This window comes from Stenotrophomonas indicatrix (genome assembly GCF_002750975.1).
GTDB lineage: Bacteria > Pseudomonadota > Gammaproteobacteria > Xanthomonadales > Xanthomonadaceae > Stenotrophomonas > Stenotrophomonas indicatrix.
The window spans coordinates 1-229809 of record NZ_PEJS01000002.1; the positions used below are offsets into that span (position 1 = coordinate 1).

A 229809-nucleotide genomic window follows, 5' to 3' on the forward strand; every position below is an offset into this window, starting at 1 on the left:
AATGATTCTGGCAACGTATCGCTTGCTTTAAAACAATTAATAGTTGCTTGATCAAACGTCTGCAAGATGGACAATCATCCTTCCTGCAGGCGCCTTCACAAGATACCTGCGCATACTTTCAAAGATCTTGGGAAGTGGCCTCAGCGCCATTCCCGTGTGCTGCGAAGTTTCCTTCGTAGCGAGCCGCCCATTATAGCCGGCTTTTCCGCTTCGTCAACACCTTTTTTCAAGGCCGTCTCACCGAAGTGGACGTTGTTGCCGATGCTGCTTCGGCGTTGGACCCGAAGGCCTTTCGTCGTTGCGAGCCGCCTATTATGCCGGACTTTTCGAGTCCGTCAACACCTTCGTTCGATGATCTCGTCCGGCGGTGGTGGCGTTGCTGTTGGCGTTGCCGGCTTCCGAAGAAGTCGCCGCGCTGCAGCAAGGGAGCGAATTCTAGAGATCCTGCAGAATTCGTCAACACATTTTTTTCAGGAGCATGACAACGCATCGGCTGCTGCATGCACAACGGGCGTGCAACGATCACGGCGGCGTTGCCCGCGCGTTGCGCGGTCAACGCCGCAGGCGCTATCTATAGTCGGATGCATACAGGAAGGAAGACGATGGACACGAAGGTACGACAGGGATGGTGGCGCGATCTTTCGATGCCGGCGATCGTCGCCGGCTTCATCACCGTGCTGGTCGGCTTCGCCAGCTCGGCGGTGATCGTGTTCCAGGCCGCGCAGGCCGTGGGTGCCGACCAGGCCCACATCGCCTCGTGGATGTGGGCGCTGGGGCTGGGCATGGGCGTGACCTGCATCGGCCTGTCACTACGCTACCGGGTGCCGATGGTCACCGCATGGTCGACGCCGGGGGCGGCGATGCTGGTCGTCGGTGCGGGTGGTGCCTCTCTGTCCGAGGCCACCGGTGCGTTCCTGCTTGCGGCAGTGCTGGGCATGCTCGCTGGCTTCTCGGGAGTGTTCGCCCGGCTGATGAAACGCGTGCCCATGGCCCTGGCCGCCGGCATGCTGGCCGGTGTACTGCTGCGCTTCGGGCTGGACGTGTTCGTGGCGATGAACACCCAGCGCGTGCTGGCATTGGCCATGTTCGCTACGTGGCTGCTGGGCCGCCGCCTCTTCCCCCGCTATGCGGTGATCGCCACCCTGCTGGTCGGCATCGCCATCGCTGCCAGCCAGGGTCTGCTGCATGCACAGCAGGTGCACCTGCAACTGGCGGCACCGCAATGGGTCACTCCCTCGCTGTCGTGGACGGCGATGGTCGGCATCGCCCTGCCCCTGTTCGTGGTCACCATGGCGTCGCAGAACATTCCCGGTGTGGCGGTGATGCGCGCCTCCGGCTACGACGCGCCGGTGTCACCGGTGATCGGCTGGATCGGCGTGGTCAACACGCTGCTGGCGCCCTTCGGTGCCTACGCATTGAACCTGGCCGCCATCACCGCGGCGATCTGCATGGGCCGTGATGCCCACGAAGACCCGGCACGGCGCTACACGGCGGCGATGGCGGCCGGCGCCTTCTATATCGTCATCGGCCTGTTCGGGGCCACCGTAGCGGCCCTGTTCGCTGCCTTTCCCAAGGAACTGGTGGCCTGTGTGGCCGGCATCGCCCTGTTCGGCACCATCGGCAACAGCCTGGCCAGCGCATTGGCGGTGGAGCGCGACCGCGAGGCCGCGCTGGTCACTTTCCTGGTGACCGCCTCGGGCATGACGCTGGCCGGTGTCGGTTCTGCGTTCTGGGGCCTGGTCGCCGGAACGCTCTGCCTGTGGGTGCTGCGGCCGCGTTCGCCGGCTCAGTGATAGGTCTGCAGGAGGCCCTGGGTGATGTAACGCAGCGCGTAGATCAGGCCCAGGCAGACCACCACGGCCGAGGCGCGGGTGCCACCACGGCGAAGCAGCTCGGCGCGGATGCGGTTCGGCTGGCCGGCGTGGGTCGCCTGCACCCTCGCCAGCAGACGGCTGCAATGGCGCAGGTACAGGGCGTTGGCGAAAATGGCCAGGGCGATACGCGGGAGCAGCATGCCAAAGGCGATCTGCGGTATGCCCGCGTCGGCCAGCAGCATCAGGATCGGCAGCAGCGTGGTGACCAGGTAGAAGCCGATGGCGGCCAGGTACATCCGGCGATGCACCATCCACAGGATGCCGAACAGGAAGGCGGGCCAGTTCCAGCGGCGCGGAGGCTTCGGCAGCGCACTGTCCACATGCCAGAAACGACGGTAGGCGGCGGCATTGGGCCCGACCACCAGCGTCAGGTAGTCGGCATCTTCCAGTGCAGTGCCTACATCGGCGTCAGCGCCGGGCGCCAGATAGGGATTCTCGCTACCGGGCGAGGTCTGCGGATCGAGGGTGCTCATGCTGGCCATCCGTGCCAAGGGGGAAGCCCGCTATAGCGGCGCGCTGGACAGGATCTGAAGCAGAACATGACGCCCGCCCGGTGCCACGGTGACCACATCGGGCCCGGCGTTGGCCGCTTCCAGGCAGACATAGTCGCGCCAGCCGTCACCGACATCGGCCATCCTGGCGGCACCTTCGGCGCCAGGGTTCCATGCCACCAGCGAGCGGCTGCCTTCGGTACGGAGGTCGATGCGGCGCTTGAGCACCGGGTCGCGCAGCACATAGTGTCCGCCGGCCTGGGTGTAGATGCGGTCGCTGCGGCCCGGGTCACGCGGATCGCGCAGCGACCAGGGGCCCTGCTGGCGGCGCGGCTGGGCGTAGTTCTCGAACTTGTCGAGGTAGTCCAGGCCGTCGACGCCGTCGACATCGACCTTGCTGGCGTCACCGACACGGAAGTAGTTGTGCAGCGCCTGGGTGATGGTGGCCGGAGCCTTGCCGGTGTTCTCGGTGACCAGCTGCTGGCGCAGTTCACGGCCGACACGGACGGTCATGGTCAGGCGCAGGCCGAGGTTGTCCAACGCCGGCGGGGCCAGGGTCAGCTCGATGCTGCCATCGTCGAGCCGGCGCGCCTGCTGCAGTTCCCAGGGCAAGGTGCGCACGAAACCGTGGGCGGGCACGTCGTCGCCCTGCCCCTGGCGGCCGAAGTAGGGCCAGCACACCGGGCTGCCGCCACGGATCGGCGTGGGCAGCGCGGCACGCTTGGGCGAGAGCCACATCAGATCGGGCTGGCCCTTGGGCACGAACGAGAGGAGTTGGCCGCCGAACACGCTGATCGCGGCGGTGGCCTGGGGAGTTTCCACCAGCCAGGCGTCGAGTCCCTGGAACTGGCCACTGCTGACACCCTGGATCTGTTGCACGCTGGATCGACTCCGGATGGCCGGCGACTGCACGGCACTGTAGTTGTTGGGAAGGCTGAAGCGGGTCGGCGCGGCTGGCGCCTGTGCCTGCGGTTGTGCCTGCAGCGCGCGCAGGATGCGCTGGCCGGCGCGACCGTCGGCGTCGGCCCACCCGAGCCGACGCTGCTCGACCTGGATGGCACGACGACTGGCGGTACCGATCATGCCATCGGCGGCGCCGATGTCATGGCCGCGCGCGAGCAGCAGGGTCTGCAGCTGGCGGCGCTCGTCGCGGCCAAGGCCAGGATCATCGGTTGGCCAGGCGGTGACCAGGCCGTTGCTGCCACGCAGGCGGTCGGCCAGGGTGGCGATGGCCAGCGCATAGCTCTCGGCCGCGTTGTAACTGTAGATCGCGTCGTAATTGCGGAACACCAGCAGCGCCGGGCCTTTTGTCCCGGACGGCAACAGCAGCGCGGCGCGGGCATCGGCGGGCAGGCCGGACGGTGCCAGCGCGCTGCCGTCCAGGCCGGTCACGCCCAGTGCGCGCCAGTCGGCCAGTGACCGGCGCTGGGTGCGTCCCGACTGGCTGGCGTTGAAACCGGCGGGGACACGGACTTCCATGCCCCAAGGTTCGCCGGTTCGCCAGCCGGCACGCTTCAGATAGTTGGCGGTGGAAGCCAATGCATCGGGAATGCTGCCGACCAGATCGCGGCGACCGTCGCCATCACCATCAACGGCAATGCGTGCGTAAGTGCTGGGCATGAACTGGGTGTGGCCGAAGGCACCGGCCCAGGAACCGGTCAGGCCCTGCGCCTGCAGGTCACCCTGGTCGATGAGCTTGATCAGCGCCAGCAGTTCGCCGCGGAAGAAGGGTTGCCGGCGGCCGGCACAGGAGAGCGTGGCCAGCGACTGCAGCAGTGGGCGTTTGCCGAACACGCGGCCGTAGTCGCTCTCCACACCCCATACGGCGACGATGGTGACTGGATCGACGCCGTACTGCGCCGATACGCGCTGAAGCAGCTCACGGTGCTGCTGCAGCATGGCGCGACCGTCGTCCACGCGCTGGCGATCGACCAGTGCGGCCAGGTAGTCCCAGATCGGCGTGGTGAACTCCGGCTGCGCATCGAGCAGCGGCAGCACGGTAGGGTCGGGCTGCAGTCCGGCGGTGATCGCATTTAAGCGGTCAGCGGCAATGCCCTGGCTGGCAGCCGTCGCCTGCAGGCCCGCCATGCAGCGGGCAAACGCGGGATCAGCGGTTGCCGCTGCTGCCGGCGGCGCGGCCGCTGGCATGGCAAGCGCGGCGGCCAGGCCGAGCGTGGTCAGAATGGGCATGGCGTCCTCCGTGTTGCCGGTGCTGCAGCCATGGTAACGCGGAGGGGCGACAAGGTTGGTCCAGATTGCCGGCCAGCGGCCGGTACTACCTGTGCCTAGGGTGAGGGGCGCAGGAGGCGCAGGCCATAGGCGGGATCGTCCGCGTTCCAGGATGCCGCCACCTCCAGCCCTGCCTGCTGCAGCAGGTGGCCGAAGCTGGCATCGGTGTACTTGTGGCTGTACTCCACGCGGATCGGTTCGCCAGCGCTGAAGTGGAAGGTACGGCCGTCGAGATGCACGTCCTGCTCGCGCTGGCTGACCAGATCGGTTTCGATGCGCAGGCGTGCGGTGCTGTAACGGGCCCGGTGACGGAAACCGTCGAGATCGAAATCGCTGCCGACCTCGCGGTTGAGACGCGCCAGCAGGTTCAGGGTGAAGGCGGCGGTGACACCGTCGGCGTCGTTGTAGGCGGCCTCGATCAGTGCCGGGTCCTTGTGCAGATCGATGCCGACCAGGGCCAGGCCGTGCTTGCCCATGGTCTGGCGCATTGCGCGCAGCAGCGCGATCGCATCCTCATCGGCGAAGTTGCCCAGCGTGGAGCCCGGGAAGAACAGCAGCCGGCGCGCGGCAGGCCGCTCGGACGCGGGGACCTGCACAGGGCGGGTGAAGTCGGCACACACCGGCAGCATTTCCACGTCCGGCAGCGCCGGGGCCAGGTGGTCGATGCTGGACAGCAACGCCGCGCGCGAGATCTCGATGGGTGTGTAGGCCACCGGGTCCTGCAGGGCAGCCAGCAGGCGCGCGGTCTTGCGGCCGCTGCCGCTGCCCAGTTCGACCACATGCACGCGCGGCCCCACCGCCTGCGCGATCTCCGGCAACACCCGATCCAGCAGGGCCAGTTCGGTGCGTGTGGGGTAGTACTCGCGGGTGTGGGTGATCTGCTCGAACAAGCGCGAGCCGCGTGCGTCGTAGAAGTACTTGGAAGGCAGCTGCCGTGAGGCGTGCGACAACCCCGCCACGGCGTCGGCAAGGATCTGCTGGCGGCCGGGGGTAAGGTCGGTCAGCGCCTGCAGCGCATCCTGGACGGTACTCATGAAAGATCCCTTGCCAGGCGCAGGCCTGAGAACTGCCAACGCGCCGGTGGCATGAAGAAGTTGCGGTAGCTGGCCCGTACATGGCCGCGCGGCGTGGCGCAGCTGCCACCGCGCAGGACCCACTGGCCACACATGAATTTGCCGTTGTATTCGCCGAGGTTGCCGGCGAAGGGACGGAAGCCGGGATAGGCGCCATAGGCGCTGCTGGTCCATTCCCACACGTCGCCGAACAACTGGCGCAGTCCGTCGCCCTGCCCTGCCATCGGGTGCAGATGGTCGTCATCGGCGAAGTGGCCTTCGACCGGCTGCGAGGCGGCGACCGCTTCCCATTCGAATTCGGTGGGCAGGCGGGCGCCGGCCCAGCGTGCGCAGGCATCGGCTTCGTAGTAACTGAGATGACAGACCGGCGCATGCGGATCGAGCTCGCGCCAGCCACCGAGGGTGAACTCGCGCAGCAGGTCGTCATCCCAGTACAGCGGATGCTGCCACTGCTCGGCCTCGCGCAGCGCCCAGCCTTCGCTCAGCCACCAGCGCGGATCGCGGTAGCCGCCGGCGTCGATGAAGGCGCGGTACTCGGCGTTGCTGAGCGGGCGTTCGGCGATGGCATGCGCAGGAAGCAGCACGCGATGCACGGGCGATTCATTGTCATAGGCGAAGGCCGTGTGCTGCGGCCAGGCGGACGCACCGATGCTGACGATGCGTTCGCCCTGTTCGACCCAACCCTGCGTGCCGAGGGCGCTGACGGCGATGGGCAGGTCTTCGCGGTACGGCGGCTGTAGCGGATTGCACCAGAAGGCATGCTTGATGTCGGTGAGCAGCAGCTCCTGGTGCTGTTGTTCGTGCTGCAACCCGAGCTGCAGGTGCTGCAGGGCGTCGCTGCCGAGATCGCCATCGCGCAGTCCTGCCAGCACCTGCTCATCCACATGCTGGCGGTAGGCGTGGACCTGCTGCAGCGAGGGCCGCGACAGCAACCCGCGCTGAGGCCGTGCGTGGGCGGGGCCGAGACTCTTGTAGTAACTGTTGAACAGATAGTCCCAAGCCGGATCCCAGGGTGTGTAGCCGGGCTGGCTGGCCAGCACGAAGCGTTCGAAGAACCAGGTGGTGTGGGCCAGGTGCCACTTGGCCGGGCTGGCATCGGCCATGCTCTGCAGCAGGGCGTCTTCCGGGCTGAGGGGTGCGGCCAGCTGCACGCTGCGCCCCCGCACATGGGTGAAGTGGCGGGCGAGGTCACGCTGCGGGGCAGCGACGGCGGCGGGTACGCTGTCCATGCGACCAGCTTCGACCGCGGCCGGTGAGCGCGATGTCATGGCCCGGTGCCGCGGTGTTCACATCAGGCTGCGCGTATTCAAGAAGGACGCCGCTGCGCCGCTAACGGCAGTGCTGCGGCCGCGTCGTGACCGCGCTGGAATTCCGTGTGTCCCATCATCCGCTTCGACAGCCTGTGCACTATCTGTTCGTGCTGCCCGCCGTGCTGGTCGCGCTGGTGCTGTGGGCGAGCCTGGAAAGTGATGATGTCGGCCGCGCCGGGCAGCGCATCCTGCCGTGGTTGCTGGCCTGCCTGGGTGCAGGGCTGGCGCTGCTGTACAACCAGGTGCGCACGCTGTGCCTGTTGCTGCTGGTGGCGCTGGCCTTCGCGGTGCTGCACCAGGACCTTGGGCACTACCTGCGCGAGGGCCGGGTGACGGCGTTGACGCCACTGCGCTTCCACGCGATCTCGACCTGGCTGCCGTTGCTGTTCGCCGTCCATGCGTTGTGGCCCGAACGTGGCCGCCGCCGCCAGGACCTGCTGCTGAGGGCCACGATCAGTGGTGTTGCGGTGGCGATCTTCATCCTGCTTGCCGTACAGCAGCCGCAGGGCATGCACGACCTGCTGTCGAACCGGCACTTCCTCTGGATACCGAGCGACTGGAACGCGCTGGCGCAGCTGCCTGCCGTGCTGTTCCTGCTGGCCACCGCTGCGCTGGGATGGCAGGCGTGGCGCCAGCCGCGGCCGCTGCATACGGCGATGCTGCTGGCCCTGCTGTGCCTGTGGTGGATGCTGCCGCGGATCTTCCTGCAGCCGGCACTGCTGCCGGCGCTGAGCGTAGCGGCACTGCTGCTGATGCTGGGCGCGACCCTACAGGAGTCCTTCCACATGGCCTTCGGCGACGAGCTGACCGGCCTGCCCGGTCGCCGTGCGTTCAACGAGACCCTCAAGCGCGCCACCGGCACTTACAGCATCGCGATGATCGATGTGGATCATTTCAAGAAATTCAACGACACCCACGGCCACGACACCGGCGATGACGTGCTGAAACTGGTGGCCTCACGGTTGTCGCGGGTGGGCGACGGCGGCCGTGCGTTCCGTTATGGCGGCGAGGAATTCGCCGTGGTTTTCCTCGACCGCCCGGCATCGGCCTGCGTGGATGCGGTGGAGGCGCTGCGACAGGGCATCGAGCAGAGCCGCATGCAACTGCGCGACCGCAGCACGCGCACCCGCGACGATACGCTCGGCCAGCAGCAGCGCGGGCGCGGCGGTGGCGGTGCGGTGGTGCAGGTAACCGTCAGCATCGGCCTGGCCGACAGCCGGGTCGATCGGCGCCCTGCCGGGGTGGTCAAAGCGGCCGACCAGGCGCTGTATGCGGCCAAGGAGGAAGGCCGCAACCGCGTGTGCGCGCATGGCGGCCAGCGCGTGCTGGCCGTGCGCGGCAGCCACGCTCAGACGGCGTCGAGGTAGTACCAGCGACCCTCGACCCGCAGGAAGCGGCTGTGCTCGGTCATTTTCACCGCGCTGCCGCCACCGACGCGGTAACGGGCGGTGAAGCGGACCTCGGCGCTGTCGCTGCCAGTCACCTGGTGGTCCTGCACGGTCAGGCCCAGCCATTGGGTACGCTGGCCGGGGGCATCATCGAGCGACAGTTCTGCCGGACGGGTGTCCGGGTGCCAGGTGGCACGCAGGTAGTCCGACAGGTGGCGCACATAGGCGCTGTAGCGCGAGCGCATCAGGCGCTCGGCATCCGGCGCGGCGGCGCCGGCATGGAAGCGCCCGCAGCAGGCAGCGTAGTCGGCGGCCAGGCCACAGGGACAGGGATCGGGGGCGGTTCGGCTCATGCGGGTATTGTCGCGTGGGCGGCGGCAATGTGACAGGCGTATGCTGTCGCGCCCCCACTTCGATCGATCGCCGTGCTGGAACTGATTCCTCCTGAGTTGTGGTGGCTGGTGGTGATCGCCTTCATTGCCGGCCTGGTCGATGCGGCCGTGGGCGGCGGCGGACTGGTGCAGCTGCCGGGCCTGTTCACGGTACTGCCGCAGCAGACCCCCGCGATGCTGTTTGGCACCAACAAGTTCAGCTCGATGTTCGGCACCGGCGCAGCGGCATGGCGCTATGCGCGCAACGTGCGCTTCCCGTGGAAGCCGGTGCTGTTCGCCGCCGGTACGGCCTTCGTGTTCTCCTTCCTGGGCGCTACGGCGGTCAGCCTGTTGCCCAAGGACGCAGTGCGGCCGCTGGTGCTGGTGCTGCTGGTGGCGATGCTGGCCTACACGCTGTGGAAGAAGGACTTCGGCGCGCTGCACCGGCCGCAGGACATCGGCCGCCGCGAGCTGGTGATCGCGCTGGCGATCGGTGCGGCGATCGGCTTCTACGATGGCTTCTTCGGGCCCGGCACCGGCAGCTTCCTGATCTTCCTGTTCGTGCGCTTCTTCGGGCTGGACTTCCTGCGCGCGTCGGCCGCGTCGAAGGTGGTGAACCTGGCGACGAACGTGGCGGCGATCTCGTTCTTCGTACCGACCGGCAACATCCTGTGGCTGTTCGCGCTGCCGATGGCGGCGGCCAACATCATCGGTTCGGTGGTGGGCACGCGGTTGGCGCTGAAGGGCGGCACGCCGTTCATCCGCAAATTGTTCGTGGGCCTGGTGGTGGTGCTGATCGCGCGGATGGCGTGGGATACGTTCCGCAGTGCGTAAAGGCGGTTGCCGGCCAGCGGCCGGCACCACCACTATCGGGGTTCATGACCCGGTAGGTGCCAACCTTGGTTGGCACAGCGTTTCCAGAGCGGTCAGGCTTCGGCTTCTTCCGGTTCGTCGGCCTGCTGGCGGCTGCGCTCCGGCAGCTTCAGGCGCTTGCCTTCTTCGTCGTACTCGATGAGCAGCACGCCCGAATCGTGGCGGCCACTGATCTCGACGAAGCAGGCGCCACCGATGAACGGTTCCAGCGTCATCACCGATTTCAGCGGGGTGGCCACCACCATCTGGAAACCGAAGTTGTCGAAGATGTTCATCGCCAGCGCGGTGAACTCGTTGTCGGCCTTGTCGAAGGCTTCGTCGAGCACGACTGCGGCGTAGCTGGGCAGCTGGCTGTCGGCGCCGCCGAGCTGGTAGCGCAGCGCCGCCGCCAGGCAGGTGGTGGCCAGCTTCTGCCGCTGGCCACCGGATTTGCCGGCGCCGCTGCGGTAGATCTCGACCTGCTGGCGCGTTTCCACATCCAGCTCCACGCCGATGAACTCCACGTGCAGGCGTACGTCCAGCACCACTTCGCGCCAGCGCTTGTCTTCGCCTTCCTGCGAGCCGAGGCGGTTGACCAGCTGGCGCAGGACGGTGAACTGCGTTTCCGCCAGGTCGCGCTGCTCGGTCTGCTGCTGCGACAACACCTCGCGCAGCTGCTGGTGGAACTCCTGCACTTCCGGCAGGCGCCGGTCGTTCAGTTCGATGGTCAGCAGGGTGCCACGGTTGAAAGGCACCTGCTCCAGGCTGGCGTTGACTTCGTCCAGGCGCTGGCCGATCGACTTGCGGGCCTCCGCGCTGTGACGCTGCAGCGCGAGCAGGTTGTTCTTGCTCTGGTTCTGCAGCAGGTCGAAGAAGCGTTCTTCGTGCTGCGGCAGGCCATCGCGTTCAAGGCGTTCGAGGCGAGCGAGGAAATCCTCGGCCGAGGCCACCGACACGGTGAAGTCGCCCGATTCTTCCGGCCACTGCTGGATGAAGCGACGGAAGCAGCCCAGCAGCAGGTTCTCGATGCGGTTGACGTCCTGCTGCGAAGACGAGAGCTGTTCGTTCAGCGCGTTGCTGACCTGGCGCATGTGCGCTTCCAGCGTTTCCAGGCTGAGCGGGCCCTGCTCCTGCAGGCGCTCGGCCAGGCCGGCCTCCTGGTCTTCGGCCAGCGCTGGCAGGACCAGTGCACGGCTCTGCTGGCGGGCACGGTCCAGGCGGTCGCGTTCGCGCACCAGCTGGCCGCGCTCGACGCGGGTGTCTTCGTAAGTGCGGCGGGCCTGCTCGATATCGGCGCGGGTGGCGTCGATCTGCTGGGCGATCCTGGCCAGGTCGGCATTGCCTTCGCGCAGGGCGTGCAGGCTGGCCTCGATGTCGGCCAGGCGCTGCTGCGGCGCGGCGACGTCGATTTCGTTCCAGCTGATGCCCACCAGCTGGTGGCAGGCCAGGCGACGTTCGTTGTCGCGGTCACGCTGGCTGCGCAGGCGCGCGATGTCGGTATCGCAGCTGGCGATACGGGCGGCCAGCTCCTGGGCTTCCTTCTCGAAGACGGCCAGCTTGTCGCGGTTGCTGAAGCCCAGCAGCCAGCGGCGGCGATCATTGACCGCACTGCGGTCGTCCTTCTCGAAACGATCGCCCGGATGCTTGACCTGGCCTTCGCGGGTGATGCCGCGGTCGACGTTGCGCAGCTGCTTGGCGTCCACGCACTCGTAGTCGAAGCGCTTGCCCAGCTCGCGGCGCAGCCAGCTTTCGAACACGTGATCGCGCAGTTCCAGCTTGTGCAGCAGCGACTTGGCGGACGGTTCGCGGGCGAACGCATCATCATTGCGACGCACGCGGTAGTAGGTGAAGCGCATCCCCAGGTGGGTGCGGTTCACCCACTCGGCGACGTCGTTGTAGTGCTTGTCATCGACCAGCAGCGATTGCGCGAAACCACCGAGCACGCGCTCGATCGCGCCCTGCCAGCTCTGCTCTTCCGAGCGGACCTGGATCAGTTCGCCGACGAACGGCAGGGCCGCTTCGGAGATGCCGGTTTCTTCGGCCAGGCGTGCGCGCAGCTTCTGCATCGGCGCAGGAATGCTGGAGGGTGTGCGCTGCATCGCCTCCAGTTCGCCACGCACTTCGGAGAAGCGTCGCTCGTCGTCGCGCTTGCCGCCCAACCGTTCGCTGATGGCGTCGTCCAGGGCGCTCGACGCACGCTGACGGTCTTCCAGTTCGGACTGCGCCTGCTCCACCAGCTCGGCGAAGCCATGTGCATCCTCGGGCAGCGCGGCCTGCAGCTTCTGTGCGGCGTCACGCGCCTGCGCCTGCTTGGCCAGGCGGCGATCACGTTCGGCTTCGGCGCGGCCCTGCTCGCGTTCCAGTTCCTCGATGCGCTCACCACCCTGCTGGCGGCGCTGCAGTTCCAGCTCGGCCAGTCGTTCGGTGTGGTTGTCCAGCGCCGCTCGACGCTGCGCTTCTTCGCCCAGCAGGCCACGATCGCGCGTGTCCATCTCGCGCAGGCGTGCTTCGATCAGCAACTGGCGGCGGCTTTCGCGGAAGCTGTCGATGCCGAGCTTGAGCGCTTCGTCGTCGCCGCGACGGCGACTCATCGCCTGCAGATCGCCATAGTGCTCGCGCGCCGGCTGCAGGGTTTCGACCTGACGCCGCGCGGTGACCACGGCCTGGTGTGCGCCATCGAGTTCGGCGAAATCGCTGACCAGTCGTTCGGCAGCGTCGAAGGTCTTCGGCGTGTCGAGCATGAAGTCGCGCAGGAAGACGTTCAGGTCACCCAGGTTCTTCGCCGACTGCGTCTTGTGCAGCAGCCGCAGCGCCATCTCGTTGTCGATGCCGAGCAGGTGGCGGAAGCGTTCGGCATAGCCGGAGAACGTGTCGAAGTGATGGACGTCGGCCAACTTCTGCTTGAGCTTGCGCAGGTCCAGATCGAAGCCGCCCAGATCCTTGGCGATGTCGAACGGACGTTCGGCAATCATGTAGTGCTTGCGCACGTCACCGGCGGAGGTGCTGCTGCCGGCAATCCAGAGCAGGCGTACCAGGCTGACCACGCGGCCATCGCCGGCGCGGTACTCCAGCACCAGCGCGGTCCAGGTCGCGCCCTTGCGCAGGTACTGGGTGGCGATTTCACCGGTGCCACTGTCCTGCTGGTCGGCCCACGCGCCGCGCACGTAGGACACCAGGTTGCGGTCGCGGCCGCTGCGTTCGGCTTCACGCGCTGCGGCGTTGAAGTCGACGATGGCCGGTGGCGTCAGCAGGGCGGACATGGCATCGAGCAGGGTCGACTTGCCCGAACCGGAGCGGCCGACGAACAGGAAGCCGCGCTCGGCGATCGGCACTTCGGTCAGGCCGTTGAAGGTGCCCCAGTTGTGCACCTGCAGGCGGCGCATGCGGAACTGCTGCAGGCGCGGGTCCGGCAGGCCTTCGTTGAACAGGGCGGGAGTGTGCTTGGAAATGGCCATGCGGTGCTCGGGTCTCTCAGGCTTCAGCGGCCGGGGTTTCGCGCAGCTGGCGGTAAACCGCCGACAGCTGGGATACGTCTTCGGCGGAGAACAGCAGCTTCAACGCCGGCGAGACTTCGTGGCGATCTTCCTGGCCGCCGAGGCGGGTCAGGATGTGGTTGTCCTTCATCTTCTGCACCGCCGAGGCGACACGGCGGTTGAAGCCGGCGCGGTCGGTGGACAGGTTCTTTTCGTAGATGGCCAGTGCTTCGGCCATTTCAGCATCGGCGACCACGGCGCGGTTGCCACGCGCATCGGCTTCGCCCAGCTGCTGGCGCAGGTACAGCAGCAGCACCGAATCGATGAAGGTCAGCGGCGAGGTGCGCAGCAGTACCGGTGCATCGACATCTTCGGTGTCGGCCTGGCGGGTGAACGCCACGCCACTGTCACGGTCGAGCACCAGTTCCAGGAACAGGTCCGACAGCGCCGAACGGATACCGGCTTCGCTGCGGATCAGTGCCGGCCACAGCTTGGCGTGACGCAGCTGGTCGATGCTGGGGCCGATCAGCAGCTGGCACAGCGCGCGGCGCGCATCCAGCGGCAGGCGGCCGGTATCGCCCATGTAGTAGACGTCGTTGCCGCGGCGGGGCTGGGCCACGGTCGCCACCGGTTCGGCCTGGTAAGCGTCTTCGGCCAGGTCGGCATGCGGTGCGTCGATGGGGTCTTCATGCCAGCTCATGGCGTCTCTCCTGGGTAAACCAAACCAGCGGGATGCGGGCACGACGGATCTGCCCGTCGCCACCTCGCCATTCGGCAAGCTCCTGTTCGCCGGCGATCACGCTGCCAAAGCGCGTGCCCAGCGAGAGGTAGCCGATGACACTGCCCAACCCCTGCGGCGCTTCGCGCTGCGACAGGGCCTGGGCGATGCTGAGTTTCGGCTGCCTGTCGAGCAGGTCGTGCAGGTCGCGGCGCAGGGTGCGGAAATCGATTTCCGACGACGCCACCAGATCGCCCACGCTTTCCAGGCTGATGCTGGCCGCATCGTTGTATTCGACGTTGCCATCGACCTGCGCGCTGCGCGGGTCGTGCAGCTTCCACTGCGACCACGAACGCAGGCGGCTGGTGGTCAGCTGCAGGTCGCGGCCAATGGCGCGCTGCGCCGGGAAGTCATCGCGCAGTGCCAGTGCTTCGGACTGCGCCTGCTTCAACAGCTGGTTGAGGCGGCGCTGTTCCAGGTAGCCGCGGCTCTGCACGAAACCACGCAGGCTGCGCGCGAAGTTCTGCAGCACGTCATGCACCTGGCCACCACGCTCGAGCATGGTGCTGGTGAAGCCGCGCAGGAAGTTGCGCTCGTTGCGATCCAGCCGCCGGGCGAAGCCACGGGCCAGCAGCGTCTCCAGCGCGGCATCGAGCTGGGCGCTCTGTTCGGCGTCGTTGAGCAGGCGCCAGAACGCCTGGAAACTACGCCCCGCGTCGCTCTCGCCGATCACGTCCACGCCTTCGAACAGCTTGGACAGCACGTCGCCGCGCTCGCCTTCGTCATCGATGATGCGTTCGCGGAAATCACGGTTGAGCTGTTCAAAGTCGTCGCGCACGCGGCGGAAGTCTTCGGTCAACTCGTCGGCCAGGCCGATGATCTGGCGCGTACGTTCCAGCGCGCGCTTGCCGTCCAGGGCCGTCACACGGCCAGCGCTGACACGGGCGATCTCGGCATCGATGCGGTCGCGCTCGTCGCGCAATGCGGACAGGCGTGCGTCCGGGTCGGCCTCGGTCTGTGCGGCCAGCTGCGACAGCTGTTCGATCACCAGTGCCAGACGGCTCTCGGTGGCGGCCACGCGGGCCTGCTCCATGCTGTCGGCGAAACGGATCGCCTGCAGCGCCTGGGTCGAGAGCTCGTACTGCTCCTGGTCGGCGCCTTCAGGCAGCCGGCGTTCCAGCCAGCCCTGCGCGAGCCAATGGGCGACGTAGGCCTGCGCGGTACGCGGCAGCTCGCGCGACAACTCGTCGCCGTTGAGCTGGTCCAGCGCACGCTGCAGGCGCTCATTGAGAACCGATGCCGGCAACGTGCGATCGCCGTCCATCAGCAGGCCCTGCAGCAGGCCGATGATTTCCGGTGCGTGGTCGGCGGCGAGCAGCTTCCATTGCGGCTGTTCGCGCAGGTGGCGATAACGGGTGATGCGTTCGCGGTGCTTCATGCAGCGAGATCGGTCGGAAGGGCGCGGCGGCCAGCGCGCGCGCAAAGGCGCGGCGCAGGCACGGCGAAAGCGGCGGCCACGCGCGGCCGCCACCGGGAGGCGACGGCGCTCAGCGCTTGCCGCCCACTTCGATGAAGCGCAGGAACTCGGCGCGGGTGCGGGCGTCCTCGCGGAAGCTGCCCAGCATCTTCGAGGTGACCATGCTGACGCCGCGCTTGTGGATGCCGCGGGTGGTCATGCACTCGTGGGCGCCTTCGACAACGACGCCGACACCGACCGGCTGCAGCACGTCCTGGATGCACTGGGCGATCTGCGCGGTCATCTTTTCCTGCACCTGGAAGCGGCGGGCGTAGGCTTCGACCACGCGTGCCAGCTTGCTGATGCCCACCACCTTGCCGGCCGGCAGGTAGCCGACGTGCACGCGGCCGATGATCGGCGCCATGTGGTGCTCGCAGTGGCTTTCGTATTCGATGTCGCGCAGGACGATCAGCTCGTCGTAGCCGGCCACTTCCTCGAAGGTGCGTTCCATGTAGGCGCGCGGGTCGTCGCGGTAGCCGCTGAACCAGTCGCCATAGGCTTCGGCCACGCGGCGCGGGGTATCCAGCAGGCCTTCGCGGGTCGGGTCCTCACCGGCCCAACGCAGCAGGGTGCGCACGGCATCCTCGGCCTGGACCTGGGTCACGTCGCCCTGCGGGGCGGCCTTTTCGTTGTTCTTGCTCATTGCATACAGCGCCCGAACGGGGGGCGAGCATCGTACCCGACCGGGGGGTGGGTCGTCCTCTGGGGACGGTTCATCGGGAGGCCGCCCGACGCCGGATTGCTATCGATCTGGAGCGGGAAGGGCGGCAGGGCAGGACACGCCGTAAACCCATCCATGGGGGCTCGGTCGGCGCATCCATGCGCCTCACGGTCCTGCCCTGCCGCCCTTCCCGCTCCCTGACGGTTTCCTGCGGGCGCGGCCGGTCCGCCCGAAAGCGGAGTCAAATGCTGGGGTTCATGGCTTCGGAGAGTGCTCTGGTAGCGCCGGGCCATGCCCGGCGAGCGGAGCGGGTGCCACCAGGAGCCGCCGGGCATGGCCCGGCGCTACCGCTCTTGTTCTTGAAGCGCCAACCCTCCGCGCCCGCGGGGTGATGGGAGCGCAGCGCGGGTCGGGCGGTGCAGGACCGTCCGCGGCATGGATGCCGCGGCCGAGCCTACAGGGACGTACTTGCGGCGTGTCCTGCACCGTCCGACCCGCGCTGCCCCAGCCGTAACAACGTGGCGCAACGCTTTCCTCAGTACACCCCACCCATTCAGCAAAACCTATTGATAGGAATGAAATTAGTAGTATCCTATCTATTACTTATGGACCGCCCCCTCGACGAGCGCACCGTGCTGCAGATGCAGCTCAGCTCCGGCCTGCTGTACGCAGGGCGGCAGTGGCAGCGCCTGGCCGACAGCCGGTTGGGCAGCTACGGCATCTCCACCGCCTGCACCATGCCCCTGCTGATGATCGGCCGCTCCGGCGGTGGCATCCGCCAGGTCGCGCTGGCGCAGCAGCTGGGCATGGAAGGCCCTTCCCTGGTGCGCCTGCTGGACAAGCTCTGCGCCAGTGGGCTGGTCCGCCGCGAATGCGATGCCAGCGACCGCCGCGCCAACCTGCTGTGGCTGACCGAGGAAGGCCAGGCATTGGTGCGCGAACTGGAAGACCAGTTGATCGGCCTGCGCCAGGACGTGTTCGGCGAGCTTTCCATGGATGAACTGCATGCCGTGCTGAAGGCATGGCGCCTGCTGGCCGAGGCTGCCGACCGCATCACGTAAGCCCGTTGTCGGTGAATACCGCCGCTGCCGTGCATGCGCCAGCGGCTTTTGCCCGTTGCCGTTGTCCTGTTCCACCTCCCCTTCCCCTACCGTCCCCGCCCCTACCGATGCCCGGTGAATTCAGTCTCCACGGAGTGTTCGTCCCGACCCTGCTCGGGTTGATGGTGTTGGCCTACCTGGTCAACAGCGGCCTGCACGCGCTGCTGCAGCGTGCCGGTGCCTATCGCCACGTATGGCACCCGGCGCTGTTCAACCTGGCCTTGTACGGGATCGTGCTGGGCCTGCTGTTCCACCTCCTGCGTTGGATGCAATCGTGAACAAGATCGTGAAGAAGACCCTGCCGGTGCTGCTTACCTGCGCAGCCGTGATCGTCGCCCTGCTGGTGCTGCGCCAGCTGTGGGTCTACTACATGGATGAGCCGTGGACCCGCGACGCCCACGTCGGCGCCGACGTGGTGCAGGTGGCGCCGGATGTGTCCGGCCTGGTCGAAACGGTGCAGGTAGCCGACAACCAGGCCGTGAAAAAGGGCGACCTGCTGTTCGTGATCGATCGCGCACGCTACCGCATCGCGCTGGAGCAGAGCCGCGCCAGCCTGGCCGAACGCCAGGCATCGGTCGCGCAGCTGCGCCGTGAGATCGGACGCGACCGCAGCCTGCAGGATCTGGTGGCCGCCGAGGACGCCGAAGTCCGCCGGGCCAAGCTGCAGGCCGCACAGGCCGCATTGGCCACCGCACAGGCCGCGGTCGACCTGGCCGAACTCAACCTGGCCCGCACCGAAGTACGTGCACCGGCCAATGGCCGGGTCAACGACCGCACCATGCGCGTGGGCGACTACGTGGTGGCCGGCAAGCCGGTGCTGGCGCTGCTGGATACCGGTTCGTTCCGCATCGATGGCTACTTCGAGGAAACCCGCCTGCGCGGCGTGGCCCCGGGGCAGCGCGTGGACATCCGCCTGATGGGCGAGGACACCCCTCTGCACGGCCATGTCGAAAGCATCGCCGCCGGCATCGAGGATCGCTACCGCAGCAATGGCAGCACCCTGCTGCCGAACGTGACCCCGGCCTTCGACTGGGTGCGGCTGGCGCAACGCATCCCGGTGCGCATCGCCATCGACGAGGTGCCTGCCGGCGTGGAGCTGATCGCCGGGCGCACCGCCACGGTGACCGTGGATACCGGCCGCCACGTGCAGAACAAGAAGGCCGGCGCTGCGCCGACACAGGCGGGCCTGTGAACGCCGCCCTGCCCCGCCTTGGCCTGATCGTCGCGCTGGCCAGCCTGGCTGCGTGCAGAACCGTCGGCCCGGATTACGCATTGCCCGAGGGCTCGGCGTTCAAGCGGCCGCAAGCGAATGCCGCGTTCATCGATACCCACAACCCCGAAGTGGCTGCCAACCAGGCACTGCCGGCACGCTGGTGGTCGCTGTACAACGACCCGGTGCTGGATGGGCTGATCACCCAGGCGCTGCGCGACAACGTCGAACTGAAGGCAGCCGACGCGCATCTGCGCCGCGCTGCTGCGGTGTACGAGCAGGCGATGGACGCCGGTGGCTTCGAGTACGAGGCCGAAGCCGGCGTCAGCCGCGCACAGTTGTCGGCCGAGTCGTTCCTGCAGGAGCACGAGCTGCCGGTGATCAACCTGGCCGACGGCAAGTTCGCGGTGAGCTACCAGTTCGACCTGTTCGGCAAGCTCAAGCGCGGTGCCGAAGCAGCCCGCGCCGACGAACAGTCGGTGGCCGCTGCACGTGACCTGGCCCAGGTGAGCGTGGTGGCCGAGGTGGCCGACAGCTACCTGGAGATCTGCCACGCCAACCACGAACTGCACGTAGCCGAGCATTCCCTGCAGCTGCAGCAGCGCAGCCGTTCGGTCACCCAGCGGTTGATCAACGCAGGCCGCGGCACGCCGCCGGAACTGGCGCGCGCCAATGCCCAGGTCGCGCTGCTGGAAGCCGCATTGCCCCCGCTGCAGGCGCAGCGTTCGGCCGCCGCCTATTCGCTGGCGGCACTGCTTGGGCAGACCCCGGGCCAGCTGCCGGCCGGGGTGATCGACTGCGCGCACGCACCCACCCTTGCCCAGCCGCTGCCGGTCGGTGATGGCCGCGCGCTGTTGCAGCGCCGTCCCGACATCCGCCAGGCCGAACGCAAGCTGGCCTCGGCCACCGCGCGGATTGGTGTCGCCACTGCCGAGCTGTACCCGGACATCCGCCTGGGCGCCTCGGTCGGCGCCGCCGGCCTGCTGGAAGACTTCGGCCAGCCGATGACCCAGCAGTGGTCGTTCGGCCCGCTGATCTCGTGGACGCTGCCGTCCTCGGGCACGCATGCACGCATCCATGCCGCCGAGGCTGGCGCCGATGCCGCGCTGGCCGAGTTCGACCATGCCGTGCTGCAGGCACTGCGCGAAACACAGACCGCACTGGACCGCTATGCGCAGGATCTGCGCCGCCTGCAGTCGTTGCGCGTGGCGCAGGAGCAGGCTGCGATGGCCGCAGAGCAGAACCGCCGGCTGTACCAGGGTGGCCGCACGCCGTACCTGTCCAGCCTGGATGCCGACCGCAGCCTGGCCAGCAGCGATGCCACCCTGGCCGCGGCCGAAGCCCAGGTCTCGCGCGACCAGATCCACCTGTTCCTGGTACTGGGCGGTGGCTGGCAGGACAGTGCCGCGTCTGCGTCTGCGCCGACGGCGGCGAGGTAAGCGATGAACGGGCTGACCGACCGCCAGGCCTGGCTGTTCTCGATCAAGACCTACCTGGCAGCGATCGTCGCGCTGTATATCGCCATGGCCGGCAACCTGTCGCGCCCGTACTGGGCGATGGGCACGGTGTACATCGTCAGCCAGCCGCTGCTGGGCCCGACCCGGGCCAAGGGCGTGTACCGCATCCTCGGCACCCTGGCTGCCGGCCTGGCCACCCTGCTGATGTTGCCCGCCCTGGTGGAAACACCGCTGGTGCTGAGCGCAGCGATGTCGATCTGGCTGGCCGGCTGCCTGTTCCTGGCCCTGCTCAACCGTGGCCCGCGTGGCTACGCGTTCCTGCTGGCCGGCTACACCACTGCATTCATCGGTTTCCCGGCGGTGACCTCGCCGGAGACCATCTTCGACACCGTGGTGGCTCGCAGCGAGGAGATCATCCTCGGTACAGTGGTAGCGGTGCTGTTCGCCTCGCTGCTGTTCCCGGCCTCGGTGCGGCCGATGCTCGGCGCGCGCATCGGCAACTGGATGGAGGACGCGGCGCAGTGGTGCCGGCAGATCCTCGAGCGCGGCCGCGCGCATGCCCCACGCAACCGGCTGGCCGCCGACCTGGTGCAGTTCGAGGCGCTGATCGAGTTCCTGCGCCGCGATGACCCACGCCATGCCGGCGCGGCCGTCTCGATGGAGCGCCTGCGCGAACGCATGCTGTTGCTGCTGCCGGTGCTGTCATCGATCGCCGACCGCCTCAGTGCGCTGCGCAGCGATGGACAGACCCTGCCCGAGGGCCTGCCGACGCTGGTCGATGACATCCACGACTGGATCGACACGCCGTCCAGTGCCAGCGACTACGCGCGCCTGCGCGCACGCATCAGTGCGCTGAAGCCACAGGTGGACCGCGATCTGCAGCACCTGCAGCTGGCCAGCCTGCTGCTGCGCCTGGAGGAGCTGGTGGACCTGTGGCAGGACTGCCGCACCCTGCAGCACGCGATCGACCAGGGCACCGCGCCGCTGGACCGTGCGCACTACCGCATCCGCACCGAACGCGCCGCCACCGACAAGCACGTCGACTACGGCATGGCACTGTTCTCCGCGCTCAGCGCCGGCGTGGCGCTGATGAGCTACTGCGTGCTGTGGATCGGCCTGGGCTGGGAGGGCGGTGGCAACGGCGCGATGATGGCCGCGGTGACCGCCGCGTTCTTCGCGGCACAGGACGACCCGGCGCCGAGCATGGTCTCGTTCCTGGTGTGGGCGATGGTGGCTTCGCTGGTCGCCGGCGTGTACCTGTTCGGCGTGTTCCCCGCCGTGCACGACTTCGGCCTGCTGGCGCTGGTGCTGGCAGTGGTGTTCCTGCCGTTGGGCCTGCTGCTGCACCACCCGAAGAGCGCGCTGTTCGCGCTGCCGCTGACGGTCAACCTGGCTGCGCTGCTCAGCCTGCAGAACACCTACAGTGCCAACGTGCAGACCTTCGCCAACTCGTCGATCGCGATGTTCATCGGCATTGGCTTTGCGGTGGTGATGACCCGGCTGTTCCGCTCGGTGGGTGCCGAATGGACCGCGCGCCGGCTGGTACGGCAGGGCTGGACCACGCTGGCCGAGGCGGCCGAAGGCCGTGGCCAGCAGGATCGCCAGCGCTTCGCCGCGCGCATGCTGGATCTGCTCGGCCTGCTGGCACCGCGCCTGGCGGCGACCCCGGAAGGCAGCGACATCGCCTCGGTGGACATGCTCAACGAGGCGCGCATCGGCCTGAACATCCTGCAGCTGCGCCGCGCCCGCCTGGAGCTGCCGGAGCGCAGCCGTGAGGCGGTCGAGCACATCCTGGAGGAAGTGGCCGTGCACTATCGGCGGCAGATCGCCGCACGCAAGCCGATTGTGGCGGCCGAGGCGCTACGCGAACGGCTGGACACCTCATTGGGCCGGGTCGGCAGCGTGGCCGCCTGCAAGGCGCGCGACGAGGCGCTGATGGGCCTGGTCGGTCTGCGGTTTGCGCTGTTCCCGGAAGCGAAGGCGTTGGCGCCGGGATTAGCGGACGCCGCAGCGCCGTCCGTCTGATGCGATCCACCGGGCATGGCCCGGCGCTACCATCGTCATCCGGTAGCGCCGGGTCATGCCCGGCATCCTTACGCCACGGCAACAGGACGGTTCAATGAGTTACGACATGATGGTGTTCGAGGCCAGCGTCGCCCCGCGTGAAGCGGCGGCGTTCATCGCCTGGTTCGAGAAGCAGGCGCAGTGGAACGAACGTCACGAGTACGACGACCCGGCGGTCAGCAGCCCGGCGCTGCAGGCATGGTTCGCGGAGATGGCGCAGGAATTTCCGCCGATGAACGGCCCGCTGAGCAATGACGATGATGATCGCGCCGAGGTGACCGAGTACAGCATCGGCCGCCATGTGATCTATGGCGCGTTCGCGTATTCGGTGGCCGAGCGCGCGCATGGGCGGGTGCAGGACCTGGCCGAGAAGCACGGTGTGGGGTTCTTCGATGTCAGTGCGGATGAAGCGGCGATCGTGTATCCGGATGGGTTGGTGTTGATGCCGGAATAGATTTGGCGGCAGGGCTGCGCCCTGCACCCGCCGAATCAACGGCAGCGGCAACGTCAACATCAAATGCGTGCTCTCCGTGGGTTGGCGGGGTGGGTCCGGTTGCGGGGGACGCTGCAAGTACGTCCATGTAAGCTCGGTCGCCGCATCCATGCGGCTCACGCCCCCGCAACCGGACCCACCCCGCCTTCGACAGATTTCCGCGATCTGTCGGAATGGCATGGCCTGCTTCTGGTGGGTGTCGACCTTGGTCGACACGGTAGATCCACGCCGTGCGTGGATGAAGGTGACCGACGTGATGGTAAGGCTGGCGTTTAGAACAACGTGCCTTGCACGGTGGGTTCTTCGCCGCGCGCCGGTTCCTCGGTTACCTCTTCCGCACCCAGTCGCCAGGCCAGGCCACCGAGGCGGCTGGCATGTCGTTTCAATGCCGCCTCCAGCACCTCGGCGCTACCGGCCACCTGCAGGCGCTGGCGGGCGCGGGTCAGGCCGGTGTAGACCAGTTCGCGCGACAACACGCGGCTGTCCTGCCTCGGCAGCTGCAACCACACTTCATCGAACTCCGAACCCTGCGCCTTGTGCACGGTCATCGCGAACGCGCTCTCGTGTGCGGGCAACGCTGCCGGGTGGAAGGCGCGCGGCTGGTCGGCGGTCTCGCCGGGGAACCAGGCCACCATCGCACCGCTGCCATCGCGCAGGCAGATGCCGATATCGCCGTTGAACAGGCGGTGGCGGTAGCTGTTTTCGGTGATCAGCAGCAGCCGGCCCTGGAAGTAGCCCGGGGTGTTGCCAGCCAGCAGCTGTTCAATACGGCTGTTGAGGCCACGCGCGCCCTGCGGGCCTTCGCGCAGTGCGGTCAGCACGCGCAAGCGACCGGCCTGCTGCAGTGCCTGCGCCGGGTCCACTGCGTCGGCCAGTGCGCGCCAGTGGTCGAGCAGATGCTCGCGCTGGCCACGCAACGGGTCCGCCTCGCCTTCATGGAAACGGACACCAGCCAGCCCGCCACTGCGCAGCAGGCGCAGGGCGGTACCACTGTCACCGCCACGCACGGCCTGCGCCAGCGGCGCCAGGTCCAGCGCATCACTCTGCCGGTAGCCACGCTGCAACTGCACGCGGCGACCTGCGAACGCGCGCGGCGGTGCCTGCGGCTGCAGCGTGGCCGCTGCCAGCAGTCCATGCAGCGCCTGCGCATCGTCGGCACGGGTGCCGATGCCATCGCCGCTGGCGCGCAGGATGGCGCTGAGCACATCACCGGCTTCCACTGACGGCAACTGGTCGGGATCGCCGAGCAGGATCAGGCGGGTACCGCTGGCGATCGCGTCGACCAGCTTGGCCATCAGCGGCAGGTCGATCATCGAGGCTTCGTCGACCACCACCACGTCCACCGGCAACGGGTTGTCGGCGTGATGGCGGAAGCGCGGTGAATCGGGAATCACCCCGAGCAGGCGATGCAGGGTGGTGCCTGTGCTGGGCAGCGCGGTGCACAGCGCCGGGTCCAGCCCCTGCTCCTGCAGCCGCTGGACGGCCAGGCGCAGGCTTTCGGCCATGCGCTCGGCGGCGCGGCCGGTGGGTGCAGCCAACGCTACCTTCGGCACGGGCAGGCCCTGGTGCTGCGCCTGTGCCGCCAACAGCAGCAGCAGGCGGGCGATGGTGGTGGTCTTGCCGGTACCGGGGCCACCGGTGACCAGGGCCAGCGGGTGGCGCAGGGTTACGCCAGCCGCACGGGCCTGGTGGTCCTCACCCGTTGCGGCGTGCGGGAACAGACGCGCGAACAGGGGCGCCACGGCGGCCATGTCCGGTGCAGGCAGCGGATGGCGGCCGATGCGTTGCAGGCCGACAGCCAACTGCCGCTCGTATTCGCGGTAGCGGCGCAGGTACAGCAGACCGTTCTCCAGCACCAGCGGCGCTTCCGCGGCGGCGGCGTTGGCATCCTGCGGGGTCGCCACCCAGGGCGAGGCTTGCAGCTGCGCCAGCCACTGCGCAGGTTCGGGCCATGCCGGAATGCCATCGATCACGCGCTGGGGCTGGCGCGGATCGAAGCCAGCGTGCCCCTGCGCCACGGCCAGCGAGGCCAGTGCGGCGGCCAGTGCCACGTCGTCCGGCGTGTCCTCGCGCAGGCGCTTGAGGCTGATGGCCAGGGCGTGGTCCAGGGTGCGCAGCTGGCCACTGCGATGCAGATCGCGCAGCAGGTTCATGCGGTTTCTCCGCGCGCGCGCGCCGCCATCTCGGCCTGGGCTGCTTCGCCGCCCGCAAACAAGGCATCCAGCGCATCCACCAGCTCAGGCGCGAAGCGCTGCACGTGCACGCCGTTGCCGGCGATATCCAGGCCCCGGCAGAACAGATAGCGGATACCGCCCATGTCGCGCGCGTAGTCGTATGCCGCGCCCAGGCGGAAGCGCAGCCAGCGATGCAGGGCCACGGTATAGATCAGCGCCTGCAGGTCGTACTCGCTGTGGCGCATGGCGATCTCCAGCAGGTCCGGGCTGTAGCCCGGCAACCGGTTGGATTTGTAGTCCAGCACATACCAGCGGCCATCGCGCACGTAGGTCAGATCGATCTTGCCGGTCATCAGGCCTTCCAGCCTTCTGCGCAGGCCGAAACCGCGCCGTGCGCTGGAGATGCCGTGCTCGTGCAGCAGCTGCAGCAGCACCGGTACTGCGGTCGGCTCGATGGCGAAGTGGAACTCGATTTCGGCCCGGCGCTCATGCTCGGGCACGCTGCACAGCGCACCGCCTTCGGGCAACGGTACGGTGAGGGTGTGGCCGACCAGCGGCACCAGCACCGCCACGCCATCGTCCAGATCCTCGTCGGCATAGCCTTCGTCGTGCAGCGAGCGGCGCAGCACGTCGGCCTGTCCCTCCGGTGCCGGTTGCTGCGGCTGCCAGTGCGACCACAGTGCGAAGTCGACGTTCTCCAGTGCATCGTGCAGCACATTGCCGAAGCGGCTGCCCATGAAGCGCGGATCCGGCGGCGCAGTGTCTTCTGCGGCAGCGTCCGGCAGCGCCGGTTCCAGCGGCAGCTCGGCACCGGCGGGTTCGTCGGCAGCCGGTGCCGGCAGTTCGGTGGCCGCCGCTTCGATATCGTCGCCGTTGCCAGCGTCGGCATGCGCCAGCTGGGTGAAGCTGTAGACCCACCAGTCATGTGGCACCCGGCGGGTCAAGGCACGCACCGCAGGCAGCTCACCTTCGGTTTCGGCCAGCAGCTGCGGCAGGCGGCCAGGCGGCGCACTGTCATCCAGGTCTACGTCCGCGTGCGTACGCAGCGCCTGCAGGTCGCCGAGCAACGGCGCCAGGCGGGTCTTCGCATGGCCTGCCAGATCGCCGGTGGCGATCCACAAGGCATGCTCGGCGCGGGTCAGGCCGACGTACAGCAGGCGCGCGTCTTCTGCACGCTGTTCGCGCTCGCGCTGGCTGCTGGCCGTGTCCCAGGCGTCGTCCCTGTCCAGCTTCCAATGCAGTTGGCGCTCACCCTGCAGGTGCACGGTGCAGTGGGTGGCGGTGTTCGGCGCGCCGCCATCGATGCCCACGAACGGCAGGAACACCAGCGGGTATTCCAGGCCCTTGCTCTTGTGCAGGGTGATGATCTGCACCCGTCGCGCGTCGGACTCCAGCCGCAGCAGCTGTTGCTCGTCATCCTGGTCGGCATTGGCCATCTGCCCCTGCAGCCAGTCCAGCAGGCCGTGCATGCCCAGTGCCTGCGCGGAGGCTTCCTGCAGCAGTTCGCCCAGCTGCAGGTAATTGGTCAGGCGCCGCTCGCCATCGATCAGCGCCAGCAGGCGCTCGCCCTGCGCGGCGCAGACATCGGCCACCACCGCGAACGGGCCGCCACGCTGCCAGCGCTCGCGCCAGTGCAGCAGCTGTGCCTGGAACCCGCGCTGCAGGTCCCCCTCACGCTCCATGCTGGCAATCGCGCTTGCGCGCTGCCCCAGCAGTACCGTTGCCAATGCAGTACGCAGTCGCCCTTCGTCGGCCGGTTGCAGCAACGCCAGCAGCAACGCACGCAGGTCACGGGCCTCGCTGGTGGCAAACAGGCTCTGCTTGCCGGCCGCCACCGCGGGAATGCCGACTGCGGCCAGTGCACGCTGCACCAGCGTGGCTTCGCGATGCGAGCGCACCAGCACGGCGATATCGCCGGGTTGCACCGGGCGCCCACGCAGCAGCGCGGTGCCGGCACGCGCCTCCAGCAGGATCTGGTGGATCGCGGCCACACAGGCCTGGGTCGCCGCGTCGCGCGACGCATCGGCGCCAAGGGCCTTTTCACCGTCGCTGCGCAGCAGGCGCAGGGTCAGCGCCGGTGCGGCCCGGCCATCGCGCAGGTAGTCCTCATCGACACGCACGCCACCGGGCCGCACCGGCTCGAACCGGATGTCGCGTTCGAGGAAGGCATCTTCGCCAGCGTTGTCGTACAGCGCCTGCAGCGCGCGCAGCACGGCCGGGCGCGAGCGGAAGTTCTGGTCCAGCGCCGGTGCCTGCTCGGCCACCTGCTTGGCTTTCAGGTAGGTATGGATGTCGCCGCCGCGGAAGCCATAGATGGCCTGTTTGGGGTCACCGATCAGGAACAGCGCCGGCTGCAGCCCCAGTTCGTCCACCTCCGGCGAGGCACCGAACACGGTATGGAAGATGCCCCACTGGCGGTCATCGGTATCTTGGAATTCATCGACCAGGGCGATGCGGTACTGCGCCCGCAGCTGCTTGACCAGGGCCAGCCGCTGCGGGCCTTCCAGCGCGCTGGCGACGCCGTCGATCAGATCGTCGTAGGTCTGCACGCGGCGCACGCGCTTCAGCGCCGACAGGCGCTGGGTGGCTTCCTCGCGCAGGGCGTGCAGGAAGTTCAGTGCCGTGGCACGCAGCCATTGTTCGCGCTGGGCCAGCAGTGCCACGTAGCGCTCAAGCGGTGCCTGCAGCGGCGAGGACGGTGTGCGGTCGGCGAACTTCTTGTTGGTTTTGGCCACCAGCGCATCGGGCAGCAGCGCCGGCAAGCGGTCGCTGGACAGCAGTTCGGCTGCGTCGCCGCGCTCGGCCCAGCCCAACAGCTGCCGGCCCAGCGGGTGCAGCCAGCCCAGCTTGTAGGAAACGCCGTTGATCCACTTGTTGTCGACCGCTTCGCACAGGTCCAGGAAGAAGCGCTCACCGTGCTCGCGCACGGCCATCGACAGTTCCGCCGCCGTGCCCTGCAGCGCCGGGCGCGGATCGTCCACGGCCAGCGGCTGCAGTGGCGGGTGCAGCGGTGGCGATGCCAGCAGCGCGCGCAGGTCAGCCGCCAGCGCGTCCGGGTGGGACCACAACCAGGTCAGCGGTTCCAGCGTTGCCGGGTCGTTGGCATGCACACGCCAGAGATCGGCGGCCAGCTCTTCCAGCAGCTCGCGATCGCTGGCCAGCAGCTCGGGCGGGTCGAAGGTATGCCCGCTTTCGAGCGCATGTTCGCGCAGCACGCGGGTGCAGAAGCCGTGGATGGTGAAGATCGCAGCCAGATCGATCTCGTCGGCGGCTACCTGCAGGCGCCGCTTCAACGCTTTTGCGGTTTCCGTGCCGTCATGCAGATGACGTTGCAGCACCTGCCGGGTCAGCAGCGCATCGGGTGTTTCATCGTCGCCCGGCTGCAGATCGACCAGGCGCGCAGCCAGGGCCAGGCGCTCGCGGATGCGCTTGCGCAGCTCCTGGGTGGCGGCGTCAGTGAAGGTCACCGCCAGGATCTGGCCGATACGCAGGCCCTGCTCGACCACCAGACGGGTGAACAGCGTCGCCAGGGTAAAGGTCTTGCCGGTGCCGGCACTGGCTTCGATCAGTCGCGTGCCGTGCAGCGGCAACGCCAGGTAAGGGTCGGGGCAATGCGTGTTGATGGAAGCGCCCTCGGCACCGCTGCTCATGCGTGGCCCGCCTGTGGATCATTGCCGAAGCTGCGCCCTTCGCGCACGGCGCTGAAGACCACCTGGCTGTTGCGCAGCAAGTCGGCGTAACTGGCGTCGTCGGCGAACGGGTCGGCGCCACGCAGCAGCAGCTGCCAGGCATCACTGTTGGCTTCACCCCAGCTGCGGTCGCTGCCCTGCCATTGTTTCCAGCCTTCGCTACGCTGCTTTTCCACCGGCGCGTTGAACAGCACCCAGCCGGTATAGGGCGCAAAGCGCAGTGGTTCGCGCAGCCCACGCTGGCGCAGCTGCAGCAGCGCGCGCAATGCCGCGCGTGCTGCGGGCACGGTCAAGGCAGGCAATGCATGCGGACCGGGGCCGGCATCACCGCCGTCGTAGAACTGCACCAGCGGCAAGGCATCGCCGGCGGCGTTGGCCAGCAGCCAGTCCAGCCCCTGGCGGATCACCGCGTTGCCGTTGAGGGCGCCGGCGCGCAGGCGCACCAGGCCTTCGGGATGGCGATCACCGACCCGACCATGCAGGCGAACGCCGTCGATCTCCACTTCATAGCGGCGGCTCTCCAGCGGCGTGCCCTGCAACCAGCCCAGCATGGCCGTGGCATACGGTCGGGTCTTGAGCCGCTCCACTTCAAACTGGCGCTCGCCGAGGATGCCCGACGGCAGCAGCCCGCGTGCGCGCAGCCGCGGGTACAGCGGCTCGCTGTCACCGGCCAGGGTGGCCTGCACCACGGCCAGCTGCACACTGCGCTTCTCCGGCCCACGCGAGGACAGCACCAGCGGCTCCAGGTCGTCGACGTCCTCGACGTCGTCGGCCAGGCGCAGGCCCAGCGACTGTGCGAGGAACTGCCCGGCCGGATCACACAGGAAACGACGCAGGCTCTCCAGCGAGACCTCTTCTTCCACCGCGTCGTCCACCGGCGGCGGCAGTGCGGCGTCGAACCACGGCAGCAGGCCGCCGCGCTGCCCGCCCAGCCGCCCGGCGGCCGGGTGCCACTGCCGGCGGTAGCTGAAGCGGCGTGGATCGCCGTCACCGAAGGCGGCCGGCGAGAACGGCTGCAGCGCGTGGCGCACGGTGAAGTCCCTCGTGGCGGTCGACGGATCGAGGTGATAGGCCGCGGCGGCATCGATCAGTTCGCTGACCAGCACCGAGGGTTCGCGCACGCTGCCATCGCGCGGGTCCGCGCCGAGGTAGCTGAGGTAGAACACGTCCTGCGCAGCAGCAAACAACTGCAGGAACAGGAAACGATCGTCTTCGCGGGTGGAGCGGTCGCCGGGACGGCGGCGCGGCGTATCCAGTTCGGCGGTGAGCTGGTTGAGGCCGGCGGCCGGGTCGCGACGCGGGAAATCACCATCGTTGAGGCCGAGCACGCAGATCACCCGGAACGGCAGCAGGCGCATCGGCACCATGCGCCCGAAGCTGATGCCACCGGTCAGCAGCGGCGCGCGCGTATCGGCCTCGGCAAGCGCACCGGCAAAGTGCGCACGCACCACCTCCGGTGGCACGCCATCGACGAACCCGGCCTTGTACGCATCCTCGGCGAACTGGTTGAGCAGCTTGCGCAGGCGCTCCAGCGCGCGCTGGCTGTTGGGCGAGCTGGGTGGTGTCGGCAGCAGGGCATCGAGCAGCGACAGCAGGCGCTGCCGCCACTGTGCCGGGGTCAACAGTTCGCCCAGCCGGCGCTGGTAGACGGCCAGCACGCGCAGCAGGCGCAGCAGCCGGTCCAGCGCATCCAGCGCCCCGCCTTCCAGTTCGATCCACGGAGCCACCCCGGCCAGATCCACCTCGCTGCCGGTGGCGTGGCCCAGCAGCAGGCGATCCAGCGCGAACTGCCAGGTGTAGGCGTCATCGCTGGGGGCCTGCAGCTGGTCGCGATGCTGGGCATCCAGGCCCCAGCGTGCGCCTGCCTGCTGCAACCAGCCATGCAGTCGGTCGAAGTCCACCGCTTCCAGGCCGGCGGCCTCGGCCAGGGGTGCACTGGCCAGCAGATCCATCACCTCGTTCAGGCCGAAGCGCGAAATCGGCAGGCCAAGCAGGTGCACGAACACGTCGGCCAGCGGCTCGCCAGCCAACGGACTGCTGTCGGCCAGCGCGTAGGGAATGTGTTCGTCCTCGCCCCCCCGTCCGCCGAACACCGCTTCCAGATAGGGCACATACGGATCGATGTCCGGCGCCAGCACGGCGATCTCGCGCGCCTGCAACGGCGGGTCGAAGCGCGGGTCCTGCAGCAGGCTGCGCAGCTGGTCGTGCAGCACCTGCAGCTCGCGCAGGCGGGTGTGGCAGGCGTGCACCTGCAGGCTCGGGTCGTCGCTGCGCAGGCCATCGCGCAGTTCACCGGAAGGCAAGGCACGACGGTGGAACAGGTCGCGCTGCAGGCGATGCAGCAGGCTGTCGGACAGCCCGCCCTGGTCCATCGTCGGCCGCGTGTCTTGCTCGGGGTCGGAATAAGCCGCGATCTCGCCGGCCGGATGCACCACTTCATAGCTGCCCAGCACCGCCATGAAATCGCGGCCGGCCGCACCCCACGCTTCCAGCAGGCGGTTCTCGCCGGCGGCCTCGCCGAACGGGTCCGGCGCACCGCTGCGCAGGCGCTCTGCCAGGGTCTGCAGGTCGCCCCAGTAGGACTGCACCGGCGTGGGCAGATAGAAATGCAGTTCGCCCACCCGCGACTGGGTGGCCATCACCCGCAGTACGTCGGGCGAGATGTTGAGGGTGGCGAACGCCGACATCCGCGGCGGCAGGCCCTGCGGCAGCGGTTGGCCGGCGCCCTCGAAGCGGTCCAGGTACGCCTGGATGCGGCGCGCGCGGTAACCATGGCCGGCGGCGATGCTGCGCCACAGGATGGCCTGCGGATCGGCCGCGTCGGCGCCGGCTTCCCAGCGCAGCAGCCAGTCGCGGCGCCAGGCCTGGTACTTCTCGAACACCGAGGCCAGTTCGCCGGCCAGCGCCCAGGGTTTGAGCGCGTCGCCCCCGGCAAGATAGGACTGCAGCGCGCGCATCGGTGGCTGTGCCAGCAGCTGCGGATCGCGCAGGGCCTGGTACAGGCGCCAGTGCAGGGCGGCCGCGTCCAGGTCGTCGGCTTCGCCCTCGACATTGGCGTTCAACGCACGGGCGACGAACTCACCGGGGGTCAGGAATTCCAGGTTGGCGGCCACGCCATACTCGGCAGCCAGTGTCGCCTGCAGCCAGCGCCGCATCGCCACCTGCGGGATCAGCACCACCTCCGGCGCCAGCAGCGGCTGTCCCGGCACCGGCACACGCACGTTGCGCGCCAGCAGGGCAGCCAGCACGTCCAGCGAATTGGAATGGTAGAGGCGGAAGTCGCTGCCCGGGTCACTCATCGTGCACAGTGTGCAGCACACCCGCCCGTATTCAATCCCGGGGTACGGTGATCGCGACGGATTGTTCCGGTCGTTTTCGGAATTGTCCCGGTCTGGCGACGGTCCGACCGTGCAACAATACTGCACCGTCCAGTCTGCTTATGTTCAGCAGTCTGACCCGATGCTTCAATGTCGAAAAAACGTTAAGGGTGCCCATGTCGGCTTCCACTCCCAGTCTGGTGCAGTTGTCCAACGTCCGCATCGACCGGAGCGGGCGCACGATCCTGCGCGACGTTTCGCTGCAGGTGCCCAAGGGCAGCATCACCGCGGTGCTCGGTCCGTCCGGCAGCGGCAAGTCGACCCTGCTGGCGGCGCTGACCGGCGAACTGCGTCCGGTTGCAGGCGACGTCACCCTGTTCGGCAAACCCATCCCGCAGCGTACCGCCGAGCTTCTGGAGATGCGCAAGAGCGTCGGCGTACTGCTGCAGGGCAATGGCCTGCTGACCGACCTGACCGTGGCCGAGAACGTCGCCCTGCCGTTGCGCACCCACACCCGCCTGCCGGCACCGGTGCTGCGCCGGCTGGTGCAGATGAAGCTGCATTCGGTCGGCCTGCTGGCCGCCGCCGATGCCTGGCCGCGTGAGCTGTCCGGTGGCATGGCCCGGCGCGTGGCACTGGCCCGCGCGTTGGCCCTGGACCCGCCGCTGATGATCTACGACGAGCCGCTGACCGGGCTGGACCCGATCGCCTCGGGGGTGATCATGAGCCTGATCCAGCGCCTCAACCACAGCCTGGGCCTGACCAGCATCATCGTCAGCCACCACGTGCACGAGACCCTGCCGATCTGCGACCAGGTAATCGCGATCGCCAATGGCGGCATCGTGTTCCAGGGCACGCCGGAGGCGCTGCAGACCAGCCAGGACCCGCTGCTGCAGCAGTTCCTGCATGGCCAGCCCGATGGTCCCATCCCGTTTGATGCCGCACCGCGCGCGAGGGTTGCCTGATGCCGTTCGTGCAAGCCACCCGCTCGCTGGGTCGTGCCGGCCTGTTCTCGCTGACCGTGCTGCGCGGTTCGCTGCCGACCCGTGATTTCCTGGCCGAGCTGACCCGCGAGATCTACAAGATCGGTGCGCGCTCGCTGCCGATCATCGCCGTGGGCGGTGCCTTCGTCGGCCTGGTGCTGACCCTGCAGGGCTACCGCACGCTGACCACCTTCGGTGCGGCCGACGCGCTGTCCACCCTGCTCGGCCTGTCGCTGTACCGCGAACTGGCACCGGTGCTGACCGCGTTGTTGTTCATCGGCCGCGCCGGCAGTTCGATCGCCGCCGAGCTGGGCCTGATGCGCGCCACCGACCAGATCAAGGCGCTGGAACTGATGGCCATCGACCCGGTGGCCAAGGCCGTCGCGCCGCGCTTCTGGGCGGCGGTACTGACCGTGCCGCTGCTGACCGGCATCTTCTGTTCGCTGGCGATCAGTGCCAGCTACTTCGAAGCCGTGCACGTGCTGGGCCTGGACAACGGCGTGTTCTGGTCGGCGCTGCGTGGCAGCGTGGACTTCTGGGACGACTTCGGCGTGGCGATGCTGAAGTCGGCGATCTTCGGTGGTACCGCGGCCCTGGTGGCCGCCTATGTCGGCTTCCACGCCGAACCGACCATCGAAGGCACGTCCGTCGCCACCACCCGTGCGGTGGTCAACGCCTCGCTGCTGGTGCTGATGTTCAACTTCGTACTGTCGGCAATGTTGTTCACCTAACCCCTCCATCGGCGGTGCGCATCGGCGCGCGGCCACCACGACTGATCAGGTAATCCACATGGCCATCCGCGGTCCCAGACTCGAATTCTCCGTCGGCGCCTTCCTGCTGCTGGCCCTGGCCTCGCTGATGGTGCTGGCCGTCGCCTCGACCAACCAGCGCTGGAGCTGGGGTGGCGAAGGCTATGAACTCAAGGCACGCTTCTCCCAGGTCGGCCAGCTGCGCAAGCAGGCGCCGGTGAAGATCGGTGGTGTCACCGTCGGCCAGGTCGCAGCGATCGATCTGGACCCGGTGAAGTTCGAATCGATCGTGACCCTGCGCATGGACAGCAAGGTCAAGGATCTGCCGGCCGATACCTCGGCGGGCATCTTCACCAGTGGTTTGCTCGGCGAGAGCTATATCGGTCTGCAGCCCGGCGGCGATCCCGACGTGCTGAAGCCCGGCGAAGAGATCGTCTTCACCCAGCCGGCCGTGGACCTGATCCAGCTGGTCGGCAAATACATGTTCAGTGGCGGCGCCGGTGGCGGCGCTGCTCCGAAGCCCAACGATGGCGCGCAGGCGCCTGCAACGGAACCGCAACCATGAAGATGAAACTGATCCCGGCCCTGCTCGCCTCGTCGCTGCTGCTGGCTACCCCGTTCCTGGCCCAGGCACAGGCTGCCGCCCCCGCTGCTGCCGCCCCCCAGGGCCAGGCCGGCAAGGTGGTGATCGACGCCAGCACGCGCATCCTCACCACCCTGCAGCAGCGCCGTGCCGAATTCAGCGGCAACCCGGCCAGCCTGCGCAGCTATATCGACAGCGAGCTCAACCGCACCTTCGACCGCGACTATGCCGCGCGCCTGGTGCTGGGCACGCACGCCCGCGGCGCTGCGGACGCTGACATCAAGCTGTTCGCCAATGCGATGGCCGACAACCTGATGCAGCGCTATGGCTCGACCCTGCTCAACATCCAGGGCAAGCCGAGCTTCCGCCTGAAGGGCGAGAGCCCGCTGCCGGGCAACCGCGGCGTGCGCGTGAGCACCGAGCTGGTGCGTGCCGGCAGCGAGCCGACGCCGGTGGAGTACTGGATGCGCAACGAAGGCGGCCAGTGGAAGATCTTCGACGTGAACATCGAAGGCATCTCCTACGTGCAGACCTTCCGCAACCAGTTCGATGCCCCGCTACGACAGAAGGGTATCAAGCAGGTGGCCACCGAACTGCGCAGCGGCAGCATGCAGGCTGGGCCGGCCGGCAATGGCAAATAAGGCGCTGGCGCTGCTGGAAGGTGACACCCTGCGCCTGCGCGGGGTGCTCGACCGTGCAGCGGTGATCGCGCTGTGGCCGCAACTGCAGGCCCTGCCTGCGCAGCTGTCGCGGCTGGAACTGGCGGAGGTCGAGCGCGTGGACAGCGCCGGCCTGGCATTGTTGGCCGAGCTGGCCGCACGCGCGCGCCAGGGCGGCCATCCGCTGACAATCTCCGGCGCCCCCGCCGGCTACAACGAGCTGAGCGCGGCCTACCGGCTGTCGCCCGACCTGGACTTCAACGCTACTTCTGCTGCGAGCTGACATGAACGTCGTGCGCGTTTTCCCCCTGATCCTCCTGGCCGCCGCGCTCAGCGCCTGTGCCGGCAAGCCGGCGCGCAGCGACGCGCCGACCGCCGACACCGTGGTGCCGGCGACGAACACCACCACGGTCGACAACGCTGCTGGTGCGGATGCGCCTGCTGCGAGCGTCGCAGCCGACGCCCCCGTACCTGCTGCGGCCGCGCCGGCACCGGCTACCGCCTCGCAGGGTGCAACCGGCAGTGATGCCACCGCCGCTGCACCGGGCGGCGATGACGACTTCGACGCGCTGTACGGCGCCAATGGCAGCACCACCAGCACTACCGCGTACGACCCGTGGGAACCCTTCAACCGCAAGGTGCACGGGTTCAACAACGCCGTCGACCGCGGTATCGCTCGCCCGCTGGCAACCGCCTATACCCACGTGGTGCCGCGCTTTGCCCGTACCGGCGTGAGCAACTTCTTCAGCAACCTGCGTGCGCCGCTGACCATCACCAACCAGCTGCTGCAGGGCCGCCCCGGCGACGCCTGGGACAGCCTGGGCCGGTTCCTGATGAACAGCACGCTGGGCATCGGTGGCCTGTTCGACCCGGCCAGCAAGGCGATGGTGCCGCGACGCAACGAGGACTTCGGGCAGACCCTGGGGGCCTGGGGCTGGCGTCGTTCGCGCTACGTGGAACTGCCGTTCTTCGGCCCGCGTACCGTGCGTGATGTGTTCGGCCTGGCCGGTGACATCCCGCTGTCGCCGATCCGCCGCATCGAAAGCGACAAGTACCGCATCGGTCTGCAGGGCCTTCAGCTGGTCGATACCCGCGCGCAGCTGCTGGCGATCGACGACCTGCGCGATACCGCGGTGGACGAATACGCCCTGGTCCGCGATGCCTGGATGCAGCGCCGCAATTACCAGATCGAGAACGACCTGCGTGGCAAGCGCGAGCGTGGCAGCGACGATGCGAACTCGCCGATCCCGGTCGATGCGATGCCGATGCCGCAGTGGACCAATTGACCGCTGCCGGCAACGCATGAAAAAACCCCGCCTCGGCGGGGTTTTTTGTTCTACCGGCAGGTGCCAACCTTGGTTGGCACGTCGTCTTCAGGCCGCCAGCGCCGCCTCGACCGCTTCGCGCAGGCGCGCGTCATCGGCGGCAACGTCGGGGGCAAAGCGGGCGATGACCTTGCCATCGCGGCCAACCAGGAACTTCTCGAAGTTCCACAGCACCGCCGGTGCCGGGTGGATCGGAATCTCCTTGCTGGCCAGGCGCTCGCGCAGCGGGCCTTCACCGATCGCCTGCGGCTGCGCGGCGGTCAGCTGCTGGTACAGCGGGTGGGTATCTTCACCGGCCACGCTGATCTTGGCGAACATCGGGAAGCTCACATCGTAGGTCAGCTGGCAGAACTGCTGGATCTCCGCCTCGCTGCCCGGCTCCTGGCCGAGGAAGTTGTTGGCCGGGAAGCCCAGTACTTCCAGCCCCTGCGCGTGCTTTTCCGCATACAGCGCCTGCAGGCCTTCGTACTGCGGGGTCAGGCCGCACTTGGACGCCACGTTGACCAGCAGCAGCACCTTGCCCTGGTAGTCGGCAAGAGAGGACGGCTGGCCGTCGATGGTGGTGAGGGAAATATCCTGGATCGAGGTGCTCACGCGGGGCTCCGGCTACAGCGGGGAAAGGCCCACCAGCATACCGCCGCACGTGACCAGTAGTGCCGGCCGCTGGCCGGCAACCTCATGAATCTTCGGGAACGGTCGTGCAGCTGCCGGCCAGCGGCCGGCACTACCTTCAATCCACGCAGATCGTGCCTTGTGCCTTGCCACCGTCGACGCGTTGCCGGCAACCGAAGTTCTGGCTGACATCACGCTGGCAGGTGCCGGTTGCCACCGCGCCTGCGGTCACCTCGGCGGACGCCAGGCACTGGCCGCTGCAGTCGCTCTTGCTGCTGCAGGACTTGCCGGCGTCAGCATAGGGAATCACGCACTGCACCCGTTGCAGGCGGCCCAACGGCTGCAACGTACCGCCCGCCGCGCGGCAGTCCACATCGCGTGCTTCTTCATAGGCTGCAGCGGCTTCAGGGCTGTCGGCCGCTGTGGCTGCCGTGCCTGCGTCTTCACTGGCCGGTGGGGTGCTGCTGCAGGCGGCAAGCAGCACGCCCAGTGCAGCGCTGGCAAGGAATCGGAGGCGCATGGCGGTACCTGGTCAGTGAGGACGGCGCCAGCATACGCACCCGGCGATGCAGGTGGCGTGTCAGCCGGCCTCAGGCTTCCTCACCTTCGCCTTCTGCCGCCTCTTCGTCGCTGGAGGCTTCGCCGAGGTCGCCCAGCAGGCCTTGCGCCTGTTCGGTCGCCAGTGATTCCACGCCGCGCAGGCGGCGTTCGATGGTGCGCGTCTTGCGGCTGGCCTCGCCGATGCTGCGGCCCACCGTGGTGATCTGTTTCTCGGCCTTCTCGAGGATGCCGGCGAACTTGCCGAACTCGCTCTTCACTGCGCCCAGCAATCCCCAGACTTCGCTCGATCGCTGTTCGATGGCGAGGGTACGGAAACCCATCTGCAGGCTGTTGAGCAACGCGGTGACGGTGGTCGGCCCGGCCACCACCACGCGGTGCTCGCGCTGCAGCAGGTCGACCAGGCCCGGGCGCCGGATCACCTCGGCATACAGTCCTTCGGTCGGCACGAACATCACCGCGAAATCGGTGGTGTGCGGGGGCACGATGTACTTTTCGCAGATTGACTTGGCCTGCACGCGGATCGCGCGTTCCAGCTGGATGCCCTGCAGGCGCACGCCCTCGGCATCGCCCTGTTCCTGCGCATCAAGCAGGCGCTCATAGTCTTCGCGCGGGAACTTGGAATCGATCGGCAGCCAGACCGGCGTGTCGTCGTCGCGACGGCCCGGCAGGCGCACGGCGATGTCGACCATCTCGTTGCCGTCAGGACGCACCTTCACCCCGCGCGCATACTGTTCCTGGGTCAGGGTCTGCTCAAGGATGTTCTCCAGCTGAACTTCGCCCCAGCTGCCGCGGTTCTTGACGTTGGTCAGTACCCGCTTCAGATCGCCCACCCCGGTCGCCAACTGCTGCATTTCACCCAGCCCGCGCTGCACCTGCTCCAGCCGTTCGGACACCAGCTTGAACGAATTGCCCAGCCGTGTTTCCAGCGTGGACTGCAGCTTCTCGTCGACGGTGTGGCGCATCTGCTCGAGCTTCTGCGCGTTGTCGGCCTGCAGCGCGCGCAGCTGTTCTTCCAGGGTGGCGCGCATTTCCGAGATGCGCTGTTCGTTGCGCTGGGTCAGTTCCTGCAGGCGCAGGCCCAGGCTCTCGGTCAGGCGCTGCTGCGACTGCGCACCCTCTTCGCGGCCCTTGCGGGCATCCTCCACCAGGGCCTGTCGGAGCGCACCGAACTGGGTGTCGGTACGCGCGGTCAGTTCCTGCAGCTGCTGGCCGAAGGCATGGATACGTGCCTCCTGCTGCTGGCCGAATACATCCAACTGCACGCGCAGTTCCTGCAGGCGTTCGCCCAGTGAGGCGGCACTGCGCTGCTGGCTGTCGGCCGCCTCGGCGCGGGCCTTGCGTGCGTCTTCGCTCAGCGCTTCACGCAGCAGGTCCAGGCGCTGGTCGGTGCGGGTGGACAGATCGGTCAGCGCGCGCGCGAACCCATCAAGCTGCTCGCGCAACTCGCTGCGCCCGGCACGTGCTTCATCACGCACGGCCTGTTCCAGCCGGTCGTGGGGCGGGCGGCGCAGCAGCGCCACCAGTTGCAGGATCAGCACGACCAGCAGCAGGCCGGCGACGAGGAGGAATTCGGTTTGCATGTGGCAAGTGTAGGCTGGCCCAGTCTCACGTGCTGAAACGAACCCATGTTTGTACTGTACGGAAAGCCCACCTCGATCAACGTGCGCAAAGTGCTGTGGCTGTGCGCCGAACTCGATCTGCCGTTCTCCCATGATCCGGCACCTGCGCCGGACGTGCTGTCCACGCTGAATCCGAACCGGCAGGTACCAGTGCTGCGCGATGGCGACTTCGTGCTGTGGGAGTCCAACAGCATCTGCCGCTACCTGGCCACCCGGCAGGGACGAGACGATCTGCTGCCGGCCGCTGCACAAGCCCGTGCCCAGGTCGAGCAGTGGATGGACTGGCAGGCCAGCGAGCTCAACAGCGCTTGGCGTCACGTGTTCATGGCCCGCGTGCGCCAGCACCCCGACTTCGCGGACGACGCACGCGCTGAGGCAAGCCTGGAACAATGGAACCGCCTGATGACCGTGCTCGACCACCAGCTTGCCGCCAGCAATGCCTACGTGGCGGGCACCGACTTCAGCCTGGCCGACATCGTCCTCGGCCTGTCGACACAGCGCTGGCGCAGCACCCCCGGCAACAAACCTGTGCTGCGCCACGTAGACGCCTGGTTCGAACGCCTGCGCCCCCGGCCCGGCTTCGCCGAGCATGTGGACAACGGCGTGGCGTAGCACGCTTGCTTGGCTTCATCCACGCATGGCGTGGAGCTACTGTGTCGACCAAGGTCGACACCTACCAACAGCGGCGGGAAACCGTCGAAGGCGGGGCGGTGTGGGTGTGCGGGGTGTGAGCCGCATGGATGCGGCGACCAAGCCCCCATGGACGGGTTCACGGCGCCCCCGCACACCCACACCGCCCCGCCAACCCACAGGAAGCCTGCTCTGGCTCTGGCTCTCGCTGTTGCCGTTGCCTCTGCGGGTGCCGGGCGCAGCCCGGCGTTACCAGCCTTCCAGCACGATCTTGCCCTTGGCCCGGTGGCTCTCCAGCAGCGCATGCGCGCGCCGCAGGTTGGCTGCGTCGATGCGCCCGAAGTGCTCGCCCAGCGTGGTCTGCAGCACGCCGGCATCGACCAGATCGGCCACCCGGTTCAGCAGTTCGTGCTGGCGCTGCATGTCCACGGTCCTGTACAGCGGCCGGGTGAACATGGATTCCCAGTGCAGCGACAGCGCCTTGCGCTTGAGCGCCATCACATCGATCTGGCCCGGATCATCGATCAGCCCCAGCTGCCCCTGCGGCGCCAGCAGCTCGACGAGCTGCGCGTAGTGCTGGTCGGTGTGGGTCAGGCTGGCCACATGGTCCACCTGGGTGATGCCCAGCCGGGCCAGGCCCTCGGCCAGCGGCCGGGTGTGGTCGATCACATGGTGCGCGCCCATCGCCTGCACCCAGTCCTGGGTCTCCGGCCGCGAGGCGGTGCCGATCACCGTCAGCTTCGTCAGCCTGCGCGCCAACTGCACCAGGATCGAACCCACGCCACCCGCTGCACCGATCACCAGCAGGGTCTGGCCCTCGCCACCGCCTTCGGCAATACGCAGGCGGTCGAACAGCAGTTCCCATGCGGTGATCGCGGTCAACGGCAGCGCCGCAGCGGCGGCATCGTCCAGGCTGGCCGGCTTGCGGCCAACGCTGCGCTCGTCCACCAGCTGGTACTCGGCATTGCTGCCCGGGCGATCGATCACACCGGCGTAGTACACCGCATCGCCGGGCCGGAACAGGGTTACCTCGCTGCCGACCGCTTCGACCACACCGACCGCATCCCACCCCAGCACGCGCGGGCCGTCGGTGGCGGCGCCGCGCCGCACCTTGGTGTCGACCGGATTCACCGCCACCGCGCGCACCGCCACCCGCAGGTCGCGCGGGCCCGGCTGGGGCAGGGGCAGGTCGAGATCGATCAGGGCCTGCGGGTCGTCGATCGGCAGGCCGGCTTGGGTGTAGGCAATGGCACGCATGGGGGATATCCAGGGAGGAGAGACCACAGCGTGCGCCGTGCGCAGGGGGGCGGAAAGGCGCAGAATCGGTCAACACTTTCACTGCGGCAATGAAAATGGTCCGCTTCGACGATCTGCAGCTGTTTGTCCGTACCGCCGCGCTGGGCAGCTTCTCCCAGGCCGCGCGCGAGGCCGACCTGCTGCCGGGCCAGGTTGCCGCAGCGGTGGCACGGCTGGAACGCGAACTGGACCTGCGCCTGTTCGTACGCACCACCCGCAGCCTGCGGCTGACCGCCGAGGGCGCGCTGTATCTGCCCTACGCACAGGAGGTTCTGAGCACCCTGCGCGAAGGCCAGGCGCGGGTGCAGGGCGAGGACGCCGAACTGCACGGCACCCTGCAGTTGTCGGCGCCGTCGGACTTCGGCCGCAACCTGCTGCTGCCGTGGCTGACCGCGTTCCGCGCGGCGCATCCACGGCTGCGCCTGCACCTGCGCCTGTCCGACGAAGTGGCCGACGTGTTCCGCGATCCGGTCGACGTGGCCATCCGCATCGGCCACTTCGACGACGCCAGCTACGTCGCCCTGCCCTTGCTGGAACAGAACCGGCGGGTGCTGGCTGCGTCGCCCGGGTACCTGCGGCGGCGTGGCACGCCCAGCCGCCTGGAAGATCTGCGCGAGCATGATTGCCTTGTCTACCAGCTCGGCGGCCGCGCCTACGATCGCTGGTCGTTCGAGATTGAGGGGCGCCGCGTGGTGATCCCGGTGCGCGGGCCACTGGTCTGCGACGACGCCGACGTGGTGCGGCGCTGGGCGGTCGCCGGCGAAGGCATCACCTACAAGTCCTGGCTGGACGTCCGCGACGACGTGCTGGAAGGGCGCCTGCAGGTGCTGCTGGATGGCATCGGCAGCCACATTCCCCTGCAGCTGGTCTGCCCCCATCGCAAGCAGTTCTCACCGGCGGTGCGGCAACTGCACGCGCAGCTGCGCCAGCATCTGCAACCGCTGCTGTCCGCCATGCCCGGCAATGGCGACACGCCCCTGTCGCCTGCGCCAGCACTGGCCGACAATGGCGCTCCCCCGTTGTAAGAGAGTCGCGCCATGCCGTGGATGGGCATCCAGGATCTGTGGACCTTCCTGCTCGCTGTGCTGGTGTTTCTGGCGCTGCCCGGGCCGGGCACCTTCACCCTGCTGACCGCTACCGGTCGCGGCGGTGTGCGCGGCGGCTACACGGCGCTGGCCGGCCTGCTGGTCGGCGACCAGATCCTGATGTGGCTGGCACTGGCCGGCGTGGCCGCGCTGCTGAAGGCCAATCCGACGGTGTTCCATGCCGTGCAGTATCTCGGCGCGGCGTATCTGGTGTGGGTAGGCATCAGCCTGCTGCGCACGCCCAAGGGTGACGGTGCCGACGTTGGCCCGGTGCGCATGCAGCCCGGACGCTACTTCCACCAGGCGATCCTGGTCAGCCTGCTCAATCCGAAGGCGATCCTGTTCTACATGGCCTTCCTGCCGTTGTTCATCGACCCGAAGGCCCACCAGGGCATCGCTACGTTCGCCGCGCTGGCCGGGATCATCTTCGTGGTCAGCATCGCCTACTGCTCGCTGCTGATCTGGGTCGGCAACCTGGCCCGCCGCCGGTTGATCCAGCACCCGCGGGTCAGCGATGCGCTACGGCGTGTTGCCGGCCTGTTCCTGGTCGGCTTCGGCATCCGCCTGGGCCTGAACGGCTGAGATCCCGTCGGCCTGGCAGGCCGCGCGCAGGTGGTCGATGAACACCCGCAGCTTGGGCGCCATATGCTCGCGCGCCGGGTAGTACAGATGAAAGCCGGGGAACGGCGGCTGCCAGTCCTCCAGCACGCTGCGCAGGCGGCCGGCAGCCAGGTCGTCGGCGACCAGTGAGGCGAACCCCTGCGCCATGCCCAGCCCAGCCAGCACCGCCGCATAGGCCAGTTCGGCATCGTTGAACACCAGCCGGCCCTCGACGGCTACGTCCAGGTCACGCCCCTCACGGCTGAATTCCCAGGGCATCAGCCGGCCATTGGCGCGGCGATGGACGATACAGTCGTGGCCCTGCAGCTCCTGCGGGCTCTGCGGCACACCGTGGCGCGCGAAGTAGCCCGGCGTGGCCACCACCACCTGGCGCTCGGGCGGCCCGATCGGCACCGCGATCATGCCCTGCGCCAACGATTCCCCCAGGCGGATGCCTGCGTCGAAACCCTCGGCGACCAGATCGGTCAACGCCGGTTCCACGCACAGTTCCACCTCCACCTGCGGATACCGGGCCAGGAAGGACGGCAGCGCCGGCAGGACCCGGCGCTCGGCAACGATGCGTGGCAGGGTGATGCGCAGCCGACCGGCCGGCACGGTCCGCGCGCTGTCCAGGTCCTCGAAGGCCGATTCGATCTGTGCCAGCCCGCCGCGTATGCGCTGCAGGAAGCGCGCACCGTGCTCGGTCAGGCCCACCCGGCGCGTGGTCCGTTGCAACAGGCGCACGCCCATCCGCGCTTCCAGCGCGCGCACGCTCTGTGACAGTGCCGAGGTCGAGACACCAAGCGCATCTGCGGCGCGGGTAAAGCTGGCGTGGTCGGCCACGTGGACAAACGCGACCACCGCCGACAGCGGTGCGGAGGGATCCATTGTGAAGCCCTTCTTCATTGTCAGTTCGGATGTGTCCAGTTTATCCACAGGATCATCGGGCGGATGCTTTCCCTCCCGGCGGCACACCGCCTCCTCCAATGGAATGCCACATGTCACTTGATCACTACCGCCTGCTCGGTCGCTCCGGCCTGCGTGTCAGCCCGATGGCGCTGGGCACGATGACCTTCGGTGCCGATTGGGGGTGGGGCGCGGACGAAGCCGAGGCCCGCCGCATCTTCGATGCCTACGTCGAACGCGGTGGCAACTTCGTTGATACCGCAAACAACTACACCAATGGCAGCGCCGAGACGCTGCTCGGGCGATTCGCCCAGGGCCGCCGCGAACGGCTGGTGATCGCCAGCAAGTACACCCTGGCGACCGTGCCCGGCGATCCGAACAACGCCGGCAACCACCGCAAGAGCATGATGCGCTCGGTGGAGGACAGCCTGCGCCGACTCGGCACCGACTACCTGGATCTGCTGTACCTGCACGCCTGGGACGACACCACCGGGGTGGACGAGGTGATGCGCGGTTTCGACGATCTCGTGCGCAGCGGCAAGGTGCTGTATGCCGGCATCTCGGACAAGCCGGCCTGGCAGATCGCCCGCATGCAGACCCTGGCCGACCTGCGCGGTTGGGCGCCGCTGGTGGCCCTGCAGATCGAATACAGCCTGATCCAGCGCAGCGTCGAACAGGAGCTGCTGCCGATGGCCGAGGCGCTCGGGTTGGGCGTGGTGGCGTGGTCGCCGCTGGGCAGCGGGGTGCTGACCGGCAAGTACAACGCGGCTGATCTCACCACGGCCGAGCCGCCGGAGGCTACGCCGGGCGGTTCCCGGCGCAACGTGGCCCTCATCAATGGCGCGTTGACGCCACGTTCGTTGAACATCGCCGGGGAAGTCGCTGCCGTCGCGGCGGAACTGTCGCACTCGGCTGCGCAGGTCGCTCTGGCCTGGCTGCTGCAACGACCCGCGGCCGGAGCCATGCCGATCGTCGGTGCACGCACCCTGGACCAGTTCGAACACAACCTGACGGCGCTGGATCTGGCGCTGCCGGCTGAGGCGCTGGCACGGCTGGATGCGATCAGCGCGGTCGCGCCTGCCTTCCCGCACGACTTCCTGCAGATGCCGCTGCCACGCATGCTGATGAGCGGTGGTACGCGTCTGCAGCCACGCGCGCTGCGCAGGTAACAGCGGGGGCGCGCTATGCTGGCGCCCCTCGTTGGACAAAAGCGCCATGGCCGCAACACCAACGCTCGCGGTCGCAGCAGCCCTGGTGCTGCTGCTTGCCAGTGGACCGGCCACGGCCGCACCGGACCACCGCTGCCTCAGTGGTGGCCGCGACAACACGATCCACCTGGAATGGCGCTGGCTGGACGATGGCCGCGCCGATGTGCGCTACGCCGGGCACAGCGAGCGCCTGCCACTGCGCCGGGTCTCCGAACAGACCACGGTGCTGGACGAAGACCGCCCCTACCAGTTCGATACCGTCTGGGAAGAGCGCGTGGACGGTCGCATCAACGGTCACTACACACTGAGCACGCAGGGCGCACGGATCTACAGCTTCAGCTACGTGCGTGCCCGGGACGGTCGCCGCACGGACTTCGACGAAGACTTCAACGCCTTCCAGGACGACGGCTGTCACTGGTAGGCGCCTGCGCTGAGGCCGTTTGTGCCGTTTCCGGCAGAGTGCCCAGCGTCCAGCGCGCGCTGTGTCGGCCATGACCCCCGTCAGTGGCAATGCTGCGCTGCGTTCGGTCACACTCGGGGACTTGTCGTTCTCAGTCACCCCTTCCGAGGCCTGCATGTCCCTGCTCCGGCGCAAGTCCCTAGATTCCGTCACCGTCCATGAAGCCGGCCGGCGCCTGGTCCCGACCCTCAGCTGGCCGCACCTGATCGCGCTGGGCATCGGCGCCATCGTCGGCACCGGCATCTACACCCTGATCGGCGTGGGTGCCGACCGCGCTGGCCCGGCCGTGCTGATCTCCTTCGCCATCGCCGGCGCGGTGTGTGCCTGCGCGGCATTGGCCTACGCAGAGCTGTCCACGATGATGCCTGCCGCCGGCAGCGCCTATACCTACAGCTACAGTGCCCTGGGCGAAGTGTTTGCCTGGGTGGTGGGCTGGAGCCTGATCCTGGAGTACTCGCTGGTGGTGAGTACCGTGGCGGTCGGCTGGTCCGGCTATTTCGTCGGCTTCCTGGAATGGGTGCATACCCAGTTCGGCTGGGACCTGCGCCTGCCGGCGATGCTCGCGGCAGGCCCGCACGTCGATGGCGGCATGATCAACCTGCCCGCCATCGTCATCACCTGGCTGGTGGCCCTGATGCTGATGGCCGGTACCAAGGAAAGCGCCACCCTCAACGCGATCCTGGTCGTGTTCAAGCTGATCGCGCTGGCGATCTTCGTGGCGGTGGCCCTGCCGGCGTTCGACGCCAACAACCTGCAGCCGTTCATGCCCTACGGATTCGCCAAGACGCTGGGCCCGGATGGCGTCGAACGCGGCGTGATGGCGGCAGCGGCGATCATCTTCTTCGCGTTCTACGGCTTCGACGCGATTTCCACCGCCGCCGAAGAAACCAAGAACCCCGGGCGCGACCTGTCCATCGGCATCATCGGCTCGATGGTCGGCTGCACCATCGTGTACGTGCTGGTGGCGCTGGCCGCGATCGGTGCGATGAGCTACACCGTGTTCGGCCAGAGTGCCGAGCCGCTGGCATTGATCATGCGCCAGCTGGGCCAGCCCACCGCCGCGATGTTGATCGGCGTGATCGCGATCATCGCCCTGCCGACCGTCTTGCTGGCCTTCCTGTACGGCCAGAGCCGCATCTTCTTCGTCATGAGCCGCGATGGACTGCTGCCGCGTGGCCTGTCCAAGGTCAACGCACGTACCGGCACGCCGGTGGCGACCACGCTGTTCACTGCCCTGGTGGTGTCGGCACTGGCCGGCGTTGCACGCCTGGACGAGATCGCCGCACTGGCCAATGCCGGTACCCTGGCCGCGTTCACCGCCGTTGGCATCTGCCTGGTGGTGCTGCGCGTGCGTGAGCCGAACCGCGAGCGTACATTCCGCACGCCGTTGGCCTTCATTGTCGGCCCGCTGGCGGCGCTGGGCTGCATCTACCTGTTCGTCAGCCTGCCGCACACCACCCAGCTGTACTTCCTGGCGTGGAACGTCGTCGGCCTGGTGCTGTACTTCGCCTACAGCCGTCGCAACGCGCTGATCGGCCGGTAAAGGTAGCGCCGGGCCATGCCCGGCGGTCTTTGGGTCGTGCCGGCACTACCGCAGGGCGGCTAACCGCCCTGCTTTGCCGCGTAGTCCTGCGCCTGACGCATCACCCGCAGTAGGTTTCCGCCCCAGATGGCGGCGATCTGTTGTTCGCTGTACCCCTTGCGCAGCAGCCACGCGGTGATCTTCGGCAGCTGGCTGACATCGGGCAGGTCGCTCAGGCCACCACCGCCATCCCAGTCCAGACCGATGCCGACGTGCTCGGGACCGACCACCTTCAGGATGTGCTCGAAATGGGCGAAGAAGTCGTCCAGGCTGGCGTGGCGCACCGGGTGTTCGTGGTCCAGTGCCTGCTCGGCCTTCTGCAGCGCCACACCCTGTTCGATGGTCATGCCTTCCCAGCCACCCAGCTGCTTGCTCAGGGCTTCTTCGGCCTGCTTGCGCTCGGGCGACTTGGCGGTGTCGATCAGGTAGCCGCCGTACGCGTTCACCTGGATCACCCCGCCAGCCTTGGCCAGCTTGCGCAGGCGCGCGTCATCAAGATTGCGTGGGTGGTCGTAGACCGCCTTGGCCGAGCTGTGCGACAGCACGAACGGCACCGGCATCATCGCCAGCAGATCGTCGAACACGGCATCGGAGGCGTGCGACTGGTCGATGACGATGCCCAGCTTCACCGCCTCGCGCACCAGGTCCTTGCCAGCCGGGCTCAGGCCCTTCCATTCAGCCCCCTTGGGATCGGTGGCCGAATCGGCGAACTCGTTGTTGGCGAAGTGCACGGTGCTGAGCAGGCGCAGGCCCGCACGGTGATAGAACGACAGCAGGCTGGGATCGGCCACCAGCGGACTGGCGTTCTCCATGCTGATGTAGACCACGCGCTTGCCGGCGGCCTTGATCCGCGCCGCGTCATCGGCGGTCAGCGCCAATGCGAAGCGCTCCGGATTGGCGGCCAGCATCTGCCGGATCTCCAGCAACCGCTGCAGGCCGTGGTCGCGCTCGGCCAGATGCGCGGCGGCCGTGCGGTCGCCCTGGTCGGTATAGATCGCCCAGAAGCCGCCATCAAGCGCACCTTCGACCATGCGCGGGTAGTCCACCTGCGAGAGCGCGTTGCGGTCGTGCCGCTGCTCGATGTCGAAGCCGTCGCGGCCGAAGTTGGCCGGCGTATCCAGATGGCTGTCCAGGGTCAGCAGGCGCTGCTGCAGTGCCTTGGCACGGGCCAGCTCCTGCGCGCTGAAGTCGATGGCATGGGCGGACAGCGGCGCACTCAGCGCCAGGGCGAGCAGCAGGGACAGACGACGCAACGACGGCATGGGCATCCACCGGCAATGGGAAGGACACGACCATAGCGCCGCGACGGCCAACGCCGGTAGTGCCGTATTGACCCGCCAGCTCCATTACACTCGCCGGCAGCCGATAAGTCAGCGTGCAGCACCGCGTGCTGCGTCGACCATGGAATGGAAGCATCGATGTCGAACTCCCAGCCTCCGGCGCTGCCCGTGCAGGGCCAGGCGCCTGTCCCCGCCAACACGGTCACCGTCGAGCAGCTCAAGCGTGATGTGCTGCCAACGTTGTTTGCCGGTCGTACCGACATCGGCCGCTATGGCCCGGCCGACCTGGCCAGCGCCAGCGCCGAGCCGGCCTGGCAGGATGGCAGCGCCAACGCACTGGCCCAGGCGCTTGCCGAACTGGTCAGCCGGCTGTCCGAACACGATCCCAATGCGCTGCTGCAGCGCGCGGGATGGTGGGAGCGGTTCACCGGTGCCGATATCGAAGAACGCCTGCGCCGTCGCATTGCCATGGGCAGCAACGGCAATGTCCTGGCCAGGATCGAGCGCGAAGCCATCGCCGTGCGTGCCAGCGTCGATCGACTGGATGCGCAGCTGCTCGAGCATGACGTGCAGGGGGTGCGACTGCAGGTGTACATCGATGCAGGCGTGCAGTTCCTGCAGGAGCTGCCAGCGGCCGTGGACAGCGACGATGGCGCGCCGGTGCTCGACCGTCCGGTCGAGCGGCTGCAACGCCGCGTAGCCAATCTGACCGCGCTGCTGGCCAGCCATTCGATGAGCCGGATGCAGGTGCAGCTGGCACGCAGCCATGCCATCGACCTGCTGGACCGTTACAGCGAGACGGTGCAGATCCTGTTGCCGATCTGGCGCCAGACCATCCAGGCGCTGCACAACAGCGACAACGCCAGCCCGCAGATGATCGCCAGCGCGGCCCAGGCACAGGACCAGCTGAAACAGGCCCTGCAGCAGTTGCTGCGCACATCGGCGGTGCCGGCATGAGCGCGCCGGTACGCGATCCGCTGCAGATCCCGCCGGATCTGCAGGCGCGGGTGGAGGCTGTTCCGGGCCTGCGCGCGTTCTACCGGCGGGCCTCGCTGCTGCGGGTCTTCGGCCTGGCCTGCCTTCCGCTGGCGGCAACGGCGCTGTCCTGCATGGCGCTGGCATTTACCGGCACCGAGCTGGGCCCCCCGTCGTGGGCACAGGTGCCGGCCGGCTATGGATCGAAGGACACGGGCAGGCAGTTGCTCATCCTGCTGGTCATGACCCCCTTGCTGCTGGTGTGGATGTTCTTCGGCGTGCGCGACCTGCTCAGCCGCCATCGCCTTCGCCGCTTCGCCTGGTCATTCGCGCTGGGTTCGATGCTGCTGTGCGGTGCCTGGGGAAGCATGGGCATCACCGCACCCGCCATGGGCCAGGGCGATCGCCTCTACCATCGCCAGCTGGACGCGCTGATCGCCGGTCCAGACTTCAGCGGCTTCAGCCCCCAGTGGCAGGCCTATCTGCGTGCACAGCAGGAGCTTCCCTACGGCGTCGCCTCGTCGGCCGTGGTCGCCACTGCCCGTGCGTTGGCCAATGGCGAAGACATCGGTGTTCCGGTATCGCCGGCAATGCAGTCCCGCTTCGAGAAGGCAGCAGGGCTGCCCCGCTCTGAACGGTCGCAGCGATGGCATCAGCAGCGTCTGCTGGGCTGGCTTCTGTTCGACGTCGGCTGGGTGCTCGCGCTGCTCGCGGTTCCGGCGCTGCTTGCGCTGGGCGCGGTGGCGATCGTGCTCGGCCACCATCTGCGGCGCAGGTCCGAGGTGATCAACGGGTTGCTGCAGCAGCTGCAGCCGGTTCCTGCGCCGCCACGCGCGCAGCCCTGAGGCTGGCGCGCGGGGGCAGTCTTCGGCGCTGTGTGGGGGAGCCGGGCATCGCCCGGCTCCACACCCCGCAGGTCAGTCCACCACGCGGCAGAACACGGCCTTCAGGTAACGCGATTCCTGCACGTGGGCCATGAACGGATGGTCCGGGCCGGCGCCGGCCACCTTCAGGATCTGGATGGTGCGGCCGGAGAAGTACGCCGCACGACGCAGCATGTCCAGGAACTGGTCCTCGGCCACCAGGCCGGTGCAGGAGAACGTGGCGAACAGGCCACCGGGCTTGACCACGCCCAGCGCCAGCTTGTTCATGTCCAGGTACTTCTTCAGCGCGGTGATCACCTGGTCGCGGTCGCGGGTCATCTTCGCCGGGTCCAGGATCACCACGTCGTACTGCTCACCACGGTTGGCCGCATCGCGCAGCCACGGGAAGATGTCGGACTGGACGAACTTCGGGCGCACGTTGTTCAGACGTGAATTGCCCTTGGCGATCTGGATGACGTCCTCATCGATGTCGATGCCGACCACTTCCGATGCACCGCGCGCGGCCGCGTACACGGCGAAACCGCCGGTGTTGCAGCACAGGTCGAGCACGCTCTTGCCTTCCACCTGCTGGCTCAGCCACTCACGGTTCTCGCGCTGGTCGGCGAAGAAACCGGTCTTGTGCGCACCGGCCGGGTCGGCGCGGAACTTGATGCCGTACTCGGTGATCACCGACGCTTCGGTGGTGGTGTTGCCGTGGAAATCGAAGCTTTCCTGCTTCTGCACGTGTTCGTCGGCGAAGCTGTGGAAGCGGCAACCCGGGAACTGTTCACGCAGGGCGTCGTAGATCCATTCGCGGTGGCGGAACATGCCGGCGGCGAAGAACTCCACCACCACCAGGTCGCCGTAGCGGTCGACCACCAGGCCGGACAGGCCATCGCCCTCGCTGTGCACCACGCGCCAGGCGTCGGACACCGCATCGAGCTTGAGCACCTCACGACGCAGCGACACCGCCTGGGCGATCTTGCGCGAGAACCAGCCGGCATCCAGCGGGATCTGCGGGTCGGTTTCGAGGATGCGTACGGCAATACGCGAATGCCCGTTGTAGAAGCCACGGCCGATGAACTCGCCATCCACGCCGACGACATCGACGAGGGAGCCGGGCTTGGGCCGGACGGTCGGCTTCTCGACCAGTTTCTGGAAGATCCACGGGTGGCTGGAACGCCACGCGTTCTTGAGGCGGACAACGGGAAGGGGGGTATTCATCCACCTATTGTAGCCGGGGGGCATGGGGCGCCGGAAATCCGGTGAAGGCCCGGCATTTGACGCCGGCCCGGCCAGGCCGCAGAATCGGCGGCAGAAGGGGAGTAGCTCCCAGACGTTGTCGCCGTCAATTCGAGCCCGCAGGCTCCGGTGCAACGGCAGTTCCGGCCCATCGGAACTGCGAGCGAGACCTTCGCCGTACTGGCGAAGCTCTGTCCCTGGATCCCCTCCCGATCCTCCGTTGCAGATCCTCGCCGTCCGGCTTGAGGCATTTTTCATTTCCCAACGGACAAACCCATGCAGACGATCGGTAATTTGTGGTTGTGGGGCGGCTTCGCAGCGGTGGTGGTCATCGCCCTGCTGGTCGACCTCGTATTGATGCGCCACGGTGGCCCGCACAAGGTCACTTTCAAGGAAGCCCTGTGGTGGTCCATCGGCTGGGTCGCGCTGGCGCTGGCCTTCAACGGCGGCCTCTGGTTCTACCTGAACGAGACCGCCGGCCAGGTCGTGGCCAACAAGGTCGGCCTGGAGTTCCTGACCGGCTATCTGGTCGAGAAGGCGCTGGCGGTGGACAACATCTTTGTCTTCCTGATGATCATGAGCTACTTCGCGGTGCCGGAGGAACAGCGCCAGAAGGTGCTGATCATCGGCATCCTGGGTGCGATCGTGCTGCGTACGATCATGATCTTCGCCGGTAGCGTGCTGATCACCCAGTTCCACTGGCTGCTCTATGTATTCGGCGCCTTCCTGCTCTTCACCGGCTGGAAGATGTGGTTCGCCGCGGGCCAGGAGCCTGACCTGGAAGCCAACCCGGCCCTGCGCTGGATGCGCAAGCACCTGCGCCTGCTGCCGGACTACGAAGGCAACGCGATGAGCGTCAAGCGCGACGGCGTGCGCTGGTTCACCCCGCTGTTCGCGGTGCTGATCCTGATCGCGGTGACCGACGTGATCTTCGCAGTGGACAGCATCCCGGCGATCTTCGCGATCACCACCGACCCGTTCATCGTGCTGACCTCCAACGTGTTCGCGGTGCTCGGCCTGCGTGCGATGTTCTTCCTGCTGGCCGGCATGGCCGACCGCTTCCACCTGCTGCCGTACGGCCTGGCCCTGGTGCTGGCCTTCATCGGCATCAAGATGATGATCATCGACCTGTTCAAGATCCCGACCCCGATCTCGCTGGGCGTGGTCGCGGTGATCATCGCCGCCACGGTGGTGCTGAGCCTGAAGAACCCGCCGAAGGAAGGCGGCGCCTGATCCTGGCCGATTGAACGCTGCGGCCGGTGGATTGTCCCGCCGGTCGCAGCCACTCTCCCGCAGCGGTGGCCTTGGTTTCGCGCCGGCCACCGCCATTGCTGAGGGTATGAACACGAACGCGCCCCTGCCCGCCGGCGACGCGCCGGCCGCCCGCAACGACCGCACGCGCATCCTGCGCGCCTTCAATGCCAGCCTGGCCGCCGTGTTGGTGCTGGTGGCCGTGTTCGCCCTGCAGGACCATTTCGACTGGCGGCCCTGGGCGGTCGCACCGTTGGAAGCCAAGGGCCTGCTCGGCCTGATCGGCGGACCGCTGCTGCATGGCTCGGTCGAACACATCGCCGCCAACAGCTTCGCCATCCTGATCCTCGGCACCCTGGCAGGCAGCGTCTATCCCAAAGCCACGCTGCGCGCCCTGCCCCTGCTGTGGCTGGGCTCGGGCATCGGTGCGTGGATGCTCGGCAACCCCGGCAGCTTCCATCTCGGCGCCAGTGGCGTCACCCACGGCCTGATGTTCCTGCTGGCCAGCCTTGGCCTGCTGCGCCGCGACCGCGCGGCGATCGCCACCGGGCTGATCGGCATGCTGTTCTACGGCGGCATGTTGATGACCGTGCTGCCGCATGCCGACGGTGTGTCCTGGCAGTCGCACATGGGCGGAGCCTTCGCCGGCATCATCGCCGCACTGCTGTTCCGCAACGCCGACCCGCTGCCGCCGCGCCCACGTTACAGCTGGGAGGACGAGGAAGACGAGGTCGAGCCGCTGGCCGATGACGAACTCGAGCCGCCGTCACCGCAGCGCGTGCCGGTGCTGTGGCAGCCGCGCGAAGGGCAGGACTATGTGGTGATCCCGTTCCGCCGGCCGGAAGACCCGCGCGGTTGATCGGGTGGATACGCCGGGCATGGCCCGGCGCTACCGCTTCTGGATGCCTCTGGTAGCGCCGGGCCATGCCCGGCGGCATTGACGCCGGTCAGTTCGCCGCGTTCGCCGCCGCGCCCGTTCCATCCACCGCCTGCCGGCCCAATGCCGGGTCATCGGTGAAGAAGGCATCGATGCCGGTCGCCAGGTAGGCACGCATCTCCGCGATCGACCCCTCCGCGTTGCGCGCATTGTCCGCGCCCTTGCGCAGGTTGCTGGCCTGGAAGTGGTTCTCCGGGCGGAAGGTGTACGGAATCACCATCAGGCCCAACGCGTGCGCATCGCGCACCAGCGCCGTCGGCGTGCCCAGCGCACCGTTGGCATCCAGCGGGATGATCGAGCGCAGCTCAGGGCCGATGCCGTCGGCATAGGCCGCGATGTCCTTCAGCCCCGCCGGGGTCATCATCTGCGCATAGGTCAGCGCGCCGCCGGCCTTGGCGATGTCGGCCGGCTGGGCGTCGCCCTTCCACAGCAGCTGCAGCAGGCGGATGTTGTTGCCACGCGGGATCTTGCCGCGCAGGTAGCGCAGGTTGGCCGTCTCGAACGACTGGATGGTGACCGGGCCGACGTTGGTATAGGCGTTGCCGCGCAGCGCGGCCAGCAGCGTGTCTTCCATCGGCAGGCCGATCGACTGGAAGTAGGTCGGGTGCTTGATCTCCGGCACCAGGCCGATGCCACGGTTGGCACGACCGGCCTGCTGGACCAGGAACGCCAGGATCTCGTCCAGGCTGGCAATGCGGAACTGGCCGTCGTAGGCAGTGCTGCGGAACTCCGGCAGGCGCTCGCGGGCGTACAGGGTCTTCAGCTCGGCCAGGGTGAAGTCTTCGGTGAACCAGCCTTCGACCGTCTGCCCGTCGATGACCTTGCGGGTCTTCCGCTTCGCGAATTCCTCGTGCTCGGCCACATCGGTGGTGCCACCGATCTCGTTCTCATGGCGGGCCACCATCACCCCGTCCTTGGTCATCACCAGGTCCGGTTCGATGTAATCGGCACCGTCGGCGATGGCCTGCGCATAGGCCGCCAGCGTGTGCTCGGGCAGCAGCGCGCTTGCACCGCGGTGGCCGTAGACCGACACCTTGTGTGCGGCCGGAGGGGAGGATTCAGCACTCATGGCCACCGATGGTGCCACGGCCAGCGACAACAGCAACGCACGACCCCACGACTTCACTGCAACTTCCCCAAGCGGTTTGTGATGGGCGTCAGTATGCGGCGGGAATGTGACAGGTTGGGGGAGCTGGGGTCGGATCCCCGAAGGGGCTCCGACCCGGCATCCTCAGTCAACCAAGGCGTCGTGGAAATCACGCTCATGGACAATCATGATCCGGAGTCCTTCCTTGCGCAGTTCCACTGCGCGTTCCACCTTGCGACCGTAGCAGGCGTAACTCCAGCAGGGATTTCCCTCAGCGCCGATCACCAGGTAGTCCACCTTCTTCGATGGTGCACTGTGCACCCGTCCTCCTCGTGCCGTCACCAGCGCGTGGATATCGGCGCGTGACCCTCGGGACGAAGCACCCGTGAAACAGAATCCCTTCTCTTCGAAATGGATTTCGGGAGCCACCGCGCAAAGCCCGACCAGACTTCCGGCGATCTGCAACGACGGATCGGTCAGGGTGCGGTCGTCGCCCAAGGCGATGAACTCGCTGAAGAACTGGCGAAGCAGATCCTGTTCTTGGCCATCCACCACGCCATCAGTCAGCACCTTGGCCACCAGGTGTCCGATTTCATCGTAAGGCCAGCATCCCTGCAGATGGACATGCTCTTCCATCCAGTCCGAGAGGCCACGCAACTCGGTTTCCGAAACGCGGCCGTCAGCGATGATGCCGCCCAGCACAGCATGCAACCGCTGGAGATCGGCCGTAGTAGCGTTGACCCGATCACTTGAACGCATCCGGTCGATCAACCATCGCAGGTCTTCCACCGCATCTTCGTCCATGCGGCCCTCGCCAAGCGCGCGCTCGACCACCGGCATCAGTTCGGTGAAGGGGTGCTGTTGGCGCTGATGAAGATGATCCTGGATCCAATGAGCCAGGAAGCGGCGTTCATCGGCGTTGATCTCCCCATCAATGGAGATCCCTTCGATGATGCCCGCCAGCGAGTTCAGTGCACGGGTGAGCTGCGCCGGGCTGGTGAAGTGGACGTAAGAAACATGGTCCTGATGCATCTGCAGTTCCTTTGCCAGAGTTTCCTTCACGCTAGCGTGGTCGGAGCAGGTACTCAAGCGTGCCCGGCAAGGTTCTGGAATATTGGGACGATCGCGTCATTTTGTGGGGTCAAAGCCCCTTCGGGGATCTCACCCCGAGGAGCTCGTTTGGCTGGATTGCCGGCCAGCGGCCGGCTCTACCAAGGCACTACTTGCCGATGCAGAAGCTGGAAAAAATCCGACCCAGCAGGTCATCGGCACTCATCTGCCCGGTGATTTCGCCCAGCGCGTCGTGCGCCAGACGCAGCTCCTCGGCCGCAAGCTCCAGGTGCTCGTGCACCAGCTCGCCATCCGCCCGCTGCGCGTGTTCCTGCGCGCGCTCGATCGCATCGACGTGGCGGGTACGTGCGGAGAATTCGCCCTCCACCTGCTCCCCTGCCCCGGCCGAAGCGATCGAACGCAGGCGCGCATGCAGCTCGTCCAGTCCCGCGCCGGTGGCAGCGGAGACGAACACGCGGTCCGGGTCGTCCCGCACCGGCATCGCATCCAACAGATCCGACTTGTTGTGGATGTAGACCTTGTGCGGCACCGCCAGTACCGCTTCGCCGATCGCGGCTTCGCCGGCTGCCGGATCGCGTGCATCCAGCACGATCAACGCCAGGTCGGTGCGCTCGATCTCCGCGCGCGCGCGACGCATGCCTTCGCGTTCGATGGCATCGCCACCGTCGCGCAGGCCGGCGGTATCGACCAGGGTCAGTTCCAGCCCATCCAGGCGGATGGTCTCGCGCAGCGTGTCACGGGTCGTGCCGGCGATGTCGGTGACGATGGCACGCTCGCTACCGGCCAGCGCGTTCAACAGCGAACTCTTGCCGGCATTCGGTGGGCCGATCAGCACCGCATGCAGGCCATCGCGCAGACGACGGCCACGCTCTGCGTCGCGACGCAGCAGGGCCAGATCGCTGCGCGCTTGTTCCAGGCCACGCCGCACCTGTGCACCGCCGAGTGTATCCAGCGGTTCGTCGGCGAAATCGATGGCCGCTTCCACGTGGATGCGCAGCAGCACCAGCTGTTCGACCACCGCCTCGATGCGGCGCGAGAACACACCGTCCAGCGAGCGTCGTGCTGCGCGCGCCGCTCGGTTGTCACCGGCCGCGATCAGATCGGCGATGGCTTCGGCCTGTGCCAGGTCGAGCTTGCCGTTGAGAAACGCGCGCTCACTGAACTCGCCGGGCCGCGCCTGCCGCGCCCCCAATGCGATGCAGCGTGCGACCAGTTGCTGCAGCAGTACCGGGCTGCCATGGCCCTGCAGTTCCACCACTTCTTCGCCGGTGAAGCTGTTCGGCGCCGGGAACCACAACACGATGCCATCGTCGATCACTTCACCGTCTGCATCGCGCAGGCGCGCGTAGTGCGCATGCCGCGGGCGCAACGTCGGTGCGCCGAGTGCGTTGGCAATGGCTGCGGCACGCGGGCCTGACAGGCGCAGCAGGCCCACGCCGCCCGCGCCGGGCGCGCTGGCAATGGCCACGATGGTCTCGGTGCGCTTCATATCGTTCATCGCTCAGAGCTTCTCCAGCTGCGCGCGGGCCTGCGCCGCACCACTGCCCTGCGGCTGCAGCGCCAGGTAGGTGGTGTAGGCCTGCTTCGCCTTGGCCTTGTCGCCTGCGTGGAAGTACGCGTCACCCAGATTCAGATGGGCCACCGCGCGTGACGGATCGATCTTCAGTGTGTTCTCCAGCCAGCGCGCCGCTTCGGCGTAGCGCTGCTGGCGGTAGTAGACGAAGCCGAGATTGTTGGCCGCCTGGGCAAAATCCGGGCGCAGCTTCAGTGCCTCGGCGAACTGCACGGCGGCTTCGTCGTAGCGCTTCTCGCGGTACAGCTGCAGGCCACGGTCGTTGGCCTGCTGCGAGCGCTGGCGGTCCGAGGCCGGTCCGGCCGTCGGCACCACCAGCTTGGCCTTGCCGCCCTGCAGGTCGGCCACGGTCACTGGCGCTTCGCTGTTCTTGGCGTCCTGGGCAGCGTCGACCTTGTTGTTCAGGGCGATCGCATCGGCAGTCAGCTGGCGCGTATCGGCGTTGAGGTATTCCTGGCTGTCCGGCACCTGGAACACGAACTCGCCCCCCTGCGAGCCGGGCAGGCTGCCGAACGCCGGCGTCTGTTGCGAGACCGCCGACACCGCCGGCGCCACATAGGCGGCCAGCTCGGTACCGGTGATCAGGCCATCGCCATTGAGATCGCCCTTGCCAGCCAATGCCTGCAGCAGCACCCAGGTAAACACCGAGTGGCCGTTCGGGCCGGCATCGGCCACCTGCTGGTCGGCACCGCCGGCGGTCAGCATCTGCCGCGCGCTGCGGCGTGCGTTCTCGCGCAGGAACGACGATGACGACGGGCCGCCGCGGGTCAGACCCAGACCGCTGTAGCAGGCATCCATCACGAACATCACATGCTTGGCCTGCATGCTCTCGGCGATGTTCTGGATGTCGGTCATCGCGATGGCATCGGTGGCGAATTCCTTCGGGTCCGAATCAACCGGAATGATGTAGCCGAGGTCGCGCCCGGATGCCAGCTGACGGGTAGCACCGTGGCCGGCGAAGAACACGAACACGCGATCATTCCTGCCGGTGCGGTCGTCGGACAGCCGGTCGTGGAAGGCGGCCAGGATGTTGTTGCGGGTGGCCTGCTCGTTCTTCAGCACGATCACCTGCGAGGACGGGAAGCCGAACTGCCCGGTCAGCGTATCGGCCACGGCCTGGGCATCGTGGCTGGCGTATTCCAGCTTCGGCCACTTGGCGTAGTTGTCGATGCCGACCACGATCGCCCACGATTTTTCATAGCCGGTGGTGACGGTAGCATCGCGGTCGCTGCCCTTGCGCGGTCGGGCGACGCTGAAGTCGCGGCCATTCCAGCCGGCGAACTGGTAGCCGTCGGCGATCAGCCGGTCCAGGATCTGCGGCAGTGCCTTCACCGCGCGGTCGTGGATATCGTGGAACAGGATGATGCCGCGCTGTTCCTTGTTCACCTGGTCGAGCACGCGCTGCACGATCGATTCGGGCACCGGGTCGGCCCAGTCCATCGAATCGATGTTCCACATGATCGACTTCAGGCCCGCCTCGTTGAGCAGCTGCAGGCCTTCGGCGTTGCGTGCGCCATACGGGAAGCGGAACAGCGGCGCGCGCTTGCTGTCCACGTCCTTCAGCAGGGTGTCGGTGTCCAGCACCTGCTGGCGCAGCGCATCGCCGGTGGTGCGCGACAGCTGCGCATGGGTCAGGCTGTGGTTGCCGACGGCGTAGCCCTCTTCCATCAGGTTGCGGCTGATCTTCGCCATCGGCCCAAGGCTGACCTTGCCGTCGGTGTCGACCTTGCCCAGGTTGCGACCGACCTCGAAGAACACGCCCGGTACGTCGTAGCGCTTGAGGATGGCCACCACTTCATCGGTATAGGCCTTGTGCGGGCCATCGTCGAAGGTCAGCACCACCGTCTTCGGCGGCAGGTCGCGGCCGAAAATCTCGCGGTCGCTGTCCTTCATCGACATCGGGTACGGCTCGATCACGCCGTAGTCGCGCAGGATCGCTTCGCGGCTGTAGTCCTTGTGCAGGTGCGCGATGTAGTCGTCCCACTTCTCGCGCTTCAGTTCGATGGCACGGGTGCGCTCGAAGCGGCTGAAGATGCGGGTCAGTTCCTGGTTGTAGTTGCGCTCGATCTCGTCCAGCGCCTCCAGGTCTTCACCGATGCGCTGGTGCAGCTTCACCGCCGGCAACGAGGAATCGGCGCCGATGCGTTCGTGCAGGTCACGCAGCACCTCGCGGAACGCCAGGCGATCGGCATCGAACAGTTCGGGCGCCGACTCGATGTAATCCAGCACCGTGCCCAGGGTAGCGAAGCGCTGCGGGCTGGTGCCGCGCAGCAGGGTGTCGAACTGCGTGGCAATGGCGCCGCGCTGTTCCAGGCCATCGTGGAACAGCTGCTGGCCGATGCGGGTGGAGGTGGTGCGATCGGCCGCGGACTGCTGTTCCTCATCGGCCAGCAGGACGATGATCCGTCGATAGCCGTCGAGCTGCTTCTGCAGTGCGCCCAGCAACGGCGCGGCGGCCGGGTCGGCGGCAGCGGCAGCCTGTGCGCTCGGCTGGGTAACCGCCGCCGGTGCCTGCGCGTCGTTGTCGCCACAGCCAGCCACGAGCAGGGTCAACAGCAGGCTGGGCAGAAACAGGCGGAACGACGGCGCACGCGGCATGGCGGACTCGAACAAAGGGGAATGGTGTGCCGGCGATTCTAACGCCGCATGCGAAAAGCCCGCCTTGCGGCGGGCCTTTGCTGGGTCAGCCGGCCAGCGGCCGGCTCTACCCGTCGGCGCAGACGCGCCTTACTTTTTCTTGGCCGGAGCGGTGGCTGCCGTGGCCGGCACCGGATCGCTGCCGTGGCGCTTGGTCATCCACCACTGCTGCAGCAGGCCCAGGCCACCGTTGACCACCCAGTACAGCACCAGGCCGGACGGCATGAAGGCCATCATGACGCCGAACACCAGCGGCATGAACTGCATCATCTTCTGCTGCATCGGGTCCATGCCCGGTGCCGGCGTCAGCTTCTGGGTGAACCACATCACCGCTACGTTGATCACCGGCAGGATGAAGTACGGGTCACGGGCGGTCAGGTCCTGGATCCAGCCGAACCAGGGCGCCTGGCGCAGTTCGACCGATTCCACCAGCACCCAGTACAGGGCGAAGAAGATCGGCATCTGGATGAGGATCGGCAGACAGCCGCCCATCGGATTGATCTTTTCCTTCTTGTACAGCTCCATCATCGCGGTCTGGAACTTCTGGCGGTCATCGCCATAGCGTTCCTTCAGCTGTGCGATGCGCGGCTGGAAGCGACGCATCTTGGCGCCACTCTTGTACTGCGTCGCCGACAGCGGGTACAGCACGATCTTCAGCAGCACCACCAGGCCGACGATGGCCCAGCCCCAGTTGCCCACCAGCTTGTGCACCTGGTTGAGCACCCAGAACAGGCCCTGGCCGATCACCGCCATCATCGAGAAGCGGCTGTAGTCGACCACACGGTCCAGACCCGGCACGTCTTCCTTGGCGATCAGGTTGACCAGCTTCGGGCCGACCCACAGGCGGGCCTCGGTGCTGGTGGACTGGCCCGGGGCCACGGTGAAGGCCGGGCCACGCGCTTCGATCAGGTCACGACCGGCCACCTGCGACAGCACGTAGTGTGCGGTCTGGTCCTTCTGCGGGATCCAGGCGGTGAAGAAGTGGTGCTGCAGCATCGCCAGCCAGCCGCCGGTGATGTTCTGGTTCAGCGCGCCATCGTCCAGGTAATCCTTGAACGCACGACGCTGGTACTTCTTGTCGTTGTCGTACCAGGTGGCACCGTTGAAGCTGAACGAGTCCGGGTTGGTCATGCTCCGCGACAGGATCGTCGGGCTGCGGTCCAGGGTGCGGTAGACGTAGCCGTTCCACGGCGCGGCGCCAGCATTGCTGACTTCATCCTTGAAGCGGATCGCATACTCGTTGCGGCCCACGATCAGGGTGCGCTTGATGGTCACGCCGTTGTCGGCGGTCCATACGAACGGAACCTGCAGTTCGTTCTGGCCCTTGGCCAGCACGAAGTCGCGGGTGTCACCGACCAGCTTGAAGCCGTCGGCACCCGGCACCGGGGTGTTCTTGTCTTCGCTGGCCCAGCCGCTGATCGCGCTGTAGGGATGCGCGGGATCTTCGGTCAGCAGGCGCACCGGCGGGCTGCCTTCGTCCTTGCTCTGCGGGAACTGCAGCAGTTCGGCGTCGAGTACGCGGCCGCCATCGAGCTTCAGGCGCAGCACGTCGGTGGTGATGGTCACGGTCTGTGCGGACGGGGTGGCGCTGGCCTGGGCCTGTGCAGCGGCCTGACCCGGGACACCGGGAACCTGTGCGCTGGGGATGCTGCCCGGGGACGCGCCGGGGACGCTCTGGGCGGCGGCCGGGGCCGAGCTGGTCGTCGGCGCCGGGGTCGGGGCGGACTTCTCACGGCTCCACTCCATCCACAGCAGCACGGCCACCATCAGCCAGGCAAAGATCAGGAAAACACGGGTCTGGTTCATCAGCAGGCAGGCTCAGCGGGGCCGGGACGCGGTGCCGGCTCGGTGACGGAGGAAATGGCAATGCCATCAGGCGGCGGCATTGTGCCGTCCACGCCCGGCGCGGGCAATGCGCGCAGGCGCCGCAGCAGGCGCAGGAAGGCCTGGCGGATATCTTCGTTGCTGGCATGACGCGCAGCAGTACGAGCCACGACGACGAAGTCGCCTGGCTGTATGTCGGTTCGTGTCTGACGCAAGGCGTCGCGCAGGACGCGCTTGATCCGGTTACGCCCAACGGCGTGAGGATCGACCTTGCGGGAAACCGCCAGACCCAGCCTGGCCGGCCGGTCAGCCGGTAGCCAGTGCAGGGTCATCAGCGGATCGGACACACGGCGGGCGCCGTTGAAGACCGTTGAATATTCGGCACGCGTGCGAACCCGCGCAGAGCGAGGGAATCGCTTGCGCGGGTCTGCAGTATTCACTGTCGAATGGATTGCGTCTGCCGCTGGATGCGGCATGGCAATCAGGCGCTCAGGACTTTGCGGCCCTTGGCGCGGCGACGCGACAGGATCTTGCGGCCGTCAGCGGTCTTCATACGGGCACGGAAGCCGTGGTCGCGCTTACGCTTGAGGTTGCTGGGCTGGAAGGTGCGCTTGGTGGCCATGTGGGCCTCTCGTATGAATGGGACGGAAAGAACCGGAAATTTTAGAGAGGTGTCCCCCCTCCCGTCAACCCCTGTCTGCTACGCCAATTCACCGGGCTGTGCAATAGCTGTGGATCTTTTTGTGAATAAGTAGGGGACAAGCATTCCGAAGGCGGGCGCTCGGTGGTAGGCTGAGCCATCCATTTCCCCCCTTTCAGGCCTGTGTTTGGGCGCCTTTTCGCGCCTATGCATCGGCCACCGGACAATTATTGCTGATGGATGCCTGGTCACGTAGTCTCGAGCGACTCGAGGCGGAGTTCCCGCCCGAGGATGTTCACACCTGGTTGAAGCCGCTGCAGGCAGATCTGCGCGCTGACAGCCTGGTGCTGTATGCACCGAATGCCTTCATTGTCGATCAGGTGCGCGAACTGTACCTGCCGCGGATCCGCGAGCTGGTCACCCACTTTGCCGGTTTCGGCGACGTATTTCTTGAAATCGGCTCGCGTCCGCGGCCCGTGGACGCGCAGATCGCGCCGGTTTCCAGCCATTCGGCGCAGGCGCCGGTGCAGCCGCAGGTTCCCTTTGCCGGCAACCTGGACAACCACTACACCTTCGCCAACTTCGTGGAAGGCCGCAGCAACCAGCTGGGCCTGGCCGCAGCATTCCAGGCGGCGCAGAAGCCGGGCGACCGCGCGCACAATCCGCTGCTGCTGTACGGGGGCACCGGCCTGGGCAAGACCCACCTGATGTTCGCCGCCGGCAACGCGATGCGTCAGGCCAATCCGGCCGCCAAGGTGCTGTACCTGCGTTCGGAACAGTTCTTCAGCGCGATGATCCGGGCCTTGCAGGAAAAGACCATGGATCAGTTCAAGCGCCAGTTCCAGCAGGTCGACGCGCTGCTGATCGATGACATCCAGTTCTTCGCCGGCAAGGATCGCACCCAGGAAGAGTTCTTCCACACCTTCAACGCGTTGTTCGATGGCAAGCAGCAGATCATCCTGACCTGCGACCGCTATCCGCGCGAAGTCGAAGGCCTGGAAGCGCGCCTGAAGTCGCGGCTTGCCTGGGGCCTGTCGGTCGCCATCGAGCCGCCGGACTTCGAGACCCGCGCTGCGATCGTGCTGGCCAAGGCCCGCGAGCGTGGTGCCGAGATTCCCGATGACGTTGCGTTCCTGATTGCCAAGAAGATGCGCTCCAATGTGCGCGACCTCGAGGGTGCGCTGAATACCCTGACCGCCCGCGCCAATTTCACCGGCCGTGCGATCACCACCGAATTCGCCCAGGAAACCCTGCGCGACCTGCTGCGCGCCCAGCAGCAGGCGATCAGCATTCCCAACATCCAGAAAACCGTTGCCGATTACTACGGGCTGCAGATCAAGGATCTGCTGTCCAAGCGTCGGACCCGGTCGCTGGCGCGTCCGCGCCAGGTTGCCATGGCGCTGACCAAGGAACTGACCGAACACAGCCTGCCCGAAATCGGCGACGCCTTTGCCGGTCGCGATCACACCACGGTGCTGCATGCCTGCCGGCAGATCCGCACCCTGATGGAAGCCGACGGCAAGCTCCGCGAGGACTGGGACAAGCTGATCCGGAAGCTGAGCGAATGATGCACGTACGCCGATGAGGCGTCACCGCATAAAACGGTGCAGAATCCGGTAGCAAGCGCGGGACAGGGTGTGGATAAAAATGCCGTTGGATTTCCCGGAAGATTTATCCACAGCTTTCCCCACCCCTTGGGGGCTGGTAATGCAGAGGGTTTCGAAGCCTGAAACCCTTTTGTTTACAAAGACTTAGCTGTGTTTTCCAGCGATTCTGGCTCTACCAGCACCACCAAGCTTTTGATTTATTCCACATTTTTTTAAAGCATAGGGGCACGGAACCACATGCGTTTCACACTGCAGCGCGAAGCCTTTCTCAAGCCGTTGGCACAGGTCGTCAACGTGGTCGAACGCCGCCAGACCCTTCCGGTTCTGGCCAATTTCCTGGTGCAGGTGCAGAACGGCCAGCTGTCGCTGACCGGTACCGACCTGGAAGTGGAGATGGTGTCGCGGATCGCGGTTGAAGATGCCCAGGACGGCGAAACCACCATTCCCGCCCGCAAGCTGTTCGAGATCATCCGCGCCCTGCCTGATGGCAGCCGGATCACCGTCTCGCAGACCGGTGACAAGATCACCGTGCAGGCAGGACGCAGCCGCTTCACCCTGGCCACCCTGCCCTCCAACGACTTCCCGTCGGTGGACGAAGTGGAAGCCACCGAGCGTGTCGCGATCGGCGAAGCCACCCTGAAGGAGCTGATCGAGCGCACTGCGTTCGCGATGGCCCAGCAGGACGTCCGCTATTACCTCAACGGCCTGCTGTTCGACCTGCGCGGTGATGCGCTGCGCACCGTCGCCACCGACGGCCATCGCCTGGCCCTGTGCGAAACCGATCTGGCCAAGCCCAGCGGTTCCAAGCGCCAGATCATCGTGCCGCGCAAGGGCGTGACCGAGTTGCAGCGCCTGCTGGAAAGCGGTGATCGCGAGATCGAACTGGAAGTCGGCCGTAGCCACGTTCGCGTGAAGCGCGACGATGTCACCTTCACTTCGAAGCTGATCGACGGTCGCTTCCCGGATTACGAGGCAGTGATTCCGATTGGTGCCGACCGCGAGGTGAAGGTTGATCGCGAAGCACTGCGTGCCTCGCTGCAGCGTGCTGCGATCCTGTCCAACGAGAAGTACCGCGGCATCCGCGTGGAAGTTTCGCCGGGCAACCTGAAGATCAGCGCGCACAACCCAGAGCAGGAAGAAGCCCAGGAAGAGATCGAGGCCGACACCACGGTCAGCGACCTGGCCATCGGCTTCAACGTGAACTATCTGCTGGATGCCCTCTCCGCCCTGCGCGACGAAGAAGTGATCATCCAGTTGCGCGACTCCAACTCCTCGGCGCTGGTGCGTGAATCGAGCAGCGAGAAGTCGCGTCATGTGGTGATGCCGTTGCGTCTCTGACAGCTGCGCCGTTCCACGTGGAACACATGGACGCCCGGGATCTCCGGGCGTCTTTTTTTTTGTTCCACGTGGAGCATCGCTGCCAATGCTTACCGCCGACCTTGGTGGCTCCTGCAGATGAGAGCATCCGCGTTGCCCTGATGGGTTGTCGGCGCATGGAACCCACGATCCCGGGAAGCCAGCTGTGGAATCCACATGCTGAGATGACGAGACACGTTGGATATGAGCACGCAGCGGGGTCCGATCCAGCGGCTTCCGCTTGCGTGCTGACCTCTCTGTCCACAGGCCTCGTTCGTAGGAATTCGGCGCTTCCCTAGCTTCTAAATCTGGGTATAAATCAAAAGCTTGGTGGTGATGGTAGGGCCAGATTTCATGTAAAAGTAGGCTATGTGTCTGTTTTAAAAAGCTTTTATAGGGTTGAAACCCCCTGTATATAGGCCATCAAGCCTGGGGGGGAACCTGTGGATAGTTTTACAGCCTAGGAAAAGTGCCTTTTTTATCCACAGTTCGCCCACACCTTGTGTATAAGTCATACAGACCTGTTGTGGATGGCGTGGAACTGCCGCTTTGAATTTCTTGAAATCTGTGGAACCTGGCAGGGGCGTTGGTGGCAGATTTCAAGAAATCTGGGGAGCACTGACTGCAATCTCGGTGTGGAGTCAGGCCATGAGCCGGGGAAACCGTCTTCGGAATGGCGAAATCTGGACGCCTTGAGCCTTGGCTTCCTGCCGGATTTGAACGATTTCGGCCACTGTCTCCGGCCGCCTGCATGCCGGCAGGCCTCCGCCACGTGGAACCCGTGTTCTCCAAGGCTGCAACGCCCCGCTGATGTCGGTCCACATCCATCCACGATGGCTGGCTTGACCAATGCAGTAAGCTGGGTGATTCCCCGCCCCTCTACCGCCATGTGCGGATGGTCTGTCGCATCCCATGCAGATTCGTCGTCTTGCCCTCCACCACTTGCGTCGTTTCGATGCGGTGGAGCTGTCGCCCCAGCCAGGGGTGAATCTGCTGACCGGTGACAACGGCGCTGGCAAGACCAGCGTCCTGGAAGCGTTGCATCTGATGGCCTATGGGCGGAGTTTCCGCGGGCGGGTACGCGATGGCTTGGTGCGTCAGGGCCATGAAGCCCTGGAAGTCTTCGTGGAATGGGACGAGCAACGCGGTGATCTGCCCGTGCAGAGGCGAAAAGCCGGGTTGCGGCATAGCGGGCAGGAGTGGAAGGGGCGGCTGGATGGCGAAGACGTCGCCCAACTCGGAAACCTGTGTGCCGCCCTCGCTGTGGTGACCTTCGAACCGGGCAGTCACGCCTTGGTGAGCGGTGGTGGCGAGCCGCGACGGCGCTTTCTGGATTGGGGTCTGTTCCACGTGGAACCAGACTTCCTTTCCTTGTGGCGGCGCTATTCGCGCGCGTTGAAGCAGCGCAATGCCCTGCTCAAGCAGGGCGGGCCGTCGCGGATGCTCGATACCTGGGATCACGAGCTGGCCGAGGCGGGAGAACCGCTGACCAGTCGTCGGCAGCACTACCTGGAGCGGCTGCAGTCCCGAACCATCGCCCTGGCCGAGGCACTGGCTCCGCAACTGGGAATCGTGGGCCTGAATCTGAGTCCCGGCTGGCGCCGGCACGAGGTTCCGCTGGCAGATGCCCTTCTGCTGGCGCGCGATCGCGACCGTCAGGCGGGTTACACCTCGCTGGGCCCACACCGGGCGGACTGGAGCGTGGCGTTCCAGAGCATCCCGGGGCGCGATGCGCTGTCACGCGGCCAGGCCAAGCTCACCGCCCTCGCCTGTCTACTGGCCCAGGCGGAGGATTACGCCGAGCAGCGTGGCGAGTGGCCCGTCATCGCACTCGACGATCTGGCCTCGGAGCTGGATCGCACACACCAGGCCCGGGTACTGCACCGCCTGTTGGCGGCACCGGCGCAGATATTCATCACTGCAACAGAAACGCCTGCAGCACTGGAGACTCTGAGCAACATCACCCGGTTCCACGTGGAACATGCACAGATCGTGGCTGTGCCATAGTGGGCACGGCAAGGCCGCTCAGCCCCGGCTGGTATAATTCAGGCTGCTATCCCTTCATTCTCGACACATCGCTCAAAGCGGTGTCCGACCTGCGGAGCCTACGGCAAGCGCAATGACCGACGAACAGAACACCCCGGCAAACAACGGCAACTACGACGCCAACAGCATTACGGCCCTGGAAGGCCTGGAGGCTGTCCGCAAGCGCCCAGGTATGTACATCGGCGACGTCCATGACGGCACCGGCCTGCATCACATGGTGTTCGAGGTCGTCGACAACTCGATCGACGAAGCCCTCGCCGGCCATGCCGACCACGTGTCGGTGACGATCCATGCCGACGGCTCGGTCGGAGTGTCCGACAACGGTCGCGGCATTCCGACGGGCAAGCACGAGCAGATGAGCAAGAAGCTCGACCGCGACGTGTCTGCAGCCGAAGTCGTGATGACGGTCCTGCACGCTGGCGGCAAGTTCGACGACAACAGCTACAAGGTTTCCGGCGGCCTGCACGGCGTGGGCGTCAGCGTGGTCAACGCGCTGTCGCAGAAGCTGGTCCTGGATATCTACCAGGGCGGTTTCCACTACCAGCAGGAATACGCCGACGGCGCAGCACTGCATCCGCTCAAGCAGGTCGGTCCCAGCACCAAGCGCGGTACCACCCTGCGCTTCTGGCCGTCGGTAAAGGCTTTCCACGACAACGTGGAATTCCACTACGACATCCTGGCCCGTCGCCTGCGCGAACTGTCCTTCCTCAATTCCGGCGTCAAGATCGTGCTGGTGGACGAGCGTGGTGATGGCCGCCGCGACGACTTCCATTACGAGGGCGGCATCCGCAGCTTCGTGGAGCATCTGGCGCAGTTGAAGACGCCGTTGCACCCGAACGTGATCTCGGTAACCGGCGAATCCAACGGCATCACCGTGGAAGTGGCGCTGCAGTGGACCGATTCCTACCAGGAGACGATGTACTGCTTCACCAACAACATTCCGCAGAAGGACGGCGGTACCCACCTGGCCGGCTTCCGTGGCGCGTTGACCCGTGTGCTCAACAACTACATCGAGCAGAACGGCATCGCCAAGCAGGCCAAGATCAACCTGACCGGCGATGACATGCGCGAAGGCATGATCGCGGTGCTGTCGGTGAAGGTGCCGGACCCGAGCTTCTCCAGCCAGACCAAGGAAAAGCTGGTCAGCTCGGATGTGCGTCCGGCCGTGGAAAGTGCGTTCGGCCAGCGCCTGGAAGAGTTCCTGCAGGAAAACCCGAACGAAGCCAAGGCCATCGCCGGCAAGATCGTCGACGCTGCCCGTGCCCGTGAAGCCGCGCGCAAGGCCCGCGACCTGACCCGACGCAAGGGTGCGCTGGATATCGCCGGCCTGCCGGGCAAGCTGGCCGACTGCCAGGAAAAGGATCCGGCGCTGTCCGAACTGTTCATCGTCGAGGGGGACTCGGCAGGTGGTTCGGCCAAGCAGGGTCGCAACCGCAAGAACCAGGCGGTGCTGCCGCTGCGCGGCAAGATCCTCAACGTGGAACGTGCACGCTTCGACCGCATGCTGGCGTCCGACCAGGTGGGTACGCTGATCACCGCGCTGGGCACCGGCATCGGTCGCGACGAGTACAACCCGGACAAGCTGCGTTACCACAAGATCATCATCATGACCGACGCCGACGTCGACGGCGCGCACATCCGCACCCTGCTGCTGACGTTCTTCTACCGTCAGATGCCGGAGCTGATCGAGCGTGGTTATGTCTATATCGGCCTGCCGCCGTTGTACAAGATCAAGCAGGGCAAGCAGGAGCTGTACTTGAAGGACGATCCGGCGCTGGACAGCTATCTGGCCAGCAGCGCAGTGGAGAACGCGGGGCTGGTGCCGGCCAGCGGCGAGCCGCCGATCGATGGCGTGGCGCTGGAAAAGCTGTTGCTTGCCTACGCTGCCGCGCAGGACACGATCAACCGCAATACCCATCGTTACGACCGCAACCTGCTCGAAGCGCTGGTGGACTTCATGCCGTTGGAGCTGGAAAACCTGCGCAACGCAGGTCCCGGCGAAGGCCTGGACGCGCTGGCCAAGCACCTCAACCAGGGCAACCTCGGCAGCGCCCGTTTCACCCTGGAACTGCAGGAACCCAACGAGCAGCGTCCCGCTGCGGTGCTGGTCACGCGCAGCCACATGGGCGAACAGCACATCCAGGTGCTGCCGCTGTCCGCGCTTGAAAGCGGCGAGCTGCGTGGCATCCACCAGGCAGCGCAGCTGCTGCACGGTCTGGTCCGCGAAGGCGCGGTCATCACCCGTGGCGCCAAGTCGATCGAGATCGAGTCGTTCGCGCAGGCCCGCAACTGGCTGCTGGACGAAGCCAAGCGCGGCCGTCAGATCCAGCGATTCAAGGGTCTGGGCGAAATGAATCCGGAACAGCTGTGGGACACCACCGTCAATCCCGATACCCGTCGCCTGCTGCAGGTGCGTATCGAAGATGCGGTGGCCGCTGACCAGATCTTCAGCACCCTGATGGGTGATGTGGTCGAACCGCGCCGCGACTTCATCGAAGACAACGCGCTGAAGGTCGCCAACCTGGATATCTGACACAATCGGATGGTGGCCGGCGCGCGGGGAGGCGCGCCGGCTTTTGTCCCTTGATCGCAGGTAATCGATGTCCGCTTCCGCCCCGGTTTCCGCTCCGCCGCCGGTTCCACCGGCTACTGTCACGCCCCGCGCCTCCTCGCCGCTGGCGGGCTTCTTCATCGATCTGGGAATCGCCGCCGTCACCCTGTTCGGGTTGAGCCTGGTGGGCGGGCTGATCTGGGGACTCTATCGCGGCATCGTTGTGGGATACGCCAGTGCCAAATCCGGCGGTGGCACGCCTGACCCGGCAGCGGTCACCCAGCAGCTCGGCCAGCCCGGTGCTCTTGGGCAGGTCCTGATGGCACTGGTCGCTACCGGCGGCGCAGCACTGCTAGTGTATTTCTGGCGCCGACCGGCCAACGCTGCCGAACGCCAGCGTTCGCGCGACGCGCTCCGTCGCCCCTCCACCTGGGGTTGGACCCTGCTGGTGGCCAGCGCGATCGTGATCGGCAGTAACGGTATCGCCTTCGTGGCCAAGCAGATGGGCATCGAGCCGGTGCCGACGAATCTCGAACTGATGCAGAACGCGGTTGCCCGTTTTCCGCTGTTCCTGACGTTGTTCGCCGTGGTACTGGCACCTGCCTACGAGGAACTGCTGTTCCGCCGGGTCCTGTTCGGGCGCCTGTGGCAGGCCGGACGGCCGTGGCTGGGGATGATCCTGAGCAGCCTGGCGTTCGCGCTCATCCATGAAATTCCCGGTACCAGCGCCAATGGCCCGGCCGAGATCGCCCAGCTCTGGCTGGTCTATGGCGGCATGGGCGCTGCGTTCTGCTGGCTGTATCGCCGCACCGGCACCTTGTGGGCGGCGATCGCCGCACATGCACTGAACAATGCCGTGGCGCTTGCGGCCCTGGTGTTTTTCGGGGCAACGTAAGGCTCTGTCCGCTTGACGAAAGATTAAGCAGACGCGTTACACACTGGGCTTCTGAACACGGGGGTGGGTCCATGAAACAACTGTTGCTGGCCATCGTCATCACCACACTGGTCAGCGCCTGCGCGACCACCACTTCACCCACCGGCCGTCGGCAGATGGTGGGCGGTGTGTCGCAGGCGCAGCTGGACCAGCTGGGTGCGCAGGCGTTCGCCGAAACGAAGCAGAAAGAGAAGATCAGCAGCGATGGCCGCCAGAACGGCTACGTGCAATGCGTGGTCAACGCGCTCGTTGCACAGCTGCCGCCTCAGTACCGTGGCGTACGGTGGGAAACGGCGGTGTTCGTCGACAAGGAACCAAACGCCTTCGCCCTGCCCGGCGGCAAGGTCGGGGTCAACACCGGCATCTTCAGCGTTGCCAAGAACCAGGATCAGCTGGCAGCGGTGATCGGCCATGAAATCGGCCACGTGATCGCCCGCCACCACGAAGAACGCATCACCCGGCAGATGGGCGCGCAGACCGGATTGGCGGTGCTGGGGGCGCTGGCCGGCGCCTATGGCGGCGAAGGCGCAGCCAGTACGGTCAACCAGCTGGGCGGGATGGGGGCGCAGACCGCGTTCCTGTTGCCCGGCTCACGCACCCAGGAGAGCGAGGCTGACGTGATCGGTCAGCGGTTGATGGCCGAGGCCGGATTCAACCCCGCCCAGGCCGTCGATCTGTGGCAGAACATGATGGCCGCCAGTGGCGGTCGCAGCCCGCAATGGTTGTCGACCCATCCCGATCCAGCCAATCGGATCAGGGAGTTGCAGCGTGATGTGCCGGCGCTCGGCCCCGTCTATCAGCAGGCGCAGGCGGCCGGACGCCGGCCAAAGTGTGGCTGAGTGCGCAGATTCATGCTGTATTGCAGCACATAAAACGATTTCTCACGCCATCTGTTTCTGATACGTTTGGCGGCTCAGATTTTTCTGACAGTCCGACTTTGCCGCTACCGGCGGTTCGATCGAGGTGAACGATGATTTTCCGTAACCACAAAGCTGTGCTTTCCGTCCTCATCGCCACTGCCCTGACCGGCGCCGTGGTCACCGACGCGTTCGCGCAGTCCTCGCGTTCGTCCGAGCGTGGCAACCGTGGCGGCAAGCAGGCCAAGGCCGAAGTGCTGTTCCCGAACGCGACCCGCCAGGAACCGGCAGCGAAGTCGTCGGCGAAGCTGGGCAGCAAGCTGCAGAAGATGATTGACAGCTACAACAAGGAAAAGTTCCCGGAGACCCGCACGCTGGCCGACGAGATCCTGGCCACCGACGGCGCCAACGAGTACGACAAGTCGCTGGCCGCGCAGCTGGCATCGCAGGCCGCCTACCAGACCGACGACACCGCAGCCGCCATCGCGTACCTGAAGCAGGTGCTGCAGTTCAACGGCCTCGACAACAACGGCCACTTCCAGTCGATGCTGATGCTGGGCCAGCTGCAGATCCAGGAAGACCAGACCGCTGAAGGCCTGGCGACCCTGGACAAGTACTTCGCCGAGAGCAAGTCGACCAAGCCGGAAGAGCTGATCATCAAGGGCCAGGCGCTGTACCAGCTGGAGCGCTACCAGGAAGCGATCCCGGTGCTGAAGCAGGCCATCGCCGGCGCGGCCGAGCCGAAGGACAACTGGAACCAGCTGCTGATGGCCGCACTGTCCGAAGCCGGCCAGACCGGTGAGGCCGTGCAGGCCGCCGAGGCACTGGCGGCCAAGAACCCGAACGACAAGAAAGCGCAGCTGAACCTGGCCAACATGTACATGCAGGCCGATCAGATGCCGAAGGCCGCCGCGGTGATGGACAAGCTGCGCAGCAGCGGCCAGCTCACCGAAGAGCGCGAGTACAAGCAGCTGTACTCGATCTATGCCAACACCGAGAACAAGGAAAAGGACGTCATCGCGGTCATCAATGAGGGGTTGCAGAAGGGCATCCTGAAGCCGGATTACCAGGTCTACCTGGCACTGGCCCAGTCCTACTACTACTCCGACCAGGTGCCGCAGGCGATCGACGCGTGGCAGAAGGCCGCCCCGCTCTCCAAGGACGGTGAGACCTACCTGAATCTGGCACGTGTTTTGCACAGTGAAGGTCGTGTCCCGGAGGCCAAGCAGGCCGCCCAGCAGGCGCTGGCGAAGGGCGTGAAGAACCAGGCGGATGCCAAGAAAATCATCAACCTGAAGTAAGTAGGAATAACGCCTGAACGCCTGCCCAGTTGATGCGCAAGCGCTCAGGATTGGTATAAGCTTGGAGGTTCCTGCGGTGTCATGCACCGCTGATCAGGGATCCCGCCCCCGGGATTCCGGCCCCACTATTGAGCTCTTGGCGCATGACGGAACAACTAGTCGTTCACCGGTACGAACAACCCGATGACAAGGGGCTGAGCTGGCCTCGCATCGTCGGTATCGCGTTTGTAATCGCCCTGCATCTGGCCGCCTTCATGATGCTCCTGATTCCTGCCGTGGCTCCCAAGGCCGTGGCGGAGAAGGAGCGCAACGTCATGGTGACCATCGTCGACGCACCGCCGCCGCCGCCACCGCCGCCGCCGCCGCCGCCGCCGCAGGACACCCCGCCGCCGCCGGTGAAGAATCTGTCGCCGCCGAAGCCGTCGCCCGTCCCGCCGCCGCCGCAGGCGCCGGTCGTCGACGTGCCGGAACCGCGCCCGAACGATATCGTCACCCCGCCGTCGCCGCCGTCGCCGCCGGCACCGCCGACCTCGATCGAGGCCAGCGTGGACATCTCGTCGAAGGCCATGAATCCGCCGCGCTATCCGCCGGCCGCCTTCCGCGCTGGTATCCAGGGCGAAGTGATCCTGATCATTGATGTCGATGCCAGCGGCAACGTCACCAATGTCACGGTGGAAAAGTCCAGCCGTAACCGCGATCTGGACCGTGCTGCGATGGAAGCTGCCCGCAAGTGGCGTTTCAACGCCGCCGAAGCTGGCGGTAAGAAGGCTGCTGGCCGCGTCCGCGTCCCGGTCAACTTTGCGCTGAACTGATGCGCCCGGGTGGCCGCCTGGCCACCCTCGCCTCCAGTTCGATTGTTTAGCTTAGCTACACCCTTTATCACCACACACAACAAAGGTAAGCGTCATGCTGCAGGAAATTTTCATCGCCGCTGCTGCCGGGGGCAATCCGTCCAACGCCCTGTCGCAGATGGGCTTCGAGCATCTGATCCACGAAATGACCACCAAGCCGGGTGATTTCGCGGTTTCCTGGGTCGTGCTGCTGACCCTGGTCGTCATGTCCGCCATGTCCTGGTACTGGACCGTCATCAACATCTTCCGTGCTACCCGCCTGAAGAGCGCCGCTGATCGCGTCGTCAGCCTGTTCTGGGATACCCCGAACGCGCAGGACGCCATCCGTGCAATGGAAGAGCAGCCGGCTTCGGAGCCGTTCTCGAAGATCGCACTGGACGCTGCACAGGCTGCTGCGCACCACCAGCGTGCTGAAGGCGGCGCTGTCGGCGGCGTGGGTGAGAACCTGAGCCGTTCGGAGTTCGTCGACCGCGCTCTGCGCCAGGCCGTGACCCGCGAAAGCAACAAGCTGCAGTCGGGCATGACCCTGCTGGCCACCGTCGGTGCAACCGCTCCGTTCGTCGGTCTGCTGGGTACCGTGTGGGGCATCTACGGCGCGCTGATCAAGATCGGTGCCACCGGCTCCGCTTCGATCGACGCCGTTGCCGGCCCGGTGGGTGAAGCACTGATCATGACCGCCATCGGTCTGTTCGTCGCAATCCCGGCCGTGTTCGCCTTCAACTTCTTCAGCAAGATCAACAGCGCGACCATCAGCAAGTTCGATACCTTCGCGCACGACCTGCACGACTTCTTCGCCACCGGTTCGCGCGTCCGCTAATTGCGACGCGCTGTACCCAGCGAGAACGTAGTCACCAAGATCTAGACGGAGCCCGTTATGGCTTTCAGTAGTGGTAACAGCGGCGGCCCCATGGCCGACATCAACGTTACGCCCCTCGTGGACGTGATGCTGGTGCTGCTGATCATCTTCATCATCACGGCGCCGCTGATGTCCCACAAGGTCAAGGTGGATCTGCCGGAGGCCAACCTGGTCCAGAAGCCGGACGACACCAACGACCGCAAGGGTCCCATCACCCTGGCAGTCAAGGAAGACGGTTCGATCTACTGGAACGACGAAGAGATCGACAAGCAGACCCTCGAGTCGCGCTTGGCGACCGCCGCCCAGCAGACCCCGCAGCCGCCGTTGAACCTGCGTGGTGACCGCACCACCAAGATGCGTGTCATCAACGAGATGACCAAGGTCGCGCAGGAACAGGGCATGCTGGACGTCGGCTTCGTGGCGACCAAAGAGAAGGGGCAATAAGCCATGGCATTCAGTAGTGGTGGTGGCAAAGGCCCCATGGCAGACATCAACGTCACGCCCCTCGTGGACGTGATGCTGGTGCTGCTGATCATCTTCATCGTGACCGCGCCGATCATGACGTACCCGATCGCCGTGGACCTGCCGCAGCGCGTGCTCAACCCACCGCCGCAGCTGGTCGAACCGCCGCCGCCGATCGAGCTGAAGATCGACGCCAGCAACCAGGTCTCGTGGAACAACAGCCCGATCGGTACGCACGAACTGCAGCAGCGGATGGAGCAGGAGGTCCAGCGTGACCCGACCAACCAGCCGGAACTGCGGATCGATGCCAGCCCGGATTCGGAGTACGACGTGATGGCCAAGGTTCTGGCCGCCGCGAAGAATGCTCAGATGAAGAAGATCGGCTTCGTGCAGCAGTAAATCGCTACACCGCAATACATCAGTCATGACGCGACTGCAGACGCCCCTGGAAACAGGGGCGTCTTTTTTTTGTGCGTGCAGGCGTCTTCCCGGCAACGCCGTTGGCAATGAATGCCTCTGGCCGGTGCCTGTCCCCGCTATGATCGGCGGATGCTCGCCCTCTTCGATTCCGTGCGCCATTGGCTTGATGGCATCGCCCACCTGGGAACGATCCTGGCGGTGGCCTATCTGCTGTATCTGCTGGCGTTGACGGGCTGGATCATGCTGCAGAAGCGCGAGCCGGTGGCCACGCTGAGCTGGATCCTGTCGCTGGCGCTGCTGCCCTACCTCGGCCTCTTCATCTATTACCTGCTGGGCCCACAGAAGGTGAAGCGGCAACGGCTGCGGCGCGGTCGCGCGCGCTCGGGCATGGAGCACTACAGCGATGTCTGCCCGCCCGATGCCGACTGCACCGAACTGGCCAAGATCGCGCAGGCGACCACCGGGCTGGCGCCAAGCACAGCCACCGAAGTGACCTGGCTGGTCGACGGCGCGGCCACCTACACCGCGCTGCTGGAAGCGGTGGCACAGGCGCAGGACCATGTGCACCTGGAGTACTACATATTCAATCCCGACCACGCCGGCACCGCGTTGCGGGATGCGTTGGTGGAACGGGCCAGCGCCGGCGTACAGGTGCGGCTGCTGCTGGATGCGGTAGGTTCTTCGGCCGTGCGCCAGCGCTTCCTGCAGCCGCTGTTGAACGCCGGCGCTGAGGTGATCTGGTTCCATCCTCGGCAACTGTTGAAACCATTCAAGCGACCCTGGTTGAACCTGCGTACGCACCGCAAGCTGGTGATCGTAGATGGCCGGCTGGCATTCACCGGCGGCATCAACATCACCGACGACGAAGACGAAAGCCGCAACCCGGATGCTTACCGCGATCTGCACATGCGCCTGCGCGGGCACGTGGTGCGCAGCCTGCAGCTGGTGTTCGCCGAGGACTGGCTGTACGCCAGCGGCCAGGACCACTCGCGGTTCGATATCGCCCGGCTGTGGCCCAGCGACATGCCCCTGCGCGGCGACGGCGCGATCAACGCGCAGGTGCTGGTGTCCGGCCCGGATTCGGGATGGGAGACCATCCATCGCCTGCACGTGGCCGCCATCCAGGAAGCACGTGAGCGGGTCTGGCTGGTCACCCCCTACTTCGTACCCGGCGAAGCGGCGCGGATGGCGCTGACCTCGGCCGCACTCGGTGGCCTGGACGTGCGCCTGCTGGTGCCGAAGATGAGCGACTCCTGGTTCGTGACCCAGGCCGCGCGCTCCTATTTCGACGAGCTGCTGCATGCGGGAGTGAAGATCTACGAGTACGGTCCACGCATGCTGCATACCAAGGCGTTCATCGCCGACGACGATGTCTGCATCGTCGGCAGCGCCAACTTTGATCACCGCAGCTTCCGCCTGAATTTCGAGCTGTCGATGATGATCAGCGACCGTGGCCGGGTGGCGGAACTGTCTACGTTGCTGCAGTCCGAATTCGAGCGTGCCACCCGCGTGCACGACCAGGCAGGACGCTCGCTGTGGCTGCACCGGTTGCCCGAAGCCTTCGCGCGATTGGCCTCGCCGCTGCTGTGAGGCAGCGCTACACTGCGGCGGTGGCCCGGGGAGACTGACAATGTACTGGCTGTACCTGCTGCTGGCGCTGGGCTGCTTCGCCTTTGCGCTGAAAACACCGAACATGGGCCTGATGTCGCTGGCCCTGCTGGGTACCCTCGCCTTCCTGCTGGCATGGGTGCGCGGGAGATACGCGGCACGCTTCGGCGACCTTCAGCGTGATCCGGCGACACTGGTGGACAGCGATGAACTCAGGCGTCTGCGCGAGCAGGCCAAGGTTGCTCCGGCCGACGGCAGTGACCCTCCCTCTTACTCCCCGTAGTCCCGTTCCATGACCCAGCTCAGCGTCAACGTCAACAAGATCGCCGTCCTGCGCAATTCGCGTGGCGGTACCGAACCGGACGTGGTGCGTGCCGCCCAGGCCTGCCTGGATGCCGGCGCGCATGGCATTACCGTGCACCCGCGGCCCGACCGCCGGCACATCACCGCCGAGGACGTGCTGGCGCTGTCGGCGCTGACCCGTGCCCGTGGCGTGGAGTTCAACATCGAAGGCAACCCGTTCGCGCCGCCGCGTGAGGGCTACCCCGGGTTGCTGCCGCTGTGCGCGCAGACGCGCCCGGCGCAGGCCACGCTGGTTCCCGATGGCGATGGCCAGATCACCTCCGACCATGGCTTCGACTTCGAACGCGATGCGCAGCGGTTGCGCCCGCTGGTGGCCGAGCTGAAAGCGATGGGATGCCGGGTGAGCCTGTTCGTGGATGCCGGCAACCCGCTGCTGGAGCAGGCGGCCGATGTCGGCGCCGACCGCGTCGAGCTGTACACCGGCCCGTATGCCGAGGCCCATGCCGCCGGCGACGCCCGCGCCATGCTGGAACTGTTCGCCACGGCCGCGCGCCGTGCACAGGCCGTCGGCCTCGGTGTGAATGCCGGGCACGATCTGTCGCAGGACAACCTGCGTGACTTCCTGGCCGCCGTGCCGGAGGTGCTGGAGGTGTCGATCGGCCACGCGCTGATCGGCGAGGCGCTGTACGACGGCCTGGATGCCACGGTGAAGGGCTACCTGGCACTGCTGTAGCAGTGCATGGGACTTCCCCGCCAGGTTGAAGCCCGAAGACGTGCGGCAGGTCCCCGTGTTCCGGCCTGGCAAGCGCCCCTGTAGCCGATCTTCCCATCGCAGCTGCTGAGACACCCGTGCCCCATGCTGGCCTGCCGCGGCGATGGCGCGTGCCCGGTCCCAAGCCATGCAACCCTGTGGACAAGTCTGGGGTCAAGGTGCGCTCCCAAGTGCCTGCGCGCCTACAGCTACGTGAATCCTGGCCGCTTGCGCTGCCTGTGGTTAGCAATAATACTAATAGCCCGTAACGGCCGGAGGGCAACATGCAGCACCCCCCTCGCAACGCCCAGGCCGCCATCAAGGGCCGGGGTTCCACGTCCCATCTTGCGGGGCGTTTTGAAAGCACCGTCAGCGAAGCGGTGGACGACGGCTGGGCAGTGGACGACAGCGAGGAGTTCCTCGCCCCGCGCCTGCGCACCGAAGTACGCGCGGAGACCGCTCGCAGCATCATCAGCCGCAACAACTCCCCGGACGTCGGCTTCAGCCAATCGGTGAATCCGTATCGCGGCTGCGAGCATGGCTGCTCCTACTGCTTCGCCCGCCCCTCGCATGCCTATCTGAACCTGTCGCCTGGCCTGGACTTCGAGACCAAGCTGTTTGCCAAGACCAACGCGCCACAGCTGCTGCGCAAGGAACTGTCGAAACCCGGCTACGTGCCGCAGCCGATCGCGCTGGGCATCAACACCGACGCGTACCAGCCGATTGAACGCAAGTTCAAGCTGACCCGCCAGCTGATCGAAGTGATGCTGGAGACGAAGCATCCGTTCTCGCTGATCACCAAGAATGCGCTGGTCGAGCGCGACATCGATCTGCTCTCACCGCTGGCGGCGGAGAACCTGGTCAGCGTGCATTTCTCGGTGACATCGCTGGATCCGCATCTGTCGGCGAAGCTGGAGCCGCGCGCCTCGGCACCCCATGCGCGGCTGCGTGCGATGAAGCGCCTGCACGAGGCGGGCATTCCGGTGGGCGTGATGGTTGCGCCGGTGATTCCGTGGATCAACGACAGCGAACTGGAAGCCGTGCTGGAAGCCGCGCACGACGCCGGCGCCAGCACTGCAGGCTACGTGCTGCTGCGCCTGCCGCTGGAAGTGGCACCGCTGTTCCGCGATTGGCTCGATACCCATCATCCCGATCGCGCCGCGCATGTGATGAGCACCATCCAGCAGCTGCGCGGCGGCAAGGATTACGACAGTCAGTTCGGCACGCGCATGCGCGGCCAGGGTGTTTACGCAGATCTGTTGAACAACCGCTTCAAGCTGGCGCGCAAGCGGCTGGGCTTCAACGCACAGAACAGCCATTGGCCGAAGCTGGATTGCAGCCGGTTCGAGAAGCCGTTGCCGCCGAAGGTGGATACGCCGCAGGGGAGTTTGTTCTAGGTCGTCGCGGTCGCGCCGTGGTGCTGTGCCTCAACCCCCACCAAACAACTTCTGCGCGCTCTGGAACAGGATCCAGCTGGTGGCGATGAACTTGTCGCCGCCCTGCGGCCGGTTGCCGCGATGGGTATGGGTGAACGCAGTCGGCGCGATCAGCAGGCTGCCGGTGCGCGGTGCGATCTTCCGGCCCTGGAACAGGAACTCGGTTTCGCCTTCGTCGAAGTCGTCGTTGAGGTACAGCGTCCACAGCACATGCCGGTGCAGCGTCTCGGCCTGCGCGTCCTTCGGATACAGCTCGCAGTGCCAGTACGGGTAGCCGCCCTCGCCCGCCGCATACCACTGCAGGTTGATCGCGCCCGGGCGCAGGCAGGTGCGCGCCAGATCCGCCAGCTGCTCCGGCGCCATGTCGGGGAAATCCTCGGCCGACAGGCGTCGCGGCTGGCCGTTGCTGTCCTGGATCTGCAACATCAACGGCGCGATCAATGCCTGTGGATAACGGCGTAGATAAGTCTGCAGACCCGCAAATACCGCCTGTTGCAGCTGCTGGTCCACATCCTGCCAGCCATCCACGCCGCTGATCCGCAGATCCTTGCTGTGCTTGAGTTCCGGGAACACACCGCTGCCCACTGCGCCGGGTTTCAGGCCCTGGCTTGCACGCATGCGCGCGACGATCGCAGCGCACACGTCGCTGGGGACGGCGTTGTGGATGACCTCGATGAAATCGACCGGGCCCGGCTCGTGCATGCGTGCATTCCTTCGACGGCAAGGGCTTGATGGTGCCGTTTGCAGCTGCTGCTGTCACCCTGCGGTCATGTCATCAATCTGCCATGACCGCTGTAGGGATGGCCGCTGTCAGACGCTCTTTGCGTCATGCTCCTGGTGATAACGCACGGCCTCGGCGACCTCTTCGCGCGAACCGAGGAACACCGGCACGCGCTGGTGCAGCTGGTCGGGTTGCACATCGATGATGCGCTCGCGACCGGTCCAGGCAGCGCCGCCCGCCTGCTCCACCAGCAGACCCATCGGGTTGGCTTCGTACATCAGGCGCAGCTTGCCGGCCTTGCCCGGTTCCTTCTTGTCCCACGGGTAGATGAAGATGCCGCCGCGGGTCAGGATGCGATGCACGTCGGCGACCATGCTGGCGATCCAGCGCATGTTGAAGTTCTTGCCGCGCGGGCCTTCCTTGCCGGCCAGCAGATCTTCCACGTAGGCCTGCATCGGCGCTTCCCAGTGCCGCTGGTTGGACATGTTGATGGCGAACTCCTGGGTGGCCGCGGGGATCTGCATGTTCTCGGTGGTCAGCAGGAACTCGCCGGTTTCGCGGTCGAGGGTGAAGGCGTGGGTACCGTGGCCGACGGTCAGCACCAGCTGCGTGCTGGGCCCGTAGATGCAGTAGCCGGCGGCGATCTGCTTGCTGCCCGGCTGCAGGAAGGCGTCATCGCCGGGCAGTTCGACGTTGGTCGGGCAACGCAGCACCGAGAAGATGGTGCCGACGGAGACGTTGACGTCGATGTTGGAGCTGCCATCGAGGGGATCGAACAGCAGCAGGAAATCGCCACGCGGGTAGATGTCCGGCACCGGCTGGCTGTGGTCCATCTCCTCCGATGCGCAGGCGGCGAGGTGGCCACCCCAGGCGTTGGCCTCCAGCAGGATCTCGTTGCTGATGACATCCAGCTTCTTCTGCGCTTCGCCCTGCACGTTGCCGGTACCGGCCTCGCCGAGCACGCCACCGAGGGCGCCCTTGCTGACGGCGATGGAGATGCTGGTGCAGGCGCGGGCGACGACCGCGATCAGCTGGCGCAGGTCGGCGTTGATGCGGCCGGCGTGCTGCTGCTGGATCAGGAAGCGGGTCAACGAGGTACGGGACATGGGCGGGCAGGTCTCGGCAACGGGAAAACGCCTATTGTCGCTGGTCTCACTTGCGCGTGGGTGAGCGGGGGGAGGCGTAATCGTTTCCAGAGGCGTTGCGGTCTTCATGGAGGCGCAGTGAGCGGGGTACCGTGGCCAGGACACGCCGTAAACCCACTCCGTGGTCCGGCCCGGCCGCTGGCGGCTGTGCGTTCTGGCGCTTGCGAGGCATGCCTCGCAGGCAAAGCGCCCTCACCCATGGGGCTCGATCGGCGCATCCATGCGCCTCACGGTCCTGGCCACGGTGCCCCGCTCACTGCGCTTCAGGGTGTGCCGCGAGCGCGGAGGGTGGGGCAAGGCTGGTGCAAAAACAAAGGCGCCTTTCGGCGCCTTTGTTTCCACAGCTTGCTGGAGCGGTCGATCAGCCCTTGGCGACGGTGGCCACGGCCTTGGCGACGTATTCCAGGTTGTTCTGGTTCAGCGCGGCCACGCAGATGCGGCCGGTGCCGACGGCGTAGATGCCGAACTCGTCGCGCAGGCGCTCGACCTGTTCGCGGCTCAGGCCGGAGTACGAGAACATGCCCGCCTGCTCGTTGATGAAGCCGAACTGCGGGGCGCCGGCGGCGGCCAGCTTCTCGACCAGGCCCTGGCGCAGGGCGTGGATGCGCTCACGCATCTCGGTCAGCTCCTGCTCCCACATCGCGCGCAGTTCCGGATTGTTCAGCACACCGGCAACCAGTGCAGCACCGTGGGTGGAGGGGCTGGAGTAGATCGTGCGGATCACGCGCTTGACCTGCGACTGCACGGCCTTGGCGTCAGCGGCGGTCGGCGCGACCATCGACAGCGCACCCACGCGCTCGCCATACAGCGAGAACGACTTGGAGTACGAGTTGGCGACGATGAAGCTGTTGATGCCGGCCTCGGCGATGATGCGCACCGCGGCGCCGTCCTGCTCGATGCCCTTGTCGAAGCCCTGGTAGGCCATGTCGATGAAGGGGAACAGCTGGCGGTCCTTCAGCAGCTGTGCGACCTGCTTCCACTGGCTGACGGTGAGGTCGGCGCCGGTGGGGTTGTGGCAGCAGGCGTGCAGCAGCACCACGGTGCCCGCTTCCAGCTTGCCCAGGTCGGCCAGCAGGCCGTCGAAGTTGACGCCATGGGTGGTCGGGTCGAAGTAGGTGTAATCGACCACCTCGAAACCAGCGGCGCTGAACACGGCGCGGTGGTTTTCCCAGCTCGGGTTGCTGAGTGCGACGGTGGCGTGCGGCAGCAGCTTCTTCAGCACGTCGGCGCCGACGCGCAGCGCACCGCTGCCACCGACAGTCTGGGCGGTGGTGACACGGCCGGCGGCCAGCAGCGGCGAGTCCTTGCCGAACACCAGCTCACGGGTGGCCTGGGTGTACGCCGGCAGGCCATCGATCGGCAGGTAGCCGCGCGGTTTGGCTTCGTTGGCGAGCTGCTGCTCGATCTGCTTGACGGCGCGCAGCAGCGGAATGCGGCCGCTCTCGTCGTAGTAGATGCCCACACCCAGGTTGACCTTGGTCGGGCGGCTGTCGGCGTTGTACGCCTCGGTCAGGCCCAGGATCGGGTCGCCTGGGACCAGTTCCACGTTTGCAAAGAAGGACACGGCGGTACTCGTTCGGTAGACGGAAAGGGGGAGGAATTGCGCCACGCGGCTTGCGGCCTGTCGGCCGAAACCGACCCATCGTAACAAAGCCTGCCGGGGCTGGCCGCCGCCATCGTCATCCGCCTGCCCGTACCATGGCGTGCGTTGCCGCCCGATCCATCAACCTGAATCATGAATCCCAGCGCACGACGCCAATGCTTGCCGATTTCCGCCCTGCTGCTGCTGCCTTTGGCGGTGACGGCCGAGCCATTGCCGACCGCCCTGCCGACGGTGCAGGTGCAGGCCGCGCGGGTGCCCGGCGTCGACCCCTTCGCCCTGCCCGCCAGCCTGGATACGGTGTGGATCGACGCCGACCGTACCGGCCCGGGCACGCAGCTGTCCGAGGCGCTGGGCGGAGTGCCGGGCCTGCTGGCCCGGGACCGGCAGAACTTCGCGCAGGACACCCAGCTGTCGATCCGTGGCTTCGGCGCCCGTTCGACCTTTGGCGTGCGCGGGGTGCGGGTGCTGATCGATGGGGTGCCGGCGACCATGCCCGATGGTCAAGGCCAGCTGTCGCACGCCAGCCTGCTCGGTGCCGAGCGCATCGAGGTGCTGCGCGGGCCGTTCTCGGCCCTGTATGGAAATTCGTCCGGGGGCGTGCTGCAGGTGTGGAGCGCGCAGGGCCAGGCCGGTGACCCGTGGCGGCTGCGGGTGAATGCCGGTGCCGACAACACGCTCAGCGTCGGCGCGCAGCTGCGCGGGGCGGGCCCTGGCGTCGACTACAACGTGGCCGCCAACCATTTCAGCACCGATGGCTGGCGTGCCCACAGCCGCGCGCGGCGTGAATCGCTCAACGCGCGCCTTGGCACCGAGCTCGCTGGCGGCCGCCTGGAGCTGCTGCTCAATGCGCTGCACGCGCCCAACGCGCAGGACCCGCTGGGCCTGACCCGCGCGCAGGTGGCGGCCGATCCACGCCAGGCCACGGCGGTGGCTGAGCAGTACAACACCCGCAAATCGGTGCGCCAGCAGCAGGCAGGCCTGCGTTGGACCCGTGAAGCCGGTGCGCAGCGCTGGCAGCTGATGGGCTATGCCGGGCAGCGCGCGGTGACCCAGTACCTGCCGATTCCGCCGGGACCGCAGGCCAACCCATTGCATGCCGGTGGCGTGATCGACCTGGACGGCGGTTATGGCGGGTTGGACGCGCGCTGGGGCTGGAACGGCGATCTGTGGGGGCGCCCGCTGGACCTGGTGGTGGGCGTGAATGCCGATCGCCAGCGCCAGCACCGCACCGGCTACGAGAACTTCGTCGGCACCACCGTGGGGGTACGCGGCCGCCTGCGTCGCGACCAGATCGACATCGTGCAGAACGTGGACCAGTTCGCCCAGGCGTGGTGGCAATGGAGCCCGCGCTGGTCGCTGCTGGCCGGGGTGCGCCACAGCGCGGTGCGCTTCGAATCGGATGATCGCTACATCGTCGGGCGCAACCCGGACGACAGTGGTCGCCGTCGCTACCAGGCCACCACGCCAGTGGCGGGTGTCAGCTTCGAGGCAAGCCCGCAGTGGCGCCTGCACGCGGCGATCGGGCGTGGCTTTGAAACCCCGACGTTCAACGAGCTGGGCTACCGCGCCGACGGCCAGGCCGGGCTGGCGCTGGATCTGGCGGCCGCCCGCAGCCGCAGCGTGGAAGTGGGCAGCAAATGGCATGCGCAGGATGGAAGACAGCTCGATATCAGCCTGTTCCGTGCAGATACCGACGATGAGCTGGCCGTTGCCAGCAACACCAACGGCCGCAGCACGTACCGCAACATCGGCCGTACCCGCCGCCAGGGTGTGGAGCTGCAGTACCGGCAGCCGTTGGCCGAGCAGCTGGAGCTGCAGCTGGCCTGGACCTGGCTGCAGGCGCAGGTGCGTTCGCCCTATCTGGCCTGTGCGGCCAGCAACTGCGCAGTGCCCGACACCGTGGTTGCCGCTGGCAGCCGCCTGCCCGGCGTGCCCCGGCAGCAGGCGTATGCCCGCCTGCAGTGGTCGCCGGGGCAGTGGCAGTGGGCGCTGGAAGCGGCCGCCAGCAGTGACGTGGTGGTGAATGACATCGCCACCGAGCGCGCACCGGGATACGCGCTGCTGAACCTGGAAGCCGGTCGCCGCTGGGCGCTGCAGGCCGGTGACCTGCGCGCATTCGCACGTATCGACAACGTGCTGGACCAGCGCTACATCGGCTCGGTGATCGTCAATGACGGTAACGGCCGGTTCTTTGAACCGGGGCCGGACCGCCGCGCCAGCATTGGCCTGCAGTGGTCATGGCGCTAGGCGGGCCCCGGTAGCGCCGGGCCATGCCCGGCGATCGCGCAGCGCGGACGTGACGGGTCCGCCGGGCATGGCCCGGCGCTACCGATCAATCCGGGGCCTTGGCGGGCACGAACGGCGAGGTTGGATCGCTGGCCGGGAAGGTCTCTTCCAGCGCCTCGTCCTGGTTGTCGCTGGCGTGCTGCTTGCGCTCGCGCCGCTTCAGCGGACTTTCCTGGCCACCGCGATTGCGGTCACCGCAGTCCTTGCGGTCCTGGGCGGCCTGTTCAGGCCGGCGCACGACGGGCAGTACGCCCTCGTCCGGTGTCGACATGCCGGCGCCACGGTCCTCGGCGTCGGCCAGATCGTGTTTGCCGCGCTGCTCGCCCGGCTCGGGGGTGTGGTTCTCACGCAGGGGGTCACGGGTGGTGGTCATGGGGCGTTCCTCCGGTAGGCCTCCACTAGAGCGCGGACGAAGTAAAGCCACTGCGAACCTGGCGTCATGAACATCTTTGTCACGACTGGATAACGGCGGCGCGCGTATTCCTGCCCACCCGCCCTGCTGCAGGAGCCGGCCATGCCCCGTCTTGAACGCCCCGCCCCGTCCGTGTTCAACGCCCTGCTGGATCCGCTTGGCCAGCGCAGCACGCAGCGCCGGACGCGCCGCCTGGAGGATCCGCAGGCGGTGGCGCAGGATTACCTGCAGTACATGCTGAGCGACTACGAGGAACGCCGCGGGCAGGGGCATCGCAACTGGCGCGATCTGTGCCCGGTGTACGCCTTCGCGCTGACCACCCATGCCGCTGACTGGCCGCGTGGCGGCGAGGCCGATACCAGTGGCGAACTGGCCGAGCACTGGGACCAGATGCGCGGACAGTCGCGCCTGAACTGGGCACAGGCGCAGCCGGTGGTGGAAGATGCCTGGCGCGCGCTGGACCATATCCCGGCCGCTGCGGTGAGGCCGCTGCTGCAGTAGTGCCGGTCGCTGGCAGGCATTGCCAGGATTCAAGGAGCTGCCGGCCAGCGGCCGGCACTACCGCATGGTCTGCACGTGGCCGACACGGTTGTTTCACGGTAGCCGGCTGAAGCTGGCTACCCCTGCTGAAACACAGGTGCGCATCATGGCCCGCCCGATCTGGACCGGTACGCTTTCCTTCGGCCTGCTCAACGTACCGGTCTCACTGATGTCCGGCGAGCGCAAGGTCGACCTGCACTTCCGCATGCTGGATTCGCGCGATCGCAAACCGATCCGCTTCGAACGGGTCAACGCCGACACCGGCGAGGAAGTGCCGTGGAAGGACATCGTCAAAGCCTACGAGTACGACAAGGGCAGCTACGTCGTGCTGGAGGAAGACGATATCCGTTCGGCGGCGCCGGAAAGCCATGAAACGGTGGAGGTGGAAACCTTTGTCGACGCCAGCCAGATCGACCCGCGTTACTACGAGAAGCCCTATCTGCTGGTGCCGGGTAAAAAGGCCGAGAAAGGCTACGTGCTGCTGCGGGAAACGCTGCGCAGCACTGGCAAGGTCGGTATCGCCCGGGTGGTGGTGCGCACGCGCGAGTACCTGTGCGCGGTGATGCCCAACGATGACGCGCTGGTGCTGATGATCCTGCGCTATCCGCAGGAACTGGTCGAGCCTGACGACTACAAGCTGCCCAGTGGAAAGCTTGCCGATTACCGCATCACCAGCAAGGAAACGGCGATGGCCGAGCAGTTGATCGAGTCGATGGCCGGTGACTGGGATCCTTCGCAGTACCACGATGAGTTCCGCGAACGCCTGCAGCAGGTGCTGAACAAGCGCATCAAGTCCAAGGGCGGCACCACCCAGGTGGAGGACGAGCCGGCACCGCGCGAGGACGCAACCACCAACGTGGTGGACTTCATGGCGCTGCTGCAGAAGAGCCTGGATGCCAACAAGCGCACGCCGGCGAAGAAGGCGGCCGCGCGCAAGGCTCCAGCCAAGAAGGCAGCGGCGAAGAAGGCACCGGCAAAAAAGGCCGCCAAGAAGGCGGCAAAGAAAACCCCTGCGCGACGCAAGGCAGGTTGAGCCATGTCGCTGCATCAGTACCGCCGCAAGCGTCGGCTGGGCGGGGGGAGCGGACAGACCCCGGAGCCGGACGATGCACCGGCACGAGGCAATCCGAAGCGGCGGCCGATCTTCGTGGTCCAACTGCACCACGCCAGCAGCCGCCACTACGATTTCCGCCTGGAAATGGATGGCGTGCTGAAAAGCTGGGCGGTGCCGAAGGGGCCGTCTCTGCGGGTGGGTGAGAAGCGCCTGGCGGTGGAGGTGGAAGACCATCCCCTGTCCTATGCCGGCTTCGAAGGTGATATTCCGGAAGGCCATTACGGCGCCGGCCACGTCGATGTGTTCGACCACGGCAGCTGGGCCTGCGAAGGTGATCCGTTGCAAGCACTGGCGGCGGGCAAGATCGACTTCGTGCTGCACGGGCAGCGCCTGGCCGGTGGCTGGAAACTGGTACGCACGGCGATGAAGGGCCGCCAGGTGCAGTGGCTGCTGATCAAGCGCGATGACGCGCAGGCACGAGATGCGGAGGCGGACGATCTGCTGCACACGCCAGAGCGAACATCCGCGAAGAGGTCCCGGGTTTCAGCGAAGGAGACGGCTCCAGCGCCACGTGCCGCACACCCACGCAAGGCCGATGCAGGCTGGCATGCGCGCGCGCTGCAGCTGGACGGGGCGCGCGACAAAAGCTACCCGCACCGGTTCAAGCCACAGCTCACCGACCACCGCGACACCGCGCCCGATGGCGAGCGTTGGCTGCATGAGATCAAGTGGGATGGTTACCGGTTGCTGGCCGATGTGCACGAAGGTGAGGTGACGCTGCGCTCGCGCAATGGCCTGGACTGGACTGCCGATTTTCCCGAAGTGGTGCAGGCGCTGCAGGCGTTGCCGGTGCGCGATGCGCGTCTGGACGGGGAACTGGTGGTGCTGGACGACAACGGCCGCAGCGACTTCGCCGCGCTGCAGCGGGTGATCGACGGCAGCTCGAAACAACCGCTGCGCTACATCGTGTTCGACCTGCCGGGCGTGGCCGGGGTCGACATCAGCCGCGCGCCGTTGCTGCAACGCAAGGCACTGCTGAAGGAACTGATCGGCGATGCAGTTGGCACGCTGGCCTTCAGCGAGCACGTCATCGACCACGGCCCTGCCGTGTTCGAAGCCAGCGGCAAGGCGGGATTCGAAGGCATCGTCAGCAAGCAGGTCGATGCGCCTTACGTGAACACCCGCGCACGCAGCTGGGTGAAAGTGAAGCACGAGGACACCGATGAATTCCTGATCATCGGCCACACCGCACCCAAAGGCTCGCGGGTGGGATTCGGTTCGCTGCTGCTGGCCACGCCGGACAAGGGCGGCCTGCGCTATGTCGGCCGCGTCGGTACCGGCTTCGACGATGAGGGCCTGCGCGCGCTGGCGGCCACGCTCGCACCGCTGGCGGTGAAGGAGGCGGTGCTGGAGCTGCCGGCGCACGTGCCGTTCCGTGCGGCCAGCGTGCGCTGGGTCAAGCCGGTGACAGTGGCCGAGGTCGCGTTCCGCGGCTGGGGCAAGGAAGGGTTGCTGCGCCAGGCCAGCTTCAAGCGACTGCGCAGTGACAAGAAGAAGGAGGACCTGGCGATGAGTGCAACACCGGCCGATGACGGCGACGACGTTGCCATCACCCATCCCGAGCGCGTGGTGTTTGCGAAGAAGAAGCTCAGCAAGGGTGATGTCGCCGACTACTACCGGCAGATGGCGCGCTGGATCCTGCCGGAAATCAGTGGGCGACCGCTGTCGCTGCTGCGCTGTCCCGACGGCGTAGGCAAGGCGTGTTTCTTCCAGAAGCACCATGGCCAGGGCCTGGGTGATGCGGTGCATGCGGTGCCGCTGCAGCAGAAGAGCGGGCGCGAGGACTACGTCTATATCGATGACGAACGCGGCCTGCTGCAGCTGGTGCAGATGAACACCCTGGAACTGCATCCGTGGGGCGCGACGGTGGCCGATCCCGAACATCCCGACCGGCTGGTGTTCGATCTTGATCCGGGTGAGGGCGTGAGCTGGGCCGACGTGAAGCGCGGCGCGCGCGATGTGCGCGATCGACTGCAGCAAACCGGGCTGCAGAGCTTCGTGCGGCTGTCGGGCGGCAAGGGCGTGCATGTGGTGGTGCCCCTGCAACCCGCAGCCGACTGGGACGAAGCCAAGGCGTTCTGCGAGGCGTTCGCGCAGGCGATGGCCGAACAGGCGCCGGATCGCTACGTGGCGACGATGAGCAAGGCCAAGCGCAGCGGGGTGATCTTCATCGACTGGCTGCGCAATACACGGGGAGCGACCAGCGTGTGCTCGTGGTCGCTGCGCGCGCGGGAGAGCGCGGGAGTCGCGGTGCCGCTGCGCTGGGAAGAGCTGGCGCGCGTGAGCGCGGCCGATGCGTTTCCGATGGACAAGGCGTTGGCACGGGCGAAGCGTTTGAAGGCGGATCCGTGGCAGGGCATCGACGCGCTGAAGCAGACGCTGCCGACGCTGCAGCGGTAGTGCCGGCCGCTGGCCGGCAACTGCAGGTTTGCTGGGCTTGCCGGCCAGCGGCCGGCACTACCCGTATCCGGGCATCGACGCGTTGAAGCAGCGGTTGCCGATGTTGCCTATGTCTGGACATTCACGGGCTTAAACAGCGACGTTGCAGTGGTAGTGCCGGCCGCTGGCCGGCAACTGCAGGATCATCGAGGTTGCCGGCCAGCGGCCGGCACTACCGGTATCCGCTCAGCGCCGATCGCGCGATGCGCGGCGGCCGAACCACCAGCCCAGCAGCAACTGCACCGGCAGCGAAACCAGCAGGCCGATGACGAACCAGTGCGGGAAGTCGCCGCCCATCACCCACAGGCCATAGCCCGCGCCGAGCACCAGCAGTGACCAGATCGAGGTGCCATGCGCGCGTGGCCAGCACGGCGCGTAATACGTGGCGAAGGCAATGGCGGCGATGCCACCCAGCACGGTGAATGCCAGGTCCCAGCCGAGCTGGGCCTCGCTTCCCGGCGTCATGCGCAGCAGCGATGGCAGCCAGCCCGCGGCACTGCTGACCAGGGCAAGCGCGAGCAGCGCGCCGATCAGCGCGAGCAGGGAGAGAAAGACGGTCTTGAGCGTGCCGGGCATGCGCGCATTGTACGACCGCCGGGGTGCGCGGCGCTGCCGGCAGATCGGCATGGCCGCCGTGCCCGTGGGAGAGGGAAACGGACACGGCGGCCATGCACAGGGGGGTCAGGCAGCGAAGTCGATCACCACGCGGCCTTCGATGGTGCCGGCGTGCATGCGCGCGAACACCTCGTTGACGTTCTCCAGGCGGTCGGTGCTGACCGTGGCGGCAACCTTGCCTTCGGCGGCGAACTGCAGCGATTCCTGCAGGTCCAGGCGGGTGCCGACGATCGAGCCGCGCACGGTGACGCCGTTGAGCACCATGCCGAAGATGTCCAGTGGGAAGTTGCCCGGTGGCAGGCCGTTGAGCGAGACCGTGCCGCCGCGACGGACCATGCCCAGCGCCTGTTCGAAGGCCTTGGGCGAAACCGCGGTGACCAGCGCACCATGCGCGCCACCGATCTCCTTCTTCAGGAACGCGGCCGGATCGGTGGTGCGCGCGTTGACGGTGACCTGTGCGCCCAGGCGCCTGGCCAGGGCCAGCTTGGCGTCGTCCACATCCACCGCTGCCACGTTCAGGCCCATCGCGCGGGCGTACTGCACGGCCATGTGGCCGAGGCCGCCGATACCGGAAATAGCCACCCAGTCACCGGGCTTGGTGTCGGTGACCTTCAGGCCCTTGTACACGGTGACGCCGGCGCACAGCACCGGTGCGATCTCCACAAAGCCCACTTCCTTCGGAAGCAGGCCGACATAGTTGGCATCGGCCAATGCGTACTCGGCGAAGCCGCCGTTGACCGAGTAGCCGGTATTGCGCTGCGTTTCGCACAGCGTTTCCCAGCCACCCAGGCAGTGTTCGCAATGGCCACACGCCGAGTACAGCCAGGGGATGCCGACCCTGTCACCTTCCTTGATGTGCCCTACCCCGCCTCCCACGGCCACGACGTGCCCCACGCCCTCGTGGCCGGGGATGAACGGCGGGTTCGGTTTCACCGGCCAGTCGCCCTCGGCGGCGTGCAGGTCGGTGTGGCAGACGCCACAGGCCTCGATCTTGACCAGCACCTCGCCCGCCCCCGGGCGCGGTACCACGACTTCCTCGATGACCAGCGGCTTGCCGAACTCACGGACGACGGCGGCCTTCATGGTTCTGTTCATGCGTGCTTCTCCGTAGTGCGCTTGCAGACAGGATGGCGCCGGCCCCATGCCCGCGCCTTGATCCCGATCAATCCTCAGAAGAAGCCGAGCTTCTTCGGTGCGTAGCTGACCAGCAGGTTCTTGGTCTGCTGGTAATGGTCGAGCATCATCCGGTGGTTCTCGCGGCCGATGCCTGACTGCTTGTAGCCGCCGAACGCGGCGTGCGCCGGGTAGGCGTGATAGCAGTTGGTCCATACCCGCCCGGCCTGGATCGCGCGGCCCACCCGGTACAGTCGCGCGGCATCGCGGCTCCAGACGCCGGCACCCAGCCCGTACAGCGTGTCGTTGGCGATCTGCAGTGCTTCTTCTTCGGTCCTGAACGTGGTCACCGACACCACCGGCCCGAAGATCTCCTCCTGGAACACGCGCATGCCGTTGTGGCCCTTGAACACGGTCGGCTGCACATAGAAGCCGCCGGCCAGGTCGCCACCGAGCGCGGCTCTGTCACCGCCAATCAGCACCTCGGCGCCTTCCTCGCGGCCGATGGCGATGTAGGACAGGATCTTCTCCAGTTGTTCGCCCGATGCCTGCGCACCCACCATGGTGTTCGGGTCCAGCGGATTGCCCTGGCGGATCGCCGCCACGCGTTCGAGCACACGCTCCATGAAGCGTTCGTAGATCGATTCCTGCACCAGTGCGCGCGACGGGCAGGTGCAGACCTCGCCCTGGTTGAAGGCGAACATGACGAAACCTTCCACCGCCTTGTCGAGGAAATCATCGTCCTCGGCCATTACGTCGGCGAAGAACAGGTTCGGCGATTTGCCGCCCAGCTCAAGCGTCACCGGAATCAGGTTCTGGCTGGCGTACTGCATGATCAGGCGGCCGGTGGAGGTCTCGCCGGTGAAAGCGATCTTGGCGATGCGCGGGCTGCTGGCCAGCGGCTTGCCCGCCTCCAGGCCGAAGCCGTTGACCACGTTGAGCACGCCCGGCGGCAGCAGGTCGCCGATCACTTCCATCAGCACCAGGATCGACGCCGGGGTCTGCTCGGCAGGCTTGAGCACCACGCAGTTGCCGGCGGCCAGCGCCGGCGCCAGCTTCCAGGCCGCCATCAGCAGCGGGAAGTTCCACGGGATGATCTGCCCGACCACGCCCAGCGGTTCGTGGAAATGGTAGGCCACGGTGTCGTCGTCGATCTGCGACAGGCTGCCCTCCTGCGCACGCAGGCAACCGGCGAAGTAGCGGAAGTGGTCGGCCATCAACGGCACGTCGGCGTTGAGTGTCTCGCGGATCGGCTTGCCGTTGTCCCAGGTCTCGGCGTGGGCCAGCAGTTCCAGGTTCTGTTCGATGCGATCGGCGATGCGGTTGAGCAGCAGCGCACGGTGGGCGGCCGATGTGCGGCCCCAGGCGTCCTTTGCGGCGTGCGCGGCATCGAGTGCGGCGTCGATGTCCTCGGCGTTGGAGCGGGCAACTTCAGTGAACACCTGGCCATTCACCGGCGAGATGTTGTCGAAGTACTGGCCGCTGCGCGGGGCGATCCATTCGCCACCGATGTAGTTGCCATAGCGCGGCTTGAACAGGGAGCGCGGATCGGTGGCATGCGGGCGGGTGGACGGTACGGCGTTCATGGCGGCTCCTGTGGTGGGCATGGTGCATCCACAGGCGCAAAGACGATGCCAACTGTGGCCTGCTGCGCTGCATCACGCCTTCATCGCCCGGCCGTCGGTCATCCTGTCGCGCGCCCTGCGGCAGCGCAGCAGGCGCGGTCGTTGCAGGCCGACGCGGGGTGTGCTGTTAATCGGGACAGGTCCCGCAACAACTGTCGCAATGTGCGACACAGGAGGCTGTCGGTGTCCCCGCTTGCTCCCGATCCCCGCCTGGGAAGTGCCCGGCGCAGTTTCTTCGAGCGCGGCGCTGCGCCCGTCGGCGCGGTGCCCGAGGCGATCCTGCATTCCTGGCAACGCTGCCAACGGCACGGCCTGCTGGTGGATGCGCAGCCGGCCGCCGAACCACTGACCGACAACCGCCTGCGCGAACTGCGCCAGCGCCGCGAGCGCCTGTGGCGACAAGCGCGCCCGGAGCTGGATGGACTGGCGGCGGAAATGACCCACAGCGGCAGCATCGTGCTGCTGACCGATGAAGACGGCTGGATCCTCGACGCCGAAGGCAGTGCCGGTTTCCTCGACAAGGCGGGTCGTGTCGCGCTGATGCCGGGCATGCGCTGGGACGAGGGCACGGTCGGCACCAACGCGATCGGCACCGCGCTGGTGGACGGGCGCGCGCTGCAGGTGCGTGGCGGCGAGCACTACTTCGCCCCGCACGGCATCCTCACCTGTTCGGCCGTGCCGATCCTGGATCCCTACGGGCAATGCCTGGGTGTGCTCGATGTGTCCGGCGACGCGCGGCTGCCACACGTGCACGCGCTGGCGCTGGTGCGGCAGGCGGTAGCGCAGATCGAGCACCGCGGTTTCGCCGACGGCCTGGCCGACTGCGAGCTGCTGCGCCTGCATCATCAACCCGCGCTGCTGGGCAGTGCGCGCGAAGGCGTGCTCGGCTTCCGCGGCGGTCGCCTGGTCGCGGCCAATCGTGCCGGCCTTGCCTTGTTCGGGCTGGATCGCCAGGACATCGGCCGCACGCCGTACGAAGCGCTGTTCGAACAACCGCTGTCGCGGCTGGCAGATGACGGCGTGCTGCTTGATCGCCAGGGCCGTCGTCTGTACGGCGTGCGCGAGGCCCGTGCGTCGCGACGCAGTGTGGCTACGCCTGGACCGACCGCGCCGTTGCAGGCCCGTGCGCAGGGCCCACTGTTCGATACCGGGCAGCAACAACAACTGGCCACCGCAGGACGCGTGCTGCAGGCCGGGTTGCCGGTGCTGCTGCAGGGCGAGACCGGCACCGGCAAGGAAGTCTTCGCGCGGGAACTGCACGCACGCAGCACGCGTGCGGGAAAGCCCTTCGTCGCGGTGAACTGCGCGGCGCTGCCGGAAGGACTAATCGAAGCAGAGCTGTTCGGCTACGAGGAGGGTGCCTTTACCGGTGCGCGCCGGCAGGGCAGCCCGGGCCTGCTGCGGCAGGCCGAGGGCGGTACGTTGTTCCTCGATGAGATCGGCGACATGCCGCTGGCGCTGCAACCGCGCCTGCTGCGCGTGCTGCAGGAACGCGAGCTGTCACCGCTGGGCGGCGGCAAGCCGGTGAAACTGGATTTCGCACTGGTCTGCGCCAGCCACTGCGAACTGCCGCAGGCGGTGGATGCCGGTCGCTTCCGTGCGGATCTGTATTACCGCATCGCCGACCACGTGGTGACCCTGGCGCCGTTGCGGCAGCACCCCGATCGCGCTGCCGTGGTGGATGCCCTGTGGCAGCAGCTGGGACAGGGCCATGCGTTGTCGGCGCAGGCCCGCGCGGCGCTGGCCGCCCATGCCTGGCCCGGCAACCTGCGCCAGCTGAGTGCCTGCCTGCGCACGCTGGCCGCGCTGGCTGAGCCGGGGCAACCGGTGGGCCCGCAGCTGCTGCCCGCGGACGTACGTGCTGGCACGTCCACCGCGCCCGCAGTGCCTGCCAGCGGGGCATTGGAGGAAATCGCCGAGGCGGCCATGCGCCAGGCGCTGGCCGAGTGCCAGGGCAACGTCAGCGCGGCCGCCAAGCGGCTGGGGATCAACCGCAGCACCCTGTACCGCCGGCTGGGTACGCCACGCGGCTGAACGGATGCGCTGGCGCCGGGTCTGTGCCCGGCCCCAGCAGGGGCCGAGGGATCAGCCCGCCAGCACCGCGGCCTCGCGTGCCAGGCGCTCGACGCTGTCCCAGTCGCGGGTCTGCATCAGCGCGGCGGTGGTCAGCCACGAACCGCCCACGCACAGCACGTTGGGCAGATGCAGGAACTGGCTGGCGGTCTGCGCACTGATGCCGCCGGTCGGGCAGAAGCGCACATCGCCGAACGGGCCGTGCCACGCCGACAGCATCGCCGCACCACCGGCCTGCACCGCCGGGAAGAACTTGAAGGTGTCCAGGCCGTGTTCCAGGCCGACGATCAGCTCCGAACCGGTGGCCACGCCAGGCAGGTAGGGCAGATCGGCATCGCGCGCGGCGGCATACAGCCGTGGGGTCGCCCCGGGCGACACCGCAAAGCGGCCGCCGGCCTGTTTCACCGCCTGCATCTGCGCGGCATCGAGCACGGTGCCGGCACCAATCACCGCATCCGGCACGGCCTCGACCATCGCCTTGATGGCTTCCAGCGCGCGCGGTGTGCGCAGGGTCACCTCGATCACCGGCAGGCCGCCACGGAACAGCGCCTGCGCGACCTGTACCGCATCGTCGATGTCATCGGGGGTGAACACCGGAATCACCGGTGCCAGTTTCAGTACCGCACGAACGCGTGGATCAGCGCCGGACATCGAATCGCTCCTCGCCCACCAGGGCCAACACATCAGCTTCGCTGACGGGATTGAAATCGCCGGGAATGGAATGCTTCAGGCCCCCGGCGGCCAGGCCGAAGCGCACGGTGGCGTCGGCATCGAAGGCCGACAGGATGCCATGCAGGATGCCTGCCGCGAAGGCATCACCGCCGCCGATGCGGTCGACGATGCCCTGCAGCTGGCGTACCGGGGCCTGTGCGCGGGTGCCATCGCGGCCCAGCAGCAGCGCGCCCAGCGCATGGTGGTCCACGCTCAGCGTCTGGCGCTGGGTGCAGGCCATCCACTGCAGCTGCGGGAACGCTTCGAACGCGGCCGCGGCCGCCGCTTCCACGCGCGCGACCACGTCGGCCTGTTCGAAACGCTGGCCGAGGATGACCTCGATATCGCGGTAGTCGGCGAAGACGATGTCGGCCTGCGCGAACAGTTCGTGCAGGATCGACCGCGCATCGCCACCCCAGCGCTGCCACAGCTTCGGCCGGAAGTTGCCATCGAAGGACACGCGCACGCCCAGTGCACGCGCAGCGCGCGCTGCGGCCAGGGTGGCCTGCGCCACGTCCGCGCCCAGCGCCGGGCTGACCCCGGACAGGTGCAGCCACTGCGCGCCCTGCAGCAATGCGGGCCAGTCGTAGTCGGCGGCGGTGCTGTTGGCGAATGCCGAATCGGCACGGTCGTAGACCACTTCGCTGGCCCGTTGCACCGCGCCGGTGGTCAGGAAGTACAGACCCATGCGGCCTTCGGCATCTTCGCGCACGCCGCGCGTATCGACCCCATGCCGGCGCAGTTCGGCCAGCGCATGCGCGCCGAGCGCGTTGCCGGCAACGGTGCTGACCATGGCCACGTCATGTCCAAAGCGGGACAGCGAGACAGCCACGTTCGCCTCGGCGCCGCCGACATGCACCTGCAGCTGCGGCGACTGCAGCAGCAGTTCGCGACCGGGCGCACCCAGGCGCAGCAGCAGTTCCCCGAAACACACGATACGACCCATTTCTGCTCCTTCACGCGTGCCGCCCGCATGTGACACTGGGCGGCGTGGTAGTGGACCACGCGTGGGGCGTGGAATTGGCTAGCGGTGTCATTTCAATCCCGCCCATCCTTGCCCTTAGCCTACCAAACTGTTGGAAGCATTGTCCTGCAAGCGTCTTGGAGACATTTCAGATCTGTTGCGGTGCAAGATGCCGGATCGGGAACGTGCTGTTAACGTCCGGCCTGACCAGCGGTGTCATCCCGCTGAAACAGCCGCGATACCAGACCTTTGGGAGAGGGGAAAGGCATGCATTCTCGGAACCATGAAAAAAAGACACCGGTTACCTTGCTCGCGTTGGGCGTCGCACTGGCCCTGGCAGGCAACGCCGGCGCGCAGCAGCAGAGCGCCAACCCGAACGCCACCGACCTGGATACGGTCACCGTCACCGGCTACCGCGCCAGCGTGGAGAAGGCGCTGGACATCAAGCGCGGCGAAGCCGGCGTGGTCGATGCCATCGTTGCCGAGGACATCGGCAAGTTCCCGGACCTGAACCTGGCCGAGTCGCTGCAGCGCATCCCGGGCGTGGTCATCACCCGCGAGGCCGGCGAAGGCCGCAACATCTCGGTGCGTGGCCTCGGCCCGGAATTCACCCGCGTGCGCATCAATGGCATGGAAGCGCTGACCACGGTCGGCGCCGGTGACCAGAGCGGCGGCACCAACCGCGGCCGTGGCTTCGACTTCAACGTCTTCGCCTCGGACCTGTTCTCGCAGCTGCTGGTGCGCAAGACCGCCTCGGCCGACGTCGAGGAAGGCTCGCTGGGCGCCACCGTCGATCTGCGCACCGCACGCCCGTTCGACTACGACGGGTTCACCTTCGCCGCCAGTGGCCAGGCCAGCTACAACGCGATGGCCGAAAAGGCCGATCCGCGCATTGCGGCGCTGGTCTCCAACACCTTCGCCGATGGCACCTTCGGCGCGCTGCTGTCGGTGGCCTATTCCGAGCGCCAGGCGCTGGAGGAAGGCTCCAACACCGGTCGCTGGGCCAACGGCCCGAGCAACGGCAACTTCGCCGCGTCCTCGCCGTTCGCCGCCGCGCGTGGCGCCGATGTGTTCCATCCGCGCTTCCCGCGCTACGTGCAGATGGAGCATGAGCAGAAGCGTCTGGGCGTGACCGGTTCGTTGCAGTGGAAGCCGAACGACGCCACCGAGATCTCGCTGGATGCGCTGTACTCGAAGATCGACGCAACGCGAGACGAGCACTACATCGAGGCGATTTCCTTCAGCCGTGGCGCCAATGCGAGCGCACGCCTGTCGGGCAAGCCGACCACCATCGTCAAGAACGGCGAGATCCGCGACAACGCACTGCTCTACGGCGAATTCGACAACGTCGACATCCGCACCGAGAACCGCCACGACGAGTGGAGCACCGAGTTCAAGCAGATCGCGCTGAACGGCCAGCACCGCTTCGGTGATGACTTCACCCTGTCCGGCAAGATCGGCATCTCGCGCTCCAAGCACGAGAACCCGGTGCAGACCACCGTCATCATGGACAAGTACGATGTCGACGGTTACAGCTACGACTACCGTGGCAACAGCCGTGCGCCGATCCTCAACTACGGCATCGACCCGACCAATCCCAACGGCTGGGAACTGGCCGAGATCCGCCTGCGTCCGCAGTACGTGGACAACGACTTCGACACCGGCCAGATCGACTTCAACTGGAACATCAGCCCGGGCTTCCGCCTGAAGGGCGGCGTGCTGGCCAAGGACTACACGTTCAAGACCGTCGAACTGCGCCGCGCCAGCGAACTGGCCGTGCCCAACTTCGCCGGCGGCACAAAGATCGTGCCGGTGAACCTGACCGAGCAGGCCGGACTGAAGGGCATCAACGGCAGTCCGTCGAACTGGGTCGTGCCGGACCTGGATGCGATCGCCGAACAGCTCGACATCTACAGCAACAGCGGCACCTTCGCCGTCGCCCCGCGCGCCAACAATGTGCGCAGCGTCGAAGAGAAGGACCGTGGCGCCTACCTGATGGGCGAGTTCTCCACCGAACTGGGCTCGCTGCCGTTGTCGGGCAATTTCGGTGTGCGCTACGTGCGCACCAAGCAGTCGGCCACCGGGCAGTCGACGCTGGCCAACGGCACCGTCGAAACCACGGTCAGCCGTACCTACGATGACACCCTGCCCTCGTTCAACCTGGTGGCGGAAGTCACCCCGGACTTCCTGATCCGGCTGGGTGCGGCCAAGGTGATGAGCCGTCCGGGGCTGGGCAGCCTGACCCCGGGCGCGACGGTGGCCGTGGCCGGTGGTGCACGCACCATCTCCAGCGGCAACCCGATGCTGGATCCGATCCGCGCAACCAATGTCGACCTTGGTTTCGAGTGGTACTTCGCCGAGGGCGCAATGGCCGGCATCGGCCTGTTCTACAAGGACATCGAGAGCTTCGTACAGACCACCCGCGAAGTGCGTCCGTACAGTGACAGCGGCCTGCCGGCTTCGCTGCTGGTCGGCACCGGCGCCTCGGCCACCGATGACTTCACCTACAGCAAGCCGGTCAACACCCCGGGCGGCGAACTGCACGGCGTGGAGGCCAACTACACCCAGCCCTTCACCTTCCTGCCGGGCAAGTGGGCCAACCTGGGCATGCAGTTGAACTACACCTGGGTGGAATCGAAGATCCAGTACATCAACGCGGCCGGGCAGCCGGTGATGAAGACCGACCTGACCGGCCTGTCGAAGTCGTCGTGGAACGCCACGCTGTTCTATGAAGGCGAGAAGTTCGCCGGGCGCATCTCGGCCACCAACCGCGATGACTACCTGACCCAGGCACCGGGCCAGGAAACCGGCTTCAACCTCGATGGCTACCACGGAATGACCGGTACCACGGTGTTCGATGCATCCATCCGCTACAAGATCAGCGACCAGCTGGAACTGAGCCTGGAAGGCATCAACCTGACCAACGAAGCGTCCGACGAGTGGGTGTACTCGCCGCTGACCGGTCGCCTGCCGCTGCAGTACACCGAGACCGGCCGCCAGTACCTGCTGGGGCTGCGCTACAAGTTCTGAGCAACGCCGACGGCGTGCCACCCGGCACGCCGTCGTTCGCCACGATCGCTGCTGCGCCGCAAGGTGCCGTCGCGGCGTGGCCTTGCTACGGTCCGGCGGCCCTCGCCGGCCGTCGCCCGTTGAAAGGAAACGCCTGATGCCGCACCGCTCGACCCTGTCCCGCTGCCTGTTGCTGGCGGTGGCCCTGGCTGCCGGCCCCGCGATGGCCGCCGCCGATGCGCCCACGCTGCTGTTCCATGTCGATGCCGGCAAAGGCCTTGAGGCCGTGGTGGCGCAGGGTGAGGCGGTGCCGAACTTCCGCGACAAGGTCGACATCGTCGACGACGGAGCGCGCGGCAAGGCCATCCAGTGGCAGGACGACGGCGTGCTGGCCTGGGATGCACCCGGCAACATCCTCGCCCAGCGTGGCACCCTCGCCTTCGACTGGCGCGCGCGCTACGCGGTGGGTGAAGCACCGTTCGTGATCTTCCGCGTCGGCTATGCCGACCACAGCAGCTGGGACATGGCCTGGCTGCGCATCGACTGGAACGGGCATGGTTTCGATGCGTTCGTCACCGATGCCAACCTCGCCCGCACGCGCGTGTCGTTCCGCATGGACACGCCGCCACGTGCGGACCAGTGGCTGCACCTGGCCTTCGCCTGGGACGAAGACCAGGGTGTACGCCTGTTCGTCGATGGCCGCGAGGTGGCGCGTGTGCTGGCCAGCGGCGATTACGATGCCGCGCTGGACCAGCTCGGCCTGGCCGGGCGGGTGATGGCGCCCTACCAGGTGCAGAGCCGCTACAACTTCCTGCGTGGCAGCGATTTCCAGCACATCCGCGTGTATGACCGCATGCTCGATGCTGCGGCCGTCAGTGCGCTCGCGCGCGGCAAGGCCGCCGAAAGCGCCGTTGCCAGCGCTGCCGATGATCGTGCCTGGCGCCATCGCTTCGGCTGGGAAGGCGCGCCGCCACCGCCATTGACCGCAGCCAGCACGCGCATCCGCAAGATCGAATTCGACGATGCCCGCGACCTCAAGGCGTGGATGTGGAAGGCCACCGACGGCATCGCCGAGACCACCTGGCCGGGTGTCTACAACCGCTCGCGCCTGCCCGGCCGCAACGACTATTTCCAGTTGCCGGACTGGAACACGTATGTGGAAAGCGGCCAGCATCTGGACCTGACCGTGCCGGCCGGCGAGACCGTCAACCGGGTGGAGATCCGCGGCGCGGCCTTCGGCACGCTGGCCCATGGCCGCGATGCCGCGCACGCCACCCAGGTGCTGGCGACGCGTCCGCAGGGTGTGGTGCGCAGCGTGGACGACATCCCCGCACAGACCGGTGGCGTGCTGCGCTTCAGCAACGTTGAACAGGAAACGCCGATCCAGGAGATCTGGGCGTATGGCGTGAGCGAAGGTGCCGAGCCCGACGGCACGGTCAAGCAGACCTATGTCATCGACAGCCAGGCACTGCCGGACTACACCAACCTGGACACACTGCGCCGCTACATCGAAGGCCGCTACCCGGCGGCCGAACGCAGCACGGTGATGGCGCTGCCCAAGGGGGCGGGCTCGCGCCGGCGCCCGGCCGATTCGTTGCCAACGCAGCCCAAGCCCATCGTGCACGTGCTGATTCCCTCCGGCGTGGGCGATGCGCCGGCCAACCAGCCGTTGATCCGCAGCTGGGCCTACAGCTGGGAGAACATGCATGACGGCCTGGATGGCGTGGCCATCGATATTCCCGCGCTCGACCTGCCGGCCACGCACGATCGCCTGATCCCGCTGAACATCCGCATCAAGGATCCGATCTGGCCGGCGCGCGACATGATCGATGTATCGGTCTCGGTGCAGCCGGGGCAGAAGCGCACGCTGTGGCTGGACCTGCGCGACCGCATCCTCACCGCCGACAGCCTGTGGTTGAGCATCGCCTCGGCTGCGCCCGGCTTCGACGCCAAGGCACTGGACGGTGCGCAGGTGCGGCTGGTGTTCAAGCCACGCGCCGATGCGCTCAAGGAACACGTGGCCGACCGCTTCAACCAGGTGCGCGACAACTGGGGCTTCCTCGTGGAGGAACACACCACCTCCAAGCGCCAGCGCCTGTACGCGCGCGTCTACGCGGACCTGAGCGATCTGCTGCGCGTCGACCCGGACCACGAACTGGGCCGGTTGTACTGGAACTACATCAGCTACAACAGCCAGGGGCGACCGCCGTACACCGCGCCGGAGGTGCCCAAGGGCGTACCGGCGTGGGCCTTCCACCAGGTGCAGGACCTGGCGCAGGTGCGGCAGTTCGTCGACTGGTGGATCGATCAGCGGCAGGTGGCCTACGGCGATTTCGGTGGTGGCATCTCCGATGATTCCGACCTGACCCAGCAGTGGCCCGGCCTTGCCCTGATGGGCGTGCAGCCGGACCGTCTGAATGCCTCGCTGACCGCATTGTCCGACGCGGTGTACCGCAACGGCATGTTCAGCAATGGCCTGAGCACCATCGAGACCGACGAGCTGCATGCCTACGAGGAAGGCATCAACACCAACAGCGCGATGCTGTACCTCAACTGGGGCGATCCGCTGACCCTGGAACGGCTGATGGAAACGGTGAAGGCGTTCGACGAGCGCATCATCCTGCGCAACACGCAGGGCCATGTGCTGTTCTCCAGCAACTGGTTCGGTGGCAACAAGGTCTACCGCGAACCCAACTGGCAGTGGCAGAAGCCGTACTCGTTCCCGGTGCTGCACCCGGCATTCCTGCTGGGCCAGTACAACGCCGACCCGACCGGGCGCCGGCTGGTGATCGGCCTGGCCGATGGCTATCTGGCCCACGCCGGCACCGACGACAAGGGCCGCTTCACCCTGCCCAACGAGATCAACTGGGCCTCGGGTGCGACCCGCGGCGGCGAACTCAACAATGGTTCCGGCAGCGGTGACACGATGCACACCTTCTGGGCGGCATGGCGCTGGACCGGTGATGCGAAGTACCTGCAGGCACTGGACTATCGCGTGCAGCGCGGCGGCCCCGGCGCGCTGGCCAACCTTGGCGAGAACTATGTAGAGGCACTTGGTCGGCAGCAGGACTGGTACCCGCTGCTGACCGCCGAGGCCGATGCCGGAAAGACCGGTTTCGCCAGCCTGATGGCATGGCAGGCCAGCGGCGAGCGGAAGTACATCGACGCGCTGCATGCCGAGGGCCTGCAGGCCAAGGCACAACGCGCGTACATGAACACCGATGGCCATTGGTGGTCCGACCGGGTGGAAGCACCGAGCGAGTTCCTGCAGCGTGCGCGGCTGGGCGGCATCGCCCTGAAGCGCAACCAGAGCTGGCCCGGGCACACCGTCAGCTGGCGCTTCGATCGTGAGGGCGCCGCGGAACAGGTGGCACTGCTGGTGCATGCGCCCTCGCGTGAGCGCTTCACGATCACCAGCCACAACCTCGGCGCGCGCGTGATCGCCGCCGACATGACCGGCTGGAACGTGGGCAGCGGTTCCTGGCGCGTGCGCAGTGGCGTGGATGCCGATGGCGATGGCCACATTGACGGTAGGCCGCGCGAGCGTACGGTGCAGCTGGAGACGAGTGCGTCGGTACCGATGCAGTTCCAGCCGGGTCGCACCGAGGTCTTCGAATTCGAGCGTGTGTCTGCGGGCACGCCGGTGGAAATGCGTCCGGACCTGGGCGTGGGCCGTGGCGATGTGCGGGTGGACGGGCGCCAGGTACACGTGACCGTGCATGGCCTTGGGCATGTGGCCAGCGGTGTGGGCGTGGCGATACTGGAAGATGCGCGGGGCCGCGAGATCGCACGCACCGAAGTGCCGGCGATGGCGGCACCGACCGACCTGCTGCCGAAGACGGCGGTGGTGTCGTTGCCGTTGCCGGCAGGGGATCGCGGCGGCCTGCGCGTACGTGTTGCGCTGGCCGATGGCGGAGAGGAAGTCACGCGGCTCAACAATGTGGTGGATGTGCCGCGATGAATTCCGCGTTCCGCCGGGCATGGCCCGGCGCTACCGATGAATCGGTGGACCACAAGCCCTGCTAGATAGCGCCGGGCCATGCCCGGCGGAACGCAATCAGGACGCCTCGGTCTCCATCACCTTCACCCGGCGCTGGTACCAGCCGTCATCCAGCGGATCGAACACCGCGCTGCGCTCCATCACGCCCTGGTAGACGTGCACGGACACTGCCACGTCCTCGTCGCTGGCGTTGCGCAGTGTGTGGTACTCGTGCGGCGGAATCAGGCTGCCGGCGCTGCCACGGTGCCCGTAGAGCGTGTCCTGCGCAGCGAAGCGGTGACGCTCGCCACGCTGTTCCAGCAGCGCGTACGGGGTCACGATCAGCTCGCCCTGCCAGACGCCTTCCACGCACCACATCGCATCGTGGTCGTGCAGTGGCGTGCCCTGCCCCGGCCCCCAGCACATCGCGATCACGCTGTAGCCCAGCGTGGCGCTTCGGTACAGTTCACGGCGTGCGTAATGGCCGTCCACGGGGCGACGTACGCAGGGCGGCAGCTCGATCAGCGGATCGACGATGGCTTCACGCAGCACCCGCTGCAGCGCACCGGTGATCGCCTGCGGATCGACCAGGCAGACGGCGGCATCAATCCCTGCAATCAAGCGCTCGCGGCCGGTGAACGGCGGTGGCGTGAACATCGCTTCCATGAACCGACTCTAGCCGAGGCGGGTTAACAGAATGTTTGCACCGCGGTGTCATCACTGCGTGCCGCGCTGCACGAACGGCACTTTTGCATAGAGCGCACGCTCGCCGGCACGTGGATCGTCAACCACGCGGCTGTGCCGATCGAACACCATCGTCTGCCGTTGTGGCACGCCGTAGGGAGCCCATTGCGACATTCCCGCGTGATTGGGATCGCCGGTACGCGCAAAGGCGATCAGCGCATCGCTCATCGTCGCTGCCAGTGCTCGGGCGTCTTCACCACCGCCGGTACGCGCGCCCGGCAGGCCGGCGTTGTCGAACACCAGCGGAATATCCAGCGTATGGAAGGCACGCAGGCGTCCGTCTTCCACCGGTGATGGCCAATCGAGCTGGTAGGCCCAGGTGGGTGCGGCCCCGGTTGTCTGCCGAGCGCGTGCTTCCAGTTCCTCCACCGCACCACGCCACGAGCGGCCGGCGGTGGTGGCCGCGAAGAACACCTCTGAGGGCGTGTAGTGCGGATACAGGCGTCGATATTCTGCGATCACCACCGAGGGCAGCAGATCGACGAACTGCTGCTTCTCCAGCTGCGCCGGCAGATCCTCCCAGGTCAGCGTGAAGTTGGCCGGGTCGTTGCCAAGGAACGCGCGCGTCTCATCGCGGGTGTTGCCGATCACCATCGGAATCGACGCGGACTGCGCCGGTGCCTGTGGCCAGAACGGGTGCACCGGCAGCACCACCTCATCCAGTACCGGGCCGAAGTACAGCGCGCTGCTTTCCACCCGTGAGGGATCGCGTGCGCGGGTGGCGGCCAGCAGCTCGGTCGCCGGCAATCGCAGCAACGCCTGCAGGTCGCGCGCGGCCACCGTTTCCATCGCAATCGAAGCCCGTTGCGCCGCCGCACGTGGACCGGCGGCGGTCACCTGCTGCCCGCTCATCGTCCACGCGCGCTGGAACAGGCCTTTCGCTGCGGGCATCGCCATCAGCGTGGCGATCTTGGCGCCGCCACCGGATTGCCCGAACACGGTGATGTTGCCGGCGTCGCCGCCGAACACCGCTGCATGCTCGCGCACCCACTGCAGCGCTTGCACCAGGTCGAGCTGGCCGACGTTGCCGGAGGCCGCATAGCGCGGATCGCCGAGCGCGCCCAGGTACAGGTAGCCGAAGGTGTTCAGGCGATGATTGACGGTGACCACCACCACGTCGCCGCGTCTGCACAATGCGCTGCCGTCGTACAGCGGATCGCTGCCAGAGCCGTTGTTGAAGCCACCGCCATGGATGTAGACCAGGATCGGCCGCTTGCCGCCGTCGCCCAGTGCCGGCGTCCAGACGTTGAGGAACAGGCAATCTTCGCTGCCCGGCCCGTCCGCTCCGCTCTGTGGCGCAGATGCGGCGTATTCCAGGGCGTCGGCGATACCACGCCAGCCCGTCTCGCGCCGTGGCGGCTGGAAACGGTAGGCGGAGGTGTCAGCGCCATAACGCAGACCACGGAACACGTGCACGCCGTGCTCGCGCTGGCCACGCACGCGGCCGCCACGCAGGCGTGCCACCACCTGTGTGGCATCACGTGGCCCAGGCACCGCGGAGGCAGGAAGCGCTGCGAGGGTGGCCGTGGCCAGCGCCCAGCGGGCACTGTCGCGCAGGAAACGGCGGCGCTGCAGGTTGGCATCCCCCTGGTTCAATGTGCCGCCTCCGTCGCCTGCAGCCAGCGTTGTGCCAGCAGCGGCCACACGGCCAGCGTTGAATCAGGCGGCATGCGCATGCCGAAGCCATGGCCGCCATGAGCGAACAGGTGCAGCTCGTGTTCGACACCCGCCTTGGCCAGTGCCTGCGCCATCAACTCGCTGTTGTGCACGTTGACCACCCGATCATCGTTGGCATGGATCAGCAGCGTCGGCGGCATGTCCGCGCGTACGTGCTGCTGCATCGAATACTGCGCGGCCAACGCCGCATCGGGTTGCTCGCCCAGCAGGCGTCCGCGTGAGCCGCTGTGTGCATGCGCGCCCATGTCGATCACCGGATACACCAGCACCGCGCGTGCGGGACGCGCGCTGAGGCGATCGATGGCATCGCGTGGCGGGTAGACCGGCGCATCGAAACCGGTGGCCAGCCGTGCGGCGACATGGCCGCCGGCGGAGAAGCCCATCACCGACACGCTGTCGGCATCCAGCCTGCGCCGTGCGGCCTGGTCGCGCACCACGCGCAGTGCGCGCTGCGCGTCGGCCAGTGCCGCCTGGCGGTCGCGGCCGGCCTGCGGCAGGCGGTAGCGCAGCACGAACAGGGTGTAGCCGGCACGGTCCACCCACTCCGGCACCAGCGCGCTGTCCTCCTTGTCGATCACCACGCGCTGGTAGCCGCCACCGGGAATCACCAGCAGCGCGCGGCCGTTGGCACGGGCCGGCGTGTGCACCAGCAGATAGGGCGCATCGACCTGGTCGATGAAGCGATCGGGGTGGGCTGGATCATCGCTGCGCTCGACCACGCGCGCCGGCCGCGCCGTGCCCGTTTCACCGGGGACCTGCCCCGCCTGCCACAGCGGCAGCTGCTCGCCGGCAAGCTCCCGGCCCAGGTGTTCGCCTGCGCGCAACGGCACATCGGCCGCGGATGCGGGGACGGTCAGCAGCAGGCCTGACAGCAACAACAGCACACGGGAAAAACGCATGGTGGAAAGGGCTCCAACGGGGAGACAACAGAGTGGCCGAGGTCACCGGCAAGCGCTCGTGATGCGCTGCGGCTTGCACGATGACACCGGTTTACCATATACACCTCCTGCAGACGCTGTCGATGGGCAGTGCAACAACGCCAGAGGGAGACCGTTCTTGAGCAACGAACACGGCATACATGGGCAGACGCCGGCGCCGGACGATGCGGCCGCGATTGCCCACGCTTTCACCACCGCGCGCCGCAGCGGCCAGGCCCTGCCAGGCTTCCCGGGCCTTGTCCCGCCTGACCTGGTGGCTGCCTACCAGGTGCAGGATCTGGCCATTGCCAGCTGGGATGACCAGGTGGTGGGCTGGAAGGTCGGCTACATCGCCGCCGAGCGCCGCGATGCGTCCGGGGACGACCGCCTGCTGGGCCCGGTTTTCTCGCGTCAGCTGCAAAATGCTACCGGTGGAACAGTGGACATTCCGGTGTTCGTCGGCGGCTTCGGCGCGGTCGAAGCGGAGTACGTGCTGGAGCTGTTGGAGGACGCTCCCGCCGCACAGCTGCACTGGACGCCCGAGCAGGCTGAAGCGCTGCCGGCGCGCCTGTACATCGGCGTGGAAGTGGCCAGCAGCCCGCTGGCGACGATCAACGAACTCGGCCCGCGCGTGGTGGTGTCCGACTTCGGCAACAACAACGGCCTGGTGCTGGGGCCGGAGATTGCCGATTGGACCGCCCGCGACGAAACCGACCTGCGCGCCGAAACCCTGATCGAGGGCGAGGTGGTCGGCACGGGTGGTGCCACCCGGCTGCCCGGCGGCCTGCGCGCGGCGTATGCGTTCGCGTTGTCCCGTTCGGCGCTGCGCGGCCGGCCGTTGCGACGGGGCGACCTGATCGCCACCGGCAACGCCACCGGTATCCATGACATCACCGTGGGGCAGACGGCGCTGGTGCGGTTTGCCGGCTTCGGCGAAATTGCCTGCAGGGCCGTGCCGGCCGGGTAACCGCCGCACGATCCGGTGAACACGCGCGGGAGGGCGCAGATGATCACACGACGACATTTCCTGGCCGGCGGCGCTGCTGCGCTGGCCACCCCGATGCTCGCGGCCTGTGGCCGCAGGCCCGCCGATGCCATCGACGGCGGCCAGCTGCTGACGGCCACCGACGTGCACGTGGCCGACTACCCCACCGTGACCGCGGTGAAGTGGATCGGCGAAACCCTGCAGCGCGAAAGCAACGGTCGCCTGCGCCTGCGGCAATACCATTCGGGCCAACTCGGTCGCGAATCGGAAGCGATCGACATGGCCCGTTTCGGTGCCATCGACATCACCCGCGTGTATGCCGGTGCGTTGAACAACGCTTTCCCGCTCACCCAGGCGCTGTGCCTGCCGTACGTGTTCGAGTCGGTGGCGCACCAGCGCGCCGCACTGGATGGCGGCATTGCCGATGCGGTGCTGCGTGGTTTCGAGAGCCGCGACCTGGTCGGCCTGGCCATCTATGATTCCGGCGCACGCTGCTTCTACAACACCAAGCATCCGATCGTGCAGCCCGGTGATCTGCACGGGCTGAAACTGCGTGTGGCGTCCTCGGACATCTTCATCCAGCTGATGCGCCTGCTCGGCGCCAACCCGACGCCGATGTCGCTGGGCGATACGTTCTCCGGCATGGAGACGCACATGATCGATGGCGCCGAGAACAACATGCGCAGCTTCCATTCCAGCCGCCACTTCGAGGCCGCGCACTACTGGTCGCAGAGCGATCACTCGTATGCGCCGGACGTGCTGTTGATGTCGCGCGCCAGTTTCGAGCGCCTGCAGCCGGCCGACCGCCAGCTGCTGCTGGAGACCGCGCGCGCTTCGGTGAAGGTGATGCGCGAGCAATGGGATGCGTCCGAAGATGCCGCGCGCCGCGCGGTGCTGGCCTCGGGCGTGAAAGCCAACGAGGTGGACCTGCCCGCCTTCCGTGCCGCCGCCCAGCCGCTGCTGCAGCAGTACCTGCAGCAACCCGAGCTGGCTGCGCTGGTCGCCCGCATCCGTGCCGCCGCCTGAGGACACTGCCATGACCGAGACGACGATTTCCACCGGACCCGGCCCCGGCCAACGCTTGCTGGACCGCATCGCCGACATCGCCATCCATGTTGCCGTGGCCGCGCTGCTGGGGCTGGTGGTGGTGCAGGGCTGGCAGGTGTTCGCCCGCTACGTGATCAACGATTCGCCCAGCTGGACCGAGCCGGTGACCCTGCTGCTGCTGGCCACCGCCATGAGCCTTGGCGCGGCCTGCGGCGTGCACACCAATCGCCACTTCGGCTTCTTCCTGCTGCACGCCTACATGGGCGCCGGCCTGCGCCGGGTGGTGGATGTGTTCACCCAGCTGGTGGTGGCCGTGCTGGGCGGCTTCATCGCGTTCTGGTCGGCCGACCTGCTGCTCGATGGAATGGACATCAAGACCGCCGGCGCCAACCTGCCGCAGAGCATCAACTACCTGCCGCTGGCCGTGGGCGGTGCGCTGATGCTGTTGTTCGCGCTGAACCGTGCGTGGAAAGCGCTGCATGCCGCGGCAGCCGACGCCGACGACGCTGAAGGAGATCGTTGATCCATGGGCATCACCATCCTGTTCTCTGTTTTTGCCGCGCTGCTGCTGTTGGGCGTGCCGGTGGCCTACGCGCTGGCCGCCGCTGCGCTGGCCACCCTGCTCTACCTGGACATTCCCAGCATCGTGCTGGTCCAGCAGATCTCCGCAGGTACCGGTTCGGCCTCGTTGATTGCCATTCCACTGTTCATCTTCGCTGGCGAGATCATGATGCGCGGCGGCATCTCCGAACGCCTGATCGCCCTGGCGTCATCGCTGGTCGGGCGCATGCGCGGCGGCCTGGGCCAGGTCTCGATCCTGTCCTCGCTGTTCTTCGGCGGTGTATCCGGCTCGGCCATCGCCGATGTGTCGGCGGTGGGCGGCACGATGATTCCGCAGATGGTCAAGCGTGGCTACGACCGCGATTTCGCGGTCAACGTCAGCATCACCGCTGCGCTGGTGGCGCTGCTGGTGCCGCCGTCGCACAACCTGATCCTGTTCTCGGCCGCCGCCGGTGGTGGCCTGTCGATCGCCGACCTGTTCGCCGCCGGCATCGTGCCGGCGCTGCTGATGACCCTGGCGTTGATGATCACCGGTTACGTGGTCGCGCGTCGCCGTGGTTATGGCGTGGAAGTGTTCCCGGGCTGGCGTGCGGTGCTGCTGCGCATCGTCTCTGCCCTGCCCGGCCTGGGCCTGGTGGCGCTGATCTTCGTGGGTATCCGCGCCGGCATCTTCACTGCGGTGGAAAGCGCGGCCATCGCCGTGGTCTACGCCCTGCTGGTCACCACCGTGCTGTACCGGCAGCTGCGCTGGCGTGAGTTCTTCGACACCGTCATCCATGCCGCGCGCAGCACCGGCGTGATCCTGTTCGTGATCGCCACCGCGGCGGTGTTCGGCTGGCTTCTGGCCTACCTGCAGGTGCCTGCGGCGGCGGTGGACTTCCTGCAGTCGTTCGCGCACAGCCAGTTCATGGTGCTGCTGATGATCGTGGTGATGCTGCTGCTGCTGGGCACCTTCATGGACCTGGCACCGATGATCCTGATCTGCACGCCGATCTTCCTGCCGGTGGCCAAGGCCTATGGCATCGATCCGATCCACTTCGGCCTGGTGCTGGTGCTGACCGGTGGCCTCGGCCTGGTCACGCCGCCGGTGGGCTCGGTGCTGTTCATCGGTACCGCCATCGGCAAGATCAGCGTCGGCCAGAGCATGCGCACGATCTGGCCGTTCTGGTTTGCCGCGCTGGGCGTGCTGCTGATCGTCACCTTCTTCCCGTCGCTGTCGCTGTGGCTGCCCGCCGCGCTGCGCGCCTGATGAGCGGAGGCAATCACATGACACCGACGCTGCACCGCGCTGCTGCAACCGCCCTGCTCGGCCTGCTGCTGGCCGCGCTGCCTGCCCTGGCTGCCGACCCCGCGCCCGCGCAGTGGAAGCGCGGCATCGAGCACCAGCGCCAGGGCGACCTTGGCAACGGTACCTTCCTCAACCCGGTGCTGGCCGGTGACAGGCCCGATCCGTCGGTGCTGAAGGACGGCGAGGATTACTACCTCACCCTGTCTTCGTTCGACGCCTACCCCGGCCTGCCGATCTGGCACTCGCGCGACCTGGTCAACTGGCAGCCGCTCGGCCATGCGATCACGCAGAACGTAGGCGCGATCTGGGCGCCGGACATCGTCAAGCACCAGGGCCGCTACTTCATCTACTTCCCGGCGCGCACCGGTGAGCGCCGCAGCAACTTCGTGGTCTGGGCCGATGACATCAAGGGCCCGTGGAGTGCGCCGATCGACATCGGCCTGGGCGGCTACATCGACCCCGGCCATGCGGTTGGCGAGGACGGCAAGCGCTACCTGTTCCTCAGCGGCGGCAACTACGTGCAGCTGGCCGATGACGGCCTGAGCGTGGTGGGTACGCCCAAGCATGTGTACGACGGCTGGCGCTACCCGGAAAGCTGGGACGTGGAGGCCTACGCGCAGGAAGGCCCGAAGATCCACTTCCGCGATGGCTGGTACTACATGACCACTGCGGTGGGCGGCACCGCCGGCCCGCCGACCGGGCACATGGTGATCACCGCGCGCTCGCGCTCGATCCACGGCCCGTGGGTGAACGCGCCGAACAACCCGATCATGCGCACCCGGTCGGCCGCTGAACCATGGTGGTCGCGTGGCCACGCCACGGTGATCGAAGGCACCGATGGCCGCTGGTGGATGATGTACCACGGCTACGAGAACGGCTTCTGGACGCTGGGCCGGCAGGCGCTGCTGGAACCCATCGAATGGACCGCCGATGGCTGGTTCGTGGCCAAGGGCGGCGATCTCGGGCAGCCGCTGCGCAAGCCATCGGGCAGCGCGCTGGCACCGCACGGCATGGCCCTGTCGGATGCTTTCACCGGCCGTACGCTGGGCCCGCAGTGGGCGTTCTTCAACCCGGCGCTGGATGAATACCGGCGCCTGCGCTTCAGCGGTGATGGCCTGGTACTGCAGGGCAAGGGCAGCACGCCGCGCGACGCCTCGCCGCTGACGACCATTGCCGGGGACCCGGCCTACCAGTTCGAGGTGCAGATGGAGATCGCCCCCGGCGCGGTGGGCGGTGCCCTGCTGTTCTACAGCGACCGCCTGTACGTGGGCGTGGGCAGCAACGGCGAGCAGTTCGTCATGCACCGCTACGGCGAGGAGCGCCCCACCCGGCTGGCGGCCAGCGCCAAGGGCGGCCGGCTCTGGCTGCGGGTGACCAACAACCGCCACATCGTCACCATCCATTCCAGCGCCGATGGCCAGACCTGGCAGAAGTATCCGGTTCAGATGGAAGTGTCCGGTTACCATCACAATGTGGCTGGCAAGTTCCTGGCACTGAAACCGGCCCTGTATGCGGCCGGCAACGGTGCGGTAACCTTCCGCAGCTTCCGCTATCGCGCGCTGGACTGAGCGCGCGCTGGAATCCCCAGGCTTATCGGGTTCACTACATGTCAGTGCGCAACAAGAACGATGCCGCTACGCCGGCATTGGCAAAGGGCAAGGCAGCCACGATCAACGACATCGCGCGACTGTCGGGTGTATCCAAGAAAACGGTTTCAAGGATCATCAACAACTCGCCGCTGGTGCGCAAGGACACGCGCGACAAGGTGGAAGCGTTGATGCGCGAAGTCGGCTACACCCCCGACCCGCTGGCCCGTGGCCTGGCCTTCCGCCGCTCGTTCCTGATCGGCATGGTCTACGACAACCCCACCGCGCAGTACATCGTGGACATGCAGTACGGCGCGCTGGATGCGCTGCGTGGCTCCAGCTTCGAACTGGTGGTGCACCCCTGCGACAGCCGAAGCCCGGGCTACATCGACGGCGTGCGCCGCTTCGCCCAGCAGCAGAAGCTGCATGGGGTGATCCTGGTGCCGCGTGCGTCCGAAGACCAGGCGCTGGCGGACATGCTGGACGAGATCGGTTGCCGCTTCACACGCGTGGCTGCGTTGCCGCTGGATGAAACCTCGCAGATGGTGGTCACCCACGACCGCGACGGTGCCGCCGAAGCGGCCGATTACCTGCTTTCGCTGGGCCACCGTGACATCGCCCTGGTGACCGGCCCCAGTGCATACCGCTCGGCGCACGAACGCACCGCCGGCTTCATCGAGGCGCTGTCGCAGCGTGGCATCGAGCTGCCGAAGGATCGCATCATCGAGGCCGGCTACACCTTCGAATCGGGTGTGGCCGCCGCCGAGAAACTGCTGCTGGGCAAGCGCCGGCCGACGGCGATCTTCACCGGCAACGATGAAATGGCCGCCGGTATCTACAAGGTCGCGCTGCGTGCGGGCATCAACATTCCGCGCCAGCTGTCGATCGTCGGTTACGACGACAGCCCGCTGGCCTCGCGTCTGTGGCCGTCGCTGACCTCGGTGCGCCGGCATACCCGCGACACCGGCCGCACCGCTGCGGCCATGCTGATCCAGCCTGAAGGCCAGCCTGCGCTGCAGATCGCCAGCGTGCGCCCGCACCTGATCGTGCGCGATTCCTGCCAACCGCCCGAGGATTGATCCCGCAGGGATCAATCCTGTAGGTCACGACCGTTGGTCGTGACACCTTCACGGATCAGTCCGGTAGGTCACGACCAACGCTCGTGACACTCCCCCCGCCCCTCCCCCCATCGATCGCACCTGCCGATGCCGTCCAACCACCATCGTGCAGCGCAAAATGACACCGGTTTCCTGTCTGGCTAGAATCGACCGTGAACCGTGCCGGGGCCGAACCATCGGCCCGCCCCCTGCTCTGGAGAAGCCATGTACTGCAAGACCCATTACGCCACCCATCCCGACGCCATCAAGGGCGCCAGCAACGATCAGCTGCGCGAGCTGTACCTGCTCGATGGCCTGTTCAACGCCGATGCGGTGACCCTGAAGTACACCCACTACGAGCGCTTCGTGCTGGGCGGTGCGGCGCCGGTCAACGGGCCGCTGTCGCTGCCGGCGCAGACCGAACCGGCGTCGGCCGCTGGCCATCCGTTCCTGGAGCGTCGCGAGCTGGGCATCATCAACGTCGGCAGCGGCACCGGTACGGTCACCGTCGATGGCACCGTGTACACGCTGGGGCCGAAGGATGGCCTGTACGTGGCGATGGGCAGCAAGGACGTCGTCTTCGCTTCGCAGGACGCCGCCAACCCGGCGCAGTTCTACCTGGCCTCGACCCCGGCGCATGCGCGCTTTGAAACCAAGCAGCTGTCGATCAAGGACGCGGTGGCACTGGATCGCGGCGCGCTGGAGACGAGCAACGAGCGCACCATCTACCAGTACATCGTGCCGGCCACCTGCCAGTCCTCGCAGCTGCTGCTGGGCCTGACCGTGCTCAAGCCGGGCAGCGTCTGGAACACCATGCCGCCGCACCTGCACGACCGCCGCAGCGAGGTCTATTTCTACTTCGACCTGGGCGACAGCGACCGCGTCTACCACTTCATGGGCGAGCCGGACGCACAGCGCCACATCGTCATCCAGAACAACGAAGCGGTGGTGTCGCCGCCGTGGTCGATCCACATGGGCGCCGGCACCAGCAACTACGCCTTCATCTGGGCGATGGGTGGCGAGAACCTGGATTACACCGACATGCACGTGCTGGACATCTGCCAGCTCAAGTAAGCACTAACAGGCCGCCGCGCATGCTGTGCGGTGGTCACTTGCCTGCATCACGCACGCCTCTACCAAGGAACGCATACGCAATGACCAATCCCTTCAGCCTGGAAGGAAAAGTCGCTCTGGTAACCGGTGGCAATACCGGCCTGGGCCAGGGCATCGCGGTGGCGCTGGCTGCCGCAGGCGCCGATGTCGCCGTGGCCGGCATCGCCCCGCCCACCGAAACCATCGAGAAGATCACCGCGCTGGGCCGCCGCTGCCTAGCGGTGGAAGCCAACCTGATCAGCATCGAGCCGGTCGAGCGCGTGGTGCGCGAAACGCTCGAAGGCCTGGGCGGGCTGGACATCCTGGTCAACAACGCCGGCCTGATCCGCCGCGCCGACGCAGTGGACTTCAGCGAGCAGGACTGGGACGACGTGATGAACGTCAACATCAAGTCGGCTTTCTTCATCTCGCAGGCCGCCGGCCGGCATTTCATCGCCCAGGGCAGCGGCAAGATCATCAACATCGCCTCGATGCTGTCGTTCCAGGGCGGCATCCGCGTACCGTCGTACACCGCCAGCAAGAGCGGCATCGCCGGCATCACCCGCCTGCTGGCCAACGAGTGGGCGGGCAAGGGCGTGAACATCAACGCGATCGCACCGGGCTACATGGCCACCGACAACACCGCCGCGCTGCGCGCCGACCAGGACCGCAACAAGGCGATCCTCGAGCGCATTCCGGCCGGCCGTTGGGGTACGCCGGAAGATCTGGCCGGCGCGGCGGTGTTCCTGGCCTCGTCGGCGTCGGATTACATCAACGGCGCGGTGCTGCCGGTCGATGGTGGCTGGCTGGCGCGGTAATGCTTGGTTTTCGGTAGTGCCGGCCACTGGCCGGCATTTCCACCGACGCTCAACGCATCCATGAAGTTGCCGGCCAGCGGCCGGCACTACCAGGGCCCGGCCATGCGGAAGCTGTTGTTGCTGTTGCTGCTGTCGAGCGCCGCCGCGCATGCGGCGCCGGTGCGATTGTTCATTGCCGGTGACTCCACTGCGGCCGAATACGGGCCCGAGCGTGCGCCGCAGGCGGGGTGGGGCCAGGCGCTGCAGAGCTACCTGGATCCGGCGCGCTTCGAAGTGCGAAACCACGCCAAGGGTGGGCGCAGCACGCGCAGCTTCATCGACGAAGGACGCCTGGATGCCATGGGGCGCGAACTGCGTCGTGGCGATGTGCTGCTGATCCAGTTCGGCCACAACGATGCGAAGTTCGAAGACCGCACGCGCTACACCGATCCGGACAGTGACTACCCGCGGATGCTGATGCGCTACGTGCAGGTGGCGCGTGACCACGGTGCCACGCCGGTGCTGGTCACGCCGGTGGCACGGCTGCTGTACGACTTTGGTTCACTGCTGGATACGCACGCGCGTTACACGTTGGCGATGCAGCAGCTGGCCACACGCGAGCACGTTGCACTGATCGACCTCAACGACCGCAGCATGCGCTGGATCCGCGCGCTGGGTGAGCAGGGTGCACGCCCGTACTTCCTGTTCGTGCCGGAACAGCACAAGGCCGACGGCACCCACTTCAGCGTGGCCGGCGCCAACGCGGTGGCGTGCCTGGTGCTGCGCGAGGCGGTGCAGGTTCTGCCGGCGCTGCAGGCTGCACTGGTGCGCGATATCGACTGCGAAGTGATGGGGGTGGGGCAGGGCGGCGATCCTGCGCGTGCCTCGCAGGTGGTGCACGAAGACACGCTGGCGCGCGCGCAACCGGGCCCACATGGCGGCGCCGGGCCGACCACGGCGTACCCGTTCTTCGCCGATGCGCAGGGCCTGCCGTTCGTGCTGCGCAAGCGCGTGCTGCACAAGGGCGCGGGCATCGGCCTGCATCCGCAGCACAAGGATGAGATCTACTACATCGTGAGCGGGCAGGGCAGCTATGTGCTGGATGGAAAACAGCACGACGTGCGTGCGGGGCATGCGCTGCTGACGCGCAAGGGCAGCAGCCATGCGCTGCAGCAGGTGGGCGATGAGGATCTGGTGGTGCTGCTGGCGTATCCGCGGTAAGAGAAACGCAGCCGAGCGTGGGCTCGGCTCTACAACGGCTCCGGGCCGAAATGCTTCAAGCCCAGCCGGGCCAGATCTTCCGGGCGGGCGTAATAGTCGTCCTCGAAGGCATGCAGCGCCTCCTGCTCCTGTTCGGTCATCGCGCCGTACAGGTCGGTCAGTTCCTTGATCGCCGGGTCGTCTTCCAGCCGGTCCAGCAGACCACGCATGCCGGCCAGGATCGCGTGCGTCTGCGTTGCGCCCATCGCCTGCAATGCGCGCAGCGCCAGCTGGCAGGTCGGGTCGCCCCAGTTGCACAGGAACTGCATGAAGCCGCCGTTGTTGATGTCCGCTTCCATCCGCCACAGCGCCACCAGCTGCTGGTCTTCATCGGACAGCGCATCGAGCGACCACGCGGCCGCCTTCAGGCGCGCCAGCGCGGCTTCATAGCGGTCATCCCACACCTGGTTCGGAACATCGACCACGCCGCGTTCCTGCGCCGGCAGCAGCGCGGGCCAGTTCACGCCCAGCCCATCGGTCGTGAGCACCCACTGCGCACGCTGTTCAGCCGTGGCCTCGAACAGCGCAGGCGCCCAGCGCAACGGCTGCCGGGTGCGGCGGCCGTCGGCCAGGGTCAACAGGATGAAGTCGTCGTTGAAGGCGACGTCGGTCGCGCGCAGGGTGGCAAACACATCAGTCATGCCGTGCAGGATAGCGGAGACCCAGGATTGGCCCCCTAATCTTCAAAAGCTGCAGACGCTTTTGAAGTTTAGCCGGACCTCGGCTGTCGCCTCACACATCCCCACCATCAGCCCAGCCTTCGCCGGTACCCGCCTGGAACACGCGGTCGTCGGCCTGCACGTCGCCCGCCGGCAGGTGCGCCTGGTCGGCCAGCGCGGCATAGATCGGGGTGAAGTCCGGCGATGTCGCCTGCATCAGCTGCTCGAAGCTGTCGATGACGAAGTAGGTCTTCTGGAAGGTGTCGATGCGGTAGCGCGTGCGCATGATCCGCTGCAGGTCGAAACCGATGCGGTTCGGTGCGGCCGACTCCAGCGAGTACAGCGATTCGCCCTTCGAGGAGACGATGCCGGCACCGTAGATGCGCATGCCTTCGGGCGTGTCGATCAGGCCGAACTCCACCGTGTACCAGTACAGGCGGGTCAGGTTCTGCAGCGCCTCCGGGCCGATCGCATGTGCTTTGACGCCGCCGCGGCCGTAGGCCTCCATGTAGTTGGCGAACACCGGGTTCATCAGCAGCGGCACGTGGCCGAACAGGTCGTGGAACAGGTCCGGTTCGGCGATGTAGTCGATCTGGTCGGGGCGGCGGATCCACCACGTCACCGGGAAGCGGCGGTTGGCCAGGTGGTCGAAGAAATCCAGTTCCGGCAGCAGGCCTTCCACGCCGACCAGGGTCCAGCCGGTGGCCGCGCCCAGCACTTCATTGAGCTGGTCGAAGCGCGGAATCATGTGCGCGCTCATGCCCATCTCGTCCTGCGCATCCAGGAACTCCTGGCAGGCGCGGCCGACCAGCAGTTCGCGCTGGCGCTGGTACAGCGTGCTCCAGGTGGCGTGGTCGTCGGCGGTATAGGTGTCCCACGGCTGCTCGACGAGCGCGGTGGTGTACACCGGCACGTAGCCCTTGTCGGTCTGCTGGTGTTCGACGCGGCGGGGCTGGGCGAGGTCCATGGAAGACTCCTTGACGGGATACCCACGATGCTAGGGCAGGGGGCGCGCAACAGGGTTGCAAAAGTTGCGCGGATTGACCTTGTTGGCGCAATATCCTTGCGTACTCACCATGTTGCGGGGCAACAATGGCCGGAGAAGTCCAGTTCGATCGCACGGATATACGTCTGCTGGCTGAAATCCAGCGTGATGGTCGCGCCACCAACGCGGAGCTGGCGACGCGGGTGAACCTGTCGCCGTCGGCCTGCCTGCGCCGCCTGCAGCGACTGGAAAGCGAAGGGGTGATCGTCGGCTATGGCGCGCGCCTGGAGCCACGCCGGCTCGGTCTGGGGCTGCAGGCGTTCGTGCGCGTACAGCTGGAAAAGCATGACCAGGCCGCGATCGGGCACTTCGTCGACAGCGTGCAGGCCTGGGATGAAGTGGTGGCCTGCCACGCCCTGACCGGCGACATGGACTATCTGCTGCATGTGTATGTGCGCGATCTGGAGCACTTCTCGCGTTTCCTGCTGGACAGGCTGCTCAACGCCGGTGGTGTGGCCGATGCCAATTCCAGCTTCGTGCTGCGCACGGTGAAGGGTTTCCAGGCGTTGCCGTTGTCGCAGCTCGAATGAACCGGCGGCCGCGGTGATGTTTGACGGCGCGCGCGGGCTGGCCGAGCATCGTGGCCCGCGGCGGCCGTGCACACGCAGGCCGCGCAGTGATTCCCTCTGGCTCCGGCATGTCTGATACCCCATCCCCGACGTCTTCCCCGTTGTTCCTTCCGCTGCGCGAGCAGAGCCTGCTGCGGCACCTGAGCGAAGGCACGCCGCCGGACACACCGCTGGAGCAGGCCGGCCTGCTGGTGGCCATGCTGTGCCGCCGGCAGAGGCCACCGGCCACCCAGCTGCAGCGGTTGCTGCACGACGCCTGTGCGCTGTTCGCCGCCGATGATGGCCCTGCTGCGCAGGCGCAGCTGGCGGCCAGCGCTGGACAGGACGCGCGGGCGCTGGAGGCGTGGCTGGGCGTGCTGGCCGCACAGGACGTGCTGCTGGCACCGGACGAGGTGATGGAGGCGGTGCTGGCCGCGTCGCCGGACGCCTATCCCGGCGCGGACTTCCAGGCGGCGTGCAGGATCACCCTGGAAGAGCACACGATCCACTTTCCGGCGACATCGCTGGCCGAAGGCGATGACGAAGACGCCGGCAATGACGAACAGACAACGCATGCGACCCAGCACAACGGCCTGTTCACTTCCGAACAGGCACGCGTGCTGCGTGCGATCGCGGCCAATCCCGATGAATTGATCGACCTGCAGGCCTATGCCGGCACCGGCAAGGGCCATCTGGTGCTGGCGCTGCTGCAGGCTCGCCCGGGCCGTTATACCTATGTGGCGCCCACGCGTGGCCAGGTCGAGGCATTCCGCGCGCGGCTGCCGGCCGACGCCGGCACGCGCCTGCTGACCCAGATCGAGTTCGCCAATGCGATCGCCCGCCATGCCGCCGCCAACGGCCTGACCGGCGGCTTCGTACCGACCTACCGGCAGAGCACGCTGACCCTGCGCGAGGCGGCCGCCCGCCTCGGCCTGCCGGCCATCGGTGCACGCCGGCCGGACCAGGTCCTGATGATCGCCCTGGACGCCATCAACCGGTGGTGCGCGTCGTCAGCGCCGAGCCTGCAGGCCTGGCATTTCCAGCGCTCGCTGGGCGCAGCGCAGCTGGAAGCCACGCCGTTCATCGCGGCCGCGGAGTTCGTCTGGCGTTGCATGTTCGATCCGGTGGTGCAGAAGGGCGGCTGCCTGCGCCTGGATGCCGGACACATCGGCAAATGGCTGGCCCTGCGTGCTGTGCCGCTGCCGGTGTCGCTGGGCATGGTGCTGGTCGATGAGGCGCACGATCTCAGCCCTGCATGGAAACAGCTGCTGGCCACCCACGCGCCCGGCGTGGTCAGCCTGGGCGATCCGCATCAACGGCTGAGCGGACGCGTACAGCGCTGGTCATCGGCGAAAACGCTGGAGATGCACCAGTCGGTGCGGCAGGGGCGGCAGGTCGATGCGCTGGTCAACCAGTCACTGGCGTTGGACGATCTCGGCGAACCGGCGCCTTTCGTGGGCGCCAGCGACCGCGCCACCGGCCTTCGCCGCTATGACGACTGGTCGGCGGTGCCCAGCACCGGCGCCCGCTTGTACGGCAGCCTGTGGCGGATGCTGCTGGAAGCCAACGAGCTGGTTGCGCGCGGCGCGCGCGTGCATCTGCATCCTGCGTCGCGGCAGGCGCTGTTGAAAGAGGTGGACGGTCCGATCGACGCCTGGCGCAGCGCCGCCGCTGGCGGCCCCGGACAACGCTGGGAAAGCTTCGTGCAGGTCTGTGCCAAGCGTGGACAGGCGGACATCCCCGCGCTGTTTGCCGGTGGCTTCGATGCTGCGGCGTTGCAGCGCCTGCTCGGGCAACTGGTCGATGCGGACGAGGCCAGCGTCGTGCTGTGCCTGGCCCAGCACGCCAAGAACCTGCAGTTCGCCACGGTGTCCATGGCGCCGTGCTGCTTCGACAGCGGCCATGATGCGCGCGCGCTGCACAGCCCGGTGCGCGCGGCCTACGTGGCGATCACCCGTGCCCAGCAACAGCTGTGGCTGCCGGGGGACGCGATGGAGCAGTTGCAGCTGAGCGCACAGCGGCATGACCGGGCGGTGGATGAGCGGCGCCGGCAGCGACGCCTGGCCAGTGGTTACCCACCACCGCGGCGCTGACCGCGGCGGCCGTTCAAGCGCCGCGCGTCAGCACTTTTCCTTGCGGCCCATCAGCTTGCCCAGGCGCGAAGGCTCGTCGCACTTGGGCGCCGCCACCGGTGCCGGTGCCAATGCGGCGGCGCGGGCCTTCTGCAGCTGCTGGATCTTGGCGCGGATCTGCGGCATCGCCGCCATCGCGGCCTTCTCGCCTTCCAGGATGGCCGTGCCACGCTGGCTGAAATCGGCAGCACCGATGTCCAGCACCTTCGGCCGGATCACGATGTCGGCGCGCGCCAGTTCCTGCTCGCCCAGGCGCTGGCCCATGATAGAGATCGACTGGTTGACGATGCCGAGCATGCCGGTCGGTGCCTTGCCGCTGGCCTTGCTGGAGATGTCCACGGCGATCACGAACTCGGCACCGAGCTGTCGTGCGGCATCCACCGGCACCGGGCTGACCACGCCGCCGTCGATGTAGTTGCGGCCACCGATCTTCACCGGCTCGAACACGCCGGGGATGCTGCTGGAAGCGCGTACCGCCTGGCCGACGTTGCCGCGCACGAAGATCGAACGCTCGCCGGTTTCCAGCTGGGTGGCGACGGCGGCGAACGGCTTTTTCAGGCGCTCGGCCGGGCGGTTGGCCACCTGTTCGTTGACGTAGTCCTGCAGCTTCTGGCCCTGCACCAGGCCACCGGAGAACAGGCGCACGTCGCGGATGCTGGCTTCGTCCAGCGCCACCGCCTTGCTCTGCATCTGGAAGGCGTCCATGCCGCTGGCATACAGGGCGCCGACCACGCTGCCGGCACTGGTGCCGGACACCACCACCGGTTCGAAGCCGTTGGCCTCGAGCATCTTGATCACGCCGATGTGCGCAAAGCCCTTGGCCGCGCCGCCGCCGAGCGCGATGCCGATCTTCACCGGCTTGGCCTGCGGAACCACGGTGGGCTGCGCGGGCGGGGTGGGGCGGACCTCTTCACCACCGCAACCGGCCAGCAGGCCGAGCAGGGCGACGGACAGCAGCACGCGGGGGCGGAACAGGCTCATCGGCAGTGCGCTCGCGGCGCCGGATTCAGGAAAGGGCGCCAGCATACCGAACGCACAAAATTCGTGGGTAGCGCCGGGCCATGCCCGGCGGATGGTTCAGCTGCCGCTGTGCTCGCCGGGCATGGCCCGGCGCTACCGATGCGATGTGGGGTACCGCCGGCCCGTCAACCCAGCAGCGAACTCTCGCCGCGGCTCTTGCCGCCGCCCTGCGGCGCGGCCATCCACATGCGGCCGGCCAGGCGCGAGAACGGCAGCGACTGCAGCCAGACCTTGCCTGGCCCGGTCAGGGTGGCCAGGAACACACCCTCGCCACCGAACAGCACGCTTCGGATGCCTTTGACCCGGCGCACGTCCATGTCCACGGTCGGATGGTAGGCGACGATGCAGCCGGTATCGACGTCCAGGCGTTCGCCGGCGGCCAGCTCACGCTCGACCACGCAGCCGCCGGCATGGATGAACACCCAGCCATCGCCTTCAAGCTTCTGCATGATGAAGCCCTCGCCGCCGAATAGGCCGGTCATGATCTTGCGCTGGAACTGCACGCCGATCTGCACGCCGCGCGCGCCCGCCAGGAAGCTGTCCTTCTGGCAGATCAGGCGCCCGCCGTGCTGGTCCAGCTTCATCGCCAGCACGGTGCCGGGATAGGGCGCGGCGAAAGCGACCTTGCCGCGGCCCTGGCCGGTCTGCGTGTAGACGGTGGCAAACAGGCTTTCACCGGTCAGCACGCGCTTGCCGGCCGCCATCACCTTGTCCATGAAACCGCCACTCTGGCCGCTGCGCGCGCCGCCGCCGAATACGGTGTCCATCTGCACCGAGGCATCCTTGAACATCAGCGCGCCGGCCTCGGCCACCGCACCTTCGCCGGGATCCAGCTCGATTTCCACGAACTGCATTTCATGGCCGACGATGCGGAAGTCGATGCGGTCGGCGCGGCCGCCGGTTGAGGCTGTTGCGACTGCAGGGGTGACTGCAGGCATCGGCGGCGGAGGCGCGGTGCCGGTGCCGGCCTGCTGCAGGGCGGCGATTTCGGACACCGGTGTCCACCCTGTCATGCCCTGGCACCAGGCCAGCGCGCGCGGATTGGCCTGGGCGAAGCGGCGCGCGGCGTCCTCGTCGAACGGACCGACACGGTCGGCCTGGCCGGGAGCATGGAAGTACCACTGGGTCATCGCAGCAGGTCCGTTGCGGGGAAAAACCCCGAGTCTAGCGGCAGCGTCCGGCGGCGCGCGAGGCGGCCATGAACGATCGGCATTTGCGAGGGAGGTGCTGTATTGCAACAATTATCTGGTAGCGCCGTTTTACCACCCCTCCAAACACAGCCTACCGCCATGTCTCCGACCCGTACTTCCCGTGGCCGCTCTCCGGTCGCGCGCCCGCTCGTTGTCGCTCTTTCCGCCCTGCTGCCGCTGGTAGCAGCCGCCCAGGAAACCCCCGCCGCCAAGGATCCGGTCGCCCTCGATGCGCTGCAGGTGACTGCACAGCGTCGTGTCGAGAACGCCAAGGACGTGCCGGTTGCGATCAGCGCGATCCAGGGCGAAAAGCTCGACGTGCTCGGTTCGGCGGGCGATGACATCCGCTTCCTTGCTGCGCGCGTGCCGAGCCTCAACATCGAGTCGTCCTACGGCCGTGCCTTCCCGCGCTTCTACATCCGCGGCCTGGGCAATACCGATTTCGACCTCAATGCATCGCAGCCGGTCTCGCTGGTGTACGACGATGTGGTGCAGGAAAGCCCGCTGCTGAAGGGCTTCCCGCTGTTCGACCTGGCCGGCGTGGAAGTGCTGCGCGGCCCGCAGGGCACCCTGTTCGGGCGCAACACCCCGGCTGGCGTGGTCAAGTTCGATTCGGCGCGGCCGTCGCAGGATGCCGATGGCTACGTGCGCGTGGGCTATGGCAGCTACAACAGCTGGAACGTGCAGGGCGCCTACGGCGGCCCGCTGACCGACCGCTGGTCCGCACGCGTGTCGGCCATCTACCAGCGTCGTGACGACTGGGTCGACAACACCCGTGCCGGTGCGCCCAACAGTGGTTTTGAAGGCTATGACGAAGCCGCCGGCCGCGTGCAGTTCCTGTACGAAGGCGATGACTTCGAAGCGCTGTTCAACCTGCACAAGCGCAAGCTCAACGGCACCGCGCGCCTGTTCCGCGCCAACATCATCGAGAAGGGCGGCAACGCGCTGGTCGAGAACTTCGACCGCGACAAGGTCGCCAACGACGGCGTCAACTTCTCCGACCTGGAAACCTGGGGCGGCAGCGCGCGCCTGCAGTGGAACCTCGGTTCGGTGACCCTGCATTCGATCACCGGCTATGAGACCGCCGAATCGCTCAACCGCGGCGACATCGACGGTGGCTACGGCGCCGCGTTCCTCGGCGCGGGCAACTCCGGCCCGGGCCTGATTCCGTTCTCGTCCGAGTCGGCCGACGGCCTGCCGCACCACCGCCAGTGGACCCAGGAATTCCGCGTGGAATCCAACGAATGGGGCCGCTTCGACTGGCAGGCCGGCGTCTTCTACTTCGATGAAGACGTCACCATCAACAACTTCAACTACGACTCGCTGACCCCGGGCAACCCGCAGACCGGCCACGTCGTGCAGCAGCAGCGCAACAAGGCATGGGCGGTGTTCGCTTCGGGCGACTTCGATGTCACCGACCGCTTCAAGCTGCGTGCCGGCGTGCGCTATACGCAGGACAAGAAGGACTTCAGCGCCAGCGTGCTGCAGGCCGTGCCGTTCGGCACCCCGGTCAGCGGTCCGTACCTGGCCAACACCGACGTCAACGACGTCAGCTGGGATGTCAGCGGCGTGTACAAGCTGACCGACAACGTCAATGCTTATGCACGCGTGGCCAAGGGCTTCCGCGCACCGTCGATCCAGGGTCGCCTGGCGTTCGCACCGGGCCTGTCGCAGGCCGATTCGGAGAAGGTGATTTCGTACGAAGCCGGCATCAAGGCCGACCTGTTCGAACGTCGTGCGCGCCTGGGCTTCAGCGTGTTCCGCTATGACGTGGACGGCCAGCAGCTGATCGCCGTCGGTGGCACCAACAACACCGCCACCCTGCTCAACGCCGACAAGACCATCGGCCAGGGCGTGGAGCTGGACCTGGAAGCCTACCTGGCCGACAACGTGCTGCTGACCTTCGGCAGCAGCTACAACGACACCGAGATCAAGGACAAGAACCTGGCGGTGGCGGTCTGTGGCGGCGGCTGCACCATCACCGACCCGACCACGGTCATCAATGGCGGCACCTATGCGCTGGTCAACGGCAATCCGCTGCCGCAGGCACCGAAGTGGATCCACAACGCGACCCTGCGCGTGGGCTTCCCGCTCAGCGATGGCAGCGAGCTGTATGCCTACACCGACTGGGCCTACCGCAGTGCGGTCAACTTCTTCATCTACGAGTCGCCGGAATTCCGCGGCCGCAGTTCGCTGGAAGGTGGCCTGCGCCTGGGCTACAACTGGGATTACGGCCAGTACGACGTGGCCGTGTTCGGCCGCAACCTGACCAACCAGACCCGCGTGGTCGGCGCGATCGACTTCAACAACCTGACCGGCTTCCTCAACGAGCCGCGTACCTGGGGCGTGGAGTTCACCGCGAAGTTCTGATGCGGCTGCAGCAATGATGCAATGAAGAAGGGCCGGCGCATGCCGGCCCTTCTGTTCTTCGCGTCCGCCGGGCATGGCCCGGCGCTACCCATGCGTCGCGCCCGGTAGCGCCGGGCCATGCCCGGCGAGCGCAGCGGCGGTGGATTACAAGGCGCTCTGCGGGCGCACCTTCAGCACCGCGTTCTCGGTGGCGCAGTCGCGGCTGGAGTGCAGGCCGGCCTTGCGCGCAGCAGCGATCTCCCTGCGCGCGGCAAGCAGGTCGCTGTTGAACGCCGCGTTGTCATGCAGGCGGGCCACGGCGGCGGCGCCCATGAAGCGGCCTTCGAGGATGTCGCTCTGCCAGTGCACGTTGCACACCAGGCGACTCTCGCCGTAGTTGCGGCCGCGCGCCTGGATGGCATCGGCGCGATCCGGTGCGATCTCCGACAGGATCAATGCCCATGCCCAGCCGATCGAGGTGTGACCGGACGGATAGGAGCCGTTGCTGCGCAGCCCCTCCTCATCCTTCGGCGAGCAGGTCGGCTCGCCGTTGACCATGAACGGACGGGGGCGCTGGTACGTGTTCTTGGCGGCCTTGGTGGCAGCACTGGCGTCGATGCGGCTGCGCTCCAGCAGGCGGTACAGGGCGGGGGTCTTCACTGCATCCACGTCGATGTCGGCGGCACAGGAAAAATGGTTGGCACCTTCCGGAAAGCCGAGTTCGGCATCGACGCCGGCCTGGGCGAAACGCGGGCTGCCGCGCAGCGCACGTGCTTCACGGCTGACCTGCTCGTCCAGCGCAAAGGCCGCCGAGCCGGCGGCCGGTGGTGCCGGCACCAGATCGATGCTGGCCGGCACTGCGGTCTTGTCCAGGTAGCCCACGGCCTTGGTGGTGACGTTGGCTTCGACGGCGGTCGGTTTGCTGGTGGTGGTGGCGGCGCAGCCGGCCAGCGACAACGCGATGGCCAGGCCCAGCAGCGGCCGGGCAGGGGGGAGGATCGACGACATGGGCAGACTCGGGCAGGGAACTCGCCGGCCATGATCGCAGCCTCGATTGCCGGCCGCAGCGTCCATCGGTCATACGGCCAGACCCGGCATGGTCCCGCTGCACTGGGTGAAAACGGTCATCAATTGTCGGCAATCTGCTGAATCCGGGCGCAGCGCACGGATTTTCACGCGCTGCCGCCATGAGCATCAGGTCACAGCCGGGCCGGGGGGATCCGCTGAAGGGAGAGACGCGATGCGCAGCACCGCAACAGGAAGTACCGTTCTGGCCCTGCTCCTTGGGGTGGCGACCGTACCGGCGCAGGCCGCCGATGTGTACGGCGTCGCCTTCGTGCACGGCACCGGCGCGCAGACCAATGCCACGCAGGACTACTGGCAGCCGGCGATCATCGACACCGTCCGCCAGGGCCTGCCGAACAGCAGCAACTACGTGGTCATCAACTGCGACTTCACCCAGTACATGTGGAAGCCGGAAGCGGCCGGCTGCCTGGCCAACCAGCTCACCGGCTTCATCGACAGCCGGGGCATCACCCAGCTGGTGGTGATCACCCATTCCAACGGCGGCAACGTGATGCGCTGGATCCTGTCCAACCCCACCTACGACAGCCGCTACCCGAAGATCATCAACCGGCTGCGCAAGGTCACTGCGCTGGCGCCCTCCTCGGCAGGTACGCCGCTGGCCGACGCCGTGCTCAACGGCAACACCTTCGAGACCTCGCTGGGCTGGCTGCTGGGCTACAAGAACGATGCCGTGCGCATGCAGCAGGTGGGGCACATGGCCACCTACAACGCGCAGAACCTGTACGGCACCGCCGGCCGCCCGGCCCTGCCCAAGCCGTTCCGCGCAGTGGTCGGCAGCGATGTCGAATCGGCGGTGTGGGACAGCAACAGCTACTGCGGCGGCTACTCCGCCAATGTCGGCCTGGAGTTCACCCAGAACTGGCTGTCGTCGTGCTCGGACGGTTTCCTGGAGTGCAGCAGCCAGAAGGCGGCCGGCACGCTGTGGTTCACCGACAAGGCGCGTACCCAGGGCGCCGAGCCGCTCAGCCACAACCAGAGCCGACGTGAGTGCTTCGGCCTCGGCGGCATCCTGCGCAACGACCTGACCCAGTGAGGGAGATGACCATGACGATCCATTCCACCCTGCTGGCTGCCGCCGTGCTGGCGGTCCTTTCCACTGCATCGGCGCAGGCCGCGCAGCCGCTGCGTGTTGCCGCAGGCGACCAGATTCCCGCCGGCCTGGTTGCCGCGCCGCTGCCTGCCGATGAAAGCGAGCACGCGCCGCTGGCCTTCGCCTGGGCGCTGGACCCGGCACAGCCACTGCAGGCTCCCGGTCCCCAGGCCGCCATCAGCCGCAGCTACTGGCAGCAGGTCGACGCTGCCGAACTGCAGCGCGGCCTGGAACTGCCCCTGAGCGCACCGGATGCGGTGATCCAGCTCAGCCCGGCGCCGGGCGCCCGCGCGCTGCCGGCAAGCTCGCTGCAGGTACGTGATCCGGCGGGGCGCAGCAGCGTCGCGCGCAGTGTCGACGCACGCCAGCTGCAGGATGCGGGCATGCCGGTCGGTGATGGCAGCAGCATGCTGCGCACCGGTACCACCAGCGCGGCCGGTGTTTACCGCCTGCAGAGTGCGCAGGCGCAGGGCCGCTATGTGGTGCAGGTGCTGGAGCCCAACAGCCCGCTGCGGTTGGAAGTGCAGGCCAGCCAGGCGCAGGTGCTGGCCGGAGGCAACGTGCAGCTGCAGGCGCGTCTGCTGGAAGATGGTGCCAGCGCGGCGGCGTTGCGCACACGGCGTGACAGCCTCGGCGGTGAAGCGCTGCTGGTCGCACCCGATGGCCGCAGCTGGCCGCAGCGGTTGCTGCGCACCACCGATGGCAGCCTGCGTGCACAGGTAAGGATTCCGGCCGAGGCCAGCAACACGCAGGGCCTGTGGGAACTGCAGGTGTTCGCCCAGGCCGACGGCGTGCTGCGCGATGGCAAGGTCGCCTTCGCGGTGGCCAGGCCGACTGCCCGCTTCGTCGGCCAGGCCATGCCCGATCCCTCCAGCCGCCAGGTCAGTCTGCCGTTGCAGGTGGCCGCCGCTGGCCGCTACGAGGCGCGCGGCACCCTGTATGCCACCGCAGCCAACGGCCAGTTGCAGCCGGTGGCGCAGGCGCATGCCGCAGCGTGGTTCGATGGCCCGGGCCGCGGCGCGCTGGTACTGCCCTTCGACCAGGCCGCGTTGCCTGCCGGCTTCGGTGCGCCCTATGAACTGCGCGACCTGCAGCTGCAGGACCAGAGCCGGATGGCACCGATCGAGTCGCGCGCGCTGGCGTTGCGGTTCTGAAGCAGGGCGTGGCGGGCCGGACGTCCGGCCCGCCACAGACGCGGTGTCACCCCGCGTACGCGGTCAGCCGTCCTTCCTGTTCCACCACCGTGATCGCGCCGCCGAACACGGCCGACAGCGGTTCGTCGCGCAGCAGCTCGGCGCGCGCTCCATCGGCCACCACGCGGCCGTCGCGCAGCAGCACCACGCGCTCGATCTCGGGAATCACTTCCTCGATGTGGTGGGTGACCAGCACCAGGGTGATGCCCTGCTGCGCAAGCACGCGCATGGTGGCGATCAACTGCTGCCGGGCGACCAGGTCCAGCCCGGTGGAGGGTTCATCCAGCAGCAGCGCCTGCGGCCGGTTGACCAGCGCGCGGGCGATCAGCACGCGGCGGGTCTCGCCGGCCGACAGTTCGGCGTAGGCACGCTCACGCAGGCCCGACGCACCGGTCATCGCCAGCGTCTCGCCCACCCGCATGCGCATATCGGCGGTGACCTCGCGGAAGGCCGGCACCATGTAGCTGGCGAAGAACCCCGACAGTACCGCCTGCTCCACCGTCAGACCCGGCATGTCGGCCAGGTTGCTGCTGAGGTCACCGGTGACGATGCCCAGCTGCGAACGCAGCCGGTCGACCTGCCAGCGGTTCTGCCCCAGCACCTTCACCGCCACCGTGCCGTCGGCCTGCGCCAGCGGGTACAGCTCGCGGGTGATCAGCTTGATGAAGGTGGACTTGCCACAGCCATTGGGGCCGAGCAGGGCGGTGTGCTGGCCCTGCGCGATGCGCAGGCTCAGCCCGTGCAGGACCTTCACCTGGCCGCGCATCACGCTGGCGCGGTCCAGTTCGATCAAGGGCGGCAGGTCCCCGGCGGATGGGGCGGGGTCTACGGCGCGGATGCGCGGATCAAGGGTCGACAACACGGGTCCCCAACTGTGAACGAAGCCACGGAATGGCGCTGCCAATCCAGCGGTGCAAGGTGCAGTTTGCAACGCAAGCGCCCATGATGTCTTCCATACCTGTGTCGCTCTGGAGAGTCGCCATGCCTGATGCCCTGATGTCCCTGCTGACCGGTGGCGTACTGGGCCTGGGCTGGTGGCAGCTGGCCCTGGTGCTGCTGGTCTTCACCCAGCTCACGATCTTCTCGGTGACGCTCTACCTGCACCGCAGCCAGGCGCACCGGGGCGTGGACTTCCACCCGGTGGTCGCGCACTTCTTCCGCTTCTGGACCTGGCTGACCACCTCGATGATCACCAAGGAGTGGGTGGCGATCCATCGCAAGCACCACGCCAAGGTGGAAACCGAGGACGACCCGCACAGCCCGGTTACCCGTGGCATCGGCCAGGTGTTCTGGCGCGGCGTGGAGCTGTACCGCGAAGCACGCGGCATGCGTGAGGACATCGAACAGTACGGTCGCGGCACTCCGGACGACGCGATCGAGCGCCGCCTGTACACCCCGTATGCAACCCTCGGCCCGGTGCTGCTGTTTGCGGTCAACAGCGTGCTGTTCGGCCTGCCGGGCGTCGCCCTGTGGGCGATCCAGATGGCGTGGATCCCGTTCTGGGCCGCCGGCGTGGTCAATGGCCTGGGCCACTGGTGGGGCTATCGCAACTACGAGTCGGCCGACACCTCCACCAACCTGACGCCGTGGGCGTTCTGGATTGGTGGCGAGGAACTGCACAACAACCACCATGCGTTCCCCAGCTCGGCGCGATTTGCGATGCGGCGCTGGGAATTCGACATCGGCTGGAGTGCGATCCGCCTGCTGCAGGCATTGCGCCTGGCCAAGGTCCTGCGTGTCGCGCCGGCCATGGACGTGCGCCCGAACATCGCCGTGCCCGACGCCGATACCCTGAAGGCACTGCTGTCGCATCGCTTCCAGGCGATGACCGACTACCAGCGCAACGTGTTCATGCCGGCATTGCGCGAAGAAGCGCGATACGCGGGTGCAAAGCTGCGCCGGTTGCTGCCGCGCCGGCTGCGCCGTGGCCTGGTCAACGACGGCCGCTGGTTGAAGCCGGACAGCCGCGCCCAGCTCAGCGAATGGGTCGCCCAGCGCCCGCGCATCCGCACCCTGGTGGAATATCGCGCGCGCCTGGCAACGCTGCTGGAAGCACGCGGCCACGATGCCGCCGAGCGCCTGCGTCAACTGCAGGCCTGGTGCCGCGAGGCCGAGGAAAGCGGCATCGCCGCGCTGCAGGCCTATGCCGCGCGACTGAAGGGCTACACCCTGGTGGGCGGATGAGGGCTGCGCTGACGGCATTGCTGCTGGCCGCCGTGTGCGCACCTGCCGTGCAGGCCCAGGTCAGCGACACTGCCAGTTACCTGCAGCGCATGGACAGCGATGGCGACGGCAAGGTCAGTGAAGCCGAGTACCTGCAGTGGATGCTGTATGCCTTCGATCGCATGGACCGCAACGGCGATGGCGTGCTGACCGCCGACGAACTGCCCGGCGGCAAGGGCAGGGCCATCACCCGCGAACAGCAGCGGCAGGTGATCGTGCAGCGCTTCCACAAGCAGGACGCCAACGGTGACGGATTCCTGGATGCACGGGAACTGGCTGCACCGCCGCGCTGAGCGGCGCCAGTCGTAGCGTGCCCGGCTAAAGTTCGTCGGCGCGCTGCCGATGGTCTCTACGACTCGAACCCGGCGTACCGGTCGATCAGCAGAGACAGTGCGGGCTTGGCATGTCGACCGTGATGGAACGCGGTTGTGGGGACATGGAGGTTGGAGCAGTGCCGTTGCGATGATCGCTGCGCGTTGGGATCGCCCGCACTGACCTGACCGATGCCCAAGACCCCCCAATGAATGCCAAACCTACCCTTCTCACCGCCATTCTGCTTGGCGGCGTCGCCTGGTCTGCACCGGCACTGGCCGACGAGCCGGCTATAGCCGTGGCGGCCGACGCCGAACCGCAGCAGGCCTCGGATACCGCACCGGCAGCACCTGCCTGGGAACATCGGGTTCCGACCAGTACCAAACTGGAGACCAATGCCGATGGCCAGCCGATCGGCGACCGGACGCTGCGTCTGGTGCAGCGTTCCACCACCGGCAAGGTAATCGCAGCACAGGCTGCCGTATCGCTGTTCGCCGGTGTCATAGGCGGCAGCGGTTTCAGGAAGGACCAGCTGAAAGGTACCCGTGTGGACACCGTGCCGAACCCGGCCTTCAGTTCGATGGAGCAGCAGGCACGTGCGGCCTTGGCGGCCTACTTCAGCGCCCATCCCGGCGCCATCCCCGAGCAGTCGCGGCCGGTGCAGGTCACCGTGGGGGACTTCACCCTGATCTACAAGGAGCTCGGCAATGCCGGGACCGAATACGAACTGCGCCAGAACGTGGACCTGGGCTTTCCATACCGACGCAAGCTGCCGACCATGCGCCTGACCGGTGGCGAAGGCGCGCATTGCCGCATTGCCGAACCGGTCTCGGCGTCGCTGGAAGCGTGGCAGGCCGATGACTACGCGTTGGCGCGGCAGACTGCCGAGCGCTACGCCGAAGCGTGCGTGGCCAGCTTCGCCGCCACACTGCCGACCCTGTTCCCGGACGGCACCCCGGCGGCGACCGTGGCGCCGCCGCCAGAGGCCACCGACGCGGCCTCGGCCGAAGTGGGCCAGGACGCCTGATGGCGGCACGCCGCCGGGGTGCGTTGCACCCAGGCGGTGATGGCCGCGCTGCCCGCAGGGCAGGAGGGCATAGAATCGTCCCATGCCCGAACTGCCCGAAGTAGAAACCACCCGCCGTGGCCTGGCGCCACACCTGCAGGGCCGCCGCGTGCACGGGGTGATCCTGCGCCGTGCCGACCTGCGTTGGCCGATTCCACCGGAAGTGGCCGAGCTGCTGCCCGGCCAGCGCATCGAAGAGGTGCGCCGCCGCGCCAAGTACCTGCTGCTGGATACCGCCATCGGCAGCGCCGTGCTGCACCTGGGCATGTCCGGCAGCCTGCGCGTGCTGCCCGGCGACACCCCGTTGCGCGCGCATGACCATGTGGACATCAGCCTGGACAACGGCCGCCTGCTGCGTTTCAACGACCCGCGCCGCTTCGGCAGCCTGCTCTGGCAGCCGGCTGGCGAGATCCACCCGCTGCTGCAGGGGCTGGGCCCGGAGCCGCTGGACGACGCCTTCGACGGCGACTACCTGTTTGCCCGCAGCCGCGGCCGCAGCGCGCCGGTGAAGACCTTCCTGATGGACCAGGCGGTGGTGGTCGGGGTGGGCAACATCTACGCCGCCGAGAGCCTGTACAAGGCGGGGATCAGCCCGCTGCGCGAGGCCGGAAAGGTCACCCGCGAGCGCTATCGGCGGCTGGCCACGGCAGTGAAGGAAACGCTGGACTACGCCATCACCCGCGGTGGCACCACCCTGCGCGATTTCATCAGCCCCGACGGCGCGCCGGGCTACTTCGAGCAGGAGCTGCTGGTCTATGGCCGCGATGGCCTGCCGTGCCCCGGCTGCGGCCGCCCGCTCAAGCACGCCATGATCGGCCAGCGGGCAAGCGTGTGGTGCAGTCGCTGCCAGCGCTGAACGTCTTCATGCGCTGCACACGTGCAGCGCTATAGTCCAGCCGACATCCGCTGCGGGGGAGCGTTGGCGATGGACGAAGGCCCGGATATCACCGTATGGCTGGATGCTGCGCGCGGTGGCGACCGCGCCGCGCTCGACCGTGTACTGACCACCCTGTACCAGGAACTGCACAGCATGGCCCGGCGGCAGCTGGCCGGGCAGCAGGGACGCACCCTGGATGCGACCTCGCTGGTCCACGAGTCCTACCTGAAACTGCTGGGCAGCCGCGGTGCGGCGCGCTTCGAGGACCGTGCGCACTTCTTCGCCTATGCGGCGTCGGCGATGCGCAGCGTGGTCGTCGATTACGCGCGCAACCGGCTGGCGCGCAAGCGCGGTGGCGACCTCAAGCGGGTGGCCGAGATTCCCGAGAACAGCAGCAGCGGCGTGCGCCTGGACGAGGATCTGCTGGCCCTCGATGTTGCATTGGAACGCCTGCAGGCCGTCGATGCGCACCTGGCCAAGGTGGTGGAGCTGCGCTACTTCGCCGGCTTGTCCGACCTGGAGATCGCCGAACTGAGCCAGCGCTCGGAGCGCAGCATCCGCCGCGACTGGCAGAAAGCGCGGCTGTTCCTGCTGGCCGCGATGCGCAGCGACTGAGTCGCCGCCACCCACATCATGGATACCGCCCGCTGGCAGCAATTGTCATCCTGGCTGGACCAGCTGCTGGAGCTGGCACCCGCCGCCCGCCAGCTGCGCCTGCAGCGCGTGAGCGCGCAGGACCCGACGCTGGGCCGCGAGCTGGAACGCCTGCTGCAGCAGGAAGCCGACAGCCACGAGTTCATGGCCCAGCCCTTGTGGACCGCTACGCCGCCAGGCCGCGCCGGAAGCGAGGTCGGGCCGTATCGGCTGCTGCATCCGCTCGGCGAAGGCGGCATGGGCGAGGTCTGGCTGGCCGAGCGCTGCGATGGCCTGTACCAGCGCCAGGTCGCGCTGAAGCTGCTGCGCAGTGGCGTCGCCGATCCCGGCCTGCGCCAGCGCTTCGGCCGCGAGCGGCAGATCCTGGCCCGCCTGCAGCACCCGCACCTGGCACAGCTGCTGGACGCCGGGGTGGACCAGCACGGGCAGCCCTACCTGGCGCTGGACTACGTGGAAGGCGAGCCGATCAGCGACTACTGCCGGCGCCTGCAACCGCCGCTGGAAACGCGGCTGCAGCTGATGCTGCAGGTCTGCGCGGTGGTCAGCCATGCGCATGCGAACCTGGTGGTGCACCGCGACCTGAAGCCCTCCAACATCCTGGTACGCGCCGATGGCACGGTGAAACTGCTCGACTTCGGCATCGCCAAGCTGCTCGACCACGACGATCCGAACGCGGCCCATCCGGCTACCGAAATCCGCGCGTTCACCCTGCACTACGCCGCGCCGGAGCAGGTGCGTGGCGAGGCGGTGACGACCCTGACCGATGTCTATTCGCTGGGCGTGGTGCTGTTCGAGGTGGTCACCGGGCACAAGCCCTATCGCCTGCGCCGGCACAGTGACGCGGAATGGGAGCGCTCGATCCTGGATGTGCAGGCACCGCGTGCCTCGGCGCTGCTGCAACGGCTGGCCGCCGAGCCGGGGGCACCGAGACGGGCGCTGCTGCGGCAGGCCAAGCGACTGCGTGGCGATCTGGACGTGCTGCTGGAAAAGGCCCTGCAGAAAGACCCGCAGCAGCGCTACACGTCGGCCGAAGCACTGGCCGGCGACCTGCGCCGCTACCTGCAGGGGCAGCCGATCCAGGCGCGTCCGCCGGGCGTGGGTTACCGGGTGCGAAAGTACGTGGGCCGCCATCGCTGGGGCGTGGCGCTGGCCGGGCTGGCCGCGCTGGCCCTGCTGGGGACCACGTCCTTCGCCCTGTGGCAGTTGCGCCAGGCGCGGGCGGAAATGGCGCGTGCGCAGGCCATGCAGGATTTCACTGTTGGCCTGTTCGACAAGGCGGCCAGCCAGCGCCACGGCCATTTCGACGTGCCGCAGTTGCTGGCCACCGGCCAGCAACGGGGCGAAGCCGAACTGGCTGACCAGCCGCTGGCGCTGGCCGAGCTGCAAGGGGTGATCGGCCGCCTGCGCATCGGCCTGGGCGACTACCAGCTGGCGCTGCAGACCCTGGACCAGCAGCGCCGGCTGCTGCAGGAGGTGGGCGAGGTGCCGCCGGCGCTGCAGATCGAGGCGGTTACCCAGCGCGGGCGCGCACTGCGCATGCTCGGTCGCGGACGCGAGTGCCTGGCGCACCTGCAGCCACTGCAACCGCTGGCGGCCAGCCAGGCGGCGGCATTGCCGGCGGCGGTGGCCGAGTTCCACAGCCAGCTTGGGCGTTGCCAGGCCCAACTGGGTGACGCCGATGCGGCGCGACGTTCGTTCCAGCAGGCGCTGGCGCTGCGCCACCAGGGGATGGTCGAGCGCTTCGGGCGTGCTGAATCACTGGCCGATCTGGCCGCCCTGGACGCCACCGCCGGACGCCTGCCGGCCGCGCTGGCGGGGTACCGGCAGGCGCTGGCCCTGCTCGGCCAACGCGCCGACGCCAGCAGCCCGCAGGTGATCAGCCTGCATCGCCAGCTGGGCGATGTGCTGGCCCGGCAGGGCGACACGCAGGCGGCAGCGGCCGAGCTGGAGCTGGCCTGGCAGGCGGCACAGGAGGCATGGGGACCGCGCCACCCGGAGGCACTGGTGGTCCGCCGTGCACGCGCGTTGCTGGCCCTGCAGCGTGGCCAGCACGCGCTGGCCGGCCAGGAACTGCGGCAGGTGCAGGCACAGCTGCTCGGCGCCCTGGGCCCGGACCATCGCGAGATCGGCTACGGCGAGTTCGCCCTGGGGAAATGGGCCAGCGCCAGCGGCGACGCCTCGGCGGCGGCAGCACACTATGCCCGTGCGGTGGCGATCTGGCGCCAACCGGATCACGTCGCTCTGCTGCCGCAGGCGCTGCTGGCACAAGGGCAGGTCCTGCAGCAGGCCGGCCAGATCGCGCAGGCCCGCACCGTGCTGGCCGAGGCACGGCAGCTGCTGCTGGCCCAGCGCGGTCCGCAGGCACCGGCCCTGCACGAGCTTGATGCCCGCCTTGCGGCATTGGCGCAGGCTGAACAGGGTATCGAGTCCACCGCTGCCCGTTAACGTTTGTCTGCCTATGATGGCCGACCTTCCCTTTGCTCCCGCGCCTGCATGCAACGACGCGACTTCATCCGCAATGCCTCCCTGGCCCTGGCCGCCTTCGGCCTGCCGTCACTGCCGGCCTGTGCGGCCAGCAAGAGTGGCCAGCTTGGGCTGCGCCGGCTTGGCCAGCCGCAGCCGTTCGATTTCGCCACCCTGAAGGGCCAGGCGCGCGCGCTGGCACAGGCGCCCTACCAGAGCCACAAGCGGGTGCTGCCGGGCAAGCTGGAGGCGCTGGACTGGGATCAGTACCAGTCGATCGGCTACCGCCAGGACCATGCCCTGTGGGCCGACCAGCCGGGTAAGTTCCAGGCCAAGTTCTTCCACCTGGGTCTGTACTTCCATTCGCCCGTGCGCATGTACGACGTGGTCGACGGCAAGGCGCAGGAACTGGCCTATGACGGCGCCGCGTTCAACTACGGCAAGAGCGGGTTGAAGAATGGTGAGCTGCCGGCCGACCTCGGCTTTGCCGGGTTCCGGCTGAACACGCGCAAGGACACCGACCGCGATTTCGCCGCGTTCCTGGGTGCCAGCTACTTCCGCGCAGTGGGCAAGGAAGGCCAGTACGGACAGTCCGCGCGTGGCCTGGCCATCGACACCGGCATGGGCAAGCCGGAGGAATTCCCAGACTTCATCGCCTATTACCTGGAACAGCCTGCGGCCGACTCGGACACCATCATCGTCTATGCGCTGCTGGATTCGCCCAGCGTGGCCGGTGCCTACCGCTTCGCCGTCACCAACGGCGATGTGCTGCTGATGGACATCGACAGCGCGTTGTACCCGCGCAAAACCATCGAGCGGCTGGGCATCGCCCCGTGCACCAGCATGTACCAGGTAGGCGAGAACGACCGACGCATGGGCTGGGACTGGCGCCCGGAGATCCACGATACCGACGGCCTGTCGCTGTGGACCGGCGCTGGTGAATGGATCTGGCGGCCGCTGGTGAACCCGCGCAACCTGCGCTTCAACATGTTCGTCGACCGCAACCCGCGTGGCTTCGGCCTGCTGCAGCGTGACCGCAACTTCGACCATTACCAGGACGACGGCGTGTTCTACGAGAAGCGTCCGTGCCTGTGGGTGGAGCCGAAGGGCGAATGGGGCGAGGGTTCGGTGCAGCTGGTGGAGATTCCCACCGTCGATGAAACCTTCGACAACATCGTGGCCTTCTGGAACCCGAAGGAAAAGCCGCAGCCGGGCCAGGAACTGCTGGTCGGCTACCGGCTGTACTGGGGCGCACAGCCGCCGGCGCATACGCCGCTGGCCCATTGCGTTGCCAGCCGCACCGGCCTGGGCGGGGTGATCGGCAAGAAGCGCGAGTACTTCTCGTGGCGCTTTGCGGTCGACTTTGAAGGCGGCGAACTGGCCAGCCTGATCGACAAGGCCGACGTCGAAGCCGTTGTCGAAACCAGCCGTGGCCGGGTGGAGATCGTCTCGGCGCGGCCGCTGCGCGAGATCAAGGGTTACCGCGCGATGTTCGACCTGGTGCCGCCGGAGGGCAGCAGCGAGCAGATCGACATCCGCCTGTACCTGCGCAGTGGCGGCAAGACCCTCACCGAAACCTGGCTGTACCAGTACACCCCGCCGCCGGCTGGTGCGCCGGAGCGCACGCTGTACTGAGTGATGCAGGGTGCCGGCTTGCTGCCGGCACCTTGGGTTACGGCTTGCCCTCGGTTGCCGCTGGAGGTGGCGTCTGGGTCGGCAGGCCGACTTCCACGGTGCCGCGACGTATTTTCATCCAGTTCTCGTCCTGCCAGCGCTGATAGCGGTCTGGATCCCAGTACGTGGGATCGTAGAGGCGGTCGGCTTTGATGGTTCGGCTCACGCCTCCATCCATGTAGACGATGTCGACGTTGTTGGACAGTGAGCCGGTCCGGCTCCCGGTCATCGCACGCTTGCCCCGCTGCAGCTCCGCGGCCAGGCGTGGGCGAGCCGCTGCATCGCCGTACTCATCGCGCAGCCGCAGCGCCTGCGCTCGTGCGATATCGTGCTGTTCCAACGGCAGTGCTGCCCAGTACTTGTCGCGCAGCTCGAGCATCAACGGGTATCCGCGCTCGGCCGCGACATCCATCCACGCAAAGGCCATGACCGGGTCGGCAGCACGTTTGACACCGTACCAGTACATCTCGCCCAGCAGCCCCTGCGCAGGCTTGTCGGCGTAGCGGGCAGCCTTGCGGAAGTTGTCCATCGCCGCTTCGGCGTCGCCGCGTTGCAGCGCATCCATGCCCCACTGCCGGAACTTCATGTCTGGATGCCCGTCCAGGAATCCGGCGCCAAGCAGTGCCGCATCATCCAGCGGAGCGGCGGGCCCCTGGCCGGAGGCGACGGCAAGTACAGGCAGGAACAACAGGGGAATCAACAGCAGGGCGGAACGCATGGCGGACTTCCAGTTCGGCAGCAGACGTTGCCGCAGCCTAGGCAGGTAGCCGTCCACTTGTAAACGGCTGGATGCCATGCCGCTACAGCGGCAGCGGTGCCTGCGCCGGATCGATCCGCCCCTCGCCACGGGTGATCTTCTTGAACTCGGCGCGGCTGACCGACACGTAGCGCTCGTTGCCGCCGATCTCCACCTGCGGGCCGTCCTGCACGGCATGGCCATGTTCGTCCACGCGCACGGTCATGGTCGCCTTCTTGCCACTGTGGCAGATCGTCTTGATCTCCTGCATCTCGTCGGCCCAGGCCAGCAGGTACTGGCTGCCCTCGAACAGCTCGCCGCGGAAATCGGTGCGCAGGCCGTAGCACAGCACCGGGATGCGCAGCTGGTCGACCACTTCGCTGAGCTGCCAGACTTGGCTGCGGCTGAGGAACTGCGCCTCGTCCACCAGCACGCAGCCCAGCGGCCCGTTGGCCTGCAGATCCTGGCTGACCCACTGCTGCAGGTCGGTGTCGCGTTCGAAGGCCATGCCGTCGGCGCGCAGGCCGATCCGCGAAGCGACCACGCCCGCGCCGGCACGGTCGTCCAGGCGCGGGGTCAGGATCGCCACGCGCATGCCGCGCTCGCGGTAGTTGTGCGCGCTCTGCAGCAGGGTGGTGGTCTTGCCGGCGTTCATCGCCGAATAGTAGAAATAGAGCTTGGCCATCGGCCGATTGTACGACGCCACCCGGCGCCGGCCGAAGCCGTTCAGCAAGCCCACCGGCCGGCGGCTGTGGCCGCCACCAACGCCCGCTACAATCGCACCCCAATGCACGGTCTCAATCCCCCCCAAGCTGCCGCCGTCCTCCACATCGAAGGACCGCTGCTGGTGCTCGCCGGCGCCGGCAGCGGCAAGACGCGCGTGATCGTGGAAAAGATCGCCCACCTGATCGGCTGTGGCCGCTACCCGGCCAAGCGCATCGCCGCGATCACCTTCACCAACAAGTCGGCCAAGGAAATGCGCGAGCGCGTGGCCAAGCGCCTGCGCGAGCAGGATGCTGATGAAGTGACCATCTGCACCTTCCATGCGCTGGGCCTGAAGTTCCTGCAGATCGAGCATGCCGCCGTCGGGCTCAAGCGCGGTTTCTCGATCTTCGATGCCGATGACGCGGCCGCGCAGATCAAGGACCTGATGTACGGCGCCAAGCCGGACGACATCGAGGACATGAAGAACCTGGTGTCGCGCGCCAAGAACGCCGGCCTGTCGCCGGAGCAGGCGATGGCCGCTGCGCGCAGCAACCGCGAGAAGGAAGCGGCCGGCATCTACGAGCGCTACCAGTTGCGCCTGAGCGCGTTCAACGCAGTGGACTTCGACGACCTGATCCGGTTGCCGGTGCAGATCCTGGAAGAGAACCCGGAGATCGCGCTGGCCTGGCGCGAGCGCATCGGCTACCTGCTGGTCGACGAATGCCAGGACACCAACGATGCGCAGTACCGCCTGCTCAAGCAGCTGGCCGGTGACAAGGGCAACTTCACCTGCGTGGGCGATGACGACCAGTCGATCTACGCCTGGCGCGGTGCCAACCCGGAAAACCTGCAGCAGATGGGGCGCGATTACCCGGCGCTGGAAATCATCAAGCTGGAGCAGAACTACCGGTGTTCCAACCGCGTGCTGCGCGCGGCCAACGCGCTGATCGCCAACAATCCGCACGAACACCTGAAGAAGCTGTGGAGCGACCAGGCCGACGGCGAGCGCATCCGTGTGTGGGAGTGCCGCAACAGCGAACACGAGGCCGAGAAGGTCGCCGCCGAGATCGCGTTCGTAGCGCAGACGCGCAACGTGCCGTGGAGCGATTTCTGCATCCTGTTCCGCGGCAACTTCCAGTCGCGGCCGTTGGAAAAGGCCATGCAGCTGCTGCGCATCCCCTACCACCTGACCGGCGGCACCATGTTCCTGGAGCGCCAGGAAGTGAAGGACACGCTGGCCTGGCTGCGGCTGCTGGTGAACCCGGACGACGACACCGCGTTCCTGCGTGCGGTGCAGTCGCCCAAGCGCGAGGTCGGCGCCGGCACCCTGGCCAAGCTGGCCGAACTGGCCTCGGAAAAGGACATGCCGATGGCGCAGGCCGCCGAGGCGATCGGCGCGCTGCAGCAGCTGCCACCGCGCGCGGCCAACAGCCTGGCGCGCTTCACCGACATCCTGCGTGACCTGCGCGCGCAGACGCGGCAGATCAGCTCCGGCGACATGATCCGCAAGGTCGCCAAGGAATCGGGCCTGCTCAGCGAGCTGCGGCAGCAGGCCAAGGAAGAAGCCAGCTACCAGCGTCGCGCCAACAACATCGAAGAACTGGCGCAGTGGTTCGAGGGTGGCCCGCGTGGTGCCACCGCGGCCGATCTGGCCGGCCAGCTGGCGCTGTTGTCGCGCAGCGACAAGGACGAGGGCGGCAACCAGGTGCGGATGATGACCATGCACGCCTCCAAGGGCCTGGAATTCCCCTACGTGTTCATCGTCGGCTGCGAGGATGGCGTGCTGCCGCACCAGGTCAGCCTGGACGAGGGCAATCTGCAGGAAGAGCGGCGCCTGCTGTATGTGGGCATCACCCGCGCCAAGATCCAGCTGTGGATGAGCTACAGCAAGCTGACCCGCAAGTTCGGCGAGCACGTGCGGCTGAAGCCGAGCCGCTTCTTCGAGGAGATCCCGGCCGAGGAGATCCAGCGCGATGGCGCTGATCCGGTTGCGGATGCGGCGCGGAAGAAGGAGCGGGCGACGGCGGGATTGGCGGCGATCGAGGCGTTGTTCGACTGATCGGCGAACGGCGCAGCCCCTCGTGGCTGGCGCTCAACGCAGTGGGTTCGTGGTTGGCCGGGTAGAGGGACTGCGCAGGGGACGCTGCAAGTACGTCCCTGTAAGCTCGGTCGCCGCATCCATGCGGCTCACGCCCCTGCGCAGCCCCTCTACCCGGCCTTGGACGGTTTCCTGGCGCGTCAGCCACGGAAAGAAAAAAGAAAACCAAAGGCAACGGCAACCGCGGGGGCTGAGGCACAATCGGGGTCTCTGGCTGGAGACCTGTCCGTGCACCCGATTGAAAGCGAACGCCTGCGCCTGCGGGCCATTGAACCGGACCGCGATGCGGCACCGATGCTGGCCCTGCTCAACGATCCGGGCTTCGTGCGATTCATTGGTGACCGCAACGTGCGTGACGAAGCGCAGGCGCGGGAGTACATCGCGCTGCGCGTGCTGCACAGCTATGCCTTGAACGGGTTCGGCATGTACGCCATCGAGCGGCTGTCCGATGGCGCCTGGCTGGGCAATGCCGGCCTGGTGCGGCGTGATGGCCTGCCGGGACCGGATATTGGCTATGCGGTGCTGTCGGAATTCGCGGGGAAGGGCTATGCCAGCGAGGCAGCGCGGGCGGTGTTCGCGCATGCACGCGGAGCGCTGGGCCTGCACGATCTGTATGGCATCACCGACCTGGACAACGTGGTGTCCGGGAAGATCCTGCTGGGCCTGGGCATGCAGGAGCGCGGGGTGATCCAGTTGCCGGGCATCGAAAGCGCCAGCCGCTTGTATGCCACGCCGGGGGCGGCGCAGGTCGGGTAGTGCCGGCCGCTGGCCGGCATCCAGGCATCACCGGGTTGCCGGCCAGCGGCCGGCACTACCGCATGCGGACGCTCAGCTGCGCAGTTCGGCCAGTTGTGCCTGCAGCTCGGCCACGGCCGCTTCCAGCTGGGCCACGCGCTCGGCCAGGCCCGGATCGGCCGCATCGCCGCTGCCACCGCCACTGCTGGCGTACTTTGCTGCCAACGCCGCGCCGTCCACTTCACCGCACAGCAGGTGCATGTAGCGGTCTTCGCGCTGGCCGCTGGCGCGCGGCAGCACCACCAGCAGCGCGCGCTGCTGCAGGCGCTCGACGGCGTGGCGGGCTTCGTCGATATCCGCAAACCGGTACAGACGCTCGCTGCGCGACACCAGTTCGCCCAGGGTCTGTGGCCCGCGCAGCAGCAGCAGGGCCAGCAGCACGGTCTGCTGCCGGGTCAGGTCCAGCGCGCTCTGCAGGCGGTGCTCGTAACGGTCGGCGCGCGAGGAGAAGTGCTGGCGCGCCAGGCCCAGGGTCTCCAGCTGGCGCAGCGCATGCTCCACCCCGCCGGCGCTCACGTTCATCACCGGCTCGCGGGCGGTCTTCTGGTTGGCTGCCGATTGCGCGGCGTTGACGGTCAGCGGGTAGGTGTCCGGGGTGGTGGCTTCCTTCTCCACCAGGCAGCCCAGCAGGCGCGCCTGTACGGCATCCAGCAGCGGAACGTCGGGGGTCTGGGCAGGGTCGGTCATGGCGGCTTCCGGAAGACAACGTGTCAACCGCCAAGCATAGCCGTCCCGGCGGCGCCTTTGCCGGTAAAATGGGCCGGTATATCTGATTGCCGGTGAATCCATGCGTCGTCCCGTTTCCTTGTCCCTGACCCTGCTCGCCACTGCGGTGCTGGGCCTGTCCGCCTGCAAGCGCGTGGAAGCGCCTGCCGAAGCCGCCACCCCGCAAGCCCCGGCCGCCGCCGCCAAGGCCGACGGTGCCCTCGACGCGACCGCCAACGACAACCTCAATGCCGTGCTGTGGATGCAGCGCGCGCAGGAATACAGGGCGATCACCGAGCAGACCTACCGTGCCGCCGCTGACCATCTGGACGTTGCGCTGAAGGAAGCCCACTGGGACGCGCTGGTGCCGGAAGAGCGTGGCAACGAGGCCAAGGGCCTGAAGCCGGCCGTGGTGCTGGACGTGGACGAGACCGTGCTGGACAACTCGCCTTACCAGGCGCGCCTGGTGCGTGACGGCAAGGAATACGACGAACTCAGCTGGGACCAGTGGGTGGCCGAAAAGAAGGCCAAGGCCATTCCCGGCGTGGTCGATTTCGCCAAGGCTGCCAATGCCAAGGGCGTGACCCTGCTGTACATCTCCAACCGCGCCGTGCACCTGAAGGACGCGACCCTGGCCAACCTGCGCGAGCAGGGCCTGCCGGTGGCCGATGACAGCGTGTTCCTCGGTCTGGGCACCGTGGTTGAAGGGTGCGAGCAGGCCGGCAGCGAGAAGAACTGCCGCCGCCGCCTGGCCGGGCAGAAGTACCGCGTGCTGATGCAGTTCGGCGACCAGCTGGGTGACTTCGTGGAAGTGACCGCCAACACCAACGATGGCCGCGACGCGCTGCTGCAGCAGTATCACGACTGGTTCGGCGAGCGCTGGTGGATGCTGCCGAACCCGACCTACGGCGGCTTCGAGCCGGCGCAGTTCAACAACGATTACGCGCAGTCGCGGCAGGCCCGTCATGACGCCAAGCGTGCCGCGCTGGACTACGCGCCGTGAGCCGCGCCCCGCTGCCGCTGCGTGACGACGAGCGCCTGATCTTCGCGCTGGACGTGCCTGACCGTGTGCAGGCGCTGGCATGGGTCGACCGCCTTGGCGACAGCGTGGCGTTCTACAAGATCGGCATGGAACTGCTCGCCTCCGGTGAGTACTTCCAGGTGCTGGACGAACTGGCCCGCCGCGACAAGCGCGTGTTCGTCGACCTGAAGTTCTTCGACATCCCGGCCACCGCTGCGGCGGTGATCAAGCGCCTGGCGCAGTGGCCGGTCAGCTACGCCACCATCCACGGCTGGCACCCGGCGATGATGGAGGCCTGCGCGGCCGCCAACAGCGGCGACATGCGCCTGCTGGCGGTGACCGTGCTGACCTCGATGGGCCGCCCGGACCTGGCGCAGATGGGCATCGACCGCGAGCCGGTGGAGGTCGTGGTCGAACGCGCGCTGGCCGCGCAGGCCGCTGGCATCGACGGCGTGATCGCCTCTGGCCAGGAAGCCGGCCCGATCCGCGCCGCGACCGGCGCCGGTTTTTCGATCGTCTGCCCGGGCATCCGTCCCGGTGGCCCGGTCGGCGATGACCAGAAGCGCACGGTGGGTGTGGCGCAGGCGTTTGCCGATGGTGCCGATGCCATCGTGGTCGGTCGTCCGATCCGCCATGCGTCCGATCCGCAGGCTGCAGCACGGGCGATCCAGCAGGAAATCGCGACGGCTCTGGCCGCGCGCTGAGCCCCGCCCCGACGGCGGTCACGCCGGCACCACGAGCGCCATCCCGTCGAATGCGGGATGGCGCTCGCATTTGTGCCTGTTGCTCTGACGCACCCGACCCCAGCCGGGAAAACTGTGCGCCGCATCGCGCTGTGCGCGCGGAGCGCCCTCTATCAATCGATGCACCAGCACGGACCGCGGCCGTGCCGGTACCAACCATCGATAGAGGAATACACGGATATGTATCGCAGCACCTCTTTGTTGTTCGGCGGCCTGTTGGCGGCGGCCATCGTCTTTCCCGCCACGGCTGCACCCCAACCCCGCGAAGCACCGCGCATCATCGGCGGCGAGGATGCCAAGCCGGGCGACTACCCGTTCATGGTCAGCCTGCAGGGCATCTCCTACGGCCACACCGACCACACCCGGCACTTCTGCGGCGGCACGCTCATCTCACCGTCCTGGGTGCTTACCGCCGCGCACTGCGTGCAGGGCAATTCGCCCGCCTCGATCGCGGTACTCGGCAATGTCACCAGGCTGTCCACCGAACCGTCCGCGCATGCATCCAACGTCAAGGCCATCCACATGCACCCGGCGTTCAACAGCGGCAACACGCTGGAACATGATGTTGCCCTGATCCAGCTCAGCGCACCGTTGGCCGATGCGCAGCCGGTCGCGCTGCGGTTGCGGCCCGATGCCAGCTATCTCAAGCCAGGCCGGGAGTTCACGGTGATCGGCTGGGGCGACACCGACATCAGTGAAGAACGGCTCTATCCTACCCAGCTGCAGACGGTGCAGACCCCGTTCGTGCCTTTCGCCGAATGCCAGCAGGCCTACGGAGGGGAGCTCGCACGCGGCAAGGTCATCTGCGCCGGCCGCGAAGGGATCGACAGCTGCCAGGGTGACTCCGGTGGTCCGCTGCTGCTGCGCCTGCGCGGGGGCTGGACCCAGTTCGGTGTTGTCAGCTGGGGCGAAGGCTGCGCGTTGGCCGGCCACCCCGGCGTTTATGCCCGAATCGCCGAAAAACATGCCGTAGATTTCATTGAAGCAGTCTGGCAACGTGATTGATCCAATAAAATCAATGAGTTGAATGACATTTCATCATGTATTGCGTTAACTTTGCGGGCAGCGTAGGATCGCCGCCATCCGGTCTTCGGGCCGGACATGCGCCACAACACTGTCCACCGGCCTTGCGCCGGTTTGAAGAGCCTGCGATCCCTGTGGTCCGGGCTCTTTTTTTATCCGCCGGGTGCGGCAAGGGCCCATCGGCGCGGGGCGTGGATCCACCGCGCAGTGCGCGCCATGGCAGAAACCGTGACGCCCCGGCTTGCCGCTGTCACGTCGCAGGCCGCAAGATGCGGACCGGTCCGGGGAGTCCGATTGCATGAGCGTGGTAATGCGAGGAAGGTCTGCGCGGGGATGGGGGCTGGCGGCCATGCTGCTGCTGGCCATCGCCGCGTGCCGTGAATCCGGCAGTGATCCGGCCGCCGCGCCGGCCGAACCTGTCGCTGCAGTACAGGCGATGGCGCAACGGCTGGCCGAGGACGACCTGGTCGGCTATGCAAAGCTGTCGGTGCCCCCCAGCCAGTACCAGCGCCTGCAGCAGGCCTGGGCCGACGGCCACAGCCAGTGGCCGCTGACCGGACTGCCGCTGGGCGACCAGCTGCTGCCGATGCTGGCGGCGCTGCGTGAGCCCGGCGCCAGCGTGCAGCTGCAGCGCAGTTTCGACCGCCAGCTGGCCGGCCAGGCCCGCGCCGTGCGCCAGGCCGCGCAGTCGATGGGCAACTTCGGTGTGCAGTACCTGCGGCACCAGAAGGGCTATACGCCCGGCCAGCAGGCGCACTACATCCAGCTGGTGCAGACCCTGGCCGCCTGGGCGCAGGATGCCCCGATCAGCGACCGCGCCAGAGCCCGCAGCAGCATCGCCGCCCTCGTCGGCGCCGCCGCCCAGGTGGGTTTCCAGGACGATGCCGGTCTGCAGGCCGCAGGCATGGAAGGCAGCCTGCAGCAGCTGGCGCCGTTCATCCACACGCTGAAGGCGGTGCTGGCCAGCTATGGCCTGGGTGTGGACGAGGCGCTGCGCAGCGTGCGCGGTGAGCTGCTGTCGGTGGAGGGCGACAATGCTCTGGTGCGCCTGCAGTACGAGCTCGCCGGCCGCGCGATGACCGTGCAGGTGCCGCTGAGCCGGCGCGAGGGCCACTGGTACCTGACCCGCACCCTGGCCGATACCGATGCCCTGTTGCGGCAGGCCGATGCGGCGCGCGCCGCCGCCGCTCCGGACCCTGTGCCCGCCCCGACAACCGATGGGGAAGCGGCAACGCCATCGGCTAAGCCATAATGACGTCGATGTCGAAACAGAACCCGCTGCCGTTCCCCGGCGAAGAATCCCAGCCGACGCCCGCCGACACGGCGCCGGCGTCCCCCTCGACCGACGCCGGCACGCCGCCGGCGGCGACGCCTGTGCACGCGCGTCCTGCCGGCCGCCGCCCGCTGTGGGCGCGCCTGCTCGGGCGCCTGGTGGAACCCTGGCTGTCGCTGAAGATCGAGCCGGAAGACCCGGGCCAGTACAACGATGGCCGCCCGGTCATGTACGTGCTGGAAGACTACGGCCTGTCCAACGCGCTGATCCTGGACAAGGCCTGCCGCCAGGCTGGCCTGCCCTCGCCGCTGGTACCGCTGGCCGGTGACCCCACCGGCCGCAAGCGCGCCTACCTGGCCCTGTCGCGGCGCAGCTCGAGCAACTCGCTGATTCCCGAGCAGCGCGGCGCCAAGACCCATTCCGATTCGCTGGCCAAGGTCCTGCAGGCCCATCGCGTGCGCGACGACCTGGATGTGCACCTGGTACCGGTGTCGATCTTCGTCGGCCGCGCCCCGGACAAGCAGAGCGGCTGGTTCGCCGTGCTGTTCTCGGAAAACTGGGCGCTGGTAGGCCGCTTCCGCCGCCTGCTCGGCCTGCTGCTGAACGGCCGCAACACCATCGTCCGCTTCGCACCGCCGATCTCGCTGCGCAGCACCGTCGACGAGGGCCTGGAGCCCGAGCGTACGGTGCGCAAGCTGCAGCGCGTGCTGCGTACCCATTTCCGCCGCATCCGCGAGTCGGTGATCGGTCCTGACCTGTCGACCCGGCGCCTGCTGGTGGACCAGGTGCTGGCCGCCGAGACGGTGCGCGAGGCGATCGCCTCGCAGGCCAAGCGCGACAACAGCAAAACCAGCGATGCCTGGAAGAAGGCGCACGCCTACGCCTGGGAAATCGCCGCGGACTATTCCAGCCCGGTGGTGCGCTCGGCCAGCTTCATGCTCAGCCATGTGTGGAACCGCATCTACGCCGGCGTGCTGGTGCACCACCTGGACAAGTTCAAGGCCGCAGCGCCGGGCCACGAAGTGGTCTACGTGCCCAGCCACCGCAGCCACATGGACTACCTGCTGCTGTCCTACCTGCTGTACGACCGCGGCATCGTGCCGCCGCACATCGTGGCCGGCATCAACCTGAACCTGCCGGTGGTGGGCACCCTGCTGCGCAAGGGCGGTGCGTTCTTCATCCGCCGCTCGATCCGCGGCAACGCGCTGTATTCGGCGGTGCTGAGCGAGTACGTGGCGCAGCTGGTCGCCGGTGGTTATTCCATCGAGTACTTCGTCGAGGGCGGGCGCTCGCGTACCGGCCGGTTGCTGCAGCCCAAGGGCGGCATGATCTCGATGACCCTGCGCGCGTTCCTGCGCCAGCCGCGCAAGCCGGTGCTGTTCCAGCCCATCTACATCGGCTACGAGAAGCTGATGGAGGGCGGCAGCTACCTGGATGAACTGTCCGGGCGGCCCAAGGAGAAGGAATCGATCTGGCAGCTGCTGTGGGGCATCCCCAAGGTGCTCAAGCAGAACTACGGCCAGGTGGTGGTGAACTTCGGCGAACCCATCGCGCTGAACGATGTGCTGGCCGAGAAGGCTCCGGAGTGGGGTGGCGAGGCGGTGTCCGAGGACGAGAAGCCCTCGTGGCTGTCGACCACCGTCGACACCCTGGCCGAGCGCATCCAGGTGCGCATCAACGGCGCGGCCGACGTCAATCCGATCAACCTGCTGGCGCTGGCCCTGCTGTCCACGCCCAAGCATGCGATGGGCGAGGCCGACCTGATCGCGCAGATCGAGCTGTGCAAGACCCTGCTGGTGGAGATGCCGTATTCGGGCCGGGTGACGGTGACTCCGCACTCTCCGGAGCGGATCATCGCCCACGCCGAAGAGATCAACGTCCTCACCCGCATCAAGCACCCACTGGGCGACGTGCTCAGCGTCAGCGGCGATACCGCGGTGTTGCTGAGCTACTTCCGCAACAACGTGGTGCACCTGTTCACCGCATCGTCGTGGGTGGCCTGCTGCTTCCAGAACAACCGCCGCATGAGCCGCACCGGCCTGGTGCAGCTGGGCCGCACGGTGTACCCGTTCCTGCAGGCCGAACTGTTCCTGCCGTGGACCGAGGACGAGTTCGCCCAGCGCATCGACCAGACCATCGACGTGTTCGTGCGTGAGGGCCTGCTGCAGAACGTCAACGAAGACGACGGTGGCATCCTTGCCCGCAACACCGGGCAGACCGACGAAGTGTTCCGCCTGCGTGCGATCGGCCACTCGCTGCAGCAGGCATTCGAGCGCTACTACATCGCCATTTCGGTGCTGGTGAAGAACGGCCCGGGCACGCTCGGCGCCGCCGAGCTGGAAAGCCTGTGCCAGCAGGCCGCACAGCGCCTGAGCCTGCTCTATGCACCGGCCGCGCCGGAGTTCTTCGACAAGTCGCTGTTCCGCGGCTTCATCCAGAAGCTGCGCGAGCTGCGCCTGGTGTGGCCGGACGAGAACAGCAAGCTGCTGTTCGACGAGCGCCTGGACGCCTGGGCCAAGGATGCCAAGTTCATCCTCGGCCGCGAACTGCGCCACACCATCGAACGGGTCAGCCCGGAAGCGGCGCGCCCGGACGAACCGGCACCGCAGGATTGAACCTGCGGCACCTGTCGGGCCTGGCCGCGTTGATCGCGGCCGGAGGCCTTGCGGCTACTTCGGCGCAGGCTGCAGAAGCCTGCGTGGACGACAACCTGCCCGGGCGCCTGGCCGATGCGCCGGTGCGCCTGTGTATCGAGGCCGGGCAACCGGTGCGCTACCGCCTGTGGTTGGCCGGCGAGGTGCGCATCAGCGGTGATGAATCCGCCGCTCGCCAGGGCCTTGCCGGTGACTGGTACGGGCACCCGCTGGGTCTGCGCTGTTCCGGTGCCGACAACGTGCGCCGCTGCGACCTGACCGTGGACGGTGAGGCGGCCTGGAGTGCGGAGCTGGCGCTGCCGCGTTGATGCAGGGCCCCATCCACGCATGGCGTGGATCTACCGGGACTTCCCGGCATGGCGTGGATCCATAGGCTGCCGCTGTGCCATCGGCGTTCGGGGCGGCGTAGGCCAGTAGATCCACGCCATGCGTGGATGGGCCACCGGTTACGCCGGTTCGTCCGGAATCTGCAGGCTTTCCAGCTTGGTGATGCAGTCCTTCAGCTGCAGCTTGCGCCGCTTCAGGCGCTTGAACTCCAGCTCATCTTCGCCGTTGGCGGCCATGCGCGCGATCTGTTCATCCAGCAACCGGTGCTCGGCGCGCAGGGCGACGAGGTGTTCGACGATTTCGGCGGGGTTGTAGGTGTCCACGGTCTCCGAGCATACACAGCGACGATGACTGCCGGGAGAGGGGAATCCCGACCCCGGGTCCGGGCTGCCACAAGCCGGTAGAATGGCGCCATGTCCGCCGTGATCTCCCTGCCCGATCCCCCGCAGCGCGTTCCGCGCGATCCGCGCGTGGACGGGCTCGGGGCGGACAAGCTGGGCAAGCGCCTGCGCCGCCAGGTCGGCCAGGCCATCGCCGACTTCGGCATGATCGAAGCGGGCGACAAGGTCATGGTCTGCCTGTCCGGCGGCAAGGACAGCTACACCCTGCTGGACCTGCTGCTGCAGCTGCAGAAAAAGGCGCCGGTGCCGTTCGAACTGGTGGCGGTGAACCTGGACCAGAAACAGCCGGGTTTCCCCGCGCACGTCCTGCCGGAGTACCTGGCCGGGCTGGGCGTGCCGTACCAGATCATCGAGCAGGACACGTATTCAGTGGTCAGCCGGGTCATCCCGGAAGGCCGCACGATGTGTTCGCTGTGCTCGCGCCTGCGCCGTGGCGCCCTGTACAACCACGCCAAGGCGCATGGCTTCAGCAAGATCGCACTGGGCCACCATTGCGATGATGTGGTGGCCACGTTCTTCCTGAACCTGTTCCACCACGCCAAGCTGGCCGCCATGCCACCGAAGCTGCTCAGCGACGATGGCCAGCACGTGGTGATCCGCCCGTTGGCGTACGTGCGCGAGCACGACATCGCCCAGTACGCGCAGGCGCGCCGTTTCCCGATCATTCCCTGCACCCTGTGTGGCAGCCAGGAAAACCTGCAGCGTCGGCAGGTCGGCCTGATGCTCAAGCAGTGGGACCAAGACCATCCGGGGCGCATTGAACAGATCGCACGTGCAATGGCCGACGTGCGACCTGCGCAGCTGGCCGATGCCGCCCTGTTCGATTTCATGGCCCTGGGCCGCCGTGGCGATGCGGCGCATGCCGATGCCTGGCCGGCCGACGCAGTTCCCGAGACGCCTGCCGTTTAAGGTCGGGCGCCCTTCTTCTTCAGACACCGGAATTCCATGTTCTTTCGCAACCTGACGTTCTTCCGCTTCCCGACTGCCACTGATTTTTCCGAAGTCGACACCCTGCTGCCGCACGCCCTGCTCAAACCGGTGGGCGCACTGGAAATGAACTCGCGTGGTTTCATCTCGCCATTCGGCCGCGAAGAGAAGGAAGTGCTCTCGCACCGCATTGCCGAACACCTGTGGCTGACCGTCGGTGGCGAGGACAAGATCCTGCCCGGCGCGGTGGTCAACGACCTGCTCGAGCGCAAGCTGGAGGAGATCGAAGAGAAGGAAGGCCGCCGCCCTGGTGGCCGCGAGCGCAAGCGCATGAAGGACGACCTGCTGCATGAACTGCTGCCGCGCGCCTTCGTGAAGTCCTCGCGCAACGATGCCTTCATCGACCAGCTGCACGGCTATGTGGCGGTGGACACCTCCAGCCGCAAGACCGGCGAATACTTCATGTCCGACATCCGCGGCCTGCTCGGCAGCTTCCCGGCGATGCCGCTGAACGCCGAAGTCGCGCCGCGTTCGATCCTGACCGGCTGGATCGCCGGCGAGCCCCTGCCCACCGGCTTCAGCCTGGGCGAGGAGTGCGAGATGAAGGACCCGGTGGAAGGCGGCGCGGTGGTCAAGTGCCAGCACCAGGAACTGCGCTGCGACGAGATCGACAAGCACCTGGATGCCGGCAAGCAGGTGACCAAGCTGGCCCTGGTGTTCGAGGACAACCTGTCCTTCGTGCTGGGCGACGACCTGATCGTGCGCAAGCTGAAGTTCCTGGACGGCGCGCTGGACCAGCTGGAACATGCCGACGAAGACGGCCGCCGTGCCGAGTTCGACGCCCGCTTCGCCCTGCAGAGCGCGGAGATCCGTCGCCTGTTCCTGCTGCTTGAAGAAGCCTTCAAGCTCAGCAAGGCTGACTGAACAGGCAGGCCGTCGGCCGCCGGTCATCCGGCGGCCTCGCACGGCGCTATGCTGGGACCATGAGCCGTCTGCTGCGCCGCCTGATCTCGCCGGTCCCACCCGCCACCGTGCAGCGCGATACCGTTCGCCTGCGCCTGGAGGATGTCGAGATCGAGATACTGCGCGTGCGTGATCCGCGCGCGCGCCGGATCAAGCTCAGCGTCGATGAGCGCGGCGCACGACTGACGTTGCCGCCGCGTGCCAGCCTGGTGATGGGCGAGCGCTTCCTCGAACTGCATCGCGAATGGCTGGGGCTGCAGCTGCGCCACTACCAGGGGCATGGTCTGCCCGCCGCGTTGCAGCCCGGCGTTGAAGGGGTGCTGCCGCTGCGCGGCGAGTTGTTGCCACTGCGCTGGCAGGAAGGCCGCTACGCGCGGCTGGAAATCGACGGGCACGGTGCCTGTGTGCAATGGCCGAGCCGTGGCGGCGATGCGACCCTGCGCCGCCTGCTGCGCGAATTCTACGAAGCACAGACCCGCGCCGATGTCGGCCGCTGGTTGCCGAAGTACCTGCCCGGCCTGCCGCGCGCGCCCAGCCGCCTGCGGTTGAAGGTGATGTCCTCGCAATGGGGCTCGCTGGCCCCCGACGGCAGCATGGCGCTGGACCTGGCATTGGTACTGGGCCGCCCGGCCGCCTTCGAGTACGTGCTGGTGCACGAACTCTGCCACCTGATCCAGGCCAACCACTCGCCCGCGTTCTGGCACGAAGTGGAACAACGCTTCCCCGACTGGCGCGAGCAGCGCGACTACTTCCAGCTGGAAGGGCGCAGATTGAAAGCAATGCTTCGGCAGCTGCTGTAGCGCCTGCGCTACAGCACCTGCCCACGCATTCCTCCTCTACCCCCGCCTTCGGCGCGCCCCTTCAACAGAAGGGGCTCCACTCCATAGAGCCGGCGGCGCAGTCGAGCAAAATCGGCTCTACTGAAGCGCGCACAGCGCGCGACCCGCTTCTGCTCCTGCTCTTCTTTTTCTCTTCCGTGGTCAGCACGGAAACCATCCGTGGCCGGGCGGGGTGGGTTGCGCAGGGGCGTGAGCCGCATGGATGCGGCGACCGAGCTTACATGGACGTACTTGCAGCGACCCCTGCGCAATCCACCCCGCCCGGCCAAGCACGGCTTTTGATCTGAACGGCCACCACGAGCGGCTCAGCCGTTGGCCGCAAACCTCATCGACCCGCGCGCAAGGCCGCCGCCTCCGCCCACCGCGCCGCCACGCGCGGTGCAGTGATGCATACCGCCTGATCGGTCACCGTGGTCACCGCCCGTTCCAGCAGCTGGATGTCCGCTTCGTGCTGGCGCGCCACGTGCGGATCCTCGAAGAAGATTGCGCGCTGGCAACGGCCTTCCAGCACGCGGTCGGCAATCTGCGCATCGCCACCCATCGGCCCGCTCTGGTAGCGCGTCACCCACGCCGCATCCGCTGGCCAGCCGCGGCTCCAGGCCAGCTCGTTCAAGCGCTGGCCGGTGGTACCGGTGGCGACGCGTTCGCCGAAGCGCGCCAGTACGTCGAAGTGTTCATCGGCGAACGCCAGCATCGCCGGCTTCATCGCATCGTGCGCGATCAACGCCAGCGTCTGCCCTTCGAATGCATGCAGGTCGTTGGCGCCTGTATCGGCAGCCAGGCCAGCATGGATGCGCTCCACCTCGATCCAGTCGCGGGCGGTGGCCACGGTGGAAATGAAAGGCTTGCCGTGGATCACGCACTGGCGCTTGAGCGCGGTCGCCTCGGGGAAAACCGAGGAAGGGTCCACCGGATCCATCAGATAGACCGCACCGTCCAGCGTACGCTCGGCGCCCATGCCCACCACTTCGGCCACCAGTTTCATCAAGCCGCCGTCGCGACCGTAGGGATAGCGCTGCAGGCCGTCGTAACCGGCAAGGAAGCCGTTGCGCTGGATCGCGTCGTGGGTGCGGCCGACCGCACACAGTGTCACGCCCAGTTCGCGCAGCCCGGGTTCGCTGGCGCGCAGCCAGCGGAACAGTGCCGCGCGCGCGTCGTGGTGATGGAGACGGTTGGCGGCCAGGCCGATGCGCATCGAAAGCTCCGGGATCGGTAGAAGCGGCAGTGTATGTCGCTATTGGCGGTTTCGGAGGGTTTTACAAATTTCCTCATTGTTGCTGGCAGGGGCGTCGCTAGCGTGGCAGGAGCCGCACCGCGATGCGGCCATGCCCCTGCCTGCGACATGAGGATGTCCACCGTGAATGTCGCTGGCCCTTTGGCCCGCATCGCCGCCCTGTCGCTGTTGTCGGCGCCGGCCTGGGCCGGACAGTGCGAAGGCCCCATCCTGCTTGCCTATCCCGCTGACCGTGCGCCGTTGTCGTCCAGTCAGGACGACACGCCACAGGGGCTGGTGGCCGCCTACCTGGCGCTGCTGCAGGAGCAGGTGCCCACGCTGCGCGCCACACCGGTCGCGGCGACGACGCTGGCCGCTGCCGCGCTGCCTGCAGGAACCCACGCCTTGCTCGGCTGGCCGCGCGCGCAGACGCCGAAAGGCTGGGTGGCCAGCGTGCCCTACCTGCAGGTGCCGCAGGTGATCGTGCGACGCCCCGACGCGCTGCCGATCCACGGCCTGGACGGACTGCACGGTCGCGGCGTGGCCAGCCTCGACACCGTGCCGCTTGCCAGGGTGCTGGAGGAGTCGGGCGCGCATGTGCCGCTGCTGCAGGTGGCGGCGTTGGACAAGGCGCTGCAGCTGCTGATCAGCGGCCAGATCGATGCAGTGGTGGGCAACCTGGTGGAAGTGGAAGCGGCGCTGCGCGATCAGCCTGGCGGCGCGCTGGACGTGGCGGCGCCGGCCGGCTTCAGCGACGCACTGGTATTGGCGGCGCTGCCGGCGTGCGCGCACCTGGTGGATCGCTTCAACCAACTGCAGGCAGGCATGACGGAGGAGCAGCGCGAGGCATTGCGGGCCCATTGGGTCTCGACATCCCCTCGCCGCGGCCACGTGCCGCCGGTGTCGCCCCTGCGCGGCTTGATCGCGGTGCTGCTGATGCTGCTGACAATGGGCCTGGTGCATGCATTCGGTTACTGGCGACTGCACCGCGAAGGCCTGCGCAGGCAGGCGCTGGAGCAGCGGCTGCAGGAAGTCACCGCCAACCTGCCGGCGGTGGTGTACCAGGCGCGGCGCAGCAGCACCGGCGAGTACAGCGTTCCCCACATTGCCGGCGATGTGCATGCCCTGTTCGGGATCAGCGTAGATACCGCGCGGGTCGACCATGGAAGCCTGCTGGCAGCAGTCCCTCCGCAGGACCGCCGCTCGGTGCTGGCCTGCGTTGATGCCGCCGCGCTGGTGCGCGGGCCCATCGACATCACCTTCCGCACGCGCGGCCCCAACGGCTGGCGCTGGGTACGTTCGCACGGGCGCCCGATCGCCTGCAGCGACAGCGGCGTGGAATGGAGCGGATACTGGATGGATGTCACCGAGGCGCGCGCACGTACGCAGGCACTGAACGATGCGCGGCGTGATGCTGAGCAGGATGCTGCCGCCAAGAGCCATTTCCTGGCCACCATGAGCCACGAGATCCGCACGCCGATGAGCACCATGCTGGGAATGCTGGAGCGCTTCGGCAGCGGCGCGCTGGATGCGCGCCAGCGCCAGGTACTGGCGACCATCGATGATGCCGCGCAGATGCTGCGGCAGATCCTTGATGACGTCCTGCACAGCCAACGCCTGCAGTCCGGCCCACAACCACCGCAGTGCCTGCCCACCGACCTGGCCGGGCTGCTGCGTGCGGTGCAGCGCCTGCTGGTGCCGGTGGCAGCAAGCAAAGGGCTGCATCTGCGCTGCGAGGTGGATCCTGCGCTGCAGCGTGGATCGTTGGCCGATGCGCTGCGCCTGCGCCAGATCCTGTTCAACTTGGCGGGCAATGCGCTGAAATTCACCCTGCACGGTGGGGTGGACCTGCAGGTGCGGGTGCTGCAGCAGCGCGAACGTGGCCAGCAGCTGCGCCTGCAGGTGACCGATACCGGTGTGGGCATCAGCCGGGAGCGCCAGCGGGCGGTATTTGCAGCATTTACCCAGGCCGACGCCTCCACCACCCGGCGCTTCGGTGGCAGCGGCCTGGGCCTGGCGATCTGCCGGGACCTGGCGGCATCGATGGGCGGGCAACTGCAGCTGTGCAGTACGCCGGGCGCGGGCACCACGGTGTGGCTGGACCTGTACCTGCCGGCCTGCGAGGCGCCATCGGTGGAGCATCGTGATGATGCGGCTGGCCTGCACGAATTGCCGCCGGTACGGGTACTGGTTGCCGAAGACCATCCCACCAACCTGCAGCTGCTGGTGCGACAGCTGCGGGAGATGGGCCTGCAGGTGCATGCCGCAGCCAATGGCGAGCAGGCCTGGCAGGCGTGGCAGACGCAACGGTTCGCGCTGGTCATTACCGACTGCCACATGCCGGGCATGGACGGCTTTGCCCTGGCCCGCGCGATCCGCGCCGATCCTCGTGCCGACGCGGCAAGGGTGCCGATCATCGCGTTGACCGCCAGCGTGCTCGACAGTACCCGCCAGGCCTGCCTCGACGCTGGCATCGACCATTTCATCGCCAAGCCGGTCGACCGCCAGGCACTGCATGCCACCCTGGCCGCAGTGCTGATGCCGCTCGATCTGTCAGTGCGCCAGTAGCCGGGCGATGCTGGCGGCGGCGTCGCGACCTTCGGCCACGGCGGTCACCACCAGGTCGGCACCGCGCACTGCGTCACCCCCTGCGAACAGACGGGGATGTGCGGTCTGGAAGGGCAGCTTGCCCTTGCCTCCGGCGAGGATGCGGCCGTTGGCCTGGCCCTCCACGCCATGCTCGGCCAGCCACGACGGCACGCTGGGCGAGAAACCGAACGCGATGATCACCACGTCCGCTTCCAGCAGCGACTCGCTGCCCTCGATCTGTACCGCGTTCTGGCGGCCGTTGGCATCGGGTTCGCCCAGGCGCGTCTCGATGACGGTGACGCCGATCACTTCGTCATCGGCGCCGGCTTCGATCGACAGCGGCTGGCGGTTGAACAGGAAGCGCACGCCTTCCTCGCGCGCGTTGGCCACTTCGCGCGCGCTGCCCGGCATGTTGGCTTCGTCGCGGCGGTAGGCACAGGTGACCTTGGCCGCGCCCAGTCGCACCGCGCTGCGCACGCAGTCCATGCCAGTGTCGCCACCGCCGAGGACCACCACGCGCTTGCCATTGAGGTCGGGCAGGGCGATCTGGTCTTCCCAGCCGGCGATCGGGCGGCCCTGCGGATCATCGCCGCCGACGATGCGGCTGTTCTGCACCAGGAACGGCAATGCCGGCAGCACGCCCTTCAGGTCCTGGCCGTCGAGGCCACCATCGGTGTAGCGGTAGGCGCCGGTACCGACGAACACCGCATCATGCGTGTCCAGCAGCAGCTGCAGGCTGATGTCGCGGCCGATCTCCACGCCGAGGCGGAACTGCACGCCCATGCCTTCAAGCACGTCGCGACGACGACGGATCACGTCCTTGTCCAGCTTGAAACTGGGGATGCCGAACTGCAGCAGGCCACCGACCTGTTCGTAACGGTCGTAGACCACCGCGGTGATGCCGGCATGCGCCAGGCGGTCGGCACAGGCCAGCCCCGCGGGACCGGCACCGATCACCGCCACCGTGTGGCCGGTGGGCTGCACCGCCGTCATGTCCGGCCGCCAGCCGGTAGCCAGCGCGGTATCGACGATGTACTTCTCCACCGCACCGATGGTGACCGCACCAAACTCTTCCAGCGTGCAGCTGCCCTCGCACAGGCGATCCTGCGGGCACACCCGGCCGCACACTTCCGGCAACGGGTTGGTGCTGTGGCACAGCGTGGCTGCTTCGTGGATGCGGTTTTCCTGCACCAGCTGCAGCCATTGCGGAATGGCGTTGTGCACCGGGCACTTCCAGCTGCAGTACGGGTTGCCACAGTCCAGGCAGCGACCGGCCTGGTACTGCGCATCCTCCTTGCCGAACTTTCCGTACAGCTCACCCCAGTCGCCGGAGGTGCGCAGTTCAACCGGGATGCGCTGCGGCATGGTCCGGGGCAGGTCGAGGAACTGGAAGGCGTGCTTGCGGCTCATGGCGGACTCTGTGGATTTCCGGATGCCGGCCAGCGGCCGGCACTACAGCGGTGGGGAAGCCGGTGCGCCCAGTGCATGCGGCGCATCCGTCACGTGCGGTGTGTCACGCCGCGCGGCGCAGGGTTTCGGTCAGCGACTCGATGCTGGCGGCCTTGGGTTTGACCAGCCAGAACTTGCCGATGTAATCGCGGAACTCGTCCATGATCTGCTGCGCCCAGATGCTGCCGGTCAGTTCGCGATGACGGCCGATCAGGCGGTGCAGGTGCTGGCGGTAGTTCTCGAACCCTTCGGCGGAGACCCGATGGATGTCGATCAGCTCGTGGTTGTAGCGGTCGACGAAATCGCGGTCCACGTCCAGCACGTAGGCCAGGCCACCGGTGAAGCCGGCGCCGAAGTTGAGGCCGACCTTGCCCAGCACCAGTACTACGCCGTCGGTCATGTACTCACAGCAGTGATCGCCTGCACCTTCCACTACCGCCAGTGCGCCGGAGTTGCGCACGGCGAATCGTTCACCGGCACGGCCAGCGGCGAACAGCTCGCCACCGGTTGCGCCATACAGGCAGGTGTTGCCGATGATCGCGGTACTGCGTGCCTCGAAGCGTGCGCCACGCGGCGGACGCACCACCAGGCGGCCACCGGCCATGCCCTTGCCGACGTAGTCGTTGGCTTCACCTTCCACTTCCAGATGCAGGCCGCCGACGTTGAAGGCGCCGAAGCTCTGCCCGGCGCTGCCGCGGAAGCGCAGTTCCAGCGGCGATTCGGCCATGCCCTGGTTGCCGTGCGCGCGCGCCACGGCGCCGGCCAGGCGGGTGCCGATGCTGCGGTCGGTGTTGTGGATCAGGAAGCGATGCTCGCCACCGCGCTTGTGTTCGATGGCCTCGGCCAGCAGGCCGTCCATCTGCGTGGCCAGGCTGTCCGGAGATTCATACAGGCGCTGTGCGGCGCAGTGGCTGCCCGGGTAACTGGCGTCTGCCAGCAGCCGCGACAGGTCCACGCGCACGTCCTCGCGCGGCGAGACCTCAAGCTGGCGCAGCAGGTCGGTGCGGCCGACGATTTCCTGCAGCGAACGTGCGCCCAGTACCGACAGCCAGCCGCGTACTTCCTCGGCCAGCAGGCGGAAGAAGTTCTCCACGCGCTCGGGTTGGCCGGTGAAGTGGTTCTCGCGCAGGCGTTCGTCCTGGGTGGCGACGCCGGTGGCGCAGTTGTTGAGGTGGCAGATGCGCAGGTACTTGCAGCCCAGCACGATCATCGGCGCGGTGCCGAAGCCGAAGCTGTCCGCGCCCAGCAGCGCCGCCTTGACCACATCCAGGCCGGTCTTCAGGCCGCCGTCGGTCTGCAGCAGGGTGCGCCCACGCAGGTCGTTGGCCACCAGCGCCTGGTGCGCCTCGGCGATGCCCAGTTCCCACGGCACGCCGGCGTAGCGGATCGAGCTGACCGGTGAAGCACCGGTACCGCCGTCGTGGCCGGAAATGGTGATCAGGTCCGCACCGGCCTTGACCACGCCCGCCGCGATCGTGCCGACGCCGGCATGGCTGACCAGCTTCACCGACACCAGCGCGGTCGGGTTGACCTGCTTGAGGTCGTAGATCAGCTGCGCCAGGTCTTCGATGGAGTAGATGTCGTGGTGCGGCGGTGGCGAGATCAGGCCGATGCCCGGCCTGGCATAGCGCAGGCGTGCGATCAGTTCATTGACCTTGTGCCCGGGCAGCTGGCCGCCTTCGCCGGGCTTGGCGCCCTGCGCAACCTTGATCTGCAGCACTTCGGCGTTGACCAGGTACTCGGCGGTGACGCCGAAGCGGCCTGAGGCCACCTGCTTGATCTTGCTGCGCTTGTCGGTGCCATAGCGCGCCGGGTCTTCGCCACCTTCGCCGGAATTGCTGCGGCCGCCGAGGCGGTTCATCGCAATGGCCAGCGCTTCATGCGCCTCGGGCGAGAGCGCACCGAGGCTGATCGCGGCGGTATCGAAACGCGGGAACAGATCGCTGGCCGGTGCCACTTCGTCCAGCGGCGTCGGCGTTGCCGCCGGCACCAGCTGCAGCAGATCGCGCAGCGCCGACGGCGGGCGCGCATGCACGGCATCGCAGTACTGCTGCCACGCACGCGGGTCACCGCTGCGCGCTGCGCGCTGCAGGGTGGTCACCACGTCCGGGTTGTACATGTGGTACTCGCCGCCGTGCACGTACTTCAGCAGGCCGCCGACATCCACGCCCTGCTGGGCGTCCCAGGCCTGCGCGCACAGTTCGCGCGCGTCGGCATCCAGGCGCGCGAAGCCGGCGCCACCGATGCGCGACGCGGTATCGGGGAAGCACAGCTCCACGACCTCCGGCTCCAGGCCGATGATCTCGAACAGCTGCGCACCGCGGTAGCTGGCCACGGTACAGATGCCCATCTTCGAGATGATCTTGGACAGGCCCTTGTAGATGCCCTTGCGGTAGCGGCGGCCGATCTGCGACTGCTCACCGCCCTTGCTGAGCTTGAGGATGCCGCGTCGGCCGAGGTCGAACAGGGTCTGGTAGGCCAGGTACGGATACACCGCCGTGGCACCGAAGCCGAGCAGGCAAGCCATGTGGTGCGCGTCGCGCGCGGTGCCGGTTTCCACGATCAGGTTGACGTCGCAGCGCAGGCCCAGCCGTGACAGGTGGTGGTGGATGGCGCTGGTGGCCAGCAGCGCATGCACCATCGGCCTCCCGGCCACCGGGTAGCGGTCGGACAGCAGCAGCATCACCATGCCGTCGCGCGCAGCCTGTTCGGCCTCGACGCAGATGCGTTCGATGCCCGCACGCAGGCCTTCCTCTTCGCTGTAGGACAGGTCGAGCAGGCGGTTGGCCTGCACGTACTGGTCCATCTTCAGCAGCTGGCGCAGCTTGCGCTGGCTCAGCACCGGCGAGTTGAGGATGACGTGGTTCACCGTCTCCGGGCCGGCATGGAAGATGTTGGTCTCCTTGCCGAGCTGGGTGGACAGGGACATCGCGCAGTCTTCGCGCAGCGGGTCGATCGGCGGGTTGGTGACCTGCGCGAAGGCCTGGCGGAAATAGTCGTACAGCGGACGGCTGCGCTGGCTGAGCACGGCCATCGGCGTGTCATCGCCCATCGAGCCGGTGGCTTCCTGCTCGGTCTCGGCCAGCGGCCGCAGCACCTGTTCCACTTCCTCGCTGCTGAGCTGGTACAGCTTGTGGTAGCTGCGCAGGGTGCTTTCGTCGAACGGCTCTTCCACCAGCGACGGGTCGATCAGTTCGGTCTGCAGGTAGGTGACGCCCTGCTGCAACCACTGCTTGTACGGTGCACGCCCGCGGTTGATGCGGTCGATGGCCTCCGAATCGAGCAGGTCACCGCGCTTGAGGTCGATGGCGATCATCTCGCCCGGGCCGAGCTTGCCCTTGCGCACCACGCGCTCGGTCGGTACTTCCCAGACGCCTGCTTCGGAGGCGACCAGGAAGTAGCGATCGGCGGTCAGCATCCAGCGCGCCGGGCGCAGGCCGTTGCGGTCGAGGGTGCACACCGCGTAGCGGCTGTCGCAGGCGACGATGCCGGCCGGGCCGTCCCACGGTTCGCTGTTGAGGCCGTGGAACTCGTAGAACGCAGCCAGGTCCGGGTCCTTGAATTCCAGCGACTGCGTTGCCGGCGGCACCAGGATGCGCAGGGCCTGGATCAGCTCCATGCCGGCGGACACCATCAGTTCCAGCATGTTGTCCAGGCTCTGCGAATCGGAGCCGTGCATGGAGATGACCGGGTCGAACTCGCCGATGTCGAAACGGGGTGTCTTCCACACCTTGCTGCGCGCCTGTGCCCAGCGCCGGTTGCCTTCGATGGTGTTGATCTCGCCGTTGTGGGCGAGCATCCGGAACGGGTGTGCCAGCGGCCAGCGCGGCAGCGTATTGGTGGAGAAGCGCTGGTGGAACACGATGGCGCTGGAGGCCAGTTCGCGCCGCTGCAGGTCCGGGAAGAAGCGGCTGAGCTTGTCCGGCAGCACCATGCCCTTGTAGCTGATCGCGTTGGGGCTGAGCGTGGTGACGTAGTAGTCGGCGTGCGCGCGCAGCTGCTGTTCGCTGCGGCGGCGGGCCAGGAACAGGGCCAGGCCGAAGCCGGCGTCATCCTGACCGACGCCGGCATCGACGAACACCTGCTCGATGCGCGGCAGGGTATCGCGTGCCAGTTGTCCGCAGACGCTGTCGTCGGTCGGTACCTCGCGCCAGCCGGCCACCTTGCAGCCCACCGCTTCGATCTGCTGCTGCAGCTGCGTGCGGCAGGCCTGCGCGGCATCGGCATCGTGCGGCAGGAACACCAGGCCCGCAGTGAAGCGCGCGCCGACGGCGATGCCGGCTTCACTGGCCAGCAGTTTCAGGAAGGCATCGGGGCGGCGCAGCAGCAGGCCACAGCCATCGCCGGTGAGCCCATCGGCGGCGACACCACCACGGTGGGTCATGCGCGAGAGCGCAGCGATGGCGGTATCGACCAGCAGGCGCGAAGGCTGGTCGTCGAGCTGGGCGACCATGCCAAATCCACAGGCATCGCGCTCGGAGCGCGGGTCGTAAAGCCCTTGGCGGTTGCGGGGGGCCATCTCTACCTCGATGCAGATTGAAATGAACGGGGACACTCCTGCCCGCTCTGTAGAGCACGCCCTGTACGTCATGGTGGAGTGTGCCGCGCATGGCGCGGCCCGTCGGGAAGCCGCTTGGCGCACGCCCATACGGCGTTGCTCACCTTGCGCAGGCACTCGCCTGCGCGGCGGCGCGCGCCTTGTCGGGCCGCACGCCAAGTGTCTTCACACTCACCCTGACGCACACGCCGTGCTCTTCCTGGAGCGCATCATGAGGCCACCGGATGCCTCGACTAGATCACAGGTTGCTGCAACGCCGCAATACACGGTTGCAGGCGCAACCAAAGCGCCGGCAAACGCTTGCCGGCGCGGGGTTCCTCAGCCGCAGCGGACGCCGCTTACCACGTCCTTTGCGTCCACTTCGATGTTCAGGCGGTCGCCCAGGAACTCCATCGTGGTGACGTCATTGGGGTGCAGCACGCGCAGCTGCTTGGCCGCGGCATCTTCCTGGGCCTGCTTGCCGAGCGCTTCGGTGTAGGGCTGGCCGACCAGGCTCTGCACCTGGCTGGCATCGCAGTTGCCGACCGGCGGTGCTTCGGTGGCCTTGCCGGCTTCGTCGGCCGGCGCCTTGGCGGCCTCGGCGGCCTGCTGTGCGTGGGCGGTGGCCGAATCCTGCTCATCCAGCGACGGCGCCTGGCAGGCGGTCAGGGCCAGCACGGCCGGCAGCAGCAGGGCGGAGAGGGAACGGGCGCGGATCGGGAACGACATCATGACTCCGGAATGGAAGGGACGGTGAAAGGCCGAGCATAGCGGCGAACCCGCCCTCACGTGTTTGTCTTGCGTTATTGACGTGGCCACGCCGCGCCGATCGGCAGACTGCAGGCATGCCAGCGACCCCCACACCCGAACGCCAGGCCGCGCGCGCCGCCGGTCTGCGCTACGTCGATGACACCCAGCCCGGTTTCAGCCGCGTCCGCGCCGGCAAGGGTTTCTCCTATCGCGATGCCGATGGTCATGCCGTGCGCGATGCCGCCACCCTGCAGCGCATCCGCGCGCTGGCCATTCCACCGGCCTATACCGCCGTGTGGATCTGTGCCCGCGCCGATGGCCACCTGCAGGCCACCGGCCGCGACGCGCGCGGGCGCAAGCAGTACCGCTACCACGCCGACTGGGCTGCCGTTCGCGACGCCGGCAAGTTCGACCGCACCATCGCCTTCGGCCAGGCGTTGCCAGCGCTGCGGCGGCGCCTGGGCCGCGACCTCAAGCGCAGCGGTTTCCCGCGCGAGAAGGTGCTGGCGGTTGTGGTCGCGCTGCTGGCCGACACGCTGGTGCGGGTGGGCAATGAAACCTATGCGCAGGAGAACAAGTCATACGGCCTGACAACGTTGCGCAACCGTCACTTGGACCTGCTTCGGGGTGGCCGGGTGCGCATGCGCTTCCGCGGCAAGTCCGGGCAGTTGCAGGAGGTGGTGGTCGGTGACCGTCGGCTGGGCGCGCTGGTGCGCAGCGTGCAGCAGCTGCCGGGTCAGGCCCTGTTCCAGTACCGCGACGACGCGGGCGAGGTGCAGCCGGTGGATTCGGGCGCGGTGAACGACTACCTGCGCGAGGTGATGGGCGAGGACTTCACCGCCAAGGACTTCCGCACCTGGGGCGGCACGATGGCGGCGGTGCAGGCCTTCGCCGCCACCGAGCTGCCCGAGCCGGCCAGCCAACGCGCGCTGGCCAAGGCGCAACGCGAGGTGGTGTGCCAGGTGGCTGCGCGCTTGGGCAATACGCCAGCGGTATGCCGCAAGGCCTACATCGATCCCTGCGTGTTCGCCGGTTGGGAACGCGGCGAACTGACCGCACTGGCGGGCCTGCGCGGGCCGCGGCAGTGGGAACAGGCGACACTGAAGGTGCTGCGCCGGGCCCGGCGGCTCAGCCGCAAGGCAGGTCAGCCGCAGTAGATGGCGGTGATGTTGTTGGTGCGGCCGGTTTCGATGGTCAGGCGATCCCCGCCTTCCGTGGCTGCGCCGGCGGCCGGATCGGCAGCGCCGCTGGCGGTGTTGCCGCTGCGCTCGCGGCTGCCGCGGGTTACCTGCACGTGCAGGCTGTCGCTGTCCACGCGCGCACGTTCGATGGTCATGCCCGAAGCGGCCAGGCCGACTGCGCCGCGCACCTTGTCGGTGTGGCACTGGCCTGAAATCACCCCATCGATCGGCTGGACCTGGGCGACCGGGCTGCTGCTGCAGGCGGCGAGAGCGAAGCAGACGGCGGCGGTGGCAATGGCATGTTTCATGGGGGGCGTTCCTCGTGTTGTGGCCTGCAGGGTGCGACGACACGCGTGGTGGCGGAATGAATGCCGTGCACGCGATGGACACAGTTCGCTCACTGTCGCCAACAGCCTGCGTGGAGACACTGCACGAGCGGCGCACGCCGCCCCCGGTACTGCGGCGCACGCGCCCCGGTAGTGCCGGCCGCTGGCCGGCAACCCCCATCCTCCCGAGGAGACCTGCATGGCCACCACCAAGAAGACCCCCGCCCGCCGCAAGGCATCGCCAAAGGTACGCAAAGGCACCCAGGCAGCGCCCGCCGCCGCCGAAGCCACCACGTCCGATCGCCCGCGCGTGGTGAAGACCGCCACCCGCAAGGCCGCCGCTTCCGATCCGCGCGCGGCGCGTGTCGCAGCACGGCAGCGGCGCCTGCAGGACCAGGAAAAAGCGAAGGATGTACGCGTAGCGAAGAAGGCGGCAAAAAAGGCGACCAGGAAGACCACCACCCAGGCTGGCCCGCGCCGTCAGCCGGAGACAATGCCGGCGCAGCAGCTGGCCAAGCCCGGCCACGAGCATGCACTGGAGCTGGCGCCGCGCTTCCTGGCCCCGGACTATGTTGGCAGCGGCAAGCTGCAAGGGATGCGAGCCATCGTCACCGGTGGTGATTCCGGCATCGGCCGGGCGGTGGCGGTACTGTTCGCCCGCGAAGGCGCCGACGTTGCCGTGCTGCATCTGGATGAAGCCAAGGACGCCGAGTTGACGCGTCAGCACGTGGAAAAAGAGGGCGGCCGCTGCGTGGTGATCGCCGGCGACGTGCGCGACCCGCGCTTCTGCAACAAGGTAGTCAAACAGGTGGCCAAGGCGTTTGGTGGCATCGACATCCTGGTCAACAACGCGGCGTTCCAGCTGCACTGCGAGCGCCTGGAAGACCTGGAAGATACGCACCTGCAGGAAACCCTGCAGACCAACATCGGCGGTTACATCCAGATGGCACGCGCAGTGCTGCCACACCTGGGCGAGGGCGCCAGCATCATCAACACCGGCTCGGAAACCGGCCTGTTCGGCAGCAAGGCACTGATCGATTACTCGGCTACCAAGGGCGCGATCCATGCGTTCACCAAGGCGCTGGCCAGCCAGTTGCTGCCGCGCGGCATCCGGGTCAACTGCGTGGCGCCGGGGCCGGTGTGGACGCCGTTGAATCCGGCCGACAAGCAGGCCAAGGATGTGGCCGAGTTCGGCAAGGACAGTGACATGGGGCGGCCGGCACAGCCCGAAGAGCTGTCGCCGGCCTATGTGTTCCTGGCCTCACCGGCCTGCGCCAGCTACATCAGCGGGGTGATCCTGCCGGTGATGGGCGGGCCGCGCGGTTAGCGCGCGGCGGCGCCGCTCTTGGGTGCGGCAGTGTAGAAACCGGCGATGCGCGGTATGAACTGCTGCGGATTGGCGCCGACCAGATTGGTCAGCACGACAACGGCGAGTTCGCGCTCGGGATAGACGATGAAGGCTGAGCGCGCGCCGCCCATGCCACCCACCTGCAGGTCGGGCGCGGTGCTGAACACCGGCCAGCCTGCGGCCCAGTCGCCGGCACTGCCATCATTGAGGCGTTCGGCCGTCCACATCTGCTGCACCGCGCGCTGCTCCAGCAGGCGTCCCTCCTGCAATGCAACCAACCAGCGCGCGGTGTCATCGGCCGTGGTGAGGATGCCGCCGCCGGCCCACAGGCCGGGCGGCATGTCGTAGAACCAGTGCGACAGGCGCGGCGGTGCATCCTTTGCATCGCTGGCGCGTGGCAGGTAGCTGTACATCGTCGCCGCATCCGGGATCAGGTCGTAGCTGTCGCCAAAGGTGGTGCGTGCCATGCGCGCGGTGGAGAACTGGCCGGTGGCCAGGAAGCGTTCGTAGGGCATGCCGGATTGCCGCGCGATGATCCGCGCCAGCAGCAGGTAGTTGGTCTGGTTGTACTGGAAACGCTCGCCGGCCCTGGCCTCTGCCGGCAGCGCGCGGACCGCCTGCCATGCGTCCTGTTCCGAACCCCCACCCAGCAATCCCTCTGCATCGAGGATGTCGGGCAGGCCGGAGGTGTGGGCGAGCAGCTGGCGCACCCGCACTGCCCGCCAGCTTTCGGGCAGGTCGTCGAGATAGCGCGCGATGGGCGCGTCCAGATCCACCCGCCCGTCCTGTGCCAGCTGCGCCAGAGCGACGCCGGTGAAGGATTTGGTGGCCGAGTTGAGCGGGAACCGGGTGCTGCGGGTGGCGACCACACCGTTCTCGACGTTGGCCAGCCCATAGGTTTCCGACAGCACCACCTGGCCATCCTTGACCACCGCGATCTGCAGGCCCGGGATGCGCTGTTCCTGCATGGTCTGGCGGATGAAACGACGGGTCTGGTCGTTGGCCTGGTCCTGGTTGGCGGAGACGGCGGCGAAGGGCAGCAGGCTGATGATCATGAGCAGGGTTCGTAGCGTCTGGCGAGTCATGCGGGTTCCCGGAGGTCGGAAAGATCGGCGGCGATCACGGCTGCCGCAGGCGACAGGCCATGGGTCGGATGCGCGCCCGGCGTAAAAGGTTTAAGCCGGCTGCGCGCGCTACCGTTCGTCGGCCCATGACTTCCGGGGGGTTGACTACAGGTGTCGTCATGGCAACAGTAGCGACACGTGTAGTCAAGGGAGTGTTGTCATGCGTGGCAAGACCATCGGGGACCAGGAACTGGCCCTGCTGCAGTATGTGGATGAGCAGGCACCGGCCAGCGTCGGCGAGGTCGCCAGCGGCTATGGCGAACCGCGCGGACTGGCCCGGTCCACGGTGTTGACGATGATGGAGCGCCTGCGCGCCAAGGGTTACCTGCAGCGCAGGCAGCAGCAGGGTGTCTACCGTTACCAGCCCACCCGTGGCCCGGAGAGCGTGCTGCAGGGCGCCGTTGCCCAGTTCGTCGACAACACGCTGCAGGGCTCGGTGTCGCCATTCGTGGCGTACCTGTCGCAGCGGCAGAAGGTCAGCGACAACGAACTGGCCGAACTGGAAGCGCTGGTGGCCGAACTGCAATCGCGTCGCCAGGAGGACTGAGCCATGGATACCTCGATGTTGATTCCGATGCTGGAACGGCTGGGCTGGACCAGCCTGCAGACCGTGCTGCTGGTGGCGCTGGTGTACCTGCTGTGCCGCGCGCTGCCGGCACTGTCGGCGGCCACCCGTTGCCGGTTGTGGTGGCTGGTGTCGCTGCAGGCGGTGGTCGGTCTGTTGTGGAGCCAACCGCTGCAGCTGGCCTGGTTGCCCGCACCCGATGCGGTGGCCATGACGACCGTGGATCTTGCGGCGGACGCGATATATACGATGGCACCGGAGGCATCGGCGCACCTGCTGGCGAACACGCCGATGGGTGATGTCGGCAGCACCCCGGTGGCCTGGTGGGCGTTGGCCCTGGCCGCGCTGTGGATGTCCGGTGTACTGCTGATGGCGTTGCGGACCTTTGGCGAATGGCGCCGTTGCCGCGCGCTGCTGGCGGCGTCGTATCCGTGCGAGGACCAGGCACTGGTGCAGGCGCTGCAGCTGGCTTCGGATGCGCACGGCCTGCGCCGCGCGCCGCGCCTGTGGATGAGCGACCAGGTGGACGCGCCGCAGTTGGTCGGGCCGTTCCGTCCGGTGCTGCTGCTGCCGGCGGGAATGAACGCGCTGCAGGGCGATGCGCTGGACCTGGCGCTGACCCACGAGCTGCAACACCTGCAGCGTCGTGACCTGCAGTGGGGGCTGCTGCCTGCCTTGGCCCAGCACCTGTTCTTCTTCCATCCGCTGCTGCGCCTGGCCGTGCGCGAATACGCCCAGGCCCGCGAGGAAGCCGTGGATGCGGCGGTGGTCGGCCAGCACGGTGCCAGCCGCCATGCCTATGGCCGGTTGCTGCTGCAGCTGGGTGTGGCGCCGCAGCCACACCTCGGCGTGGCCAGCGCAGCGCCCAGCACCACCAGCCTCAAGCGCCGCCTGCTGTCGCTGCAGTCGCACCGGGCGTGCCCGCGCCTGCTGGCCGTCGGCTTGACGCTGGTTGTATTGGCCGTGGGTGTGGCGCCGATGCGGCTGGTGGCCGCGCCGGTCCCGCCTGCACCGCCGGCACCGCCGCGCGCTGTGCCAGCGCCGCCGCCGCCGCCCGCAGCACCCCCGGCACCGGCAGCGCCGCCTGCCGCAGCGGTACCGGCAGAGCCGGCCGACTGGGCCGAGCCGGCAGAACCCGCCGAGCCTGAGGAACCTGCCGACGTCAATGAAGACGAGGAGCAGGACGCAGGCACCCATGCGCACTCGCAGACCACCATCGTCACCCATGGCCAGCTGGATCTGGGTACGCCGCCACAGCAGGCCTTCGTTCTCGTCGATCACGGCCAGGCGTTCGCCAATGCCGGCATGGACGATGTGATGCAGGCGCGCAGCCGGCTTGGTGACGGCCCAGCCCTGTGGTTCCGCCAGGGCGACAAGCGCTACGTCGTGCGCGATCCGATGCTGATCCAGTCGTTGCAGCGTGCCTATGCCGGCGCCGTCGACCTGAGCCGCCAGCAGAGTGAACTGGGGCGCCAGCAGAGTGTGCTGGGTCGTCAGCAGGGCCAGCTCGGCCGCGAGCAGGGCGAGCTGGGCAGGCTGCAGGGCGAAGAGGCGCGTGAAATCGCCCTCGCAGCCGCACGGGCTGCACGCAGTGCGATCAACGATCGCGACATCAATCGCGAAGCGGCAGCCGAAGCGGCGCGGGCTACACGCGGCGCGGTGGATGATGCGGCGATTGCACGCAAGGCTGCGGCCGAAGCACAGCGCGCATCACAGGTTGCCCGCAACCAGGCGCTGCAGTCCGAGCGTAGCCGCGAGATGAGCCGACTCGCCAGCCAGCAGGCCGCGTTGGGAAGCCAGCAGGCGGCACTGGGCAGTCAACAGGCCGCGTTGGGTGAGCGTCAGGCACGGCTGCAGGCACAGGCAGCGAAGCAGGCAGAGCAGGTCATCGCGCGTGCGCTGGCCAGCGGCAAGGCCGAGCGGCTCTGACAGAGCGGAGCGCCGGGCCATGCCCGGCGCCCGCAGCGGCGCGTATGCGAATGGAATCCGCCGGTCAGGGCCCGGCGCTACCCCATCAACCGCAGCTGGCGCGTTCGATACGGTTCTGTGCGTCCACCTGCACGGTCACCCGGTCCTGGCGGAAGTCCATGGTCACCGCCATCCCCGGTTTGACCACGCGTGCGTTGCGCGCGCCACTGTCGGCCACCAGCTTCTTGATCGTCGCTTCGTCGGCGGTCTTGCCGGTGAATGCGTCCAGCGCCTCGGGGCGGCACTCCTGCGGACCATCGGACACCTTGGCCGGCAGGCTGCCGGCATCGGCGGAGGCGTTGCCACCGGCATGGCTGCAGGCGGCCAGCGGCAGGATGGCCGCAAGCAGCAACAGGGGGGATCGACGCATGGCAGTACTCCTGGGTGGTGTTCAGTAGCGGCAGTGTCGCCGAGCGCTGTGTCAGTGATGTCAACGCGGCCTGGATCCACCCTCTCCGTTCATCCGCTTACCAGCGCCAGGGTCTCCCGTTCGCGCTGCTCTTCCCGCACCAACCGCTGCAGCAGCAGGGCCAGGGTCACCACGTCCTGGTGGTTGTGGTCGGCCACCCGGCGCAGATTCACCGCATCACCGCCGCGCAGGAAGCGCAGCCATGCGGCGGGGGCTTCCGAGCCGGGCAGGTCATCTTCGCGCACCACGCGCAGCAGTTGCCGCTCGATGGTGGACAGCTTGCAGTTCTCCCACGTACCGCGGTAACGGCGGCGAGTGGGATACAGCAGGTCGACATGGTCCAGCGCGGTGATGGGATCGGCCTGGCGGGCCAGCCGATAGCGTGTCTTCAGCAGTGGGGCATCGTAGCTGCGGCCGTTGTAGCTGCAGAACACGGTATGCGGCTGCAGCCAGCTGGCGAAAGCGGCCAACATCGTTTCCTCGGCAGCCATCGTCGACATCAGCAGCTGGCGGATGCGCAGGCCTTCGCCACGCTGCGGGCACACATGCCAGTCGGCGGCACCGATCATGAAGGCGCGGGTGCCGGTGCCGCCGGCCAGGCCGGTGGTCTCGGTATCGAAGAACAGCAGGTCGCGCGCAGCCACGTGTTCACCCTCGCGCTTGGCGAAGGCCAGCGACAGCGGCATGGCGGGAATCGGCTGCGGCAGCAGTGACTCGATCAGGAACAGGCCGGGCGCAATCTCGTTGCCGGGCAGTTGGCGATCCTGCGCGCTGGCGCGTGCCGGCGCAGGGCCACCCCGCGAGCGCATGCCGAGCAGGCGATGCAGGCTGCCGACCTCGGGCCGTCGCAGTGCTGCCGGCGCAGGCGTGGTGGTGGCGGTGCCGGTCGGCTTGTGGCGGATCTCCTGTTCCACCCAGGCAAATACCGAACGCTCGGCCGGTGGCTGCCGCGCATCGTTGGCGGCCATGAGTGCCGGCGGCGTCTGCTGCGTCGGCGCGGCAGGCGTGGCTGCTTTCGGGTCACCCGCCTGCTTGCGAAGCAGCCGCAGCTTGTCCAGGCTCAGGCTCACGGGGCGATCAGCTCCATCGGGTCGCGTGTGCTCACCACCACATCGGCCACATGCTGGCAGGCCTGCGCATCGAACAGGTCGAGCACGCGCAGCGCCAGCGCACGCGGCGAGGTTTCATCCTGTTCCTGCGCGGCAAGCACCGGACCGACGCAGGCCGGGCAACCCGCCTTGCAGTCGCAGCGCTGTACCAGTTCGCGCGCGCGCTGCACCAGCTCGGCCTGGCGCTGCCACAACGGCTCGCTCAGGCCGACGCCACCCGGGAAATTGTCGTACAGGTATACGGTCGGCACGAATTCCTGCAGCAGTTCCACCGCGCCAGGCTCGCCATCGCTGCCCCGCAGCTGGCCGCGCCCGCTCTGGTCGGCAATCGCGATCCAGGTGCCATCGCCGTTGCCCACCGACTTCTGCAGGTCGCGCGCATCGGCCATCACCGCCACCGTGGCTACGATGTGCAGTGCATAGGCGGCGCCGAGGAACCCATCCAGCGCATCCTGCTTGCTGGCGAAGGCGCGCAGCAGCAGCGCCTGCGGCAGCTGCCACCACACCGCGGTGGTGTGCAGTTCCTGGTCGGGCAGGTTGACCGGGCCGTAGCCGATGTTCTCGTGGGTGTAGTAGCGGATCTTCTTGTAACCGGCCACGCGGCGCACCACGTGCACTTCGCCATGGTGCGAATCACCGCGGCCGGCCACGCCGCCATCGAAACGGTCCAGCACCTTGAGCTTGGTGAAGTCGATGCTGTCGGTGTAGTAGTCCACGTGGGTGCGGGTGACGTAGGCCTTGCGGCCTTCCCAGTCCAGCGTTTCCACTTGGTAGGGCGTGGACTGCACCATGTGGATGGCGCCTTCGTACAGGGTCAGCGCTGCAGCGGAGTAGTCCACTTCGGCGATGATCTGCTGGCGGCCATCGCTGCGGTCGACCACCACGAAGTTGCCATCGGCCACCGCGCGCAGGCTGACCGCGTTGGCCGGATAGCTGTCGGCGATCCACTCCCAGCGTTCGCCTTCGCGGTGGATGACCTCGGTTTCGGCCAGTGCTTCCAGGAACACCTCAGGATCGATCGGGCCGAAGCCATCGCCGACCCGGAACGGCAGTTCGAACGCCGCGCAGCGGATGTGATCGAACAGGATCAACGGCTGGTCGGGCGCGATGCGTGCGTGTTCCGGCGACGCCTCGGCGAAGAAGTCCGGATGGCGCACCACGTACTGGTCCAGCGGCTGCGAACTGGCCACCATCACTCCGAGTGCGGGCTGCTGGCGGCGTCCGGCGCGGCCGAAGCGCTGCCAGGTGGCAGCCACGCTGCCGGGGTAACCGTTGAGGATCACCACGTCCAGGCTGCCGATGTCCACGCCCAGTTCCAGCGCCGAGGTGCTGACGATGCCGTCGATGTTGCCGGCACGCATCGCACGCTCGGTCTCGCGGCGCTCGGTGGGCAGGTAGCCGCCGCGGTAGGCGCGGATGCGGGGTGGCTTGCGCGGATCGTGATCGAAGATGTCCTTCAGGTACTTGGTCAGCACCTCCACCATCAGCCGGGTCTGCGCGAACACCAGCGTCTTCAGCCCGGATTTGATCGCGATGCGGGCGATGCGGTTGCTCTGCGAGCGCGCCGAGGCACGCAGGCCCAGGTCGGGGTTGATCACCGGCGGATTCCACAGCAGCACCTGCTTCGGCCCGCTGGGTGCACCGGATTCGGTGATGGCGGTGACCGGTGCTTCGATCAGCGCCTCGGCATGCGCCTGCGGGTTGCCGATGGTGGCCGAGCACAGGATGAACTGCGGTTGCACCCCGTAGAACGCGCAGATGCGCTTGAGCCGGCGCAGCACGTTGGTGACATGGCTGCCGAACACGCCGCGATAGGTGTGTACTTCGTCGATGACGATGTAGCGCAGGTTCTCGAAGAACTGCGCCCACTTGGTGTGATGCGGCAGGATCGCCTGGTGCAGCATGTCCGGGTTGGAGACCACGATGTCGCCATGCAGGCGGATCGCCTGCCGCGCGTCGCCGGGGGTGTCGCCGTCGAAGGTGAAGGCCTTCACTCCGAGGTCGCCGGCGCGGTTGAGCTCCAGCAGTTCGGCCACCTGGTCCTGGGCCAGTGCCTTGGTGGGGAACAGGTACAGCGCCTTGGCCTTGTCCTGCATGGCGGCGCTGACCACCGGCAGGGTGTAGCACAGCGACTTGCCGCTGGCGGTGGGGGTAACGATGGCGACGTGGTCGCCACGCTGGCTGGCCTCCCATGCCTCGGCCTGGTGGCTGTAGAGCTGCTCGATGCCGCGTGCCTTCAGTGCCGCAGTCAGGGCCGGTGGCACGGAATCAGGAATCGGCGCATAGCGGCCTTCGCGGCCGGGAATGGCGAAGCTGCCGGTGATGCGATCCTGGTAGCGGCGCTGCAGGCGTGCACTGAGCAGTGCGCCATCGCGCGCGGGCAGGCCATCGCGGGTGGCGAGCTGCTGCTCCGCATCGGCGGTGCGCTTGGCGAGTTCGTAGGCCATGGAAGATGGAGCCGGGACATTTTTCGAGGGGTCACATGGCACCACATTCACGTCTCAGGATGTGAGACACGGCGATGGGATGGAGTGAATCATTCAGTGCCGTGCGCTGTGCGCTGAACGCCTTTGCCACCTCCAACGAAATCTGAAGCCCGCACCCGTATCCTCGACACTTGGACGCAACAGGCAAGGGTGATGGCTGTGGCAAAACGGGCAACGCAGGGAGCACTTCTGGCCGGCATGCTGCTGGCGGGCATCGCGCACGCGCAGCAGACGACGCCGGCGGCCGTACCCGTGCCCACGCCTGATCCCGTACCGGCGCCTGCCGTGCCGCCCGCTGCTGATGACGCGCCCGTGGTCGTGCCGCCTGCGCAGGGGAACGTGACCACGCTGGGCGAAGTGCGCGCGCTCAAGCCCGAAGACGACCAGCCGCTGGACCTGTACCGCTTCAAGAACCCGATGCGCGCGGAGAACAACCGCTTCAGCCGCGACTGGAGTGAGCCGCCCTCGCCCGAGCAGGTCAGTATGGGCGGCGGTTACATCATGATGGGCGTGGTCAAGGGCGTGATGGCTGCGGCCAAGGGCCTGAACAAGATCACTGGCGGCCCGGACCAGATCCAGTCGGCCATCGCGCGGCCGCCACCGGAACTGAGCGCCGAGCAGCAACGGCGCGCGCTGCAGTTCTGCGCCCAGCAGGATGGTTGCGGCGCACCGCCGGAGAAGTAGGCGTTATCCTGCGGGCCTTCCCTTCGAGGCTGCCTGGATGCTGCTGCGTACCCTGTTCCTGCTTGCAACGCTGAGCCCGCTTGCCGCGTTCGCCAGCGACCTGACCGATGGCGGTTCGTGCCGCAATGGCGCGTTCCCTTCGGAACAATCGGGCTTTGCCCTGGCCAAGGTGGTGGGCACGCCGCGCCTGTACCTGCTGGGCGACATGGACGGCTGCCCGGCCAAGGGCGAACCCGCCTGCCGCCAGCGCAGCTACGTGGTGAGTGGTGACACGGTGGTGACCGGGCGTGATCTTGGTCGCTACCGCTGCGCGTTCTTCCCGAACAAGGTGGGTGGCAGCGCAGGCTGGGTGGATCGCAGCAAGCTGCAGGCGTTGCCGGTACCCGCGCCGACGCTGCAGGCCTGGTCCGGAGACTGGAAGGACAGTGACAACGGCCTGCGCATCCGCGTGCGTGACGGCCAGCTGCACGTGGAAGGCGATGCCTACTGGCCCTCGGCCAACCCGACACCGGCAGAACGCCCGGGCGGCCCGAACATCGGCGCGGTAAGCGCACAGGCAGTACCGCGTGGTGCCCAGGTCGACTTCGTGGAGGACACCTGCACGGTGCACGCGCAGCTGCTGGGCGATGTGCTGATCGTGGCCGACAACAGCGAGTGCGGCGGCATGAACGTGCGCTTCAACGGTGTGTATCGGCGCAAGTAGATCCACGCGATGCGTGGATGAAACGCGCGGGCGGCCCGGCGCCAACCAAGGCGGGCATCTACCCTGCACGGCATCAGTAGATCCACGCCATGCGTGGATGGTGTTCGCGATCCAAACGGTGGGGTCAGGGCCCTTTCGCAGGCGAAAGGGATCCAACCCCGGGATCAGCGTCGGCGCTCAAGCCACCAGAGCAGCGATGCGCACAGCACGAACGCCAGCCACCACGGCCAGCGCGGCCCTGGTACACGCTGGCTCGCCTGCGCGGTTGCTGGCGCCGCAGTGGCCAGCCGCTGCGCGGTGGCATCCATCATCGCCTGCCGGTGCAGGGCAGGGGCCTGCTTCGGATCGAACACGTAGCGCCACTGCGTGCGGTCGCCGTGCTGCAGGCGCTGCCAACCGGCCTGGCGCGGCCACCAGCCCGCGCATCGTGCTGTGCTGGTGGTGCTGTCGACGATCAGCGGCATGCCATCGCCGCGTCCGTCGAAGGCCCGCAGCGGTGCCTGCACGCCGCACAGCGACTGCCGTTCGCCCGCCCAGGCCAGTGCCTGTGCCGACCACGGTCCTTCGGTACCGGGCTGCGCGCGAGCGAGGGAGGCGAACACCGTGCTCCACAACTCACCGTGGCGATCCTCGCGACCGGCCAGTACCCAGCGCCAGCTGTCCGTGATCGGCAGCAGCCCGATGCGCCCCTTGCCAACGGCGCGCCACCCACCGATGGGCTTGCCGTCGCGATCCTGCAGCAGGGGGCGGCTGTCGGCTGCCTGCAGCGCCAGGTACTCCAGCGCTGGCAGCGCCGCGGCGTGCGACGCGCGGTCGGCGTCTTCGCCATCAGCGGTGGGCAGGGTGCCGGCGGCAAGTGGCCCGCGACGTGCCTGCAGCATCGTTGCGTCACCCTCGCCGGGCATTGCCGCAACCTGGCTGCTGGCATCGCCCTGCACGGGCAGGCCGAGATCGCGCAGGCGTTGCCGTGCGCTGGCTGATGGCGCGCCGGTACTGCGCACCAGCAGGCCCAGGCCATCGCGCAGGGCCTGGCGCACGGCCGCCAGCTGAGCGGCACCGAGCGCAGCCAGGCTGCGTTCGTCGAGCAGCAGCAGATCGCTGCGCGCCAGCGTGGAGGCGTCCAACGCCACGTTGCCGTCGCCCAGGCTGAGGCCTGCGCCGGTCTCGGCCTGCACCTGCACGCGGATGCCGGCATCGGTGGCCCAGCGGCGCAGGTACTTCAGTTCGGCGCCGGGGGCAGCCGAGCGCACCAGCACGCGCAGCGGAGCGGCGGCCAGGGTCTGCTGGGGCACCGGCACGCTGTCGGCCACATGGCCCTGCGCATCCAGCAGGCGCAGCTGGAACACGCTGCGGCCCTCGGCGCGGGCGATGCCGCTGAGCTGTACACGGCCATCCTCTGCCAGCGTTGCACGATCGACCACGGCACCGGCCGGGTCCAGCAGTTCGGCCTGCGCTCGGTCTACGCCGCGTGCCTGTGCGTGTACGTCGAAGCGCGCACCGGGAGCGGTGTCCACGGGCGGCTGCAGGGCGATCCAGCCGTTGGCTGCAGAGGGTGCCTGCCAGCGCGTGTCAGCGGGCAGTGCGGCATCGCGGTCACGCGCGGCCAGGCCGGCACCGATCAGTGTCACCGTGGAGGACGGATAGCGGCGCAGTGCGGTGGCCAGGTCCGGCACGCGCGCTGCACCGGCCATATCGGTTGCTTCCGGCAGCAGCACCCGGGTGTCGCCGGTGGGCAGTGCACCGGTCTTGTCGGCCCCGGCGCCGATCACCACCAGGCCGGCCAGGGAAGCGCGCTGTGAGGGCGGCACCAGGCAGACATACAGCAGCGCAGCGGCGGCCGCCTGCAGCGTGAGCACGGCGATAAGACGGCCGCGCCTCTGCGTGGGCGAACGCAGCTGGCGCGCACTGGCGACCAGCACGATCAGCGCCAGCGCCACTGCGACCCACACGTTCAATGCCGATGTGCTCATGGCTGTGCTTCCAGCGCATCGAGGTAGCGCTGCCCCATGGCATCGGCCGCACGGCGTCGCATCACCTGCGGCAGTGGCCGCTGCAGTGCACGCCACAGCTGCGCGCGCAGGCGCTGCCGGCACTCGGTGCAGCCGGGGTCGATGCGTAGTTGTTCGATGGCGGCAGCCAGGTCCAGTGCATCGGGCAGGAAGGCGTTGTTGCGCTGCTGCCAGGCGGCCAGCATGTCCAGATCGGGCGTGCCGTCCTCGTCGCCCAATCGCTGCCAGGCCTCGACGACGGCCGGATCGGGCGGCGTGCGCGCGGCCAGCGGCAGGTCGCGGCTGGCCAGCCCGGCACGGTCGCCGCCCAGGCGCCGGCTCTCGTCGATCGGCGGCAGCTCCGGGCCGACGCGCGCCAGATAGATGCGCTCGGCCTGCTGCACCTGCTTGATGAACGCCAGCGCTTTGTAGGCAAACGGCAGGGCCTGCTCGGGGCGGCCCTGGCGCAGCTCGCCTTCGGCCGACCACATCTGGTCCAGCGCGGCCTTCAAGGTGGCGCGTGTCTGCGGGTCAAGCAGCGTCGCCGCCTCGGCGTGGTCGTGGGTATGCCCGTACTCGGACAGCACGTCGGTGGCGCTGCCGAACACCGGCGGCGTGTCATTGCCGCTGGCTGCGCCACCGTGGTCGTGGCCGTGCTCGTCGTGTGCGCCGGCCTCGGCGCCGTGACCGTGCTCATGATCGTCATCGTGTGCGTCTGCCGCCGGCGAATCGCTGGTGGGCAGGTCGCTGGTCGGCGGTGGCTTCGGCGCGCCCTCGCTTTCTTCGCCCAGGAACTGGCCGTAGCGCAGGCGCAGGATGCGCTGGTCGACGCCGATCGCATCGCTGCGCTTGACGAAGGTATCGGCGGCTACGCTCCGGCGTTCGCGGATCAACGCCTCGGCGTCGATGATGATCTGCCGCTGGCTGCGGAAGTACGCGGGCAGGGTCTTCTTGATGCGGCCTTCCAGTTCGGCACCGAGCACGGCCTCGGCGCTGGGCAGGCGCAGGATCACGCTGCTGCTGCGGCCGACCTGTGCTGCCGGCGCGTGGTTGTCGCGCACTTCCAGCTGGGCGATCACATCGTTGCCGGGCTGTGCGCCCAGCGCGGCCAGATCAAGGGTATGGGCAAAGCGCCGTGCCTTCACCTCGCCGCTGCCGCTGAGCGTCACGCTGCGGCGCACGAAGGTGATGTTCTCGCCGCTGCCCTGGGTGATGGTGATCGACAGCGTCGCCCGCGCGGAGACGCCATGATCGTCGCCGGCCTCGAAGCGCAGCGTCCACTGCCGTTGCCCGGGGGTGCCCAGCACCAGGCTGGTGGCAGGCTCGATCACGCGCACCGTCGGCGCACGGTCGGCGACCACGTCGAGCCGATGCAGGCGGGTTTCGGCCAGCGCCGGTTCGCTGACCACGCGATACAGCACCGGGGTACGCGCTACGTCCTGCGCCTGCCATTCACCATTGCGCTCGCGCAACGGAAGGCGTCGACCGTCGTGGAACTGCAGCCAGGCGTTGCTGGGTGCACGGTCGAAGCGCAGTGACCAGGACAGGCGACTGTCGGCGGCGACCTTGGCGTCGAGTGCGTTCTGCGTACGCGTGGGTTGGCCGGTGTAGGCCGGTGCGTCGATGCGCAGTCGAGTGGACTGCAGGCGCAATGGACCGGCCTTGGCGCTGCTTTGCGGCGAGGCAGGCGCCGTTGGGCGCGGTGCGCCGCTGTGCGGCCAGCCCAGTGCCAGCACAGCGACGGCGATGCCGCCAATCCAGCACAGCGCCACTGCCCTGCGTGGCCAGCGTGGTCGCAGCTCGGGGAGGTTGTGTTCAAGCGCAGCCAGCACGTGCGTGCGCTGGCGCTGCTGCAGTGGGTTGAGCGCAGCGCCATCGGCAAACAGCAGATCGGCGCTGTCTTCGCTGGCACCACTGGCATCGAGCCTGCGCTGCAACCAGCGTCGGTCCAGCTGCCGGGCGCGCATCGTCGCTGCGGCCGCAATGATCAGCAGGGCCACGGTTGCCACGACGCAGGCGATATCGAAACCGGACACGCGCAGCGCGAGTGCCGCTGACGCCAGCGCCCACGGCAGGCCCAGCAGCAGGGTGATCGCCGCGCGGCGCCGACGTGCGCGCTGCCATGCCTGTTGCAGCGCCTTCATGGTGCAGCCCTGCGTCGCGCGCTGCTCGCCATCCAGCGCTCAAGCGCGAACAGCAGCACGATCACCAGCAGCAGCCAGGCGGTGGGTTCGCGCACGGGCGACGTTGCGGCAGGCAGGGGCGCCTGGCGTGGTGCCTGGTCCTGCGCATCTCCCAGCCGCGGCGTTGATGGCGGTTGCAGGGCCTGCAGCAGGTCGCGCGGCAGGCCGTCATCGCGCAGTGCACTGTTGCGGGCCACGTTCCATTCGCCGGGCAGATGCAGCAGGCGGCCCTGGCCGATGCGCTGCTGCCACAGCAGCGGTGCATTGTCTGCATCGCGCAGCAGTACGGGTGCACCCGCTGGCGGTTTCGCAGCGGTCAGCACCGTGCCGCCCTGCTGCAGCCAGCGCTGCCAGGTGCCAGGCAGCGCATCGGTGGCGGTCCATACGCCGATCTCGCCGCGGGCAGGCAAGGCGTCGTCGGCCAGGGGGGCCGCCAATGGTTGCGTGCTCCACGCGCGCTGCAACGCGCCCAGCCATTGCAGCGCAGCGGCCGGTGCATCGCTGCGCGTACGCAGGCGTGGTGCCGGGGAAGCGTGTGGCGGCGCGGTGATGGCCAGCGCGTGCGGCTGCCACTGCACCTCGCGCGACAGCTGCAGGCGGGCACCGTCAAGGCCGGGCAAGGGGTCGGGTACGTGTACGGTCAGCGCGGTGCCGGCCGGCAACTGCGCGTCCAGCTCGCGCAGCAGGCTGGGCAGGGCAGCAGTGTCTGCCGGCGCGGGCTGGTCGATGGTGGGAAAGCCCGGCGCCAGCCAATGCCAGTTGCGCGCATCGGTGCTGCCGCGCAGCGCGGTCGCGTCCAGGCCCGGTGCCACCACCGTCCACGCTGCCGGCACGGGCGCAGGACCGGTCAGCGCCGGGCGCGCCAGCAGCAGGGCCAGTGCGGCCAGCAACAGCAGGCGCACCAGCAACAGCGGCCAATCATCGAAGCGGATGCGCTGGCGCGGTCGCACCTGGGCGCGCAGCCAGCGCAGCGCAGCGAAATCCAGCGGCGTGTAGGGATGACGGCGGGCGAGGTGGATCAGCAGTGGCAGCAGCCATGCGGCCAGCGCCGCCAGGCCCAGCGGGAACAGCAGGCTCATGCGCCGCCCCTGCGGCCGAACAGCGCCTGCAGCGGCTGGTCCAGCGGCTGATCCAGCCAACCGGTCGCGCAGGCGATGCCACTGGCCTGAAGGCGCGACTGCAGCGCGGCGCGCGCCTGGGTGAAGCGCTGCAGGTAGTCGGCGCGGATCGCAGCGCCATCGCCGAGAAGTTCATCGCCCGTTTCCGGATCGCGGAAACGATGGCCTGCGTCGAAGGGGAAATCGCGCTCGTCGGCCGTCAGCACCTGCAGCAGCATCACCTCGCGGCGGGCGCTGGCCAACTGCTCCAGCAGCACGATGCCCGCGTCGTCGAAGCCATCGCCGATGGCCAGCAGCAGATCGCCGGGGCGCACGCGCTCCCACAGCGGTCGCAGCCGCTCTGCGGCCGGCCATGCGCCGCGCGCCTGCAGGGCATGCAGCTGCAGATGCACGCGGTCGCGCTGGCGCGCGCCATGCGCGGCCGGCACCAGCTGCAGGCCTTCGCCGTTGATCGCCAGCAGGCCGAAGCGATCACCCTGCTGCAGCGCCAGCTCGACCACGCAGGCAGCCAGCTGCCGCATGTGATCCAGGCGGCTGCGTCCTGGCGCTGTACGGTCGGACTGGCCCGCCGAGGCCGTGGCATCGAGCAGCAGCCAGACAGTGATCGGGCTTTCGCGCTCGGATTCGCGCACGAAGAAGCGGTCCGAGCGCGCATACAGCTTCCAGTCGATCTGGCGCAGTTCGTCACCGGGCTCGTAGGCGCGGTACTGGGCGAATTCCAGGCCGGCGCCGCGGCTGCGGCTGGCATGCTGGCCGATGCCACTCGCACCGCTGGCCAGGCGTGGCCGCAGGCGCAGCGCACGCAGGCGCGCACGCAGGTCGGGTGGCAGCAGCAGCGGCGTGCCTGCGGTCACCAGTGGATCAACCCGGGAAGGGAACGGCCTGCAGCAGTGCGGCGACCACATCGTCGGCCCGCTTCTGCTCGGCTTCGGCGGCAAAGGACAGCAGCAGGCGATGGCGCATCACCGGTGCCGCCAGCGCCTGCACATCCTCGCGCGTGGCGGCGAAGCGTCCCTGCAGCAGTGCGCGCGCCTTGGCGGCCAGTACCAGCGACTGCCCGGCACGCGGACCCGCGCCCCATTTCACCCACTGGTTGATCGCCGCTGGTGCGCCATCGCCGGGGCGGCTGGCGCGGACCAGGCGGGTGATCCAGGCCAGCACGTCGGGACTGACATGCACCTGGCGCACCGCCGCCTGCAGCGCGATCACCGCTTCGGCATCCATCACCTTCGGCACGCTTTCCGCGGCACCGCCGGTGGTCTGTTCGAGGATCTGCCGCTCTTCTTCCTCGCTGGGGTAATCGACCAGCACATGCAGCAGGAAGCGGTCCAGCTGTGCTTCGGGCAAGGGGTAGGTACCGGCCTGTTCGATCGGATTCTGCGTGGCCAGCACGAAGAACGGCGCCGGCAATGTGTAGGTCGTGCCGGCGTAGCTGACCGTACGCTCCTGCATCGCTTCCAGCAGCGCCGCCTGGGTCTTGGGCGGGGTGCGGTTGAGCTCGTCGGCCAGCAGCAGGTTGGTGAAGATCGGGCCCTGCTGGAAGCGGAAATGGCGATGACCGGTGCCATGGTCTTCTTCCAGCAGTTCGGTGCCCAGGATGTCGCTGGGCATCAGGTCGGGGGTGAACTGCACGCGCCGGAACTGCAGTTCCAGTGCCTGCCCCAGCGAGCGCACCAGCAGGGTCTTGCCCAGCCCCGGCGCGCCTTCCAGCAGGCAGTGGCCACCGGCCAGCAGGCCGATCAGCAGCTGCTCGACCACGGTGTGCTGGCCGACCACGGCGTGGGCCAGGGCGCTGCGCAGCGCATGCAGGCGCGGCAGCAGGGAATCGAGGTCGGGGGAGGTCATGGGCGTGGTCCGTTCAATTGTTCAATGCGTACATCACGATGTTGACGCCGAAGCGGGTGTTGTCTTCGGCCAGGAAACGCTTGTTGCGCCAGTCGTAGTCCCACTCGCAGCCGTAGTCCTTGTTGCTGTAGAGCAGACCGAGCCGGCCATCGACCTCGATGCCTTTCAGGTAGTCGTGCACCAGGTCATCGCCCCAGCCGTTGAGCTCGAAGCTGGTCGCGGGCGGGCCGTCGGGGAAGCGGAAGAAGCTGCGGTACAGCGCGTGGCTGTTGGGCAGTTTCTGCAGCGCCTTCGGCCCGAACAGCCGGCCCATCTGCGCTTCGAACGAGGTGGCGAACAGACCGTCGATATCGTGGTTGCAGTCGTCGACGAAGACGAAGCCACCGTTGCGCACGTAGCGCACGAAGTTCTGCCGTTCGGCGGCGTTGAACTCGACCAGGGTGTGCCCGGCCAGGTAGCAGAACGGCGCCTCCAGCATGCGTGGGTCGGCCAACGCCACCACGCGTTCCTGCGGGTCCACCCGCAGGGAGGTGTAGTCGATCAGCGAGGTGATCAGGTTGGACGGCATGCGCGCGTCCACGTCCCAGTCGCCGGAGTCGTACTGCAGGCGGGTGAACCAGAAGTCGTAGCGCGAACTGCGCGGGCCTGCCTGCGCCCATGCTGGCAGCGCCGCCGCCGAAGCGGCAGCGGCCAACCAGCGCAGGCAGGCCCGTCGATCCATCAGACCGCGTCGGACAACGAAGTAAAGGTGAAATCGCGCAGCTTCATCGGCGGAATCATCATCACGAAGTTGGACTCGTCACCGGCCACGCGCACCGGCTTGCCCAGCTCTTCGATGTTGTTGAGCATGATCACCGGCGATTCGTTGAAGCGGAAGTTCTTCACCGGATGCTTGATCTGCCCGTTCTCGATGTAGAAGGTGCCATCGCGGGTCAGGCCGGTCAGCAGCACGGTCTGCGGATCGACCATGCGGATGTACCAGGTACGGGTGACCAGGATGCCCTTCTGGGTGCCGCGCACCAGTTCGGCGGTGCTCTTCTCGCCACCGCTCATCAGCAGGTTGCCGGGCGTGGCCTTGGCGGTCTTGCCCTGCTTCTGTGCCCAGAAGCGCGAGTAGTCGAGGTTGGCGACCTTGCCGTTCTCGATGATGGCGATGCGCTCACGCGGCATGCCCTCGTTGTCCCACGGCAGCACCGGCGCGTCCGGGTGCCACGGGTCGGCATGCATGTTCACGCGCGGATCGTAGACCTGCTCGCCCAGCTTGTTGCCACCGCCTTTCTTCGACAGGAAGCTGCGCCCTTCATCGGCCGAGCGTGCGCTGAAGAAGTTCATCATGAAGCTGATCAGGCCGGCGGCTGCTGCCGGCTCCAGGATCACCGTGTACTTGCCGGGTTCCAGTGCCTTGGCTTCCTGCGACTCGGTCGCCTTGCGCATGGCGATGCGGATGTCCTGGTCGGCCTTGAAGTCGGCAGCGTCCTTCAGGTTGCGACCCACCCAGCCCGAACCACGGCCGTCTTCGGTGCGCACGGTGCAGGTGTAGTCAAAGTTGGTGGTGCGCTGGTAGCCGAAGTTGCCGTTGCTGTTGGCCGTGGCGTAGAAGCCCTGGCCGTCTTCGAGGAAGCCTGCAGCGATCAGCCCGTTGCCACGGCACGGCGCGATCGAATCGGCGGCGACCTTGGCGCGGAAGGCCGGATCGATGGCGGCGGTGGATTCGCTGAAGGTCGGGCTGGGGCGGTAGGTCTGCTTGCCGATGGCCGGCATGAACTCCGGGTTTTCCGGGGCCAGGCGGGCCAGGTCTTCGGCGCGACGCACCACGCGCTGCAGCGCCGCGTCGTCGAACTCGTTGATCGAGGCGGTACCCACGCGCTTGCCGAAGGCCACGGTGACGGCCAGTTCGGTGTTGTCGACGATGCCGCTGGTGGACACGTTGTTCAGGGCGAAACGGATGTTGCCGTTGATGGAACCGGCCAGTACGGCCGTGCACTCATCGGCCTTGGACAGGGCGATGACCTTGTCGAGGATGGCCTTGGCCTGGGCTTCGGTGAAGATACTCATGGTGTAAGGGCTCCTGACCGGTCAGCCGAGGCTGCGTGCGGTGTTGATGACGTTGATGCCGTTGAAGCGCGCGGTGGACGAACCGTGCGAGACCGCCGAAACCTGGCCGGGCTGGCCCTTGCCATCGAAGAACGAACCGCCCAGGCGGTAGTCGCGTTCATCGGCCACGGCACTGCAGGCATTCCAGAATTCCGGGGTGCGGATCTGGTAGGCCACGTCTTCGAGCATGCGGGTGATCTTTCCGTTCTTGATCTCGTAGAACAGCTGGCCGCCGAACTGCGCGTTGTAGCGCTGCTGGTCGATCGAGAACGAACCATCCCCGATGATGTAGATACCGTTCTCCACGTCCTTGATCATGTCCGACACGCTCAGCGGCGACTTGCCCGGCGCCATCGACACGTTGGCCATGCGCTGGAACTGCACGCTGGACCACGAGTCGGCATAGCAGCAGCCATCGGATTCGGTCTTGCCGAGGATGTGGGCCTGGTCGCGGATGGTCTGGTAGTCGACCAGCTTGCCGTTGCTGATCAGGTCCCAGCGCTTGCACTTCACGCCTTCATCGTCGTACGCGACCGCGCCGAGGCTGCCCGGCTGGGTCTTGTCGGCAAAGATGTTCACGTGCTCGCTGCCGTACTGGAAATGCTGCTCGCGCTTGTCCAGGGTGGCGAAGCTGGTGCCGGCGTAGTTGGCTTCGTAGCCGAGCACGCGGTCCAGCTCCAGCGGGTGGCCGATCGACTCGTGGATGGTCAGCCAGGTGTGCGACGGATCCAGGATCAGGTCGTACTTGCCGGGCTTCACCGACGGCGCCTTCAGCTTCTCCTGCGCCTGCTTGGCCGCCGCGATGGCATCTTCCTTCATGTCGTAGGACGAGCTGTAGTTGACCACGCCATTGGGCGTGAGCACCTTGCCGGCAGCCGCGCCATCGAGGTACTCGTAGCCTAGGCCCATCGGTGCGGACAGGCCTTCGCGGGTGCGGAACTTGCCGCTGGCCTTGTCGATGGCGGTGATCGTCATCGGTGCCCAGATGCGGTGCACGTCCTGGTCGATGTAGGAACCGTCGGTGGAGGCGAAGTACTTCTGCTCGTTCACCAGGAACAGCATCGAGTTGACGAAGCTGGCGCCGGCGCCCATCGCCGCGGCGTTGACGTCCAGCAGCAGGTCGACCTTCTCCTTGATCGGCACCTCCATCGCATTCTTGCGGATCGGCGTCTTCCAGCTGACCTCGCCCACGCCCGGCGCCTTGGCCAGCTGCACCGGCGCGGTCTGCACGCCCGCGTTGGCCTTGGCGATCGCCGCGGCCTGCTGCGCGGCACGGGCCACGTCGGCGGTGCTGAGCGCATTGGTGGCGGCAAAGCCCCAGGCGCCGTTGACGATCACGCGGATGCCCACACCGGTGGACTCGGTGTTGACCACGTTCTGCACCTTGTCCTCGCGGGTGATCACGAACTGCCGCAGGTAGCGGCCGATGCGCACGTCGCAGTAGGTGGCGCCGGCGCTGCGCGCGGCCTGCAGGGCGGCGTCGGCCAGGCGCTTCTTCAGCGCAGGGTCGAGGCTGGACTGCAGCTGCTCGGCGGCGATCGCCTTGCCGAAGAACGACGGCACGATCAGGCCGCCAGCGGTAAGCCCGGTCAGGGCCAGGAAGTCACGTCTGTGCAAGGCTGCTCTCCATGAAGGACGGGTGGCTCAAGCGCCGAGACTGCGCGCGGTGTTGATGATGTTGATGCCGTTGAAACGGGTGGTGGACGAACCGTGCGAGACCGCCGACACCTGGCCGGGCTGGCCCTTGCCGTCGAAGAACGAACCGCCAAGACGGAAGTCGCGTTCATCGCAGATGGCGGTGCAGGCGTTCCAGAACTCCGGCGTGCGGATCTGGTAGGCCGCATCCTCGACCATGCCGGTGATCTTTCCGTTCCTGATCTGGTAGTACAGCTGGCCGCCAAACTGCGCGTTGTAGCGCTGCTGGTCGATGGAGTACGAGCCGCGGCCATGGATGTATATGCCGTTCTCCACGTCCTTGATCATGTCCTCCACGCTGAGCGGCGTCCTGCCCGGCGCCAGCGAGACATTGGCCATGCGCTGGAACTGCACGCTGGACCACGAGTCGGCATAGCTGCAGCCATGCGAGGCGTCGCGGCCGAGGATGTGGGCCTCATCGCGCGTCGCCTGGTAGTCGACCAGGATGCCGTCGCGCACCAGGTCCCAGCGCTGGGTCTTCACCCCTTCGTCGTCGTAGCCGACCGCGCCGAGGCTGCCCGGCTGGGTCTTGTCGGCGAAGAAGGTGACGATGTCGCTGCCCCAGCGGAAACCGGCATCGCGCTTGTCCAGGGTGGCGAAGCTGGTGCCGGCGTAGTTGGCCTCGTAGCCGAGCACGCGGTCCAGTTCCAGCGGGTGGCCGACATTCTCGTGGATGGTGAGGAACAGGTTGGACGGATCCAGCACCAGGTCGTACTTGCCGGGCTTCACCGAGGGCGCCTTCAGCTTCTCGCGCGCTTGGCGGGCGGCTGCGATGGCGTCCTCGACCGGGTCATAGGAATCACGGTACGCAGTGATGCCACCGGGCAGCTGCACCTTGCCGCGTGCATCGCCATCAAGGAACTCGTAGCCCATGCCCATCGGCGAGGACAGGCCGGCGCGGGTGCGGAACTTGCCGCTGGCCTTGTCGATGGCGGTGGCGGTGAACGGCAGCCAGATACGGTGGATGTCCTGGTCGATGAACGAGCCGTCGCTGGAAGCGAAGTACTTCTGCTCGTTGACCAGGAACAGGGTGGAATTGATGTAGTCGGCACCCGCATTCAGTGCGGCCGCATTGAGCGCCAGCAGCAGCTCGACCTTGTCCTGGATCGGCACTTCCATCGCATTGCGGCGGATGGGTGTCTGCCAACGCACCTCGCCGACCGCCGAGGTGGGCGCCAGCTGCACCGGGCGGGACTGGATGCTGGCATTGGCGCGGGCGATGGCGGTGGCCTGTTCGACGGCGGTGCGCACCGCCGCTTCGGTCTGCTGGTGGGTGGCGGCGAAACCCCACGCACCGTTGACGATCACCCGCACGCCCACACCGGACGATTCGCGGTTGGTCACGTTGCCGACCTGGTGCTCGCGGGTGATCACCGACTGGTTGAGGTAGCGCCCGATGCGCACGTCGCAGTAGCTGGCCTTGGCCGAACGCGCGGCAGCGAGGGCGACCTCGGCCAGGCGCCGGCGCTTGGCCGGGTCGACCGGGGCCAGCAACTGCTCGGCGGCGATCAGCCGCGAATGCGGCAGGGCCAGGCCCGCCAGGCCCAGAGCGGAAAATGCCAGGAACTCACGTCGTTGCACAGCGTCTCTCTCTCACTTCCGTGCGGCCGGCAAAGGACCGATCCGATCACGTCAACTCCTCGACTTTCGCCAGCGGCGGACATTCGGGCAAGTGACTGCAGTCATGGTCGGGGAGGGTTTCGGCAGGGCTTGCAGCCCTGCACCTGTTGTAGTGCCGGCCGCTGGCCGGCAACCTCAGCAGCAACGTCAACGTCAAAAGCGGGCATTCCGTGGGTGGGCGGGGCGGTGTCGGAGTGCGGGGACGCCGTGAATCCGTCCATGGAGGCTTGGCAGCCGCATCCATGCGGCTGACACCCCGCACTCCGACACCGCCCCACCTCTGACAGATCTCCGCGGCTGTTGGTAGGTGTCGACCTTGGTCGACACATCTGTCAGGTATCGAAATAAATCTGGGGTCAGATCCGTTTTCCGCAGGAAAACGGATCTGACCCCAAGAGCCGACCCCAAGAGCCGTTCCAGCAGATCGCGGAAAACTGTCGAAGGCGGGATGGGTCCGGTGGCGGGGGTGTCCGCGGCATGGATGCCGCGGCCAAGCCCCCAAGGACGGGTTTACGGCGTCCCCCGCCACCGGACCCACCCCGCCATCCCGCAGGAAGCCAGCTTCTGCTGTTGCTCCGGCAGTTGCCGCGGCCTCTGCAGGTGCAGGGCGCAGCCCTGCCGAGCAACACCCCCCTCGTGCACAATGAAGCCGACCCCGCCTGGACGCCGTCTCGATGTCGAGCAAGCCGTATTCAGAAGCCTGCGAACGCAACCGCGAACCGATCGCCGCTGCGCTCGACCCGTGGATGGGAGATCGCCACCGGGTGCTGGAGATCGGTAGCGGCACCGGCCAGCATGCCGCTTTCTTCGCCGAGCGCTGGCCATGGCTGCGCTGGCAGCCCAGCGACCATCCGGATCATCTGCCCGGCATCGAGGCCTGGCGCGCGGAGGCAGCGCTGCTGAACCTGCTGCCACCGGTGGCGCTGCAGGTGGAGCTGCCGCCAGCGCCCGGCCTGAGCTTGCCGGAAGGCAGCACGTTCGACGCTGCATTCAGTGCCAATACCCTGCACATCATGAGCTGGGAGCACGTGCAGGCGTTGTTTGCCGCACTGCCACCCCTGCTGCGCCACGGCGCGTTGCTGGCGGTGTACGGCCCGTTCAACTACGGCGGTCGCTACACCAGCGACAGCAATGCGCAGTTCGATGCGTGGCTGAAGGCGCGTGATCCGCGCAGCGGCATCCGCGATAGCGAAGCGGTGCAGGCGCTGGCCGCCGACAACGGCTTTACCCGCCTGGGGGATGTGGCGATGCCGGCCAACAACCGCCTGCTGCTGTGGCGGTTGGGGTGAATCACCGGTAGTGCCGGCCGCTGGCCGGCAACTACCGGTAGTGCCGGCCGCTGGCCGGCAACACATTGTCCGGGAAGGGCAGATGCCGGCCAGCGGCCGGCACTACCACCTGCCGCTATTACGCCACCTGCACGATATGCAGCGCCTTCGGGTTGCGCCACTGCGCCAGCAGCACCGCTTCGCGGGCCTTGGCCTTCTCGAAGTGCGCTTCCTTGACGTGGCCGAAGCCGCGGATGTGCTCGGGCACGCTGGCAATCTCCACCGCCAGTGCCAGGCGGTCGTCATCCAGTCCGTCGATCAGCTGCTGCACGGTCGCCTCGTAATCGGTGATAAGCTGGCGCTCCATGCGACGCTCTTCGGTGCGGCCGAACACATCCAGGCGACCACCGCGCAGGAACTTCAGCTTCGCCAGCAGGCCGAACGCCTTGAACATCCACGGGCCGTATTCCTTCTTCTGCAGCCGGCCCTGTTCGTCCTTCTTGGCGAACAGCGGCGGTGCCAGATGGAAGCGCAGCTGGTAATCGCCTTCGAACTGCTGCTGCAGGCGCCGCTGGAAGTCGCCGCTGGTGTACAGGCGCGCCACTTCGTACTCGTCCTTGTACGCCATCAGCTTGAACAGGTAGCGGGCCACGGTTTCGGTCAACGCGGTGGAGCCGCCGATGCGCTCGGCTTCGGCCGCGCGTACGCGCTCGACCAGGCTGCGGTAGCGGTTGGCGTAGGCCGCATCCTGGTAGTCGGTCAGGAAGGCCGAGCGGCGCTCGATCATCTCGTCCAGCGAGCGCGACAGGCGCGCATCGTCCAGCGGCAGGAAGGCGACATCGCCACCGTGCGTCGGCAGCCCGCGCAGCTCGCGCTCGTCACCGGTGTTGCGCGGTGCGGCGGTAGCGCCCCACTCGTTGCCTTCCCATTCGCCCGGCGGCAGCGCATGCAGCGGGCCCGGCGTGTTCTCGGTGTCGGTGTGGCGGTTGCGCACCAGGCCGGCGGCCTGCTGCACGGCCTGCGGATCGACCGCGGCCAGGCGGCCCCAGGCGAAGGCCTGCTGGTTCATCGCCACGGCCGCGCCGTTGAGTTCGATGGCGCGCATCAGCGACTCGAACGACAGCGGCACCAGGCCCTGCTGCCAGGCGTAGCCGAGGATGAACAGGTTGGCGGCGATCGCATCGCCGAGCAGCGCGGTGGCCAGCTCGGTTGCGTCCAGCAGCAGCGGCTCCTCGCCACCCAGGGCCACGCGCACGCCGGCGATGATGTCGGCGGCGGGGAACTGCATGTCCGGGCGGGTGGTGAAGGTGCCCGGCATCGCTTCGTAGGTATTGAGCACCACCTGCGAACGGCCGGCGCGTACCTTCGACAGTGCCCAGTAGTCGTTGACCACCACCATGTCGCAGCCCAGCACCAGATCGGCTTCACCAGCGGCGATGCGCACCGCATGGATGTCGTCCGGGCGGCGGGCGATGCGGATGTGCGTGGTCACTGCGCCACCCTTCTGCGCCAGGCCGGTCTGGTCGAGCACCGAGGCGCCCTTGCCTTCAAGGTGACCGGCCATGCCCAGCAGGGCGCCGATGGTCACCACGCCGGTACCGCCAACGCCGGTGATCAGGATGTTCCAGGGTTGCTCCAGGGTGCCGCGCACCACCGGTGCCGGCAGGTTGTCCAGCAGCGTGGAGGCATCGCGCTTGCTGCCCTTGCGCGGTTGCCCACCGTGCACGGTGACGAAGCTCGGGCAGAAGCCGTTGACGCAGGAATAGTCCTTGTTGCAGTTGGACTGGTCGATGTCGCGCTTGCGACCGAACTCGGTCTCCTTCGGCAGCACCGACACGCAGAAACTCTTCTTGCCGCAGTCGCCGCAGCCTTCGCAGACCAGCGAATTGATCATCACCCGCTTGGCCGGGTCTTCCAGCTTGCCGCGCTTGCGGCGGCGGCGCTTCTCGGTGGCGCAGGTCTGTTCGTAGATCAGGATCGAAACACCCTTCACTTCGCGCAGGCGCTTCTGCACCGCATCCAGCTCGCTGCGGTCGTGGAATTCCACGTCGCTGGGGAAATGCTCGCGCTGGCGCGTCCACTTGGCGATGTTGTCCGACAACACCATGATGGTGTGGATGCCCTCGGCCCGCATCTGCTTTGCGATGTCCGGCACGCTCAACGGGCCGTCCACCGGCTGCCCGCCGGTCATCGCCACCGCGTCGTTGTAGAGGATCTTGTAGGTGATGTTGACGCCGGCGGCGATCGCCTGGCGGATGGCCAGCGAACCGCTATGGAAATAGGTGCCGTCGCCCAGGTTCTGGAACACGTGCTGGGTGTCGGTGAACGCTGCCTGCCCGGCCCACGTCACGCCTTCGCCACCCATGTGGGTGAAGGTGTCGGTGCTGCGGTCCATCCAGGTCACCATGTAATGGCAACCGATGCCGGCCAGCGCACGCGAGCCGTCCGGCACGGTGGTGGAGGTGTTGTGCGGGCAGCCGGAGCAGTAGTGCGGCACGCGCGGGAAGCTGGCGCGCGGCAACGCAAGCTCGGCTTCCTTCTCCTGCATCCACTGCAGGCGCTGCTCGATGGATTCGTTGTTGAAGAACTTCTGGATGCGGCGACCGATCACGCCGGCGATGGTGGCCGGGGTCAGTTCGCCGGTGGACGGCAGGATCCACTCGCCGGCCTCGTCGTACTTGCCGACGATGGACGGGCGCTGGCCCCAGCTGGCCGGCCAGTTGAAGAACTGCTCCTTCATCTGGCGCTCGATGAAGGCACGCTTCTCCTCCACCACGATGATGTCTTCCAGGCCCTGCGCAAAGCGCGCGATGCCTTCCGGTTCCAGCGGCCAGGTCATGCCGACCTTGTACACGCGGATGCCGATGTCGGCGCAGGCCTGCTCGTCCAGGCCCAGGTATTCCAGTGCCTGCAGCACGTCCAGGTAGCTCTTGCCGGTGGTGACGATGCCCAGCCGCGCACGCGGCGCGTCCATCACCACCTTGTCGATGCCGTTGGCACGCGCGAAGGCCTGCGCGGCTTTCACCGCATAGCGGTGCAGGCGCATCTCCTGGTCCAGCGGCGGATCGGGCCAGCGGATGTTGAGGCCGCCGGCGGGCATGTCGAAGTCCTCCGGCAGCACGATGCGCCGGGCCAGCGGATCAACCTCGACCGAGGCCGACGATTCCACCGTCTCGGCGATCGTCTTGAAGCCGACCCAACGCCCGGTGTAACGGCTCATCGCCCAGCCGAGCAGGCCCATGTCGAGGATGTCCTGCACGCCGGCCGGGTTCAGCACCGGCATCATCGCGCTGACGAATTCGTCTTCGCTGCCATGCGGCAGGGTCGAGCTGCGGCAGGCATGGTCATCGGCGGCCAGTGCCAGCACACCGCCATGGCGCGACGTGCCGGCGGCGTTGGCGTGCTTGAACACGTCGCCGCAGCGGTCCACGCCCGGGCCCTTGCCGTACCACATGCCGAACACGCCCTGCACGTTGGCACCGGGGAAGAGATTGGTCTGCTGGGTACCCCACACCATGGTGGCGCCCAGGTCCTCGTTGAGGCCCGGGGTGAACTTCACCTTGGCCGTTTCCAGGTGCTTGCGCGCGCGCCACAGTTCCAGGTCGAAGCCGCCCAGCGGGCTGCCGCGATAGCCACTGATGAAACCGGCGCTGTCGATGCCCGCAGCTTCGTCGCGCAGGCGCTGCATCAGCGGCAGCCGCACCAGCGCCTGCACGCCACTCAGGTAGATCCGCCCTTCGTTGCGGGTGTACTTGTGGTCGAGCGTGTAATCACGGTCGAGCCGGTCGGCGGAAGCGGGCGAGGTGAGTTGCGCGGTACTGGTCATGGCTGGCCTGTCAGGATCGGCTGGCACCGGCCGCGCAGGTGCACGCGGCGGGAAAGGCGCGAATTGTAACAGTGGGGGGCCAGGGCCCCCGGCACTCGCGCCGGGGGCCGTGCTGGGGTTAGGATCGGGGAGAGAGAGGGAGGGTTGGTGTTTCAACCTTGGGGGAATTGGGATGTCAGTTGCAGGACAGTTCCTGGCCGGCGTGTTGCTGGTTTCGGGAGCGGCCACTGTGTGGGCCGCGCCGGCATTGCCGGCACCGCAGGAGTTCTATTTCGACAGCGACGCCGCTGCCGCGCCGATCACGGTGGTGCAGGGTGAAGGCGAAGACCTGGTGGCACAGCTGCTGAAGCATCGCGAGCGTGGCCGCAAGGGGCTGGAAGCCACGGCGCAGCTGGCGTCGGTGGCCATCGCGCAGGGGCGCGCGGAACTGGGCGACAAGCTCTATCGCGAGGCACTGGCCGAGGCGCCGGTGCAGAGCGCGCTGGGCCGCAGCGTACGCTGGAACTATGGCTGGGACCTGTTGCGGCAGGGCCAGGCGCTGGCCGCGCTGGAACAGTGGCAGGCCGCTGCCAGCACCCTGCGCAGCAATCCGGGCTGGGTACCGCCGAGCTATGCGTTGGCGCTGTGGCGGGCCGGCCAGCAGCAGGAGGCGGTGAAGTGGTATGCCGCCGCCGTACGGACCGAGCCGGGGCAATGGCGCGACAGCAGTCATTACGCGCAGCTGTTGCCGCAATGGCGCGACGACGAGCGTGCCACGCTGGGTGAAGTACAGCAGGCCTGGGCGGCCGCACCTCCAGCCTGGCCCTGACAGCGGCCGGCCGCTGGCGGCGTGCAAGGGGGCCTACAATGGTTGGCCCTTCGCTGCCATGAGCTCCGGATGCGCCAACGCGCTACCTTGCTGTTGTTCCTGTCGCTGCTGCTGCCAGGGGGACTGAATGCTCAGGACCGGTCCGTGCCGGACTGGCTGCAGCCGGTCGTCACCCGCATCGCCGCCCTGCAGGCCAGCGATGTCCCGGCCGAGCGCTGGCAGGGGGCCGAGTTGTCGCTGGCATTGGGCGTACAGGCCGACGGCCAGCGCCTGACCGATGCCGATGCACTCACGCCGGTTTTCCTGGACGCCTGGCAGGCCGCGCCAGCGCACCGCTTCCACCGCCACCGCCTGTTGCGGCTGTGCCAGGGCACGCTCACCTGCGGTGACCCCGTCGGTCGCAATCTTGGCTTGCCCACGGCTGCGCCCACAGGTGCCGGGCTGTTGCCGGCACTGCTGGAGGCGCAGCGTGCGGACGATCAGGACAACGGCGAGGGCGCGTGGCAGGCGGTGCAGGTGGCCTGGCGGTTGGAAGAAGTCGGCATGGCGACACAGCAGCTGCGCGCCGCCGCGGAACGGCAACCGTTCGGTGATGGGACGCGGCGGCTGCTGGCGATGCAGCTGCAGGCGCTGGCAGGGGTGTCGTTGTCCGACACGCCGCTGGAGGAGGCGGACCGCAGCCCGCGGCAGATCGTCGAAGACGCCCTACTGGGGTCGCTGGAGGAACGCACCTTGTGGGACTTCGCCGGCATTGCGCTGTGCGGGCAGGCACAGCACAGCGCAACGTGCAGGAGGCTGGCCACGCAGATGACAGCCAGTGGCGATCTGGGTCTGCAGGAACTGGCACTGCGGCTGGTGCCCGCCGATCCTGATGCCCAGCGCGCACTTGACTGGCTGCAGTGGCAACAGCTGAGTGCGCGGCGGCGGGGGCTGCCCGCCGGCTACCTGCAGCGCGCCGCGCGCGAAGGCACGACGGCAGCCATCAGCCGCCTGTTGCAGGAAAACGGTCTGCCGCTGACCCCGCCCGCTGGCTGGAGCCCAGACACCGCACCCTGACCGACAGGGAATCCACGCCCTGCGTGGATGGACGCGGTGGCGGCGACCTTCAGTCGTCCGCGGACACCGTGCGCCCCGACGCCCATTCCCGCAACGCCGCCACCTGCTCGGCCATCAGCACCGACAACGGCCGTGTCGTGCGGATCTCGCCCATCAGCAGTTCGGTATCCAGCGGCCGGCCTTCGGCATGCGCCGAATACAGCCCGGCCACGATCGCCTGCTCGATTTCCGCACCGGAAAACCCGTTGGCCGCTGCGGCCAGTGCCGGCAGCGCGAAGTCGTCGGCATTGAGCTGGCGCCGTCCCAGGTGCAGCCGCAGCAGTTCCACGCGCACATCGGCCGAGGGCAGGTCGACGAAGAAGATCTCGTCGAAGCGGCCCTTGCGCAGCAGCTCGGCCGGCAGCTCGTGCACCTGGTTGGCGGTGGCCACGATGAACACCGGCGCCTTGCGCTCGGCCATCCAGGTCAGCAGGTAGCCGAGCACGCGGCGCGACACGCCGCCATCCTCGGTGCCGGTGGCCAGGCCCTTTTCGATCTCATCCATCCACAGCACGCACGGCGCCAGCTGCTCGGCCGAGGCCAGTGCCTGGCGCAGGTTGGCTTCGGTCTCGCCGTGGTACTTGTTGTACAGCGCGCCCACGTCCAGGCGCAGCAGCGGCACGCCGAAGCCGGCGGCGGTGGCCTTGGCCAGCATCGACTTGCCGCAGCCCTGCACGCCCAGCAGCAGCATGCCGCGCGGCGGGTCCAGCCCGGCCGGTGCCGAGCCGGCGATGAAGGCGACGCGACGCTGGTTGATCCAGCGCTTGAGCCGGTTGGCGCCGGCCACATCGCCGAAGCGCGCGCTGTCATGTTCAAAGAACAGGTGGCCGCTGCGGTTGAGCAGCTCGAACTTCAGCCGGGCCAACTGTGGCAGGTCGTCGTCGCGCAGCGCGCCATCGGCATAGATCAGCTGCCGCGCGATGCGCCGCGCATCGACCAGGCTCAGGCCCTGCAGGTTCTTCAGGATCTTCTTGACCGCTTCGCTGTCCACTTCCACCCGGCGCCCGCCGTGTTCGCGTGCATAGGCATCGGCTTCCTCGCGCAGCATCTTCAACAGCGCATTGGCGTCGGGCAGGCGCGGGTTGAAGCGCACCGCCAGGGCTTCCAGTTCGGCGGGCAGTTCCACCTTGGCGCCGATCAGCACCAGCACGTGCGGTTCGCTGTGGCGGCGCTGGATCAGGTCGCGCAGGGCACGCTGGTGGCTGGCGTAGCCCAGGTAGGGGTGGAAATCGAGCAGCAGATACACGCCGCGCTGGTCGGCCTGGCGGATCATCTGCAGTGCGGCGCTGGCATCGGGCGGACCGACCGGCTCGTCCTCGCGCTCCAGGTCGATGCGACGCAGGCCCTCGGTGATCGACCAGCGGTGCAGGGCCCGCCAGACATGCATCAGCGTCTGCCGGAACAGCTCGACGATGCGACCCTCATCCTGGGTCTCGACCACGATCAACGGCGTGTTGGCGCGGATCAGCGCGCTCAGGTCCTGCAGTTCGCTCATGGCGGTTCGATCCTTCGGGGGCGCCACGATAGCAAAGGCCGGGGGCACTGGTTCAGCACGGCTCTACCTTCCGTCACCATCGGCGGTGTACGCTCGGGGCACGTACCCGGAAGCGAGGCTGGCATGAAGACGATCCTGGTGGCCGGTTCCAAAGGCGGGGTGGGCAAGACCACCATCGCCACCCACCTGGCCGCGTACGCGGCATTGCAAGGCAAGGCCACGGTGATCGCCGATGCCGACCCGCAGGGCTCCAGCACCCGCTGGGCACAGCGCCGGGCCGGGCTGGAAAGCGCGGTGCTGCCGATCGACGTGTACCGCAAGAAGCAATGGGCGCAGAAGCTGCCCGACGGTACCGATACCGTGGTGATCGATGCACCGGCCGGCGCGCTGGCCGACGATATCCCGCATTTCCTCGACGCTGCCGATGCCGTGGTGGTGCCGGTGCTGCCCTCGGCACTGGACATCGAAGCCATCGTCGGCTTCCTCAACAGCCTGGCCCAGGTACCGCGCGTGCACAGCCGCAAGCTGCCGGTCGGGCTGGTGCTGAACCGCACCAAGCCCTGGACCCAGACCTCGCAGCAGGCCCTGCAGATGCTGGCTGACTGGCCCTATCCGGTGGTCGCCCAGCTGCGCGACAGCCAGAGCTATGTGGTCATGACCGGCCTGGGCCGCAGTCTTTTCGATTACCGCTCCGCCCAGGTGCGCGAGCACCAGGCCGACTGGGAACCCCTGTTGTCCTGGCTGAAGCTGTAACAGCCGTAGGTCTCCATCCCTTCATTGGAATCCCGCAATGCGCGAACTGATCCTGCTCCGCCACGCCCACGCCGAACCGGCCACCACCGGCCAGGCCGACCTCGACCGGCCGTTGTCGCCGGTGGGGCTCGCTGAAGCCGAAGCCGCCGGCAAGTGGCTGAAGGAGAACAACCTGCTGCCGGACTGCGTGCTGTGTTCACCGTCGCGGCGGACCCGCGAAACCCTGGAAGCGGTGATGGCAGCCATCGGCTATGTCGAAAAGCGCCTGGAAGACCGCATCTACGAGGCGACCCCCGGCACCCTGGCCGCGCTGGTGGACGAGCGCCGTGACCTGGATCGGGTGCTGATCGTCGGCCACAATCCCGGGCTGGAGCAGCTGGTGGCGCTGATGACCGATGGCACCAGCAGTGATTACCGTGGCATGCCGCCGGGCGGCGTGGCCGTGCTCGGTTTCGCCCGCGAGGCGACGATCGAGCCGGGCGTGGCCAGCCTGAACGCCTTCTGGTGGCCGTGAGCCGATGAGGTTGGCGTTGCCGGGCCGCTGTCTGCTGCCAGTCGTTCTGGCGATCGGCCCGGCCTGGGCCGCCACACCGCCACCGACCGCGCTGCCGGCGGTCGTGGCCGAACCGCCGCGTACGCTGCAGCTGGATGTGGTGCGCTCGCAGATCGGTTTCGAAGTCCGCACCCGCTTCGGCCAGCGCATCGAGGGCGTGTTCCCCCGTTTCGAGGGGCGTATCGAGGTGCTGTCCGATGGCCGCCACCAGGTCCACCTGAAGATGTTCACCCGCACCGTGGAGATTCCCGGCAAGGACCGCTATACCGGCTGGATGCGCGGCCCCGAGTTCTTCGATGCCGGCCGTTACCCCTTCGTGGAGTTCGACTCGCTGCCGTACTGGCCGGAGACGGTTGCCGAGGGCGGCGGTATCGACGGCCGTTTGACCCTGCGCGGAGTCAGCCATCCGGAGACGCTCAAGGTCGAGAAAGCGGAATGTGCCCGACCCGGCTATGATTGCGACGTCGTCAGCCGCGGTACCGTGCAACGAGGTCGGTATGGCATGGACAGCTGGCAGCTTGCCTTGAGTGACCGAGTGACCTTCGTATTGCGTGCGCGCCTCAGCGAGGCGCCGAAACCGTGAATCCTTTGCTGCGTGTATTGGCGCTGGCAACCGTGTTGCTGGGCAGCGGCTGCGCGTCGCTGTCGCATGCCCAGCGTGATCGCGCCGAGGCGATTGCCGTGCAGGCGCGCTCGACCCAGGTCGATTGCCAGCAGGCCGACCGCTGCGCACTGGACTCACCCCTGCGGGCGCTGGCCGGCCGGGCGTTCAGCGAATCGACCCCGGACCAGCCGCGGCACTACGCCACCCTGCTGGACGAGGGCGAAGGTGCGCTGGTCGCGCGCCTGAACCTGCTGCGCAGCGCCACCCGCAGCATCGACCTGCAGACCTACATCTTCGACAAGGACGACAGCGCCCGCCTGGTCATCGACGAGCTGCTGGCGGCATCGCGGCGCGGGGTGAAGGTGCGGCTGCTGATCGACCAGCTTTCGGCGATCTCCGACCTGCAGATCCTCGGCGCACTGGCTGGTGCCCACGAGAACTTCCAGCTGCGGGTCTACAACCCGACCTTCGGCAAGGCCCGTCTGAACTACTTCGACTATGCCGGCAGCGTGCTGTGCTGCTTCCGCCGCTTCAACCAGCGCATGCACAACAAGCTGCTGGTGGTTGACGATGCGATCGGCGTGGTCGGTGGGCGCAACTACCAGGACGACTATTACGACTGGGACCGCGAATACAACTTCCGCGACCGTGACGTGCTGATCGCCGGCCCCGAAGCACGCGCGATGGCGGCCAACTTCGATGCCTTCTGGCGCGCGCAGCGCAGCGTGCCGGCCGAGCGCCTGAACGATGTCGGCCGTACCCTGCTCAAGCAGGGCGTGCCGCTGCTGCCGCCGGCGCAGTTCCGCAGGCCCGAGCGGGTGGAGCGGGTCAGCGAGGAAGCCAACGACGTCGCCTTCGTCACCCGTTCGTTCGTGGATACCGCCCTGCCGGTCGCCTCGGTGCGCTATGTGGCCGATCTGCCGCGCAAGCACCGGCGTGAGCGCGCCGACGCTCCACTGGCCGGGCAGCATGTCACCGAGCCGCAGCTGGACGCACTGATCTCCAGTGCGCAGCACGAAGTGATCCTGCAGACGCCCTACCTGGTGCTGTCCAAGCCGGCACAGAAGCTGTTCCGCGAGCTGCGCAAGCGCCCGCAGCCGCCGCGCGTGGTGGTATCCAGCAACAGCCTGGCCGCCACCGACAACCCGATCGTGTATGCGCTGTCCTACAAGTACAAGCGGCGCAACATGCGCGAGCTGGGCTTCAACATCTTCGAATTCAAGCCGTTCCCGCTGGATGCGCCAGTCGATTACCGCAACCTGCTGCCCGACCCGATCGCAGCGCCGGGCAGCGATACCGGCCGCAATCCGCTGCTCGGTGGCAGCGCGGCGGGCAGCAATGCCGGTGGCGGTAGTGGTGGTGATGCGGTGGCCGCTGCGGATGTGGACGACCGGCCGGCGCGGGTGATCCATCCGCGTACCGGCAGTGCGTATGAGAATGCCCGTGCGCGCCGGCGTGCTGCCGGCAGCGAAGTCGAGACCCGCCTGCTGCGTACCGAAACGCGCCCCTCGTTCCTGGGCAGCAAGGCGGTCAACAAGCCGCTGCCGGTCACCCGCAAGGGCGCGCGCATGGGATTGCATGCCAAGTCGCTGGTGGTCGACCGCCGCATCGGCGTGGTCGGCACCCACAACTTCGATCCGCGCAGCGAGAACTACAACACCGAAGGCGCGGTGATCATCGACGATCCGGCCTTCGCCGAGCAGCTGGCCCAGAGCATCCTGCGCGATACCCACCCGCAGAACTCCTGGACGGTGGCGCCGCGTGCCAAGCCGCCGGTCCTGTCCGGCCTGAACTACAGCGTCGGCAAGGCCTCCGAGGCGCTGCCGATCCTCGACTTCTGGCCGTGGCGCTACGCCACCGACTACGAGTTCAAGCCCGGCCCGGACTGCCCGCAGCCACTGCCGCGGCAGAGCGCCGATTTCCACCGCTGCTATGTCGCGGTGGGCGACTTCCCCGAGGTCAACGTCGGGCCGAAGTGGCTGCTGGTGCGCATGCTGACCGCATTCGGCGCCGGCCTCGTTCCCATCCTCTGAAGGTAGCCGCATGACCCAGGTATTCCGCGAAGCCGTTTCCATCGAGCAGCTCAACGCACTCAGCCGCAATACCGCCATCGATACCCTCGGCATCGTCTTCAGCGCCGCTGGCGAGGACTGGCTGCAGGCGACCATGCCGGTGGATGAGCGCACCCGCCAGCCGTACGGCATCCTGCACGGTGGTGCCTCGGTGGTGCTGGCCGAAACCCTCGGCAGCAGCGCCGGCAACCTCTGCGTGGATACCGCCAAGCAGGTCTGCGTGGGCCTGGAGATCAACGCCAACCACGTACGTGCCGTGCGTTCGGGTACGGTCACCGGCACCGCGCGCGCGGTGCACGTGGGCCGCAGCACCCAGCTGTGGGAAATCCGCATCGAGGACGAGCAGGGCCGGCTGGTCTGCATCTCGCGGCTGACCCTGGCCGTGGTGGCGGCCGGGCACGGTTGAGCCGTCGCGGCATCGGTGACGGCGGCGGAACCCAGCGTTCCCCACCGATGGCCGCCGTCAATGAGACTTATGGCCGAATTCGGCTGGCAGCGATGGCAGCCCTCCGGTATCGTGCGTGGATGACTTCCCCCACTCCGGCCCCCCGCGGCGGCGTGGCGCGTGTGTGCCGTTACCTGTACCGCGTACCGCTGCTGTTGGTCCACATCACCGTGTTCCTGCCGCTGATCCTGATCGGCATGCTTCCGCCATGGGGCGAGCTGCGCGTGGGCGATGCTACCTTCGGCGCCAAGGTAGTGAACTGGTGGCAGGGCGGCCTGATGTGGATCTTCGGCTTCCGCCTGTCGCGCGTCGGCCAGCCGCTGCCGGGCGCAGTGCTGTTCGTCGCCAACCATGTCAGCTGGGTCGATATCTCCATCCTGCACAGCCAGCGCATGATGGGCTTTGTCGCCAAGCGCGAGATCGCCAGCTGGCCGGTGGTCGGTTGGCTTGCCGCGCGCGGCCAGACCATTTTCCACCAGCGTGGCAACACCGAATCGCTCGGTGGGGTGATGCAGGTGATGGCCGACCGCCTGCGCGCCGGCAAGGCGGTAGGCGTGTTCCCGGAAGGGCGTACCCGCGGCGGCCATGACGTTGGCCCGTTCCATGCGCGCATCTTCCAGGCCGCCGTCGAAACCAGCGTGCCGGTGCAGCCGGTGGCGCTGATCTACGGCGTGCGCGGGGATGCACAGACCATCGTGGCCTTCGGCCCGGGCGAGAGTTTCTTCGCCAATTTCCTGCGCCTGCTCGGTGAGCCGGCGCGGCATACCGAAGTGCATTTCCTGGAGCCGATCGGCACCCAGGACCTGGAAGGCCGTCGGCGCATCGCGGAAACTTCGCGCGCGCGCATCGTGGCGGCCATGAGCGGGGATTGAGGCGAGGGTGGCCGTGTCTCCGCCACCGACCCTCGACGCTGATGCGCCGATGCTCACCGCGTCCGACTATCAGCCGCCGCGCTGGCTGCGCAATCCGCACCTGCAGTCGATGCTCAGCTCCAGCCGCATGCGCCTGCAGCGCGGCCTGCTGCTGCTGGCCGCCACCGGCGCGGTCAGCGAGGAGCTGATCCTCGATGGTGGCGAAGGTGTGCGCCTGCAGGGTTGGCACAGCCATGTCGAAGGGCGCGAACCGCGCGGCATCGCCTTGCTGCTGCATGGCTGGGAGGGCAGCGCCGAATCCAGCTACATGCGCATGGCCGCTGCCCGCATGCTGGAGCAGGGGTTCGACGTGGTGCGGCTGAATTTCCGCGACCACGGCAACACCCATCATCTCAATCCCGGCATCTTCCACTCCAACCTCATCGACGAAGTGGTGCACGCCGCAGGCGATGTCGCCCAGCGCTGGCCCGATCTGCCGCTGGTTGCAGCCGGCTACTCGCTGGGTGGCAACTTCGTGCTGCGGCTGGCCCTGCGCGCGCCGGCCGCCGGTGTACCGCTGCAGCACGTGGCCGCGGTCTGCCCGGTGCTCGACCCCGGGCTGACCATGGAGAACATCGAGAACGGCCCGGCGATGTACGACTGGTACTTCCGCCGCAAGTGGGCCGGGTCGCTGCGGCGCAAGCGCGATCTGTTCCCCGAACTGAGCGACTGCGACGACCGTGTGCTGAACATGGACATCCGTTCGCTGACCGCCTGGCTGGTCGAGCGGCACACCACGTTCGGTTCGTTGCAGGCCTATTTCGATGGCTACTCCATCGCCGGCGACCGCCTGTCCACGCTGCAGGTACCTGCTGACATCCTGATGGCGCAGGACGATCCGGTGATCCCCTACGCGACCTTCCGCGATTGGCAGCTGCCGCAGCAGGCGCGGCTGGAAACCGCCTGCTGGGGCGGCCACTGTGGCTTCCTGGAAAACTGGCGCGGCGATGGGTTCTCCGAGCGCTGGGTCGCACAGCGCCTGCGGCGGGTCCTGCCGGGCTGAACCGGCACCGGCGCGCGGCCCGCTACAATGCGGGTTTGACCTTGAACCGGACGGCCATGCAAGACCAGATCCTCCAAGCGTTGCGCCAGAACGATGCCGGCCAGGCCGTGCAGCTGGCCCAGGCGTGGACCCGTGACGAACCCGGCAAGGCCGAGGCCCACCGCTGGCTGGCGCTTGCGCTGCAGCAGCAGGGCCAGGCCGAGGCCGCGATGGAGGCGTTGCAGCAGGCGCTGCAGCTGGCCCCCGATGATGCGCAGCTGCACCTGCAGCACGCCGGCCTGCTGCTGGCACTGCGCCAGTTCGACGGTGCCGATGAAGCCCTGCTGCGCACCACCGGGCTGGACCCCAACGCCTTCCCGGCTTACCTGATGCAGGCGCACCTGGCGGTGGGCCGCAATGATTTCGACGAGGCCCAGCGGCTGTCGACCCTGGCCTCGCGGCTGGAGCCGGACCATCCGGAACTGCTGACCATCGATGGCATGGTCGCGCTGCGCCGCGGCGACGCCGACCGTGCGCTGGCCCTGCTGTCGGCGGCCAGCCAGGCGCTGCCGGACGATACCCGCGTGCTGTACGCGCTGGGCTTTGCCTATCTGGGCAAGGACATGCTGGCGTTTGCCGAGCAGGCGTTCCGTCGCGTGCTGGCGTTGAACCCGAAGATGTCCTCGCTGCACGGCATGGTGGTGCAGCTGGCCTTGCGCCAGGGCAACGTGGAGGCCGCCGCCGAGGCAATGCAGCAGGCGCTGCAGGAGCCGGAGCTGGACGTGCCGCCGATGCGCCGCCTGGCCGGCGAACTGGCACTGCGCAGTGGCCAGCCGCTGCAGGCGCTGGAGCACCTGCTGCCGCTGCTGCAATCGCTGCAGGGTGATCGCCAGGTGCTGCAGCTGCTGCTGATGTCCTGGCAGCGGCTGGGCCGCGAAGATGAAGCCCGCACACGCCTGGATGACGCTCTGGAAAGCAATGACCAGCTGCATGACCTGTGGCTGGCACGACTGGCCGTGGAAGACGTCGGCAGTGCCGGCGCCGTAGCCGTCGTGGAGCGCTGGATGGCAGCGATGCCCGGCCACCTGCCGGCGCTGGAAGCGCGCATGCGCCTGCATGACATGGCCGGCGAGCATGAGCAGGGCGAAGCCATCGCCGAGCGCATCACCACCCTGGAACCGGGCCGCGTCAGCGGTGAAAGCCGTCGCGTCGAGGGGCTGCTGCAGCGTGACCCGGCCGCCGCCGTGGAGCGCGTGCAGGCCCTGATCGCACAGGCACCGGAGGGACACCGCGCTGATCTGCGGACCTGGCTGGGCGAGATCCAGGATCGCGCCGGGCAGCCGGAAGAAGCGCTGCGTACGTGGATGGCACTGCAGACCGACCAGGCTTCGCAGCGGCTGCCGCTGCCGCCGCAGGCCAAGGCACCGCCGAGCTGGCCGGAGATGGCCAGCATCGACGAAGCGACGCGCGATAGCGGCTCGGCGCCGATCTTCCTGTGGGGCGCTCCGGGTTCGGGCGTGGAGCGGGTGGCAACCGGCCTGGCCGCTGCCAGCCCGGTACTGCGCAGTGATCGTTACACCGCCACGCCACCGGACGATGCCTTCCAGAACTACAACACGCTGCAGGACCTGGCGTCGGGCGTGCTGAGCCCGGAACGGCTGGTCGAGCGTTGGCGCGAGCACCTGCCCGCCCGCGGCCTGGAAAGTGACACCGTGATCGACTGGCTGCTGTGGTGGGACAACGCGCTGTTGTGGGCATTGCGCCCGCAGCTGCCGCAGGGTCGCCTGCTGCTGGTGCTGCGCGACCCGCGCGACATGCTGCTGGACTGGATCGCCTACGGCGCCGCCGCACCGCTGGCGATGACCTCGATGGCCGAAGCCAGCCAGTGGCTGGTGCGTTCGCTGACCCAGATCGCCGCGCTGCACGAGGAAGACCTGTATCCGCACGTGCTGCTGCGCATCGACGACATCGGCAACGATGCGCACGCGATGGCCGACCTGCTGGGCCGCGTGTTCGGGCGTCCGATGCCGCCGGCCGCACAACTGGGCGCACCGCGCCTGCCTGCCGGCCACTGGCGCAGGTATCGCGACGTGATGGGCGCCGCGTTCGCCCAGCTCACCCCGGTCGCGGTGCGCTTGGGTTACCCGGAAGAGTGAGGAGCATTTGATGCAACTGAGCAGTCACAGCCTGGCCAATGGTGCGCCGATCGACCGTGAGTTCGCCGCCGGCGATGCCGCCGGCTTCGCCCCCGACCGCAACCCGCACCTGGCCTGGAGCGGCGTGCCCGATGGCACCCGCTCGTTCCTGCTGGTGTGCGTGGACCCGGACGTGCCAACGGTGCCGGAAACGGTCGGCCGCGATGACATGAGCGTGCCGCGCGATCAGCCGCGCTGCGATTTCGTGCACTGGGTGATGGCCGACATTCCGGCTTCGGTGCAGGAGATCGCCGCTGGCAGCTGCAGCGATGGTTTCGTGGTGAAGGGCAAGACCGCGCCGGCCGGCCCGGCCGGCAGCCGCCAGGGCCTGAATGATTTCACCGGCTGGTTCGCCGGCAATCCGGACATGGCCGGTGATTACCTCGGCTACGACGGCCCGTACCCGCCGTTCAACGACGAGCGCGTGCACCGCTACTTCTTCCGCGTGTTTGCGCTGGATGTGGCCACGCTGTCGTTGCCGGAACGCTTCACCGCCGCCGATGCGTACCGTGCAATGCACGGCCACGTACTGGCCGAAGCGGCGCTGCACGGCACCTACACATTGAACCCGGCGTTGGCCTGATAACAGCCTTCGGGTAGTGCCGGCCGCTGGCCGGCATCCGCTGTACGTGGCAGCCGGCCAGCGGCCGGCTCTACCCACCAGCGAAGAAGGGCGGCCAGTGGCCGCCCTCTTCATTTCGCCGGCAGCGGCGCGGGTTTGAACACCAGCACTTCGCCCTTGGCATTGCGCACGACCAATGCACCGGTGTCGTCCAACGCGAGGGTGGGTGCGGTATCGCGACCGTGAAACAGGGTTTCGGCTCGCCGTTCCTGCGCATCCACCTTGGGATTGATGCACAGCGCGGTGGTCCGGATGCCGCTCTCCAGGATCAGCCGGTCGTCCTGCAGGTGGTAATGACTGCTGGCCTGGTTGCACAGGTTCAACTCGCTCATGTAGCCGGGCTGGAAGCGCAGCGTGTACGGCGCCCGGCCCCTGACGAACAACGCGTCGATACGCTTGCCCTGCGCGTCGGTGGCGCGCGTGAGCTGCCACGGATGGGCTTCAAGCTGGTCGGTGGTGGGTGTGCTGGCGGCGTGTGCACTGCTGCCAATGCCAATTCCAATGCCGATGGCCAGCCAGGCCAGTGCGAGCATGTACGTCCGTTTCATGCCGATCTCCCTGATGCATGTGGGTAGTGCCGACCGCTGGCCGGCATGTTCCGCAGGTCGCCTGAGCTGTGTGCAGCCGCCGGCCCTACCCACAACGAAGAAGGGCGACCTCGCGGCCGCCCTTCTGCATTACTTCTTCTCGATGGCCGACTCGACCACCATGTCCAGCACGTACGCCTGCGACGGCGCATCGGCCGGCGGGTTCTTCACTTCGTAGCGCTTCACACGCACCACGTTGCGCACGCCGTCTTCGTGGGTGTAACCCTCGATGTTGCCGTAGAAGTTCTCGAACTTGCCCGGCTCGCCCTGCTTCAGGCCCTTGTCGTCGAACTTCACTTCGCGCACCTGCAGGCACTGGTAATCCGGGATCAGTGGGTGCGAGCACTTCTCGGTCTTCGCAGCCACTTCCAGGAACACGGTTTCGCCGGCGCCGCCATAGCGCGTTTCAGCGGTCGGTTCCGGGTTGAACACCAGCACGTCGCCCTTGGCAGTGGTCAGGGTCAGCACGCCGTTGGCATCCTGTTCGGCCTTCAGTTCGCCCTGCAGACGGCTGGAGACGGCTTCGTCCAGCGCCATCAGCGCCTTGTCGGTGCAGGCCATCATGGTCGAGGCCATCGCGCTCACGCTCAGCTTGCCATCGGCCAGGGTGTAACCGCCGCCCATGCGGTTGCAGGTGTTGCTGACCGACAGGCGGCCATCAACGAAGTCCAGGGTGACCGGCTTGTCTTCGCGGGCGAACAGCGCATCGATGCGCTTGCCATCGGCCGCGGTGGCCTGCTGCAGCAGCCAGTGCTGGCTCTGCAGGCGCTGCGCATCCAGGTGTGCCAGCGCCTTCTGGTCGCCGGCCTTGGCCGCGGCCGGGGCCAGATCGTCACCGCCGGTACCGGCCGGGGCAGGGGTCTGGCTGCAGGCGGCCAGCAGGGCCAGCGGGAGGAGCAGGGTGAGCTTGCGGTTCATGGTGATTCTCCTTGGGGAACCGAGGGGGAAACGGACCGGGGCCGGCAACGGGGTTGCCGTGCCCCGGCGCTGTTCAGCTGCCGGACGGCAACCACAGCAGCAATGCAGCGCCCAGGGCGATGCGGTAAATCGCGAACGCCGTGAAGCGATGCGACTTGATGTAGCCCATCAACCACTTCACTACGACGAAGCCGGTGATGGCTGCGGCAAGGAAGGCCACGCCAACGTCGGTCCAGTTCTCGCTGCCCAGGTTCCCTTCCTTGGCCAGTTCCAGGAAGGTGTAGGCGCTGGCGGCGAACATGGTGGGAATGCCGACCAGGAACACGAACTCGGCAGCGGCCGCGCGGCGGCTAAGGCCCAGCAGCATGGCCAGGAAGATCGCCGAGGCCGAGCGCGAGGTACCGGGGAACACGCCGGCCAGCACCTGCGCCAGGCCAACACCGATGGCCACCGTCCAGGTCACCTGGTCGCGATCGGGCAGGCGCGCGGTATAGGCCTCCACCAGCAGCATCCAGATGCCGCCGATGATCAGCGCCCAGGCCACCGGGCTGACGGTTTCCGGCAGCGACCAGCCGGCCTTGCGCACCACCAGGCCGACCACGGCGGTTACCAGGAAGGCCGCGCCGAGCTTGAACACGTACTCGCGGTTCTCGCGCTGGCCGAAGCCGGTGGCCAGCTGCAGCAGGCGCTGGCGGAACACCAGCACCACGGCCAGGATCGCACCGGCCTGGATGATGATGTTGAAGAAGTCCGATCGCGCGCCCAGCCAGTGCTGGGCGATCAGCAGGTGGCCGGTGCTGGAGATCGGCAGGAATTCGGTCAAGCCTTCGAGGATGCCCAGCAGCAGGGCGGAGAGCAGGTCGGACATGGACGGTGCGGGCGCTGGCGGCGGAAGAAGCCCGAGAGAATAGACGATCCATGCCGCACCAAACGGGTGCGTGCGGTAATCCGCGCACCCGTTTGGTGCATGCGCGTCTGCACCGCGCTGGGGCAGGCGCTTTGAAATCAACAACTTGTGAAGGCCGAAAAGTTGGCACGGTCGTTGCTGTACCTCAGCAGGCATTCATTCCCATCCGAGGTCGTACCGATGTCCGTGGAAAACGTTGAGAAGCTGATCAAGGACAACCAGATCGAGTTCGTCGATCTGCGTTTCGTCGACATGCGTGGCGTCGAGCAGCACGTCACCTTCCCGGTCAGCATCATCGAGCCGTCGCTGTTCGAAGAAGGCAAGATGTTCGATGGCAGCTCGATCGCCGGCTGGAAGGGCATCAACGAATCGGACATGGTGCTGCTGCCCGATACCGCCAGCGCCTACGTCGACCCGTTCTATGCCGATCCGACCATCGTGATCAGCTGCGACATCCTCGACCCGGCCACCATGCAGCCGTACGGCCGCTGCCCGCGCGGCATCGCCAAGCGCGCCGAGGCCTACCTGAAGTCCTCGGGCATCGCCGAAACCGCGTTCTTCGGCCCGGAGCCGGAATTCTTCATCTTCGATTCGGTCCGTTTCGCCAATGAAATGGGCAACACCTTCTTCAAGGTCGATTCGGAAGAAGCCGCCTGGAACAGCGGCGCCAAGTACGACGGCGCCAACAGCGGCTACCGTCCGGGCGTGAAGGGCGGTTACTTCCCCGTTCCGCCGACCGACACCCTGCACGACCTGCGTGCGGAGATGTGCAAGACCTTGGAACAGGTCGGCATCGAAGTGGAAGTGCAGCACCACGAAGTGGCCACCGCCGGCCAGTGCGAGATCGGCACCAAGTTCAGCACCCTGGTGCAGAAGGCCGACGAACTGCTGCGGATGAAGTACGTCATCAAGAACGTCGCCCACCGCAACGGCAAGACCGTCACCTTCATGCCCAAGCCGATCGTCGGCGACAACGGCAGCGGCATGCACGTGCACCAGTCGCTGTCCAAGGGCGGCACCAACCTGTTCTCCGGTGACGGCTACGGCGGCCTGAGCCAGCTGGCACTGTGGTACATCGGCGGCATCTTCAAGCACGCCAAGGCCATCAACGCCTTCGCCAACTCGGGCACCAACAGCTACAAGCGCCTGGTGCCGGGCTACGAAGCCCCGGTGATGCTGGCCTACTCGGCGCGCAACCGTTCGGCCTCGTGCCGCATTCCGTGGGTGTCCAACCCGAAGGCGCGCCGCATTGAAATGCGCTTCCCCGATCCGATCCAGTCGGGCTACCTGACCTTCACCGCGCTGATGATGGCCGGCCTGGACGGCATCAAGAACCAGATCGACCCGGGCGCACCGAGCGACAAGGATCTGTACGACCTGCCGCCGGAAGAAGAGAAGCTGATCCCGCAGGTCTGCTCCTCGCTGGACCAGGCGCTGGAAGCGCTGGACAAGGACCGCGAGTTCCTCAAGGCCGGTGGCGTGATGAGCGATGACTTCATCGACGGTTACATCGCGCTGAAGATGCAGGAAGTGACCAAGTTCCGCGCGGCGACCCACCCGCTGGAATACCAGCTGTACTACGCCAGCTGACCGGCTGCGATGGCGGTGGGTACCCCCTCCCACCCGCCGCCATCGCATCCGTCTTTGCGGCTGGGGAGCCGCAGGGCGGGCTCCGGCCCGCCGTGGTAGAGCGGGCCGTTGGTCCGCTGCATTGGAAACGCGGGCCCTTGGCCCGCAGATCCAGGGGCAAGAGAGAGACCGGACACGCGACATGGGCCGCCCTCCCTCCCGCGTCGGCCGTGCAAGGAGAGAGGCACGGCTGTCCCGGCCCGGTTCGTGTCCGGTGCAACAGCCACGGCCATCACCACGATGGCCCGTGGTTGCCTGATGCCATCGCGCGTTCGCGCGCTGGCCCCATCCACCATCGGGACATGCGCATGAAACTGATCTCCGCCATCATCCGACCGTTCAAGCTCGACGAGGTCCGCGAGGCCCTGTCCGATGCCGGCGTGTCGGGCATCACCGTGACCGAAGTGAAAGGCTTCGGCCGCCAGAAGGGCCACACCGAGCTGTATCGCGGTGCCGAGTACGTTGTCGACTTCCTGCCCAAGATCAAGATCGAAACCGTGGTCACCGACGAACGTGCCGACGCAGTGATCGAAGCGATCCAGTCGTCTGCAGGCACCGGCAAGATCGGCGACGGCAAGATCTTCGTGACCGCTGTCGAGCAGGTCATCCGCATCCGCACCGGCGAAATTGGCGCCGACGCGCTGTAAGCCCCCTTCCGGAGACTCCCCCATGAAGATGCGCCTTCTCACCGGGTGGCAAGCCCGGTTCCATCTGGTGTGCCTGCTGATGCTGTTCAGTGCGCTGGCCGCCGGTGTCTGGCCAGGCAGTGCACATGCCCAGGCCCAGGTCACGCCGCTGCAGAGCGAGGCCGTGGCCGTCGAGCCCTTGCAGGACCCGACCGCCGCTGCGCCGGCGGCTGCCGAAGCGGTGGCCGCGCCCGCCTATGACCATGGCGACGTCGCCTGGATGCTCACCTCCACCCTGCTGGTGCTGCTGATGGTGGTACCGGGCCTGGCCCTGTTCTACGGCGGCCTGGTGCGTTCGAAGAACGTGCTGTCGGTGCTCAGCCAGATCCTGGTGGTGTTCTCGCTGGTGCTGCTGTTGTGGGTGGCCTATGGCTACAGCGCAGTGTTCAGCGCCGGCAATCCGTTCTTCGGCTCGTTCACCGAATTCGCCTTCCTCAAGGGCTTCACCCCGGAGTCGGTGGGCAACACGCCGATCAAGGGATTGCCGGACTACCTGTTCGTCGCCTTCCAGTCGACCTTCGCCGGCATCACCACCGCGCTGATCGTCGGTGCCTTCGCCGAGCGCATCAAGTTCCGCGCGGTGCTGCTGTTCTCGGCGCTGTGGTTCACCCTCAGCTACATCCCGATGGCGCACATCGTCTGGGGCGGCGGCTACCTCGGCGAACTGGGCGCGATCGATTTCGCTGGTGGCACCGTGGTGCACATCAACGCCGGCGTGGCCGGTCTGGTGGCTGCATGGTTCGTCGGCAAGCGGCTGGGCTACGGGCAGACCGCGTTGAAGCCGCACAACGTGCCGTTCACCTATATCGGCGCGATGCTGCTGTGGGTCGGCTGGTTCGGCTTCAATGCCGGTTCTGCCGCCGCCGCCGACACCGTCGCCTCGCTGGCCTTCCTCAACACTGTGCTGGCGACTGCTGCAGCGGTGCTGGGCTGGACGCTGGTGGAAGCGATCAGCAAGGGCAAGCCGTCGGCACTGGGCGCGGCCTCGGGTGCGGTGGCAGGCCTGGTTGGCATCACCCCGGCATGCGGCACCGTCGGCCCGCTCGGCGCGATCGTCATCGGCCTGGTTGCCGGCGTGGTCTGCGTGTGGGGCGTGACCGGCCTCAAGCGCCTGCTGAAGGTGGACGACACCGCCGACGTGTTCGGTGTGCATGGCGTGGGCGGCATCGTCGGTGCGATCCTCACCGGTGTGTTCAGCGCGCAGTCGCTGGGCGGCACCAAGGCCGATCTGGATATCGGCCACCAGGTGTGGGTGCAGGTGGTCAGCGTCGGCCTCACCGTGCTGTGGTCGGCCGTGGTGACCGCAGCCATCCTGCTGCTGGTCAAGGTGGTGGTCGGCCTGCGGGTCACCGAGGAGGCCGAGCGTACCGGCCTGGATGTGACCTCGCATGGTGAATCGGCCTACGAGGCCTGATGCATGACAGGTGGCCCCCAAGGGGCCGCCTGGCATCAACATGGTGGGTGCCGACCGTTGGTCGGCACTGCATCTGCTCTGGTAGTTGCCAAGCTTGCTTGGCACTGCTCCTGCGCTGGACTACTCCTGCTCTGGTGGGTGCCGACCGTTGGTCGGCACGGTCGGTGATCCAGCCACGCATGGCGTGGCTCTACTGCATCGTCCGGGCTTATCGCGCACAATCGGGCCATGCACCCGATCCGCACTTCCCTGATGCTCTCGGCCTGCCTGCTGCTGGCCGCCTGTGCTTCCACGCCGCAGGAAACCCGCAACCCGCTTGCCACCTGGGTGCCGTCGCCGAACCAGAACGCGCGCACGCCGGTCATCATCGTCATCCACCACACCGAGCAGAAATCGGTGCAGCAGAGCCTGCACACGCTGCGTACCGCCAACAGCGGCGGGCGGGTCAGTGCGCATTACCTGATCGGCGCCGATGGCCATCGCTACCAGCTGGTGGCCGATGAACGCCGCGCCTGGCACGCCGGTTCCGGGCGCTGGGGCACCATCACCGATCTGAACTCCGCGTCCATCGGCATCGAGCTGGACAATAACGGTCGTGCGCCTTTCAGCCCCGCGCAGATCGAATCGCTGATCGTGCTGCTGCGCGACCTCACCGAACGGCTGAATATTCCGCCGCGGCAGGTGATCGGCCACGCCGACCTGGCACCGACGCGCAAGGAAGATCCCAGCCGCTTCTTCCCGTGGCAGCAACTGGCGCAGGCCGGTTTTGGCGTGTGGCCGCGCGCTGCCGATGGGGCTGCGCCGGAAGGCTTCGATGCATGGGCCGCGCTGGCGCGCTTTGGTTATCCGCTGGACAACCGCGAGGCCGCCGTCGCCGCGTTCCACCGCCGTTTCCGTGGCAGCGACACCCTGCCGAAAGCCCTCGACGCGGAAGACGCGCGCATCCTGCATTCGCTGTTGCTGCAGACCCCGTAGCCGGTAGCGCCGGGCCATGCCCGGCGAGCGCACCGTCCGGGATCCGCTTCTCGCCGGGCATGGCCCGGCGCTACCCAAGGTTGCCGCGCCACCATCGGCCCCACTACATTGCCACGATGATCACTGTTACGTCGCCGCGCGCGCTCCTCACCTTCTTGGCCGTTGCCCTGCTTGCCAGCTGCGCCACCACCGGCACCCGTCCCGAAGCGCCGGCCGCTGCCAAGCCCGCTGCCGCCACCTACGCCAAGGTCGACTGGAAGGCTCTCCCGGCCGTGACCGATACCGACCTGCAGGCCGGCTTCGCCGCTTGGCGCAGCAGCTGCACCCGCCTGAAGAACGATGCGACCTGGGCCAAGCCCTGCGCGACCGCCAACACCGTGTCCGACAAGGACGCCAGCGCGATCCGCGCATTCCTGCAGCGCGATCTCGATGTCTATTCCCTGCGCGCCGGCGGCCATCGCGCCGACGGCCTGATCACCGGCTATTACGAGCCCATCTATCCGGGCAGCCTCACCCGCACCGACACCGCCACCGTGCCGGTGTACGGCACACCCGATGATCTGGTGGTGGTGCAGCTGGACAGCGTCTATCCCGAACTGAAGGGCAAGCGCCTGCGCGGTCGCGTGGAGGGCAAGGTGCTCAAGCCCTACGACGATGCCGGCAGCATCGCCAGCAAGGGGGCCAAGGCGCCGGTGCTGGCCTGGCTGACCGATCCGATGGACCTGCAGCTGCTGCAGATCCAGGGTTCGGGGCGGGTGCGCCTGGCCGATGGCAAGCAGGTGCGGCTGGCCTATGCCGAACAGAACGGCCATCCCTATCGCGCGATCGGCCGCTGGCTGGTGGAGCAGGGCGAGCTGAAGAAGGAAGACGTCACCATGGACGCGATCCGCGCGTGGGCGAAGGCACATCCGACGCGCGTACCGGAACTGCTGCGCAGCAATCCCAGCTACGTGTTCTTCGTGCGCAGCGCGGACAGCCCGGAAGGTCCGCGTGGTTCGTTGAACGTGCCGCTGACCGCCGGCTACAGCGTGGCGGTGGATCGCACCGTGGTGCCGCTGGGCAGCCTGCTGTGGCTGTCCACCACGCGCCCGGACGGCACGCCGGTGGTACGCCCGGTGGCCGCGCAGGACACCGGTGGCGCCATTGCCGGCGAGGTACGTGCCGATCTGTACTGGGGCAGCGGCGATGCCGCCGGCAAGCTGGCCGGCGACATGAAGCAGCAGGGCAACCTGTGGCTGCTGTGGCCGAAGGGTGTGGCGTTGCCGCAGTAAGTCAGCAGGGGTCAGATCCCTCTCCGCAGGAAAGGGATCTGACCCTCATATGCCTGATAATGGCGCCATTCCGAACTTTCCGGTCGCGCATGCGGCCAGGACCCATGCAATGAAATACGCAAAGAACAACGCAAAATCCAACACGAAGAAGTACTACAAGCACTGGGCCGAATCGGGCCTGGGCAAGGGCAACGTGCTGATGGAAGCCCGTGGCGAGAAGATCGTGCGCCAGGTGGAAATCTACGGGGCCAAGGTCGTGTGGGCCGATGAAACCGGCCAGAGCGATGACCGCTTCGTGCTGGCCGACCAGCCGGTGTCGTTCATGGACTTCGACGAAGACGACGAGATCAGCGCGCGCGAGTTTGAAATTGCCTGGAAGAAGGCCCGGGAAGCCACCGGCTACCCCGTCTAAGGTCGAGGGAGCTGCAGTCATCGGATGGCTGGCGGAATCGAAATGTTATAAAGTTTCATTTCCAACCTCCCGCCCGCCCCCTGATGAAGACTCCCACGCTGGTGGCCGCGCTCGCGGCCGCCCCGTTCGCCCCTGAAGCATTCGCCCAGTCCGCCGACGCCGCGCTCACCCTGGGCAAGGTCGATGTGCACCAGCACAGCGAGGGGCAGCTGAGCGCACACCAGGTGCTGACCTCGGTGGACGTGCTGGGCGCGGACCAGATCGAAAGCCGCAACGTGTCGCACAGCTGGGAACTGCTCGGGCAGATGCCCGGCATCCAGCTGACTGAAACCCGGCAGGGCGCCGAGTCGGGCAAGGTCAGCTTCCGCGCCTTCAACGGCGAAGGCTACCTCAATGCCATCAAGACGCTGATCGACGGCATCCCCAGCAACGTCAACAGCGGCAACCAGCGCTTCATCGACATGCTGTTCCCGCTGGAAATCAGCTACATCGAAGTGGTGCGCGGTACCAACGATCCGCGCTACGGCCTGCACAACATCGGCGGCAACGTGAACTTCGGCACGCGCCAGGGCGGCACCTACACCGACGCGCGGCTGGCCTATGGCAGCTACAACACCCGCGATGTGCAGCTGGCGGTGGGCCGCGAAGCCGACGGCTTCGCGCAGAACTACTTCGTCGGCACCCAGGCCAGCGACGGTTACCGCGACCACGACAGCTCGAAGAAATACGCACTGGGCGGCAAGTGGTTCTTCGGTTCGCTGGAGGAGGGGCTGCGCATCGGTCTGACCGCGCGCGCCTACCATCACCAGGCCGACGAACCCGGTTTCATGACCGCGGAAGAGCTGCATGCGGGCCGCCGCCGCAGCGACCTGCGCAACGCCAATGACGGCGATGACCGCGACATGCGTCAGTTCGCCGCGCACCTGGACATGAAGCTGTCCGACGCGGTGACCTTCGGCACGCGGCTGTACTACAACCGCTATGAAGACGACCGTCGTGTGACCTTCAGTGACCTGCCCAGCGGTAACCTGCCGCGCCAGCGTCGTGTCTGGGACGAGCGCCAGGCAGGCCTGCTCGGCACGCTCACCTGGCAGGCCAGCCCCATGCTTACCGTGGAAGGCGGGCTGAACTACGAGCAGCAGGACAACGGCTACCGTCGCGAGCGCTACGCCTACGCCGAGCCCACCGATTTCAGCCAGACACCGGCACGCGTGCAGAACAACGACCGCCACAGCTTCGACAACTGGGGCGCTTACGTGCAGGCCATCTACCAGCCAGCCGACGCATGGAAGATCGTGCCGGCCTACCGTGTGGACCGTTTCAGCGGCCGCACCCGGCTGATGAGCGGCGCCACCGGCCGCCTGCAGGACTACGGCAGCATCGGCCAGCCCAAACTGAGTGTCATTCACAGCCTGGGTGAGCACACGCACATCTACGCCAACTGGGGCCGTACCTTCCAGGTGCTGACCGGTTCCACCGCGCCGGCCTACCTCACCCCGGGGCAGGCACCGATGCAGCCCTCCACCAACACCGGCATGGAGCTGGGCCTGAAATTCCAGCCCTTCGTCGGCAGCCAGGCCCGGCTGGCGGTATGGCAGCAGGACGCGGAAAACGAAGTGTCCAACATGCCGGCCACCGGCACCACGGTCACGCTGGGCAAGACCCGCCGCCGCGGCGTGGATGCGCAGATCAGCGCGCAGCTGGGTGACGCGTGGACGCTGTGGGCCTCGCATGCCTATCAGGAGGCGAAGATCACCCGTGACGACCGCGCCGCCGGCGTGACCCTGCAGGGACGCGAAGTGGCCGCCACCCCGCGCCACATCAGCAACCTCGGCCTGGACTACCAGGCCAGCGATGCTCTGCAGCTGGGCCTGCAGGCACGCGCGCAGGGCGATTACTACCTGGAAGAGCGCAACGCCACCGGCAAGTTCGGCGGCTTCGCCGTGCTCGACCTCAGCGCGAAGTATCAGATCACCCCGGCCTGGAGCGTGGACCTGCAGCTGAAGAACGTGACCGGCCGCGAGTATGCCTACGCGTGGTACGACAGCTTCTTCTGGGACAGCGCCCGGCCGATGTTCTCGCCCGCCCCGGGCCGCGCGGTCTTCGTCGGCCTCAACATGAAGCTGTAACCGCAAAGCCGGTAGTGGTCGAGCTTGCTCGACCTGCAGGGGTCAGCGCCCTTTCCTGACGGAAAGGGCTCTGACCCCACACCCACGTTTTGCACTACATTGGTGCAATGTCCGACCCCGCGCCCCCGCCGTCCCTCGATGCCCTCGGCACGCCGCTGGCCTGGGCCGGGCCCGATGGCCGCATCGCCGGCTGCAACCCGGCCTTCGCGCGCTGGCTGGGCGTCAGCGGCCGGCGCCTGCTCGGCCAGCCGTTGGCCGCGCTGGAAGTGCAGGGTGAGGCGCTGGCCCATTTCCTGGCACGCGACGAGCGCGACAGCTTGCGCCTGAACCGGCTGGCGTTGGCGCTGCCGGGCGAAGCCGCGCGTTTTGCCGAAGGCTGGATGAGCCGCCGCGACGATGGCGGCTGGCTGCTGGAGGCGCATCCGGTCGATGAGTTCCCCGGGCTCGACCCGACTCAGGCCCTGCCCAGCGCGCTCAGCGCAGCGCTGAAGGGCCTGGCGCACGAACTGCGCAATCCGCTGGCCGGGCTGAAGGGCGCCGCACAGCTGCTGGCCCGCCGCGCGGCACAGCGCGATGCCAGCGAACGCGAGCTGATCGACCTGATCGGCTCGGAGATCGAGCGCCTCAATGGCCTGCTCGAGCAGCTGCTGTCACCAGCACCCGCCGCGCCACATGCGGCGCTGAACATCCACGCCGCGTTGGAGCGGGTGCTGCGCCTGGCCGAGAACGAGGCCGGCTGGGCGGTGCGCCTGCAGCGCGACTACGACCCCAGCATCCCCGAATTCGATGGCGACGCCGACCGCCTCACCCAGGCGGTATGGAACCTGGTGCGCAATGCCATCCAGGCCGGTGCCGGCAACATCACCCTGCGCACCCGCGTTGAACACGGTGTGCGCATCGCCGAGCAGCTGCACACCCTGGCGTTGCGGCTGGAAATCGCCGACGACGGCCGTGGCGTACCCGAAGAACTGGCCGAACACCTGTTCCTGCCCCTGGTCAGTGGTCGCGCCGAAGGCACCGGCCTGGGCCTGGCGCTGGCCCAGCAGGTCGCGCGCGAGCATCGCGGCACGCTGACCTACCGGTCGCGCCCGGGCCATACCGTATTCACCCTGCTGCTGCCGATCGGCAACGGCACCGCCGCCGCCGAGGAGGCCCCGCGCGATGTCTGAGTCTTCCGCGTCCCCGCCGTGCATCTGGGTGGTCGACGATGATCGCGCCGTGCGCTTCGTGCTGTGCACCGCGCTGCGCGAGGCCGGCTACCAGGTGGTCGACTTCGACAGCGCCGCCCCCGCACTGCAGGCGCTGGCTGATAGCCCGCCGCCTGCGCTGCTGTTCACCGACGTGCGCATGCCCGGCGACGATGGCCTGGTGCTGCTGGACAAGCTGAAGGCCGCGCTGCCGCAGCTGCCGGTGGTGGTGATGTCGGCCTACACCGACGTCGCCAGTACAGCCGGTGCGTTCCGCGGCGGTGCGCACGAGTTCCTGTCCAAGCCGTTCGATCTGGACGATGCGGTGGCACTGGCCCAGCGCGTGCTGCCTGCGGTGGCGCCGGCCATGGCCGCGCCGACTCCCGCCGCAGAAGCCGCCAGCGACCAGCCGCCGCAACTGGTGGGCGATACGCCACCGATGCGCGCGCTGTTCCGCGCCATCGGCCGCCTCGCGCAGGCGCCATTGGCGGTGCTGATCATCGGCGAAACCGGTACTGGCAAGGAGCTGGTGGCCAACGCGCTGCACCGCGAATCGCCGCGTGCGCAGCATCCGTTCGTCGCGCTGAACACCGCCGCCATTCCCGCCGAGCTGCTGGAAAGCGAGTTGTTCGGCCACGAGGCCGGTGCGTTCACCGGCGCGCAGCGGCGCCACATCGGCCGCTTCGAGCAGGCCAACGGCGGTACCCTGTTCCTCGATGAAATCGGTGACATGCCGTTGCCGTTGCAGACGCGCCTGCTGCGCGTGCTCGCCCAGGGCGAATTCTTCCGCGTGGGCGGACGCGAACTGATCCGCGTCGATGTGCGCGTGGTCGCCGCCACCCACCAGGATCTGGAAGGACTGGTCGCGCAGGGAAAATTCCGAGCCGATCTGCTGCACCGCCTGGACGTGGTGCGCCTGCAGCTGCCGCCGCTGCGCGAGCGCCGCGAGGACATCGCGCAACTGGCTACCACGTTCCTGGCGGCTGCCGCGCGCAGGCTCGATACGCCGCCCAAGCGGCTGACCGCCGCCGCCCTGCAGGCGCTGCGCGAGCACGACTGGCCGGGCAACGTCCGCGAACTGGAAAACGTGTGCTGGCGCATGGCCGCACTGGCCGCCGCCGATACCATCGGTGTGGCTGATGTTGATACCGCGCTCAACCGCACCCGCAGCCGGCGCAGCAGCGCGGCCGCCGGTGACCCGGGCCAATGGGAAGCGATGCTGTCCGAATGGGCACGCCGGCAGCTGGCCGAGGGCACCGAGGGCCTGCACGCGCAGGTGCGCGAACGGGTCGACCACGCCTTGTTGGAGGCCGCCCTGCAGATCACCCACGGTCGTCGCGCCGAAGCCGCCGCGCGCCTGGGCCTCGGCCGCAATACGCTTACCCGCAAGCTGGGCGCCGGTCGCCGCCGCGGCGGCCATTGAACGGTGCCTGCACGCGATCCTCGCACCCGCTTGCCGAACTGTTGATCCTCCATGGACGATGCCGTCCGTAGTGTTACCTGCAAGGAGTCCTCGATGCGTTTGTCCTTCGCCCTTCTGCCGCTGTCCGCTGCCGTGCTCCTGTCTGCCTGTGGCAGCGCACCGAAGAAGCCGCAGCCCACACCGCCGCCGGTGGTCACCACGCCGGTGGCCCAGCTGGCCGAAGCCAACCTGGCGCCAGCCTCGGCCAGCATCGTCAGCGGCCGTCTGGTGCTGAAGACCGAAAGCGGTGGCGTGCACTTGACCGGCCTGGTCGGCGGCCTGCAGCCGATGCAGCAGGCCGGTTTCCACATCCATGAGCGCGGTGACTGCAGCGCGGTGGACGCCAGCAGCGCCGGCAACCACTTCAATCCCGCCGGCGTCGCGCACGGTCGTGCCGGCAGCGGCAAGCACCACCTGGGCGACATCGACAACCTGCAGGCCGACGCGCAGGGCCGTGCCAACGTCGATGTGCATCTGAAGGGCGTTACCCTGGGCGGAGGCGCCGCCACGGATATCGCCAGGCGTGCACTGGTCGTGCATGCCAGGGCCGACGACTATCGCAGCCAGCCCGCCGGCAATGCCGGCGTCCGCATCGCCTGCGGCGTGATCCGGGTAACCCGCTGATCACACCACCGGCATTTCCCAAGGAGAGTTTCCATGCGTCTGATCCACACTTCGCTGTTCGCGGCCATCGCTGCACTGGGCCTTGCCGCCTGCAACCAGCAGCCGGCAGCGCCGGCAGCCGAAGCTCCGGCCACCACCCCGGCCGAAGGTTCGGCAGCACCGGCCGATCCGGCCACTGCACCGGCTACCGCAGCGGCCCCGGCAACCGATGCCTCGGCCACTGCCGAACTGGCACCGACCCAGGGCAATGAAACCAAGGGGTCGATCACCTTCAAGCTGGTCGACGGCAAGGTGCATGCGTCCGGCCAGATCAGTGGCCTGAAGCCGGGCAGCGAGCACGGCTTCCATATCCACGAGAAGGGTGACTGCAGCGCGCCGGACGGTATGAGCGCCGGCGGCCACTTCAATCCGGGCAAGCAGGACCACGGCAACGTGGCCACTGATCCGCACCACGGTGGTGACATGCCCAACATCAAGGCCGACGACAAGGGCGTAGCCACCATTGATGGTCCGGTGTCGAGCAACGTCAACATCGGCAAGGGTGATGACTTCGACATCATCGGCCGCGGCCTGATCGTCCACGCCGACGCGGACGACTACAAGACCCAGCCGACCGGCAACGCCGGCGCGCGACTGGCGTGCGCGGTGATCAAGAAGGCACCGTAAGAAAACGAAAACGCCGGCGCAAGCCGGCGTTTTTCAGTTGATCTGCCGGGCATGGCCCGGCGCTACCGTATTCCGTGGGTAGCGCCGGGCCATGCCCGGCGGCATTACCTGGACGTCAGCGCGCCAGCAGCTCGCGTGCGTCCTGGCCGGCTTCGCAATGCACGAACAGCACCGGCACACCGTGCGCTTCCAGCACCGCGGCCATCTGCCGCTGGCGCATCAGGAACTGCTCGTAGATGCCCTGCAGGCGCTCGCAGTCGCCCTTGCCGTGGTTGTAATGCGCGCACCAGCCGGCCGGGTCGAACAGCGCCATGCGCGCTTCGCCCTGCGTATAGCGCAGCAACGGCTCGGGTGCGTCACTCAGCCACTCGTCCTGGCCCGGGGCCATGATCGCGGTTTCAATCAGCGGCCACAGCGCGGCCAGTCCCTGGTTGTCGTACTGCATCGACATCATCGCGGCCAGATCGTTCACGGTGAAATAGCGTGCGTGCTCCACGCGTGCACCGAACGTGTTCTGTGCCATCAGCGCGGTATCGGCATGGGCCATGCCATTGGCCAGCAGCACCTCTTCCAGGGCATCGGCCACGGCTGTCGTGGTGGCCACGTCGGTACCGGTCAGCAGGAACGGCACCACCCGCAGGCCACCGCCTACCAGGGTAGCGTCGGCCTGGAACGGCAGCGGCACATCACCGCTGGCATCGGCGCCGAAGGCCAGCACGCGCGGGCCCTGGTTGCTACCGGGCGCGCGCATCTGCAGCTCTTCCAGGCGGCGATGGATCGGCCAGCCCGGGCGAAGCACTTCGGCCGGATCGAAATGGGCGGCGGCGAACACCAAGTCCAGCTCGGCCACCTGTGGCACCAGCTTGGACAGGTCGCGGCCGACGCGTTCGGCCAGTTCACCGGCCTGTTCAGCGCTGAGCACCGCCTGGCGGGGGATTTCGCCGCCGGCCAGTTCCAGGGCCAGCACGCCAAGGGCATTCATCGCAGGGTCGGGTTTGCTCATGGTTCCACGGTTGGCCCATCACAGGGCGGCAGCTACACTTGGCCCCATTATGCCTGCTCTGTCGTGCAGGCCATGTTGCAGACACCCTCATCCATGCCAGGTATCTCCATGCCCAACGCTCGTCCCGTCGCCATCCTCGGTGGCGTCCGCATTCCGTTCTGCCGGCAGAACACCGCGTATTCGGATGTCGGCAACCTCGGCATGTCGGTGCGTACGCTGGGAGCGCTGGTCGAGCGCTTCGGCCTGCACGGCCAGCAGCTGGGCGAAGTGGCGATGGGTGCGGTCATCAAGCACTCCAGCGACTGGAACCTGGGTCGCGAAGCCACGCTGTCCTCGGGCCTGTCGCCGTTGACCCCCGGCATCACCCTGCAGCGCGCCTGCGGCACCTCGCTGGACAGCATCATCACCGTTGCCAACAAGATCGCCCTGGGCCAGATCGAGTCCGGCATCGGCGGTGGTTCGGACACCACGTCCGACGTGCCGATCGTGTACGGCAAGAAGCTGCGCGCGCGCCTGCTGGCGGCCAACCGTGCCAAGAGCACCGGTGACAAGATCCGCGCACTGACCTCCGGCTTCAAGTTCGCCGAGCTCAAGCCGGAGTTTCCGGGCGTGGCCGAGCCGCGTACCGGCAAGAGCATGGGCGACCACTGCGAGGACATGGCCAAGGAGTGGAACATCTCGCGCGACTCGCAGGACGAGTGGGCGGTGTCTTCGCACAAGAAGCTGGCCGCAGCCTATGAGCGCGGCTTCTTCAATGACCTGATCGCACCGTTCCGCGGCGTCGAGCGCGACAACATCCTGCGTGCCGACACCTCGCTGGAGAAGCTGGCCACGCTGAAGCCGGCCTTCGACAAGGTATCCGGCCGTGGCACCCTGACCGCAGCCAACTCCACCCCGCTGACCGATGGCGCCGCCGCCGTGCTGCTGGCCAGCGAAGAGTGGGCGCGCGCGCATGGCCACGAGCCGCAGGCCTACCTGCGCGACGCACACGTGTCGGCCGTCGATTTCGTGCACGGCGAAGGCCTGTTGATGGCGCCGACCGTGGCCGTGCCGGAGATGCTCAAGCGCAACGGCCTGACCCTGCAGGACTTCGACATCTACGAGATCCACGAAGCCTTCGCCGCACAGGTGCTGTGCACCCTGCGTGCGTGGGAGAGCGAGGATTACTGCCGCAACCGCCTCGGCCTGGATGCGCCGATGGGCCGCATCGACCCGGACAAGATCAACCTGCTGGGTTCGTCGCTGGCCACCGGTCACCCGTTCGCCGCCACCGGTGCGCGCGTGATCGCCACGGCGGCCAAGCAGCTGGCCGAGCGCGGCGGTGGCCGTGCGCTGGTGTCGATCTGCACCGCCGGCGGCATGGGCGTGGTGGCGATCGTCGAACGTTGAACGCCACGGTAGTGCCGGCCGCTGGCCGGCAACGTTGGAATTGAAAACGCCGCCCGATGGGCGGCGTTTCTGTTATTCCGGCGGGCTCACACGCCAACCAAGGTTGGCGTCTACCGAAGCGGGTTAGGGCAACCGCGGGTTGCCGAACGCGTCGCGGTCTTCATTGGCGTCGTACACCGGCGGCAGCGGTGCAATCGACTGCTCCTCGACGGTCGCATGCAGCGGCGGGTCAGCCACCGCTGCCGGTGCACGCACCAGCGCCACGCTGTCTTCGCCACGCTGCAGGCGCAGCGCGTTGGCCAGGCACTGCGCGGCCAGCACGTGTTCGCCACGTTGCGCGAAGGCTTCGCCCAGCGCTTCCCATGCAGGGGCACCGGCACCCGCGGCGATGGCTTCATGCAGGAACGCATCGGCCGCGTCCCACTGTTGCTGCGCCAGCGCGATGCGGCCCTGGGCCAGGCGCAGGGCGGCCGAGTCGTCGTGCACGTTGCGCCAGCGCTGCAGGTTGGCCTGGCGCGTGGCCAGACGTTCGGCCGGCAGACGGCCATACACGGCCACCAGTTCGTCATCCCAGCGGTGGTCCAGCGCCTGCTCAAGCGCCAGCAGTGCCGGTTCGTCCCAGTCCAGTGCAACCGCACGGGTGGCGTAGGCAGCAACCACGTCCGGTGTCGGTCGCAGCGCCTTCGGCGTGGCTTCCCACTGCGCAGCCAGGGCGTTGACGTCGCCCGCTTCCAGCAGTGCCTGCGCGGCCAGGCGTGCTTCCAGCTCGCTGCTGGCCTCGGCCGGCAGCACCTTGGTCTGGCGCAGTGCGCCCAGCTGGCCGTAAGCCTCGTGCGCGCGGCCGGCACGTGCCAGCGCTTCGGTACGCAGCCACAGACCACGCGGCGGCAGCGGCTGGATCGCCGCCACATCCAATGCGTTGATCGCATCCACCGGCAGATCGTTGGCCAACAGCTGCTCGGCACGCAGCAGTGCCTGCAAAGTCGCATCGCTTTCGCCCAGGCGCTGCAGCAGCGCCTCGGCAGCGGGGGCGTCGGCCCGCACCTGCGCGCTGCGCACGGCATTGGCCAGGGCAACTCCGCTCACTTCCGGATCCTTGGCGGCGCCATCCAGCAGCTTCTCGGCGCGCTGCCACTGGCCATGCTCATAGGCCAGCAGACCATCGATCAGGCGCACCCGGCCCTGCTTGCGGCGGTAGCGGCCCCAGGCACGGAACGGTGCGGCGATCAGGCTCCACAGCAGCCACAGCACCAGCACGCCGATCACCGACAGCAGCGCTACCTTCGGCAGGTTGCTGTGGTAGTCGTAGCCGCCATAGCGCAGGGTCACTTCGCCGTAGCGGTTCAGGTCATCGGTGCCGAGCCATTGCGCGGCAACTACGCCAATGGCCACTGCCAGCAACAGCACGACCAGTGATTGCAGGGGTTTCATACGGGCTTACCTCCGGTCGGTCTGGGTACGCAGTTGTTGCAGGGTGCTGCCAAGCACGGTGTCATCGGCCTGCAATGGCAGCGAGCGCAGGGCATGGAGTTCAGCACGTTGCGCGCGCAGGTCCGGTGAATCCGGCCAGCGCCGCTGCGCCCAGTGATCGATTCTGTTCAGCGCGGCATCGCGGCCTTTGCCGTCGCCGCGCTCGATCGCTGCGCGGGCCAGGGTCAGTTCCAGCTGCAGCGCCGTATCGATGGTGGTGCGCTCGGCCGACGTCAGCGGGCCGTTCAGGCGGCTCGGGGTGATATCCACGAAGGGCGCCAGCGCGGCCTGCCACCACGGTTTTGCGGTGTTGTTGGCCGGCGTCTGCGCGATCTGCGAAGGCAGGCCCTGCAGGGCCTTGCCCAACGCGTCCAGGCGTTGCAGTGACAGCACGCGCGGGCCAGCGCCCAACGCATCCAGCGCGTTGCGTTCCTGCACCAGGGCCTGGCGCAGGTTCAGGCCGTCGCTGTCGGGCAGATCGGCCAACGCAGTGGCGGCCAGCGCATACAGCCGGCGTGAGCCTTCCACGTCATCGGCGAAGGCCAGCCGCTGTGCGGCCTGGGTCAGCAGCAGTTCGGCCTCATCGCGCTGCACGGCCTGGCGGCCCTGGTTGGCGCTGTCGGCCAGCTTGGCCAGGTTTTCTTCCAGCAGGGCACTGCGTTGCGACAGGCCCAGCACTTCGTCGCGCAGCACCCGGTTGGTGGTGGCCGCATCCTGCAAGCGCTGGCTGGCAGCGCGCTGGTCGCGGCGCAGGGCCTCGACCGTAGCCTCCAGCCCCTTCAGCTGCACGGCGGTGGTCTGCGCCTGCGCCAGCTGGTCGCTCTGCTGCTTCTGCCAATAGTGGTAGCCGGCATAGCCGCCCGCGCCCAGCACCGCCAGCACGGCAAGCGGCAGCAGCCAGCGCATGGGGCGATGGGGCGATGGAGCGGGCGGCAGAGTGTCGTTCATCGGGCTTCCTTGTCGGCGGCAATGCCGGAACAGATCCGGCAGGCAGCGTTGTGCACAGCATCACTGTTGCCGACGACACCGGCAAGCCGCTGCCGGGCGCCTGTTCAGGTCGCTGCCGGGCCGGTGAGCGCAGTGTGTGCAGCGGCCATCAACTGAACGCTCGTAGGGCCCTCGCTGCGCACCACCCGGGTCAGCCCCAGGGCCTGCGCCTGCGCGCCCAGCCGGTCGCTGGCCACCAGCGCGATCGCGTTCGCCCGCAGCCGCTGCTGCCAGTGCGCAGGCAGCTGCTGCCAGAAACGCTGCAATGCCTCGCCACTGCTGATGGCCAGCAGCCAAGGCGTTGGAGAACGGGCCAAACGCGCCAGCATGCGCCGCGACAAGCGCAGCGGCAGCCGTCGGTAGACATCAGCGCGGGTGATCTGCGCGCCCGCGGCCTGCAACTCAGCGGCAATCAGGCCCCGGCCTCCCGGTGCGGTCACCAGCCCGATCTGCATGCCCCGCACATCGCCCAGCACCGGCATCGCCAGCAGGCCCTCACTGTCCATCCGCTGGGGCGCATGGACGTCAGCGACGCCATGGGCCAGCAGGGCACGCGCCGTGCCTTCGCCCACCGTCAGCCACGGGCTGCGCTGCGCCGCCGCCAGCGGTAGCAGGCTGGCCGCTGCGGCCACGGCCGCCGGGCTGGTGAACACCACCCGATCGCTGGTCAGCGCCCGTTGCAGTTGCTGGCGCGCGGCGCTGCCCTGCACACGCTGCAGCCGCCAGGGCGAAAGCGCGACGGTACGGCCTCCCAGCCCTGCTGCGGCATGGCGCAGCGCCGCCTGCTGGCCCTGCGGGCGCAGCGAGATCAGGGTCCAGCCAGTGGGTATCGTATGGTTGGCCATTACCGTCATTATGCGGGCCCTTCGTTGTCGTGGTTGCTGCTGATGGCTGTTGATGCCCTGACCTCTTCGCTGGCTGCCCTGCAGGACGTGCTGGACTGCATGCCGGCGGTCCGCGCGATGCAGATCCGCCTGGATGGCTATGCCGACGGCGTGCTGCGCATCACCGCGCCGCTGGTGGCCAACGTCAATGACAAGGGCAATGCGTTCGGTGGCAGCCTGGCCTCGGTGCTGACCCTGTCCGGCTGGGCGCTGGTCAGCCTGCGCCTGCGCCTGGCCGGCCACGACGCCGAGGTCTACGTGGCCGACAGCAACCTGCGCTACCTGGCACCGGTCTATGAAGACCTGCATGCCCATGCCGAAGCGGCCGGAAGCGGCGCCTGGGAGACCTTCCTGGCCACCTTCCGCCAGCGCGGCAAGGCCCGCATCAGCATTGTCGCCACCCAGCCCGGTGCCGACGGCAAGGCCGCGGCCGAATTCAGCGGTCGCTTCGTTGCCTTCGCCAAAGGGTAGGATGGCAGGCTGACGCCCTGCGGAACCCACCGATGCGCCGCCTCATCCAGATCCTCCTGTGTTCCCTGCTGCTGCTCAGCGCCGCCGCCGGCGCTGCCGCCGACGACCTCAGCCGCAAGCAGCGCAAGCTGCTGGAAGAGACCCAGATCGCCTACGGTGCCACCATCCGCTGGGGCAGCATGGACGACGCCATCGCCTATCTGGACCCGCAGCTGCGCAAGTCCAAGCCGCCGACCGAGTTCGAGCTCAACCGCTATGCGCAGCTGCGCGTGTCGTCCTACCGCGAGCGCAGCAGCGCATCGCTGGAAGGCGGCCAGGTCGAGCGCCGGGTCGAAATCGGGGTGATCAACCAGAACACCCAGGCCGAGCGCACCGTGGTGGTGACCGAGCGCTGGCGCTGGGATCCGGAAGCCAAGCGCTGGTGGCAGAGTGCGGGCCTGCCGGACCTCTGGCAGGGGCAGTGACGGGGCGCTCCCGGCTTGTGCGACAATCGGCGCCCGCTTAATCGACCCGTGACCTGAGTGAATTACGAAGAGTTGCTGGCCTTCGCAGGCCGAAACCCGATGCTGTCCGCGGCCCTGGTCGGCCTGACCGTGGCCCTCATCGTCACCGAAATCCGCCGCCTGTTCCGGGGCTTCAAGGGCATCAAGCCCGCCGAACTGACCCAGCTGATCAACGCGGGCGGCACGGTGGTGGTTGATCTGTCGCCCAGCGCTGATTTCGAAAAGGGCCACATCGCCGGCAGCCGCAGTGCCCAGGCCAGCGCGTTCGGCCCCGAGCACAAGCTGGTGGCCAACGCCAAGCAGGCCCCGGTGGTGCTGGTGTGCCGCAGCGGCAACGCGTCCGAGACCGCCGCCAAGGCGCTGAAGAAGGCCGGCTTCGAGAAGGTCTTCGTGCTCGACGGCGGCATCCCCGCGTGGCAGCAGGCAGAACTGCCGCTGGTCAAGGGCCGCAACTGATCGCAGGCGGTGGCGGATGTGGCCTTGTTTGCGCCCTCCGCCGCCCCCATCGCAGTAATTCGACCATCGTTTTCATTGCATTCACTGGAGTTACTGGAAATGTCCGAAGAGACCACCAACGGCGCTGTCGCGCCGGTCGATGCCGCCACCGGCCCCGCGTTCACCGTCGAGAAGATCTACGTCAAGGACGTTTCCTTCGAGTCGCCGAATGCCCCGTCGATCTTCAACGACCAGGTGCAGCCGGAACTGCAGCTCAACCTGAACCAGCAGGTCCAGCGTCTGGGCGAGAATGCCTTTGAAGTCGTGCTGGCCGTGACCCTGACCTGCCAGGCCGGCGAGCGCACCGCGTACGTGGCCGAAGTGAAGCAGGCTGGCGTGTTCGGCCTGGTCGGCCTGGACCCGCAGTCGATCGACGTGCTGCTCGGCACCCAGTGCCCGAACATCCTGTTCCCGTACGTGCGCCAGCTGGTCAGCGACCTGATCCAGGCCGGCGGCTTCCCGCCGTTCTTCCTGCAGCCGATCAACTTCGAAGGCCTGTACGCAGAAACCCTGCGCCAGCGCCAGGAGCAGGGCGACGCACCGTCGCTGGCTGACTCCGAGCCGGCCGGCAACGCCTGATCCCGGCCGCGACGTCACGGATGAGCACTACCGCTGACAAGATTGCCATACTCGGCGCCGGTTCCTGGGGAACCGCGCTGGCGACGCTGCTCGCCCGCCACGGTCGCCAGACCGTGCTGTGGGGGCGCGATGCTGCCGTGGTCGAGGCCATCGACCAGCGCCACGAGAATCCGCGTTACCTGCCGGGCATTCCGTTGCCGGAATCGCTGCGCGCCACCACCGACCTCGCGTCGGCGGTGGAAGGTGCCGCCTGGATCCTGGTGGTGACCCCGTCGCATGCATTCGGTGAAACCGTGCGCGCGCTGGCACCGCTGCGTCCGGCCGGTGCCGGTGTGGCCTGGGCCACCAAGGGCTTCGAGCCCGGCTCTGGCCGCTTCCTGCATGAAGTAGCGCGCGAAGTGCTGGGCGAGGACGTGCCGCTAGCCGTTGTCACCGGGCCGTCGTTCGCCAAGGAAGTCACCCTGGGCCTGCCGACCGCGATTACCGTGCACGGCGACGTGCCCGAGTTCGCGCAGACGGTGGCCGAGGCCATGCACGGCCCGGCGTTCCGCGCCTACACCGGCGACGACATGGTCGGTGCCGAGCTGGGCGGTGCGATGAAGAACGTGCTGGCCGTGGCCACCGGCGTGGCCGATGGCATGCAGCTGGGCCTGAACGCCCGTGCCGGCCTGATCACCCGTGGCCTCAACGAGATGCTGCGCCTGGCGGCAGCGATCGGCGCCAAGCCGGAAACGCTGATGGGCCTGGCGGGGCTGGGCGACCTGGTGCTGACCTGCACCGGTGACCTGTCGCGCAACCGCCGCCTGGGCCTGGCCCTGGGCCGCGGGCAGACGCTGCAGGACGCCATCCGCGAAATCGGCCAGGTGGTCGAGTCGGTGCAGACCGCAGACGAAGTGATGCGACAGGCGCGCCGTCATGGCATCGACCTGCCCATCTCCGACCGCGTGCGCGCCGTGCTGCATGGCGAGCAGACCCCGGAAGAAGGATTGCGTGCGCTGTTGGCACGCGAACAGAAGCCGGAGTATCCGGATACGCTGTTCAAGTGAATCGAAAACCCCGGCCCAGTGCCGGGGTTTTTTTTGTGCGTGCGCGAAACCCATCCACGCATGGCGTGGATCTACTGTGGAACCCGTAGCGCCCATCACCGCGACCGCGGCGGCGTGTTGGTGTTGTCCATGTCCGAAAAAATCATCCATGGCCCACCCGCCACGCGCTTCAACGTCAGCGTGAACTTCCCGGTATCGCCTGCGTTGTTGCCGTAGGTGTAGGCACCAATGATGTAACCGGTGGATTCCTCTGCGGCATAGGCCAGCGCACGCA

191 protein-coding genes (1 of these 191 only partly in view) are annotated in these 229809 nt (G+C 67.5%); 115 read left to right on the forward strand and 76 right to left on the reverse strand.

Features of this window, described 5'->3' with window-relative positions; all coding sequences use genetic code 11:
• Positions 1-602: 602 nt before the first annotated feature.
• Entirely contained in the window at positions 603-1793 is a 1191-nt protein-coding gene (locus CR918_RS19050) for a benzoate/H(+) symporter BenE family transporter (RefSeq protein ID WP_099844464.1), read from the forward strand.
• Here the strand turns inward: CR918_RS19050 and CR918_RS19055 are convergent.
• The 4 genes from CR918_RS19055 to egtB all read right to left on the reverse strand — a co-directional run bounded on the left by CR918_RS19055 (position 1787) and on the right by egtB (position 6896).
• Entirely contained in the window at positions 1787-2347 is a 561-nt protein-coding gene (locus CR918_RS19055; RefSeq protein WP_099786369.1) for a DUF2628 domain-containing protein, read from the reverse strand. The genes CR918_RS19050 and CR918_RS19055 overlap by 7 nt on opposite strands.
• Before the next feature lie 30 nt (positions 2348-2377).
• Positions 2378-4513 carry a lytic murein transglycosylase gene (locus CR918_RS21470; protein ID WP_099844685.1) on the reverse strand — a complete coding sequence of 712 codons (2136 nt, stop codon included), beginning with the start codon at positions 4511-4513 and terminating at the stop codon, positions 2378-2380.
• Between the two features lie 137 nt (positions 4514-4650).
• Complete coding sequence (gene egtD / locus CR918_RS19065) at positions 4651-5628, reverse strand: L-histidine N(alpha)-methyltransferase (protein ID WP_099786368.1); 978 nt, start codon at positions 5626-5628, stop codon at positions 4651-4653.
• A complete protein-coding gene (gene egtB, locus CR918_RS19070; protein WP_099844466.1) occupies positions 5625-6896 on the reverse strand; it encodes an ergothioneine biosynthesis protein EgtB in 1272 nt (423 codons plus the stop codon). The genes egtD and egtB overlap by 4 nt, the downstream gene beginning before the upstream one ends.
• A gap of 146 nt (positions 6897-7042) precedes the next feature.
• Here egtB and CR918_RS19075 point away from each other — a divergent pair, with 146 nt between their 5' ends.
• Positions 7043-8344, forward strand: a complete 1302-nt coding sequence (locus CR918_RS19075; RefSeq protein WP_099786384.1) for a GGDEF domain-containing protein — start codon at positions 7043-7045, stop codon at positions 8342-8344.
• Here the strand turns inward: CR918_RS19075 and CR918_RS19080 are convergent.
• Positions 8326-8718, reverse strand: a complete 393-nt coding sequence (locus CR918_RS19080; protein ID WP_099844467.1) for a YchJ family metal-binding protein — start codon at positions 8716-8718, stop codon at positions 8326-8328. The two genes, CR918_RS19075 and CR918_RS19080, sit on opposite strands and share 19 nt — an antisense overlap.
• A gap of 72 nt (positions 8719-8790) precedes the next feature.
• Between CR918_RS19080 and CR918_RS19085 the strand changes: the two genes are divergently transcribed.
• Positions 8791-9570, forward strand: a complete 780-nt coding sequence (locus CR918_RS19085) for a sulfite exporter TauE/SafE family protein (protein WP_025875666.1) — start codon at positions 8791-8793, stop codon at positions 9568-9570.
• Between the two features lie 92 nt (positions 9571-9662).
• On the opposite strand, the gene CR918_RS19090 is transcribed toward CR918_RS19085, so the two are convergent.
• From CR918_RS19090 to folE, 4 genes are all read right to left on the reverse strand, one after another.
• The gene (locus tag CR918_RS19090; protein WP_032978542.1) at positions 9663-13043 is read right to left on the reverse strand and encodes an ATP-binding protein; all 3381 of its coding nucleotides are present in this window, start codon (positions 13041-13043) and stop codon (positions 9663-9665) included.
• A 16-nt stretch (positions 13044-13059) separates the two neighbouring features.
• Positions 13060-13761: a DUF4194 domain-containing protein gene (locus tag CR918_RS19095; RefSeq protein ID WP_025875661.1), complete on the reverse strand. Its 702-nt coding sequence runs from the start codon at positions 13759-13761 to the stop codon at positions 13060-13062.
• Entirely contained in the window at positions 13748-15217 is a 1470-nt protein-coding gene (locus CR918_RS19100; RefSeq protein WP_025875659.1) for a DUF3375 domain-containing protein, read from the reverse strand. The genes CR918_RS19095 and CR918_RS19100 overlap by 14 nt, the downstream gene beginning before the upstream one ends.
• A 109-nt stretch (positions 15218-15326) precedes the next feature.
• Complete coding sequence (gene folE, locus CR918_RS19105) at positions 15327-15938, reverse strand: GTP cyclohydrolase I FolE (RefSeq protein WP_089241981.1); 612 nt, start codon at positions 15936-15938, stop codon at positions 15327-15329.
• 623 nt (positions 15939-16561) lie between these two features.
• On the opposite strand from folE, the gene CR918_RS19110 reads away from it, so the two are divergent.
• From CR918_RS19110 to CR918_RS19135, 6 genes are all read left to right on the forward strand, one after another.
• Positions 16562-17017: a MarR family winged helix-turn-helix transcriptional regulator gene (locus CR918_RS19110; RefSeq protein ID WP_025875653.1), complete on the forward strand. Its 456-nt coding sequence runs from the start codon at positions 16562-16564 to the stop codon at positions 17015-17017.
• A gap of 107 nt (positions 17018-17124) precedes the next feature.
• Positions 17125-17334, forward strand: coding sequence for a DUF1656 domain-containing protein (locus tag CR918_RS19115; protein ID WP_025875651.1), 210 nt, complete (start codon positions 17125-17127; stop codon positions 17332-17334).
• On the forward strand, positions 17331-18248 hold the full coding sequence (locus CR918_RS19120; RefSeq protein WP_025875649.1) for an efflux RND transporter periplasmic adaptor subunit: 918 nt from the start codon (positions 17331-17333) through the stop codon (positions 18246-18248). The genes CR918_RS19115 and CR918_RS19120 overlap by 4 nt, the downstream gene beginning before the upstream one ends.
• On the forward strand, positions 18245-19705 hold the full coding sequence (locus CR918_RS19125) for an efflux transporter outer membrane subunit (RefSeq protein ID WP_099844469.1): 1461 nt from the start codon (positions 18245-18247) through the stop codon (positions 19703-19705). Before CR918_RS19120 ends, CR918_RS19125 begins: the two co-directional genes overlap by 4 nt.
• 3 nt (positions 19706-19708) lie before the next feature.
• Positions 19709-21748, forward strand: a complete 2040-nt coding sequence (locus tag CR918_RS19130; RefSeq protein ID WP_099844471.1) for an FUSC family protein — start codon at positions 19709-19711, stop codon at positions 21746-21748.
• A gap of 94 nt (positions 21749-21842) precedes the next feature.
• Positions 21843-22241 carry a hypothetical protein gene (locus tag CR918_RS19135; protein ID WP_099844473.1) on the forward strand — a complete coding sequence of 133 codons (399 nt, stop codon included), beginning with the start codon at positions 21843-21845 and terminating at the stop codon, positions 22239-22241.
• A 311-nt stretch (positions 22242-22552) separates the two neighbouring features.
• On the opposite strand, the gene recD is transcribed toward CR918_RS19135, so the two are convergent.
• The 3 genes from recD to recC are packed head-to-tail and all read right to left on the reverse strand — an operon-like array spanning position 22553 to position 31442.
• Positions 22553-24433, reverse strand: a complete 1881-nt coding sequence (gene recD / locus CR918_RS19140) for an exodeoxyribonuclease V subunit alpha (RefSeq protein WP_099844475.1) — start codon at positions 24431-24433, stop codon at positions 22553-22555.
• Positions 24430-28104, reverse strand: coding sequence for an exodeoxyribonuclease V subunit beta (gene recB, locus CR918_RS19145; protein WP_099844477.1), 3675 nt, complete (start codon positions 28102-28104; stop codon positions 24430-24432). The genes recD and recB overlap by 4 nt, the downstream gene beginning before the upstream one ends.
• A complete protein-coding gene (gene recC, locus CR918_RS19150) occupies positions 28101-31442 on the reverse strand; it encodes an exodeoxyribonuclease V subunit gamma (protein WP_099844479.1) in 3342 nt (1113 codons plus the stop codon). Before recC ends, recB begins: the two co-directional genes overlap by 4 nt.
• Before the next feature lie 194 nt (positions 31443-31636).
• On the opposite strand from recC, the gene CR918_RS19155 reads away from it, so the two are divergent.
• Genes CR918_RS19155 through CR918_RS19180 form a run of 6 tightly spaced genes read left to right on the forward strand, consistent with a single transcriptional unit; the run spans position 31637 to position 35720 of the window.
• A complete protein-coding gene (locus CR918_RS19155; protein WP_025875633.1) occupies positions 31637-32425 on the forward strand; it encodes an ABC transporter ATP-binding protein in 789 nt (262 codons plus the stop codon).
• Positions 32425-33174 carry an MlaE family lipid ABC transporter permease subunit gene (locus CR918_RS19160; protein ID WP_006404088.1) on the forward strand — a complete coding sequence of 250 codons (750 nt, stop codon included), beginning with the start codon at positions 32425-32427 and terminating at the stop codon, positions 33172-33174. Before CR918_RS19155 ends, CR918_RS19160 begins: the two co-directional genes overlap by 1 nt.
• A 58-nt stretch (positions 33175-33232) precedes the next feature.
• The gene (gene mlaD, locus CR918_RS19165; protein WP_006404090.1) at positions 33233-33757 is read left to right on the forward strand and encodes an outer membrane lipid asymmetry maintenance protein MlaD; all 525 of its coding nucleotides are present in this window, start codon (positions 33233-33235) and stop codon (positions 33755-33757) included.
• On the forward strand, positions 33754-34416 hold the full coding sequence (locus CR918_RS19170) for an MlaC/ttg2D family ABC transporter substrate-binding protein (protein WP_025875629.1): 663 nt from the start codon (positions 33754-33756) through the stop codon (positions 34414-34416). The genes mlaD and CR918_RS19170 overlap by 4 nt, the downstream gene beginning before the upstream one ends.
• Complete coding sequence (locus CR918_RS19175) at positions 34406-34717, forward strand: STAS domain-containing protein (RefSeq protein WP_025875628.1); 312 nt, start codon at positions 34406-34408, stop codon at positions 34715-34717. The genes CR918_RS19170 and CR918_RS19175 overlap by 11 nt, the downstream gene beginning before the upstream one ends.
• Before the next feature lies 1 nt (position 34718).
• Complete coding sequence (locus tag CR918_RS19180) at positions 34719-35720, forward strand: MlaA family lipoprotein (protein ID WP_032978521.1); 1002 nt, start codon at positions 34719-34721, stop codon at positions 35718-35720.
• Between the two features lie 87 nt (positions 35721-35807).
• Here CR918_RS19180 and CR918_RS19185 read toward each other — a convergent pair whose 3' ends face one another.
• From CR918_RS19185 to CR918_RS19195, 3 genes are all read right to left on the reverse strand, one after another.
• Entirely contained in the window at positions 35808-36353 is a 546-nt protein-coding gene (locus tag CR918_RS19185; RefSeq protein WP_025875625.1) for a glutathione peroxidase, read from the reverse strand.
• A 136-nt stretch (positions 36354-36489) separates the two neighbouring features.
• The gene (locus CR918_RS19190; RefSeq protein ID WP_099844481.1) at positions 36490-36891 is read right to left on the reverse strand and encodes a hypothetical protein; all 402 of its coding nucleotides are present in this window, start codon (positions 36889-36891) and stop codon (positions 36490-36492) included.
• Between the two features lie 70 nt (positions 36892-36961).
• Positions 36962-38512, reverse strand: a complete 1551-nt coding sequence (locus tag CR918_RS19195) for a DNA recombination protein RmuC (RefSeq protein ID WP_099844483.1) — start codon at positions 38510-38512, stop codon at positions 36962-36964.
• A gap of 45 nt (positions 38513-38557) precedes the next feature.
• Here CR918_RS19195 and CR918_RS19200 point away from each other — a divergent pair, with 45 nt between their 5' ends.
• The gene (locus tag CR918_RS19200) at positions 38558-39163 is read left to right on the forward strand and encodes a glutathione S-transferase family protein (RefSeq protein ID WP_099844485.1); all 606 of its coding nucleotides are present in this window, start codon (positions 38558-38560) and stop codon (positions 39161-39163) included.
• Between the two features lie 267 nt (positions 39164-39430).
• Here the strand turns inward: CR918_RS19200 and CR918_RS19205 are convergent, their stop codons facing one another.
• On the reverse strand, positions 39431-40438 hold the full coding sequence (locus tag CR918_RS19205; RefSeq protein ID WP_099844487.1) for a zinc-binding alcohol dehydrogenase family protein: 1008 nt from the start codon (positions 40436-40438) through the stop codon (positions 39431-39433).
• An 89-nt stretch (positions 40439-40527) separates the two neighbouring features.
• Here CR918_RS19205 and CR918_RS19210 point away from each other — a divergent pair, with 89 nt between their 5' ends.
• Both CR918_RS19210 and leuE read left to right on the forward strand, forming a co-directional pair.
• Positions 40528-41502 (forward strand): LysR family transcriptional regulator, encoded by a 975-nt coding sequence (locus CR918_RS19210; protein ID WP_081794606.1) that lies wholly within the window; start codon positions 40528-40530, stop codon positions 41500-41502.
• 12 nt (positions 41503-41514) lie between these two features.
• Positions 41515-42144 carry a leucine efflux protein LeuE gene (gene leuE / locus CR918_RS19215; protein WP_025875614.1) on the forward strand — a complete coding sequence of 210 codons (630 nt, stop codon included), beginning with the start codon at positions 41515-41517 and terminating at the stop codon, positions 42142-42144.
• Here the strand turns inward: leuE and CR918_RS19220 are convergent.
• Positions 42082-43050, reverse strand: coding sequence for a LysR family transcriptional regulator (locus tag CR918_RS19220; RefSeq protein WP_099844488.1), 969 nt, complete (start codon positions 43048-43050; stop codon positions 42082-42084). The two genes, leuE and CR918_RS19220, sit on opposite strands and share 63 nt — an antisense overlap.
• A 110-nt stretch (positions 43051-43160) precedes the next feature.
• Between CR918_RS19220 and CR918_RS19225 the strand changes: the two genes are divergently transcribed.
• From CR918_RS19225 to CR918_RS19235, 3 genes are all read left to right on the forward strand, one after another.
• Complete coding sequence (locus CR918_RS19225; protein ID WP_415847029.1) at positions 43161-44237, forward strand: aldo/keto reductase; 1077 nt, start codon at positions 43161-43163, stop codon at positions 44235-44237.
• Between the two features lie 46 nt (positions 44238-44283).
• On the forward strand, positions 44284-44697 hold the full coding sequence (locus CR918_RS19230) for a hypothetical protein (RefSeq protein ID WP_099844492.1): 414 nt from the start codon (positions 44284-44286) through the stop codon (positions 44695-44697).
• Positions 44698-44851: 154 nt separating this feature from the next.
• Positions 44852-46279 carry an amino acid permease gene (locus CR918_RS19235; RefSeq protein ID WP_099844494.1) on the forward strand — a complete coding sequence of 476 codons (1428 nt, stop codon included), beginning with the start codon at positions 44852-44854 and terminating at the stop codon, positions 46277-46279.
• 59 nt (positions 46280-46338) lie between these two features.
• Here CR918_RS19235 and CR918_RS19240 read toward each other — a convergent pair whose 3' ends face one another.
• The gene (locus tag CR918_RS19240) at positions 46339-47580 is read right to left on the reverse strand and encodes a dipeptidase (RefSeq protein ID WP_025875604.1); all 1242 of its coding nucleotides are present in this window, start codon (positions 47578-47580) and stop codon (positions 46339-46341) included.
• A 156-nt stretch (positions 47581-47736) separates the two neighbouring features.
• Between CR918_RS19240 and CR918_RS19245 the strand changes: the two genes are divergently transcribed.
• Both CR918_RS19245 and CR918_RS19250 read left to right on the forward strand, forming a co-directional pair.
• Positions 47737-48555, forward strand: a complete 819-nt coding sequence (locus CR918_RS19245; protein ID WP_099844496.1) for a protein klaA — start codon at positions 47737-47739, stop codon at positions 48553-48555.
• Positions 48552-49418: a hypothetical protein gene (locus CR918_RS19250; RefSeq protein WP_099844498.1), complete on the forward strand. Its 867-nt coding sequence runs from the start codon at positions 48552-48554 to the stop codon at positions 49416-49418. Before CR918_RS19245 ends, CR918_RS19250 begins: the two co-directional genes overlap by 4 nt.
• 72 nt (positions 49419-49490) lie before the next feature.
• Here CR918_RS19250 and CR918_RS19255 read toward each other — a convergent pair whose 3' ends face one another.
• Entirely contained in the window at positions 49491-50660 is a 1170-nt protein-coding gene (locus CR918_RS19255) for a class I SAM-dependent rRNA methyltransferase (protein ID WP_025875598.1), read from the reverse strand.
• 294 nt (positions 50661-50954) lie between these two features.
• Here CR918_RS19255 and CR918_RS19260 point away from each other — a divergent pair, with 294 nt between their 5' ends.
• Entirely contained in the window at positions 50955-51911 is a 957-nt protein-coding gene (locus tag CR918_RS19260) for a TerC family protein (RefSeq protein WP_025875596.1), read from the forward strand.
• Positions 51912-52017: 106 nt separating this feature from the next.
• Entirely contained in the window at positions 52018-52788 is a 771-nt protein-coding gene (locus CR918_RS19265; RefSeq protein ID WP_025875594.1) for a rhomboid family intramembrane serine protease, read from the forward strand.
• An 88-nt stretch (positions 52789-52876) separates the two neighbouring features.
• On the opposite strand, the gene CR918_RS19270 is transcribed toward CR918_RS19265, so the two are convergent.
• From CR918_RS19270 to rpmH, 7 genes are all read right to left on the reverse strand, one after another.
• A complete protein-coding gene (locus CR918_RS19270) occupies positions 52877-53992 on the reverse strand; it encodes a glycerophosphodiester phosphodiesterase (protein WP_099844500.1) in 1116 nt (371 codons plus the stop codon).
• 105 nt (positions 53993-54097) lie between these two features.
• On the reverse strand, positions 54098-55015 hold the full coding sequence (locus CR918_RS19275; protein ID WP_223483110.1) for a BRCT domain-containing protein: 918 nt from the start codon (positions 55013-55015) through the stop codon (positions 54098-54100).
• A gap of 157 nt (positions 55016-55172) precedes the next feature.
• A complete protein-coding gene (mnmE, locus tag CR918_RS19280) occupies positions 55173-56522 on the reverse strand; it encodes a tRNA uridine-5-carboxymethylaminomethyl(34) synthesis GTPase MnmE (protein WP_032978488.1) in 1350 nt (449 codons plus the stop codon).
• Positions 56523-56525: 3 nt separating this feature from the next.
• A complete protein-coding gene (locus CR918_RS19285) occupies positions 56526-59195 on the reverse strand; it encodes a polysaccharide deacetylase family protein (RefSeq protein ID WP_099844686.1) in 2670 nt (889 codons plus the stop codon).
• Between the two features lie 129 nt (positions 59196-59324).
• Positions 59325-61040: a membrane protein insertase YidC gene (yidC, locus tag CR918_RS19290; protein ID WP_099844504.1), complete on the reverse strand. Its 1716-nt coding sequence runs from the start codon at positions 61038-61040 to the stop codon at positions 59325-59327.
• Positions 61040-61534, reverse strand: a complete 495-nt coding sequence (gene rnpA / locus CR918_RS19295) for a ribonuclease P protein component (RefSeq protein WP_025875580.1) — start codon at positions 61532-61534, stop codon at positions 61040-61042. The genes yidC and rnpA overlap by 1 nt, the downstream gene beginning before the upstream one ends.
• 5 nt (positions 61535-61539) lie before the next feature.
• Positions 61540-61680 carry a 50S ribosomal protein L34 gene (rpmH, locus tag CR918_RS19300; RefSeq protein ID WP_006404565.1) on the reverse strand — a complete coding sequence of 47 codons (141 nt, stop codon included), beginning with the start codon at positions 61678-61680 and terminating at the stop codon, positions 61540-61542.
• 254 nt (positions 61681-61934) lie between these two features.
• On the opposite strand from rpmH, the gene dnaA reads away from it, so the two are divergent.
• The 15 genes from dnaA to CR918_RS19375 all read left to right on the forward strand — a co-directional run bounded on the left by dnaA (position 61935) and on the right by CR918_RS19375 (position 78998).
• Entirely contained in the window at positions 61935-63266 is a 1332-nt protein-coding gene (gene dnaA, locus CR918_RS19305; RefSeq protein WP_025875573.1) for a chromosomal replication initiator protein DnaA, read from the forward strand.
• Positions 63267-63542: 276 nt separating this feature from the next.
• Positions 63543-64643, forward strand: coding sequence for a DNA polymerase III subunit beta (dnaN, locus tag CR918_RS19310; protein ID WP_005411731.1), 1101 nt, complete (start codon positions 63543-63545; stop codon positions 64641-64643).
• A gap of 930 nt (positions 64644-65573) precedes the next feature.
• The gene (gene recF, locus CR918_RS19315; RefSeq protein WP_033832639.1) at positions 65574-66668 is read left to right on the forward strand and encodes a DNA replication/repair protein RecF; all 1095 of its coding nucleotides are present in this window, start codon (positions 65574-65576) and stop codon (positions 66666-66668) included.
• Positions 66669-66780: 112 nt separating this feature from the next.
• The gene (gyrB, locus tag CR918_RS19320) at positions 66781-69240 is read left to right on the forward strand and encodes a DNA topoisomerase (ATP-hydrolyzing) subunit B (RefSeq protein ID WP_032978484.1); all 2460 of its coding nucleotides are present in this window, start codon (positions 66781-66783) and stop codon (positions 69238-69240) included.
• Between the two features lie 67 nt (positions 69241-69307).
• Entirely contained in the window at positions 69308-70153 is an 846-nt protein-coding gene (locus tag CR918_RS19325; protein WP_099844506.1) for a CPBP family intramembrane glutamic endopeptidase, read from the forward strand.
• 71 nt (positions 70154-70224) lie between these two features.
• On the forward strand, positions 70225-71031 hold the full coding sequence (locus tag CR918_RS19330; RefSeq protein ID WP_025875555.1) for a M48 family metallopeptidase: 807 nt from the start codon (positions 70225-70227) through the stop codon (positions 71029-71031).
• 131 nt (positions 71032-71162) lie between these two features.
• Positions 71163-72350, forward strand: a complete 1188-nt coding sequence (locus CR918_RS19335; protein WP_025875554.1) for a tetratricopeptide repeat protein — start codon at positions 71163-71165, stop codon at positions 72348-72350.
• 143 nt (positions 72351-72493) lie between these two features.
• Positions 72494-73162 (forward strand): energy transducer TonB, encoded by a 669-nt coding sequence (locus tag CR918_RS19340; protein ID WP_032951834.1) that lies wholly within the window; start codon positions 72494-72496, stop codon positions 73160-73162.
• 94 nt (positions 73163-73256) lie between these two features.
• Entirely contained in the window at positions 73257-74018 is a 762-nt protein-coding gene (gene exbB / locus CR918_RS19345) for a TonB-system energizer ExbB (RefSeq protein ID WP_025875552.1), read from the forward strand.
• Positions 74019-74075: 57 nt separating this feature from the next.
• Positions 74076-74501: an ExbD/TolR family protein gene (locus tag CR918_RS19350; RefSeq protein WP_025875550.1), complete on the forward strand. Its 426-nt coding sequence runs from the start codon at positions 74076-74078 to the stop codon at positions 74499-74501.
• A gap of 3 nt (positions 74502-74504) precedes the next feature.
• On the forward strand, positions 74505-74918 hold the full coding sequence (locus tag CR918_RS19355) for an ExbD/TolR family protein (RefSeq protein ID WP_025875547.1): 414 nt from the start codon (positions 74505-74507) through the stop codon (positions 74916-74918).
• A gap of 150 nt (positions 74919-75068) precedes the next feature.
• Positions 75069-76529: a cardiolipin synthase gene (gene cls / locus CR918_RS19360; RefSeq protein WP_099786345.1), complete on the forward strand. Its 1461-nt coding sequence runs from the start codon at positions 75069-75071 to the stop codon at positions 76527-76529.
• A gap of 40 nt (positions 76530-76569) precedes the next feature.
• Positions 76570-76830, forward strand: a complete 261-nt coding sequence (locus CR918_RS19365) for a hypothetical protein (RefSeq protein ID WP_099844507.1) — start codon at positions 76570-76572, stop codon at positions 76828-76830.
• A gap of 9 nt (positions 76831-76839) precedes the next feature.
• A complete protein-coding gene (locus tag CR918_RS19370; RefSeq protein ID WP_099844509.1) occupies positions 76840-77583 on the forward strand; it encodes a pyridoxine 5'-phosphate synthase in 744 nt (247 codons plus the stop codon).
• A 302-nt stretch (positions 77584-77885) separates the two neighbouring features.
• Positions 77886-78998, forward strand: a complete 1113-nt coding sequence (locus tag CR918_RS19375; protein ID WP_099786342.1) for a PA0069 family radical SAM protein — start codon at positions 77886-77888, stop codon at positions 78996-78998.
• 30 nt (positions 78999-79028) lie between these two features.
• On the opposite strand, the gene CR918_RS19380 is transcribed toward CR918_RS19375, so the two are convergent.
• The 3 genes from CR918_RS19380 to CR918_RS19390 all read right to left on the reverse strand — a co-directional run bounded on the left by CR918_RS19380 (position 79029) and on the right by CR918_RS19390 (position 82467).
• Complete coding sequence (locus CR918_RS19380) at positions 79029-79739, reverse strand: 2OG-Fe(II) oxygenase (protein WP_032978467.1); 711 nt, start codon at positions 79737-79739, stop codon at positions 79029-79031.
• A gap of 108 nt (positions 79740-79847) precedes the next feature.
• Positions 79848-80864, reverse strand: a complete 1017-nt coding sequence (locus tag CR918_RS19385; protein ID WP_025875529.1) for a class 1 fructose-bisphosphatase — start codon at positions 80862-80864, stop codon at positions 79848-79850.
• A gap of 400 nt (positions 80865-81264) precedes the next feature.
• Entirely contained in the window at positions 81265-82467 is a 1203-nt protein-coding gene (locus CR918_RS19390) for an amino acid aminotransferase (protein WP_099844511.1), read from the reverse strand.
• A 171-nt stretch (positions 82468-82638) separates the two neighbouring features.
• Between CR918_RS19390 and CR918_RS19395 the strand changes: the two genes are divergently transcribed.
• Positions 82639-84753: a TonB-dependent receptor family protein gene (locus tag CR918_RS19395; protein WP_099844513.1), complete on the forward strand. Its 2115-nt coding sequence runs from the start codon at positions 82639-82641 to the stop codon at positions 84751-84753.
• Positions 84754-84838: 85 nt separating this feature from the next.
• On the opposite strand, the gene CR918_RS19400 is transcribed toward CR918_RS19395, so the two are convergent.
• Positions 84839-85165, reverse strand: coding sequence for a hypothetical protein (locus CR918_RS19400; protein ID WP_025875523.1), 327 nt, complete (start codon positions 85163-85165; stop codon positions 84839-84841).
• A 141-nt stretch (positions 85166-85306) separates the two neighbouring features.
• Here CR918_RS19400 and CR918_RS19405 point away from each other — a divergent pair, with 141 nt between their 5' ends.
• The 3 genes from CR918_RS19405 to ligD all read left to right on the forward strand — a co-directional run bounded on the left by CR918_RS19405 (position 85307) and on the right by ligD (position 89258).
• A complete protein-coding gene (locus CR918_RS19405) occupies positions 85307-85705 on the forward strand; it encodes a hypothetical protein (RefSeq protein ID WP_025875521.1) in 399 nt (132 codons plus the stop codon).
• Between the two features lie 145 nt (positions 85706-85850).
• Positions 85851-86777 (forward strand): non-homologous end joining protein Ku, encoded by a 927-nt coding sequence (gene ku / locus CR918_RS19410; RefSeq protein WP_025875519.1) that lies wholly within the window; start codon positions 85851-85853, stop codon positions 86775-86777.
• 3 nt (positions 86778-86780) lie between these two features.
• A complete protein-coding gene (gene ligD / locus CR918_RS19415) occupies positions 86781-89258 on the forward strand; it encodes a DNA ligase D (protein ID WP_099844515.1) in 2478 nt (825 codons plus the stop codon).
• A gap of 225 nt (positions 89259-89483) precedes the next feature.
• Here the strand turns inward: ligD and CR918_RS19420 are convergent, their stop codons facing one another.
• The 3 genes from CR918_RS19420 to adh all read right to left on the reverse strand — a co-directional run bounded on the left by CR918_RS19420 (position 89484) and on the right by adh (position 92611).
• A complete protein-coding gene (locus CR918_RS19420; protein ID WP_025875515.1) occupies positions 89484-89873 on the reverse strand; it encodes a hypothetical protein in 390 nt (129 codons plus the stop codon).
• A 105-nt stretch (positions 89874-89978) separates the two neighbouring features.
• Positions 89979-91007, reverse strand: coding sequence for an alcohol dehydrogenase AdhP (gene adhP / locus CR918_RS19425; RefSeq protein ID WP_025875513.1), 1029 nt, complete (start codon positions 91005-91007; stop codon positions 89979-89981).
• Positions 91008-91081: 74 nt separating this feature from the next.
• Positions 91082-92611 carry an aldehyde dehydrogenase gene (gene adh, locus CR918_RS19430; protein WP_025875511.1) on the reverse strand — a complete coding sequence of 510 codons (1530 nt, stop codon included), beginning with the start codon at positions 92609-92611 and terminating at the stop codon, positions 91082-91084.
• A gap of 222 nt (positions 92612-92833) precedes the next feature.
• Here adh and CR918_RS19435 point away from each other — a divergent pair, with 222 nt between their 5' ends.
• Positions 92834-94684, forward strand: a complete 1851-nt coding sequence (locus CR918_RS19435; protein WP_238379134.1) for a sigma-54-dependent Fis family transcriptional regulator — start codon at positions 92834-92836, stop codon at positions 94682-94684.
• Positions 94685-94735: 51 nt separating this feature from the next.
• Here the strand turns inward: CR918_RS19435 and eda are convergent, their stop codons facing one another.
• Positions 94736-95374, reverse strand: a complete 639-nt coding sequence (gene eda, locus CR918_RS19440) for a bifunctional 4-hydroxy-2-oxoglutarate aldolase/2-dehydro-3-deoxy-phosphogluconate aldolase (protein ID WP_099844519.1) — start codon at positions 95372-95374, stop codon at positions 94736-94738.
• Positions 95361-96380, reverse strand: coding sequence for a sugar kinase (locus CR918_RS19445; protein WP_099844521.1), 1020 nt, complete (start codon positions 96378-96380; stop codon positions 95361-95363). The genes eda and CR918_RS19445 overlap by 14 nt, the downstream gene beginning before the upstream one ends.
• 285 nt (positions 96381-96665) lie before the next feature.
• Between CR918_RS19445 and CR918_RS19450 the strand changes: the two genes are divergently transcribed.
• Both CR918_RS19450 and CR918_RS19455 read left to right on the forward strand, forming a co-directional pair.
• Entirely contained in the window at positions 96666-99428 is a 2763-nt protein-coding gene (locus CR918_RS19450) for a TonB-dependent receptor (RefSeq protein ID WP_099844523.1), read from the forward strand.
• Between the two features lie 136 nt (positions 99429-99564).
• Positions 99565-103368, forward strand: a complete 3804-nt coding sequence (locus CR918_RS19455; RefSeq protein ID WP_099844525.1) for a LamG-like jellyroll fold domain-containing protein — start codon at positions 99565-99567, stop codon at positions 103366-103368.
• 96 nt (positions 103369-103464) lie between these two features.
• Here CR918_RS19455 and CR918_RS19460 read toward each other — a convergent pair whose 3' ends face one another.
• Genes CR918_RS19460 through CR918_RS19470 form a run of 3 tightly spaced genes read right to left on the reverse strand, consistent with a single transcriptional unit; the run spans position 103465 to position 106706 of the window.
• Positions 103465-104052 carry a cysteine dioxygenase family protein gene (locus CR918_RS19460; protein WP_080277671.1) on the reverse strand — a complete coding sequence of 196 codons (588 nt, stop codon included), beginning with the start codon at positions 104050-104052 and terminating at the stop codon, positions 103465-103467.
• 51 nt (positions 104053-104103) lie between these two features.
• Positions 104104-105726, reverse strand: a complete 1623-nt coding sequence (locus tag CR918_RS19465) for a carboxylesterase/lipase family protein (protein WP_099844527.1) — start codon at positions 105724-105726, stop codon at positions 104104-104106.
• On the reverse strand, positions 105723-106706 hold the full coding sequence (locus CR918_RS19470) for an alpha/beta hydrolase (RefSeq protein ID WP_099844530.1): 984 nt from the start codon (positions 106704-106706) through the stop codon (positions 105723-105725). The genes CR918_RS19465 and CR918_RS19470 overlap by 4 nt, the downstream gene beginning before the upstream one ends.
• A 157-nt stretch (positions 106707-106863) precedes the next feature.
• Between CR918_RS19470 and CR918_RS19475 the strand changes: the two genes are divergently transcribed.
• The 9 genes from CR918_RS19475 (at position 106864) to CR918_RS19515 (ending at position 116398) form a co-directional block, all read left to right on the forward strand.
• Positions 106864-107691: a 2-keto-4-pentenoate hydratase gene (locus CR918_RS19475; RefSeq protein ID WP_051501700.1), complete on the forward strand. Its 828-nt coding sequence runs from the start codon at positions 106864-106866 to the stop codon at positions 107689-107691.
• Positions 107692-107730: 39 nt separating this feature from the next.
• Positions 107731-108735, forward strand: coding sequence for a TRAP transporter substrate-binding protein (locus CR918_RS19480; protein ID WP_099844532.1), 1005 nt, complete (start codon positions 107731-107733; stop codon positions 108733-108735).
• A gap of 10 nt (positions 108736-108745) precedes the next feature.
• Positions 108746-109279, forward strand: coding sequence for a TRAP transporter small permease (locus CR918_RS19485; RefSeq protein ID WP_032978576.1), 534 nt, complete (start codon positions 108746-108748; stop codon positions 109277-109279).
• Between the two features lie 3 nt (positions 109280-109282).
• Complete coding sequence (locus tag CR918_RS19490; RefSeq protein WP_025875489.1) at positions 109283-110566, forward strand: TRAP transporter large permease; 1284 nt, start codon at positions 109283-109285, stop codon at positions 110564-110566.
• Between the two features lie 17 nt (positions 110567-110583).
• Positions 110584-112173: a family 43 glycosylhydrolase gene (locus CR918_RS19495; protein ID WP_099844687.1), complete on the forward strand. Its 1590-nt coding sequence runs from the start codon at positions 110584-110586 to the stop codon at positions 112171-112173.
• A gap of 38 nt (positions 112174-112211) precedes the next feature.
• Positions 112212-113270, forward strand: coding sequence for a LacI family DNA-binding transcriptional regulator (locus CR918_RS19500; RefSeq protein ID WP_025875485.1), 1059 nt, complete (start codon positions 112212-112214; stop codon positions 113268-113270).
• A gap of 243 nt (positions 113271-113513) precedes the next feature.
• Positions 113514-114362, forward strand: coding sequence for a 5-dehydro-4-deoxy-D-glucuronate isomerase (gene kduI / locus CR918_RS19505; protein ID WP_032978442.1), 849 nt, complete (start codon positions 113514-113516; stop codon positions 114360-114362).
• 80 nt (positions 114363-114442) lie between these two features.
• A complete protein-coding gene (gene kduD, locus CR918_RS19510) occupies positions 114443-115198 on the forward strand; it encodes a 2-dehydro-3-deoxy-D-gluconate 5-dehydrogenase KduD (RefSeq protein ID WP_033832661.1) in 756 nt (251 codons plus the stop codon).
• Between the two features lie 102 nt (positions 115199-115300).
• On the forward strand, positions 115301-116398 hold the full coding sequence (locus CR918_RS19515; protein WP_099844688.1) for a GDSL-type esterase/lipase family protein: 1098 nt from the start codon (positions 115301-115303) through the stop codon (positions 116396-116398).
• 29 nt (positions 116399-116427) lie between these two features.
• On the opposite strand, the gene CR918_RS19520 is transcribed toward CR918_RS19515, so the two are convergent.
• On the reverse strand, positions 116428-117078 hold the full coding sequence (locus CR918_RS19520) for a DMP19 family protein (RefSeq protein WP_099844534.1): 651 nt from the start codon (positions 117076-117078) through the stop codon (positions 116428-116430).
• A 91-nt stretch (positions 117079-117169) separates the two neighbouring features.
• Positions 117170-118063 (reverse strand): phenylalanine 4-monooxygenase, encoded by an 894-nt coding sequence (phhA, locus tag CR918_RS19525; protein WP_025875475.1) that lies wholly within the window; start codon positions 118061-118063, stop codon positions 117170-117172.
• A 125-nt stretch (positions 118064-118188) separates the two neighbouring features.
• On the opposite strand from phhA, the gene CR918_RS19530 reads away from it, so the two are divergent.
• Positions 118189-118671, forward strand: a complete 483-nt coding sequence (locus tag CR918_RS19530; protein WP_025875473.1) for an Lrp/AsnC family transcriptional regulator — start codon at positions 118189-118191, stop codon at positions 118669-118671.
• Between the two features lie 107 nt (positions 118672-118778).
• Positions 118779-120782, forward strand: a complete 2004-nt coding sequence (locus CR918_RS19535) for a hypothetical protein (RefSeq protein WP_099844689.1) — start codon at positions 118779-118781, stop codon at positions 120780-120782.
• A gap of 27 nt (positions 120783-120809) precedes the next feature.
• On the opposite strand, the gene CR918_RS19540 is transcribed toward CR918_RS19535, so the two are convergent.
• Together CR918_RS19540 and CR918_RS19545 are read right to left on the reverse strand one after the other, a co-directional pair.
• Complete coding sequence (locus tag CR918_RS19540; RefSeq protein WP_025875469.1) at positions 120810-121802, reverse strand: patatin-like phospholipase family protein; 993 nt, start codon at positions 121800-121802, stop codon at positions 120810-120812.
• Positions 121803-121966: 164 nt separating this feature from the next.
• Positions 121967-122971 carry a TIGR00266 family protein gene (locus CR918_RS19545; protein WP_099844536.1) on the reverse strand — a complete coding sequence of 335 codons (1005 nt, stop codon included), beginning with the start codon at positions 122969-122971 and terminating at the stop codon, positions 121967-121969.
• 159 nt (positions 122972-123130) lie between these two features.
• Here CR918_RS19545 and CR918_RS19550 point away from each other — a divergent pair, with 159 nt between their 5' ends.
• Positions 123131-125401, forward strand: a complete 2271-nt coding sequence (locus tag CR918_RS19550; protein ID WP_032978438.1) for a TonB-dependent receptor — start codon at positions 123131-123133, stop codon at positions 125399-125401.
• Positions 125402-125545: 144 nt separating this feature from the next.
• Here the strand turns inward: CR918_RS19550 and CR918_RS19555 are convergent, their stop codons facing one another.
• Complete coding sequence (locus tag CR918_RS19555) at positions 125546-126388, reverse strand: acid phosphatase (RefSeq protein ID WP_025875465.1); 843 nt, start codon at positions 126386-126388, stop codon at positions 125546-125548.
• Positions 126389-126620: 232 nt separating this feature from the next.
• Between CR918_RS19555 and CR918_RS19560 the strand changes: the two genes are divergently transcribed.
• Positions 126621-127499 carry a hypothetical protein gene (locus CR918_RS19560; protein WP_033832663.1) on the forward strand — a complete coding sequence of 293 codons (879 nt, stop codon included), beginning with the start codon at positions 126621-126623 and terminating at the stop codon, positions 127497-127499.
• Positions 127500-127510: 11 nt separating this feature from the next.
• Positions 127511-128710, forward strand: a complete 1200-nt coding sequence (locus tag CR918_RS19565) for a DUF4785 domain-containing protein (protein WP_099844690.1) — start codon at positions 127511-127513, stop codon at positions 128708-128710.
• A 46-nt stretch (positions 128711-128756) separates the two neighbouring features.
• Here CR918_RS19565 and CR918_RS19570 read toward each other — a convergent pair whose 3' ends face one another.
• A complete protein-coding gene (locus CR918_RS19570; protein ID WP_223487235.1) occupies positions 128757-129515 on the reverse strand; it encodes an ABC transporter ATP-binding protein in 759 nt (252 codons plus the stop codon).
• Positions 129516-129730: 215 nt separating this feature from the next.
• Here CR918_RS19570 and CR918_RS19575 point away from each other — a divergent pair, with 215 nt between their 5' ends.
• From CR918_RS19575 to CR918_RS19605, 7 genes are all read left to right on the forward strand, one after another.
• On the forward strand, positions 129731-130933 hold the full coding sequence (locus CR918_RS19575) for a DesA family fatty acid desaturase (protein WP_099844540.1): 1203 nt from the start codon (positions 129731-129733) through the stop codon (positions 130931-130933).
• Positions 130930-131265, forward strand: a complete 336-nt coding sequence (locus tag CR918_RS19580; RefSeq protein WP_025875455.1) for an EF-hand domain-containing protein — start codon at positions 130930-130932, stop codon at positions 131263-131265. Before CR918_RS19575 ends, CR918_RS19580 begins: the two co-directional genes overlap by 4 nt.
• Before the next feature lie 227 nt (positions 131266-131492).
• Positions 131493-132311 carry a hypothetical protein gene (locus CR918_RS19585; RefSeq protein ID WP_099844542.1) on the forward strand — a complete coding sequence of 273 codons (819 nt, stop codon included), beginning with the start codon at positions 131493-131495 and terminating at the stop codon, positions 132309-132311.
• Positions 132312-132393: 82 nt separating this feature from the next.
• On the forward strand, positions 132394-133206 hold the full coding sequence (gene mutM, locus CR918_RS19590) for a bifunctional DNA-formamidopyrimidine glycosylase/DNA-(apurinic or apyrimidinic site) lyase (protein WP_025875451.1): 813 nt from the start codon (positions 132394-132396) through the stop codon (positions 133204-133206).
• A 69-nt stretch (positions 133207-133275) separates the two neighbouring features.
• The gene (locus CR918_RS19595) at positions 133276-133842 is read left to right on the forward strand and encodes an ECF-type sigma factor (protein ID WP_099844544.1); all 567 of its coding nucleotides are present in this window, start codon (positions 133276-133278) and stop codon (positions 133840-133842) included.
• 18 nt (positions 133843-133860) lie between these two features.
• Positions 133861-136326 carry a serine/threonine-protein kinase gene (locus tag CR918_RS19600; protein ID WP_099844546.1) on the forward strand — a complete coding sequence of 822 codons (2466 nt, stop codon included), beginning with the start codon at positions 133861-133863 and terminating at the stop codon, positions 136324-136326.
• A gap of 48 nt (positions 136327-136374) precedes the next feature.
• The gene (locus CR918_RS19605) at positions 136375-137979 is read left to right on the forward strand and encodes an OpgD/OpgG family glucan biosynthesis protein (protein ID WP_032978429.1); all 1605 of its coding nucleotides are present in this window, start codon (positions 136375-136377) and stop codon (positions 137977-137979) included.
• Positions 137980-138016: 37 nt separating this feature from the next.
• On the opposite strand, the gene CR918_RS19610 is transcribed toward CR918_RS19605, so the two are convergent.
• Positions 138017-138736 carry an SEL1-like repeat protein gene (locus CR918_RS19610; protein WP_025875444.1) on the reverse strand — a complete coding sequence of 240 codons (720 nt, stop codon included), beginning with the start codon at positions 138734-138736 and terminating at the stop codon, positions 138017-138019.
• Between the two features lie 82 nt (positions 138737-138818).
• The gene (locus CR918_RS19615; protein WP_025875442.1) at positions 138819-139439 is read right to left on the reverse strand and encodes a thymidine kinase; all 621 of its coding nucleotides are present in this window, start codon (positions 139437-139439) and stop codon (positions 138819-138821) included.
• A 102-nt stretch (positions 139440-139541) separates the two neighbouring features.
• Between CR918_RS19615 and CR918_RS19620 the strand changes: the two genes are divergently transcribed.
• Positions 139542-141518 (forward strand): UvrD-helicase domain-containing protein, encoded by a 1977-nt coding sequence (locus CR918_RS19620; RefSeq protein ID WP_025875440.1) that lies wholly within the window; start codon positions 139542-139544, stop codon positions 141516-141518.
• A 267-nt stretch (positions 141519-141785) separates the two neighbouring features.
• Positions 141786-142313: a GNAT family N-acetyltransferase gene (locus CR918_RS19625; RefSeq protein ID WP_099844548.1), complete on the forward strand. Its 528-nt coding sequence runs from the start codon at positions 141786-141788 to the stop codon at positions 142311-142313.
• Positions 142314-142385: 72 nt separating this feature from the next.
• Here the strand turns inward: CR918_RS19625 and CR918_RS19630 are convergent, their stop codons facing one another.
• Positions 142386-143039 carry a YceH family protein gene (locus CR918_RS19630; RefSeq protein WP_099844550.1) on the reverse strand — a complete coding sequence of 218 codons (654 nt, stop codon included), beginning with the start codon at positions 143037-143039 and terminating at the stop codon, positions 142386-142388.
• A 100-nt stretch (positions 143040-143139) separates the two neighbouring features.
• Between CR918_RS19630 and CR918_RS19635 the strand changes: the two genes are divergently transcribed.
• The 6 genes from CR918_RS19635 (at position 143140) to CR918_RS19660 (ending at position 150079) form a co-directional block, all read left to right on the forward strand.
• A complete protein-coding gene (locus tag CR918_RS19635; protein ID WP_025875432.1) occupies positions 143140-144060 on the forward strand; it encodes a 5'-nucleotidase, lipoprotein e(P4) family in 921 nt (306 codons plus the stop codon).
• The gene (gene pyrF / locus CR918_RS19640; protein WP_025875430.1) at positions 144057-144782 is read left to right on the forward strand and encodes an orotidine-5'-phosphate decarboxylase; all 726 of its coding nucleotides are present in this window, start codon (positions 144057-144059) and stop codon (positions 144780-144782) included. The genes CR918_RS19635 and pyrF overlap by 4 nt, the downstream gene beginning before the upstream one ends.
• Positions 144783-144839: 57 nt before the next feature.
• Entirely contained in the window at positions 144840-145826 is a 987-nt protein-coding gene (locus tag CR918_RS19645; protein WP_243379286.1) for a S1 family peptidase, read from the forward strand.
• Between the two features lie 316 nt (positions 145827-146142).
• Positions 146143-147096: a hypothetical protein gene (locus CR918_RS19650; RefSeq protein ID WP_025875426.1), complete on the forward strand. Its 954-nt coding sequence runs from the start codon at positions 146143-146145 to the stop codon at positions 147094-147096.
• Positions 147096-149732 carry a glycerol-3-phosphate 1-O-acyltransferase PlsB gene (gene plsB, locus CR918_RS19655; protein ID WP_025875424.1) on the forward strand — a complete coding sequence of 879 codons (2637 nt, stop codon included), beginning with the start codon at positions 147096-147098 and terminating at the stop codon, positions 149730-149732. The genes CR918_RS19650 and plsB overlap by 1 nt, the downstream gene beginning before the upstream one ends.
• Positions 149729-150079: a hypothetical protein gene (locus tag CR918_RS19660; protein ID WP_099844554.1), complete on the forward strand. Its 351-nt coding sequence runs from the start codon at positions 149729-149731 to the stop codon at positions 150077-150079. Before plsB ends, CR918_RS19660 begins: the two co-directional genes overlap by 4 nt.
• A 138-nt stretch (positions 150080-150217) precedes the next feature.
• On the opposite strand, the gene CR918_RS19665 is transcribed toward CR918_RS19660, so the two are convergent.
• Positions 150218-150421 carry a YdcH family protein gene (locus CR918_RS19665; protein WP_099844556.1) on the reverse strand — a complete coding sequence of 68 codons (204 nt, stop codon included), beginning with the start codon at positions 150419-150421 and terminating at the stop codon, positions 150218-150220.
• A 90-nt stretch (positions 150422-150511) separates the two neighbouring features.
• Here CR918_RS19665 and ttcA point away from each other — a divergent pair, with 90 nt between their 5' ends.
• Genes ttcA through CR918_RS19680 form a run of 3 tightly spaced genes read left to right on the forward strand, consistent with a single transcriptional unit; the run spans position 150512 to position 153189 of the window.
• Positions 150512-151408, forward strand: coding sequence for a tRNA 2-thiocytidine(32) synthetase TtcA (ttcA, locus tag CR918_RS19670; RefSeq protein ID WP_088100834.1), 897 nt, complete (start codon positions 150512-150514; stop codon positions 151406-151408).
• Between the two features lie 36 nt (positions 151409-151444).
• Entirely contained in the window at positions 151445-152350 is a 906-nt protein-coding gene (locus CR918_RS19675; protein ID WP_025875418.1) for a recombination-associated protein RdgC, read from the forward strand.
• Between the two features lie 59 nt (positions 152351-152409).
• On the forward strand, positions 152410-153189 hold the full coding sequence (locus CR918_RS19680) for a M48 family metallopeptidase (protein WP_059063103.1): 780 nt from the start codon (positions 152410-152412) through the stop codon (positions 153187-153189).
• Positions 153190-153553: 364 nt separating this feature from the next.
• Here the strand turns inward: CR918_RS19680 and CR918_RS19685 are convergent, their stop codons facing one another.
• Positions 153554-154423, reverse strand: a complete 870-nt coding sequence (locus CR918_RS19685; protein ID WP_099844558.1) for a methylglyoxal synthase — start codon at positions 154421-154423, stop codon at positions 153554-153556.
• 162 nt (positions 154424-154585) lie between these two features.
• Between CR918_RS19685 and CR918_RS19690 the strand changes: the two genes are divergently transcribed.
• Entirely contained in the window at positions 154586-157009 is a 2424-nt protein-coding gene (locus tag CR918_RS19690; RefSeq protein WP_425480222.1) for a response regulator, read from the forward strand.
• Here the strand turns inward: CR918_RS19690 and CR918_RS19695 are convergent.
• The 3 genes from CR918_RS19695 to CR918_RS19705 form a co-directional block, all read right to left on the reverse strand.
• Positions 156995-158440 (reverse strand): FAD-dependent oxidoreductase, encoded by a 1446-nt coding sequence (locus CR918_RS19695; protein ID WP_099844562.1) that lies wholly within the window; start codon positions 158438-158440, stop codon positions 156995-156997. The two genes, CR918_RS19690 and CR918_RS19695, sit on opposite strands and share 15 nt — an antisense overlap.
• 103 nt (positions 158441-158543) lie before the next feature.
• Positions 158544-162998, reverse strand: coding sequence for a glutamate synthase large subunit (gltB, locus tag CR918_RS19700; protein ID WP_099844564.1), 4455 nt, complete (start codon positions 162996-162998; stop codon positions 158544-158546).
• Positions 162999-163355: 357 nt separating this feature from the next.
• On the reverse strand, positions 163356-163745 hold the full coding sequence (locus tag CR918_RS19705; protein WP_025876043.1) for an I78 family peptidase inhibitor: 390 nt from the start codon (positions 163743-163745) through the stop codon (positions 163356-163358).
• Positions 163746-163861: 116 nt separating this feature from the next.
• Between CR918_RS19705 and CR918_RS19710 the strand changes: the two genes are divergently transcribed.
• Positions 163862-164923 carry a DNA topoisomerase IB gene (locus CR918_RS19710; RefSeq protein ID WP_032978407.1) on the forward strand — a complete coding sequence of 354 codons (1062 nt, stop codon included), beginning with the start codon at positions 163862-163864 and terminating at the stop codon, positions 164921-164923.
• Here CR918_RS19710 and CR918_RS19715 read toward each other — a convergent pair.
• On the reverse strand, positions 164911-165255 hold the full coding sequence (locus CR918_RS19715; protein WP_025876040.1) for a putative periplasmic lipoprotein: 345 nt from the start codon (positions 165253-165255) through the stop codon (positions 164911-164913). The two genes, CR918_RS19710 and CR918_RS19715, sit on opposite strands and share 13 nt — an antisense overlap.
• Before the next feature lie 217 nt (positions 165256-165472).
• Between CR918_RS19715 and CR918_RS19720 the strand changes: the two genes are divergently transcribed.
• Complete coding sequence (locus CR918_RS19720; RefSeq protein WP_099844566.1) at positions 165473-166600, forward strand: SDR family oxidoreductase; 1128 nt, start codon at positions 165473-165475, stop codon at positions 166598-166600.
• On the opposite strand, the gene CR918_RS19725 is transcribed toward CR918_RS19720, so the two are convergent.
• Positions 166597-167676 carry a serine hydrolase domain-containing protein gene (locus tag CR918_RS19725; protein WP_099844568.1) on the reverse strand — a complete coding sequence of 360 codons (1080 nt, stop codon included), beginning with the start codon at positions 167674-167676 and terminating at the stop codon, positions 166597-166599. The genes CR918_RS19720 and CR918_RS19725 overlap by 4 nt on opposite strands.
• A gap of 229 nt (positions 167677-167905) precedes the next feature.
• Between CR918_RS19725 and CR918_RS19730 the strand changes: the two genes are divergently transcribed.
• Positions 167906-168292: a BlaI/MecI/CopY family transcriptional regulator gene (locus tag CR918_RS19730; protein ID WP_025876036.1), complete on the forward strand. Its 387-nt coding sequence runs from the start codon at positions 167906-167908 to the stop codon at positions 168290-168292.
• A gap of 3 nt (positions 168293-168295) precedes the next feature.
• Entirely contained in the window at positions 168296-170239 is a 1944-nt protein-coding gene (locus CR918_RS19735) for a M56 family metallopeptidase (protein WP_059063112.1), read from the forward strand.
• Positions 170240-170324: 85 nt separating this feature from the next.
• Here the strand turns inward: CR918_RS19735 and CR918_RS19740 are convergent, their stop codons facing one another.
• The 3 genes from CR918_RS19740 to CR918_RS19750 all read right to left on the reverse strand — a co-directional run bounded on the left by CR918_RS19740 (position 170325) and on the right by CR918_RS19750 (position 174243).
• A complete protein-coding gene (locus CR918_RS19740; protein ID WP_025876032.1) occupies positions 170325-170648 on the reverse strand; it encodes an I78 family peptidase inhibitor in 324 nt (107 codons plus the stop codon).
• An 89-nt stretch (positions 170649-170737) separates the two neighbouring features.
• Positions 170738-171757 (reverse strand): ribonuclease H-like domain-containing protein, encoded by a 1020-nt coding sequence (locus tag CR918_RS19745; protein WP_099786315.1) that lies wholly within the window; start codon positions 171755-171757, stop codon positions 170738-170740.
• A complete protein-coding gene (locus CR918_RS19750) occupies positions 171754-174243 on the reverse strand; it encodes a DEAD/DEAH box helicase (protein WP_099844570.1) in 2490 nt (829 codons plus the stop codon). The genes CR918_RS19745 and CR918_RS19750 overlap by 4 nt, the downstream gene beginning before the upstream one ends.
• 192 nt (positions 174244-174435) lie before the next feature.
• On the opposite strand from CR918_RS19750, the gene CR918_RS19755 reads away from it, so the two are divergent.
• Together CR918_RS19755 and CR918_RS19760 are read left to right on the forward strand one after the other, a co-directional pair.
• Positions 174436-174966 carry a hypothetical protein gene (locus tag CR918_RS19755; protein ID WP_059063117.1) on the forward strand — a complete coding sequence of 177 codons (531 nt, stop codon included), beginning with the start codon at positions 174436-174438 and terminating at the stop codon, positions 174964-174966.
• A 37-nt stretch (positions 174967-175003) separates the two neighbouring features.
• Positions 175004-175669 carry a hypothetical protein gene (locus CR918_RS19760; RefSeq protein ID WP_099844572.1) on the forward strand — a complete coding sequence of 222 codons (666 nt, stop codon included), beginning with the start codon at positions 175004-175006 and terminating at the stop codon, positions 175667-175669.
• A 164-nt stretch (positions 175670-175833) separates the two neighbouring features.
• On the opposite strand, the gene CR918_RS19765 is transcribed toward CR918_RS19760, so the two are convergent.
• The 9 genes from CR918_RS19765 to CR918_RS19805 are packed head-to-tail and all read right to left on the reverse strand — an operon-like array spanning position 175834 to position 188173.
• Positions 175834-177639 (reverse strand): hypothetical protein, encoded by a 1806-nt coding sequence (locus CR918_RS19765; protein WP_099844574.1) that lies wholly within the window; start codon positions 177637-177639, stop codon positions 175834-175836.
• Positions 177636-179801 (reverse strand): hypothetical protein, encoded by a 2166-nt coding sequence (locus CR918_RS19770; RefSeq protein ID WP_099844576.1) that lies wholly within the window; start codon positions 179799-179801, stop codon positions 177636-177638. The genes CR918_RS19765 and CR918_RS19770 overlap by 4 nt, the downstream gene beginning before the upstream one ends.
• Positions 179798-180919, reverse strand: a complete 1122-nt coding sequence (locus CR918_RS19775) for a BatA domain-containing protein (protein ID WP_099844579.1) — start codon at positions 180917-180919, stop codon at positions 179798-179800. Before CR918_RS19775 ends, CR918_RS19770 begins: the two co-directional genes overlap by 4 nt.
• The gene (locus CR918_RS19780; RefSeq protein ID WP_099844581.1) at positions 180916-181812 is read right to left on the reverse strand and encodes a DUF58 domain-containing protein; all 897 of its coding nucleotides are present in this window, start codon (positions 181810-181812) and stop codon (positions 180916-180918) included. The genes CR918_RS19775 and CR918_RS19780 overlap by 4 nt, the downstream gene beginning before the upstream one ends.
• A gap of 7 nt (positions 181813-181819) precedes the next feature.
• Positions 181820-182803 carry an AAA family ATPase gene (locus CR918_RS19785; protein ID WP_099844583.1) on the reverse strand — a complete coding sequence of 328 codons (984 nt, stop codon included), beginning with the start codon at positions 182801-182803 and terminating at the stop codon, positions 181820-181822.
• Between the two features lie 13 nt (positions 182804-182816).
• On the reverse strand, positions 182817-183524 hold the full coding sequence (locus CR918_RS19790) for a DUF4159 domain-containing protein (protein ID WP_025876014.1): 708 nt from the start codon (positions 183522-183524) through the stop codon (positions 182817-182819).
• Positions 183524-184858 (reverse strand): TldD/PmbA family protein, encoded by a 1335-nt coding sequence (locus tag CR918_RS19795; protein ID WP_025876012.1) that lies wholly within the window; start codon positions 184856-184858, stop codon positions 183524-183526. The genes CR918_RS19790 and CR918_RS19795 overlap by 1 nt, the downstream gene beginning before the upstream one ends.
• Positions 184859-184879: 21 nt before the next feature.
• Positions 184880-186514 (reverse strand): TldD/PmbA family protein, encoded by a 1635-nt coding sequence (locus tag CR918_RS19800; RefSeq protein WP_093820231.1) that lies wholly within the window; start codon positions 186512-186514, stop codon positions 184880-184882.
• A gap of 27 nt (positions 186515-186541) precedes the next feature.
• Positions 186542-188173 (reverse strand): TldD/PmbA family protein, encoded by a 1632-nt coding sequence (locus CR918_RS19805; protein ID WP_165780926.1) that lies wholly within the window; start codon positions 188171-188173, stop codon positions 186542-186544.
• Between the two features lie 713 nt (positions 188174-188886).
• On the opposite strand from CR918_RS19805, the gene CR918_RS19815 reads away from it, so the two are divergent.
• Complete coding sequence (locus CR918_RS19815) at positions 188887-189501, forward strand: DUF938 domain-containing protein (protein WP_032977984.1); 615 nt, start codon at positions 188887-188889, stop codon at positions 189499-189501.
• A gap of 118 nt (positions 189502-189619) precedes the next feature.
• Here CR918_RS19815 and CR918_RS19820 read toward each other — a convergent pair whose 3' ends face one another.
• A complete protein-coding gene (locus CR918_RS19820) occupies positions 189620-193306 on the reverse strand; it encodes an indolepyruvate ferredoxin oxidoreductase family protein (protein ID WP_099844585.1) in 3687 nt (1228 codons plus the stop codon).
• A 172-nt stretch (positions 193307-193478) separates the two neighbouring features.
• Between CR918_RS19820 and CR918_RS19825 the strand changes: the two genes are divergently transcribed.
• Together CR918_RS19825 and CR918_RS19830 are read left to right on the forward strand one after the other, a co-directional pair.
• A complete protein-coding gene (locus CR918_RS19825; protein ID WP_025875998.1) occupies positions 193479-194114 on the forward strand; it encodes a tetratricopeptide repeat protein in 636 nt (211 codons plus the stop codon).
• Between the two features lie 69 nt (positions 194115-194183).
• Positions 194184-195170: a hypothetical protein gene (locus CR918_RS19830; RefSeq protein WP_059063136.1), complete on the forward strand. Its 987-nt coding sequence runs from the start codon at positions 194184-194186 to the stop codon at positions 195168-195170.
• Between the two features lie 49 nt (positions 195171-195219).
• Here CR918_RS19830 and CR918_RS19835 read toward each other — a convergent pair whose 3' ends face one another.
• Positions 195220-196704: an AAA family ATPase gene (locus tag CR918_RS19835; RefSeq protein WP_025875996.1), complete on the reverse strand. Its 1485-nt coding sequence runs from the start codon at positions 196702-196704 to the stop codon at positions 195220-195222.
• Between the two features lie 123 nt (positions 196705-196827).
• Here CR918_RS19835 and CR918_RS19840 point away from each other — a divergent pair, with 123 nt between their 5' ends.
• The 9 genes from CR918_RS19840 to CR918_RS19880 all read left to right on the forward strand — a co-directional run bounded on the left by CR918_RS19840 (position 196828) and on the right by CR918_RS19880 (position 205802).
• Positions 196828-197457 carry a ParA family protein gene (locus CR918_RS19840; RefSeq protein WP_025875994.1) on the forward strand — a complete coding sequence of 210 codons (630 nt, stop codon included), beginning with the start codon at positions 196828-196830 and terminating at the stop codon, positions 197455-197457.
• A gap of 37 nt (positions 197458-197494) precedes the next feature.
• The gene (locus CR918_RS19845; RefSeq protein WP_032977995.1) at positions 197495-197971 is read left to right on the forward strand and encodes a SixA phosphatase family protein; all 477 of its coding nucleotides are present in this window, start codon (positions 197495-197497) and stop codon (positions 197969-197971) included.
• 4 nt (positions 197972-197975) lie between these two features.
• Positions 197976-198593: a YceI family protein gene (locus CR918_RS19850; RefSeq protein WP_033832699.1), complete on the forward strand. Its 618-nt coding sequence runs from the start codon at positions 197976-197978 to the stop codon at positions 198591-198593.
• Positions 198590-200647 (forward strand): phospholipase D family protein, encoded by a 2058-nt coding sequence (locus CR918_RS19855; protein WP_025875988.1) that lies wholly within the window; start codon positions 198590-198592, stop codon positions 200645-200647. The genes CR918_RS19850 and CR918_RS19855 overlap by 4 nt, the downstream gene beginning before the upstream one ends.
• A 10-nt stretch (positions 200648-200657) precedes the next feature.
• On the forward strand, positions 200658-201092 hold the full coding sequence (locus CR918_RS19860; protein WP_025875986.1) for a hotdog fold thioesterase: 435 nt from the start codon (positions 200658-200660) through the stop codon (positions 201090-201092).
• 119 nt (positions 201093-201211) lie between these two features.
• A complete protein-coding gene (locus CR918_RS19865) occupies positions 201212-202003 on the forward strand; it encodes a lysophospholipid acyltransferase family protein (RefSeq protein WP_025875984.1) in 792 nt (263 codons plus the stop codon).
• 7 nt (positions 202004-202010) lie between these two features.
• A complete protein-coding gene (locus tag CR918_RS19870; RefSeq protein ID WP_025875982.1) occupies positions 202011-203045 on the forward strand; it encodes a YheT family hydrolase in 1035 nt (344 codons plus the stop codon).
• 56 nt (positions 203046-203101) lie between these two features.
• A complete protein-coding gene (locus CR918_RS19875) occupies positions 203102-205180 on the forward strand; it encodes a tetratricopeptide repeat protein (RefSeq protein ID WP_025875980.1) in 2079 nt (692 codons plus the stop codon).
• 10 nt (positions 205181-205190) lie between these two features.
• Positions 205191-205802 (forward strand): YbhB/YbcL family Raf kinase inhibitor-like protein, encoded by a 612-nt coding sequence (locus CR918_RS19880; RefSeq protein WP_099844587.1) that lies wholly within the window; start codon positions 205191-205193, stop codon positions 205800-205802.
• Between the two features lie 110 nt (positions 205803-205912).
• Here the strand turns inward: CR918_RS19880 and CR918_RS19885 are convergent, their stop codons facing one another.
• The 3 genes from CR918_RS19885 to CR918_RS19895 form a co-directional block, all read right to left on the reverse strand.
• On the reverse strand, positions 205913-206389 hold the full coding sequence (locus CR918_RS19885; RefSeq protein WP_099844589.1) for an META domain-containing protein: 477 nt from the start codon (positions 206387-206389) through the stop codon (positions 205913-205915).
• Positions 206390-206518: 129 nt separating this feature from the next.
• Complete coding sequence (locus tag CR918_RS19890) at positions 206519-207346, reverse strand: META and DUF4377 domain-containing protein (RefSeq protein WP_025875974.1); 828 nt, start codon at positions 207344-207346, stop codon at positions 206519-206521.
• 73 nt (positions 207347-207419) lie between these two features.
• Positions 207420-208214, reverse strand: a complete 795-nt coding sequence (locus CR918_RS19895) for an undecaprenyl-diphosphate phosphatase (RefSeq protein WP_033832703.1) — start codon at positions 208212-208214, stop codon at positions 207420-207422.
• Between the two features lie 219 nt (positions 208215-208433).
• On the opposite strand from CR918_RS19895, the gene glnA reads away from it, so the two are divergent.
• From glnA to CR918_RS19950, 11 genes are all read left to right on the forward strand, one after another.
• A complete protein-coding gene (gene glnA / locus CR918_RS19900; RefSeq protein WP_059063220.1) occupies positions 208434-209843 on the forward strand; it encodes a type I glutamate--ammonia ligase in 1410 nt (469 codons plus the stop codon).
• A gap of 347 nt (positions 209844-210190) precedes the next feature.
• Positions 210191-210529 carry a P-II family nitrogen regulator gene (locus tag CR918_RS19905; protein WP_004134334.1) on the forward strand — a complete coding sequence of 113 codons (339 nt, stop codon included), beginning with the start codon at positions 210191-210193 and terminating at the stop codon, positions 210527-210529.
• 22 nt (positions 210530-210551) lie between these two features.
• Positions 210552-211982 (forward strand): ammonium transporter, encoded by a 1431-nt coding sequence (locus tag CR918_RS19910; RefSeq protein ID WP_033832704.1) that lies wholly within the window; start codon positions 210552-210554, stop codon positions 211980-211982.
• 228 nt (positions 211983-212210) lie between these two features.
• Complete coding sequence (locus CR918_RS19915; protein ID WP_099844591.1) at positions 212211-212957, forward strand: N-acetylmuramoyl-L-alanine amidase; 747 nt, start codon at positions 212211-212213, stop codon at positions 212955-212957.
• Between the two features lie 116 nt (positions 212958-213073).
• Entirely contained in the window at positions 213074-214228 is a 1155-nt protein-coding gene (gene mltA / locus CR918_RS19920; RefSeq protein WP_099844593.1) for a murein transglycosylase A, read from the forward strand.
• Positions 214229-214337: 109 nt separating this feature from the next.
• Entirely contained in the window at positions 214338-214640 is a 303-nt protein-coding gene (locus CR918_RS19925; protein WP_033832709.1) for a hypothetical protein, read from the forward strand.
• 83 nt (positions 214641-214723) lie between these two features.
• The gene (locus CR918_RS19930; RefSeq protein ID WP_099844595.1) at positions 214724-216769 is read left to right on the forward strand and encodes a TonB-dependent receptor; all 2046 of its coding nucleotides are present in this window, start codon (positions 214724-214726) and stop codon (positions 216767-216769) included.
• A 107-nt stretch (positions 216770-216876) separates the two neighbouring features.
• Positions 216877-217938 (forward strand): two-component system sensor histidine kinase NtrB, encoded by a 1062-nt coding sequence (locus CR918_RS19935; RefSeq protein ID WP_033832857.1) that lies wholly within the window; start codon positions 216877-216879, stop codon positions 217936-217938.
• Positions 217931-219379 (forward strand): nitrogen regulation protein NR(I), encoded by a 1449-nt coding sequence (gene ntrC / locus CR918_RS19940; RefSeq protein WP_099844597.1) that lies wholly within the window; start codon positions 217931-217933, stop codon positions 219377-219379. The genes CR918_RS19935 and ntrC overlap by 8 nt, the downstream gene beginning before the upstream one ends.
• Positions 219380-219472: 93 nt before the next feature.
• Entirely contained in the window at positions 219473-220042 is a 570-nt protein-coding gene (locus CR918_RS19945; protein WP_099844599.1) for a superoxide dismutase family protein, read from the forward strand.
• A 33-nt stretch (positions 220043-220075) separates the two neighbouring features.
• Positions 220076-220708, forward strand: a complete 633-nt coding sequence (locus CR918_RS19950) for a superoxide dismutase family protein (protein ID WP_099844601.1) — start codon at positions 220076-220078, stop codon at positions 220706-220708.
• Positions 220709-220823: 115 nt separating this feature from the next.
• Here CR918_RS19950 and CR918_RS19955 read toward each other — a convergent pair whose 3' ends face one another.
• Positions 220824-221711 carry a hypothetical protein gene (locus tag CR918_RS19955; RefSeq protein WP_025875947.1) on the reverse strand — a complete coding sequence of 296 codons (888 nt, stop codon included), beginning with the start codon at positions 221709-221711 and terminating at the stop codon, positions 220824-220826.
• Positions 221712-221804: 93 nt separating this feature from the next.
• Between CR918_RS19955 and CR918_RS19960 the strand changes: the two genes are divergently transcribed.
• Entirely contained in the window at positions 221805-223100 is a 1296-nt protein-coding gene (locus CR918_RS19960; protein WP_088100805.1) for an acetyl-CoA C-acetyltransferase, read from the forward strand.
• 123 nt (positions 223101-223223) lie between these two features.
• On the opposite strand, the gene CR918_RS19965 is transcribed toward CR918_RS19960, so the two are convergent.
• The 3 genes from CR918_RS19965 to CR918_RS19975 all read right to left on the reverse strand — a co-directional run bounded on the left by CR918_RS19965 (position 223224) and on the right by CR918_RS19975 (position 226411).
• The gene (locus tag CR918_RS19965; protein WP_099844603.1) at positions 223224-224531 is read right to left on the reverse strand and encodes a heme biosynthesis HemY N-terminal domain-containing protein; all 1308 of its coding nucleotides are present in this window, start codon (positions 224529-224531) and stop codon (positions 223224-223226) included.
• A 6-nt stretch (positions 224532-224537) separates the two neighbouring features.
• Entirely contained in the window at positions 224538-225518 is a 981-nt protein-coding gene (locus CR918_RS19970) for a uroporphyrinogen-III C-methyltransferase (RefSeq protein WP_099844605.1), read from the reverse strand.
• Positions 225519-225622: 104 nt separating this feature from the next.
• Positions 225623-226411, reverse strand: a complete 789-nt coding sequence (locus tag CR918_RS19975) for a uroporphyrinogen-III synthase (RefSeq protein ID WP_099844607.1) — start codon at positions 226409-226411, stop codon at positions 225623-225625.
• Between the two features lie 33 nt (positions 226412-226444).
• Between CR918_RS19975 and CR918_RS19980 the strand changes: the two genes are divergently transcribed.
• The 5 genes from CR918_RS19980 to CR918_RS20000 all read left to right on the forward strand — a co-directional run bounded on the left by CR918_RS19980 (position 226445) and on the right by CR918_RS20000 (position 229535).
• The gene (locus CR918_RS19980; RefSeq protein ID WP_032951885.1) at positions 226445-226912 is read left to right on the forward strand and encodes a YiiD C-terminal domain-containing protein; all 468 of its coding nucleotides are present in this window, start codon (positions 226445-226447) and stop codon (positions 226910-226912) included.
• A gap of 32 nt (positions 226913-226944) precedes the next feature.
• Positions 226945-227376, forward strand: a complete 432-nt coding sequence (locus CR918_RS19985; RefSeq protein ID WP_025875935.1) for a hypothetical protein — start codon at positions 226945-226947, stop codon at positions 227374-227376.
• A gap of 57 nt (positions 227377-227433) precedes the next feature.
• Complete coding sequence (locus tag CR918_RS19990; RefSeq protein WP_025875933.1) at positions 227434-227871, forward strand: rhodanese-like domain-containing protein; 438 nt, start codon at positions 227434-227436, stop codon at positions 227869-227871.
• A gap of 99 nt (positions 227872-227970) precedes the next feature.
• Positions 227971-228489 (forward strand): protein-export chaperone SecB, encoded by a 519-nt coding sequence (gene secB / locus CR918_RS19995; protein WP_025875931.1) that lies wholly within the window; start codon positions 227971-227973, stop codon positions 228487-228489.
• A gap of 20 nt (positions 228490-228509) precedes the next feature.
• Positions 228510-229535: an NAD(P)H-dependent glycerol-3-phosphate dehydrogenase gene (locus CR918_RS20000; RefSeq protein WP_099844609.1), complete on the forward strand. Its 1026-nt coding sequence runs from the start codon at positions 228510-228512 to the stop codon at positions 229533-229535.
• 95 nt (positions 229536-229630) lie between these two features.
• On the opposite strand, the gene CR918_RS20005 is transcribed toward CR918_RS20000, so the two are convergent.
• Positions 229631-229809, reverse strand: partial view of a YybH family protein gene (locus CR918_RS20005; RefSeq protein ID WP_165780927.1) — the 3' portion only. 298 nt of this gene lie beyond the right edge of the window; the window shows 179 of its 477 coding nt (coding positions 299-477); the start codon falls outside the window, past its right edge; it ends in the stop codon at positions 229631-229633.

Coding starts and splice junctions, on each gene's coding strand:
- CR918_RS19050 (WP_099844464.1), top strand. CDS start 603: ATGGACACGAAGGTACGACAGGGATGGTGGCGCGATCTTTCGATGCCG.
- CR918_RS19055 (WP_099786369.1), bottom strand. CDS start 2,347: ATGAGCACCCTCGATCCGCAGACCTCGCCCGGTAGCGAGAATCCCTAT.
- CR918_RS21470 (WP_099844685.1), bottom strand. CDS start 4,513: ATGCCAGCGGCCGCGCCGCCGGCAGCAGCGGCAACCGCTGATCCCGCG.
- egtD (WP_099786368.1), bottom strand. CDS start 5,628: ATGAGTACCGTCCAGGATGCGCTGCAGGCGCTGACCGACCTTACCCCC.
- egtB (WP_099844466.1), bottom strand. CDS start 6,896: ATGGACAGCGTACCCGCCGCCGTCGCTGCCCCGCAGCGTGACCTCGCC.
- CR918_RS19080 (WP_099844467.1), bottom strand. CDS start 8,718: ATGAGCCGAACCGCCCCCGATCCCTGTCCCTGTGGCCTGGCCGCCGAC.
- CR918_RS19090 (WP_032978542.1), bottom strand. CDS start 13,043: ATGGCCATTTCCAAGCACACTCCCGCCCTGTTCAACGAAGGCCTGCCG.
- CR918_RS19095 (WP_025875661.1), bottom strand. CDS start 13,761: ATGAGCTGGCATGAAGACCCCATCGACGCACCGCATGCCGACCTGGCC.
- CR918_RS19100 (WP_025875659.1), bottom strand. CDS start 15,217: ATGAAGCACCGCGAACGCATCACCCGTTATCGCCACCTGCGCGAACAG.
- folE (WP_089241981.1), bottom strand. CDS start 15,938: ATGAGCAAGAACAACGAAAAGGCCGCCCCGCAGGGCGACGTGACCCAG.
- CR918_RS19110 (WP_025875653.1), top strand. CDS start 16,562: ATGGACCGCCCCCTCGACGAGCGCACCGTGCTGCAGATGCAGCTCAGC.
- CR918_RS19115 (WP_025875651.1), top strand. CDS start 17,125: ATGCCCGGTGAATTCAGTCTCCACGGAGTGTTCGTCCCGACCCTGCTC.
- CR918_RS19130 (WP_099844471.1), top strand. CDS start 19,709: ATGAACGGGCTGACCGACCGCCAGGCCTGGCTGTTCTCGATCAAGACC.
- CR918_RS19135 (WP_099844473.1), top strand. CDS start 21,843: ATGAGTTACGACATGATGGTGTTCGAGGCCAGCGTCGCCCCGCGTGAA.
- recD (WP_099844475.1), bottom strand. CDS start 24,433: ATGAACCTGCTGCGCGATCTGCATCGCAGTGGCCAGCTGCGCACCCTG.
- recB (WP_099844477.1), bottom strand. CDS start 28,104: ATGAGCAGCGGTGCCGAGGGCGCTTCCATCAACACGCATTGCCCCGAC.
- recC (WP_099844479.1), bottom strand. CDS start 31,442: ATGAGTGACCCGGGCAGCGACTTCCGCCTCTACCATTCCAATTCGCTG.
- CR918_RS19155 (WP_025875633.1), top strand. CDS start 31,637: ATGTCGGCTTCCACTCCCAGTCTGGTGCAGTTGTCCAACGTCCGCATC.
- CR918_RS19160 (WP_006404088.1), top strand. CDS start 32,425: ATGCCGTTCGTGCAAGCCACCCGCTCGCTGGGTCGTGCCGGCCTGTTC.
- mlaD (WP_006404090.1), top strand. CDS start 33,233: ATGGCCATCCGCGGTCCCAGACTCGAATTCTCCGTCGGCGCCTTCCTG.
- CR918_RS19170 (WP_025875629.1), top strand. CDS start 33,754: ATGAAGATGAAACTGATCCCGGCCCTGCTCGCCTCGTCGCTGCTGCTG.
- CR918_RS19175 (WP_025875628.1), top strand. CDS start 34,406: ATGGCAAATAAGGCGCTGGCGCTGCTGGAAGGTGACACCCTGCGCCTG.
- CR918_RS19180 (WP_032978521.1), top strand. CDS start 34,719: ATGAACGTCGTGCGCGTTTTCCCCCTGATCCTCCTGGCCGCCGCGCTC.
- CR918_RS19190 (WP_099844481.1), bottom strand. CDS start 36,891: ATGCGCCTCCGATTCCTTGCCAGCGCTGCACTGGGCGTGCTGCTTGCC.
- CR918_RS19195 (WP_099844483.1), bottom strand. CDS start 38,512: ATGCAAACCGAATTCCTCCTCGTCGCCGGCCTGCTGCTGGTCGTGCTG.
- CR918_RS19200 (WP_099844485.1), top strand. CDS start 38,558: ATGTTTGTACTGTACGGAAAGCCCACCTCGATCAACGTGCGCAAAGTG.
- CR918_RS19205 (WP_099844487.1), bottom strand. CDS start 40,438: ATGCGTGCCATTGCCTACACCCAAGCCGGCCTGCCGATCGACGACCCG.
- CR918_RS19210 (WP_081794606.1), top strand. CDS start 40,528: ATGAAAATGGTCCGCTTCGACGATCTGCAGCTGTTTGTCCGTACCGCC.
- leuE (WP_025875614.1), top strand. CDS start 41,515: ATGCCGTGGATGGGCATCCAGGATCTGTGGACCTTCCTGCTCGCTGTG.
- CR918_RS19220 (WP_099844488.1), bottom strand. CDS start 43,050: ATGGATCCCTCCGCACCGCTGTCGGCGGTGGTCGCGTTTGTCCACGTG.
- CR918_RS19225 (WP_415847029.1), top strand. CDS start 43,161: ATGTCACTTGATCACTACCGCCTGCTCGGTCGCTCCGGCCTGCGTGTC.
- CR918_RS19230 (WP_099844492.1), top strand. CDS start 44,284: ATGGCCGCAACACCAACGCTCGCGGTCGCAGCAGCCCTGGTGCTGCTG.
- CR918_RS19235 (WP_099844494.1), top strand. CDS start 44,852: ATGTCCCTGCTCCGGCGCAAGTCCCTAGATTCCGTCACCGTCCATGAA.
- CR918_RS19240 (WP_025875604.1), bottom strand. CDS start 47,580: ATGCCGTCGTTGCGTCGTCTGTCCCTGCTGCTCGCCCTGGCGCTGAGT.
- CR918_RS19245 (WP_099844496.1), top strand. CDS start 47,737: ATGTCGAACTCCCAGCCTCCGGCGCTGCCCGTGCAGGGCCAGGCGCCT.
- CR918_RS19250 (WP_099844498.1), top strand. CDS start 48,552: ATGAGCGCGCCGGTACGCGATCCGCTGCAGATCCCGCCGGATCTGCAG.
- CR918_RS19255 (WP_025875598.1), bottom strand. CDS start 50,660: ATGAATACCCCCCTTCCCGTTGTCCGCCTCAAGAACGCGTGGCGTTCC.
- CR918_RS19260 (WP_025875596.1), top strand. CDS start 50,955: ATGCAGACGATCGGTAATTTGTGGTTGTGGGGCGGCTTCGCAGCGGTG.
- CR918_RS19265 (WP_025875594.1), top strand. CDS start 52,018: ATGAACACGAACGCGCCCCTGCCCGCCGGCGACGCGCCGGCCGCCCGC.
- mnmE (WP_032978488.1), bottom strand. CDS start 56,522: ATGAACGATATGAAGCGCACCGAGACCATCGTGGCCATTGCCAGCGCG.
- CR918_RS19285 (WP_099844686.1), bottom strand. CDS start 59,195: ATGCCGCGTGCGCCGTCGTTCCGCCTGTTTCTGCCCAGCCTGCTGTTG.
- yidC (WP_099844504.1), bottom strand. CDS start 61,040: ATGAACCAGACCCGTGTTTTCCTGATCTTTGCCTGGCTGATGGTGGCC.
- rnpA (WP_025875580.1), bottom strand. CDS start 61,534: ATGCCGCATCCAGCGGCAGACGCAATCCATTCGACAGTGAATACTGCA.
- rpmH (WP_006404565.1), bottom strand. CDS start 61,680: ATGGCCACCAAGCGCACCTTCCAGCCCAGCAACCTCAAGCGTAAGCGC.
- dnaA (WP_025875573.1), top strand. CDS start 61,935: ATGGATGCCTGGTCACGTAGTCTCGAGCGACTCGAGGCGGAGTTCCCG.
- dnaN (WP_005411731.1), top strand. CDS start 63,543: ATGCGTTTCACACTGCAGCGCGAAGCCTTTCTCAAGCCGTTGGCACAG.
- recF (WP_033832639.1), top strand. CDS start 65,574: ATGCAGATTCGTCGTCTTGCCCTCCACCACTTGCGTCGTTTCGATGCG.
- gyrB (WP_032978484.1), top strand. CDS start 66,781: ATGACCGACGAACAGAACACCCCGGCAAACAACGGCAACTACGACGCC.
- CR918_RS19325 (WP_099844506.1), top strand. CDS start 69,308: ATGTCCGCTTCCGCCCCGGTTTCCGCTCCGCCGCCGGTTCCACCGGCT.
- CR918_RS19330 (WP_025875555.1), top strand. CDS start 70,225: ATGAAACAACTGTTGCTGGCCATCGTCATCACCACACTGGTCAGCGCC.
- CR918_RS19335 (WP_025875554.1), top strand. CDS start 71,163: ATGATTTTCCGTAACCACAAAGCTGTGCTTTCCGTCCTCATCGCCACT.
- CR918_RS19340 (WP_032951834.1), top strand. CDS start 72,494: ATGACGGAACAACTAGTCGTTCACCGGTACGAACAACCCGATGACAAG.
- exbB (WP_025875552.1), top strand. CDS start 73,257: ATGCTGCAGGAAATTTTCATCGCCGCTGCTGCCGGGGGCAATCCGTCC.
- CR918_RS19350 (WP_025875550.1), top strand. CDS start 74,076: ATGGCTTTCAGTAGTGGTAACAGCGGCGGCCCCATGGCCGACATCAAC.
- CR918_RS19355 (WP_025875547.1), top strand. CDS start 74,505: ATGGCATTCAGTAGTGGTGGTGGCAAAGGCCCCATGGCAGACATCAAC.
- cls (WP_099786345.1), top strand. CDS start 75,069: ATGCTCGCCCTCTTCGATTCCGTGCGCCATTGGCTTGATGGCATCGCC.
- CR918_RS19365 (WP_099844507.1), top strand. CDS start 76,570: ATGTACTGGCTGTACCTGCTGCTGGCGCTGGGCTGCTTCGCCTTTGCG.
- CR918_RS19370 (WP_099844509.1), top strand. CDS start 76,840: ATGACCCAGCTCAGCGTCAACGTCAACAAGATCGCCGTCCTGCGCAAT.
- CR918_RS19375 (WP_099786342.1), top strand. CDS start 77,886: ATGCAGCACCCCCCTCGCAACGCCCAGGCCGCCATCAAGGGCCGGGGT.
- CR918_RS19380 (WP_032978467.1), bottom strand. CDS start 79,739: ATGCACGAGCCGGGCCCGGTCGATTTCATCGAGGTCATCCACAACGCC.
- CR918_RS19385 (WP_025875529.1), bottom strand. CDS start 80,864: ATGTCCCGTACCTCGTTGACCCGCTTCCTGATCCAGCAGCAGCACGCC.
- CR918_RS19395 (WP_099844513.1), top strand. CDS start 82,639: ATGAATCCCAGCGCACGACGCCAATGCTTGCCGATTTCCGCCCTGCTG.
- CR918_RS19400 (WP_025875523.1), bottom strand. CDS start 85,165: ATGACCACCACCCGTGACCCCCTGCGTGAGAACCACACCCCCGAGCCG.
- CR918_RS19405 (WP_025875521.1), top strand. CDS start 85,307: ATGCCCCGTCTTGAACGCCCCGCCCCGTCCGTGTTCAACGCCCTGCTG.
- ku (WP_025875519.1), top strand. CDS start 85,851: ATGGCCCGCCCGATCTGGACCGGTACGCTTTCCTTCGGCCTGCTCAAC.
- ligD (WP_099844515.1), top strand. CDS start 86,781: ATGTCGCTGCATCAGTACCGCCGCAAGCGTCGGCTGGGCGGGGGGAGC.
- CR918_RS19420 (WP_025875515.1), bottom strand. CDS start 89,873: ATGCCCGGCACGCTCAAGACCGTCTTTCTCTCCCTGCTCGCGCTGATC.
- adhP (WP_025875513.1), bottom strand. CDS start 91,007: ATGAACAGAACCATGAAGGCCGCCGTCGTCCGTGAGTTCGGCAAGCCG.
- adh (WP_025875511.1), bottom strand. CDS start 92,611: ATGAACGCCGTACCGTCCACCCGCCCGCATGCCACCGATCCGCGCTCC.
- eda (WP_099844519.1), bottom strand. CDS start 95,374: ATGTCCGGCGCTGATCCACGCGTTCGTGCGGTACTGAAACTGGCACCG.
- CR918_RS19445 (WP_099844521.1), bottom strand. CDS start 96,380: ATGGGTCGTATCGTGTGTTTCGGGGAACTGCTGCTGCGCCTGGGTGCG.
- CR918_RS19450 (WP_099844523.1), top strand. CDS start 96,666: ATGCATTCTCGGAACCATGAAAAAAAGACACCGGTTACCTTGCTCGCG.
- CR918_RS19455 (WP_099844525.1), top strand. CDS start 99,565: ATGCCGCACCGCTCGACCCTGTCCCGCTGCCTGTTGCTGGCGGTGGCC.
- CR918_RS19460 (WP_080277671.1), bottom strand. CDS start 104,052: ATGGAAGCGATGTTCACGCCACCGCCGTTCACCGGCCGCGAGCGCTTG.
- CR918_RS19470 (WP_099844530.1), bottom strand. CDS start 106,706: ATGCGTTTTTCCCGTGTGCTGTTGTTGCTGTCAGGCCTGCTGCTGACC.
- CR918_RS19480 (WP_099844532.1), top strand. CDS start 107,731: ATGATCACACGACGACATTTCCTGGCCGGCGGCGCTGCTGCGCTGGCC.
- CR918_RS19485 (WP_032978576.1), top strand. CDS start 108,746: ATGACCGAGACGACGATTTCCACCGGACCCGGCCCCGGCCAACGCTTG.
- CR918_RS19490 (WP_025875489.1), top strand. CDS start 109,283: ATGGGCATCACCATCCTGTTCTCTGTTTTTGCCGCGCTGCTGCTGTTG.
- CR918_RS19495 (WP_099844687.1), top strand. CDS start 110,584: ATGACACCGACGCTGCACCGCGCTGCTGCAACCGCCCTGCTCGGCCTG.
- CR918_RS19500 (WP_025875485.1), top strand. CDS start 112,212: ATGTCAGTGCGCAACAAGAACGATGCCGCTACGCCGGCATTGGCAAAG.
- kduI (WP_032978442.1), top strand. CDS start 113,514: ATGTACTGCAAGACCCATTACGCCACCCATCCCGACGCCATCAAGGGC.
- kduD (WP_033832661.1), top strand. CDS start 114,443: ATGACCAATCCCTTCAGCCTGGAAGGAAAAGTCGCTCTGGTAACCGGT.
- CR918_RS19515 (WP_099844688.1), top strand. CDS start 115,301: ATGCGGAAGCTGTTGTTGCTGTTGCTGCTGTCGAGCGCCGCCGCGCAT.
- CR918_RS19520 (WP_099844534.1), bottom strand. CDS start 117,078: ATGACTGATGTGTTTGCCACCCTGCGCGCGACCGACGTCGCCTTCAAC.
- phhA (WP_025875475.1), bottom strand. CDS start 118,063: ATGGACCTCGCCCAGCCCCGCCGCGTCGAACACCAGCAGACCGACAAG.
- CR918_RS19530 (WP_025875473.1), top strand. CDS start 118,189: ATGGCCGGAGAAGTCCAGTTCGATCGCACGGATATACGTCTGCTGGCT.
- CR918_RS19535 (WP_099844689.1), top strand. CDS start 118,779: ATGTCTGATACCCCATCCCCGACGTCTTCCCCGTTGTTCCTTCCGCTG.
- CR918_RS19540 (WP_025875469.1), bottom strand. CDS start 121,802: ATGAGCCTGTTCCGCCCCCGCGTGCTGCTGTCCGTCGCCCTGCTCGGC.
- CR918_RS19545 (WP_099844536.1), bottom strand. CDS start 122,971: ATGACCCAGTGGTACTTCCATGCTCCCGGCCAGGCCGACCGTGTCGGT.
- CR918_RS19550 (WP_032978438.1), top strand. CDS start 123,131: ATGTCTCCGACCCGTACTTCCCGTGGCCGCTCTCCGGTCGCGCGCCCG.
- CR918_RS19555 (WP_025875465.1), bottom strand. CDS start 126,388: ATGTCGTCGATCCTCCCCCCTGCCCGGCCGCTGCTGGGCCTGGCCATC.
- CR918_RS19560 (WP_033832663.1), top strand. CDS start 126,621: ATGCGCAGCACCGCAACAGGAAGTACCGTTCTGGCCCTGCTCCTTGGG.
- CR918_RS19565 (WP_099844690.1), top strand. CDS start 127,511: ATGACGATCCATTCCACCCTGCTGGCTGCCGCCGTGCTGGCGGTCCTT.
- CR918_RS19570 (WP_223487235.1), bottom strand. CDS start 129,515: ATGCGCGGCCAGGTGAAGGTCCTGCACGGGCTGAGCCTGCGCATCGCG.
- CR918_RS19575 (WP_099844540.1), top strand. CDS start 129,731: ATGCCTGATGCCCTGATGTCCCTGCTGACCGGTGGCGTACTGGGCCTG.
- CR918_RS19580 (WP_025875455.1), top strand. CDS start 130,930: ATGAGGGCTGCGCTGACGGCATTGCTGCTGGCCGCCGTGTGCGCACCT.
- CR918_RS19585 (WP_099844542.1), top strand. CDS start 131,493: ATGAATGCCAAACCTACCCTTCTCACCGCCATTCTGCTTGGCGGCGTC.
- mutM (WP_025875451.1), top strand. CDS start 132,394: ATGCCCGAACTGCCCGAAGTAGAAACCACCCGCCGTGGCCTGGCGCCA.
- CR918_RS19595 (WP_099844544.1), top strand. CDS start 133,276: ATGGACGAAGGCCCGGATATCACCGTATGGCTGGATGCTGCGCGCGGT.
- CR918_RS19600 (WP_099844546.1), top strand. CDS start 133,861: ATGGATACCGCCCGCTGGCAGCAATTGTCATCCTGGCTGGACCAGCTG.
- CR918_RS19605 (WP_032978429.1), top strand. CDS start 136,375: ATGCAACGACGCGACTTCATCCGCAATGCCTCCCTGGCCCTGGCCGCC.
- CR918_RS19610 (WP_025875444.1), bottom strand. CDS start 138,736: ATGCGTTCCGCCCTGCTGTTGATTCCCCTGTTGTTCCTGCCTGTACTT.
- CR918_RS19615 (WP_025875442.1), bottom strand. CDS start 139,439: ATGGCCAAGCTCTATTTCTACTATTCGGCGATGAACGCCGGCAAGACC.
- CR918_RS19620 (WP_025875440.1), top strand. CDS start 139,542: ATGCACGGTCTCAATCCCCCCCAAGCTGCCGCCGTCCTCCACATCGAA.
- CR918_RS19630 (WP_099844550.1), bottom strand. CDS start 143,039: ATGACCGACCCTGCCCAGACCCCCGACGTTCCGCTGCTGGATGCCGTA.
- CR918_RS19635 (WP_025875432.1), top strand. CDS start 143,140: ATGCGTCGTCCCGTTTCCTTGTCCCTGACCCTGCTCGCCACTGCGGTG.
- CR918_RS19645 (WP_243379286.1), top strand. CDS start 144,840: ATGGCGCTCGCATTTGTGCCTGTTGCTCTGACGCACCCGACCCCAGCC.
- CR918_RS19650 (WP_025875426.1), top strand. CDS start 146,143: ATGAGCGTGGTAATGCGAGGAAGGTCTGCGCGGGGATGGGGGCTGGCG.
- plsB (WP_025875424.1), top strand. CDS start 147,096: ATGACGTCGATGTCGAAACAGAACCCGCTGCCGTTCCCCGGCGAAGAA.
- ttcA (WP_088100834.1), top strand. CDS start 150,512: ATGTCCGCCGTGATCTCCCTGCCCGATCCCCCGCAGCGCGTTCCGCGC.
- CR918_RS19675 (WP_025875418.1), top strand. CDS start 151,445: ATGTTCTTTCGCAACCTGACGTTCTTCCGCTTCCCGACTGCCACTGAT.
- CR918_RS19680 (WP_059063103.1), top strand. CDS start 152,410: ATGAGCCGTCTGCTGCGCCGCCTGATCTCGCCGGTCCCACCCGCCACC.
- CR918_RS19685 (WP_099844558.1), bottom strand. CDS start 154,423: ATGCGCATCGGCCTGGCCGCCAACCGTCTCCATCACCACGACGCGCGC.
- CR918_RS19695 (WP_099844562.1), bottom strand. CDS start 158,440: ATGAGCCGCAAGCACGCCTTCCAGTTCCTCGACCTGCCCCGGACCATG.
- gltB (WP_099844564.1), bottom strand. CDS start 162,998: ATGGCCCCCCGCAACCGCCAAGGGCTTTACGACCCGCGCTCCGAGCGC.
- CR918_RS19705 (WP_025876043.1), bottom strand. CDS start 163,745: ATGTCGTTCCCGATCCGCGCCCGTTCCCTCTCCGCCCTGCTGCTGCCG.
- CR918_RS19710 (WP_032978407.1), top strand. CDS start 163,862: ATGCCAGCGACCCCCACACCCGAACGCCAGGCCGCGCGCGCCGCCGGT.
- CR918_RS19715 (WP_025876040.1), bottom strand. CDS start 165,255: ATGAAACATGCCATTGCCACCGCCGCCGTCTGCTTCGCTCTCGCCGCC.
- CR918_RS19720 (WP_099844566.1), top strand. CDS start 165,473: ATGGCCACCACCAAGAAGACCCCCGCCCGCCGCAAGGCATCGCCAAAG.
- CR918_RS19725 (WP_099844568.1), bottom strand. CDS start 167,676: ATGATCATCAGCCTGCTGCCCTTCGCCGCCGTCTCCGCCAACCAGGAC.
- CR918_RS19730 (WP_025876036.1), top strand. CDS start 167,906: ATGCGTGGCAAGACCATCGGGGACCAGGAACTGGCCCTGCTGCAGTAT.
- CR918_RS19735 (WP_059063112.1), top strand. CDS start 168,296: ATGGATACCTCGATGTTGATTCCGATGCTGGAACGGCTGGGCTGGACC.
- CR918_RS19740 (WP_025876032.1), bottom strand. CDS start 170,648: ATGCGTCGATCCCCCCTGTTGCTGCTTGCGGCCATCCTGCCGCTGGCC.
- CR918_RS19750 (WP_099844570.1), bottom strand. CDS start 174,243: ATGGCCTACGAACTCGCCAAGCGCACCGCCGATGCGGAGCAGCAGCTC.
- CR918_RS19755 (WP_059063117.1), top strand. CDS start 174,436: ATGGCTGTGGCAAAACGGGCAACGCAGGGAGCACTTCTGGCCGGCATG.
- CR918_RS19760 (WP_099844572.1), top strand. CDS start 175,004: ATGCTGCTGCGTACCCTGTTCCTGCTTGCAACGCTGAGCCCGCTTGCC.
- CR918_RS19765 (WP_099844574.1), bottom strand. CDS start 177,639: ATGAGCACATCGGCATTGAACGTGTGGGTCGCAGTGGCGCTGGCGCTG.
- CR918_RS19770 (WP_099844576.1), bottom strand. CDS start 179,801: ATGAAGGCGCTGCAACAGGCATGGCAGCGCGCACGTCGGCGCCGCGCG.
- CR918_RS19775 (WP_099844579.1), bottom strand. CDS start 180,919: ATGAGCCTGCTGTTCCCGCTGGGCCTGGCGGCGCTGGCCGCATGGCTG.
- CR918_RS19785 (WP_099844583.1), bottom strand. CDS start 182,803: ATGACCTCCCCCGACCTCGATTCCCTGCTGCCGCGCCTGCATGCGCTG.
- CR918_RS19790 (WP_025876014.1), bottom strand. CDS start 183,524: ATGGATCGACGGGCCTGCCTGCGCTGGTTGGCCGCTGCCGCTTCGGCG.
- CR918_RS19795 (WP_025876012.1), bottom strand. CDS start 184,858: ATGAGTATCTTCACCGAAGCCCAGGCCAAGGCCATCCTCGACAAGGTC.
- CR918_RS19815 (WP_032977984.1), top strand. CDS start 188,887: ATGTCGAGCAAGCCGTATTCAGAAGCCTGCGAACGCAACCGCGAACCG.
- CR918_RS19820 (WP_099844585.1), bottom strand. CDS start 193,306: ATGACCAGTACCGCGCAACTCACCTCGCCCGCTTCCGCCGACCGGCTC.
- CR918_RS19825 (WP_025875998.1), top strand. CDS start 193,479: ATGTCAGTTGCAGGACAGTTCCTGGCCGGCGTGTTGCTGGTTTCGGGA.
- CR918_RS19830 (WP_059063136.1), top strand. CDS start 194,184: ATGCGCCAACGCGCTACCTTGCTGTTGTTCCTGTCGCTGCTGCTGCCA.
- CR918_RS19835 (WP_025875996.1), bottom strand. CDS start 196,704: ATGAGCGAACTGCAGGACCTGAGCGCGCTGATCCGCGCCAACACGCCG.
- CR918_RS19840 (WP_025875994.1), top strand. CDS start 196,828: ATGAAGACGATCCTGGTGGCCGGTTCCAAAGGCGGGGTGGGCAAGACC.
- CR918_RS19845 (WP_032977995.1), top strand. CDS start 197,495: ATGCGCGAACTGATCCTGCTCCGCCACGCCCACGCCGAACCGGCCACC.
- CR918_RS19850 (WP_033832699.1), top strand. CDS start 197,976: ATGAGGTTGGCGTTGCCGGGCCGCTGTCTGCTGCCAGTCGTTCTGGCG.
- CR918_RS19860 (WP_025875986.1), top strand. CDS start 200,658: ATGACCCAGGTATTCCGCGAAGCCGTTTCCATCGAGCAGCTCAACGCA.
- CR918_RS19865 (WP_025875984.1), top strand. CDS start 201,212: ATGACTTCCCCCACTCCGGCCCCCCGCGGCGGCGTGGCGCGTGTGTGC.
- CR918_RS19875 (WP_025875980.1), top strand. CDS start 203,102: ATGCAAGACCAGATCCTCCAAGCGTTGCGCCAGAACGATGCCGGCCAG.
- CR918_RS19880 (WP_099844587.1), top strand. CDS start 205,191: ATGCAACTGAGCAGTCACAGCCTGGCCAATGGTGCGCCGATCGACCGT.
- CR918_RS19885 (WP_099844589.1), bottom strand. CDS start 206,389: ATGAAACGGACGTACATGCTCGCACTGGCCTGGCTGGCCATCGGCATT.
- CR918_RS19890 (WP_025875974.1), bottom strand. CDS start 207,346: ATGAACCGCAAGCTCACCCTGCTCCTCCCGCTGGCCCTGCTGGCCGCC.
- CR918_RS19895 (WP_033832703.1), bottom strand. CDS start 208,214: ATGTCCGACCTGCTCTCCGCCCTGCTGCTGGGCATCCTCGAAGGCTTG.
- glnA (WP_059063220.1), top strand. CDS start 208,434: ATGTCCGTGGAAAACGTTGAGAAGCTGATCAAGGACAACCAGATCGAG.
- CR918_RS19905 (WP_004134334.1), top strand. CDS start 210,191: ATGAAACTGATCTCCGCCATCATCCGACCGTTCAAGCTCGACGAGGTC.
- CR918_RS19910 (WP_033832704.1), top strand. CDS start 210,552: ATGAAGATGCGCCTTCTCACCGGGTGGCAAGCCCGGTTCCATCTGGTG.
- CR918_RS19915 (WP_099844591.1), top strand. CDS start 212,211: ATGCACCCGATCCGCACTTCCCTGATGCTCTCGGCCTGCCTGCTGCTG.
- mltA (WP_099844593.1), top strand. CDS start 213,074: ATGATCACTGTTACGTCGCCGCGCGCGCTCCTCACCTTCTTGGCCGTT.
- CR918_RS19925 (WP_033832709.1), top strand. CDS start 214,338: ATGAAATACGCAAAGAACAACGCAAAATCCAACACGAAGAAGTACTAC.
- CR918_RS19930 (WP_099844595.1), top strand. CDS start 214,724: ATGAAGACTCCCACGCTGGTGGCCGCGCTCGCGGCCGCCCCGTTCGCC.
- CR918_RS19935 (WP_033832857.1), top strand. CDS start 216,877: ATGTCCGACCCCGCGCCCCCGCCGTCCCTCGATGCCCTCGGCACGCCG.
- ntrC (WP_099844597.1), top strand. CDS start 217,931: ATGTCTGAGTCTTCCGCGTCCCCGCCGTGCATCTGGGTGGTCGACGAT.
- CR918_RS19945 (WP_099844599.1), top strand. CDS start 219,473: ATGCGTTTGTCCTTCGCCCTTCTGCCGCTGTCCGCTGCCGTGCTCCTG.
- CR918_RS19950 (WP_099844601.1), top strand. CDS start 220,076: ATGCGTCTGATCCACACTTCGCTGTTCGCGGCCATCGCTGCACTGGGC.
- CR918_RS19955 (WP_025875947.1), bottom strand. CDS start 221,711: ATGAGCAAACCCGACCCTGCGATGAATGCCCTTGGCGTGCTGGCCCTG.
- CR918_RS19960 (WP_088100805.1), top strand. CDS start 221,805: ATGCCAGGTATCTCCATGCCCAACGCTCGTCCCGTCGCCATCCTCGGT.
- CR918_RS19965 (WP_099844603.1), bottom strand. CDS start 224,531: ATGAAACCCCTGCAATCACTGGTCGTGCTGTTGCTGGCAGTGGCCATT.
- CR918_RS19970 (WP_099844605.1), bottom strand. CDS start 225,518: ATGAACGACACTCTGCCGCCCGCTCCATCGCCCCATCGCCCCATGCGC.
- CR918_RS19975 (WP_099844607.1), bottom strand. CDS start 226,411: ATGACGGTAATGGCCAACCATACGATACCCACTGGCTGGACCCTGATC.
- CR918_RS19980 (WP_032951885.1), top strand. CDS start 226,445: ATGGCTGTTGATGCCCTGACCTCTTCGCTGGCTGCCCTGCAGGACGTG.
- CR918_RS19985 (WP_025875935.1), top strand. CDS start 226,945: ATGCGCCGCCTCATCCAGATCCTCCTGTGTTCCCTGCTGCTGCTCAGC.
- secB (WP_025875931.1), top strand. CDS start 227,971: ATGTCCGAAGAGACCACCAACGGCGCTGTCGCGCCGGTCGATGCCGCC.
- CR918_RS20000 (WP_099844609.1), top strand. CDS start 228,510: ATGAGCACTACCGCTGACAAGATTGCCATACTCGGCGCCGGTTCCTGG.